We start from the raw sequence: 227702 nt of genomic DNA, 5'->3' as shown, positions 1-227702 counted from the left end.
TCGTCGGCAACGCGGTCAAATTCACTGCCAAAGGCACGATTGACATCACGGTGTCGCACCGCGTCCTGGCTGGTGACGACGTCGAGCTTCAAGTTGAAATCGCCGATACCGGAACCGGCATTGCGCCCGAAATGATCGGGCGCCTCTTCAATCCGTTCACGCAGGCGGACACGTCGATTTCGCGCAAATACGGTGGCTCCGGACTTGGATTGGCGATTTGCAAACGGCTCTGCCAGACCATGGGTGGTGAAGTCTTTGTCGAAAGCCAGCTCGGCCAGGGCAGCAAATTCCGGTTCACGGCGCGCTGCAAGACGGCAACTACGCCAGTGGTGACCGCGCCGGCTTTGGCGCCGGATCGAGACGCACCCTCCGTAGAGCCGATCGCGATCTTGGTTGCCGAGGATAACGCGGTCTTGCGAAGCCTGATCTCGAAGCTGTTGGCGAGGCGCGGCTACGAGGCGGACGTCGTCTGCGATGGCAGAGAAGCAGTCGCCGCTGTTCAGGCCAAGCACTACGACGTCGTGCTCATGGACATGCAGATGCCGCAGATGGATGGCATTTCCGCAGCCGCGGCGATCCGCGCCCTGAGCGGTTCGGAACGGACCGTTCCGATTATCGCGCTGACAGCCAACGCTTTGGTGGGCCAGCGGGAAATTTGCCTTGCCGCGGGCATGAACAGCTTCTTGACCAAGCCGATTCAGCCGGAGGCGCTTTATGACGAGCTTGCGCGCTACTCTCCGAGAGGGTCAGTCAGCCAAGCGCGCTTCATGCCCGAGCAGTCTGGCTGATCGCGCGATCAAGAGGGAGCCGAGCCTTCTCGACCGTCCAGGACCTCTCGTATGGTCGCGAGGAGCTCGTTGGGTCGGAACGGCTTCATGATGGCGCGGTGGTGCGCGATGCGGTGATCACCGCTCTCCGTGATGACGGGGTAATCCGAGTAGCCGGTCATGAAGATCAACGGCAGGCCGGGGCAGCTGTTTCTTACAAACTCCGCGAGCTCCGGTCCGCTGAGCTGCGGCATGACGACATCGCTCAAGACGAGATCGATACCACCACTTTGCTGTAGCAGAAGGCGCCGGGCCTCGTCTCCGTTTGCAGCGGTCAAGATGCCGTAGCCACCGCGTTTCAACGCAGCCGTCGTCGCGCGCATGACGGCCTGATCGTCCTCGACGACGAGGATCGTTTCCTTTCCGCCGAATTGCTCGATATCCTTCGAGGCGGTCGCGGCCATCGAGGCCAGCCGTTCGGTTCGCGGCAGCAGAATGCAGAAGGTCGCACCCTTTCCAAGCTCGCTCTGCACGGTCAAACGCCCGCCCGCTTGCGCGATGATCCCATAGCACGTCGAGAGCCCGAGGCCCGTCCCCCTGCCGCGCTCCTTTGTCGTGAAGAAGGGGTCGAAGATCTTCTCGATCAATTCTGGAGCGATGCCTGTTCCGGAGTCGCTAACCCTCACTTCGACAAAATCGCCGGGCAAATTCTCGGAATCGGCGGTCGCATCCTGCTTGTTCGCAATCTCGATTGCGAAGCGGCCGCCGGCAGGCATCGCGTCTCGGGCATTGACGGCGAGGTTCATCAGCACTTGCTCCAGCTGCCCCTTGTCAACCAGCACCGGCCATAGATCGTCCGCCACGATGGTAACGATCTCGATGTCGGCCGGCAGCGTGCGCCTCAGCATGGAGTGGAAGCCCGACACGACCTCCCCGAGGTTCAGCACACTCGGTTCGCTCGGCTGCTTGCGACAAAACGCCAGCAACTGGCCTGTCAGCAATTGAGCGCGATCGATCGATTTGACGATCTCCATGATCTCGGGAAGCTTCGGATCGAGGGCGTCGCAATCGGCGCGCAACATTTCGGCGTAGACCAGCATGACCAGGAGGAGATTGTTGAAGTCATGGGCGACGCCGCCCGCCATCAATCCAACCGCCTCCATCTTCTGCGCGTGCTGCAACTGTTCCTTCTGCGTTTGGATGGCGCGCTCAGCCTGTCTTCGTGCCGAGATATCGACCACGCTGGCCAGGACGATCAACCCATCGCGGGACTGGATCGGGTTGAGGCCAATCTCTACCGGAAACTCCGTTCCGTCCTTGCGGCGGGCAAACAATTCGCGGCCCGCACCCATCGAACGAACCGCAGGCGCGTTCAGGAACGCTTCTCGGACCCTGGCATGGGCCATTCGTCCCGAGGCCGGCAACAAGGTTTCCACGGAGCGGCCGATGAGTTCGGCGCGTTCGTACCCGAACTGCCGCTCGAGTTCCTTGTTCATCAGAATGATGACCCCTGCGCCGTCGATCATGAGGACGCCGCCGGGAGATGCTTCGACGGCGAGCTCGAATTTCCGTTCGATGAATTTCCGTTCCGAAATGTCGCGCGCAATCTTCGCTGCCCCGATGACTTCTCCGTCGGCCGACTTGACCGGCGAAACGCTGAGCGAGACGTCGATGAGCCTGCCGTCCTTGGTTTTGCGGACGGTTTCATAGTGATCCACGGTCTCGTTCTGCGCGATCCGTCCCAGGATGTGCTGCACGTCACTCAGCCTGTCCGGAGGGACGATGATCTCGATCGGCTGTCCAACGGCTTCCTCGGCCGAGAAGCCGAACAATTTCTCGGACGCGTAATTCCAGCCCGTGATCTTTCCGTCGAGTGTCTTGGTCACGATGGCGTCGGTCGCAGACTGAACGACCGCGCTATAGAGACTATGCTTCTCGAGATATTGCCGCATCAGGAGTTCGGCGCGGCGCCGCCGGACCAGTTCGTCATGCAGTTCCTGAACCGGCTGCTTGATGCGCAGCAATCGATAAAGAGAGCTGCCGCCGCCCGGTAGAGGCGCTCCGATGTCCAGTTCCTCGCTGCTCAGGCCGTCAACGGACTCGACGACAAATCGGATTCGCCGCGACAGTGCGTGGGCGATCAACAAGGCCATGACGATCGAAGCCAGCGCGGCAACCGAACCAGCGACGATGGTTGCGTCTCTGAGAGGAGCAGGCGCGGCGGCAAGGGCTGCGTAGGGCGCGACCTCCACCACGCTGAACTCAAGGACGTCCGCGATGCGGCCGGTCGCGACGGCGACGCCGACCAGTTGGCCGTTGCGATCCCGCTGCAGCTTGGTCTCTGACGGCAGCAGGGTCACTTCCGGCAGGTCGTCCTCGGCGCGACTGCGTTCGCCATATTCGAATCGAAACGCCTTCGCATCGTCGGGGTGCAGCAGGTAGTCGCCGTTGGCATTGACGAGGCGAATATCCCCATACGCTGGGGCGCGGCTTTTCAAGCGTTCGAAGATCGGCCGAAGATCGAGATTGATGATAAATATTCCAAACCGTTGCCCGTCTGGAAGAAAGAGTGGCGTGGCGATGCGGACGACCGGAACGACGGGCGTCTCAACGCGGCCAAGTTCCTTGTTCAGCTCGATGGACGATACGTATATTTCGCCCGGCCCGAGCGACATCGTCTTTCTGAAGTATTCGGTCTCCCCCTTGCGCTGGAGGTCCTGCTGCGCCACCCGGCGCGGCGAGCCGTAGTCGCGGTCGACCCTGACGAGCTCGCGCCCACCGTCCGCAGCCGATATCACCCTTACCTGATAGTAGGCCGGCTTGGCTTCGATTTCGCGAAGTAGACGTTTGGTCAACCGGTCTTGCCACACTGCCGATGGCACGCGGTCGACGGGGTCCATGCCTCCCCCGGCAATCGCGCGCAATAACCCGTTGAGCGCGTCGCTTTCGGAAAGGACCTGAACATCGGCCCGGGCACTCCCGGCGTAGGCAACGACGTCCTCTACGCGCGCGCGGGCCTGCTGGGCCACCAACTGCATGCGGAACGGGACGAGGGCGGCATCGAGGTTATGAAGCGTCAGCAGCGCGACGCCAAGTGCGGTTGCAATGACCAGCCCGATCATCGACACGATCAAGAGCGTGGAAAGAGGTATCCGCTCGATGGCCGCTTTAAGAAATTGGGATCCTGGCGGGCGCGCCATATTGGAATCCAGCGCAACTCCCACGGCCGTGCTCCTACGACCCATGTCTGTTCCCCCGAAGAGCGGATCCAAACCAAAAGCCAGACTCGTCGGCGTCCGTAGCGTCGCAATGCCGATATAGCACGCTGCGGTGCGTTAGCACTGACGGTTGGGCTAACTTTAGAGGCAGGCTTGGGGTGGTCCAGCTCGCTGCGGCAATATCCAATCAAAAAACGGGTGTCTGTACCGTGTTACTACCGATTGCATGAATATCAAATGTCTCGCATCCTACAAAGAAATTGACGCAAGGACGTAGGGGGTAGAGGTGTTTGCTTAGGACGGGCGTCGGAAGCTTTGGAATTGCACCAAGCGACGGATTTCGACGAGGTTCCGATGTTTACGATTCTTCTGGTCGACGATGACCAGTCAATACGCATTGCCTTTGCCGCGCAAGCAGAACATCCAGGTCTTTCTGGCTGCCGATGGGCTGGCGGGGCTGCGGTTGATAGAATTCACGTCCTTCGATGCGGCGATCATCGACATGCTCATCCCTGGGATGGACGGGATCGCCACCGTTCGAAAACTCATCAAGCTCGATCCGATGCTGCCTTTCATCGCCATGTCAGGCAAATGCTTCACGGATTGCAAGCTCGCCGCTCCAGATTTTATCGGCATGGCTGTTCGTCTCGGCGCAACGCCGCCCTTCAGAAGCCGTTCGGAGCAGTCTGGCAGCTGTCCGCTTTGGACGCATGCTTCGCCAAGCGGCGTCCTTACATCGTCACGAAAACGGATGCGTTGGGCATCGATGGAAACTGCATGAAATGAACCTCCTTGTGGTCGACGATGAGCCGGCCGTTTGCACGGTTCTCAAACTGTTGCTGATGAAAGAGGGGCATGTGGTCACCGTTTGCGACACAGGTGCGGCGGCACTGGCGATATTGGCAGCCAGTCGCGTCGACCTGGCTTTGATCGATCTGAGCCTGCCCCAGGTCGACGGCGTATCGGTCATCGCCGCCGTCAGGAGCCTTCGTCCTCACATTCCCATTATCGTCATTACGGGGTTGCTGAGCAAATCCAGCCCGAATCTAGCGGATCATCCAGAAATAGGTCCGCTCGACCACGCATACTGCCTTGCCAAGCCCTTCAGGCCGCGTGATCTGAGCCAGCTTGTCGCGACGGCCCTGCTAGGCGGAGCACAGTCTGTGGCTGCTGGCGGCGTCCTCGGGATGTGACCTGCAGGATCGGCGACCCGCGGGGGCAGGAGGTGATGGAGCGAAATGTTCTGTGGGGGCGTATCGGTTACGTCACGCAATCCGTGATGCCGGCTGCCGTGTCCGCATCGCGATCGTAAGTCGTGGTGTTTGCCGTGAGCGCGATGATGGGCATGCTCGCGATCGGGGTGAGTAAAGCCCGGAATGTCCGTGCAGCCGAAACTCCGTCGAGCGCGCACTTGAAGCGGGGCGCCGGTGGAGTGCCGTGTGCTGCTGCGCGATCTCCAACACGAGACACGGCGCACTCCTGCCGGGTTCACGTCGAAGCGCGAAGAACTACGGGCGATCTTTCGGAAATCGATAGGAATGTGTCCGTAAGACTACGGGAGATTGATTTCGCGCAATCTGACGCGACGTCGCGTGCGACAATCACGCCGACTTGAGGTGACGTCCTTCTTTCATTTAGCAGAAAAATCATGATGACTTCGAACGAGATTTTTATTCTCGAAGACGACCCGGAGGTTCGCCGGGCTTTGGAAGCGATGCTTGCCAAGAGGGCTTACCAAGCCCTCTTTTTCGCCGACGGTGACTCGCTTCTTGCCGCTGCTAAACAGAAATCTCCGGCTTGCATCATTCTCGATCTTCAACTGCCGGGCAAATCCGGTCTCGAGGTCCTCGCTGAATTGCATGAAGCCGGGTATCCCACTCCAGTTTTCATGATGTCGGGTCACGGTAGCATCGAGACGGCCGTGAAAGCAGCCAAGCTGGGTGTGGTTCAGTTCTTTGAAAAACCGTTCAAGCCGAACGATTTGATTGACAGCATCGAAAAGGCCTTGGCGGTCGAAGCCGACCGTCGCCCGGGGCGCGGCAAGTCGGGAGACGTGACGACGTGCGATCCGCCCGTGTTGGAATCGTTCACGCCGCGTGAGCGCCAGATCTGGGAGCGGATCACGAAGGGCTATTCCAGCAAGGACATTGCGCGAGCTCTGGGGCTCAGCCCGAGGACGGTCGAGGATCACCGGTCGAATCTTCTTCGAAAGGCAAACGTCAGGACCACGGCAGAACTGCTGCGTGCCGCGCTGGCCGGCTTTCGTCGTCCAAAAGTTTAGACGACGCCCGCGCCCGGGGCGACCCTCCTACCAGTTTCGCAATCAGAACGAAGTTCGACGACCGTCGACGGGCGAGCGGCAGAACCATTGCGCTGCGTCGGCCGCAGTCGCGCTGTGCGTAAGCCCGGCGCGATTTGATTTTCCCAACGCGCTTAATCGCCGGTGCGTCGATCTCGACGAGTGTTTCCGTGATGTTACGGACGGAACGGGACGAGGATACCACCATTCGTATTTTTCGGTTTAACGCGTCAGCGCGAAGGGGGCGAACCCCGTGGTGCACCGGATCGAACATTTAAGAATCTGGTCAGCGACGTGGTGAGAAAAAATATCAGCCTATGCGCGCATGTCACCGCGAGCGATGTTTGGCGATGGTCCATCGATCATAGCCTAGGCAGGAAGAATGATGAGAGACCCATCAGGCACGAATCGGCCGCTCGTTGTGCGTCGCGGTAAAGGCCCGGGATATCCCGTGGTCGTACGGGCGTCAGTTTTTACCGAAGAGCTACGCATGAATTGGATCATGAGACGGATAAGCAGAGCCATGCATCTCGCATAAGAGCCGGCGCCGGTCGTTTTCACACGTCAATCGTTTAACGCATAGCTTGAAGGATGGTCATCGTGGATACCGGTGCCTGGTCAGTGTCGGATAACGAAAACGCCGTCGTAACGGGAGAACTGGTGGCTGGCGGGTATCGTCTGCCGAGCCAGCTCGACCTGACTTCGGCCCGCAAGCTTAAGGACGACATCGGGTCCCGATTGGCGGCGGGCGCCGTCGTCGTTGATGCGGGAGCCGTCGACCGCCTCTCGACCCCCTGCGTTCAGGTTCTTGTCGCGGCAGCACTGGCAGCTGCATCCGCAAACGTTCCGTTCCGTATCGCCAACGCATCGGAGGTGTTCAGGGCCGCTGTCGTCGAGCTCGGGTTGGAGACGCAATTCAGAAACTGGATGGTTTGAAATGGCTAAGCGAATACTGGCAGTGGACGACTCGAAGACCATGCGCGACATGGTCTCGTTCACCTTGAAGAAGGCGGGCTTCGAAGTCGCGGAAGCGGAGGACGGCAAGGCCGCGCTGAACGTGCTCGGCGGCGGAAAGTTCGACCTCATCATCACAGATTTGAACATGCCGAACATGGACGGCATCTCCCTGATCAAGAATGTCCGTTCGGGATCCTCGCACCGGGCCGTGCCCATCCTGATCCTGACGACCGAAAGCGACGGGACGAAGAAGGCCGACGGGAAGGCCGCGGGGGCGACCGGGTGGCTCGTGAAGCCTTTCAGCCCCGATAAGCTGATCGAGCTGATTCAGCGTGTGTGTCCATGATGTCCGAAGGCGAAGCTTACCCCCTCGAACAGTTCCGCAAGACCTACTTCGAGGAATGCGCCGAACTGCTCGACGTTCTCCAGGCCAACCTCGAATTGCTCGCGGCGGGTGCCGGCAGCGAAGAGACGCTGCATGCGATCTTTCGTGCGGTTCACTCCATCAAGGGTGGTGCCGGCGCGTTCGGATTTTCATCCCTTGTCGCGTTCTCGCACGTGTTCGAGAGTCTGCTCGACGCACTGCGTGAACAGAAGGTCGATGCGACGCCGGACGTGACGCAATTGCTGCTCCGCGCCAGCGACGCACTCGCGGACATCGTGAACGCCGCCAGGTCCGAGCGGGCGCTGCCGATCGACTTCGCTTCCGACATCCTGACCGGCATGGAGGAAGCGCTGGCGGGAGCGTCTGGGGCCACCGCCGCAGCGTCCGCCACGAGCGGCATCGAGCCCGTTGCCGCGCACGCCGCCGTCAAGGGCGAGCGCTCCTACCGTGTCGTCTTCACGCCACACACCGAAATGCTGCAGAAGGCCAATGAGCCGCTGCTCCTGGTAAGGCAGCTGCGGAAGCTCGGAGGACTCACCGTCGATGTGGACATGTCGCGTCTGCCGGCGTTCGAAGTCCTCGAGCCGGAAGCGGCTTATCTGAGCTGGACTTTCGTGCTGGAGACCGGAGCACCCCAGAGCGCGATCCACGAGGTCTTCGAATTCGTGGAAGACGATTGCGATCTGTTGATCGAGCCGCTGCAGCAGGCCGCCGAAGCCGTTTCCGCCGCTCCGACCGCAAATGCCACTGAGGCAGCGCCGGCTGTCGCTGCGGCGGCGGAGCCCTCCGCGACTGTCGCGCCGACGCCATCTCAATCGATCCGGGTTGATGTCGACAAGGTAGATCGGTTGGTAAACCTCGTCGGCGAACTGGTCATTACCCAGGCGATGCTGACCGAACAAGGCTCGCTGCTGCCGGTCGACCAGTACCCTGCCATGATCCAGGGGATCGAGGCGCTCGCGCAAAGCGCTCGGGAGTTGCAGGAGAGCGTCATGGCCATCCGCGCCCAGCCGGTCAAGTCGGTGTTCGCGCGGATGCCGCGCGTCGTGCGCGATCTGGCCGCGACCCTCGGCAAGGAGGTCAAGATCGTCACCTCGGGAGAAATGACCGAGATCGACAAGACGGTCATCGAGCAGCTGAATGATCCTCTGACCCACATGATCCGCAACGCCCTCGATCATGGAATCGAGAGCCCGGACGACCGCGTCGCGGCCGGCAAGCCGCGTCAAGGCACGATACATCTGTCTGCAGCACAGCGCAGCGGGCGGATCGTGATCGAGGTCTCGGATGACGGCAGGGGCCTCAACCGCGAGAAAGTCCTGGCGAAAGCGCGGGACCGCGGCCTGGTCGCTCCCGGCGTCAACCCAAGCGAGGAGGAGATCGACAATCTGATTTTCCTGCCGGCGTTCTCCACCGCAGACGTGGTCTCCAACATCTCCGGGCGCGGCGTCGGCATGGACGTCGTGAAGCGAAACGTCCAGGCTCTTGGCGGGCGCATCAGCGTGCAATCCCGCTTCGGCGCCGGATCACGCTTCACGATGTCGCTGCCGCTGACCCTGGCGGTCGTCGACGGCATGGTCGTCTCCGTCGGCAAGGAGACCTTCATCGTTCCGCTCACCGCGATCATCGAGAGTTTGCGGCCGCAACCGGCCGACATCAATCCGGTGGTTGGACGCGGCGATGTGCTCGCACTCCGCGGAGAATATCTGCCGCTGACCTATCTCCATAGCAGTTTTGCAATCGAGTCCGCCGTCACCGACCCGTGCCAGGGCATCGTGATCATCGTTCAGACCGAGGGCGCGGGTCGCATTGGCGTAGTGGTGGACGAACTCCTCGGCCAGCAACAAGTCGTCGTGAAGAGCCTCGAGGCAAACTACGACGCGGTCGACGGTATCAGCGGTGCGACAATTCTCGGCAACGGGCGGGTCGCGCTGATTCTCGACGTGGCCCGTCTGCGCGAGATCGGCGACAAGCCCGGCATGCGTATGACCAAGCCGGCGCGGGAAACAACATCAGAGGTTCGAGAGGATATGAACCATGCAGCCTGAAAATCAGTCGGTCGGCACTCTTGGTCAAGGCAACCTCGACGGGGTCTCCGTCGGGGAGCACACCCAGCAATTCATCACGTTCACGCTGGGCAATGAAGAATACGGCATAGACATCATGGTCGTCCGCGAGATCAAGGGCTGGACCGACACGACCATGATTCCGAACGCCCCAGCCCATGTGCGCGGCGTCATCAACCTGCGCGGCGTCATCGTTCCGATCTTCGATCTCCGTGCCCGGTTCGGCGTCGGGTTGACGGTTCCGACCAGCATGCACGTGGTGATCATCGTTGCTGCGGGATCGCGAACGGTCGGCCTTCTGGTCGACACTGTCTCCGACATCATCTCGGTCGATCCGAAAGCCATCCGTCCGGTTCCGGAAATGGGACTGCCGACCGAAGATCAGTACCTGGAAGGCCTCGTGGCCATCGAGGAGCGGATGGTGACCCTGGTATCGCTGGCCGGACTGTTCGGCATGGCGACCGCGAAGAGAAGCTTTGCGCCGGACATGGCGACGACGAAAGCCGCGTGAGCCGCAACCGGCCCTTCATTCTAAACTTTTAGCTCAATTCGAGGACAACGACGATGATGCATGAATTTGACGAGCAGGCGATCCAGGACAGCGATGCAGCGAAGCCGAAAGCTCCGCGAGCTAAAGCCAAGCGGCAAGAGAAGCCTCAAGGGGCGGGTAACCGCGCTTCCGAGCTGTCCTCAATGCTGGCCGCGATCGACCGTTCTCAGGCGCGGATCGAGTTCTCGCTTGATGGACGCGTCCTCGACGCAAACGAGAACTTTCTCAACACGCTGGGCTACTCGTTGAATGAGATCAAGGGTCAGCATCACTCGATGTTCGTTGACCCGGCTTTTCGCCAGAGCAACGATTATCGGATGTTCTGGGACAAGCTCGGCCGCGGCGAATTCGACGCCGGTCAATACAAGCGCATTGGCAAGGGCGGCAAGGAGGTCTGGATTCAGGCCAGCTACAACCCGATCTTCGATCCCAACGGCAAGCCGTTCAAGGTTGTGAAATACGCCACCGACATCACCGAGCAGACGCTCAAGAACGCCGACCTCGGTGGTCAGATCGACGCCATCAACAAGGCCCAGGCGGTGATCGAGTTCACGCTCGATGGCAAAATTCTCAACGCCAACGAGAACTTCCTGAATACGCTGGGTTATTCGCTGAGCGAGATCAAGGGTCAGCACCATTCGATGTTCGTCGATCCGGGCTATCGTCAGAGCCCCGACTACCGGCTGTTCTGGGACAAGCTCGGCCGCGGCGAGTTCGACGCCGGACAGTACAAGCGGATCGGCAAGGGCGGCAAGGAGGTCTGGATTCAAGCCAGCTATAATCCGATCTTCGACCCGAACGGCAAGCCGTTCAAGGTGGTGAAGTACGCCTCTGACATCACTGAGCAGACGCTCAAGAACGCCGACCTCGGCGGCCAGATCGACGCCATCAACAAGGCGCAAGCCGTCATCGAGTTCTCGCTCGACGGCAAGATCATCCATGCCAACGAGAACTTCTTGAGCACGCTGGGCTACTCGCTCAACGAGATCAAGGGCCAGCACCACTCCATGTTCGTCGACCCGGCCGATCGCCAGACCACCGAGTACCGGTTGTTCTGGGAAAAGCTCGGGCGCGGCGAGTATGACGCTTCGCAGTATAAGCGGATCGGCAAGGGTGGCCGGGAAATCTGGATCCAGGCCAGCTACAACCCCATTCTCGATCCGAACGGCAAGCCGTTCAAGGTTGTCAAATATGCGACCGACGTGACGGTCCAGGTCCGGGCGGCGCAGGCGCTGCAGGCGGCGGTGGCCGAGACTCAGAGCGTGGTGACCGCGGCCAAGGAAAACGATCTGCGGCACCGGATTCCGCTCGAGGGCAAGACCGGCGACATTGCTCAGCTCTGTGAAGGCGTCAACGGCCTCATTGATACCATGTCCTCGATGATCTCGGAGATCTCCGAGACCTCGCAGACGCTGAGCACCGCGGCGCGCGAGATCGCGACCGGCAACACCGACCTGTCCCAAAGAACCGAGGAGCAGGCCGCCAGTCTCGAAGAGACCGCTGCCAGCATGGAAGAGCTCACCGCAACCGTGCGGCAGAACGCGGAGAATGCCCAGCAAGCCAACAAGCTGGCGTCCTCGGCGTCCGATGTCGCGGTCAAGGGCGGCACGGTTGTTGCGGACGTGGTGCAGACCATGGACGGCATCAGCCAGGCCAGCCGCAAGATCGCCGACATCATCGGCGTCATCGACGAGATCGCTTTCCAGACCAACATTCTCGCGCTGAACGCCGCAGTCGAGGCTGCGCGCGCCGGCGATCAGGGACGCGGTTTCGCGGTCGTGGCGGCCGAGGTGCGCAATCTCGCCCAGCGCAGTGCCAACGCGGCCAAGGAGATCAAGGGGCTGATCTCGGACTCGGTCTCCAAGGTCGAATCCGGTTCGCGTCTGGTCGATACGGCCGGCAAGACCATGGAAGAGATCGTGCAGTCGGTGAAGCGTGTGACCGACATCATGGCCGAAATCTCTGCGGCGTCGCAGGAACAGCGCGGCGGCATCGAGCAGGTGAACAACGCCGTCACCCAGATGGACAAGGTCACCCAGCAGAACGCCGCATTGGTCGAGGAAGCCGCCGCCGCCGCCAAGTCGATGGAGGACCAGACGGGCGCCATGGCGGAGATGGTGGGGCAGTTCATGCTGTCAGCCGAGTTCGAGCGCGGCCAAGCCGCCCCGGAACGTGGCGGGAGGCTGACCGGCAATCCGGTCGTCGATCGCTCGCTGCGATCGGCAAAGGAGCCGGTGACGAATGTCAGATCGCGACCCACTGCGGACGCTCCGAGGAGGAAGGCCGAGGCTGAGCCCGCACCGCGACGCAAGGCGGTCGGCGCCGAAGACATGGACTGGAAAGAATTCTGACGCCTGACACACGCTGGCTCATCGAACGATGAGCCAGCGTTCGAACGGCGACTGGGGTAGGGATCGTGCAGCAGGAATACGCAATCGACGACGGCGATTTTCGCAAGATCGTGCAGCTGGTGATGAACACGGCCGGCATCGTTCTCAGCGACAGAAAGCGTCCTTTCGTCCAGAGCCGGCTTGGCCGCAGGCTGCGGGCGCTCGGCATGACCGACTTCCGCCAGTACTGCCGTCTCCTCGAGGCTCCGGCCGGAGAGGAGGAGCGATCGAACCTGATCAACGCCATCACCACCAATCACACCAGCTTCTTCCGGGAGCCCCATCACTTTACCTATCTCGCCAATACCATCCTTCCGAAGCTTGCGGACGGCGAGGCAGGCCAGAGCCGGCGCCTGAGGATCTGGTCGGCCGGATGTTCCACCGGGGAGGAGCCCTATACGATCGCCATGACGTTGCGCGAACATCAGGCGTTGCTGAAGGACTGGGACGTCAAGATCCTTGCCACCGACCTCGACACCAACGTGGTGGCGCACGCCGCCGAGGGAATCTACGACACCGACCGGCTGGAATCGGTTCCGCCGCATCATCGCAAGCGGTTCGTCACCGAACTCGATGGCGATCGCTCGCGCATGAACGACGAAATCCGCTCGCTCATCTCGTTCGCGCCTCTCAATCTGCTGCAGAAATGGCCGATGCAGGGGCCTTTCGACGTCATTTTCTGCCGCAACGTGGTCATCTATTTCGACAAGCCGACGCAGCGCAAATTGTTCGATCGTTACGCCGAAATCCTCAGGCCGACCGGATCCTTGTTCATCGGTCACTCCGAGAGCCTGCTCAACGTCACGGATCGCTTCGACCTGGTCGGTCGAACGATCTATCGCAGGGTCAAATGACGATGAAATCCGCATCGGCGAAGCGACAGGCCACGAACGAGGCGTCGGGCGCGTCAGGCGCACGACGTTACCGGGATCCGCGGTTTGACGCCGTCGCCGTCAAGGTCTTTCCCGGTGATCACTATGTCACGTCGTCGGCAGACGAGATGCTCGTGACCATCCTCGGTTCCTGCGTCACCGCCTGTATCCGCGATCCGCTCGCCGGCGTCGGCGGCATGAACCACTTCATGTTGCCCGAAGCGGCCGGGGCGGGCTGGGATACGGCATCGGCGAGCATGCGCTACGGCAACGTCGCCATGGAACGACTGGTCAACGATATCCTCAATCGCGGCGGGGCGCGCCATCGGCTGGAGGTCAAGGTCTTCGGCGGCGGCAACGTCATGAACGGCACGGCCAATATCGGCCACCGCAACGCGGAGTTCGTCGAACAGTATCTCGCTGCAGAAAATCTTCCGATCGCCGCCCATCACCTGCGCGGAAGCCTGCCACGGCGGGTTCACTACTTCCCTGCGACCGGCAAGGTCATGCTGCTGGAGTTGCAGCGCACCGAACAAGAGGAAGTGGTGCGGAGCGAGGTCTCTTACAAGTCCAAGATCCAGATCGAGCCCGTCGCGGGCTCGGCCGAACTGTTCTGAGGTCGCGCCATGGATCCGGTCAAGGTTCTCATCGTCGACGACTCCTCCTTCGTCCGGCAGGTCCTCACCGAGATGCTCTCGCGCGACCCCTCGATCATCGTCGTGGGCGCGGCGCCAAATCCGCTTGTCGCGAGGGAGATGATCAAGGCGTTGAATCCCGACGTGCTGACGTTGGACATTGAGATGCCGCGCATGGACGGCCTGCAGTTCCTGGACAAGATCATGTCGCTCCGACCGATGCCGGTGGTGATGATCTCGTCGCTGACCCAGAAGGGTGCCGACACCGCGCTTCGCGCGCTGGAAATGGGAGCGGTGGACTACGTGGCCAAGCCGACCATCGGGCTTGCCGATGGCCTTGCCGCGCTGGCCGAGGAGATCATCGGCAAGATCAAGATCGCCGCGTCGGCGCGTGTCAGACCTCTGCAAGGCGCCAAGCCGGCCGTCCCTCGGATATCGTCCGGTCCGTCGTTCAATTCGTCGGAGAAGATCATTGCAGTCGGGGCTTCGACCGGAGGCGTTGAAGCGTTGCAGCAGTTCCTGACGGCGTTTCCAGCCGACGCACCCGCCATTCTCGTGACGCAGCACATGCCCGCGGCATTCACCGAATCCTTCGCCAAACGGCTCGACAAATGCTGCCTCATCGGTGTCTGCCAGGCCGAGGACGGCGAGCGCGTGCTGCCCGGCCACGCCTACATCGCGCCCGGCGGCTATCACCTCGAATTGGCCCGGAACGGCGCCAACTACACGTGTCGTCTGAATGACCAGGCCCTGGTCTCCGGCCATCGGCCTTCGGTTGATGTTCTGTTTCGATCGGTGGCCAGGGCGGCGGGCGCCAACGCGGTGGGCATCATCCTGACCGGCATGGGAAAAGATGGCGCTGCGGGCCTGCTGGAAATGCGTCGCGCTGGAGCTTCGACGATCGGTCAGGACGAGGCATCCTGCGTCGTTTACGGCATGCCCAAGGCCGCGGCCGATTGTGGCGCCGTCCAGACCGAGCTTCCTCTGGCGAGAATACCCGGCCACGCACTGGATTTGTGCCAATCCATGAGCGCCCGCGGCGTGAGAGTGTGAAAATGTTTGGAATGCGACAGCGCAAGATCGCGGACCTGCCGGTCGAAGAGCCGGCGGTCGCGATGCCGACGCCCGCAAGCGACGGGTCCGCGCAACAGACGGCGCTGCTGCAGCGCTGGATGGCACTCGCGAACATGCAGCAGCGCGTGATCGAGACGCTGATGTCTGAGATCTCCCAGACGTCGGCTTTCGTCGAGACCGAGGCGGACGCGCTCAGCGGGCGGTTTCAGCGCCTGGCGTTGAGCGCCGAGCAGCAGACCGCACGTGTCGAGAGCCTGACGCATCTGGCCGTTGGCATCGAAGTGGAAGGCGAGACCGTTCCGATCGACCGGATCGCCAGCCTGCTGGAGGGCACGCTCGGCGACGTCGTCGAGAAGATCCTGATGCTGTCCAAGGATTCAATGTCGATGGTGTACGCTCTGAATGAGCTCAACACCAACGTGGTACGCGTGGACAGCTGCATGAAGCAGCTTAGCGGAATCAACAAGACGACCAACATGCTCGCGCTCAACGCGCGGATCGAGGCTGAGCGCGCCGGCGTCGCAGGAGCCGCCTTTCGGGTCGTCGCTCAGGAGGTTCGCGAGCTCTCGAAGGCGACCTCCGAACTCTCCGTCTCCATGCAGAACGAGCTGAACGCGGTGACGAATGGCATCGCCAGCGGCCGCGATACGCTGCAGCGCGTCGCCACCATCGACATGTCCCAGAACATCCTTGCAAAGGACCGGCTCGAGGTTCTGTTGGCGGCACTGATGCGACGAAGCGAAAATCTGAACGGTATCGTCGCCGACGCGGTGCGCGAGGCCGGCGTGATATCGGCCGACGTCGAAAGCATGGTGACCGGAATTCAGTTCCAGGACCGGACCAAGCAGCGGCTCGAGCACGTCGTCGATACGCTCGACGTGATCAATCAGGCAACCAACGAGCTGAAGACGTCCACAGCCGGGCAAGTGCCCGAACTCGCCGGCGAGATCGCGCCGGACGTCGAATGGGTCAAGGCACTGCTCGATCGGTTCAAGCTCAGCGACATGCGGGCCCGCTTTGTGGCGCAACTGCTCGATGGTCAGTCGCCGGACATGTCCCCGGATCTGCAGCCCGAGCAACTCGCACCGTCTTCAAGTGGATCAGTGGAACTATTCTAGGAGGAAGGCATGGAGTTCAGGTTCGGAAACGACGGCGTCCAGATCTCGGGAGAATTCACGTTCACCGATCACGCCTCGTTCAAGTCGATGATCGACCGCTTGCTTCTCGATGGCTCATCGTCGGTCACGATGGATCTCGGCCAGTTGCAGTTCATCGATTCCGCAGGCCTTGGCATGTTGCTGCTGGCAAGGGATGCCTTTGGAAAGGCTGACCGGAAGCTGGTTCTTCGGGCGCCGAGCGGTCAGGTGAAGCGGATGTTCGGCCTCACCAAGTTCGACACGCTCTTCAGCGTGGAAGACTGAGGCGATGAACGCGGAAGCCGCAGGGTCGAAGGCTCGCTCCTTTGGGAGCGGACACCTGGCCTATTGGGACGGATGTTCGCAGATGTCGTTGTCCCAGGCGCTGTCGCCCCCGGTCATTCAATGCGTCGAACTGGGCCTCGAGGGGCGCCTGAAGGCCGGACGCGAACGCGTCGTCGGGCAGCTGAGCCTGCTGGTCTCGACGAGATCGGCATACCGACATCCCGTCGGCCGACGATTCCTCGAGGCGATCGAAAAGCGAACGAAGATCGCCGGCGACCTGCATGATCGGATCGGCACGGCCGTGCAGGAGGCGGTGATGAACAGTCTGCTGCACGGCAACCTTCACATCGATACGCAGGCGCGGGAAAGTCTGGAGGGCCTGAACGAGCTCCACGAATCCATCGCTCACGAACTGGAGCGCCCGGACGTCGCTCATTGCATGATCCAGCTCGACGCCTTGTGGAGCACGAAGATGCTCTATGTGATCGTTCGCGATAGCGGCGTCGGCTATCCGCGGGATCGATTGCCGAGGCGCGGCGAGCCCGACGCCTGTGCCGCGCGCAGCAGTGGCCGTGGCCTGTCGATCCTTACAGCAGTTTGCGACAGGGTCGCCGTGATCGAAGGCGGCAGGGCCATCAGGTTGGGATTTCGCCTGTGAACAGAACCCCGCCTGCGAATTTGTACCTGGGAGCGGAGGGGCTGACCTCGGGCCAAGCCGTTCGCAATGCAAGAATCCTCATTGCGGACGACGAGCCGCTGACGAGGAAGTTGCTTGCGGGCATCCTGCAGGCCCAGCATTTCACCAACCTGCGGTTTGCCGAGAATGGGCAGGATACACTCGATCTGATGCACTCGTTCCAGCCCGATCTTCTGCTGCTCGACATGCAGATGCCCGATATGGGCGGGCTGGAGGTATGTAAGGCCGTCCGGCTCCGGGACGAATTCGTCGACGTTCCGATCCTCGTCCAGACCGCGACGGTCAATCGCAGGGAGATGGGAGCGCTGTTCCGCGCCGGCGTGTCGGATTATCTCTCCAAGCCGATCAATCCGGCCGAACTCGTTGCCCGCGTCGTCGTCCATCTCGAACGGAGAAACCTGCTGCGCGAGTTGCGCGAGTATCGTGAACGCATTTCGCTCGAGCTCGATGCGGCGCGAAAGATGCAGGCCGAATTGCTCCCGTCACATGCGACTCAGCATGCCGCGGCTGAAGCCGCCGGATTGCGGATCGGATCCTACAGCCGGTCGTCGTCGGAGATCGGCGGCGATCTCTGGGGATTGCTGCCGATCGACGGTGGCCGTTTCGGCGTGTTCCTGGCCGATTTCACCGGGCATGGGGTGACGGCCGCGCTCAACACGTTCCGCCTCCATGCTCTGGTGCACGAGTACAAGTCCCTGCACGGCGATCCGGCGGCGTTGCTGTCGATGCTCAACGAGCGGCTGGTGCGACTGCTGCCGCCAGGGCAATTCGCCACGTTCCTGTATGTCATCGTCGACCACGGTGCCGGCGAAGTGCGTTTCGCCACGGCAGGCGCACCGCCGCCGATCATGACTTCGGAAAGCAGGGGCGCTGTGCGCCCGTTCGAAGCGTCCGGCGTGCCATTGGGAATCGCGCGCGGCGTGACGTACGACGAGCACGTCCATCACTTCGCGGAAGACGCCAGACTGCTGCTGTTCAGCGACGGTCTGTCCGAATTCACCGATGGGACGATCGAGCGGATAGGAGAGGCGGGCCTTGTCACGGAGATGAAGGTCAGCCCGCGGGCCCTGGCGCCGCATGAGCTGATCAATGCGATCTGCCGTGCCGCCGGCATCGAGCAAGGCGTCGCGATGCCGGACGACACCACGATCATATGCATCGATAGGCGGGCGGCCTGCAACGACACATGCATCATCAAGGCCGGGGTTGCTTCGGATTGCTCGGTTGCCTCCCTCGTTCCCGCTCAGGAGGAGGTGCAATGTCAGCGCAGCTAGCCGATGTTCCGTTGTTCGACGATCTGCAGATCGCGTTGCTTCGCGAGGCGCTCGACGAAGACGATCTCGCTGCGCTGCTGGCGGAGCTGCCGCAGGCCACCGGCGCCGCTATCGAGGCGATCAAGGCCGCAGCCAGCTCAGCCGATCTCGCCGAGGTCCAGCGCGCGGCTCACGTTCTCAAGGGAAGCGCGGGTAGCTTCGGAGCGGCGAGGCTTGCCAGTCTTGCCCGGGAGATCGAGCTGGAGCTGCGGGGGATGGACGAGGTCACTGAAAGTCTGGCGCGTCTTGCCGCGGTCGCGGAGCAGACCTGGGCCCATCTGCCCGTCATCGTGGGACGCCCCCTCAAATGACGGAGCCACGGGCGTCACTCATCGAGGCAGCGAGCCGAATGTTTCGGAGGCAGAAGCGGGCCATCCTCGCTTATCTGCCTATGGTGGCGTCCGGCCTTCTCATGCTGCTTGCGATCGTGGCAGCTGAGACGACGATATGGCATCTTCACGGCCGTGCGGATCGGGAGACGCAGGCCGGCCTCAACCGGATCGCGCTGATCCTGGCCGACCAGACCTCGCGCTCATTTCAAGCCGCGGATCTGGTGCTGAAGGACGCTTCCGACCGGATTGACGCCCTTGCCGCGGCGGACGCAACGGCGCAACCGCACCTTGGCGACAAGGGGCTGCACGATTACCTCGTCGACAAAGTCAAAGGCCTTCCTCAAGTCGCGAACCTCATCCTGATCGGTGCCGATGGCATCTATGCCAACAGTGGACGGGAGTGGCCGGTGCCGCCGACCTCGTTTACGCATCGCGAACAGTTCCGATACCATCGGGATAATCTGAATGGCGGTTTGTTCGTAAGCGAGCCGGTCAGGAACACCTATGACGGAGCGTGGACGATTTACCTCGCTCGTCGCTTGACCGGCTCCGACGGTCGCTTCGCCGGCGTGGTTCAGGCTGCCGTGCGGTTGAACTATTTCGAGAAGTTCTACGCTTCGGTTGCGTTGGGCGAGGGCGGATCGATCGCGTTGCAGCGAAATGACGGGATCGTGTTGGCCCATCATCCCTGGGTCGAGGGCCTCGTTGGCACCAGACCGGAACGAGGCTCTGAGCTCACAGACCTACCGGTCAATGATCCCGCGCGCTACGTCGCGATCCGGCGGGTTCCGGACTTTCCGTTGGTGATTTCGACCGCTCTGACCAAGGAGGCGGTTCTCGGATCCTGGCGCCGCGATGCCACCACTCTCATCGTCGGAACTCTGGGCGCGGCGATTGCAGTTATCCTGCTGCTGTGCGTCCTGTATCGTAAGATGCGTAACCTGAGGCGCTCGGAGGTCCTGCTCGCGGGTCAAAATCTCAAGCTCGAAAACAACGAGCGGCTTCTGCTCGACGCCCAGCGGATCGGAAAGCTGGGACATTGGTTCGCCGACGCCGCAGGTCGCAATGCGATCTGGTCGCCGCAGATGTTCGAGATTGCCGGCATCGCAGCTCTTGATTGTGTGCCGTTAGAACGGTTCATCTCGCTCCTGCATCCCGACGACGTCGGCGAATTTCTCGTTGCGCGCCGGCATGCGCGCGCGAACACAGAGCCATTTACCCACGTTCATCGTTGGGTCCGGCCCGATGGGAGTATTCGTTGGGTACGGCTCGACAGCGATCCCCAATTCGGTCCCGATGGAAGCGTCACGGGCACGTTTGGAACGGCACAGGATATCACGGACCGCAAGGAGGCGGAGCGGGTCGCGGAGGAGTCGAGGAGCCGGCTGTTCGACGCGATCGAGTCGGTATCGCAAGGCTTCATCCTGTACGACAGCGAAGATCGCTTCGTTCTCGCAAACGGCCGGTATCGCGAAATGTTTCCGGAATTGACGGCGCTGCTTGTCCCGGGGATGCGCTACGAGGAGATCTTGCGGGTCGGCTGGCAGTTTGACCTGTTCGAAGAGCCAGATGCCGATTTCGATGAGTGGCGGGCGCGTATGCTGGCCTGGCATGGCACGGGCGAGCCCGTCGAAAGCCGTTATCCCGACGGCCGTTGGATCCAGTTCGTCGATCACCGGACTTCCGACGGGGGCATCGCCGGCATTCGTACCGATATCACCGAGTTCAAGCAGGTCCAGGCGACCCTGGAGCAGAAGCTGAAGGATCTTGAGAAGAGCCGTGCGGAGCTTGAGGCCCAGACGCGTGAACTGGTGGCGACGTCGCAGGATCTGGTGAAGGCCAGGGACGCGGCGGAACAGCTAAGCAGAACGAAGTCGGAATTTCTCGCAATCATGAGTCATGAAATCAGGAGCCCCCTCAGCGGCATGGTGGGAATGATAGAGCTGCTTCGAGACACACAGCTGAATGAGGAGCAGAAGCGGTACGCCGAGCTGGCCAGGGAATCCTCAAATAGCCTGCTGGACGTCATCAACGACATTCTCGATTTTTCCAAACTCGAGGCGGGCCACACGTCCACCGAGCGGGTCGATTTCGACGTTATCGACCTCGTCAACGGCGTCGTCAGGCTCGTCAGGCCAAAGGCGCAGGATAAGGGTCTGGACGTCGAGGTGATCGTGGCAACTCAACTGCCCAGGTGGTTGTCCGGCGATCCCACCCGGTTGCGCCAGGTGCTTCTGAACCTCGTCAACAACGCCATCAAATTCACTCCGAGTGGCCGCATCGTCGTGACCGTAAGCCATCGCGAGCTCCCGGCCGGCGCATTGGAGCTGCGTTTCGAAGTGGTCGATACCGGCATCGGCATCGACCCGCAGCAGCAATCACAGCTCTTCAATCCGTTCGTTCAGGCTGACACCTCGATCTCGCGCAAATATGGCGGCAGCGGACTCGGTCTCGCGATCTGCAAAAAGCTGTGCGTGATGATGCGCGGTAGCATTGGCGTACAGAGTGCGCTTGGACAGGGCAGTACATTCTGGTTCACCATCACCTGCGGTATTGGAAATCCGCACGTCACGGACGCACCTCCCCTCGTGCCGCAGATCGGAGGTTCACTGGACATCCTTGTGGCGGAAGACAGCCCAATCATCGCGACGTTGATTTCGACGCTGCTCAGGAAGCGCGGCTTCGTTCCCAAAATGGTCGAAAACGGTGTTCAAGCCGTGGACGCTCTGGCCGAGAGGCACTACGACATCATTCTGATGGACGTGAACATGCCGGAGATGGACGGGATGTCGGCAGCGCGCGTCATCCGGCGCCTGCCTGGTCCTGAGAGCAATATACCGATCATTGCACTGACGGCGAGCGTTCTAGCTGAACAGCGGGAAAGCTATCTGGCTGCGGGCATGAACGACTACGTAGCCAAGCCAATTCAACCGTCTGCGCTCTTTGCGGCCATTGAGAGATGCGCGAGACGACAAGAGCATAGTGGCACGCAGCACAGCCCGGCTGCGTCAACCGACCTGGAACGTCCGCAGCGGTGATCCGGATCGACCAACGGGCCCACTTCAGCTTGGCGTCATTCGCCTGCCGTATTGGCCCCCAAGCCGGGGCGGTGTTCGAGATTGAACCCTGCAAGGGTCTCCAAGCCGGCGCATTGATCCGCGCTCCGCGTCCGCGGGGCGCGCCAGGTGTGCTTCTCGGTGCCGCGCTGGCGCTTTGAACCGACTACGTGATGGTGCTCAGATAGAGGCTCGGGTCGAAGTATTTGCTCGCCGGCGTGAAGTCCTTGACGCCTGCATTGGCCATGAAGAAGTCTGTCGATTGTTGCAGCCAGTTGGTGACGGTGCCGTCCGAGTACATCCGCTTCCAGTCCTTGGACGTGAACATCTTCTGGGCCTTGAACGACTCGTTGATGTCTGCAAGGGGCGTCTGGCTGTAATGACCCTTCTGCAGCTTTTCCATGGCCTCAGCGCTGTTCGCGACGATATAGTCGTTGGCGTCGGCCCAGCCTCGGATCAGCTTGGCCAGCGTCTCCTTGTTAGGCTCGTAATAGTCGTTAGCCGCCGCCCAACCGCCGATGATTGCGGCTTTGGGATAGAATGCAGAAGCATCTGCGAGCTTGACGGCGCCCGGCACCTTGTCGCGAACCGTGACGTTGAAGGGCACCCAGAGTGCGACGGCAGGCACCGCGCCGGAAATGAAGGCGGTGACGGCGGCCGGCATGGTTTGGTTGACGAGCTCGACCTCCTTGGGATCGACCTTGTTGGCACGGAGCGCCGTATCGAGGAATACGTGCGCCGTCGTGCCGGTGGCCGTCGCGATACGCTTGCCCTTGAGGTCCGCGAATGACTTGATGCCCTGATCGCCGCGCACCCAGAGCTGAGCGGTCGCAACCTCGATGTCGTTGATGAGGAAGACCTTGCCCTGGCCGCGGGCCGGGAAGTTCGAGAGGACCGCGCCGGTTGCCAGCACGTCAAGGCTTCCGCCGATCAGCGCTTGAAAGATTTCGAGGCCGGTGTTGAACTGCCGGAGCTCGAGATCGAGGCCCTGCTTTTCGAAGGAGCCGCGATCCATACCGGTCCAGATCTGGCCGTCGACGGCGACGGTGTGAAGATAGCCGACGCGAACCTTTGTCTTGGCCTGGGCGATCGCGGGTGCGGAGGCCGTGAAAGTGCCGAGTGCCAGGCCTGCCGTCGTGGTCAGAAATTGCCGCCGATCCATGGTGTGTCCTCCGTTACTTGTTATTCCGAGAATGAGACCGGACGCATCTGCGCCTGCTGGGCGCGATATTCGTCCATGACCAGCTGCCTGATATGACTGCGTAGCTCAGCGAATTCCGGACGTTCCTGGATCGATTCATCGCGCGGGTAAGCGAAGGGAACGTCGATGATCTGCTTGATCCGCGCTGGCCGCGCGGTCACCACCACGATGCGGGAGGCGAGGTAAATCGCCTCCTCGACGGAATGGGTAATCAGCATGACGGTCTTGCCTTCGGCCTCCAGCACCTTGAGAAGGAGGTTCTGCATGTTGGAGCGGGTCTGGGCGTCCAGCGCCCCGAACGGCTCGTCCATCAGCAGGAATTTCGGCTTCACGGCATAGGCCCGCGCGATCGCGAGTCGTTGCCGCATGCCGCCGGACAGATGCTTCGGATAGGAATTGGCGAAGTCGGACAGCCCCATCAGGCCGAGATAGTGATCGCAGATCGCCTCACGCTCGGCAGTCGGGACATGATTGGCGTTGAGCGTCAGGCCGAAGGCGATGTTCTGTTTCACCGTCAGCCAGGGGAATACGCCATACTCCTGGAAGATGACGCCGCGTTCGGGTCCGGGGCCGGCGACGGGGCGCCCATCGAACAGGACCTTGCCTGTCGTCGGCTTCTGAAAGCCGGCGAGCATGCTCATCATCGTGGTCTTGCCGCAGCCGGACGGGCCGATCACGGCAATGAAGTCGCCGTCGTTGATGTCGTAGCTGACGTCCTCGACGACCTTGAGGCGGCCCTTCGGCGTTTCAAAGGACAGGGAAACCTTGTCGAATTGTGCGCGCTTGGTCATGCGATGGCCCGATCTTGCCAGACCAGCAGCCGGGCCGTGATCTTGCGCAGGATCAAATCCATGATCAGTGCGATCAGGCCGATGCAGATGATGCCGACATAGATGACGTCGAGCAGGAAGTAGGTCGAGGCATTCTGGATCATGGCGCCGAGCCCGCGCTGCGCCGCGATCAGCTCCGATGCGACCAGTGTCGCCCAAGCCACGCCCAACGCCACGCGCAGCGCCGTGAGAATGTGCGGGACGGTGAGGGGAATGATGACCTTGCGAAAGATCTCGGCTTGGTTGGCTCCGAGCGTTTGCGCCACGCGGATGTAGAGCGGCGTGATCTGCGACACGCCCTCATACATCACGATCACGCCGGAGAAGAAGGAGGCGTAAAACAAAATGACGAGCTTGGCGAGCTCGTCGACGCCGAAATAGACGATCACCAGCGGAATCAATGCGATCGGCGGTAGCGCGCGAAAGAAGTTGATCATGGGGTCGGCGAAGGTGCGGGCGGGGCGATACCACCCCAGCAGAAATCCGACCGGTACTGCCACGAGGATGCCGAGCGCGACGCCGAGAAAGACGCGCCGGGTCGAGGCGAAGATGTCGATCAGCAAGCCTTCTGTGGTGAGAAGCTCGAAGAACTTTGCGGCGACCTGGTGCGGCGCCGGGATCAGCGAGACGTTGACGAAGCCGCTCCAGCGTACGGCGTACCAGAGCAGGATCGCGCCGAACCACGGCAGCAATCCGAGACCGAAGCGTCTCACGCCAGCTCCGTTCATTCGACGCGTCCACCCACATTGCGGTTGATGTTTTGAAAGGTCATATTATAAATAGGATGACCATACAAGTGCCGCCTTTGGTCGTAGGCGTCGCAGGCTTTCCCGCATGACACCATCGCCTTTCACCATCCGAAGCGTCCAGGCCTTTGGCTATCGCTATCCGCTGACGACGCCAGTCATCACGTCATTCGGGCGGATGAAGGACCGGCCGGCCGTCTTCGTCCGCGTCGAGGACACTGACGGAAATATCGGCTGGGGCGAAGTGTGGTGCAATTTTCCAGCACCAGGCGCCGAACATCGTGTTCGGCTCGTTAACGAGGTGCTTGCGCCGGCTCTGGTCGGATCCACCGTGCCGAAGCCATTTGCGGCGTTCGAGCATCTGACTCAGGGAACCTCGGTGCTCGCGCTGCAATCGGGAGAAGCCGGCCCGTTTGCCCAGTCGATCGCCGGCATTGATCTCGCGGTCTGGGATCTCCACGCCCGCCGGCAGAACCTCGCGCTGTGGCGGCTGCTCGGTGGCGCCAGCCAGAAGATCAAGGTCTATGCCAGCGGCATCAATCCGGTCGGTTCCGAGCGGACGGCCGAAGCGGCGCTGGGCCGCGGCTATCGCGCATTGAAGCTGAAGATCGGCTTCGATCCGGCAGGTGACCGCGCCAATCTCGCCGCGCTGCGCCGGCTAGTCGGCGAAGGCCTGCTTGCTGCAGACGTCAACCAGGGCTGGACCATTGCGCAGGCGCTGGAACTTGCACCGCAACTCGAGCACTTCGATCTCGCTTGGCTGGAGGAGCCGATCCGTGCGGATCGCCCTCGCCAGGAATGGATGCAATTGCACGAGAGAGTCCCCTTTCCGCTGGCAGCCGGTGAGAACATCGCGAGCCACGCCGGGTTTGCCGAGGTGCTGCGCGAGCCGGTTCTCGGTGTCGTCCAGCCCGACATTGCCAAATGGGGCGGGCTGTCGGCGTGCGTGGGCATTGCCCGCGACATCCTGACGTCGGGGAAGATGTTCTGCCCGCATTATCTCGGGGCCGGTATCGGGCTTCTGGCATCCGCGCATCTTCTTGCCGGCGTCGGCGGCGACGGACTGCTCGAAGTCGACTGCAACGAGAACCCGTTGCGCGACCGGTTCTGCGGTCCCGTGCGCGATGTCCGCGACGGCATGATCGAGCTCGGCGACGAACCGGGTCTCGGCATCACGCCCGATCTTGCCTCCATCGAACAATACCGGACGGTCTGATGCCAGCACGCGGCTACGACTACATCATCGTCGGCGCGGGCTCGGCCGGATGTGTCGTTGCGAACCGATTGTCGGCCGATCCGTCCTGCCGCGTACTGCTGCTGGAGGCCGGCGGATCGGATCGTAATTTCTGGCTGAAACTTCCGGTCGGCTACTATCGCACCATCTACAACGAGCGATATTCACGCCTGTTCAGGACCGAGCCTTCGGAAGGGAGTGGCGGTCGTCCCATCGTCTGGCCGCGCGGCCGCGTGCTCGGTGGCTCCTCGTCGATCAACGGTCTGATCTTCATCCGCGGCCAGCACGAGGATTTTGACGATTGGGAACGCCTCGGCGCCGATGGCTGGGGCTATCGCGAGCTGCTGCCTTACTTCCGGCGCTACGAGCGTTACCGCGGTGGGGAGAGCCAGTTTCACGGTGGACTCGGGGAGTTCGAGGTCTCCGACCTTCGCAATGACAATCCGGCATCGAAGGCCTGGGTTGAGGCGGGTGTGCAGTTCGGCCTGCCGCGCAATCCCGACTTCAACGGCGCCACCACGATGGGCGTCGGCAGCTACCAGCTCGGCATCGGGCGGCATTGGCGGACCAGTTCGGCCTCGGCGTTTCTGCGTCCCGTCGCCGGTCGTCCGAACCTCACCATCATTACCCACGCGCAGGTCAGCAGGGTCGTTTTCAATGGTCGTGTCGCGACCGGTGTGGAGTGGATCAGCAAGGGACAGGTCCACAGTGCGACGGCTGATCGTGAGATCATCCTGTCCGGCGGCGCGCTGCAGTCCCCGCAGATCCTTCAGCTTTCCGGTGTCGGTCCGGCCGACCTGCTGCGCAAGCTCGGCATTCCCGTCGTCGCCGATTCTCCTGATGTCGGTGGCAATCTTCAGGATCATTATCAGGCCCGGCTGATCGTTCGGCTCAGGGAGCGGATTTCGCTCAACGATCAGGTCCGCAATCCCGTTGCGCTCGCAAAGATGGGGCTGCAGTGGATGCTGGCAGGTAGCGGTCCATTGACGGTCGGGGCGGGGCAGGTCGGCGGCGCAGCCTGCACGGAATACGCCGTCGGCGGACGGCCGGACGTGCAGTTCAACGTGATGCCGCTTTCGGTCGACAAGCCTGGCGAACCCTTGCACAGCTATTCCGGTTTCACCGCTTCGGTCTGGCAGTGCCACGGACAGTCGCGCGGACACCTCGCGATCAGCTCGACCGATCCGTTCGAGCAGCCGCGTATCGTGCCGAACTATTTTGCCGAGGAGATCGACCGCAAGACCATTGTTGCGGGTCTGAAGATCCTGCGCGAGATCTATCGGCAGAAGGCGTTTCGTCCGCTTTGGGATGTCGAGATGGTGCCGGGCGAGGCAGCCAGGGATGATGCCGGGCTCTGGGACTTTGCGCGCAACACGGGAGGCACGGTATTTCACTGTGTCGGGACCTGCCGCATGGGCAGCGACGCGCAGGCCGTCCTCGATCCGCAGCTGCGTGTGCGCGGCGTCGAGCGCCTGCGCGTGATCGATGCCTCGGTGATGCCGCAGATCACCTCGGCCAACACGAATGCGACCAGCCTGATGATCGGCGAACGCGGTGCAGCGCTGGTCATGGCCTGATCGCGCCACCTGGATTCCGGAGGACGAGATGGAATTGAGTTCCGACAGTCACGTCCCCAAATACGCGCAGATCGCCGACATCTTCCGGCAGCGCATCGCGCGCGGCGTCTGGACCCAGGGATTTCGCCTGCCGGCCAACGAGGAGCTGGCGGCCGAGTTCGGCGTGTCGCGCGTTACGATCCGGCAGGCGGTGGAACTGCTCGCCCGCGACGGCGTGATCGAGGCGCAGCAGGGCCGCGGCACCTTCGTCACGGGGACCGTGCGGCAGGATCGCTGGCTCAAGGTCGAGACGACGCTGTCCGATCTCGCCGACATGTATCGCGACACCTCGCCCGAGATCATCAACATCTCGGAAAGCCGCAGCAACGCGCCGCTGCTTCCCGGAGACGGCAAGCCGGCCGAGAAATACGTCTTCATGCGTCGGCTGCATTCGCGGCAGAAGCAGCCTTACTGCGTCATCTCCATCTATCTGGACGAGAAGATCTTCCGCAGGTCGCCGAAGCGCTTCCGCAACGAGACCGTGATCCCGATCCTGAACGATCTCAGAGATCCCGCCATCACCAGCGCGCGCCAGACCCTGACGATCGGCACCGCGGACATCGAGGCGGCGCGGCTGCTGCGCGTGCCCCTGAACTCGCCCGTGGCCGAAGTCCGCCGCATCTTTACGACGCAGGACCGCACCGTGATCTATCTCGGCGAGGTCACCTATCGTGGCGATTTCGTGCGGATCGACATGGATCTGCGGCCCTGAGCGCCCTCAGCGCGAGAACAATTCCTGGTTCCGGCGTTCGAGTTCTTCCCCGTAAGTGCGCAGAACGTGCGCTTCGCTCAGTGTGCCGATCGTGGCGCGATGGTCGGGACGGTCGACGACCGCGAGCACGTCGGCTTCGCTGCGTTCGAAGGCCTTCAGGATCTCGCGAACCGGCGTGGTCGGGAGCAGGTACTCCTCCTGTTGCTGCGCCAGCGACCCGAGCAGCTCCTCGTCCCGGTTGGCCACGGAATGCAGCGTGGCGGCGGGCACGATGCCGGCATAGACGCCATTGGGATCGCGCAACACGATTTGGCGGACCAGTGCCGGCGAGAACTGCCTCTGCGCCTCGCCGATCGGCATCGTCGTCAGCGCATTCTCGAAGTCGGCGCGCATCAGGGATGCCGCGCTCATCTGCCGGACCCAGCCGATGTCCTGCGGGCCGCGGATCGCCTCGCCGCGCAGATGGAAGCGCCACGTCGCGAAGCTGTAGCCGAACAGCTCGCGGACGATCAGCGCGCAGACTGACGAGGCGACCACGGCGCCGACGGTGACGGAGAAATCGCCGGTGATCTCGAGCGCGAGACAGACCATGCTGAAGGGCGCTCCGAGCACGCCGGTTCCGAGCGCGGCGAGCGCTGCAATCGCGGCGGTGCCGGGCTGAAGCGCGATCGTGGGCAGAGGGCCGGTCAGCACGACGCTGTAGAGCTGTCCGATCAGCGCGCCGAGCAGCAGCGAGGCGAAGAACAGGCCGCCGCGAAAGCCCGAGCCGAGCGAGATGGCGGAGGCCAGGATCTTGAACAGGATGGTTGTCGTGAGCAGGAGCCAGGTCGGATTGCTGACCAGCAGGATCTGCATCGCGCCGTGGCCGGCGCCGAGCACAGTCGGCGTCAGCAGGGCGAGGCCGCCGAGCAGCAGGCCGCCGAGCATCGGCCGCAGCAGGCCCTTGAGCACCGTGATGCGCTGGAAGCAGCGCTCGGAGAATGCGACGGCGAGCATGACGAGGATGCTGGCGAAGGCGCAAATGATGCCGATCAGCATCGTCTGCCCGATCATTTCGACGGACACCGGAGAGGGGAATCCAGGCACCATCAGGAAGGACTGGTGCGTCAATTGCCGCGCGACGAGCCACGCGGTGACGGCGCTGGCGATGACCGGCACGAGACCGGCAGCGGTGTAGGCGCCGAGCACGACCTCGAAGGCGTAGAAGGCGCCGGCCAGCGGCGCGGAGAACGCGGCGCTGATGGCTCCCGCGGCGCCGCAGGCCACGAGCAGCCGCATGTCATTGCGCCGGGCGGCCAGGCGCTGACCGACATGGGAGCCGAACATCGAGCAGATCTGGGTGTAGCCGGCTTCCAGTCCGACCGATCCGCCGAACCCGTTGGACAGCAGCGTCTGGATCGAGATCAGCAGGCTGCCGCGAAACGACACCCGGCCGCCATAGAGCGCGTTGGCCTCGATGGCGTCGGCGAGCTGCTGTCCCTTGACCCGCCGGGCGAAGTACAGCCCGATCAGCGCAAGCACGAGGCCGCCGAGCACGGGGATCAGTAGCGTGCGCTGCCACGAGATCACGCCGGTGGCACTGAGGTGAGCGTCGATAGGAATGTCGAACAGCAGGGCGTGAAAGAGCTGGCTGAGGCTCGAGATCGCAGCCACGAGAACGCCGCTGAGCAGCCCGACGACGATGCCGACCAGCACGAGGCCGGTCTCGCGGTTGCGCACGAAATTGCGCAGGAATAGCGGCAGCAGCCGGATGCCGGGAGCGGCAGCCGGTTTCGCTGGATGGGGTGCCGGCTCCATCCTATGCAGGATCCCGCAGCGGCTCGGTGCGCACGACGCGGAAGCCGATATTGCTCGACGCGGAGTCGGGCGTATTGGAGCTTCGCGCCGCGACCCGGTAGCGATTGCAATAGGATTCGTGGCAGAGGAAAGATCCGCCACGCATCGACCGGTTGGGAGCTGGCTCGCGGTTCAAGGGGTCTCGCGATGGCGTGAGGCGGTGATAGCTCGGCGAAAAATAGTCCTGGCACCATTCCCAGACATTTCCGGCGACATTGTGCAGGCCATATCCGTTGGGCACGAAAGCGTGAACGGGCGCCGTGCCGAAATAGCCATCATCGACCGTGTTGCGGTCGGGAAAGTTGCCCTGCCAGATGTTGCAGCGATGCTGGCCGTCGGGCTGCAGCGCGTTGCCCCAGGGATAGATGGCCTGGTCCAACCCGCCGCGCGCGGCCATCTCCCATTCCGCCTCGGTCGGCAGGCGCGTGCCGGACCATTGGCAGTAAGCCTGTGCGTCGTTCCAGGAGACGTGGACGACAGGATGATCGAGCCGGTCGAGGATGCTGCTGGTCGGTCCTTCCGGCTGCGCCCAATAGGCGCGCGTCACCGGGATCCACCATGGCGTTTCCTGAACGCGCATCGCGTGCGCGGTGCGCGTCGCTTCGGGCACGAGCCCCTCGAAGACAAAGCTCCAGCCATAGCGTTCGGCATCCGTCGTGTAGCCCGTGGCCCGGACGAAGTCGCCGAATTGCAGATTGCTCACGGTGTGGCAGGCAATGGCAAACGGCGACAGCGTGACGAGCCGCACCGGGCCTTCGCCATCCTCGACAAAGCCCCCGTCCGCGGATCCCATGTGGAACGTTCCCCCGATCAGAGAGCTCCAGCGGCGCGGGATCGGGGTTGGATTGGGAAGGACCGCTGCTTGCGTGTCGATGCCTGCCGCCGGTTCATTGCCGGCGGCGCGCAGGGTGCAACAATGTGAGCGATCCCCGGTCATGCCCTATTTCTGCTTCTCTTCCTCCCAGAAGGCGGTGCCGCCTTCCGCCTCCATCAGCTCGAGAATCTTCCCGCGCGGGATGACGCCGCAACGGTTCGCCCATTGCTGATACTGAGCCGTCATCTCGCGGACGCGATCCGGATGTTGCGCGGCCAGATCGTTCATCTCGGTGCGATCCATCTCCATATCGTAGAGTTCCCAGGGGCCGGGATATTTTCGGACCAGCTTCCACTTGCCGACGCGCACGGCCGCGTTGCCCTCGTGCTCCCAGAACAGCGGGCCACGATTGCCATAGGCTGAGGCGAATGACGGAACCAGGCTCTCGCCTTCGCAGGGCAGGATGGCGTTGCCGTTGTATTCTTTGGGATAGGTGGCGCCGGTGACGTCGAGGATAGTCGCCATCACGTCGGTGAGCTGGCTAGGATTGTGGCGTAGGCCGCCCTTTTCGGAGATGCCGCGCGGCCAGTGCACGATGAACGGCGTCGCGATGCCGCCCTCGTGGATCCAGTGCTTGTAGAGCCGGAACGGCGTGTTGGAGAGATTGGCCCAGGCCGTACCGTAGCTCTGATAGGTATCTTCGGCGCCGGGCATCAGCGTCGGATCGTTGCCGAAGCGCACCGGCCTGCCGTCGCGCGTCATGGCCTTGGCGATCATGAGCTGGTCCACCAGCTCCTTCGCGGTGACGCCCTCCGGAATGTCCTCTGCGCAGGCGCCGTTGTCGGACAGGAAGATGATCAGCGTGTTGTCCATCTGCCCGGTCTCTTCCAGCGCCTTCAGGATCCGGCCGATGCCCTGGTCCATGCGATCGATCTGGGCTGCGTAGACTTCCATGCAGCGCAGCGTCCACTCGCGTTGCTCCGCGTCGCTCCACGGCGGCTGGGTCGGATCGCGATCGGTGAGGCGCCAGTTCGGGTGGATGATGCCGTCGTCGACGAGCCGCTTGAGGCGCTCTTCGCGCAGCCTGTCCCAGCCGGCATCGAAGCGGCCCTTGTATTTGGCGATATCCTCGTCATGGGCATGGAGCGGCCAGTGCGGCGCCGTGTAGGCGACGTACTGGAAGAACGGGGCATTGGGCTTCTCAACCTTGTGCTGGCGGATGAAGGCCGCCGCCTGGTCGCTGATCGCGTCGGTGTAGAAGAACGACGGATCTTTCTCGGCCTCGTGCTCGATGTTGTCGTTGCCGCGCGTCAGCGTGTTCGGATGATAGAAGCTGCCGGCGCCGATGATGGTGCCGTAGAAATGGTCGAAGCCGCGCTGCATCGGCCACGCGTCGGTCGGCTCCGTCAGGCTGCTGGCGATGTGCCACTTGCCGCTGAGATAGCTTGTGTAGTTCTTGCTCTTCAGGGCCTCGGCGATCGTCACGCAGCTCTTGTTCAGATTGCCGGCATAGCCCTCGGGGCCGTTGCTGTAGGTCAGAATGCCGATGCCGGTCTGGTGCGGATGCAGGCCGGTGAGCAGCGAGGCGCGCGAGGGGCTGCAGCGGGCGGTGTTGTAGAACTGCGAATAGCGCAAGCCATTGGCCGCAAGCCGATCGAGGTTCGGCGTCTGGATCTCGCCGCCGTAACAGCCGATGTCCGAAAAGCCCATGTCGTCGTTGAGGATGAGCAGGATGTTGGGGCTGTCCGGGGTCTTTGCGCCATTCGGCATGTTCGTGTCCTCGTTATTGGCGTGTGGCGTTGTCAGTGGCGGCGCGTCAGGCTGATGCTGAGGCGGAAATATTTCGGCAGGTAGACGGCACGCAGCAGCTCGAGCGCCCGTCCGTCCTTGCCGAAGGTGACGCGTTCGATGGCGAGCAGCGGCGACCCGACCTTCACGCCCAGCAGCTTGGCGCTGCTGGCGTCAGCGAGATCGGCGCTGATGGTCTGCTGCGCGTCCTTGATGGTGAGACCAAGTTCATCCTCGAAGACGCGATACATCAGGATCGAGACCAGATCGCGCTTCTCGAGCTCGAGACCGATGTCCGGCGGATAGAAGGCGTGCTCGATCGCGATCGGCGTGTCGTCCGCGAAGCGCAGGCGTCGAAGCTGCCAGACGGCCCGCTCCCGAAGCTGCTCGCGAACGGCGGGATCGTGGCGATTTGTCATGCCCTGCTGCAGGATCTTCGCGCCAGCCTGGTAGCCGGCGTCGCGGATGGTTTCCGAGAAGCCCATGAGATGGCCGACCCAGTTCTCGGGCTGGTTCGAGCGCAGGAAGGTGCCGCGGCCGCGCGAGCGGTCGAACATCCCTTCGTTCACGAGCGGCGCGATGGCGTTGCGGATGGTGATCCGGCTGACGCCGAAATGACGGCCGAGCTCGGCTTCGGTCATGAGACGGCCGGTCTCGTCGATCAGCTTGCCGTCACGCACCTGGTTGCGGATGGATTCCCGGATCTGGATGTGCAGGGGCGTCGAACTTTCCCCGGTCACATCACTGCCCAGCGGTGAGAGCTTCTTCTTGCGCGTTTGAACAGCCATGGTGTCAGAGCCGCATGCGTGTCGCTGGGTCGAACAGGTGAATATCCTGCGGGCGTGCGGAGATCGAGATCGTGTCGCCTTCGCCGGGAATGTTGCCATCGGAAACGCGCATGCGGATCATGGTGCCGGCGCAGTCGAGGTCGAACACGGCGGTATCGCCGAGGTCCTCGATCAGGTCGACGCGCGCGCCGAGGCCGCCTTCCGTCATGCGCAGGGCGCCGGGACGAAGTCCGACCACAACATCGCGCTCGCCCGCGGCCGTGCTCGTCGTCTTGAGACGATGGCCCGCGACAATGACGTCGCCGTCCACGTAGCGGGCTGGGATGAGGTTCATCGGGGGATTGCCGATGAAACCGGCAATGTCGATCGAGTTCGGGCGCGCGAACACCTCGGCGGGCGTGCCGACCTGCTGGATCTCGCCTGACATGAACACCGCCATGCGATCCGCGAGCGTCATCGCCTCTTCCTGGTCGTGCGTGACGTAGACGGCGGTGACACCGAGCGAACGCTGCAGCTTCTTCAACTCGGCGCGGGTTTCCAGCCGCAGCTTGGCGTCGAGGTTGGACAGGGGCTCGTCGAGCAGGAACAGGCGGGCCTTGCGCACGATGGCACGGGCCAGCGCGCAGCGCTGCTGCTGGCCGCCCGAGAGCTGGCCGGGCTTGCGGTCGAGCAAATGGTCGATCTTCACCTTGCGCGCGGCGTCCCTGACCGCGGGCGCGATCTCGGCCTTCGGCAGCTTCGCCATTTCAAGGGGGAAGGCGATGTTCTCGGCCACCGTCATGTGCGGATAGAGCGCGTAGCTCTGGAACACCATGGCGATGTCGCGGTCGCGTGCGTCGGTCGAGGTAACATCCTTGTCGTCGATCAGCACGCGGCCGGCGGTCGGCGCATCCAAGCCGGCGAGAATGCGCAGCGTCGTGCTCTTGCCCGAGCCCGAGGGCCCGAGCAGGGCGAAGAACTCGCCCGGCTTGATGTCGAAATTCACGCCCTTGAGCGCGGCGAACTCCCCGTGCATCTTGACGATGTTGCGAAAACTGACCTGACCCTGGCCGCTCATCGGCGCCCTCCGCCTTTGACTGCACCGACCGTCAGGCCCTTCACGATATGCTTCTGCGCGACCACGCCGAGAACGACGACAGGGAGCATGGCGAGAACCGAGACCGCGGCGAGCTTGGCCCACAGCGTCTGTTCGACGGAGACGAAATTGAACATGGCGACCGTGACCGGACGTACCGTGTTGCCGCTGAGCACGACCGCGAACAGGAATTCGTTCCACGCATTGAGGAACACGAACACCACGGTGACGGCAATGCCGCCGCGGACCTGCGGAATGATGATGCGCCACAGCGTCTTCAGTCGGCTGGCGCCGTCGAGATAGGCCGCCTCCTCCATCTCGAAGGGAATGTCCTCGAAATAGGAAACCAGCAGCCAGATCGCGAAGGGCAGGGAGAACGACAGATAGATCAGGATGATGCCCTGGTAGGTGTCGATCCAGCCGATGTTCCGCAGCACCAGGAAGTAGGGGATGATGATGCCGACCGGCGGCAGCATCTGCGTTGCGAGCACGTAGAAGCCCGCGAACTTCTTGCCGCGAAAGCGCAGGCGCGCCAGCGCGTAGGCCGCGGGCACCGCCATCAGCATCGTGACGATGGTGGTGCCGACGGAAATGATGGCGCTGGAAAGAAGGTTCGGCAGGATCGATCCCGAGCCGAACAGCACGTCGCGATAGGCGTCCAAGGTCGGTGCGAACACCAGCTTGGGCGGATAGGCCAGCACGTCGGAATCGGTCTTGAGCGAGTTCAGCACGCTCCAGATGATCGGGAACGCCCAGGCCAGCAGGAACACCATGGAGATCGCCAGCAGGGCGAAGACGCGAAGGCGCTTTGCGGTCATTTCGCCCTCCGCATCGCGAACAGAATTCCGGAAATGACGATGGTCACGATCAGCAGGGCGACCGCGAGCGCCGAGCCGTAGCCGATCGAGAGTTCAGTGAAGGATTTCCGGTAGGCATAGAGATTGAGGATCTCGGTCGCGGTGCCGGGCCCGCCGGCGGTGACGGTGAAGATCGCCGCGAACGCGGTCAGTGCCACCATGGTCCTCATGATGATGACCATCACGATTGCGGGGCGCAGCAGGGGCAGGGTGATGCGGCGAAAGCGTTGCCAGGCGGAGGCGCGGTCGAGCCGCGCTGCCTCGTAGATATCCTCGGGCAGCGAGGCGAGCGATGCCAGCAGCACCATGAACGCGAACGGCGTCCACTGCCAGGTATGGATCGCGATCACCGAGACCATCGCGAGCGTGGGATCGCCGAGCCAGTTCTTGCTGCCGAGCCCCGCATTAATCGCGAGGAAGTCCACGATGCCGAATTCCGGCGCCAGCATGAAGGTGCGCCAGATCATGCCGACCACGGCCGGCGACAGCACCACCGGCAGGATCGCGATGACGCGGAACCAGCCCTGGCCGCGCTTCATATCCATGACCAGCAAGGCAAGCGCGAGGCCAATGACGACCTGAAGCGCAACGGTCGAGCCGGTATAGACGAGGCTCACCAGCAGCGAGGTCCAGAACCGCTCGTCGGAGAGCAGCACCTGGTAATTCTCGAATCCGACGAAGCCGTTGGTGAACGGCATCGCCAGATCCATCCGGAACGTGCTGGTATAGACCAGGAAAAGCAGCGGAAACGTCGTCGTGGCCATCAGGGCGAGAAACGCCGGTGCAAGCAGGGCCGCCGCAAACCGGCGCTCGCGCTGTGCCAGGACGCGGCCGAAATCGCTGCGAGGCGCCTCGCTCGCGATCCCGGCCGATGTCACCGCTGTCGTCGCCATGGCTCAGCCGCGCATCATCGGTTCGATGCGGCGCTGCGCATCGTCCAATGCAGCCTTGATCGTGGCCTGGCCGGAGAGCGCGGACTGGATCGCGGTCGCCATGGTGTCGCCGATCGCCGGCCATTGCGGCACGCGCGGACGCCAGTCGACGTCAGTGTCCTCCTGGAGTGCGCCCATCGTGGCCTCGACGAAGTTCTCGCCGAAGCCGTTCATCAGCTTGATGTAGTCGGGATCCTTCCACACCGAGGTGCGGTTGACGCCCGAGCGCTTGGTGGGTCCCGCGAACTTGTGCGCGGTGCGCGCCTGGGTCTCGGCGCTCGCGGCCCACTGGATGAACAGCCAGGTCGCCTTGCGCTTCTTCTCCGGCAGCGCGGAATTGATCGGGAAGCCCCAGTTCCAGATCGAGGTGGTGCGCTTGCCTGAGGGACCCTTCGGCCAGCGTGCATAGGCAACCTTGCCGATCACCTTGGACTTGTCGGGATTGTTGATGACGGAGGCCGAGGAATGCGCGTCAATGTAGCTCGCGACCGTGCCTTGAGAGAAAGCGTCGGCGATATCCGGCCAGTTCCAGTTCGCAGCCGCCGTCGGCGCGTACTTCTTCATGATGTCGACGTACCAGGCGAGCGCCGCTTCGGCCTCGGGGCCGTTGACGGTGAGCTTGCCGCCCTTCATCCAGTCGCCGCCGAACTCACGGAAAATCGACGGATAGATGTACATGTTCTGGCCGGCGCCGGCGACACCGCGCAGCGCTGCGCCCCAGACGCGGTCGTTCGGCGTATTCAAGGCCGCGGCGTTCGACATGTAGGCTTCGAGCGTATCGGCCGGCTTCAGGCCCTTCGCGTCATAGAGGTCCTTGCGATAGACCTGAATGGTGACCTCGCCGTCATAGGGCATGCCATAGAGCTTGCCGTCGATGCCGTTGGCGCTGCGCCAGGCCGGAATGATGTCGTCGAGCTGGAACCAGGCCTGATCGGTCAGCGACTTGTCGTTCAGATAGGTGTCGAGCGGCTCGACCCATTTGTTCGCAGCGTAGAGCGCGTAATACATGGGGTCGGCGGCGTGGGTCGCGTAGGTGCCGGTCTTCGAGGTCAGGTCGATGACGCTCTTCTGCCGGATCTGCGCCGGCGGAATCTTTTCGAAACGGACGTCGATGCCGGTGAGCGCCTTGAACTGCGGCGCCAGCGTGATGAGGTTTTCGAAATAGCTCGCCGGGATCACCGCGACGGTGATCGTCTCGCCCGAGACCTGCTGCCAGTCGATCTGAGCGGATTTGTACGGCGCGAGGTCGGACTCCTGCGCGGATGCTTGCCGCAGGATGCCAGGACCAAACGTCGCCAGAGCCGCGGCCGCGGTTCCGGTTTTGAGTAGCGTTCGTCGCGTCGGCTTGAATGACGTCATGCTGTCCTCCCGAAAATCCGGATTTTGGGCTCCGGTTAGTTAGGACATTTGCCCAAATGTTATAACAAGTCAATCGCGGCAAAATGGCCATCGGCCGTGGTTCGTCCACCAAACCGCGAAGGCTAGGGCCGTCACGACATTCCTATGTCCTGGAACTGGCGGTCTGCCCCTTCCTCGGCAGCGCCAATCAAATCGCAGGTGATGTGGAGTTGTCCGGCAGCCGGACTTCGTGCGGCCAACAGCCTGCCGGCCCGCGACGGCAGCGCCGACGCAAGGCGACGCAGAAAGGGTTCGATGCGCTCGGCGATATCTTCCTTGAGTGCAGCATTGACTGGGTGCCGCTGTTCGACGGTGCCGCCTCGGAGGAGGATGGCCTCAACGTGCTCTGGGAACGTTTCTTAGGGCGGCGTAGGCGACCGTGGGGGCTCGAGTTATGTAGTGGCCCCCGGAGCTCGTACGGATTCTTTTGGCGGGTTCTCGATTACGGCGTTGCGGCGGCCCAGGGCCGCCGCAGTCGCATCGGGACGCCGCCGCCGGGCGGCGGGTCGTCGTCGTCATCGAGCTTGCGCAGCGCGGTGAGGATGTCTGCTAGCCGGATCGGATGATCCATGCCGGGAATCTCGCGCAGCGCAGGGTGGGAGTCGACAGCGTACATGTCCGAGGCCCACGACGACAAGATGATTCGCTTTTCCGCTGTCGAAAGCTTGCCGTCGTCGAGGACGGCGGTGGGCGATGCATAATGCGCAGCGGGATGGAACAGCGGGCCGAGACCGCCGGTGGTCGCGTTGGCATTGGTCATCTCTGTCTCCCTTTACGCTCCTTCCGAAGGGATATTCGACCGGCGGATGGCGATCCGGTCGCCATCCGCCATGGTAGTTGATGTCGAGTGGCTTCGGTCGGCCTAGGCGGCCTTCTTCTGCTCGATCTGCGGTGACGCAGCGCCCGCGATCTGGATCCGACGCGGCTTCATGGCTTCCGGAATCTCGCGCAGGAGATCGATGACCAGGAGACCGTCCTGGAAGGACGCGTGCTTGACCTGGACGTAGTCGGCGAGATTGAACACGCGGCGGAACGGACGCGCGGCGATACCCTGATAGAGATATTCGCGCGTGGCGCTGTCGGGCTTGCGGCCCTCGATGGTGAGCGCGTTCTGCTCGGCGGTCACGCTGATGTCGTTGACGCCAAAGCCCGCCACGGCCAGCGTGATTCGGTATTGGTCTTCGCCGGAGCGTTCGATGTTGTAGGGCGGATAATTGTCCTCGCCAGCCTGGCGCAGCGTGCTGTCGACGAGGTCGGCCAGATGGTCGAAGCCGATGGTGGAGCGCCACAGCGGCGCGAAGTCAAAAGTGGTCCTCATACCAAGTCCTCCAAAGAGCAAGATGGATACGAAGGAGCGCCGTTTGGGACTCGGAGACGGATCCGAACACCCCGGCCCGGCGCCCGCGCCGGACCCGATCGGGCGTCCGGCACACCGCTTGCGCGGCGAAAAACGACTTAGAGCGCCGCAGTGACCTTGCAAGAGGGGCGCGCAAGAATTTTTTTGGGGGCCCCGGCATCGTTAAGGGGGCGGCAAGAGAGGATCTTGACAGGAAATCGAGCCTGAATATTTTTTGCTCCGGAAGAGGCATCTTCCGCCACCGTAAATTCGAAAAGGATAGCGAAAGACCGTCAGGAGTGACGACGATGCTCGATCAGGATTTCGCCCGCATCCGCGCGCACCGCAACAACCTCTCTCGTTATCGACGCCTGCTGAAGACTGAGCTGTCGGACATCGAGCGCCAGTTTATCGAACGTCGCCTTGCCGAGGAGCAGACCGCGCTCGAGACTCTCACTGCCGATGTCTTCCCGGTCGCATTCACCGTTCCGAACATGCCATCGGCCATTGCCACGAGCGGAGTGGACCGATGAGTGACGTTCGCAGCCTCCTCATCAGCAGCAGCGAGAAAGTGATCGGGCGCTATCGCTTGTTGCTGGCCGGTGCCAGAAGCGAGACCGAACGCGCGCTCTATCGCGCGCGGATCGAGCGCGAGCAGCGCCTGCTTGAGGATCTCCGGGCCGGGCTACCGGAGCGCTCGGCGGCCTGAGGGGAGAGCCTACGCCAGCGCCGCCGACAATTTGCCCATCACCCGGTCGAGCGCCGCCACCTCGTCGGCGGTCAGCGCTTCAAGCAGCTTCGACTCCCGCGCCAGCGCGAGAGGTACGATCTTGCGATAAAGCGCGCGACCGGCCGGGGTCAGCGAGACGATCAACTCGCGCCGGTCGTCGGGATGGTGCTTGCGACCGACGATACCGCGCGACTCCAGGCCCTGCACGGCGCGGCTGACCTGCATCTTGTCGAGCGTCGTCAGCGGTCCGATCTCTTTCGTCGCAATCTCCGGGCGCATGCCGAGAATGGCGAGCACGCGCCATTCCTGCCGCGTCAGCGCGAAGCGCTCGGAATAGACCTCGGCCACCGCCAGCGACACCTGCTCGGCGAGGCGCGCCAGCTGGTACGGAAAATATCGCTGCAGGTCGAGCTCGACGCCACCCTGCGCTATCGCGGCTTCGGCCGCGTTCCCGCGTGCCACGCCTGAACGTCCCATCGCGCCATTCCCGTCCGCCGATCCGCCGGATAATTTCTTCGAAGCCGGTTGATCGAGATCAAATCCAGATAATAGTAACATCTGATACGAATTTCGCAACCGCAGGTCTAGGGAGCGAAACGCCATGAAAATCGAGAAGATCCATCACGTCGCCTATCGCTGCGTCGACGCCAAGGCGACCGTCGAGTTTTACAAGACCGTCATGAACATGGATCTTCTCGGCGCCATTGCCGAGGATCGGGTGCCGTCGACCAAGGCGCCCGATCCCTACATGCACATTTTCCTCGATGCCGGGAACGGCAACATCCTCGCCTTCTTCGAACTGCCGAACTCGCCGCCGATGGGCCGCGATCCCAACACGCCGGAATGGACTCAGCACATTGCCTTCCAGGTCAAGGACCTCACCGAGCTCGAAGGGGCCAAGTCGCGCGCGGAGGCAGCCGGCCTCGACGTCGTCGGCGTCACCGATCACACTATCTTCAAGTCGATCTATTTCCACGACCCCAGCGGTCATCGCCTGGAGATCGCGGCCTGGACCGCGACGCCCGAGCAGATCGACCGCATGAAATCGGTTGCGCACGCGATGGTCGAGGAATGGTCACGCACCAAGCGTCCGCCGCGTCACACCGCCTGGATGCACGAGAAGGAATTCGCGGACGCGCATTGATCCCCCGGCACGCTGACCAGGAAGCGAACATGACGAGCTACATCTATCCGAAGTTCGGCTATCGGCGTTCCCAAGAGCAGGCCGAGGGGATCGTGAAGCGACATCCGATCGTGGTGATCGGCGCAGGTCCCATCGGCCTGACCGCCGCGCTCGACTGCGCGGCGCGCGGCCAGCCGGTGGTGCTGCTCGACGACAACGACACCGTCTCGATCGGCTCGCGCGCGGTCTGCTACGCCAAGCGTCCGCTCGAGATCTGGGACCGCCTCGGTTGCGCGGCGGCCATGGTCGAGCGCGGCGTCAGCTGGAACGTCGGCAAGGTCTTCTTCCAGGACCAGATGTCCTACCAGTTCGATCTGTTGCCCGAGACCGGCCACCAATGGCCGGCCATGATCAATCTGCAGCAATATCATCTGGAAGAATTGCTGGTTGCCAAGTGCCGGGCCAACCCGCTGATCGAGCTGCGCTGGAAGCATCGCCTGATCAGCCTCAAGCAGGCGGCCGACCATGCGACGCTGGCGGTGGAGACGCCCGACGGCATCTTCACCATGGAGGCGCAATGGGTGATCGCCTGCGACGGAGCCAATTCCGACGTGCGCAAGATGGTCGGCGCCGAATTCACGGGACAGTTCTTCCAGGATCGCTTCCTGATCGCCGACGTCACCATGAAGGCGGATTTCCCGACCGAGCGCTGGTTCTGGTTCGATCCGCCGTTCCACCGCGGCCAGTCCGTGCTGCTGCACCGGCAGGCCGACAATGTGTGGCGCATCGACTTCCAGCTCGGCTGGGACGCCGACCCCGATGAGGAAAAAAGGCCGGAGCGGGTGATCCCGCGCATTCGTGCCATGCTCGGCGAGGACAGCGAATTCGTGCTCGAATGGGTCTCGATCTATCAGTTCGCCTGCCGGCGCATCGACAATTTCCGTCAGGGACGGGTGCTGTTCGCCGGCGATTTCGCGCACCAAGTGTCGCCGTTCGGCGCGCGCGGTGCCAATACCGGCGTCCAGGACATCGACAACCTCGCCTGGAAGCTTGCGATGGTGTTGCGCGGCGAAGCGTCGGAAGCGTTGCTCGACAGCTATCACGAGGAGCGCGCTTTTGCCGCCGACGACAACATCCTGAACTCTACGCGCGCCACCGACTTCATCACGCCGAAGACGAAAGTGAGCCGCTATTTCCGTGACGCCGCGCTGGAGCTTGCCCGGCATCATGGCTTTGCGCGGCCGCTGGTCAACAGCGGCCGTCTCTCGACGCCGACGCCCTATGTGACGTCGGCGCTCAATACCCCCGACGATGAGGCGATGACGGGCGGCGTGCGGCCCGGCACCAATGCTCCCGATGCGCCGATCACGTTGGATGGCAAGCCCGCCTGGTTCCTGCCTTATCTCGGCGACGCGTTCACGGTCGTGGCCTTCGGCATAGACACCGACAGGACCGAAATCGCGGTGGGTCCCCTCAAGGCGAAGCTCATTGTCGTCGGCCGCGACATCCAAGATTCCTCCGGCCTGCTTGCCGAGCGCTACGGCGCTTCGCGCGGGACCACCTATTTGTTCCGGCCCGATCAATATGTTGCCGCACGCTGGACCGGATTCGACGAGGCGGGGATCGCAGATGCGATGCTGCGGGCCGCCGGGCACGACATCGCCGGACGGAAGGAACTGGCAGCATGATGCTTAATTTGTCACCCAACATCAGCGACCCCGACGATTTCTATGCCGAGCTGATCAACAGCCAGCGTGACCTCGATGAGGACCAGGCGCTGCGGATGAACGCCCGGCTGATCCTGCTGCTCGCCAATCACATCGGCGACCGCGGGGTGCTCACGGAGGCGATCGACTGCGCCCGCACTGCCGGCGGCTAGGTCGCGGGCGAGCGGGCTGGAAGTTTGGTCCGGGCCGGCGTGTCGTGCGCCGGCTACGTTGATTCATCTCAAGTGGCGAAGCGGGTTTCGGCGCAGGATCATCGGTATCCAGCGGTAGAAACCAAGCCATGTTTGCAAACCATGTCGTTTGATCGAATCCTGCGATGGGCTCTGGTCGCGATTGCCATCGCGGGATTGACTGCAGGGGGGCTCGCGCGGGCCGCCGGCCGGCCCGATGTAGCCGACGTCGCGTGGGCGCTCGGCACGGCGCCGGTGATCGCGGGGTTGGCGGTCTCGATCGTCAGGGACCTCATGAGCGGCCGCGTCGGAGTGGACGCGATCGCGCTGCTGTCGATGAGTGCGGCCCTGGCGCTCGGACAGCCGCTGGCAGGCGCCGTGGTCGCGCTGATGTATTCCGGTGGCAACGTTCTGGAGGAGATCGCAGTCGCCCGGGCGGAGCACGATCTGCGATCGCTGGTCGATCGGGCACCGCGGCAGGTCCATCGCAAATCCGGCGAGCGGATCGAGGATGCTCCGGTCGAGGACGTCGCGGTCGGCGAAGAGCTTCTGGTGAAGGCCGGCGAGATCGTGCCGGTCGATGGTGTCGTCGCGTCGGCCTCTGCCACCATCGACGAATCCGCGGTGACTGGCGAGCCGATCCCTGTGCAGAAGACACGCGGAACCGCCGTTCTCTCCGGTTCTCTGAATGCGGGTGAGACCTTCCGAATGACCGTGACGGCGGTGGCCAGCAAGAGTACGTATGCGGGCATCGTGCGCATGGTGACTGCGGCGCAGACGGCGAAAGCTCCCTTCGTGCGGCTGGCCGACCGTTATGCGCTGATCTTTCTGCCGCTGACACTCGTCATCGCCTTCGTGGCATGGCGCATCTCCGGCGACTTGACCCGCAGCCTTGCCGTGCTGGTGGCGGCGACACCTTGCCCCCTGATTCTGGCTGCACCCGTCGCCTTCATCGCCGGGGTGGCGCAGGCGGCCCGCCGCGGCATCCTGGCCAAGGGCGGGAGGGCGCTGGAAGCGCTGGCCCGGGCGCACACCGTGCTATTCGACAAGACCGGCACCCTGACGGTGGGCGGAGCGAGGTTGCTGTCCGTCGAGGTTGCGCCGGGCGAGGATCCGGACGAGGTCCTGAGGCTCGGAGCATCGCTCGAGCAAGCCTCGCATCACGTGCTTGCGAAGGCCGTCGTCGCTGCGGCTCTCGCCCGCGGGCTCGCGTTGAAGCCGCCGGAGCACGTCAAGGAGATCATGGGGTCCGGCCTCGGCGGGCAGATCGACGGACGCCACGTCGTGGCGGGCTCGCGTGACATGCTGCTCTCGCGCGCCGAGCTGTCGCCATGGGAGCTGCGAGCGATCAGGCGTGCTTCGTGGCGCTCGGCGTTGGTCGTCTTTGTCGCGGTGGACGGCCGCCTGATCGGCGCGCTGCTGCTGGCCGACGAACTGCGGGCCGACACGCCACGCGCGATCCGGCTGCTGCGGGACGCCGGCATCAAGCGGATGGTGATGGTCACGGGTGATCGTGCTGCGGCGGCACAGGCCATCGGTGCGGCGCTCGATCTCGATGCCGTGCTGGCCGACCGCGTCCCAGCGGACAAGGTCGAGGCGGTGCGGAGCGAGCAGCGGCTGCACCCGACCATCATGGTCGGCGACGGCATCAATGACGCCCCGGCGCTGGCCGTGGCCGATACCGGGATCGCGCTCGGCGCGCGTGGCGCAAGCGCGTCCTCCGAGGCTGCGGATGTGGTGATCCTCACGGACCGGCTGGATCGAGTCGGCGAGGCGATCATCATCGCGCAGCGGGCGCGGCGCATTGCCCTGCAGAGCATCTTCGTCGGGATGGGATTGTCGTTGGTCGCCATGGTCGCGGCCACTGTCGGCTGGCTCGATCCCGTGCCCGCCGCGATCGTCCAGGAGGTGATCGATGTTGCCGTCATTCTGAACGCGCTGCGGGCGCTCAATCCGCCGCTCGTCAGGAGTGGCCCGCACCTCACCGCAGAGCAGGGGCTGACCTTGCATCACGATCATCAGGCCCTGCTCAGGGATCTCGACCGCTTGCGCCAGATCGTCGATGCGCTCGACGACGCGGCGCCCGAATCCGTTGCGGCCTTGATTGGCGAGGCCCACCGACTGGTCCAGAGCAGCGTCGTGACGCACGAACGCGAGGATGAAGACAGCGTCTATCCCAAGCTCACGGAAGTGCTGCGCGACCGCCACGGGCTTTCCGCCATGAGCCGTGCGCATCGCGAGATTCTGCATCTGGCGCGGCTGCTCGCCCGGATCGCGGAGGACCTGCCGTCGGAGAAGATCGACCGCTACCTGATTCGCGACGCTCAGCGCGTGATCGAGGCGATCGAAACGCTGGTGCGCATGCACACGGCCCAGGAGGAGGATATCTACGAGGCCGTGGCAGCCTAGGTGCTGATCAAAGTGCGGTTTCATCAGAATTGTTCGCAATGCGTTGATGAAGGTCGCATGTGCGTTCCACTTCCCAACTTGCCCCGGCGGCCAGTCCCTGTAATCTGCAGCAAACAATAGGGAAGGGTGCGATGGGAGGAGTTTTGGAGGGCGTGCGGGTGCTCGATTTCGGGCGCTATATCGCAGGGCCTTATTGCGCGACCCTGCTGGCCGAGTTCGGCGCCGAGGTCATTCGCGTCGAGAAGCGCGAGGGTAGCGAGGATCGCTTCGTCGCGCCGGTCGGCGAAGGCGGCGAGGGCGCGCTGTTCCTCCAGGTCAACCGCAACAAGAAGTGCATCACGCTCGATCCGATGAAGCCGGAAGGGCAGGAGGTGATGCGCCGCCTGGTTGCGACGGCGGATGTCGTCGTCGCCAACCTGCCGCCGCAGACCTTGCGCGCGATGAAACTCGACTACGAGTCCCTGAAGGCGATCAAGCCCGACATCATCCTGACGACGGCAACCGCGTTCGGCGGGCCGGGGCCGTGGTCCGACCGGGTCGGCTTCGACGGCGTCGGGCAGGTCATGTCGGGATCGGTCTACATGACTGGCGCCGGCGATCCGCCGTACCGGGCCGCGGTGAACTGGGTCGATTTCGGCACCGCGCTGCATTGCGCGTTCGGCACTCTCGCAGCTCTCATCGAGCGCGGCAAATCCGGGCGCGGGCAGATCGTCGAGGGCGCGCTGCTCGCAACCGCGCTGTCCTTCACCAACGCGACGCTGATCGAGCAGGCGGTGATCAACGTCAACCGCGTGCCCACAGGCAATCTCGGCCAGACCGCGGCGCCCGCAGACATCTACCGCACGCGGGACGGCTGGGTGCTGTGCCAGGTCACGGGACATCCCCTGTTCAAGCGCTGGGCGAGGTTGATGGGCGAGGAGGAATTGTGGCTGAACGATCCGCGCTTCGCCGACGACATCAGCCGCGGCAACAACGGCCCCGTCATCAGCGAGCGGATGGCGCGCTGGTGCGCCGGGCGCACCACGCAGGAAGCCGTCGATGCGCTAGGCCAGGCGATGATCCCGACCGGGCCCGTTCTCTCGCCGCAACAGGCGCTGGATCATCCGCATATCCGCGCCGCCGGCTTCATGCAGGACGTCGACTATCCCGGCCTGCCGAAGCCCGCCCCGGTGACGCGTGCTGCGGTCCGGCTGTCGGAAACGCCGGGCGAAATAGCGAGCCGGCCGCCGACGCTCGGGGAACATACCGATCTGGTCCTCGCCGAACTCGGCTATGATGCGGCCGGGATCGCGGCGCTTCGGCAAGGCGGTGCGATCTAGAGCAATTGCTGCAACGCCTTGGCGTCCGCGGGCGCTGCGCTCTTCTGGTCGTTGTCGAAATAGACATAGACGTCGCAGCCCTGCCGCTTCCAGGACTTGATGCGCTTTGCCCATTGCGCCAGCGCGGCCTTGGTATAGTGCCCGCGATAGCGCCCGCCCGGCCCGTGGCCGCGCACATAGACGAAATCCGCCGTGCGCTTCCATGGCGCCGGCGCGTCGTGATGGTCGGACAGGCACAGCGAGATGTTCTCATCCGCCAGCATGCGCAGGATGCGCGGCTGGTACCAGCTCGGATGACGGAATTCGAAGCTGTAACGCCGATTACGCGACAGCAGCTTGAAGAAGGATGCGAGACGATCGGCGTCGGCCTGGAATTGCGGCGGCAGCTGGAACAGGATCGGGCCCGCCTTGCCGCCGAGCCGTGAGATGCGGTCTTCCATCAGCTCGAGGCTGTTGACCGAGCGGTCCGACAGCCGCTTCCAGTGCGTGATGAATTTCGACGCCTTCCAGGCGAAGACGAAATCGCGGCCGGTCTGCTCGCGCCAGCCTTTCACCGCGTCGGGCGTCGGCGTGCGGTAGAACACGCCGTTCAGCTCCGTGGTGTCGAATTGCCCGGCGTAATAGCTGAGCTGCTGCTTCAGCGTCACGCCTTCAGGAAAGAACGGGCCGCGCCAGGAATCGTAATGCCAGCCGGAAGTTCCAATCAGAACGCGCGCCATTGTCCACGTGCCATCCGTTGGGCGCGGCCGGAACTGCCGCGCTTTGCGGGAGGAAACGTCGATGCGGACAATATGTTGCTGCCGGCGTGTGGTCGCTAGTTCGACGCCAGCGCCGTCTTGGCCACCTCCGCCATCCAGCCGGAGGCGACCGGCAGGATCGCGTCGTTGAAATCGTAGCGCGGGCCGTGCAGCTCGGCGCCGTCGCGCAATTCGCCATTGCCGATCCAGACGAAGGCCCCCGGCCGTTGCTGGAGATAATGGGCGAAGTCCTCGCCGGCCATGCTGGGCGCGAGGTCGCGCCGCAGCTCGGCCTGCACCTTCTCGGCGGCGATCCGTGCCAGGCCCGCTTCATCGGGCGTGTTGACCACGACGCCGACGCCCCAGACGATCTCGGGTGCCACCTTGACGCCGAAGCTGGTCGCAATCCCGGCGCAGGTCCGTTCGATGCCGCCGAGGATGACGTCCTTGACCGCCTCGCGATGGTACCGCAGCGTGCCGCGAATGGTGACGCGTCCGGCGATCTGGTTCGGCGCGGTGCCGCCTTCGATGGTGCAGAGCGAGAGCACGGCGGTGTCGAGCGGATCGACGCTGCGCGCGGTGATCGATTGCAGCGCCACGATCAGATGGCCGGCGGCCACCACCGGGTCGCGGGTCAGATGCGGCATGCCGGCGTGGCCGGCATGGCCGTCGATGGTGATGGTGATGCGGCCGCCGGAGGCCATGACGACGCCGTCGTGCACGGCGATGGTGCCGGCGGCAAGGCCCGGCCAATTGTGGAAGCCGAACACGCGTTCCATCGGAAATCGGTCGAACAGCCCGGCCGCGACCATCGCGCGCGAGCCGCCAAAGCCTTCCTCCGCCGGCTGGAAGATGAAATCGACCGTGCCGCTCCAGCTGCTGTCAGCGGCGAGCAGCGCGGCGGCACCGAGCAGCGAAGCGGTATGTCCGTCATGGCCGCAGGCGTGCATCACGCCCGCTGTCCTGGACGCGTAGGGAAGCCCGGTGTCCTCGGTGATCGGCAGCGCATCCATGTCGGCACGCAGGCCGACGCGACTGCGCGCGTGTCCGCGCGTCAGGGTCGCGACGATGCCGTGGCCGCCGATGCCAGCCTCGAAGGGAATACCGAGCTCGGAGAGCTTGTCCTGGACGAAGGCAGCGGTCTCCTTCTCCTGGAGCGACAGCTCCGGGTGCGCATGAAGGTGCCGGCGCCACGCGGTCAGTTTCTGGTGCAACTCGGGTGTCAAGATGGGTGTCTTTCGCAAAGTGTCGGCTTGCGGCCACCATAGCGGATTATTCGTGCCCCGCATCAGGCGCCATCGAATACCTCGCGTGCAGCCACATCGTCATGGCCGGGCTTGACCCGGCCATCCACGTCTTGCTTCGCAGCACGAAGAACGTGGATGCCCGGGACAAGCTCGGGCATGACGGACGTCGTTACAGTCTTACGCCGCCAGCTTCGCCAGGCCCGTCCAGTCGAAGGTGATGCCGTGCCCGGGCCTATCAGGCGCCAGCGCCTTGCCGTCCTCGAGCACCAGCGGATGCTCGATGTAATTGTCGAGGCCAAAGCCGTGCGCCTCCAGGTAGGAGCGGTTCGGGCAGGCCGCGAGCAGGTGTACGGTGATGTCGTGCGCGCCGTGGCTGGTGACGGGCAGGTTGAACGCTTCCGCCAGCCGCGCGATCTTCATGAAGGCGCCGACACCGCCGCAATTGGTGACGTCGGGCTCGGGATAGGACACCGCGCCACCGGCGATGTAGTTCTTGAACTCCCACAGCGAGCGCAGATTTTCGCCAGCCGCGATCGGAACGCCACCCTCTCGCATGATGCGGACATGGCCCGCGACGTCGTCGGGGATGATCGGCTCCTCGAGCCAGGTGAGGTCGTAGGGAACGAAGGCGCGCGCGGCGCGGATGGCTTCCTCGACGGTCCACTTCATGTTGGCGTCCACCATCAGCGGAAAGCCGTCGCCGAGATGCCGTCGCATCGCGGAGACCTTGGCGACGTCGGATTTCAGGTCGGGCCGGCCGACCTTCATCTTGATGGCGCGAAAGCCCTTGGCGAGATTGCCGTCGGTCTGCGCGAGCAGTTCATCGACGGACAGGTCGAGGTCGATGCCGCCGGCATAGCACGGCACGCGCGCATCGAAGCCGCCGAGCAATTGGTACAGCGGCAGCTTGGCCCGCCGCGCCTTCAGGTCCCACAGCGCGATGTCGAGCGCGGAGAGCGCCAGCACCACCGGCCCGCCGCGCCCGCCATAATGCAGCGCCCACCAGACGTGATGCCAGATCGCTTCGGTATCGTCGGCCTCGCGACCCTCAATCAGCGGAGGGATCTCCCGCTTGAGGATGTCCGCGACCGCGCCGCCATTGCGGCCCACGGTGTAGGTGTAGCCCACGCCCTCGGCTCCGTCGGCATCGCGGATGCGGCAGGTGATCAGCTCGAATGCCGCGATCTCGCCGTGCGTGGAGTCTGAGAGCGTCACCGGGAGAGGGATCCGGTAGAGTCCGGTCTCGATATGAGCGATGCGTGGCATGTGGCCTCCCTTTTTGTTTTTGTTGGTCATTTCGTAGGGTGGGTTACGTCGTCGACTGCGCTTCGCGCAGCCGCCAGCTAACCCACCCTACGACTTATCTCACCGCATCGTTGCAATCTGGACGGCGAGCGCACAGGCGCGGTCGTACTCGTCCAGATTGATCCACTCGTCGATCGTGTGCGCCTCGTTCTGGCCGGCGCCGAAGGTCACGGTCGGAATGCCGTGACGGACCATCCAGTTGGCATCGAGGCCGCCATTGGCGGTGCGGACGTTCGGCGTGCCGCCGACCGCCGACACGGCTTCGACCGCGCGCTTGATCACAGGCTGGCTGTCCTTCATGCGGAATGGATAATAGTCGGTCTCGGCCTTGAACTTGACCTTGCCGGATTTGCCCTGCGCGTTGGTCACTTTCTTGGCCGCCTTCTCGAATGCAGCCTTGTAGGCCTTGGTGATCTCCTTGAAGAACTTTCCGTCATGGCTGCGGCTCTCGCCGCGCACATGCACGTAATCGGTGACGACGTTGGTGGCATCGCCCGCCGGGCGCCCTTCGCCGCCGGTGACGGGGCCGACATTGCTGGTGCCCATCCGTGCGCTCGCGCCCTTGCCCTTCACCACCTTGCCGAACCAGCCGCCGGCCTGCACGTCGGCGAGCGCCAGCGCCATGATCATGGTCGAGGAGATGCCGCGCTCGGGTGCGACGCCGGCATGCGAGGCCCGGCCGAAAATTTCGACGCTCCAGCGGTCGGCGCCGACCGCGCCGATCACGACGTTGGAGGCCGAGCCGCCGTCATAGTTGAAGGCCATCACCGGCGAGCCAAGCTCGTCGAGCTTGACGTGGCGCGCGCCATAGAGCCCGCTCTCCTCGCGCACGCAGAACAACAGGGTGATCGGCGGATGGTCGAGCTGCTGCGTTTCGAGTTCGGCCGCCAGCGTCACCAGCACGCCGCAACCGCAGCGGTTGTCGCCGCCGAGCGCGGTCTTGGCCTCGTTGACGATCTTGCGGCCAGATTTCTTCGGCTTGGCGCCGGCGCAGAGCGGCACGGTGTCCATGTGGGTCATGAACATGATGCGCGGCTGGTTGTGCAGTGCGCCGCGGCCGGGCAGGTCGACGATGAGATTGCCGGTCTCGGTCGGAACGGGAATCCGCGTGTTGGCATCGTCGAGCCGGATCGCCTTGGCCGGCACGCCGCTCTCCTTCAGCGCGGCGCTGAGTTCCCGCCCGATCGCCGCCTCCTGTCCGGTCACGCCCTCCACGGCGAGAAAGCGCATGAGGCGGTCGGTAGCGGCTTTGTGGTCGACAGACATGTCAGGTCCCTTGTGATGCTGGTGCGTGGCAGCATCCTTCGCAGGACAGCATTGTGCAAGCCTTCCGAGCCGACGCGCATGGCTCCCATTTCATCGGGCAGGGCGGCTCAACCGCCGCGACTACCAGACGCCAACGGCTTGCAGGAGCTGGGCCTGGCTGAAGGGCTTGGGCATAAAGCGGGCCTGCGGCGGAAGTTCTGCTTCGGTTGGGCGCCGCTTTCCCGACATGATGACGATCTTCACCGGTGGCCAGCCGTCGCGCACCGCGGATGCCAGCTCAAGTCCGTCCATGGTTCCGGGCATGTCGATGTCGGTCAGGACGAGGTCCACGGATTGCACCCTCAGGATGCCGATCGCCCGGTCCGCCGTGCAGACCGAGATTACGGTATGATTGGCCTGCTGCAAGCCCATCTCGGCGTCCAGAAGGATCAGCGGTTCGTCCTCGACAAGTAGTATTTTCAAGCTGGCACTCCCTCTACTCCGGACCCAAGCGGTGAAAGCCGGGGTGGTTCCTTTACCGTGGGCCGGGACCGTGGTTGACTAAGAATAATCTGCGCGAATAAGTCATGATCGCGCCCGCGTATGTTTGTTGGAGCTTCATGGACCACGACTTCAAAGCCGATATCGATGCCATCGAAGCCATCGCGGCGGTGCCGACAATTCTTGCGGTCGTATCCCAGGTCACGGGGCTGGGATTCTCGGCCGTGGCTCGCGTTACCGACGATCGCTGGGTCTGTCTCGCGGCCAACGACCAGGTCGGTCTCGGCCTCGGCGCAGGCGGCGAGCTCAAGATCGAAACGACGATCTGTCATGAGGTGCATCAGGCGCGTGAGGCCGTCGTGATCGATCACGTCGCCCAGGATGCCTCTTACGCGGATCATCATACGCCGGCGATGTACGGCTTTCAGTCCTACATCTCGATGCCGATCTTCCTTGCCGACGGAAGCTTCTTCGGAACGCTCTGCGCCCTCGACCCGAAGCCGGCGAAGCTGAAGGATCCTGGCACCATCGGTATGTTTCGGCTGTTCGCGGACCTGATCGGCATTCATCTGGATGCGGCAAGGCGTGTCGCGACGGCCGAGGCAAGTCTGCTTGACGCCCGGGCTGCCGCCGAATTGCAGGAGCAATTCATGGCGGTGCTCGGTCATGATTTGCGCAACCCGCTGGCCGCGATCGCGGCCGGCACGCGTCTATTGACCAAGACTCCGCTCGACGAGAAGGCGAAGTCCTTGGTCGCTATGATGGAAACGAGCACCATCCGCATGGCGGCGCTGATCGAGGATGTCATCGATCTCGCGCGCAGCCGCCTCGGGGGTGGGATGACGCTCGCGCCGTCGATGGAGCCGCTCGAGCCGTTGCTCAGACAGGTCGTCGACGAGATGCGCGCCACGCATCCCCAGCGTCGGATCGAAGCCGAGTTCGCCATCACCAGGCCGGTCTTCGCCGACCGCCAGCGCATTGCCCGCCTGCTGTCAAACCTGCTCGGCAATGCGCTCAGCTACAGCGCAGCCGAGACCGCAGTTTTCGTGCGCGCGCAAACCTATGGAAGTTTTTCGCTTTCGGTCACTAACCGGGGCCCGGCCATTCCACCGGCCACGCTCGGGAAGCTGTTCGTTCCCTTCGTGCGCGGGCAGGATACCGGGAACCAGCAAGGCCTGGGTCTGGGCCTTTTCATCGTTTCGCAGATTGCCTCGGCCCACGGCGGCACGATCGATGTGACTTCGACGGACGATGAAACCCGCTTCACGTTTCAAATGCCGCTCGTCCTCGACGAGAGATCCCGGATCGCGACCGGGCCGGCGATTCCCTGAACCGCTGACCTCGGGAATCCTCCCGCACGCCATCAGTCTTTGGCGTCGGGCGAGGACTTCCCAGGCTGCGTGCTGCTGGGCGGATCGGATGCCGGAAAGCTGTCATTCAGGCCCTTATCGAGCTCTTCGTCGGCCTTGTCGACCCGGCGATCTTTGCGGACTGGTTCGGCATGCTTGTCGGCGGGCGCCGGATCGAACTTTTCGGTCATCTCGCGGTCCTCGGTTGCACGCCAACCCATGGTTTACGGATGCGTTCCAGCGCCGGGAGACGATTGCGCGAGCAGTGCTCAATCGCGCCGATCGCGCTTCAGATGATCCAGTTCGTTTCTCACCGTGTCATAGCACTCGCAGGCTATGGCCTTCAGGCTCGTCGCATCGGTTATCGAGATCTGACCTCGGTTGAAGCGTATCACCCCCATGCTCTGAAGCCCCGCGGCCACGGACGAAACGGCATTTCGCCTGACACCCAGCATTTGTCCCAGGAACTCCTGCGTAAAGTCCAACTCGTCGCTTCCGCCGGCATCTCTTGCGCGCAGCAGCCATCGCGCGAGCCGGGCCATCGCGGCATGCGAGGCCATGCACCCGGCCGACTGCTGCGCCTGCACGAAGATCGCTTGCTCGTGTCTGATGAGCATCGTGCGCAAGGTCGGGCTTTGGTCCGCCGCCTCCTTGAGCCGTTTCACTGGCACTACGGAACAGCCGCCGGACGACTGTATGACGGCTGTGGTCAGGGCGGTCGGGCCGACCAGCGCCGCTGACGCTCCGAACACGCTATCCCTGCCGACCATCGCGACCTCGGTGGCCTCGCCACTGGTCAGCCGGACAATCAGGGAAATGATCCCGCTATGAGGAAAGTAGGCATCGACCATGACCTCGCCGGCAGCAACAAGCTCTGCTGCGTGGACAAGCTCGGTGGTCCGGAGGTGGGCGCCAAACAGATCAAAATCGCCAGGACTCAAGTTCGCCAGCAATCGATTGGGTGAGCGCTGCTGCGAGTCCATTGCGACCTCCGGCCGTTCAGGCGGGAGCGCAACTGGTCTCTCTGTCGCCGACGCCTGATATTCGCAGTCGGCGATCTACAAGATATGGTGATGCGGTGTCCGGCATCAAGCCATTGGCTCGCAGGTCCCGTCGCCGATAGCGCCGCGTATACACTCTTCCGTGCAGACGTGACGACCAGTGCCGGATGCTGAAAGCTTTCTTGATGAGCTCGATAGCTGCGAGTTCAGGCCGCACGCGTGTAAGCCAGAAAGACGAGCACGCCAGCCGCCAGCGCCGCCGCCATGAACAGCAGCACTGCCGGCAGCCCCGCGAACGCGGCCACCGCGCCCGTCACCGACTGCATCAGCGCCGCACCGAGGAAGAAAGCGAGGTTGACCGCGGCGAGCGCCTTGCCCGCCACTTGCGCGTCGACCAGCTGGCGCGACATGCCGAACAACAGCGGCTGGGCGGAGGTCGCAAGGCCGATCAGCACGAACAGGACGAGGTCGTATTGCGGCGGCATCACGGGTACGCCTGATAGCACGGACACCGCGTAATGCGGCGCCCCGAGCGCCATCAGCGCCAGCAGCAGCGCCCCGACCATATGCGTGCCGGCCACCAGATCGCGGCGGCGGCCGAGCCTGCGGTCGATCATGCCGATGCACAGGGGCCCGGCGATCATCGCCAGCGTGAAGGCGCCGAGCTGATTGCCGGCCTCGACCCGCGACAGGCCCTTCACGTCCATCAGCCAGGGTCCGCCCCACAGGCCGCGCAGCACCAAGGATGTCGCCAGCGACACCAGCGCGAGCGCGATCAACCCGCGCAGGGGGCGCGAGAGGCCGAGCCTGAGCACCTCGATCATCTGCGACAAAGGCGAGGACTCGTCCTTGTGTTCAGCCTGCTGGTGAGGAACCAGGACGAATACTGCAAGCGCGACCGCGAGCCCGCCGAGCGCAGACATCCAGAACCCGGCACGCCAGCCGTAAGTGTCGACCACGAAGGCAAGCGGGCTCGACGACAGCAACATGCCGACATTGCCGATCGAGAGGATCGCGCCCGACCACAGTCCGAACCGCGCCGCCGATAATTGCTTGGCCGCCAGCGTCATCGGGCACATCAACATGCCCGAAGTCGCGACCCCCAGCATGAACTGCCCGACCGCAAAGCTCGCAGCCCCCGTGGCAAATCCCGACGCCACCGCGCCGAGCACGGTTCCCGCGAGCAGGCTCAGCGACACCGGCCGCACGCCGAACCGATCCATCGCCGCGCCGACCGGGATCTGCGCGGCGGCGAACGCGAAAGGATAGATCGACGTGAGGCTCGCCAGCGCCTGTGGCTCGATATGGAAATCGGCGGCCATCAGGTCGAGACTGACCGCCGGAATGGTGCGCAGCAGGGTGGAGAGCATGTGACCGCAGGCGAGCGCGAGCAGCGCGAAGATCAGCGCGCGGGCGGCGGCGCCCGCGTCATTGGCAGCAGTCTCCATGAGAATTCCATCCCGGCTGGGTTTTGGGTGGCATTACAGGATTGGGGCCGAGGTGCCAACCTCAAGAGCTCTTGTCGAAATGCAGGGCGGCTTTGATGCCTCAGTCCCGCAGGATGGGACTGCCGCAACGCGTTCGGTCGCCTTGTCGGGCCCGAGCAGGTATAGCGGCGAGCCAAAGCCGCACCGCGACAGCTCACATATGATGATCCGTAGACAGATCATGTGGGCACATGTTGCTCGCCTGTAGCTCACCGGCGGCAGGGTTTTGGACGAGCCGCTCTCTGGCTCTCTGATGCCATCTCCCGCAGCAGCTTGTCTGCGTCATCGAGCAACTCCCGGATCGCTCGTCGCTCCGCGATCCGCTCCCGCGTGAAGGCGCCATGCCTCTTCGCATTGCCGTTTCCCCGCGGCGCGCCCGATGCGGGCGCGCCGCCGTGCATGCGGCAGCGGAGCTTGCCGCGCATCGCGGGCGCGCGGCAGGCGTGGCCTTCGCGCGTCCCGGCGCCGCAGCGCGGGCTTGAAGACATCGCGCCCGTGTTGCGGGTGTGACCGGCACTCATGCGGCGCCGCCAACAAAAGCCTTGGCGCGGTCGTGTTCGTGCTGGCCCTCATGGATCGGCATTTCGGTGTCGGCGACGGCGAGATGCGCCTGTTGCGTGACGTTCCCCACGATCGCGCTGCCGCCGTCCTGCACCGAGAGGTTCTGCACCGTGATCGGACGCTCGCCGTTGCCGCGATGGCGGTTGAGGGCCTCCATCTGGGCCGCGAAGGTGCGGGCCAGCCGGGTCAACGTGCGCGAAATGCCTTCCTGTTGCGGAGTGCCTTCGGCGAAGGCGAGACGGCAGGCAAAGCGCATGGTCGCGACGTGGACGGACACCATCTGCGCCGTCAGCATGGTCTCGAGGGAATCCCGCGGCGCGATGCCCTTCATCATCGAGACCATGAAGGCGAGATTCTCCTCATCGGGCTTCTGCAGGATCACGCTGGCTTTCATCAATTGCTTGAGGATGCCATGCAGGGCGTCCTGGTCGACGGCACCGAGCGCCTCGCCCACCATGTGCTCGCCGATCTCTAAATCCGGATGCTGAATTGAGATCCGTTGTCCAGTGAGCTTGACCCGCGGGGTGGTCCTGCTGCCGTACTTGGCGATTGGCGTCGTGCTGTTGCGTGTCATGGCCTTTGTCATGTCGATGTCTCCTTCGAGCCCACGGCACGCGCGGGCCGGCCCTTCTGGCGAAGCCGACCCTCTCGGTTGCCGCGCGGCGATTGCGTTTTGAAATGTCGATGCTGGGCTTGTGCGCGATCGAGCGAGGCCCACATGACTGTGGAGGCCGGGTTGCTGACGTGGATCGCGACGGTGGCATTATGCCCCTGTTTTGCCCGACGAGTCAAAATTGAATTCGTAACATCCGAAGCTCGTGGCCTGGCGTAAGTCATTGTTTCGACAGGGGCCGTCTACTGTGCATGGGGTTGTTTTCGCATTTTTTGGCTGGAGGCGGCGCGCACCTGCCGTGCGGCGGAATGCCGGCGACCAAACGCGATTGCGAAATCCGGCGTGACCGCTATTCATGATCATCGAATGCGTCGCGCCAACATGCCTGCAGTAGCGGCGCTGCTGAAGTCTGGGGAGAAGAACCAATGCAACGAACCGCCCGCCTGCTGGCCGTCATCGCTGGATTGTGCGCCGCTGCGCTGGCGACGGAGGCATCGGCGCAGAAATATCCGGTGCGGCCAGTCAAGGTCATGGTCGGCTTCAGCGCCGGCGGGCCGGTCGATGTCGTCGCGCGCATCATCGGCGATCGCCTCGGCAACAAGCTCGGGCAGCCCTTCGTGGTCGAGAACCGCGCCGGCGCCAACGGCATGATCGCCGCCGAAGGCGTCGCACGTGCGGACGGCGACGGATACACCATGCTCGCCTGCAACTCGTCCACCATCACGCTCAACAAGACGCTGTTCAAGGATATCCGCTACGACCCTGAAAGGGACTTCGCGCCGCTCACCACCGTCGTGTCGGCGCCGCTCGTGCTCGTGGTCAATCCCGAGAATCCCAAGACGGCTGACATCAAGACCGTGGCCGATCTCGTCGCTGCGGCGAAGGCCGCACCCGGCGCGCTGGCTTACGGCTCCGGCGGCAACGGCAACCTTGCCCATCTCGCCATGGAGTTGCTCAGCCAGAAGGCCGGCATCAAGCTGATCCACGTGCCCTATCGCGGCGGCGCGGCTTCCGAGGTCGGCATCCTCGCCCAGGAGGTCCTGGCCGTGTTCGATCCGCTCTCCGCGGTCCCGCTGGTCAAGGCCGGCAAGCTGCGCGCGCTCGCGGTGTCGTCGGCCGAGCGGCTGCCGGCGCTGCCTGATGTGCCCACGGTTGCGGAAGCAGGCTATCCCGGTTTCGACATCTCGTTCTGGGTTGGCTTCTTCATGCCGAAGTCGACGCCGGCGCCGATCCTGGAGACGCTGCACCGGGAGATCGTGGCGGCGGCCAAGGATCCGGCGGTTGCGGAGAAGCTCGGCTCGCAGGGGGTGGTGAGCGTGCTGACGCCGGCGGAGTACACCGCGAAGATCGCCAAGGAGACGAAAGATCTCGCCGAGGTCGTCGCTGCCGCGGACATCAAGGCGGAGTAGGGGCGCGGTCGCTAGTCACCGCCGGCGAGTTCCGCCAGCCGATCGAGCAGCGGGCGTTGTCCAGCGTTGATCTTTTCCCGCGCCGCTTCGAGCGTGAACCATTCGGCGCGGTCGACCTCCGGAAAGACCTGGCGCTTGCCGCTGCGCGGCGGCCATTCCATCTCGAACGTGTTGCTGCGGATGCCGCTGACGTCGATATCGAGCTGGGCGGCGAACGCGGTGACCATCTTGCCGCCGCGCTGCTTGACCTCGCCGAGCGCGATCAGCGGCACGGAGGGCTCGATTCCCAGCTCTTCGGCAAATTCCCGTCGCGCGGCGGTCTCCGCATCTTCGTCGTCCGCATACTCGCCCTTGGGGATCGACCACGCGCCGAGATCCTTGTTGCGCCAGAACGGCCCTCCGGGATGCACGAGGAGGATCTCGAGCTGCCGGCGCTTGCGATAGGCGATGATCCCGGCGCTCTTCGATGGCATCGCAGGTTCCGTACGCGGTGTGGCCCTCTATAACTGATAGCACGGCCGACCTGGAGCAGACTGCTCCATCAATTGGCGTCCGGTCGACGACTCAGATCGCCGAGCGCTCGCGCGCTGCGATGCGGATGGCGCGAGCCTTGGTGCCCTTCGCCGCACGGACCGCAATCATGCTCCCCGCCTTGCCACGGGCCGGGGCGTTCTTGTGGAGCAGGGATGCCAAACGCTTGCGCGCACGGTTCGTCGTCAGGCGTGCGGCGAGCTGTTCGGCCTTGCGGATGAAGGCAGTGGCGGACGGCGTCAAGTTGACCGGAACCCAGGCAATGTCCTTGGCCTTGGAGAGGCTGCCGATGCCTTCGCACGGCGCCTCGCGCGGCAGGTCGATCCTGATTGCGAGCGCCTCCGACCGCTCGGTCCAGTCCTCGGCCTTGGTGCCGGTGATGATGCGGACGTAGTCGCGGGTCTCGCGCGGCAGCTCGCTTTCCTTGGCGAGCCACTTCTGAACCCGGCCGGGACCGGCGTTATAGGCTGCCGCCGCGAGGCCAAGATTACCGAAATCGTCGCGCAGCTTGCGCAGGAACTTTGCCGATGCAGGCAGCGCCTTGATGGGATCGAAGGGATCGTCGAGCCCGACCTCGGCGGCCGTCTCCGGCATGAATTGAGCGACGCCTTGTGCGCCGGCCTGGCTGACTTCGTCGGACTTGAAGCGGCTCTCCTGCCAGAGCAGGCGGGCGAAGAACGGCACGGGAATGCCGCTGGTCTCGGCAGCCTGTCGAAGCGCATGGCAGAATTGTTCGGTCGATGAAACCGGGGACTGTGCGGCCGCTTCGACGACGGGTGGCGGCGCGATCTCTTGCTCAAAGGCAGCGCGCGCGTTGGCGAGATCGATCGCCTGCACGCTCGCGAGGAACAGCTCGACGACCGGAGTGAGCGGGGATGCCTGATTGTGTCGAAGACCTGCGCTGTCGAAAGTTGATGCTTGCCGCGACGCCGCTAGATCGAAGTCGCACATCAGGATGAAAAGCCCGGCACAAGCCGCGATGACAAATCGCATCTCTGTAGAAGTCCTCGATCCGTGGGGAGCGACCGGCGACGCGCCGGTGACAAGGACTTCTTAACCGTAATTGCGGCGAAGCTGCGATTCCGCAAAACGACCGGTGTTAGTACGGTGTTCCCGCTGGAACTGGGGAACCGCGAAGGGTAACGAATGCCGTCGTCTTACCGCGTGTCTATTCCTTCGGAAAATCCTTGCGCATCGCGATCTCGGCAGCATCGCCGGGCGACAGCACAGTCTGATCAAAGGCCGCTTGAGGCGTCGTCATGATGTCGTAGAGCGAGATGCCCTTGATCGGCTTCCCCATGAGCTCGCGGACGCAGTCGGCGAGCGTGCCGTTGTAGACGAGATAGGGCGGACCTCGGTCCTTCAGCCGTTCGCCCTTCAGCGACGGCCACTTCTTCAGTTCGGCCGGCGCCTCATAGGCGATCGGCGATCCCTCTTTGAACATGCGTTTGGCCCCGGTGGCTTGGATCGCAGGGAATCCTAGATCCGCCGGGTAAACACGCGTTGAAGAATTGGTTGAAATCAGCCCGCAACGAAGGCGAGCAGGGTGCCGTTGGCCTTGGCCGGCGGCACGCAGATCGCGGTCCCGCTGCGTATCGCGGCCGAACCCAGCGCCTTCTCGGTCGCCGCCGGATCGCCGCTGACGAGCACCAGCGCTGCGCCGCCGCGCTCGGCAAGGCCGGCCAGCGGCACGCCGGGATAGCGCTTTCCGAGCTGCTCCAGCGTGAGATAGACGAAATCGGCACGATCGCCGCCGGAGCGCACCGTGACCGCGCCATCGGCCTCGGCGATCGGCTCGCGGTCGATCAGCCGGCCGAGATGCGCAGCCTCGCTCGCGGGCTCGGGCGTTGCGATCAGCGTCTGCCTGATCCGCTGTGCCGCATTGGCGTGTTTCATCAGTTCGGGAATCCAGACGGTCTCGCGCGTCTTGTGCTGGCACGCGAAGATGCGCACGCCGCCGGGGGCTTCCGCGGTCGGCCACATGAAGGTACGGAATTTTGCTGCCGAGACCGTTCCGTCCGGCAGCGTGACCGGCCGTTCGAAATCGGTCGGGCCGATCGGCGTCAAGCCTCGTGCGCGGATCTCTTCGGCACCGGCAGCGGAATCGACGGCCGTGAAGGCGATGCGCTCGATGCCTTCACCGCGCTTGTCGAGGAAGGCGCGCGCGGGCGCGTTGTGCTCGGTCGCGGCGAGCACGCCGAGCAGCTCCATGTAATCGGGGTCGAACATGATGGTGTAGTTGCCGGTGCCCATATGCGCGCTGTGGGTGCCGCGCGGCGAGACGGTGAAGCCGAGGCGCCGATAATTCTCGGCGGCCTTGTCGAGGTCCTTCACCATGACCACGGCGTGATCGATACCGATGATGTTCTTGAGGGCCACTGTTCTCATCCCCGAATGCAAACTGAATTGAGGCCGCGGGCGGCGGCCGGTCCTGTCTACGCCGGATAGGCGGCCAAGTCATTTTCAATTCGATGCGAGATACGGAATTTCATTCCGCGAACGATCCGCCGACGCGCGGCAGCATCAGCGGGCTTGCTCGAGATAGGCAGCAAGGATCGCGCGCTCCTCGCTGGTCATCTCGGTGATGTTGCCCGGGGGCATCGCATTGGACCAGGCCGCGACACGTCCGATCAGGCGCATGTTGCGATGGATGTGCTCGGGTGCATCGAGCAGGATGCCTTTCGGCGCGGCCACGATGCCGGCCCAGACCGGCTCGGCCGCGTGACACATGCTGCAACGGGACGTCACGATCTCCTCGACAGCGGCAAGGGTCGGCTGCGCCGATAACCCGCCCGTCTTCACCTCGCGCGGGCCGGCCGCCGACAGGAAGAGGATCGCAATCACGCCGATTGCCGCCACGCCCCATACCCACCAAGGCGATTTGCGCCCCGCGTGGCGCTCGTTGAAGAAGTGGCGGATCACGGGTCCGAGCGCCAGGATGATGGCGACGATGATCCAGTTGAAACGCGTGGCGTAGAGCAGGGGATAGTGGTTGCTGATCATCAGGACGACCACGGGAAGCGTCAGATAGTTGTTGTGAACCGAGCGCTCCTTGCTGGCCTTGCCGAGCTTCGGATCCGGCGCCTGTCCCGCGATCAGGCTGGCCACGATCTTCCTCTGGTTCGGGATGATCAGCGCAAAGACATTGGCCACCATGATGGTGCCGATGATCGCGCCGATCTGGTTGAAGGCGCCACGGCCGCTCAGCACATGGGTGAAGGCATAGGTCAGCGCGACCAGGAACAGATAGCCGCCGATGGCAAAAGGCAATTCGCGCTGTGCGAGACCGGAACGGCAGGCGGCCTCATAGAGCAGCCACGCCAGCGCGAGGCTGCAAAAGCTGAACAACCCGGCCTGGAATGACGTGAGGTCGACGATCGATTTGTCGACCAGGAACAAATCGGCCTCGAGATAATAGACCACCACCATCAGCGCGAAGCCGGACAGCCAGGTGGTGTAGGCTTCCCATTTGAACCAGGTGAGTTCGTCCGGCATTTGCGAAGGTGCCACCAGATATTTCATGATCCGGTAGAAGCCGCCGCCATGGACCTGCCAGGCCTCGCCTTGCACGCCGTCGGGCAGGCCACTCCTGGATTTGAGGCTGAGGTCGAGGGCGATGAAATAGAAGGAACTGCCGATCCAGGCGATCGCCGCCACCACGTGGAGCCAGCGCAGCAGCAGGCTCGCCCATTCCGATATGATGGATCCCCACATGATCGTCCCGTCAAATGCGACAGCAATGCCAGCAGCTTTGATGACCGCAGCCTTCGCCCTTACAATGTGTCGCACCTATCCGCGGTGTTTTCCAGTACGATGGGTTGCAGCCGATGCACATCGTGCGGGCATCGGTTGACGTGGGATGCGGCAGCGCTTCAACTGCCGCGATGATGTCGATAATCGAGATTGCAGACCGGGAGGACAGTTTGAAGAGCGGGATTTTGTCTGTCGCGATATCGGCGGCGCTCCTGGTTGCGGCCGGTGCGCAGGCCGAACCGGTTTTGCAGGGCAAGGACGCTTATGGCGATTGGCAGGCCGACAAGCCGGGTACGATCAGGCTGATCCGACCACAGGATCTGGTCAGGCCCGGTGCGACGCGGTCGGTTGCAAGCTCGTCACGCGTGGTGCCGCGTCCCCCGGAGGCTGCGCCCCAGGTGCCGGCGGGATTCAAGGTCGAGCTGTTTGCCGAAGGTCTGCGCGCGCCGCGCATCATCAGGGTGGCGCCGAACGGCGATGTCTTCGTTGCGGAGACGCGGGCCGGCACCATCCGTGTGTTGCGTGCCGGCGAAGGCGGCAAGGCGGCGACAAATGAGGTGTTCGCCAGCGGGCTGAAGCAGCCTTTCGGCATCGCGTTCTTCCCGAACGGCGACAATCCGCAATGGGTCTACGTCGCCAACACCGACAGCGTCGTTCGCTTTCCCTATCAGAGCGGCGATCTGAAGGCGCGCAACAAGGCCGAGACGATCGTGTTGAGCCTGCCGCATGACGGCGGCCATTCCACCCGCGACATCGTCTTCACGCCCGACAACAAGCGCATGCTCGTCTCCGTCGGCTCGCTCAGCAACGTCGCGGAAGGTTTGGGCACGCCGCCGGGCGGGATGGAGGCGTGGTCGAAATCGCAGCCGCTCGGTGCGGCCTGGGCCAGCGAGACCGAGCGCGCGGCCGTGCTGGCGTTCAACCCGGACGGCAAGGAGCGGAAGATCTACGCCACCGGCATCCGCAACTGCGTCGGCCTTGCGATTCAGCCGCAGACGGGGCTGCCCTGGTGCTCGACCAACGAGCGCGACGGCCTCGGCGACGACCTCGTCCCCGATTACGTGACCAGCGTGAAGGAAGGCGCGTTCTACGGCTGGCCCTGGTTCTATATCGGCGCCAACGAAGATCCGCGCCACGCCGGCGCGCGGCCTGATATCAAGGACAAGGTGACGGTGCCCGATGTGCTGGTGCAGCCGCACTCGGCCTCGCTCGGCATGGCCTTCTACCAGGGCACGCAGTTTCCGTCCGAGTACCAAGGCGATGCCTTCGCCGCCGAGCACGGCTCGTGGAATCGCTCGAAGCGCACCGGCTACAAGGTGATCCGCATCCGCATGAAGGACGGCAAGCCGACGGGCGAGTACGAGGATTTCGTCACGGGCTTCGTCGTCAGCGACACGGAGGTGTGGGGCAGGCCGGTTGGCGTTGCCGTCGCAAAGGATGGATCGCTGCTGATCTCGGAAGATGGCAACGGCACGATCTGGCGGGTGACAAGCGTGGCGCGGTGACAGTCATGCTTCGCCTATCCCGCTTGCGGGGCGAGGGAGACGAACACTTTACCCCCGTCTCACGCTGGCCCCACCATCCACCGGCAGCGTCACGCCTGTAATGAAGTTCGCCTCGTCCGAGGCCAGAAACAGCGCGGCGTTGGCGACGTCCCAGCCGGTGCCCATCTTCTTGCGCAGCGGCACCTTGCTGTCGCGCTCGGCCTCGACCTCGGCGCGGGTCTTGTGCCATTCGCGGGCGCGGGTGTCGACGGCCATCGGCGTGTTCATCAGGCCTGGCAGGATGACGTTGGCGCGGATGCCGTATTCGGCATTCTGGTAGGCGAGCTGTTCGGTGAAGGCGATCATCGCCGACTTCGTCGCCTTGTAGGCGACGTACGGATAATTCGTGATCGCCGCCATCGAGGAGATGTTGATGATGGCGCCGCTGCCTTGCGCGCGCATGATCGGGATCACTTCTTTCGCCGCGAGAATGCAGCTCTTCAGGTTGATGGCGACGACGCGGTCGAAGGCTTCCTCGGTGATTTGGAGCAGCTCGGCATCGCCGCCGGACAGGCTGACGCCGACATTGTTGTGCAGCACGTCGATCCGGCCCCAGCGCGACTGCGCGTCCTTGACCATCGCTTTGATGTCGGCCGACTTCGTGACGTCGGCCTTGAAGGCTGACGCGGTGCCCTGCTTGGCGGTGATCATCGCCACCGTCTCCTGCGCCGATTCCAGATGATGGTCGACGCACAGGACCTTGGCGCCCTCGCGCGCGAAGGTCAGCGCGGTGGCGCGGCCGTTGCCCATGCCTTCGCCGGGGCTTTGCCCGGCTCCGACGACGATGGCGACCTTGTCCTTCAAGCGCATCTTTGTTCACTCCCTATTCCGGTAGCTCTCGTTATTTTCGTGCAGATTAGCAACCGTCCCGACCGGAGAGAAGGGCGTCGCTTCCTGCGTTCATCTCATTGACATCGCACGGAATTGCATGTTGCGGCTGGCCATGCGCGCATAGCTGCCCTGGCGGCTCAGGAACCGTTCCGAGGTGGCAGCGTTTGTTGCGGAGCCTTACCCGCGCTACGCTCTTCCCGGGGCTTTCCGAACCGCCAGTGGCTTGCCGATGAATCTGCTCGACCCACAAGGGCCCGTGGCTGCGGCCAACAGCACCATTCTGGTCGATTCCGTCTTCATCATGCTCGTGATCGTGGTGCCGACCATTTTCGCGATTCTCGGCTTTGCGTTCTGGTTTCGGGCCTCGAATCCCAGAGCGCGCTACCAGCCTGATTTCGTCTATTCCGGTCGCGTCGAGATGGTGGTGTGGGCAATCCCCGCGCTCACCGTCATCTTGCTCGGCGGCGTCGCCTGGATCGGCTCGCATCGGCTCGATCCCGCAGCACCAGTGCCGGGGACCGGAAGCCCGGTGCGAATCCAGGCGGTCTCGCTCGACTGGAAATGGCTGTTCATCTATCCCGACCAGCGCATCGCTACCATCAACACGCTGACCGTGCCGGCCGGGGCCGAACTGAATTTTCAGCTGACGTCGTCGAGCGTGATGAATACGTTCTTCATTCCGCAGCTCGGCAGCATGATCTACACCATGAACGGCATGGTGACGAAGCTGAACCTGCGCGCCGACAATGAAGGCCAGCTCAAGGGATTGTCGGCTCATTTCTCCGGGGACGGCTTTCCCGACATGATGTTCGACGTAAACGTCGTCTCGCCGCTCGCCTTTCCGGATTGGGTGGCGGCGACTGCGAAGTCCGACACCGTGCTGAACGAGGACAGCTACAGGAGGCTGATGCAGCAGGGCATCGAGAAGGGCAAGCCGACCTACCGTCTCGAAGACCCCAGGCTGTTCGACTTGATCGCGAACCAGCACATTCCGCCGGGGCCGGGGCCGGGGCCGGAGCTGATCTCTGATGCCGGACGTCCGCACAGGGGAGGGCACGATGCTCGGTAAGCTCGATTGGTCGGCCATTCCGTTCGATCAGCCTATACCGCTCATCGCGGGCGCGATCGTGCTGGTCGCGATCCTGGGCGTGCTGAGCTGGGTCGTGGTGAAGGGGCATCTGCCCTATCTCTGGCGCGAATGGATCACCAGCGTCGATCACAAGCGGATCGGCGTCATGTATATCCTGCTGGCTTCGGTGATGCTGCTGCGCGGCGGCAGCGACGCCATCATGATGCGGATCCAGCAGGCGGTTGCCTACCAGTCGCAGGGCTATCTGCCGCCCGAGCATTACAACCAGATCTTCTCGGCGCACGGCACCATCATGATCTTCTTCGTGGCGATGCCGTTCGTAATCGGTTTGATGAACCTGATCGTGCCGCTGCAGCTGGGTGTGCGCGATGTCGCGTTCCCGACGCTCAATTCGGTGGGGTTCTGGCTGACCGCGACCGGCGCGCTGCTGGTTAATCTCTCGCTCGTGGTCGGCGAGTTCGCCCGCACCGGCTGGCTTGCCTTTCCACCGCTGTCGGAGCTGTCCTATTCACCGGGCGTCGGCGTCGATTACTATGCCTGGTCGCTGCAGATCTCCGGCGTCGGCACGCTGGTGGCCGGCATCAATCTCGTCACCACGGTCCTCAAGCTGCGCACCAAGGGCATGAACTATCTGCGCATGCCGATGTTCTGCTGGACCACGCTGGCGTCCAACCTGCTCATCGTCGCGGCCTTCCCGATCCTCACCGCCACGCTCGCGATGCTGCTGCTCGATCGTTACCTCGGGTTCCATTTCTTCACCAACGAGGCCGGCGGCAACGTCATGATGTTCATGAACTTGATCTGGGCCTGGGGGCATCCCGAGGTTTACATCCTGGTGCTGCCGGCCTTCGGCATTTTCTCCGAGGTGGTGTCGACCTTTTCCGGCAAGGCGCTGTTCGGCTACCGCTCCATGGTGCTCGCGACCATGGCGATCTGCGTCATCTCCTTCATGGTTTGGCTGCATCATTTCTTCACGATGGGGGCGGGGCCCGACGTCAACGCCATCTTCGGCATCGCCAGCATGATCATCGCGGTGCCGACGGGCGTGAAGATCTACAACTGGCTGTTCACGATGTATGGCGGCCGCATCCGCTTCGCGACGCCGATGCTGTGGTCGGTCGGCTTCATGATCACCTTCATCGTTGGTGGATTGACCGGGGTCCTGCTCGCGGTGCCGCCGGCCGACTTCATGCTCCACAACAGCATGTTCCTTGTGGCGCATTTCCACAACGTCATCATCGGCGGCGTGCTGTTCGGCGCCTTCGCCGGCTTCGAATACTGGTTTCCCAAGGCGTTCGGATTCCGCCTCGACGAGCGCTGGGGCAAGCTGGCGTTCTGGTTCACCTTCCTCGGCTTCTTCATCACCTTCGTCCCGCTTTACATCGCCGGCATGCTCGGCATGACCCGGCGCATGCAGCATTATGACGTCGCGGCGTGGCGGCCATGGATGATCGTTGCAGCCATCGGCATGGCCGTGCTGACGATCGGGGTGATCTGCCAGATCGTCCAGATCGTGGTCAGCATCCGCAACCGCGAGGCGCTGCGCGACCGCACCGGCGATCCCTGGGACGGTCGCTCGCTGGAATGGGCAACCTCGTCGCCGCCGCCGGTGTTCAACTTTGCCTTCAATCCCGATGTGCGCGGCGAGGACGCGTATTGGGACATGAAGGCCCGCGCCCAGCAACAATCGCTCGAGCGCGACAGGCCGGAGTATCAGGACATCGAGATGCCCCGGAATTCCCCGACCGGATTCGTCTGCGCGTTCTTCGCCACCATCATGGGCTTTGCGTTGATCTGGCACATCTGGTGGATGGTGATCCTGGGTGGCCTCGGCGCGTGGGCGACCTTTGTCGTGTTCGCCTGGCGCGACCATGACGAATACGTCATTCCGGCGGAGGAGGTCGCGGCGATCGACCGTGTCAATCTCGAGGAGCGCGGCAACCTCGTCAGCATGGCGGGGACAGTCTGATGGCGATGACCGCGACCGCCGGCCACGCGCAGGCCGATCCTCATCACATCGGCGTCGTCACCGAGCATCCCGGACCCGCGCCGAAGCGGATCGTGACCGCCTACGGCTTCTGGATCTTCCTGCTCTCCGACATCGTGATGTTCTCCTGCTTCTTTGCGGCCTATGCGGTGCTGTCTGGCCAGACCGCCGACGGACCGAAGGGCTCGGAGATATTCGAGCAGCGGAATGTCGCGATCGAGACGGTCTGCCTGCTGTTGTCGAGCTTCACCTGCGGCATGGCCAGCATCGCGGCGGACGTCCGCAACCGGTTCTGGTTCTACCTTGGCATGACCGTGACATGCGTGCTCGGCCTGATCTTCCTCGTCATCGAGCTCCGCGAATTCGCCGACCTCGTGGCGCGGGGCTATGGTCCCTCGCGCAGCGCGTTCCTGACCGCGTTCTTCTCGCTGGTCGGCTGCCACGGCCTGCATGTTTCGGCCGGCGTGCTGTGGCTGCTCACCATGATGGCGCAGGTGTTCGCCAAGGGCTTTCGCGCCGACGTCCTGCGCCGGATGATGTGCTTCGCGCTGTTCTGGCACGCGCTCGACATCGTCTGGGTCGGGGTGTTCTCCGTCGTCTATTTGCTTGGGAGCGCCGCATGAGCGATCAGAGCCACGCGCGGACCGACCATGACCTCGCGCCGGGCGAGGAGGAGCAACACAGCGTCGGCACCCGGATTCTCGGCTACGTCGTCGGGCTTGCGCTGGCGCTGCTGCTGACGGCGACGTCGTTCTTCATCGCTGGCACAGATCTGGTCTGGCAGCCCTCGATTCCCGTCGCGCTGATCGTGCTGGCGATTGCGCAGATGGGCGTGCATCTGGTGTTCTTTCTGCACATCACGACCGGTCCCGACAACACCAACAACGTGCTGGCACTGGCCTTCGGACTGTTGGTGGTTTTCCTGGTGGTGGGTGGCACGGTCTGGATCATGGCGCATCTGAACGCGAACATGCCGCCGATGGACCACATCATACGGATGCAGTGACAGCACCCGTACAAAAAAGAAGAGCCGCTTGTGATGACAAGCGGCCCAAGTCTAGGGAGGAAACGCCCAAGCAAGGCAACCGGGCCGGAGCCGGATTGCTGCCAAGGAAACGCCCGCGCAAGCGCTTGCGTATGCATAGAAATGCAGCAGCTCTCGAACAAGTTCAATTCCGGATCAATACGGACCCGGACTACCACTCACGGCTGCGTGAAGGATTTGTTCACTTCGGCCGGCGGCAATTATATGCCTTGCGGAAGCCGGCAGCCTGGGCGTCGTCCTCCGAGCAGAACCAGCGGTCCGGCTTGGTGGTCGCCGGATAGCTCGGGCAGCCTCGCAGATGATAGATGCCGATATTGCCGGTGACGCGGGCGCGCACCGCGAGCTTGCCCTTGATGCTGCAGCTCGGCGGCATCGTCAGCTCCTCCGGGAACAGCACGGCGCGAATTTCCTTGTCGCGGTCCGCGCGGCAGGCGGCACCGAGCAGGGCGCCGTCCTTCTTGCCGGCGCGGAAGTCTTGCGGTGCAACAAAGCACCCCTTCCAGATTCCGGCCGAGGCCGTCTTGGCTTCGCTCGCCGCCGGCTTGACGTTCGCCTTGATCGGCTCGCGGGCAATGGCAAAGCCGAGCTTGACCAGTTGCTCGTTCAGGGTCGCCTTGTCGCCCTCGGCCGTGCAGATCGCCCGGTGCCGCTTGCCAAAACTCTTCTCCGGCCCGACATCGTCGCATCGCACGGAGCGCTTGTTGATCAGCTTCGCGAGCTGGTCGCGGGCCTCGATACCGCAGGTCCAGGGATCGGCGTTATCGTCGATGCAAACCTGGTCCAGCTCGGGCGCGTCGACGCCATCGAGCCGATAGGTGACGTCGCCGAGCTGGACGGAGTTGCCGTCCCGGACTGTCGCAGCGGCGGTCAGCGCGGACGCCGGCTCGGACGACGCCAGGAATCCGGACACGGCGAAAAACAAAATGAGCGCAAAAGCGCGGGCGGCGGCAAAGACATTTCGGAAGGGCATACGATCTCGCTATCGATTGCTCGTGCACCTCGTTCCTAGCATCCGGATGTGGCGATACCAATGGTCTGCACCCTGCGAAGTGCGACATTCCGGCCCCGCGGCTTTACTCCGCGCCCGCTCTGACCCTATCGTTCGCAGGCCTTGCCGACCGTGCAGGCCGAATCGCCCGGGAAGCGGCGAGGGCGGGAGGAAAAGATTGCGATGAAAGACCCCGTGGACGTCCTGATCATCGGCGCCGGCGCTTCGGGCGCGGCGGTGGCGTGGTCGCTGGCCGAGACCAAGATGCACATTCTCTGCCTGGAGCAGGGCGGCTGGATGAACCCGGCGGAATATCCCAGCGCGGGCCGCGACTGGGAGGCCAAGTTCTACGGCGAATGGTCGTCGAGCCCGAACGTGCGCGGCCGTCCCGAGGACTACCCGATCAACGACGACAATTCGCCGATCAAGGTCGTGAACTACAACGCGGTCGGCGGTTCGACGGTCATGTACACCGCGCACTGGCCGCGGCTGCATCCCTCGGATTTCAAAGTGAGGACACTCGACGGCATCGCCGACGACTGGCCGGTCGATTACGACGCGCTGAGCCCGTTCTTCGAAGAGAACGACAGGATCATGGGCACGTCCGGCCTGTCAGGCGATCCGCTCTCGCCGTTGACGCATCCGCCGATGCCGCAACAGCCGATGGGATTGTCCGGTGCCATCATCGGCAAGGCGATGAACAAGCTCGGCTGGCACTGGTGGCCGTCGGACACGACGGTCGCGACGATGGATTATGAGGGCCGCGCCCGCTGCATCAATCTCGGCCATTGCACGCCGGCCTGCGCGCAGGGCGCAAAGTCCTCCACCGACATTACCTATTGGCCGCAGGCGATCCGCGCCGGCGTCGAGCTGCGCACTCATTGCCGCGTGCGCGAGATCAGCACCGACGAGAACGGCATGGCCTCTGGCGTGGTCTATTACGACAAGGACGGGGTCGAGCAGTTTCAGCCCGCACACGTCGTCATCATCGCCTGCAATGGTGTCGGCACGCCAAGGCTGCTGCTGAACTCGGCGTCGTCGCGCTTTCCGAACGGGCTTGCCAATTCGTCCGGCCTCGTCGGCAAGAACCTGATGTTCCACCCCTATGCGCAGATCTACGGCTACGTGAAGGAGCCCACCGACTCCAATCGCGCGCCGCCGACCTGCCTGTGGAGCAAGCAGTGGTACGACACGGACCCGTCGCGCGGCTTCGTGCGCGGCTTCGGCGTGCAGTTCGTGCGCGGGGCAGGGCCGGTGTTCGAGGCCGTCGTCAGCGAGCAGAAGGGCATCCTGCCCTGGGGCGAAGATCATCACCGCGTCTTCCGCAAGCTGAACGGCCACCGGCTGGGTTTCTCCGCGATCTGCGAGGACCTGCCGGAGGAGCACAACCGGGTCACGCTCGACCCCGTGCTGAAGGACAGCCACGGCATACCCGCGCCAAAGATCAGCTACACGATCAGCGAGAATAGCCAGAAGATGATGGACTATGCGCTGGCGCGCGGCCGCGAAATTCTGGAGACGGCGGGCGCGACCGATATCTGCGTCAACTCGCCGATCCCGTGGGGTGGCTGGCACCTGCTCGGCACCGCGCGAATGGGCACCGACCCCGAACGCTCCGTGGTCAACGAATGGGGCCGCAGCCACGACGTGAAGAACCTCTTCATCGTCGATGGCAGCATCTTCGTCACCTCGGGCGGTGTGAACCCGACCTCCACCATCCAGGCCCTCGCGCTCTACATCGCCGACCAGATGAAGCAGCGCCTCGCCAATTTGTTCGATTGAGGCCGTCATGTCCGCAGACAATCTCACGCGCACCCAGCGCGATGACCTCCGCACCATCGCCGCGATGATCGTTCCCAGCAGCGACGCGTACAAGGTGCCCGGCGCCGACGATCCCGCGATCCAGGCCGACATGCTGGCAACGCTCGGGCGCGACACCAAATTGGTGGCGGCGGCGCTGGATCATCTGGCCCGGTTGGCAGGAGCGCCGCTCGCCGAGCTCGATGCCGCGAGACGCGAAGCGGTGGCGCAGGAGTTTCGCAAGAGCGGCGGTGCTGCTGCGGCCACGCTCGCCCGCGTCGTGCTGCAATGCTACTACCGCGACGACCGCGTGCTGCGCTCGCTGGGAATCGAGCCGCGCCCGCCGTTCCCCAAGGGGCATGTGCTGCCGGACGGCGACTGGTCGCTGCTCGATCCGGTCAAGGCGAGGGGCGGCGCGCTGAGGCGGGCGCCCTAGCCATCCGGGCAGTCCAGCCCCGCGTTCCGGGCAGGCATCTTGCGCGGCAGTAAGAAGGCCACCATCTGTGTGAGCCTTCAAGGACTCTTGCCATGCTGGATTTCACCTCAGATGTCGTCGATGACGCCTCGTCATCGCGAACGACAGCACCTGCGCCGGCCGACGACCGGGCATTGCTGGACGCCTATTCCAATGCCGTGATCGATGTGACCGACCGCGTCGGTCCCGCCGTCGTGCGGGTCGAGACCGGGCCGAAAGTGCCTGACAGACGCGAGCGCGGCGGGCTCGGCTCGGGTATCGTGATCTCGCCCGATGGCCTCGTCCTCACCAACAGCCACGTCGTCGGCGCCTCGAAGGAGATCCGGCTGCGCGACGTCGAAGGCCATGTCGGGGATGCGCAGGTGCTCGGCGTCGACCCTGATACGGATCTGGCGCTGCTGCGGGCCAACGGCGCGCGCCATTTGCCTTATGCCGCGCTCGGCAATTCCAAGACCTTGCGCCGCGGCCAGCTCGTGATCGCGATCGGCAATCCGCTCGGCTTCGAATCCACGGTGACCGCCGGCGTGGTTTCGGCACTTGGCCGCTCGATCCGATCGGTCAGCGGACGCACCATCGAGGATGTGATCCAGACCGATGCCGCGCTCAACCCCGGCAATTCCGGCGGTCCGCTGCTGTCGTCGAATGCCGAGGTGATCGGCATCAACACCGCCATCATCAACGGCGCGCAGGGCATCTGCTTTGCGGTCGCCAGCAACACCGCGCAATTCGTGCTGTCGGAGATCATCCGTCACGGCTATGTCCGCCGCGCCTATATCGGCGTCGCAGGGCAGACCGCGCCGGTCCCACGGCGGCACGCGGTGCTGGCTGGTATTGAAAACAAGATGGGCGCGCTGCTCGCGCAGATCGAGCCGGATGGTCCGGCGGCGAAGGCGGGCCTGTTGCCCGGCGACGTCGTGATCAAGCTCGACGGAGTCGACATCAACGGTGTCGACGATCTGATCCGCGTGCTCGATCGTGATCGCATCGGCCGGCGGCTCGCCATGGATGTGCTGCGGCTCGGCCGCCTGCGGGCGATCGACATCGATCCAATCGAGCGGAGGCCTGCCCGCTAGCGCCGAGGGTGCGAGGCGCGGTATGACGGTGTCATGCCTTGCCTTCGGAAGCCCGCCGGATGATGCCGGCAGACGAGACCTACGACGTCATTGTCATCGGCGCCGGTGCCGGCGGCATGACGGCGGCGGCCGTGGCCGCTGCGCAGGGCCTTCGCGTGCTGGTGATCGAGAAGACCGCGTTCGTCGGCGGCACCACTGCCTGGTCCGGCGGGAAGGTCTGGATTCCCGCCAACGCGAGGGTGAAGGAGGCGGGGCTCTCCGACACCGTCGCGGACGCCGTCCGATATCTGTCGGGCACGGTGCCCGAGCCCGGCAATGCCGGCCTGCGCGCCGCCTTCCTGGCGCGCGGGCCCGAGGCGATCGCCTGGCTTGAAGCCAATACGGAAGTTCGCTTCCAGCCGGTGAAGGCTTGTCCGGATTGCTATCCGGAGCGGCTGGGCGCAACGGCGGGCGGCCGTGTGCTGGAGGTCCTCGGTTTCGATGGCAGGCGCCTGGGCAAGGCGTTTGCGCGAGTGCGACCCCCGCTGCCGGAGTTCACGCTGTTCGACGGGATGATGGTCGATCCTCCCGACGTTGCGCATCTGCGCAGCGTTGGAAAATCGCTGCGTTCGACCTTGCGCGCGGCACGGCTCGTCTCTCGATATGCGCTGCAGCGGCTGCGCAGCGCGCGGGGAACGTCGCTGTATCTCGGCAACGCACTTGCCGCGCGGCTTTATGCGTCGCTGCTGGCGCGGCAGGTCGAAGTTCTCTTCGACGCCGACGTCGAAGACCTCTCGATGCAAGGCGATCGCGTCGGCGGCGTGGTCATCCGCCATGGCTCGCGTGACCGGCCGATCGCAGCGCGCCGCGGCGTGGTGTTGGCGACCGGCGGCTTCTCGCACGACAATGTGTTGCGCAAGCGCCTCTTCCCGGCGGCGGCTGGATTTGTCTCGGCCGCCAACCCATCCAGCACAGGCGACGGCCTTCGACTGGCAGCGACGGCAGGTGCCGCGCTCGACACGGACGCGATTAGCCCGGCCTATTGGACGCCGGCTTCGCTGTTCCGCCGCGCCGACGGAAGCCGCGGCGTGTTCCCGCACATCGCCGATTGCGCCAAGCCCGGCGTGATCGCGATCAACACAGCAGGCCGGCGTTTCGTCAACGAGGCAGCGTCCCACCACGAAGTCGTGCTGGCGATGCTGCGCGAGAGCCATGGCAAGCCGGACCGGCCGTTCTATTTGCTGTGCGACAGTCGGTTCCTGTGGGCGTACGGCCTCGGCCGCATCAAGCCGTTCACGCGACATTATAGGCGCTATGTCGCGAGCGGCGAGTTGATCGAGGCGCTCGCTATCGCGCAGTTGGCGACGAAGATCCGCGCCGAGCCCTCGGTGCTGACGGCTACCCTTGCGCGCTACAACGAAGGCGCGAAGGAGGGCCGCGAGGGTGAATTCGGCCGCGGTAGCACGATCTATCAGCGGCACCTCGGCGATATCGGGCACAAGCCCAACCCTTGCGTTGCGCCGATCCTCTGCGCGCCGTTCTTCGCCATGCGCATCTACCCGGCCGATCTCGGCACGGCGATCGGCGTGAAAGTGGACGCGCAGGCTCGCGTGCTGCGCGAAGACGGCGCGCCGATGCCGGTCTCTACGCCTGCGGCAACGATATGGGCTCGATCATGAACGGCCATTATCCGGCGCCGGGCATCGCACTCGGGCCCGCGCTGACGTTTGGGTATATCGCGGGGCGGCATCTGGCGGAGGGCGGGGTGGTCGCGCCGGCTGCCGGCGTGTTGGCCACGGTGTAGCCATCTTCTCCGCCGTCATCCCCCGCGAAGGCGCGGCATCCGGTACGCGGCGGCCTATCGATCCAAACACAATCCTCTCGGCGTACCGGATCGCCCGCCTTCGCGGGCGATGACCCTGAGAACGTGACGACGGCTTAATCGCTACTCCGCCGCTGCGGCAAAGCGGCTGTTCTCCAACTCCGCTTCCAGCCGCGCCGTTTCGGCCGCCGCGAGCCTGATGTTGGCTTCCTTGACATGCCCGAAGCCTCGGATGGTCTCTGGCACCCTTGCGAGCCTTGCCAGCAGCGGGATCTGCTCTGCCTTCAGCCCGGCCATCCGCTGGTCGATCATCGCCAGGTAATCCGCCACCAGCTTGCGCTCGGTCCGGCGCTCATCGGTGCGGCCGAACGGATCGAAGGCGCCGCCGCGAAGGAACTTGAGCTTGGCGAGAATACGGAAGGCGTGGAGCATCCAGCCACCGAACTCCTGCTTCTGGAGATGTCCGGTGGTCTTGTCGCGTTTCGCGAAGATCGGCGGCGCGAGGTGGTATTTCAGCGTGAAGTCGCCGTCGAATTTCTCCGACACCTTCTTGGCGAAATTGCCATCGGTATAGAGGCGGGCGACCTCGTACTCGTCCTTGTAGGACATCAGCTTGAACAGATTTTTCGCGACCGCTTCGGTCAGTTCGGTAGAGGCCGGTGAGACCGCGCTCTCCGCCTTCCGCACCTTGGCAACGGCCGCGAGATAGCGGTCGGCATAGGCCTTGTCCTGATAGCCCGTCAAAAACTCGGCGCGGGTCGCGACAATGTCGTCGAGGGACTTGGTCGGTGCGGACGCACGGCTCTTGAACTGGAGCACGCTGCGCACCCGCGACATGTCGTGGGCCGCCAGGCGGCCCCAGCTGAAGGCAAGCTTGTTCATCTCGATCGCGGCACCGTTGATCTCGATAGCCCGCAGCAGAGCCTCCAGCGACAGCGGGATCGCACCCTTCTGGAATGCGAAGCCGAGCATGAAGGGATTCGTCGCGATGCTGTCGCCCATCAGTGCGGAGGCAATACCTGTCGCGTCGATGATGTCGAGGTTGTTGTCGCCGATGGCATCGCGCAGCACGGTCTGCATCGTGCCCATCTCGAAATCGAGATCGGGGTTCTGCACGAAGCTCGCGGTCGGCTGCAAATCGGCGTTGATGTAGGCCCTGGTCACGCCGCGCTCGGCGCGGCTGAGCGCGGAGGGACCTGCCGAGACGATCATGTCGCAGCCGAGGATGACGTCGGCGCCGCCGGTGGTGATGCGGACCGCCGAGATGTCCTCCGGCTTCGGGGCGATGCGCACATGGCTCATCACCGCGCCGTTCTTCTGCGACAGGCCGGTGAAGTCCAGCGCCGAGCAGCCGCGGCCGTCGACATGCGCGGCCATGCCGAGCAGGGCGCCGATGGTGATGACGCCGGTGCCGCCGATGCCGGTGACGAGGATGTTGTAGGGCGCGTCAAGCTCGCGTGCGGGCGGCAGAGGCAAATCGGCGAACAGCTGGCCGGAATCGACTGCCGAGGTCTTCATCCGCTTGAGCTTGCCGCCATGCACGGTGACGAAACTCGGGCAGAAGCCCTCGACGCAGGAAAAGTCCTTGTTGCAGTTCGACTGGTCGATCTGGCGCTTGCGGCCGAACTCGGTCTCCAGCGGCTGCACCGAGACGCAGTTGGAGGCCTGCGAGCAGTCGCCGCAGCCTTCACAGACCAGCTCGTTGATGAAAGCGCGCTTCGCGGGATCGGGATAGAGCCCGCGCTTGCGGCGGCGGCGCTTTTCCGCGGCGCATGTCTGGTCGTAGAGGATGACCGAGAGGCCCTTGACGTCGCGCAGCTCGCGCTGCACCGCATCGAGCTCGCGACGGTGATGGATGGTCGCGCCTTGCGGGAAGTAGTTTCCTTGCGGGTACTTGCTCGGATCGTCCGAGACGATCGCAAGACGCTTGACGCCCTCGGCCCAGACCTGATGCGCGATCTGCGCGACGTTGAAGGCGCCTTCGGCCGGCTGGCCGCCGGTCATCGCGACGGCATCATTGTAGAGGATCTTGTAGGTGATGTTGATGCCGGCCGCCGAGGCAGCGCGAAGGGCGAGAAGCCCGGAATGGGTGTAGGTGCCGTCGCCGAGGTTCTGGAAGATGTGCTTCTCGGTGGTGAAGGGTGACTGGCCGATCCAGTTCACGCCTTCCGCGCCCATATGCGAGATCAGATCGGTGCGGCGGGTTGGCATGCTCAGCGCCATGCCGTGGCAGCCGATGCCGGCCATGGCGCGGCTGCCCTCGGGGACGCGCGTCGAGGTGTTGTGCGGACAGCCCGAGCAGAAGAACGGCGTGCGCGCGAGCTTGATCTGGGTGCCGGTGCTGACCGGATTGTCGAAGGCCTCCAGCCGCGCGAGGCGCTGCTCCAGCACGGGGCTGTGATGGCCGAGCTTGCGCAGGCGCGCCACCAGTGCGCCGGCGACGATGGTCGGCGTCAGCTCGCCCTCGCTCGGCAGCAGCGGCGCGCCGCGCTCGTCGCGCTTGCCGGTGACGGTCGGGCGCCTCGATGCATCGATGTTGTAGAGGATGCGCATCAGCTGGTCTTCGATGAAGCCGCGCTTCTCCTCGACCACGAGCACGTCCTGCAGACCTTCTGCGAAGCGCTTGGCGCCGCTTTCCTCCAGCGGCCAGGCCAGCGCGACCTTGTAGATGCGCAGGCCCAGATCCTGCGCGTCCTTGTCTGTCATGCCGAGATCGGCGAGCGCCTGGCGGAGGTCGAGATAGGCCTTGCCGGTCGCGACGATGCCGAGCCGCGCCGGCTTTGAATCGAGCACGATGCGGTCGAGCTGGTTGGCGCGGGCAAAGGCCTGCACGGCGGCCATCTTCGGCCCGAACAGGCGCCTCTCCGCGTCCAGCGGAGGATCGGGCCAGCGGATGTTGAGGCCGCCGGGCGGCATCTCGAAATCGTCGGGCAGTTTGATCTGGATACGTTCGGGATCGCTGTATATCGAGGCGGAGCTCTCGACCGTCTCGCTGATCGCCTTGAAGCCGACCCAGCAGCCCGAGAAGCGCGACAGCGCAAAGCCATAAAGGCCGAGATCGAGATAGTCCTGCAGCGTGGCGGGATTGATCACGGGGATCAGCGCCGCCGCGAACACCTGCTCGCTCTGATGTGCCAGCGTCGAGGACTGACAGCCGTGGTCGTCACCGGCGAGCGCAAGCACGCCGCCGTTGAGTGAGGTGCCGGCCGCGTTGGCATGCTTGAGCGCATCGACCGAGCGGTCGACGCCCGGGCCCTTGCCATACCAGATGCCGAACACGCCATCGACCTTGGCACCGGGAAACAGGCCGACTTGCTGGCTGCCCCAAACCGCGGTCGCCGCCAGATCCTCGTTCAAGCCGGGGACGAACGCGATATCGTGCTGCTGAAGATGCGACTTCGCACGCCACAACGCGTGGTCGTACATGCCGAGCGGGGAACCGCGATAGCCCGAGATGAAGCCGCCGGTGTTGAGCCCCTTGAGCCGGTCGCGTTCGCGCTGCAACATCGGCAAGCGGACGAGGGCCTGCGTGCCCGACAGGAAGATCCGCTTCGATTCGAGCCGGTATTTGTCGTCCAGCTCGACCTGCATCAGCGTCATGTCGGGAGTCCTCGTCTCTTGTTCGGCAGGAGTTTGCGCTGCGGGAGGGAGTGCGGCTGCGCGGCGCGAATTGTGACAGTCAAAAGCATGGGCCAGCGAAGTCAATACGGCTAGCCGCATCTGTGGCGCTCCTGCTAGTCATGGCTGCCTGTGGAGGACACCATGGCTGCAAATGCATTCGACACCGAGATCACCGAGACACCGGAGGCCCTGGTCGGGCCGTGGCGGCAGCCGCGCCAGATGCTGAATGCCCAAACTTACGATGCGCACGCCTCGATCCATGACGACGCTACCGCGCAGAAGCTTGGCTTCAAGGGCGGCACCATCGAGGGCCCGACGCACTTCAGCCAATTTGCCCCGCTCGGCGAGCGCTTGTGGGGACGCGCCTGGTTCGAGACCGGCTGTCTGTCCGCGCATTACCGCAGCGTTTGCTACGAGGGCGAAGAGGTCCAAGCGATCCTGTCGAAGCCCTTGCCCGGCACCAGCCAATGCCAGATCCAGATGGTGAAGCGCGACGGCACGGAAGTGCTGCGCGGGTCGGCCTCCGTCGGGGACGCGCCGGTAGCCACCGCGCTCGAGGTGCGTCTCGGCGAGCTCAAGCCGCTCACCGATCCCGTCATCTTGCGGGACGTAAAGGTGGCCCAGACCGGCAAGCGGCAAACGGTGCGTATGGCGCTCGACCAGAACATGGGGGACCTCTATCCATTCTCGCTGCGGCAGAAGCTCGCCGTCATCACCGAGAACTCACCCTACTATTCCGGCGCCGACAATCCGTGGGGCAGGGCCATCATCCCGATGGAGATGCTGAGCGTGCTGTTCCAGTACCGCTCGAAGGATGATCCGCTGCCGTCCAGGGGCCCGGCCGTCGGCCTGTTCGCCGATCAGGAGATCCGCCTGATAAGGGGCCCGCTCTTCGTCGATGAGGACTACGAGGTCGAGCGCGAGGTCGTCGCGCTCTCCGGCAGCCGCCGCACCGAGAGCGCCTGGGTGAAAACGCGCGTGTTCGACAAGGCGGGCGCAGTGGTCGCGACCATGCTGCTGAACATGGCGACGCTGAAGGACTCCTACGCTCCGTACGAAGAAGAGCATCGACGGCTGTATGGGGCGGGGCGTTAGGCAAAACGTCGCCGCACACTGTCCTCATCATTCCGGGGCGCGCGTTGCGCGAGCCCGGAATCCAAATTGCCATTTGCGCTGTGGCCCGATGGATTCCGTGCTCGACACTTCGCGTCGCCCCGGACTGGCGACGAAGAGAGCGTCTGCAGTCGCTCATCCTTTGAGCAAATGCACGTCGCAAAGCCGTCGCACAGGGAATAAGCAGCGATCGGTTGCGGATGTAAGTTTCTGAGTACACAACGAAATTCTCCACGGCGCACGCTCAGTTGCAATTGTACACAATGGCACGGCGCTTGCAGAACTCCGGCAAGGAGAGTTCTCGCGAGGGGCTAGCGTCATGCTGAACTCGAGCAAGCCGACACTGGGCGTCATCAGCGCCGAGCCCGAGCCGATCAAGCTCGACTGGCCGAGCACCGCGCTTCTCATCATCGACATGCAGCGCGACTTCATGGAGCCCGGCGGCTTCGGCGAAACGCTCGGCAACGACGTCAGCCAGCTTGCGCGCGCGGTGAAGCCGATCAGCGCGGTGCTGACGGCGGCGCGCGACTCCGGCATGCTGGTGATCCATACGCGCGAGGGCCATCTGCCCGATCTCTCCGACGCGCCGCCGGCCAAAGTCGAGCGCGGCGCGCCGAGCCTTCGCATCGGCGATCCCGGCCCGATGGGCCGCATCCTCATCCGCGGCGAGGCCGGCCATGACATCATCCCCGAGCTCTATCCGCTCGACAGCGAGATCGTGATCGACAAGCCCGGCAAGGGGGCGTTCTACGCCACCGACCTTGCGGACGTGCTGGAGAAATACGGCATCGAGAACCTGCTGGTATGCGGCGTCACGACCGAGGTGTGCGTCAACACCACGGTGCGCGAGGCCAATGACCGCGGCTACCGCTGCGTCGTCATGTCGGACGGCTGCGCGTCCTACTTCCCCGAGTTTCATGAGATGGGCCTGAAGATGATCAAGGCCCAGGGCGGCATCTTCGGCTGGGTCGCGAGCTCAGCTGCGGTCCTGGAGGCAATGAAGATTTCGACCATATAGGGGTATTGTCATGAGCACATTGACGGGGACAGCCGGCAAGTCTGAACTGAACAAATCTGAAGTGAACAAGTCCGACTTCAAGCCGGTACTATGGACATCAGGGGACTGGAACGCGTTCTTCGGCTTCGGCACCAACATCCTCGTCAACATGCTGGTGCTCACGGGCCTGTTGCGCTTCGTCCTGAAGATGCCTGACAGTCTGGTATTCGGCCGCATCCTGCCCGCGCTCGGGCTGATGATGTGCCTCTCGACCTTCTACTATGCCTACCTCGCCTATCGACTCGCGCAGAGAACCGGCCGGACTGATGTCTGCGCGCTGCCCTCGGGCGTCAGCGTGCCGCACATGTTCATCGTCACCTTCGTGATCATGCTGCCGATCACGATCAAGACCGGTGACCCGCTCAAGGGCTGGTCGGCCGGCCTCGTCTGGGTCTTCTTCCAGAGCTTCATTCTCATGATCGGCGGTTTCATTGCGCCGTTCATCCGCAAGATCACGCCGCGCGCGGCGCTGCTCGGCACGCTTGCCGGCGTCTCCGTCACCTTCATCTCGATGCGGCCGGCGCTGGAGATGTACATGACGCCGCAGATCGGTCTGGTTTGCTTCGCCATCATCCTGGTGAGCTGGTTCGGCGGCGTGAAATACTGGCGCGGCATTCCCGCAGGCCTTGTCGCGATCGCGGCCGGCATGATCATCGCCTGGGGCTCGAACCTGTTCGGGCTTGGTCTCGGCGGCCTGAGCGTGAAAGGCGTCGGCGATGCCTTCGCCAATTTCGGCTTCTCGGTGCCGATTCCTGCCGTGGGCTACGTCTTCTCGGGCTTCGAATTCCTCGGCATCATCCTCGTCACCGCCATTCCGTTTGGCATCTACGACCTCGTCGAAGCCATGGACAATGTCGAGAGCGCTGAAGCGGCCGGCGACGAATATCCGACCACGCGCGTGCTCACGGCCGACGGCGTCGTCAGCCTGATCGGCTGCCTGATGGGCAATCCCTTCATCAACGCAGTCTATATCGGCCATCCCGGCTGGAAGGCGATGGGCGGCCGCATCGGTTACTCCGCCGCAACCGGCCTCATGGTGATCGTACTGTCCTGGTTCGGCATCATCTCGGTGCTGCTGGCACTCGTGCCCGTGGTCGCAATCTCGCCGATCCTGCTCTATATCGGCATGCTGATCGGCGCCCAGGCGTTCCAGACCACGCCGGTGAAGCACGCGCCTGCGATCGTGCTGGCGCTGACGCCGCATCTGGCCGCCTGGGCCAAGTTGCAGATCGACACCATGCTCGGCTCGACCATGAATGCGGCGGCCACCGTCGGCGGTATGGCCGCCGACAAGGCCGACGCCGTGAAGGCTGCCGCGATCGCCGCGCTGCCGCAGCAGGGCGTGTTCTACCACGGCCTCGAAGTGATGGGCGGCGGCTCCATCCTTGGCGGCCTCATCCTGGGTGCGATCGGCGTCTTCATCATCGAGCGCGATTTCGAAAAGGCCTCGGCCTTTGCTCTGGTCGGTGCCGTGCTCACTTATTTCGGCTTCATGCACGGCGAGGCCGTCGGCATCGGCGGCGGATTTGGCGTCACGCCCGCCGTCGCGCTGGCCTATGCCGTGATGGCCGCCGGCCTGTTCGCGGCCAGCAAGCTTGGCGCCGGCGAACACTATGCCGCGCATCCTGAGATGTCGGCCGCGCCGGCGGAGTAGGGGACGGCGCGGACGTCTGAAAGCGGTCGGCAATCGCCGGCCGCTTTCGTCTCAGGGCCGCACCGCGGGCGTCTCCATCGGCAGGCCACGCGCCCGCGACATCAGATAGAGCTCGAGCGCGACCAACTCGGGCGAGCCATACTCATAGGCTTGGGCGCGCACGCCGCTCATGCAGCTGCGCAACCGCCGCTCCAGCGATCCCAGCGTCTGCCATTCCAGGCGATAGAGCGGATAGCCGGTCGGCTGTCCCTGCGTGATCGGCGCGCCCGCGAGGCGCTTGTCGAAATTGTCATCGTGGCAATTGGTGCAGGCGAGGTTGAGCTGGCCCTCGCGCTGCATGAAGAGCTCGCGGCCCTGGTCCACGAAGGGTTTTGCCTGCGGATCGTCGCCGGCGGTGATCGCGGCGCCGCGCGACTGATGGGCGACGTACGCGGAGAGCGCCAGCAGGTCGCGGCTCTCGTAGGGCAGGGGCGCCGCCTGCTGATGATTGGCGCGGCAAAGATTGATGCGCTGGTCGAGCGTGACAGGGCGGTCAAGCGTCTTGTCGAAGGCGGGATGGCGTGCCGCGACGCCCTTCATGCTGCTGCGCGCATCACCATGGCAATTCGCGCAGGCCTTGTCCGCGCTGCCGGTCTTCTTGCCCCATAGCTGTTCGCCGTCGAGCACGAACAGCATGCCGGGATTGGAGGTGTCATCGTCCTGCATGGCGCGCGTGTCGGGACCCATGAAGGAATAGCCGGATCGGCGCGCATCGGGCGGGATTTCGCCGGCGAGCAGGGCAGGGGCCGCGGAAACCAAGGCCGCCGCTGCTATCGCGCGCCAAACGCTCATTCGACAGTGATCGATGCCGAGCCGGTCGACGAATAACCGTTGTCGCCGATCCACTCGAACTCGAACGTGCCGCTGTCCTTCGCGACCGTGAAGAACGACAGATACGGATTTGCCGCGATCGCCGGAAACAGATCGGCGCGGAAGATCTCGGTGCCGTTGTAGCGGCAGGTGAAGCTCGTGATGATGTCGCGTGGCACCAGCTTGCCGTCCGCAGTGTGGCGGAAGCCAGTCTCCATGATGTGCGAGGTCAGCGTGCGGATCTCGATGACGTCGCCGCGCCTGGCCTTGGCCGGAACGTTGATGAGCGCGGCCATCAGTTCATCTCCTCGGTGCAGGCGGCCAGCGTCACGACGACATCGACGGCGACCTGCCAGAACGTGTCGTCGGAGAGGCGGGCGATCGCCACCACCTTCTGGGTATCGGCGAGCCGGATTCGTGTTGCGACCTGGGCGCGGCCTGAGGCGGAGTTGAGATGGAAATTGGCGATGTTGGGCTGCGGGTTCTTCTCGTTGAAGACGTGGATGCTCTTGACGTGGTCGTCAGCCGTCATCGGGCTTGCGACGGTTACCGTCAGCGGCACGGTATTGCCATTCTCGACCAGTGGCGGAATGTCGAGCTTCACCTTGCCGGTGCGAATCGGTGCTTCGCCGACGACATTGCGGATCGCGGTGGTGAGCATCGCTGGCGTTGCCTGAAGCGGACGCAGGGTGACGATCGGGATCGTCCCGGCGGCAGTCACGCCTCCGGCGAGGCTCAAAAATTGTCGTCGCGTGGTTGGCATGAACAGTCCTAGTCGCGAAGTGTTGCAAGAAAAGCCACGATGTCCTCGATCTCCGCGGCCGACAAGATCGGCTTGCCGGCAAAATTGCGCCCCACCCGCACGAGGCCGTCGGCGCGATAATAGGACGGCATGATGGTCTCCGCGTTGAAGCGCGAGGCATCGACCAGTCGAAGCCGCAACTGGCTCGCCGTCCATCGGTTCCCGGCGCCGGTGAGGTCGGGTGCAAGATCGCCCTGAAATCGCGTTTCCGGGAAGGGGCCGGAATGGCAGAGGATGCAAGTCGTGCTGCGCGCCAGCACCAGCGCGCGGCCGCGCGCGGCATCGCCGGGCGAGCCGGTGAGGGAGGCTGGAATGCCGTCGCCGACGTTCTTGTAGGGGGTGAGTTCGTCCGCCTTCGTGGGCAACGCGAAGGCGAGGCTCGCGACAAGGAATGCTGCAATCGCAGATGTCGAATGGGTTGCGCGGCGGCGCCGCGAACTCCTCTTACCTCTCCCGCTTGCGGGGGAGGTCGAGCCGAAGGCGAGGGTGAGGGCTTTTTCCTCTTGGGGATTCTCGCGAGTGGAGACACCCTCTCCCCAGCCCTCCCACGCAGGCGGGGGAGGGAGCGCACCTTGTTCGTGGCCATAGGCTCGTCCCAACATCGTCCTAGCCAAAAGTGTCCGTCGTGATGGTTTGAAACCAATGTTCGGCCTCCGCCGCCTCGCGGGCCCGCAGCTCGCGCGGAGCATCGACCGGGCTCGTCGCGCCGCCCTCGACCTCGGCGAAGATATCGCCCCTCGGCTGGTAATTTCCCGCGAGTGAGAAGCCGTAGCCGGGGGCGACGGTGTTGTAGCAGACGCCGGTCAGCCGCGGCGGCTCCGGCGTGCGGCCGGCGAGCAAAGCCTCGATCGCGGCAGCGCAGGCCTTGCCTTGCGTGCTTGCGGCTGATGCCGATTTGGGGATGCCGCCGCCAAGGCAGGCGTCGCCGATGACATGGACGTTCCTGGCGAGCTTCGATTCGAACGTAACAGGATCGATCGGACACCAGCCGGTCGCATCCGCCGCGCCCGCCAATTCGGCAACGTGGCCCGCGCGCTGCGGCGGGATGACGTTTGCGACATCGGGTGTGTAGTTGCCGAATTCGGTGACGATGGTTTTGGTCGAAGGATCGACCGAGGTGACGCGGCCCCCTTGCGACAAGCCGATCCGCTCGATCATGTCGCCGTAGAGCTCCTTCCACGCCTTCTCGAACAGCCGCTGCTGGGAAAAGCTGTCCTTGGCGTCGAGCACCAGGACCTTTGACCGAGGCTTGTTCGCCTTCAGATAATGCGCGATCAGGCTGGCGCGCTCGTATGGCGCCGGCGGGCAGCGCGAGGGATTGGCCGGAATGGCGATCGCGACCGTGCCGCCATCAGCCATTGCCTCCAACTGCCTGCGCAGCAACAGCGTTTGCGCACCGGCTTTCCAGGCGTGCGGCATTTTCTCCGATGCGGCCTCGTCATAGCCTGGCAGGGCTTCGAAATGGAAATCGATGCCGGGCGAAAGCACGAGGCGGTCATAGGGCAGCGCGACGCCATCCTTCGTCACGACGCTGCGCCGTTCCGGGTCGATCGTGGTCACGGCCTGACCGATCACCGTGACGCCATCGGCTGCAATCTTGTCGTAGCCGAACTGCTGCGCCTCGATGTCGCGAAGGCCCGCAATCACCGCGTTGCTGAAGGGGCATGACGTGTAGACCGCGTTGGGCTCGATCAAGATTACTTGCGTATTTTTCTGCGCGCCCTTCAGCGCGCGGGCGCAAGCCGCGCCGCCGAATCCGCCGCCGACCACGACGATGCGTCCTGCGGACTGCGCCCGCAGGATCGACGGTCTCGCCAGCGTTGCGGCTGCCGCTGTGATGCCGAGCACGGCGTTTCGCCGTGTCATCGGGCGCCTCGTCATCGGGATCATTCCAGGCAAAGATGCCGCGGCGGCCTGTCGTGGCCGCCGCGGCGTCTGTCAGGCGAAGGTGATATTCTGGTCCTTCAGCGGCACCGAGCGGATGCGCTTGCCGGTCGCGGCGAAGTAGGCGTTGAGCACCGCCGGCGCTGCGACGCCGATGGTCGGCTCGCCGACGCCGCCCCAGAACCCGCCGCTCGGCACCATCACCGATTCCACCTTCGGCATCTCGTTGATGCGCATCGAATTGTAGGTGTCGAAGTTGGTTTGCTCGATCTTGCCGCCCTTGACGGTGCAGCCGCCGTAGAACAGCGCCGAAAGGCCGTAAACGAAGGAACCCGCGATCTGCCGCTCCACCTGGGCCGGATTGACAACGTAGCCGGGATCGGTGGAGGCGACGATGCGATGCACCTTGATCTTGTTGCCGTCGGTCACCGAGATTTCGGCGGCGCCGGCGACATAGCTGCCATAGCCCATCACCTGGGCAATGCCGCGATAGACGCCCTTGGGTGCCGGCGTGGTCCAACCGATCTTCTCGGCGACCGCATTGAGCACCGCGAGGTGCTTGGGGTGATTGCCCATCAGCTTGCGGCGGAATTCGAGCGGGTCCTGGCCTGCGGCCTGGGCCAGCTCGTCCATGAAGCACTCCATGTAGATCGCGTTGTGATTGACGTTGACGCCGCGCCAGAAGCCGGGCGGGACGTGCGGGTTGCGCATCGCGTGCTCGACCAGCAGGTTCGGCACCGAATAGCCGAACGCAGCTTCGCCGGATTGGGCGACGCCCTGGAAGGCGGCCGGATCCATGCCGTTCTGGAGCGCTTCGGGGCGCAGCGAGAACAGGATCGACTGCCCGGACAGGCGGTAGTGCAGCGCGACGAGATTGTTGTCGGCATCGAACGCGCCGGTCATCTTGCACTGGGTGATCGGGTGATATCGGCCGTGCGCCATGTCCTCTTCGCGCGACCAGATCAGCTTGACCGGCGTGCCGGGCATTTCTTTGGCGATGATCACGGCCTGGCGGACATAGTCGGTCTGGCCGCGACGGCCGAAGCCGCCGCCGGGCATGACCTTGTGCACATCGCATTTGTCCGCCGGCAGGCCGGAGGCTTCCAGCACCGCTGCGAACGCGGCCTCGCCATTCTGCGTGCCGCACCAGACCTCGCATTTGTCCGCGGTGTAGAGCGCGGTGGCGTTCATCGGCTCCATCGTGGCATGGTTCTGGTAGGGATAGGAGTAGACGGCCTCGACCCTCTTGGCCGCACTCGCGATCGCCGCCTTGGCGTCGCCGTTCTTGTTGCCGACATAGGCCGGCTGTTCGTTGTTGAGGCCTTCGGCCAACCACTTCGCAATCGACTCGCTGGAGACCTTTGCGTTGTCGCCCTCGTCCCAGACGATCGGCAGCGCATCCAGCGCGGTCTTGGCGTGCCACCATGTGTCCGCAACGACCGCGACTGCGGTATCGCCGACCTTGACGACCTTCTTGACGCCTTTCATGCCGGCGATCTTGGTGTCGTCAAAGCTCTTCAGCTTGCCGCCGAAGACCGGGCAGTCCTTGATCGCAGCGTTCAGCATGCCCGGCAGCTTGACGTCGACGCCGTAGATCATGGCGCCGTTGGTCTTGTCGACGGTGTCGAGCCGCTTCACGCCCTTGCCGATCAGTTTCCAGTCCTTTGGATCCTTCAGCTTGACTTCGGCGGGCGGTGTCAGCTTCGCGGCGGCCTCGGCGACCTTGCCGTAGGTTGTGGTCCGGCCCGACGGCGTATGGGTGATCACGCTGTTCGCGGCCGTGCATTCGGAAACCGGTACCTTCCAAGCGTCGGCCGCGGCCTGGATCAGCATCACGCGGGCGGTGGCGCCGCCCTTTCGGACATAGTCCTGCGAGGAGCGGATGCCGCGGCTGCCGCCGGTCGAGAAATCGCCCCAGACGCGCTTGCGGGCGACGCTCTGGCCCGGTGTCGGATATTCGGTCGTGACCTTGGTCCAGTCGCATTCGAGTTCCTCGGCGACGAGCTGGGCGAGGCCCGTCAGCGAGCCCTGACCCATCTCGGAGCGGGCGATGCGAATCACGACGGTGTCGTCGGGCCTGACCACGACCCAGGCTCCGATCTCGGGCGAGCCGTCGGCGGCGCGGACCACGGCCGGTCCGCCGAAGGGGATATCGAGGCCAATCGCGAGGCCCGCGCCGAGCGTGGCGCTGCCGATGACGAAGGCACGGCGGTTCATCTTGGGAGAAACATGCTTGTTCATGGGGCGGCTCCTTACGCGCTAGCGATCGTGTGGATCGCTTCGCGCACCTGCTGGAAGGTGCCGCAGCGGCAGATATTGGTGATGGCCTCGTCGATATCGGCGTCGGTCGGCTTCGGCTTCTCGCTCAGCAGCGCCGCCACGGCCATGATCATGCCACTCTGGCAATAGCCGCATTGCGGCACATCCTGGGCGATCCAGGCCTCCTGCACCTTGTGCAAGGCATCGCGCGAGCCGAGTCCCTCGATGGTTGTGATCTTCTTGCCCTCGGCTTCGCTGACCGAGACGCCGCAGGAGCGGCTAGCGATGCCGTCGATGTGCACGGTACAGGCGCCGCATTGTGCAATGCCGCAGCCATATTTGGTGCCGGTCAGGCCGGCATTCTCGCGGATCGCCCAGAGCAGCGGCGTATCCGGCTCGACGTCGAGTGTGAAGGTTTTTCCGTTGATTGTTAGGTTTGCCATCGCAGTCCCCTGATTGGCCCAATCCACCGATTGAACGCAGAGGCGCAATGTGTCCGGCAAATTGGAACTGTTCAAATCAATACTGCGAGGGATGGTACGCGAAGAATTGCGCCGCCGGGGGAAGATTGTGGGGAGGCCGGTGTTTGCCTCACCCCCGTCATGGGCGATCCGATCGGCTTTCCGCGGGCGCCAACCCACTGGTCTGGGGCGACACGCAGCTGTGGACCAGGGTTCCAGCCCGGTTAGGCCACGGCGACAGTTTGTCCCTTTTGCCGGGATGCAAGACGCTCGCGGTTTGCTACACTGCGCCGACGCCAGAAGGAGTTCCATGAATTGCCAAGTCCTAACGTTTTGATGCTGTACCCGCTGTTCTCGGCGGAATCCTTCTGGACCTTTGGCGAATCCTGCAAGGTGCTGGGCGTAAAGCGCCCGGCCGCTCCCTTGGGCCTGATCACCGTTGCGGCGATGCTGCCCGAAAGCTGGACGGTCCGGCTGATCGATTGCAACACGGCGCCGTTCAGCGACGAGGATCTGGCCTGGGCCGACGTCGTCTTCACCGGCGGAATGATGCCGCAGCAGGCCGACACGCTGCGCCTCATCGAGATCTGCCGTGCCGCAGGCAAGCCGGTGGTCGTGGGTGGACCGGATCCGACCTCGAGCCCGCACATCTATGAACGGGCCGACTTCAGGGTGCTCGGCGAGGCCGAGAGCGTCATCGACGATTTCATCGCGGCCTGGGAAGGCGGCGCGCGGTCCGGGACCTTCACCGCACCGAAATTCCAGGCGGACGTGACCAAGACGCCGGTGCCGCGTTTCGACCTGCTCAAGTTCGAGGACTATCTCTATCTCGGTGTGCAATATTCGCGCGGCTGTCCGTTCACCTGCGAGTTCTGCGACATCATCGAGCTCTATGGCCGCGTGCCGCGGACCAAGACGATCGAGCAGATGTTCGTCGAGCTCGAGAGGCTCTATCAGATGGGCTATCGCGGCCACCTCGACTTCGTCGACGACAATTTCATCGGCAACAAGAAGTCGCTGCGGCAATTCCTGCCGCAGCTTGCCGAATGGCAGCGCGCGCACGGCTATCCTTTCGAATTGTCAACCGAGGCCTCGGTCAATCTCGCCGACGACCCTGAATTGCTCGAGCTGATGGGAGCCGCAAACTTCTTCGCCATCTTCGTCGGCATCGAAAGTCCGGATCCGGCGACGCTGGTCGCGATGCGGAAGAAGCAGAACACGCGGCGCAACATCGCCGAGAGCATCCACAAGATCTACGCCGCCGGCATGCTCGTCACCGCGGGTTTCATCGTCGGCTTCGACAACGAGAAGGTCTCCATGGCGGACGCCATGATCGACTTCATCGAGGAGGCGGCTATTCCCGTCAGCATGGTCGGACTGCTCTATGCCTTGCCGAACACGCAGCTGACGCGTCGCCTGGAGCGCGAGGGCCGGCTCCACACCGGCCACGATGTGGCGCCGACCATCGGCGCCGATCAGTGCACGGCCGGGATCAATTTCGATCCGGTGCGCCCGCTGCGCGACATCCTGACGGACTACAAGCGCGTGCTGGAGCACGTCTACAGCCCTGCCGCCTATGCAGGACGCGTCGACCGCTTGATGACGCTGCTCGACCGTTCGCGGCAGCGCCACGAACTTGCGGAAGGGGATATCCGCGCCAAGCTCGGTGCGATGGAGACCGTGCATCGTGTGGTCTCCGCGCTTCCCGAGGCGCGCGGGCCGCTGTGGCAGACGTTCATGAACTGCGCCAAGCGCGACACGTCATCGGCACGCATTGCGGTCCAGATGATCGCCGCCTATGCCCATCTCGGACCGTTCTCCCGCAAGGTCATCGCCGCCATAGACGAGCGGCTGGCGGCGCTGGACGACCAAATCCCGAGTCCGGCCGTGGCTGTGGCCGCAACCGAGGCTCGCCATCTGGCCTGATATCCGCAGCGCGATGGAACCGCCCACGACGCTTTGATGCGTTGTGCGGCGGTCCGCCAGATATCAAAACTGGCTGTCATGTGTGAGATCCCGGCTTGACAGCAAGACAACCTCAAGCTGATCGTCATCAGGACGACACCGCTGCGATTTTCAGCGTCTGGACGTTCCACGCGAGCCTTTGAATTGGCCCGCGAGGCCCAGTGCTCGTCTGCCATTGCGACCGACGTCATTGCCGGAAAAGCTTTAGCGGGGGTAAGCCATGTTCAGGAAATTGATCCGCTGCTCGGTTGCGCTGATCGTTCTCGCGGTGCTGGTCTTTGCTTATCTGCCTTCCTTCATCGCCGATTCCATCTACAAGAACGTCGACGACATCACCGACGGGGAGATGCCCGCCACCGTCACGACCTTTCAATCGGGGCCGGACGTCGTCAGCACCATCGGTGGCAGCGGCGAGGGGTTGAACTGCAGCCTGCCGCGCTGGGCCAACGTATTCTTCGACGGCGGCAGGGATTCCAACCAAAAGCGCCATCTCGTCCTGCAACGCTTCAGGCAGGCCTGCGTCTTTCATGATCTGTGCTATCGCCATGGCCTTGCGACCTATGGCTATAACCAGAACGACTGCGATCGCATTCTCCAGAACGCGGCATTTCGACTCTGCCTCTACATCCGGAATGGAAATCACGAGAGCAGCGCGGCGCGCTGCCAGACCGACTCCAAGATGGTTCTGGCAGGCGTGAGTCTCGGAGGATACGGCGCCTTTCGCGGCTGGGACCGATCGACCTATTTCGAATTCGACTCCGACCCGTCGCGGTCAAATGGATTTCTGGTCAGCCGCGTGGTCGATCATCCGTTCAAGGCGATCGCGCCGGCCAAATACGGCAGCGACCCAGATCAGGTCATTCTCATGTTCGAGAACCTGCGCTCCAATCTCGCGGTGACCTGCATCACATGCGCGGATGTTCCCGTTCTCGACTGGACCACCGATCCCAATGCCGTCAGCGCGGAATTGCGCTCGGTCGGCGTGACGCGGTTGCCGGAAGTGCTGCTCAAGCGCGTGCCCATGCTGTCCGAGACCATGCCGGTCTGGTTGCCGCCGCGCCGCCGGCACGCGGCGCCGCATCTCCTGGTCGATGGCGCGGGCAAGGACCATCTGGTCTGGATGAGCCGTAATAATCCGCAGGACAGCATGTCCTGCATCGTCGGCGCCGATGCGGCGCACCTCCTCACCAACACGCTGCCCGCCCGGGATCTCTGCTCGGTCGACGCAGGTCCTTCGCTCAGCAGGGTGGAGGTCGACATGTTCGCGACCTCTCCGCTTCCGATGGAAGTGCCCGGAAGTCCGGATCCGATCTACGCGACGTCGATCAGCGCGCAGAAGACAAGGGAACAGCATCTGAGCTTCTGCTCCCGCTCTGCCTCCAGGAAGGTCGAGGAGTCCGACGACGACGATCAGTCCAAATGCGTCACCTTCCCCGAACCGGAGGTTCGCAAGGGTGCGGCGCTCGGTGCATTTCAGAACTTTCCGCTGGTTCGCGCCGGACAGCAGATCTACTTCGCGCGGGACCTCGATCAGCGGACGGACTCGCCGCTGACAGAGGTTTGGCAGCGCGCCTTCGGCAACAGCTTTTCGCCCGACGGTGCCTTGCTTGTGATCGACGTTGCGCCGCCGCTCGCCGCCAAAGGACCTCTTTCGGCCAAGCTGAAGAAGATCGTCCGGTTCAACATCGACGATCGCTTCGATCCGATGATGCCGGTCACGCGCAAGGTGGACGATCTGCGATTCCTGAGCCTCGAGGCGTCGAAGTCGAGCGTGCACCTTCGCGCGATCGATTTTGCCAGGGACAATCCATCGGTTGGCAACGTGCGGCTGACGATGGGGAGCGGTGACGTGGACCTGGACCGCTCGTGGGCGGAGAGGCCCGTGCTGGTGCTGGAGACCAGGGAGGCGCGACCGAGGACCAAGCTGGTGTTTTCGCGTGGGGAAATAGCGAACGAAACGGGCAAGCCGGATGTGTCCAGCGCGACGACCGAAGTGTTGACGCTGCAGGCCTTGGTTTTCGAACGCGACGCCGCCGCGCCGTCGGATGCGCCGTTCGTGAAATCGGCCGGCACAGCCTGCCGGATCGCCTATGAGTTCGAGGCGAACCACACCGACTGGCCGTGCTATCGCGCCTTCGACCCCGACCGCACGATGCGGGCCTCGCCGGCGACTCGGATGCAGGCCTCCCAGACGCTGGTTGGGCGGTTTGGCCAAGGCGGCGGCCATGGTCTCGCATTTCCAGATCTCTGCCTGAAGTCGGAGCCGATCATCCTGACGCCGCAAGGAGGCACGTTTGCGCCCCTGAGCGAGACTGCTGGCTGGAAAGGCCCGCCAAGGCTGACGCGGACGATCAAATGCGAGCCACTCGATGCCGCAGCGATCGTGAGCCGTCCGATCGCGCAGAAGGTCCCATGAAGGGCAGGGCGCCGATTGAGAGCGCGAGCCTGTTCGGTCTACTTCACCGCCAGCCTTAAGAAGCTCATCACGCTGCCGAGCGCGGCAAAGCCGGCACCAAGCGCCAGCGCGACGGTCGCGCCGTCGTGGCCGGCGAGCGAAAAGCAGAGCGCCGCGAGGGCCGCCCCCGTGGTCTGTCCGGTCAGGCGCGCCGTCGCGACGATACCCGAGGCGCTGCCGCTCCTGTGCGGCGGCGCGCTTGACATCACCGCCTTCATGTTCGGCGCCTGGAAGAAGCCGAAGCCCATGCCGCAGATCACCATCCGCCAGATGATGTCGGCAATGGCGGGGTTGGCCGGAAGCGTCGCGAGCAGCGCCATGCCGATGCCGAGCAGCACCAGGCCGATGCCGCCGAGCACACCGACCGCGTACCGGTCGGACAGGCGTCCCGCGATCGGCGCCATGATGCCGACCACCAGCGGCCACGGCGTCATGAAGAAGCCGGTCTCGACCTGCGAACGGCCGAGCACATCTTCGAAATAGAACGGCAGCGAGACGAAGGCGAGGCCCTGCACGGCGAAGGAGCACACCGCGGTCGCGGCCGACAACGCGAACATCGGCCGGCTGAACAGGTCGATCGGCAGCATCGGCGCCGGGTGATCGGCGTGCCGGCGCATCAGGACGAAGCCGAGCACGAGCGCCATGAGCAACTCGACGCCCACGACCACCGGCGACAGATTATGCGCGGCGCTGCCGATGCCGGTGATGAACAGGCCGAGACAGGCCGACGCCAGGAGCGCGCCGAGAAAGTCGAACCCGTGTTCCGCCCGCGGCGTCTTCGGCAACATCGCAAAGCCGATGCCGATCGCGACGAGGCCAAAGGGAATGTTGACCGCGAACAGCCACGGCCACGGGCCGACCGCCAGGATGGCGGAGGCGACCGACGGTCCGACCGTGAAGGCGGTCGCGACCACCAGCGCGTTGTGGCCGAAGCCGCGGCCGAGCATCCGTCCAGGATAGACGAAGCGCACCAGCGCCGTGTTGACGCTCATGATGCCGCTGGCCCCCAGCCCCTGCAGCGTGCGCGCGACCAGCAGGCTGTCCAGCGACCACGCCACCGCGCAGAGCAGCGAGGCGATGGTGAACAGGATCAGGCCGCCGAGATAGATGCGCTGGTGCCCGATGATCTCGCCGAGCGCGCCAAGCGGCAGCAGCGTCGCCACCAGCGCGATCTGGTAGACGTTGACGACCCAGACTGACTGCTCCGGCGAGACGTGAAGATCGGCGGCAATGGCGGGCAGGGCGATGTTGGCGATCGCGGTGTCGAGCGAGGCCATCGCCAGCGCGGTGAAGATCGCGGCAATTGCCCAGCGCCGCTGCGCGGGCGGAAGGCCATCAGACGTGGTGTGGTCGGGCTCGCGCGCGGCGGCAGGTAACGTGATTGTCATTGCCTTGGTGTCACTGCGTTCGCGCGTTGCCCGGGCGGCGTGGCGATAGCGCAATTCGGCATGTACTACGGCTGGCTCCGCTTCCACAGGCATATGCCTGCATGCGGTGTATGCGCGAAGCTGAGGCGATGCCGGCTCACGCCGGCGTATGATCGCGTCGCTGCTGCAAATGTCAGGAAATCGCCATGCAAATCGTCGTTCTGCCCGGTGACGGCATCGGGCCCGAGATCACGACCGCGACATCGGGTGTGCTGCGCGCGGCGTCCGAGCGCTTCCAGCTCGATCGCAAAGGCCTATCCGGGCCTCGGCGTCGACGAGATCCTGGTCGATGCCATGATGGCGCATGTGGTCCGCAACCCCGGTCGTTTCGACGTGATCGTCTCCACCAACATGTTCGGCGACATCCTGTCCGATCTCACGGCGGAGCTCTCCGGCAGCCTCGGCCTCGGCGGCTCCCTCAATGTCGGTGACCGCTACGCCATGGCACAGGCCGCGCACGGCTCGGCGCCCGACATCGCCGGTCAGGACGTCGCCAATCCGGTTTCGCTGATTCTGTCGACAGCCTTGCTGCTCGCCTGGCACGGCGAGAGAAGCGGCGCTGTCCGCTACGAGGAGGCCGCGCGCGCGATCGAGGCGGCGGTGGCGAAGGCGCTTGGCGAGGGCAGGGCGACGCGCGATGTCGGAGGCAAGCTAGGCACCATCGCTACGGGCGCGGCGATTGCGGAGATCCTGCAGGCGGGGTGAGCGGCGCCCGCACAATTTTGTCTCGAAGCCCAATGCAAAATTTCGAAAAACAACCCCATGCACAGTAGAAGGCCATTGATTGATAAGGCAATTTCGGGCCGATTCACGACCGCATTTGCCGCTCGGTCGATTTGACTCGTTGGGCAAAACACCGAGAGCGATTGTGCCGGTAAGCTCCATCAAGGCTGAAGGGCCACAATCTGATACAACACCACGGCGGCGCCGAGACAGCGCCGCCAGGGGTTCACGCCACGAAGGATCTCGTCGAAGCCCCAGATGACCAGGCCGCCCCTCATGACGATTTTCACTGCGGTGTTGGTTTGACCTGCGGCTGGCCATAACCAGAGCAGAGCCGCAGCAACGATCACGATCCAAAGGATCAGATTCGGCCACTGTGCGATGGTGATGGCACCTGATTCACGATTCCGGAAGAACCACCGAAAAAATCGCCGCACAATCGACCGTGCCGATCAGAGCGTAACTTCGCCCTCTTCACGGCCTTTCCAGTAAGTGATGCGGTTGGCCTTCACCTTGATCAGGACCATGCCCGGCGTGTCGATGCCCTTGTCGAACCACTTGTCGAGGTCGTTGGTCCAATGCTGTTGATGAACAGCCTTGTCGCGGATCAGCTCGGCCGTTCCTTCCACGGCGACGTAAATCCCTTGCGAGAAGAGACCTGCTTCTGACGAAAATCCGAGCGCAACTTTCGGATTTCGCTGGATATCCGACACGGTACGGGCCTGTTCATAGGTGAAGTAATACGAGGTGCCATCGTAGGCGACGTCGCCGTTGTTGCTCATCGGACGATTGGCGATTTCGCCATTGTCGGTGTGGGTCGAAAGAATGGCGATGTCGATACCGGCCATGTCCTTTGCGATCTCGGCCAGCGGTTTCTTTGACATGAACTTTCCTCGGTCAGGTTTGAGCAGCGGCGGCTTCGGGGCAACGCGCCCCACGCGCTCTTTGCTTCCAAAAATGAAACCGCCCCCGGACACAGCCGGAGGCGGTATGAAATCAGATCGGATTAGTGGCCGGTGCCCGGCTTCGTGGTCTTCGGGGGCTTGCCGTCTTCCATGCGGCCCTCGTTGCGAAGATCGCGTCCCTCTTGCGCCTTGCGCTGGCTCTCGGGATCCTTGCCGTGCTCGTTCATCTCTTCCTTGACGTAGCCGGCGCCTTCCTTGATCTTGCCTTCAACGCTCATGATGTTCTCCTTACCATATAGGAGACAACGCGCTGGCCGGTTGACCGTTCCGGAAGTAGGGACCGACGCCGATTGCGCGGAACCTCCCGGTTCGCGAATGCGGATGATCGGGGTCGGACGTCGCTTGATCGAGCACTTGAATTTCCCGCGGCGCCTGGACTGGGCTCCGGGCGACCGTGACGTTGACCCGTCGGGCAAAACACTGGCAAAACACGATCGTGGCGGAGATCGCGGCGTGAATGCATCGGCGGTGACCGCCGGCACTTCCAGTGGATTGACCTATGACATCTGAGAGCGACGGCATCAACCTCGCAGCCAAGCCGAGCGGAACGGGTTGCGCGGACTGTTCAGCGGCAGGCGGGTGGTGGTTTCATCTCCGCAGATGTACCGAATGCGGCCACATCGGCTGCTGCGATGCGTCACCCAACCAGCACGCGTCGAAGCATAACGCGGCGACAGGTCACCCGATCATCACGAGCTTCGAGCCGGGCGAGCGATGGTTTTACGACTATCGGACGGGAGAGGCTTTCGTCGGCCCGAAGCTTCAGGACCCTCAATCCCATCCGTCGGATCAGCCGGTGCCGGGGCCGGCTGGGGCCGTGCCTTCAGACTGGCAAACACGGCTCCACGACTAGGCAGCAGCTCGAGCCACTGGCTGAGCATCGACGACCTGCCGACCGACAGCATGGCCCCGCCACGCCGGTGATCTGGCGTGCAGTATTGTTTCCAGGGGGAAGCAAGCATCCTACGGGGGCGGTGATCAACGACGAAGTCAGAGTGCAAAATAGACCGTCATCGCCGTCACGATCAGGCCCAGCACCACGGCGAGTACCAGTTCGGCCTTGATGCCGGCGGCGGAATGGGGTTGTGCGTCGTCGATCATTCGGCCGATCCTGATGAAGCGAATGAGCGAAATCACGATGATGGCGATCCCGATCAGGATCAGCGCCAAGCCGTCATAGTGACTGAACGCGCCCGTGAAGCGATCGAATTGCAGTCGAGACCCGATGTCCGTCCTGCTGGCTTCGGCGATGGTTCGGACGAAGAGGTTGAATTTCTCGACGACAAAGCCAAACGCGATGATCGCGATGCCCGTCCTGACCCAGGCGAGAAAAGTCCGCTCGTTTGCTGCGTGGTCGGAGTATCTCTCGATCATCGAACCTCTCGGGATGTTGTCGACGGGTTCCGCTGCGCTCTGCTCACTCCTACGGCTGCCCCCTAAAACTGATACCGCCGCAAGCCGCCATCCACCGGGATCACCGTCCCCGTGATGTAGCGCGCCACCGGTGAGGCCAGGAACACCGCGAGTGCCGCCAGATCTTCCGGCTCGCCCCAATAGCCCACGGGGATTTCCTCTTCCGCAAAGCGCTCGCGATAATCGGGCGCGTAGTTGCGGCGGATCTGCTCGCTCATGATGCGGCCGGGCGGGATGCAGTTGATGGTGATGCCGTGCTCGCCGATCTCGCGCGACAGGCCCTTGGCCCAGGCGTGGACCGCTGCCTTGGCGGCGAAGGCGGCGTTGAGGCCTTCGGGTTCGGACTTGCCGGTGATGTTGACGATGCGGCCCCATTTGCGCTCGATCATCTGCGGCAGAACCGCATGCGCGATGCGGCGATAGCTGGTGAAGTTCAGCGCGATCGCCTCGTCCCATTTGCTGTCGGGCGCATCGACCGGCAGCGGGCGGCTGCCGCCGGCATTGTTGACGAGGATGTCGACATGGCCGAGCTCCTTCGATGCAAAGGCTGCGATCCTCTCCGCCGCGTCCTTGGCCATCACGTCCTGCTCGAACGGCGTGATCAGCCCGGAGCCTTCCTCCCTCACCAGCTCGGCGAGAAGATCGGTGCGCCGCGCGACGCCGACGACGCGCACGCCCTCGGCGGCGAGACCCTTGGCGATGGCGCGGCCGATGCCGATGCTCGCGCCGGTGACGACAGCGGTTTTCGATTTGAGCCCGAGGTCCATGGTCGCACGCTCTTTTGTCCGGTTCTTGCTTGTTGCTGTTCGTTTCCTGCCCGTCCCGCGAGCCTTGCGAATTGCCTGAGCGGGACGAGCAGTGGTAACCAAGAGCGCCGTTGAAGGAAACTGAAAAAGAAAAAGGCGTTGAACGATGGTCTGGGATCCGCAGCAATATCTGAAATTCTCAGGCCACCGGCTGCGGCCCGCCGTGGACCTCCTGATGCGGATTCCGGATTTTGGTCCGCGCGAGATCGCCGACCTCGGCGCCGGTGCCGGCAACGTGACGAAACTGATCAAGGGGCGTTGGCCGGAGGCGAACGTGACCGGCGTCGAGGGCTCGGCCGAAATGGTTGCCGCCGGCCGCAAGGCTGCGCCCGATGTGGTATGGTCGCACGAGGATCTCGGCGATTGGCGTCCCGCCAGTCAGTACGACTTGATCTATTCCAATGCCGCACTGCACTGGTTGCCCAATCATGCGGCATTGTTTCCGTCGGTCATGGAGCAAGTGAAGCCCGGCGGCATGCTCGCGGTGCAGATGCCGCGCAACTTTCTGGCGCCCTCCCATGTGCTGATCGGCGAGACCGCGCTCGATGGTCCGTGGCGGTCCAAGGTCGAGCATCTCGTCACGCCGCCGCCGGTCGAGGCGCCCGCCTTCTATCACGATCTGCTTGCGCCGATGTCTGACGACATCGACATCTGGGAGACCGAATATCTGCAGGTGCTCGAAGGCGAGAACCCCGTCAAGGAATGGACCAAGGGGACCTGGCTGACGCGCTACCTCGACGTGCTCGCAGGCGAGGAGAAGATCGCATTCGAAGCCGCCTATGGCGCGCGGGTTGCGAAGGCCTATCCGAAGAATGCGGCGGGGCAGACCCTGTTTCCGTTCCGTCGCCTGTTCATGGTCGCCCGGCGCAAGAGCTGATGCCTTGCCGCGATGCGACATAACGCTCTTTCGGTCGTAGGGTGCGGATCGCGGGTTGCCTAGACCGCTTCCGTCAAGATAGCTTGGCTGCGGCAAATTGGGCTTAGGTCTAGTTGTTCGGCATATGGATTGCTGCCACTACTGACCTGCAAAACAAAAAGAACCCGATTTCGAGGTTGTTGGGGAGGTCTTCATGCGCAAACTGCTTCTCGCGGTCGCGGCCGCCGCGCTGGTTCTGGCCCCTGCCGTCGGGCAGGCGCAAACTCCGATCATCATCAAATTCAGCCACGTCGTCGCCAACGACACCCCGAAAGGGAAGGGTGCGTTGAAGTTCAAGGAACTCGCCGAGAAATACACCGACGGCAAGGTCAAGGTCGAGATCTACCCGAACTCCACGCTCTACAAGGACAAGGAGGAGATCGAGGCGCTGCAGCTCGGCTCCGTGCAGATGCTTGCGCCCTCGACCGCCAAATTCGCGCCGCTCGGCATCAAGGAGTTCGAGGCGCTCGACCTGCCCTGGCTTTTCAAGGACGACCAGACCTATTCCAACGCGATGAAGGGCACGGTCGGCAAGTGGCTGTTCCAGAAGCTCGAGTCCAAGGGGATCACGGGGCTCGCCTATTGGGACAATGGCTTCCATATGCTCTCCGCCAACCGTCCTCTGGTCAAGCCGACCGATTTCCAGGGCCTGAAGGTCCGCATCTCCGGATCGAAGGTCGCGGACCAGTATTTCCGCCTGCTCGGGACGATCCCGCAAATCATGGCTTTCTCTGAAGTCTACCAGGCGCTACAGACCGGCGTGGTGGACGGCTGCGAGAACACCGCATCCAACTATCTGACGCAGAAATTCTACGAGGTGCAGAAGGACATCACCGTGTCCTATCACGCGCATCTGCAATATGCCGTCATCGTCAATTCGAAATTCTGGTCGGGGCTGCCGCCCGATATCCGCACCCAGCTCGATAAGGCGATGGCGGATGCGACGGACTACACCAACTCGATTGCGCGCCAGGAGAACGAGGACGCGCTGGCCGAGATCAAGAAGACCGGCAAGACGACTCTGCATTACCTCACCGACGCCGATCGCAAGGCCTGGCAGGAGGCGATGCAACCGACTTATAAATGGGCAAAGGGCCGAGTCGGGCAGGAGGTGCTCGATCTCGTCGCCAAGGAACTCGACGTCAAGATGAACTGACGGCCGCGCTCTACGAGAACAATAGCAACGGTCGGGGGTGATCGCACTCCCGGCCGTTTCGCTCTTGAATGGACGAGCCAATGCTGGGGGGACGAAGTTGCTGCGTGTGCTGAATCGTGTGCTCAATCATCTCGAGGAATGGCTGATCGCGACGATGATCGCGGCTGCGACGTCGCTCATCTTCGTCGCCGTGCTGCACCGCTACGGCGCCGGGCTGTCGATCGACATCGCCAAATGGGCGGAAGCCCGCAACCTGACCTTCCTCGCAGTTCCCATGCGAGCCGCGTTCGTCTGGCTCGCGGCGCTCGACCTGTCCTGGGCGCAGGAACTCTGCATCTACATGTTCATCTGGATGGCGAAGTTCGGCGCCGCCTATGGCGTGCGGACCGGCATCCATGTCGGCGTCGACGTGCTGGTCAATATCCTGCCCGGCGGATCGCGCCGGCGCGTCATCACCTTCGGCTTGCTGTGCGGCGCGCTTTTCACCGCCATCGTCGCTTATTTCGGTGCCGCTTTCGTCGGCCAGATGTGGCAGGCCGGCCAGCAGTCGAACGATCTCGAGGCGCCGATGTGGATGGTGTACCTCACCATTCCGATTGGCTCCGGCTTGATGTGCTTCCGCTTCCTGCAGGTCGCCTGGTCGTTCTACCGGACCGGCGAGCTGCCGCATCACGACATGGCCGGCGTCGAAGGCGTCGAGGTGGATCCGGTGCATCCTGCCCCGGTCACGCCCACCCAGGTCGTCCGGGACGAGCGCAGCCCGCTCGGCTGGATCCTGATGCTGCTGCCGGTGCTGATCGTCGCCTTGTGCTTCGCTCATGCGGCTCACGTCATCACGCTGCCGCAGGGCCTGCGTGTCGTCATCGTGTTCGCGTTGCTGCTGTCGTTGATGCTGACGGGCATGCCGATTTCGATCGCGCTGGGCCTCACCGTGCTCAGCTTCATGTTCACGCTGACCGACGTGCGGACGGAATCGGTGGCGCTGAAGCTGTTCACCGGCATCGAGAATTTCGAGATCATGGCGATCCCGTTCTTCATCCTCGCCGGCAACTTCCTGACCCATGGCGGCGTGGCGCGGCGGATGATCGATTTCGCTACCTCGCTGGTCGGCCATTGGTACGGCGGTCTGGCGCTGTCGGGCGTGGTCGCCTGCGCGCTGTTCGCCGCGATCTCCGGCTCCTCGCCGGCGACCGTGGTGGCGATCGGTTCGGTGATCCTGCCCGCCATGGTCGCGCAAGGCTTCCCGAAGCGGTTCGGCGCCGGCGTGATCACGACGTCGGGCTCGCTCGGCATCCTCATCCCGCCGTCGATCCCGATGGTTCTCTACGCCGTCTCCACCAACAGCTCGGTCGGCAAGCTGTTCATCGCCGGCATCATACCGGGACTCGTGCTCGCGTTCCTGCTCGGAGCCACGACGTTCTATCGCGCCTGGCGCAACGACTATCCGCGGATGCCGAAGGCGACGTTCATGCAGCGCTTCGATGCGTTCCGCAAGTCGATCTGGGGCATCCTGCTGATCGTGATCGTGATCGGCGGCATCTACAGCGGGCTGTTCACGCCGACCGAGGCTGCCGCCGTCAGCGCGGTCTATGCCTTCATCGTCGCGGTGTTCATCTACAAGGATCTCAAGCTGCGGGACGTGCCGCGGGTGCTGCTGTCGTCGGCGAACCTTTCGGCGATGCTGCTCTACATCATCACCAACGCCGTGCTGTTCTCGTTCCTGATGACCTACGAGAACGTTCCGCAAGCGCTCGCGCAATGGATGATCGACCAGGGCTTGGGATGGATCGGCTTCCTGCTGCTCGTCAATCTCCTGCTGCTGGTGGCGGGCAACGTGATGGAGCCGTCCTCGATCATCCTGATCATGGCCCCGATCCTGTTTCCGGTCGCGGTCAAGCTCGGCATCGACCCCATTCATTTCGGCATCCTGATGACGGTCAACATGGAGGTCGGCCTCTGCCATCCGCCTGTCGGCCTCAATCTCTACGTCGCCTCGGGCATCGCCAAGATGGGCATCACCGAGCTCACGGTCGCGGTGTGGCCATGGTTGCTGACGATGCTGGGATTCCTGGTGGTGGTGACCTACTGGCCGGGCCTGTCGTTGTGGCTGCCGAGGCTGCTCGGGATGTGATGCGGGCCAGCGATCACGCATGGCTAACGCGCGGTTAACCCGCGCGCTACAATGCCAGCGTGGTGCGATGCACCCATTTTTACGGATATGAGATACGACCATGCCAGTGGATGGGAGCTGGCATGTTCTTCGACAGAATGGAATCCGGACGGGCGTCGATTTCCGACGCCGTCTATCTGGAAGTCATCGGGGGCCTGCACGGCACCACGATGCCGAACATTCTCGCGGCCGCCTGCCTCGCAATGGTCGGCGCGATCACGACCTACGAGACCGGAGACATGGCGACGGCGATCCTGACGGTCGCCGGTGTCGTGGTGGCGATCGTCCGTCTGTTCGAAATTCTTGCTTTCCGTCGTCGTCTCGCGCGTTCACCGCAACTCGATCGGGCCGAGGCCACGGCCTGGGAGCGGCGTTATATTGCCGGCACCGTCGCGACGGCCTTGGTGCTTGGCGTGTTCGCCGCGCGCAGCATCATGCTCGGTGACGCGCTCTGCTCCGTGATGGCGATCGGGATCGGTTTCGGCTTCGGTGCCGGCGTGGTGGCGCGGCTGGCGCTGCGCCCCGTCGCGGCGCTGCTCGATCTGGTCGCGATCGCCGGGCCGACCGCGATCGTCACCTTCATGCAGCCGGATCTTCGCCACGTCGGCCTCGGGCTGCTCATTCTGATGTACGTGGTCGCGAGTTTCGAGATGGTGCGATTGAGCTTCAACGCCTCGATCAGCCAGATCACGCTGAAGCGGAAATTCGAGCAACTCGCGCGCTCGGATTCGATGACGGGCGTATCCAACCGCTCGGTGCTGGCTGCGGACCTGCCCCGGATGTTGTCAGCCGGGATGGTCGCGGTCCATACGCTCGATCTCGACCGCTTCAAGGAGGCCAATGACCGGTTCGGCCATCCCGCCGGTGACGCGTTGCTGAAGCAGGTCGCCGGGCGGCTCAAGGCGCTTGTCACGCAGGACGATTTGTTGATCCGCATGGGCGGCGACGAATTCGTCCTGGTGCAGGGCGCGGCAACTGATGCGGAGGCGATGGCGCAACACATCGTGCAGTCGATCAGCGCACCCTACGACGTCGACGGACAGGTGATCGAGCTCGGCGTCAGCGTCGGTGTCGCCGTCGCGCCGGACGACGGACGCACCGCGGAAGCGCTGCTGTCGCGCTCCGACAAGGCGCTGTACCGGGCCAAGCAAAATCGCGGCGGCTATGTGCTGGCGCGGGAATTGCGGGCGGCGGAAGCGGCTGTTGCAACGGCGGTCGCGGAAGGACTGGCCGCGCACGCGGCATAGACGGTGCCACCTTCTCCCACGAGGGGAAGGGGACGAGCAGACATCCACCGTCCTCTCGCCGCCTCCGGTGATGGCATTCGACCGCGAGATGCGGTTAGATGCCGCTCAACGGGCCGGGAGGAAAACATGACCGACAGCAGCAATGAGCCGAAGGACGCGAGCGCGTCCGTCATCGCGCAGCAGGCGGCGATGCTGAGCGCGCTGCCGTTTTCCGACACGCGGGATTTCGACGACGCCGCGCGCGGCTTCCTCGGCACGATCGACAATGCGGCGGTCACGACCCCGCAGGGGCGGACGGTCTGGAGCCTCGAGCCTTACGGCTTCCTGTCAACTGAAGAGGCCCCGCCGACGGTCAATCCGAGCCTGTGGCGGCAGTCGCGGCTCAACATGCAGCACGGCCTGTTCGAGGTCGTGCCTGGTGTCTACCAGGTGCGCGGGCTCGACATCGCCAACATGACGCTGATCGAGGGGGATAGCGGCGTCATCGTCGTCGACACCCTGACCTCGATCGAGGGCGCGCGGGCCGCGCTCGATCTCTATTTCAAGCATCGCGGCCCGAAGCCGGTCGCGGCCGTCATCTTCACGCACACCCACACCGACCATTGGGGCGGGGCGCGCGGCGTGCTGGAGGAGGATGCGCTGGCCACTGCCCGCGTGCCGATCATCGCGCCGAACCTGTTCATGGAGCATGCGATCTCCGAGAACATCATCGCAGGTTCCGCGATGCTGCGCCGTGCCCAGTACCAGTTCGGGCCGCTGCTCGCCAAGGGCGCGCGGGGGCAGGTCGATTGCGGGCTCGGCAAGTCGATGGCGGCAGGATCGGTTGCACTGCTGCGCCCGACCGATTTGATCATGGCGACCGGCGACAGGCGCGTCATCGACGGCGTCGAGTTCGAATTCCAGATGGCGCCGAACAGCGAAGCGCCCGCGGAGATGCACTTCTTCATCCCGCGCTACAAGGTGCTGAACCTCGCCGAGAACTGCACGCACAATTTCCACAATCTGTTGCCGTTTTCGTGCGGATTTCGACAAGGGTGAGTTCCGCTTCGTCGCCCAAGCGCTTGGCCATCTCGTCTTCGCCGAACCTGATCACGCGGCGGCGCGTGCTCTGCTGGCCGACACGCTGGAGCAGCTCGGCTACGCCGCCGAAAGCGCGACCTGGCGCAACGCCTATCTGTTCGGCGCGCAGGAATTGCGCCAGGGCATGCCGAAAGTGCCGGCACGCCCGCCTATGCCGCGGGAAACGCTGGCTGCGCTACGCACCGGGCAGCTCTGGGACGTGCTCGGCATCCGCCTCAACGGTCCGAAGGCGGACGGAAAGCGCATCGTGCTGAACTGGAAGTTCTCGGACACCGGCGAGACCTTCGTGCTCAATCTGGAGAACTGTGCGCTCACCTATACCGAGGGTGTGCAGGCGGAGGTCGCCGATGCCAGCTTCACGCTGGCGCGCTCCACGCTCGACGAGGTGATCGCCAAGCTGACTAGCTTTCCGGAGGCGGTCGCGGCCGGCAAGGTCAAGCTCGCGGGCAATCCGATGAAGCTCGCCGAGCTGATGGGCCTGATGGACGAGTTTCCACGGATGTTCGAGATCGTGGAGCCGAAGCGGGCGATGGTGAGGTAGACACGTCTCTGCGCTGCAACGCCAAGGACGTTGCAGCGCATCGGGACACTAAAGTCGCGGAGACGACTTACTCTGCGCTGCTCACCAGCTTGATCCGCGGCGCCTTCTCCTCGGCGAGGCGGCGGTAGGCCGCGAGATAGTCCAGCGCCATGCGCCGCGCGGTGAAGCGCGTCTCGAACTGCTTGCGGATGGCGGCACGGTCGAGTTGCGCGAGGCGGCCGACGACACCGGCCGCGCTGAGCACGTCCTCGACGATGAAGCCGGTCAGCCCGTCGTCGATGATCTCGGGCACCGAGCCTCGGTTGAAGGCAACGACCGGCGTGCCGCAGGCCATGGCTTCGATCATCACGAGGCCGAACGGCTCCGGCCAGTCGATCGGCAGCAGAAGGCCAAGCGCACCGCTGAGGAATTCCGACTTCTCGTGGTCACCGATCTCCCCGATGAAATCCACCAGCGGATTGTTCTCGATCATCGGCCAGATCAGCTCGTCGTAGTAATCCTGATCGGCACGATCGACCTTGGCCGCGATTTTCAGCGGAATGCCGCAATGGGTCGCGATCTTGATGGCGCGGTCGACACCCTTCTCAGGCGCGATGCGGCCAAGCACGGCGAGGTATTCCTGCTTCGCCGGCTTCGGCGTCAGCAAATTCTCCGGCAGGCCGTGATGGATCGTCTGCACCCAGTTCGCCTGCGGCACCGGCCGCCGCTGCGCGTTGGATATCGAGATGACGGGCATCTTGGAGAAGGTGTTGAAGACCGGCTGATGCTCCGGGAGGTCGAGCCGGCCATGCAGCGTGGTCAGGAAGGGCGTCGGCTGCCGGTGAAATAACGACCAGGGATAATAGTCGAGATGGAAGTGGAGGAAGTCGAACTCCTCGTCGTCACATTTCTGCCGCACGCGCTCGAGCAACACCATGTGGAGCGCGTTGGGATCACGCACGGAACCGTCGAGCCGAAGCGCTCTCGGCCACAGCGCATCCAGCTTGGCCGATGTCTGCGAGTCGCCACTGGCGAACAGCGTTACATCGTGCCCGAGCTCCACCAACTCTTCCGTCAACCAATGCACCACCCGCTCGGTGCCGCCATATAGCTTGGGTGGAACAGCCTCCGTCAACGGAGCTACCTGCGCAATGCGCATCTCACCATCTCCTCTGTGCGATCATGATCGTAGAAGCCCCGCCCATGTTTCGGCACCGGCATGCCAAGTTGGGAACGTTCTCGCATTTGCGAAGTTCCTTTCCCCGAACGTTACTTCTTCGACACACTGCAGCGTGGTCGCGATGATGCCATCACCTCTTCTCACATCGTCCTCATCCGCGTGTCGTGATCGCGCTGCCCGGGAACCGCGGCGAAGCGGTCGATGTTCAGTCGGCTAATACAAAAAACTCAAATCAGCAGAACGGGGCGATAGCCTATGGATCATCTTTCTGGATACGCGCGCAGGCCATTTGCCTTTGTCTTGCGCTATCTTCGGATGCGAATGGCATCGCACCTGGTGATCCTGACCGCGGTCGTTGCAGCGGTTGCCTGCTCCGTAGGCACACAGTACGGGGTCAAATCCCTCGTCGACGCCCTGTCCGCGGGACCCTCGCAAGGCGGCGGCGTATGGCTGGCATTCATTCTGCTCATGTCGCTGATCGCTGCCGACAATTTCCTGTGGCGCATCGCGAGCTGGACGGCAAGCTTCACCTTCGTTCGTGTCACGGGTGATTTACGGCGTGACATATTTCGTCATCTGACCGGGCACGCGCCGAGCTATTTCTCGGACCGGATGCCGGGCATGCTGACGAGCCGCATCACGGCGACGTCGAACGCAGTGTTCACGGTCGAGAACATGTTCGTCTGGAATGTGTTGCCGCCCTGCATCGCCACAATTGCGGCAATCGCCTTGATTGGAACCGTCAGTCCTTACATGGCGCTCGGCCTGGTCGTGATCGCCGGTGGCATGGTACTCGCGATGTTCCATCTTGCCGCCGCTGGCAAGCCGCTGCATGACGACTTCGCCGACAAGGCCGCCGTGGTCGACGGTGAGATGATCGACGTCATCAGCAACATGCCTTTGGTGCGGGCCTTCTGCGGCATCGGCCACGAGCACGAACGGTTCGATGCGACGGTGAACCGGGAGTTGACCGCGCGGAGTCGCAGTCTGCGTTATCTCGAGAAGTTGCGGTTGCTGCATGCCGCTGTGACCGTGGTTTTGACGGTCGCGTTGATGGCCTGGGCCGTCACGCTCTGGCAGAGGGGCGAGGCGACGACCGGCGATGTCGTGCTGGTCTGCACACTCGGCATCTCCATTCTCAGCGCCACCCGCGACCTCGCGGTGGCTCTGGTGGACGTCACCCAGCACGTCGCGCGTCTGACGGAGGCGATTGCCACGTTGCTGGTGCCGCACGAGCTGCGCGATCATCCGGACGCCGAGCCGCTGGTGAAGAGCGGCGCGGCGATCGCGTTCAACAACGTCAGCTTCGGCTATCCCGGCGGCGACAAGATCTTCGAGCGCTTCAGCCTGCGGCTGCAGCCCGGCCAACGCGTCGGCCTTGTCGGGCAATCAGGCGGCGGCAAGTCCACGCTGTTCACGCTGCTGCAGCGCTTCTACGATACGGACGAAGGCAACATCACCATCGACGGCCAGGACATTTCGAAGGTCACGCAACTCAGCCTGCGCGAGGCGATCTCCGTCGTGCCGCAGGACATTTCCCTGTTTCACCGCTCCATTCGCGAGAACATCCGCTATGGGCGGCCGAACGCGACCGACGACGAGGTGCTGCGGGCCGCCATCGCGGCGCGCTGCGATTTCATCGATGGCCTGCCCGGAGGTCTGGACACCATGGTCGGCGATCGTGGGGTCAAGATGTCCGGCGGCCAGCGCCAGCGCATCGCGATCGCGCGCGCCTTCCTGAAGGATGCGCCGATCCTGCTGCTGGACGAGGCGACGGCGGCGCTCGACAGCGAATCCGAGGAGGCCATCCGCGAGGCGCTGTCGCGCCTGATGCGCGGCCGCACCGTGATCGCGATCGCCCACCGGCTGGCGACGCTGCGCAATTTCGACCGCGTGGTGGTGCTGAGAAATGGCAAGATCATCGAAGACGGCTCGCCCGAGCGTCTGATGCAAGGCCATGGGCCCTATCGTGAACTGGTCACGCAGGAAATGAGCCGGCTCGCGCAGGCCGCAGCGTAAACCTACAGTCGCGTTGTCGAGTCAGTTGCGTCTTGAACCAAGCGCAGGGGATCAGCTCATGTCGGCCGAAGCCGTAACTCACCTCGTCTCCGTCACGCGAACCTCGGAGCAGGTCGCGGAGCAGCCTTTCTATATCCCGATGACCGGGCCGTCGGCCCGGCCGCGGCGCTCCCTCAAGCACGACGACATGTTCATCGTGCTCGACAGCCATGGCGACATCGGTGCCTCGGCCGGAGGGCCGGACGGCCTGTTTCACTACGATACCCGCTATCTGGCGCGGCTGGAGCTGGTGCTCGACGATCTCCAGCCGCTGCTGCTGGGCTCCAACCTGCGCGACGACAACTCGGCGTTGACGGTCGACCTCACCAATCCCGACATCTACCGCCAGGACCGCCTCGTCCTTCAGAAGGACTTGCTGCACATCGTGCGCACGATCTTCCTGTGGCGCGGCACGGCCTATCAGCGCATCGGGGTCCAGAACCATGGCGATGCGCTGGCCAGTTTCGAGTTGACGCTGAAGTTCGACAACGACTTTGCCGATCTGTTCGAGGTCCGCGGCGAACGCCGCCCGCGCCGCGGCACCGGCACGGGCAAATTGCTCGGTCCGACCGACGTGCTGTTCGAATATCGCGGCCTCGACGACACCGAGCGCACCACGGGTCTGCATTTCGATCCCCGCCCGACGCGGCTGTCGGTCAATGCCGCAACCTGGCAACTCGAGCTGGGCCCGCATGAATCCAAGTCGCTGTTCGTGGCCGTGTCCTGCAACCGTCCGATCTCCGAAAAGCCCGCACGGTTCTTCCGCGGCCTGCTCGCTCACCGCCGCGAGATGCGGCAGTCGACGATGGGGGCGGCGAGCGTCGAGACCTCGAATAACATCTTCAACGAGGTGCTGTGCCAGGCCATGGCCGACCTCAACATGCTGATGACGGAGACGCCGCAGGGGCGATATCCGTACGCCGGCATCCCCTGGTATTCGACGACGTTCGGCCGCGACGGCCTGATCACCGCGCTGCAGATGCTGTGGGTCGATCCGCGCGTCGCCAAGGGCGTCTTGCGCCGGCTTGCGTATTTCCAGGCCAAGGCGGTGGATCCGCTCGCGGATGCCGCGCCCGGCAAGATCCTGCATGAGATGCGCGGCGGCGAGATGGCGGCGCTGCGCGAGGTACCGTTCGCGCAATATTACGGCAGCGTCGATTCGACCGCGCTGTTCGTGCTGCTCGCCGGAAGCTATTTCGAACGGACCGGCGACGAGAAGACCCTGACCGAGCTGTGGCCAGCAATCGAGGCGGCGCTGGCCTGGATCGACGGCCCGGGCGATCCAGACCAGGACGGCTTCGTCGAATACCAGCGCGCGACCGAGAAGGGGCTTGCAAACCAGGGATGGAAGGATTCCTACGATGCGATCTTCCATGCCGACGGCCAGCTTGCCGAAGGATATATCGCGCTCGCGGAAGTCCAGGGTTACGTCTATGCCGCGAAGCTGCTCGCCGCGCGTTGCGCGCTGCGGCTCGGCAAGCCGGAGCTTGCACGCAAGCTGGAGGCCGAAGCCAGGGCACTGGCCGAACGGTTCGAGAAAGCGTTCTGGTGCGAGGAGCTCGGCACCTACGCGCTCGCCCTCGACGGCAAGAAACGGCCTTGCAAGGTGCGGACCTCGAACGCCGGCCAGCTGCTGTTCAGCGGCATGATCCGCGAGGACCGTGCCCGCCTCGTCGCCGCGGATCTGATGGGGCCGCATTTTTTCTCTGGTTGGGGCATCCGGACCGTCGCGCGAGGCGAAGTGCGGTACAACCCGATGTCCTATCATGACGGGTCGATCTGGCCGCACGACAATGCGCTGATCGCGCTCGGGCTCGCGCGCTACGGTCTCAAGCATTCCGTCGCGCATGTCTTCAAGGGGCTATTCGAGGCCGCCACCTACATGGACCTGCGCCGGTTGCCCGAATTGTTCTGCGGCTTCCGGCGGGAGAAGCGCCGCGGCCCGACGCTCTATCCGGTGGCCTGCGCGCCGCAGGCCTGGGCCAGTGCGACGCCGTTCACGCTGCTGGAGGCGGCGCTCGGCATCGAATTCGACGTGGCGCGCAGCGAGATCCGTCTGCGCAATCCGCATCTGCCGGCGTTCCTCAACGAGGTGATCCTGCGCGACCTGCGCCTCGGCGAATCCAGCGTCGATCTTCGTGTCAGCCGCCACGGCGACGACGTCGCGCTGGAAGTCTTGCGTACGCGCGGCCGGATCCAGGTCTCGATCGTGCTGGCGCGCTAGCCGCGCGCAGGGAGAGTGTCATGCGTGCGATCGGAGCGTTGATCCTTGGCGTAGCCATCGTCACGGGCCTGGCGGTGGCGACGTCGCGCGCCGCGGATGAACCGCCTGCAGGGCAGAGCGAGGCGAAAGCGCCGGCGGCGCCGTCGCCGAGCTCCGCCGTCCCGGTCACGCCGAAGGATGCTGCGCCGCCGCCGTCGGTGACCATCATCGGGGCCAGCGAGGCCCACGGGGTGCTCGGCCGCGACGTGCGCAGCGCGGCCGGCGAGGACATGGGCAGGATCGTCGATGTCGTCGTGGACCGGAGCGGCCACGTCCGCGCCGCGGCGATCGATTTCGGCGGGTTTCTTGGCGTCGGCAGCCGCAAGATCGTGGTGGATTGGAACGCATTGCGCTTCGGCAAGATTGCCAACAAGAAGGACAGCATCACGCTGGAATTGACCAAGGCGCAGGTCGCAGCCGCGCCGGAATACAAGGAAGACGCGCCGATCGTCGTGCTCGGCGCGTCCGGCAGCCTTCAACCGCTGCAAGCGATCCAGTGAGGTGCGGGGAGGGCTGACCGCCTGTGCTGTTGTCGAGGAAGCCGACCCATGCCGATCGCGACGGCCGTTCCGAGCAGGTGAGCATCGCCGCGCCGTCGGCCGCGCGCATTCCTGCGCCGTCGCGCCAGAGCCTGCGCGGCCTCGACTGGTTCATCTTCTTTCTCGCCGACGTCCAGACCGGATTCGGTCCCTTCATTGCGGTCTATCTGACGACCCAGAAATGGACCCAGGTCGAGATCGGGCTGGTCCTGTCGATCGGCGGCATCGTCGCGTTGATCGGGCAGATGCCGGGTGGAGCGATCATCGACGCCGCGAAATCGGAGCGGCTCGTCGCGGGCCTCGCCATTGCAGCCATTGGCTGCTGTGCACTCGCTTATGCCGCGATGCCGATCTTCCCGGTCGTGGTGGCCGCGGCCGCCTTGCATGCGGCGGCGAGCTGCGTACTGGGGCCGGCGATTGCGGCGATCAGCCTTGGCCTGGTCGGGCCGTTCGCGATCGGCGAGCGGCTCGGACGCAACGCGCGTTTTGCCTCACTCGGGAGCGGCGTGGCCGCGGCGGTGATGGGCACCGTCGGCTATCTGCTGTCGAGCCGCGCCGTGTTCCTGGTCACCTTCCTGCTCGCGATTCCGACCCTGATCGCTCTCTCCCGCATCCGCGAGCAGGAGGTCGACATTGCCCGCTGTCATGGTGAGATGCCGCGCGAAGCGGCCGACCGTGGTGACACCAATATCTGGCACCTGATCCGGCAACGGCCTCTCATCGTGTTCGCCCTGAGCGTGCTGCTGCTGCAGCTCGCCAATGCCGCGATGATGCCGCTGATCGCGAGCGCGGTGACGGCGCGGTCCGCCCAATGGGCGACAGTGCTCGTCGCCTTTTGCATCGTCGTTCCGCAAGCGATCGTGGCGCTGCTGTCGCCGACAGTCGGGCGCAAGGCGCAGGCGTGGGGTCGGCGGCCGTTGCTTCTGGTCGGCTTCGGTGCGCTGATGATTCGGGGCCTGCTGTTTGCGACCGTGCGCGATCCCTATCTGTTGGTCGCGGTGCAGGTGTTCGACGGCATTACCGCGGCAGTGTTCGCAGTGATGATTCCCTTGATCGTGGCCGACGTCGCCTTCGGCAGCGGGCACTTCAACCTTGCGCAGGGCATCGTCGGCACCGCAACCGGCATCGGTGCATCGCTGAGCACCGCTCTTGGCGGCTATGTCAGCGACAAGTTCGGCAATGCCACAGCGTTCATCGGGCTTTCCGGTGTCGCCGCGACCGGACTCCTGCTGATTCTTTTCGTGATGCCGGAGACGCGACGCAAGGCATGATTCGCCAGTCAAAGAAAATGGCCGGCCGAAACGCGTTCGGCCGGCCAAGTGGTTAGGGAGGAGAGAGACTAGCGAAGATCAGGCGTCGAGATGCTGCAGGCGCTGGCGGTTGCGCAGCACGATCTGGCGGGCGCCGGAGAAACCGAGAATGCCCTGGGCGTGAAGCTGCGACAGCGCGCGCGACACGGTTTCAAGGGTGAGGCCGAGATAGTCGCCGATGTCGCGGCGGCACATCGGCAGCGCCATCATGCCGGCAACAGCGAGGCGGCGGTCCATTTCGAGCAGGAAGGTCGCGACCCGTTCCATTGCAGTCTTGCGGCCCAGCAGCAGCATGTGGTCTTCGGCATGGCGGAGCTCGGAGGCGGTCATCGCCCAGAGCTTCCGGGCGACCTGGACGTCGGTGCCTGCGGCCTTCTCGAGGCTGGCGCGCTTCACGAGGCGCACCGTTGTGTCGATGATGGCTTCGGCGGCAAGGCGGTGAGCGGGACCGGATTCGAGGCCGAACACGTCACCGGGAAGATGGAAGGCGCCGATCTGGCGGCGGCCGTCGGAGAGGAGTTTGTAGCTGCTCACGGCACCTGAAACGACCTGGTAGACATATTCGGCCGGCTCGTCCTCGCCATAGATTTCCTCGTCCTTGCGGTAGGAGAACTCGGTGGCGACGAGGCCGACATGGCCGGTGATGGCGCCGAACTGGTCGCTGACAGGATGGGCGGGGGCGATTTTGCCAACGATCTGGGTGTTGATCGCCTGGGTGTTGAGGGTCTGGGTGAGCATCTGCGCCATCTCCGTTGTGATGGCGCTTTGGTACGCGGTATCGGGGGCTTCGAAAATTTCGAGCGATATCTTAAGGGGGTCTACCTACGTAGAATCCCGTAGGTCACGCGCGGAGGCGGTCCTGCCGGTCCTGGACGGCGTGGCGGATGCACTTGACCAGGTTTTCCTCAAGAAGCGGCTTCAGAATCACGTGTTTAATGCCCGCCGTCGCAGCCCGGGTCGAGATGTTTTCGTCGGGGTAGCCGGTGATAAGGATCACAGGCGCGTCGCGGTCGGCTTGGCGCAATTGGCCGGCCAGCTCGATGCCATTGATGTCGGGCATCTTATAGTCGATCACGTAGCAGTCCGCGCCGGGCGTACCGCTCGCGTTGAGCAGCGCGGTGCCGCTCCTGAAGGCCCGCACGGCAAAGCCATCGGCCTCCAGCAGGAATCGCAGCGATCCCAGGACGGCAGCATCATCGTCGACCACAAACACGGTGAGTTGTGGGAGGGGCGACGCCTGGGCGCTATGTGAGCTGACCTCGATCATATTGTCTGGCTAGCACGGCGCCGAAAAGGGGCCTTGACCTACCTCAATCGTTGAGCATTCCCGCGCGCATTGCCAGCCGGACCAGCTCCGAAAGGCTGCCCGCCTGCATCTTGGTCATGACGTTGGCCCGGTAGACCTCGATGGTGCGCGGGCTGATGTCGTACTCGCGGGCGATCAGCTTGTTGGACAGGCCCGCGATCAGACCCTCCATCACCTGGCGTTCACGCGGGCTCAAGGAGGCGACGCGCGCAGCGATGTCCTGAGCGACGGCTTCGTTCTTGGCGGCCGGCTCGGCCTGCCGGATCGCGGCTTCGATCATGGCGACCAGGCGGTCGTCCTCGAACGGTTTTTCCAGGAAATCGACGGCCCCGAGCTTCATCGCCTCGACCGCGAGCGGCACGTCGCCGTGGCCGGTCATGATCAGGATCGGGAACGGGCTTTGCTGCGCCTTCATCCGTTTCAGCAGCTCGATTCCATCCATGCCGGGCATGCGCACGTCAGAGACGACGCAGCCGAAGCCGAGGCCGGGCAGGGCATCGAGAAAGGCAAGCGCGTCGTCGAACAGCGTGACCCCGAAACCGGCGGAATCCAGCAGGAAGTTCAGCGAATCGCGCATCGCCGCGTCGTCGTCGATGACGTAGACATGTCCCTTGGTCGTCATGAATCAGCTCTCGTCGGTTGCCGGCAAGGTGAAGCGAAATGTCGCTCCGCCCGCTGCGTTGCTTTCGGCCCACATGCGCCCGCCGTGAGCCTCGATAATCGAGCGGCTAATGGAGAGTCCGACGCCCATGCCGGTGTCTTTGGTGGTGAAGAACGTCTGGAACAGGTTTGGAATGACATCGTCCCGGAAGCCGGCGCCGGTGTCGGAGACCTCCACCTCGATCATGTCGTCGGCGACACGGCTGTTGGCGACGACGAGCTCGCGGCGCGGCGATTTGGCCATCGCCTCCAGCGCGTTGCGGAACAGATTGACCAGCACCTGCTGGATCTGCACGCGATCGGCAAGCACGAGATCGGCGTCGGGATCGAGGCTGAAGCGGAGCTGCACGTTTTGCTCGCGGGCGCCGGCGAGCCCGAGCGCGCCGGCCTCTTCGATCAGCTTGGACAGGCTCTCGACCCGCTTCTCCGACTCGCCGCGGGAAACGAAGTCGCGCAGGCGCCGAATGATCTGGCCGGCGCGCAAGGCCTGCTCCGCCGCACGATCCAGTGCGCTTTCGATCTTCGGGGTGTTGGGGTCGCTGCTGCCGGCAAGGAGGCGCCGCGATCCCTTCATGTAATTGCTGATCGCCGCCAGCGGCTGGTTGAGCTCATGGGCGAGCGCGGAGGCCATTTCGCCCATCGCGGTCAATCGCGAGACGTGGACGAGCTCGGATTGCAATTCCTGGAGCCGGGCCTGGGTCTGCTGGTGTTCGGTAAGGTCGCGGACGAAGCCGGTGAAATAGGGCTCGCCGCCGGATTCCATCTCGCCGATCGACAGATGCATGGGAAAAGTCGTGCCGTCGCGGCGCTTGCCCGTCACGATCCGGCCAATGCCGATGATGTGCGGATCGTTCGTGGTGCGGTAACGGGCGAGGTAGCTGTCGTGGCGGGTGCGATCGGGCTCCGGCATGAGGATGCTGACGTTCTGGCCGATCGCCTCGTGCTCCAACCAGCCGAACAGGCGCTCCGCGGCCGTGCTGAAGAGTTGCATGATGCCGTGACCGTCGATGACGATCATGGCGTCAGGAATGGTCTGGAGGATGGAGCGGAGGTGGGTCTCGCGCGTGCGCAGCGCCTCTTCGACCTGCTTTTCTGCGTCGATGTCGAGGAAGATGCCGCTGAGATGACGAGCGACGCCGGATTCGTCCCGAATGAGTCCGGCCCGGGCTCGGATCCACTGCCCGCTGCCGGAGGCATTCGCAACCTTGAATGATACGTCGAAGCTGCCGCCACTCTCGGACACGCGCTTGATTGCACCCTCGACCCGCTCTCTGTCCGCGGGTTGAAGGCGCGACAGGAACAGATCGTAGCTCGCCGGCTGATCCCGCTCGATGCCGAGCAGCACCCTGGCGGTATCGGACCAATCCAATTCCCTTGTCGCGAGGTCGAGATCCCAGGTGCCGACGCCAAACCCTTCGATCCGAACGCGAAAACGCTCACCCCGACCGTCGTCCTGCAAATGCGTTACGCGGCTCGGCGACAAATGATGCTCCAATCCTGATGGGGCGGCTCCCGGACGCGGTTACCGCTCGCCCAATGTTGCCCAAGGCCGGGCCGGAGGCAAGTTCCGTCGCCCGCCGGTTGACGCCAAGTCGGGTGCCTGCGGCCGCCTTGATCTATCTCATCCCCATGTTCGGGAGCCGGCGTAAATTCTACCAAAGTCTTTGCACTGGAGAATTTCGATGACATACGCGACGGTGATGGTCAGCCTGGCGCTCGACCAGTCCAACGAAGCGCGTCTTCAGGTGGCCGGCGAGCTCGCCGAACGATTCGAGGCTGCTATCGTCGGGGTCGCGGCGGCCCAATTTGCGCCGCCGCTCTATTTCACCGACGGCGTCGAGGCGCAAGCACTGATCGACGAGGGCGAAGCTTCGGTCAGACGGCGGCTGGCCGGCCTCGAAGCGCAATTCCGCGCCGCCACCAAGAACCGCGGCGGACATGCGGAGTGGCGCAGCGCCATGGACTTTCCGGCGCGATTCGCCCTGGCGCAGGCGCGTTGCGCCGACATCGTCGTGAGCGGCGGACAGAGCCCGGCTTTCTCCGACGCGTTCGCGCTTGCCAGCCCCAAGGATCTGGTGATGCAGGCCGGCCGCCCCCTTCTCGTCGTGCCCGACCGGGTCAACTGGCTCGACCTGCGCAGCGTGCTGGTGGCGTGGAAGGACACGCCGGAGGCGCGGCGCGCGGTGGCCGATGCGCTGCCGATGTTGCGTAAGGCGAGGGACGTCACCATCGCCACAATTCCGGAGCGCGACGACGACCGTTCGGTCGTGATGGCCGGCGTCACCGACGTTGTCGCCTGGCTCGCCCGCCATGGCGTCCCCGCGACCGCCCGCATTTGCGAGAGCGCCCGGAACGAAGCCGCCGCCGTGCAATTGGAGAAGGTCGCCGGCGATGTCGATGCCGGCCTGATCGTAGCGGGCGCCTATGGTCATTCGAGGTTTCGTGAACTGATCCTGGGAGGCGTCACTCAGTATCTGGTCACGCAGACCGCCCGCAGCGTGCTGCTGTCGCACTGAAGGCCGGAAGCGAATCGAGGAGGACGCCGTGTACAGATTTCTTGAGCAGACCGTCGACGGCTATATGACGCGCAACGTCAAGGTGGTGCAACGCGACCGTGACTTGCTCGAGCTGAGCGAGATGTTCGAGACCGACGATTTCAACTCCTATCCGGTCGAGGACGACGGGCAGGTGGTCGGTATCGTCACTAAATTCGACATCCTGAAGTGCTTCGCCTTCTCGCCTACTCAGATGCTGCCCCGCTATCACGACCTGATGAGTCGCAAGGTCGGCGACGTGATGACGCCCGAGTTCATCTATGTCAGCCCCGACACGCGGCTGACGCGCGTCCTCCAGATCATGGTTGAGCACCGCATCAGGAGCATCATCGTGCTCGACGGCGCGCAGAAGCTGGTCGGAATCATCGCCCGCGAGGATGTCATCGCGGCGCTCAAGGCGACGGCGCTCGACTGACGCACCGCTCGAGTTCTTGCTTTTCCGCCTCCGTGGTTTCCCGGAGGCGAAGCCTTGCCGCACGCGATGCGTGGCGCAAGGGATTGACATCGCGGCCTGATTTGAACCGCCAACATTAACAGAAATCCACCTGTCTTGATTTCAATCAATTCCCCGCGAGGGTGAATGTGGTTTCTGGCCCCGTGTTCTTTCAGAGAGAATCCGCATGAGCCAGCCCTCCATCTCCAAATCCATGACCATCGGTGAAAGCGGCTTGGCTGTCGTGTTCGCAGTCACCGCCTTCCTCTGCGTGATCGCCTCGGCCAAGGCGCTCGATGCGCCGTTCGCCTTCCACGCCGCGCTCAGCGCGGCGGCGAGCCTGGCCGCGGTGTTCGTCATCATCAACCGCTACCTCGACCGCCCGGCCGCGCTGCCGCCGCAGGAGATCAACGGCCGCCCGAACTACAACATGGGCCCGATCAAGTTCTCCTCCTTCATGGCGATGTTCTGGGGCATTGCCGGCTTCCTCGTCGGCCTCATCATCGCTTCGCAGCTGGCCTGGCCGGCGCTGAACTTCGATCTGCCCTGGACGAGCTTCGGCCGTCTGAGGCCGCTGCACACCTCCGCGGTGATCTTCGCCTTCGGCGGCAACGTGCTGCTCGCGACCTCCTTCTACGTGGTGCAGAAGTCCTGCCGCGCACGCCTCGCCGGCGATCTCGCGCCGTGGTTCGTCGTGGTCGGCTACAATTTCTTCATTCTGGTCGCCGGCACCGGCTATCTGCTCGGCGTTACCCAGTCGAAGGAATATGCCGAGCCGGAATGGTACGCCGATTTGTGGCTGACCATCGTCTGGGTCACCTATCTGCTGGTCTTCCTTGTCACCATCATCAAGCGCAAGGAGCCGCATATCTTCGTCGCGAACTGGTTTTATCTCGCCTTCATCGTGACGATCGCGGTTCTGCATCTCGGCAACAACCCGGCACTTCCCGTCTCGGTGTTCGGCTCGAAGTCCTACGTCGCCTGGGGCGGCATCCAGGACGCCATGTTCCAGTGGTGGTACGGCCACAACGCAGTCGGATTCTTCCTGACCGCCGGCTTCCTCGCCATCATGTACTACTTCATCCCGAAGCGCGCCGAGCGGCCGATCTATTCCTACCGGCTGTCGATCATCCACTTCTGGGCGCTGATCTTCCTCTACATCTGGGCTGGTCCGCACCATCTGCACTACACGGCGCTGCCGGACTGGACGCAGACGCTGGGCATGACCTTCTCGATCATGCTGTGGATGCCTTCCTGGGGCGGCATGATCAACGGCCTGATGACGCTGTCGGGTGCCTGGGACAAGCTGCGTACCGATCCCGTGCTGCGCATGCTCGTGGTCTCCGTCGCCTTCTACGGCATGTCGACCTTCGAAGGCCCGATGATGTCGATCAAGGTGGTCAACTCGCTCAGCCACTACACCGACTGGACCATCGGCCACGTGCATTCCGGCGCGCTCGGCTGGGTCGGCTTCGTCTCCTTCGGCGCGCTGTACTGCCTGGTGCCGTGGGCCTGGAATCGCAAAGGGCTCTACAGCCTGAAGCTCGTCAACTGGCACTTCTGGGTCGCGACCCTCGGCATCGTCCTCTACATCTCGGCGATGTGGGTGTCCGGCATCCTGCAGGGCCTGATGTGGCGCGCCTACACCTCGCTCGGCTTCCTCGAATATTCCTTCATCGAAACCGTCGAGGCGATGCATCCCTTCTACATCATCCGCGCAGCCGGCGGCGGCCTGTTCCTGATCGGCGCGCTGATCATGGCCTATAATCTCTGGATGACGGTTCGCGTCGGCGAGGCGGAAGTCCAGATGCCCGTCGCTCTTCAGCCGGCGGAATGAGGAGCAAACAATGTCATTCTGGACACGTCATCAAGTCTTCGAAAAGAACTCGATCATCCTGGTCGTCGGCATCCTGCTGGTGATCGCGATCGGCGGTCTCGTCGAGATCACCCCGTTGTTCTACCTCAAGAGCACGATCGAGAAGGTCGACGGGGTCAGGCCCTACACGCCGCTGGAGCTCGCCGGGCGCAACGTCTACGTCCGCGAGGGCTGCTATCTCTGCCATTCGCAGATGGTCCGGCCGCTGCGTGACGAGGTCGAGCGCTACGGCCACTTCTCGCTCGCCGCCGAGAGCATGTTCGACCACCCGTTCCAGTGGGGTTCCAAGCGCACCGGTCCCGACCTCGCCCGCGTCGGCGCCAAATATTCCGACGACTGGCACGTGACCCATCTGACCAATCCGCGCGCGATCGTGCCGCAGTCGGTGATGCCGGGCTATCCGTTCCTCAGCCGCAACGAGGTCGATCCGGACACCATCGCCGACCACATGCGCACGCTGAGGACGGTCGGTGTGCCCTACACGGACGACCAGATCGCCAGCGCCGGCGCCGACATGAGGGCCCAGGCCGATCCGGAGAATGCCGGCACCGACGCCTTCAACAAGCGCTATGCCAAGGCCGTCGTGCGCAATTTCGACGGCAAGGTCGGTACGCCGACCGAGATGGACGCGCTGATCGCGTACCTGCAGATGCTCGGCACGCTGGTCGACTTCAAGATCTACAACGAGAAAGCCAATCTTCGCTGAGAAGGCATGAACGATGAAAGCCATCCTGACAGTCCACAATCTAGCGTCCGAGCTCGTGACGACGATCTGGACCCCGGTGTTCGTCGCGATCTTTCTCGCGATCGTCGCCTACGCTTTTTGGCCCCGTAACAAGGCTGCCTTCGACGAAGCAGCGCACCTGCCGTTGCGGGAGGAGTGAGAGACATGACCGACCATCACAGCGACATCGATTCCGTTTCCGGCAAGTCCACGACCGGGCACGAGTGGGACGGAATCAAGGAGCTCAATACACCGCTGCCACGCTGGTGGGTGATCACCTTCTACCTCACCATCGTCTGGGCGATCGCCTACTGGGTCGTCTATCCGGCCTGGCCGCTGATCTCCAGCAACACCACCGGCATGTTCGGCTACTCCTCGCGTGCCGACGTTGCGGTCGAGCTCGCAAATCTCGAGAAGATCCGCGGCGACAAGATGGCGGCGCTGGGCACCGCCTCGCTCGCCGACATCGAGAAGGACCCGGCCTTGCTGGCGCTCGCCCGCGCCAAGGGCAAGACCGTGTTCGGCGACAATTGCGCGCCGTGCCACGGCTCCGGCGGTGCCGGCGCCAAGGGCTATCCGAACCTGAACGACGACGACTGGCTGTGGGGCGGCACGCTCGACCAGATCATGCAGACCATCCAATTTGGCGCGCGCTCCGGTCATGCCAAGACGCATGAGGGCCAGATGCTCGCCTTCGGCAAGGACGGCGTGCTGAAGCCGGACGAGATCGTCACGGTCGCCAATTACGTGCGGTCGCTGTCGGGCCTGTCGACCCGCACCGGCTTCGATGCCGCCAAGGGCGAGAAGATCTTCGCGGAAAATTGCGTCGCCTGCCACGGCGACGGCGGCAAGGGCAACCAGGACATGGGCGCCCCGAACCTGACCGACAAGATCTGGCTCTACGGCTCCGACGAGGCGGCCCTGATCGAGACCATCAGCCAGGGCCGCGCCGGCGTGATGCCGGCCTGGGAAGGGCGGCTCGATCCCGCCACCATCAAGGCGATGGCCGTCTACGTCCACTCACTGGGCGGCGGAAAATAGTCGAAGACGTGCCGATCGGCGGCGAAACGGGGGCGAACAAATTCGCCCCCGTTTGCGCTGGATCAACTAGCCCGGCGGCATCGGGTCTAGGTTTAATCGCACCTTCGAAGGCGATTGAAGCGATGAACAAGACCGTGAACCCCAAAGACCTCACGTCGGATGGCGATGGGCCGCTCTACGCAGCCCGCAAGAAGGTCTATCCGCAGAGCGTCTCCGGCACGTTCCGGCGGATCAAATGGGGCCTGATGGCGGTCTGCCTCGGGGTTTATTACTTCCTCCCCTTCGTGCGCTGGAACCGCGGCCTCGGCGCTCCCAGCCAGGCGGTGCTGATCGATCTACCCAACAGCCGCTTCTATTTCTTCTTCATCGAGTTGTGGCCACAGGAGGTCTATTACTTTACCGGCCTGTTGATCGTGGCGGCCGTGGCGCTGTTTCTGATGAACTCGGTCGGCGGCCGCATCTGGTGTGGTTATCTCTGTCCGCAGACGGTGTGGACCGACCTGTTCTACGCCGTCGAGCGTCTGATCGAGGGTGACCGGCGCGAGCGGATGAAGAAGGACAAATCGTCCGACCCGCTGAAGCTCGAGCGAATCTCCGAGATCGTGCTCAAGCATTCGATCTGGCTCATGATCGCCTGGTGGACCGGCGGCGCCTGGGTGCTCTACTTCAACGACGCGCCGACCCTTGTGAAGGAGCTCGTCACCTTTCAGGCGCCGATGATCGCCTATATCTGGATCGGCATCCTCACCGCGACGACCTATCTGCTCGCCGGCTACATGCGCGAGCAGGTCTGCACCTATATGTGCCCATGGCCGCGGATCCAGGCCGCGCTGACCGACGAGTGGGCGCTCAACGTCACCTACCGTTACGACCGCGGCGAGAAGCGCACCTCGGTCAAGAAGGCCGCCGAGCTGCGCGCGTTGGGCGAGCAGGTCGGCGATTGCGTCGATTGCTATCAATGCGTCGCGGTCTGCCCGACCGGCATCGACATCCGCAACGGACCGCAGATGGAATGCATCCAGTGCGGGCTCTGCATCGATGCCTGCGACAACGTGATGACAAAGATCGGCCGGCCGAAGCGGCTGATCGGCTACGACAACGACATCAACATCCACCGCCGCCAGGAAGGCAAGGCGCCCATCTACCGCATCGTCCGGGCCCGCACCGTGGTCTACAGCGCGATCATCGCGGCGATCGGCGGCTTCATGGTCTACACGCTGGCAACGCGCAGCCTGCTCGACGTCAACGTGCTGCACGACCGCAATCCGGTCGCGGTCAAGCTCAGCGACGGTTCGATCCGCAACGCCTATACGGTGCGGCTGCTGAACAAGAGCGGCTACGACCGCGTCATCGCCATCGATGCGGAGGGGCCGGTCAATCTCGCGATGCACGTCGTCGGCGCCGATTCGGTGACCCCCGACCGGCCGATGATCGTGATTCCGCGCGACACCACCAGCGAACTCCGCCTGCTCGTCACCGCGCCGGCCGAGAACAATCCGGAGAAATCAATTCCGGTCCGCTTCCATGTGATGGACATCGGGCTCGGCGTCGCCGCCAGCGCCACCGACAATTTCGTTGCGCCGTAAATCCAGGAGACCATCATGTCATCCAAGCCGCTGACCGGAACCAAGGTCTTCCTGATGCTGGTCGCATTTTTCGGAATCGTGATCGGCGTCAACGTCACCATGATGAAGCTCGCGATCGCGACGCTGCCGGGCACCGAGGTCGACAGCCCCTATGCCGCGGGCCTGACCTATGACCGCGAGATATCGGCAGCGCAGGACCAGGCCGCGCGCAAATGGAAGGTCAACGCCCATGTCGAGCGCCGTGCCGACGGCGGTGCCGTGCTTCAGGTCGAGGCACGCGATGCCGGCGGTCAGCCGATCGCCGGACTGAAATTCGGCGGCCGGCTGGAACGGCCGACCGACAAGCGCGCCGATCTCGCCATCGAGCTCACCGAAGCCGGCATCGGCCTCTATCGCGGCAATGCCGCCGTCGCGCCTGGGCAGTGGGATCTGGTGATCGAGGGCGAATCGCGCGGCACGCGCGTGTTCCTGTCGCGCAATCGCGTGATCCTGAACTGAAGGGCTTCGACATGCACGTCACGCGGGATTTCTCGCACTACGTCCGGACCGCGGGCGAGGGCGTCCAGCACATCGATCTCGCAGTCGAAGGCGTTCATTGCGCCGGCTGCATGGCCAAGATCGAGCGTGGCCTGTCCGCCATCCCCGACGTCACGCTGGCGCGTGTCAACCTCACCGACCGCCGGGTCGCGCTGGAATGGAAGGCCGGTACGCTCGATCCCGGCCGATTCATCGACCGCCTCGAAGAGCTCGGCTACAAGGCCTATCCGTTCGAGACCGAGAGCGCGGAAGTGGCGGAAGTCGCCGAATCGCGCTTCCTGCTGCGCTGCCTCGGTGTCGCCGCGTTCGCGACCATGAACGTGATGATGCTGTCGATCCCAGTGTGGTCGGGCAATGTCTCGGACATGCTGCCGGAGCAGCGCGACTTCTTTCACTGGCTGTCGGCGTTGATCGCGTTGCCGGCGGCAGCCTATGCCGGTCAGCCGTTCTTCCGCTCGGCCTGGCGCGCGCTGTCGGCAAAGACGACGAACATGGACGTTCCGATCTCGATCGGCGTGATCCTGGCGCTCGGCATGTCCGTGGTCGAAACGATTCACCACGCCGAGCACGCCTATTTCGACGCGGCGATCATGCTGCTGACCTTCCTGCTGGTCGGCCGCTTCCTCGACCAGAACATGCGACGGCGGACCCGGGCGGTTGCCGGCAATCTCGCGGCGCTGAAAGCGGAGACGGCGGCGAAGTTCGTCGGGCCCGACGAAATCTCGCAGGTGCCGGTGGCCGCGATCCATCCCGGCGACATCGTGCTGCTGCGGCCCGGCGAGCGCTGCGCGGTCGACGGCACGGTGATCGAGGGCCGTTCCGAGATCGACCAGAGCCTGATCACGGGCGAGACGCTCTATGTCACGGCCGAGCAGGGCACGCCGGTCTATGCGGGCTCGATGAACATCTCGGGCACGCTGCGGGTGCGGGTCTCGGCCGCGTCCGAGGCGACGCTGCTCGCCGAGATCACGCGGCTGCTCGACAACGCGCTCGCCGCGCGCTCGCGCTACATGCGCCTCGCCGACCGCGCCTCGCGGCTGTATGCGCCGGTGGTGCATGCGACCGCGTTCATTACCATCCTCGGCTGGGTGGTCGCAGGCGCGTCCTGGCATGATGCGATCGTGACCGGCGTCGCCGTGCTGATCATCACCTGCCCCTGCGCGCTGGGCCTTGCCATTCCCACCGTGCAGACCATCGCCTCCGGCGCGATGTTCAAGTCCGGCGTGTTGCTGAATTCCGGCGACGCGATCGAGCGCCTGGCCGAGGCCGACCATGTCATCTTCGACAAGACCGGCACGCTGACGCTGCCCGATCTCGAAGTGATGAATGCCGCCGACATTCCCGCCGATATCTTCGACCTTGCCGGCCGTCTCGCGCTGTCGAGCCATCATCCGGTCGCGGCCGCCGTCGCGCAGGCAGCCGGCGCCAGATCGCCGATCGTCGGCGCGGTCGAAGAGCCAGGGCAGGGCGTCCGTGCGACCGTGGACGGCGTCGAGCTTCGTCTTGGCCGCCCCTCCTTCTGCGGCGCCGAGGCGCTGGTCGAAGGCGTCATGGTCGACCCCGAAGCCTCCATCGTTGCTTTCAGCAAGGGCACCGAGAAGTTCGTCCTCTCGGTCCGCCAGGGTCTGCGTCCGGACGCCCAAGCGGTGATCGCGGCGCTGAAGGCGCGCAAGATCGGCATCGAGATTCTCTCCGGCGATCGCGAGCCGGCCGTGAAGGCGGCCGCCCACGCGCTTGGAGTCCCCGAATGGCGCGCCGGCGTCACGCCCGCCGACAAGATCGCACGGATCGAGGAGTTGAAGCAGCGCGGCGCCAAGGTGCTGATGGTCGGCGACGGCATGAACGACGCGCCGTCGCTCGCGGCAGCCCATGTCTCGATGTCGCCGATCTCGGCCGCGCATCTGAGCCAGGCCACGGCCGACCTCGTCTTCCTCGGCCGGCCGCTGGCTCCGGTGGTCGCCGCCATCGACGCCTCGCGCAAGGCGCTGCATCTGATGCGGCAGAACCTCTGGCTTGCAATCGGCTATAATGTGCTGGCGGTGCCGGTTGCGATCAGCGGCATCGTGACGCCCCTGATCGCGGCCGCGGCCATGAGCGGATCCTCGATCCTGGTCATGCTGAATTCGCTGCGGGCGCGCAGCAAGTCGCGGGAGATCGCGTGATGGAGATCCTGGTCATTTTGGTCCCGTTGGCGCTGATGCTCGGAGGCGCCGGTCTCGTCGCTTTTCTCTGGTCGCTCAGGAGCGGCCAGTACGACGATCTCGATGGTGCCGCCTGGCGCGCGATCGCCGACGACGAGCCGCCGCAGGAGGCGCCGGTCAAGCGCTAGCGCCTCAGGGCGAAGGTGAGCACGGCTGCGGCCGCAAGGGCCACGCCCACGCCGAACACGCACGCCGGCCATCCGAAAGCGTCGAACAGGCGCCCTAGCACAGCCGTGCCGACCAGCCCTCCGCAGAAATAGCAGGCCAGATAGGTGCCGCTCGCGATGCCGCGGTTGTCGGCAGCCGCCTGTCCGACGAAGCCTGTCGCGGCCGCCTGCGCGAAGAATGTGCCGATGCCGACGAGAACCATGCCGGCGAGGACTTCGCTCAGATGCGGCATCAGCATCAAGGGCAAGCCAAGCCCAGCAATCGCAAGCGCGCCCCAAATCGTCGGACGCGTTCCAAGCCGCGATGCCACCCGGCCGGCCAGAAGCGTCGTGACCACCGACGGCAAAAAGACGAAATAGACGAGGCCGACATCCATCATGCCGAGCGACAACGGCGGCTGGACCAGAACGAAATTGACGAAGGTGAAGGTGCCGATGAAGGCGAACAGGATGCAGAAGCCGATGCCGAAGGCGGCACGCAGCCGCGGCTCGCGCCAATGCGCGATCGCGGCGGAAAGCGGCGAAGCGGCCGGGACCATCGCGTGCATCGGCTGCACGCGTCGGATCGTGAAATGGACCAGCACCGCGCCGGTCAGATTGAGTGCCGCGAACAGATAGAAATTCCAGGCGAGGCCGAGTCCGTCAGACACGGCAGCGGAGATCAGCCGTCCCACGAGGTTGCTCGCGACATTGCCGGTGATGTAGGCGGCAAAGGCGCCGCCTGCATCCAGGGTGCTGCATTGCTCGCCGAGATAAGCGAGGGTGAGCGCGAAGGCGGACGCCATGCACAGGCCCTGCGCGACCCGCAATGCCGTGAAGACGGTGAGATTTGGCGCCGAGGCAAGCAGGCTGGTCGGAATCGCCAGCAGCGCCAGGCTGAGCAGAATGCCGCTCCGCCGGTTGATGTGCGGGCTGAAAAAGCCGACGACGAGGCTGGCTGTGGCCATCCCGAAGGTGCTGGCGTTGACGGCAAAACCCATCGCGGCAGGCGTGACGCCGTAGTGCCGCGTCAGCGCGGGCAGGATCGCCTGTGTTGCGAAAAGATCAACGACTGTCAGGAATGCGGTGAGCCCGATCACGAGCGAGCGCAGCGCCAGGCCCGGCGAGTGCGTCCCAATCGTCGTCGCGGGCCCTGTTGTCGGCGCGGAAAGATCGGTCATGCGATGATTGTCCTGTGGGGATGTGGCGCCCGGCATGGGGTATCCGGACGCCACATCCGGCAGCGAGTGCGCCGGGGCGAGGCGCGCCCGTTACATGTGATGGTCGTTGGGATCCCTGCGGACGTCGCCGACATAGAGAACGACGGTGTCCTTGCCGAGGTTCTTCCACCAATGCGCGGTGCCGTGGACCTCGGGCCGGATGTCGCCCGCCTTGTGCACGATCGGATCGACGCAGTTGGAGGCGTATTCGACGATCTCGCCCTGCTGCACGAAAATGAGAGCGGGGCGATCGTCGTGGCTGTGCCAGGGCACGATACCGCCGGGCTCGATGGTCAGCTTGCGGAAGCGCAGCTCGCGCCCCTCGATATGTGCGGGCTGCTTGCCGAGGTCGATTGCCCCGAGCGTGACGTCGGTAACGCCGACGGGCTTGTAATCGACCATCGGCTGCGCGTTTGGCTTGATCTTGCCGGCCGGGCATTCGCCGGCAGCGACCGGCTGTGCTGAGAGCGTGAGCGCACCGGCGAGGGCAAGGCCCGGCCAGATCAGACGCGACAAGGCGTGGCTCCTGGACATGGGGAAGTCTCCTGTGTTGGCCGCAACCCCGTTGGTCGCCGGCGATGACGGCAACTTCATCGAGATCGCGGCCATGCTGAAATGCCGGCTTGCTCTCGATGCGATAGCGCGGCGCTATGTCAATGCGTGGCGGCTATCGATCCGATTGGGCAATTGCATTTCCGCTTTCGCGGCATTCGGCGTCCGATTGCGGGGCGCCCGATTGGCGGGCGTTTGCGTCAATCAGGAGGAGCCCTCATGTCGAAATTATCCAAGACCCTGATCGCCACCGCCGCGTTTGCGGTCATCGCCACATCAGCCTTCTCGGAGGCCGCCTGGGACTTCAAGGCCGGCATGGCCTATGTCTATGGCGGCCCCGGCAAGATGTCCGCGATGGCCATGGCCCCTGCCGAGAAGAACCACGAGGTCATGATGAAGAACGCCAAGAAGGTGCCCGACAACACCGTCTTCTTTATGGACAACGGATCGCTGTACTACACCCCGGGACGGCTCGATCCGACCGGCAATTTCTACGTGAACTGAACCGGTCCGGCATCGCGGCCGCCCCCTTGCGGGCGGCCGAACCCGGAAACTAGTATTGGCCTCGAGAATGCCGGAGCGGAAGATGACGTCACTCTCGCCAGCCGACGCCGAGCGGCTCCGATCTGCGTTCCAGCGCTGCCGCGACATGGACGGTACGCTGAACGAACAGCTCCGCGCCTATGCCGACGCCAGCCGCGAGGTCTTCCCGGACTATGGCGAGGCCGTCGATCGCCTGGTTGAACGATTGGGCGGGAACGGCGGTGGCGAGTCCGCGCCGCGCCCGGGCGATGCGATGCCGCCCTTCGTGCTGCCCGACGAAAGCGGACGTCTCCTCACGCTGACGGCGCTGCTCGAAAACGGCCCGATCGCGGTGATGTTCTTCCGGGGCCATTGGTGCCCGTATTGCCGGCTCAATGTCCGCGCCGTGGTCCAGGCGCTGGACCGGATCGAGACAATGGGCGCGCGGATCGTCGCGATCATGCCCGAGACCCAGGAATATACACGGCAGTTCAAGGCCGAGTCCGGTGCGCCATTTCCGATCCTGACGGATCTCGACAATGGCTATGCGCTGTCGCTCAATCTCGCGATCTGGCTTGGCGCGGAAATTCAGGGCCTGTTGTCGCACCAAGACATGGCGAAATACCACGGCAATGACGGCTGGATGCTGCCGATCCCAGCGGTGTTCGTGGTCGGCCGCAATGGCATCGTGACAGCCCGTTTCGTCGATCCCGACTTCCGTAAGCGCATGGAGGTCGACGACCTGCTTGTCGCGTTGGAAAGTGCGGGCAGGGCGAACTAGCCGCGAGCTGGCGCCGGATCACCCCGCGATCGCTCGCCAGTCCGTACCGCGCAGCATCCGCATCACTGCGTTGGCAACCGCAGTGCGTTGTCGGCCGGCGACTCCGTACAGGCTGACCGTGCGGCGGGCGTCGAGCCCGGCGACCGCGGCGCGCGTCAGGCGTTCCGGCACCGGCGAGGTGTGCGGCACCATGGCGACGCCGATGTCAGCCTCGACCAGCTCGATCAGATCGTGCTCGCTGGAAACTTCATGGCCATGTTCGACGTCGATACCGTGCTCGCGCAGGCTCGCCGTGATCCGGCCGGCGTGCTCGCAGAAGGTCCGGCCCAGCAGTTGCTCGGTGCGCAGATCGTCCAGCTCGATCGAGCCGCGGCCGGCTAGCCGGTGTCCGTTGCTGACGACGAGCTCGAAACCCTCTGTGAAGAGTGGCCAGACGTCGAGCCGGTCCCAGCCCTCGTCGATCTCCGCGGCGATGCCAAGCTCGGCTTCGCCCTTCTTCAGGATTTCCGCGACCTCGCGGCTGGAGCCGCGCAGGAAGCGGAGCTCGAGCCGGTTGAACTGCCGCCTGATCTCGTTGAGATGCGGAATCAGTAGAGCAAGGTCGATCGAATGCGTCAGCGCGATGCGCAGCGCGCCGATCTCTCCGCTCTTGAACGAGGATGCGAGCGAGCGCGCGCCGGCGGCGGCATCGAAGCACTGCTTCAGCAGCGGATGCATACGCTGGCCGAGTTCGGTCAGCTGCGCCGCCGGCCGTTCGCGGCGGAACAGATCGCCGCCGAGTTCGGCTTCGAGCTGCTTGATCGCGCGCGTCAGCGAGGGCTGCGTCACGTTGCACTCTTCGGCCGCGCGCGTGAAGTTCAACAGCTGCGCGACCGCGAGGAAATAGCGGACCTGATGCATTTCCATGGATCGGCTCCCGGCAGGAACGGGCGGAAATCTAACCGATCGGGGCAGGGAATGATATCCTGGGCGCGATAGCGCCCGCGTATGGTTTTGGAAGCCAGCCGGCATTTCCAAAAGGCCCGGCAATCGCCGAGAACGGCAAGATGAAACAATGGCCGTACACCTGACGAATGATAAACCACAGGCTCGACAGGAGCGACACATGAACGGCATGCAGCACAACGGGCAACGAAAGGACACGGACCTGCCGGGGCAGGTCGTCCTCGTGCTTCAGGGCGGCGGCGCGCTCGGCTCGTACCAGGCCGGCGTCTACCAGGCGCTGCACGAGGCCGGCATCGAGCCGGACTGGATCATCGGCACCTCGATCGGCGCGATCAACGCGAGCCTCATTGCGGGCAACGCGCCGGAGAACCGCCTCGCGCGCTTGAGAGAGTTCTGGAAGCGGATGGAGCAGAAGCCGGTCTGGGACTGGCGCGCCACGTTTCCCGGCTTCAACGAGAAGCTTGCCTATTGGTCGGCCGTGACCCACGGCATTCCTGGTTTCTTCCGCCCCAATCCGCTGGCCCATGCCGGGGATTCCTACCCGCTGGGCGCCGATCTTGCCGGCTATTATTCGACCGCGCCGATCGAGAAGACGCTGAGCGAGCTGGTCGATTTCGACCTGGCCAATCGCTGCGCGCCGCGCCTGACGGTCGGTGCGGCTCATGTCGGCACCAGCCAAATGCGCTATTTCGACAGCCGTGACGGCGTGCTGACGGTGAAACATGTCATGGCCTCCGGTGCATTACCGCCGGCTTTTCCGGCCGTGCGTATTGACGGCGAGCTCTATTGGGACGGCGGCATCCTCTCGAACACGCCGACGGAAGCGGTGTTCGACGACAATCCGCGCAGGGATTCGCTGATCTTCTCCGTACACCTGTGGAATCCCGTCGGCGCCGAGCCGACCACGATGGCGGAGGTGCTCAACAGGCACAAGGACGTGATGTATTCCAGCCGGATCGCGAGCCAGATCGCGCGCCAGCAGCAGACCCATCGGTTGCGCCATGTCATCAACCAGCTCGCGGCACGATTGCCCGAGAGCGAGCGCCGCGATGCCGCGGTGAGGGAGCTGACCAGCTACGGCTGTCCGACTCGCATGCATGTGGTGCGGCTGCTGGCGCCGCAGCTCGATCGCGAGACTCATACCAAGGATATCGACTTCAGCCCGTCAGGCATCACGCGGCGCTGGCACGCCGGTTATGCTCACACCAAGTCGGTGCTCGCGCGTAAGCCGTGGATCGGTGAGTTCGATCCGCTATCGGGGGTCGTGCTGCACGAGCACATGGACGAGATGCCGGAGGCTGCGGAATGAAATTGCCCAGCCGTCGCGGCTCACACCGCTGCAAGCTTCCGGTACAGCGCGTTGTAGCTGCCCGCTGAGATGTTCCAGGAAAACGAACGTCCCATGGCGCTGCGGCGCATGGTGTCGAGCTGGTCCTGAGCCATGAAGGCGGAGAAGGCACGGCGGACACCGCCGAGGAACGATTCGCGCGAGGGCTGCTGGAACAGGAAGCCGGTCTCGCCGTCGGTGATGGTCTCGGCAAGGCCGCCGGTCTGGTGCCCGATCGGTAGCGAGCCGAAGCGCTGCGCATACATCTGGCTGAGGCCGCACGGCTCGAAGCGCGAGGGCATCAAGGTAAAGTCGCTCCCGGCGAAGATGCGGCGCGCCTGGGCGTCGTTGAAGCCGATCACCACGCCGATGGCGTCGGGGCGGCGGCGATGCGCGTCGATCAAGGCCTGCTCGAGCGCCGGCTCGCCGGAGCCGGTGACCACGATCTGCCCGCCGGCATCGACGATCTCATCGGCCGCCGACAGCACGAGGTCGATGCCTTTCTGGTGCACGAGGCGCGCGACGATACCGAACATCGGGCCACGCGACACCGCCAAGCCGAACTGCTTGCGGACATAGTCCGCATTGGCCCTCTTGCCGACCCAGTCGCCGGCGCCGAACTGCTGGGCAAGCTGCGCGCAGGAGCGCGGGTCCCAGCTCTCGTCGATGCCGTTGAGGATGCCGGTGAGCTCGGAGGCGTCCGAACGCAGGCGGAGCAGGCCCTCCAGGCCGCAGCCGAATTCGGCCGTCGTGATTTCGCGGGCATAGGTGCCGCTGACAGTGGTGAGGTGCGAGGCGTAAACCAGGCCGGCCTTGAGGAAAGAGAGCTTGTCGTAGAACTCGACGCCGTCGATGTGGAAGGAGCTCTCTGGTATGCCAATTCGCCGCAGCGAGTCCCTCGGGAAGAGGCCCTGATAGGCGAGGTTATGGATAGTCAGGATCGACGGGACTTTGGCGCCGCGCCAGGCGAGGTAGGCCGGCACAAGCGAAGCCTGCCAGTCGTTCGCATGGACCAGGTCCGCTGCCCAATTCTTGTCCAGCTTGCCCATGGCGAGCTCAGCAGCTGCCGAGGCAAAGCGCGCGAAGCGGATGTCGTTGTCCGGCCAGTCGCGCCCGGACTCATCGCCATAGGGATTGCCGGGCCGGTCGTAGAGTTGCGAGCACAACAGTACATAGACCGGCAGGCCGTCCTTGGTCGCGGCCCGTCCGAGCGAGCAGGCCGGCATTTCCGCGAACGCCGGGCAGCGGCCGACAATCTGAATATGCGTGAGTTGCTCGATGATGTCGCGATAGCCCGGCAGCATGATCCGGATATCGGCAAAGGGGCGAAGGGCTCGGGGCAGGGCCGCGGATACCGCGCCGAGGCCGCCGACGCGGACGAAGTCGTCCATCTCAGTGGTAACGAACAAGACCCGCAAGAACAGCTGCCCTCTGTCGATCCCGTTTATGGATATGCAAGAACGGGTCCAGTTGTCCTGGAATTTCTTAAAGCTCACCCACGCGCGTCGGTTCGGTAAACACTTTCCTACTCGGCCGCCGCCCTCTAGGGTCGCCGCGTCAACGACAGAGAACTTCGAGAGTTCCTGAGAGCCCCAAGGACGTGAGCAGGCATGCAGCTAACAGATAAGCATGAGGGGACGACGACAAAAGCCTTCGCGGGGCTACGGGTCCTGGATTTTTCGACGACCATCGCTGGTCCTCACTGCGCGCGGATGCTTGCCGACATGGGCGCCGAGGTCATCAAGATCGAGAGCGACGGCGGCGAGACGATGCGGACCCGGCCCCCGTTGCGCAAGGGATGCAGCACCGCGTTTGGGCAGCTCAATGTCGGCAAGAAGAGCGTGGTGCTCGACCTCAAGTCCGACAACGGCAAGGAGGCGGTGCGGCGGCTGGCCGCGACCGCCGACATCCTGGTGGAGAATTTCCGCCCCGGCGTGATGCGCCGGTTGCGCCTCGACTACGACAGCCTGCGCCAGGTCAACCCGAGACTGATCTATTGCTCGATCTCGGGCTACGGCCAGACCGGCCCCTCGGCCGAGTTGCCGGCCTACGCCCCCGTGATCCATGCCGCCTCCGGCTACGACATGGCGCATCTGGCGTACCAGCCCGGCCGTAGCCGCCCCGATTATTGCGGCATCTATCACGCCGACGTCGTCACCGGCACCTATGGCTTCGGCGCGATCGCGTCCGCGCTCTATCAGCGCAGCGTGACCGGCCTTGGCCAGCACATCGACGTTTCCATGCTGGAATCGATGCTGTCGCTGACGCTGACCGAATTGCAGGGCGCGCAATTCGCCGTGAAGCCCCCGCCGCGCCCGATGTTTGGTCCGACCGAGACGGCAAGCGGCTACGTCATGATCACGGTCGCCAGCGAGAAGACGTTTCAGGCCCTGATGCAGGTGATCGGCCGCCCCGAATGGATCTCCGATCCGCGCTTTGCCGCCTACGCCGCGCGCCGCGACAATTGGGCGGAGGTGATGGACGGCGTCGAAACCTGGTCCCGGCAGTTCACGACCGATGCCTGTCTTGTCGCGCTCAGCGCGGCCGGCGTGCCTGCCTCAGCCTATCGCACGGTGTCCGAGGCGCTGGCCGATCCGCAGCTCGCGCACCGGCAGGCACTCTCATCCGTGCAGGACGAGGGCGGCTCCTTCCAGGTGCTCAACCTGCCGTTCCGAATGTCGGGTGCCGATATCAAGCCGGCCAAGACGATGGCCGTGCTCGGCGAACATACGGACGCGCTGCGCGACGAGATCGGCCTCGCCGAGGATGGGTCAATTCCGACAGGCAAAACCATCGCGACAGGCTGAGCACATTGCGCCGCACCTGTGGCGTGTGATCTGTCGCGCGTTCCTCTTGCCGTGGCGCGCTTTTGTCGCCAATCTCGCTCCCAGTCATTCAGCGATCCGAAACATCGGACGAGGGATCCCGGGAGGAACCATGACGAACACTGCTGCCGCGGCGCGGAAGCACGCGCCGATTTTCCTTGTTGCGGCATTTGCCCTTCTTCCGCTGGCCGGGGCCGCACAGGCGCAGAAGTCCGGCGGCAGCATCACCGTCGGTCAAGAGCTGGATATTCCCGGCTTCGATCCGCTCAAGGTCGGGGTCTACGACACGTCGACCTTCACCGCGGCCGCCGCCATCTTCGACACGCTGACCACGCTCGACGACAAGGGCGAAGCCGCGCCCAAGCTGGCGGTGTCCTGGTCACACTCCGACGACTACATGACCTGGACCTTCAAGCTGCGCGAAGGCGTGAAATTCCACGACGGCACGCCGTTCAATGCGCAGGCCTTCAAGGAGAATTTCGACCGCCAGAAGGATCCGGCCAACAAATGTCGCTGCGCCTTCTACATCAGCAACGTCAAGGAAGTGCTGGCGCCGGACGACACCACGATCGTGTACAAGCTCACCGATCCCTCGGTGAACCTGCCGGGTACGATTACCATCCAGAGCCAGAACAACGTCATTCATTCGCCGACGGCCTGGAAGTCCAAGGGCGACGACTACAACCGCAATCCCGTCGGCACCGGGCCCTACATCCTGAAATCCTGGACCGCCGGCGACCGCATGGTGCTGGAGAAGAATCCGAACTACTGGGACAAGGGCAAGCCTTATCTCGACCGCATCATCCTGAAGCCGCTGCCCGACGCCCAGTCGCGCTTTGCTTCGCTGCAATCGGGCGAGGCCGACATCATCTGGGACGACGAGGCCGACGCCGACAACATCCTGAAGGCGCAGAAGGACCCCAAGCTCACCGTTCACACCTATAAGGGGTCGGGCGCTGCGGTCTACGCCTTCAACACCAAGGTCGCGCCGTTCGACGACGTCCGCGTACGACAGGCGCTGGTGATGGCGATCGATCGTCCGAAAATGTCGCAGGCGATCAGCAACGGCCTGAGCCGGCCCGCCAGCAATCCCTATGGCGACGGCTCCTGGGTCAAATGCAAGGACGACGGCGCGCTGCCGTTCGACGTCGAGAAGGCGAAGGCGCAGATCAAGGACTACGGCAAGCCGGTCGAGTTCAAGATGCTGGTGACCGCGACGCCGCGCGGCCGCGTGGTCGGCCAGGTGCTGCAGCAATTCTGGAAGCGTGTCGGGGCCAACATGGAGATCGAGCAGGTCGACCAGGCCACCATTCCGTCGCGCGCCTTCACCCGCCAGTTCCAGATGACGCCGTGGCGCATCGTCGATCTCGCCGATCCCGATCCGCAGATGTACGCGAATTTCCGTACCGGCAGTCCGCTCGCGCTCGCCGGCTTCTCGAATCCCGAGCTCGACAAGCTGCTGGACCACGCGCGCGTCACGGCCGATCCCGCCCAGCGCATCGAGGATTACTGCGCCATAAGCCGCCTGATCAACAAGGAAGCCATCTGGTTCTGGACTTTTCAGAACACCTATTATGCGCTGTCGAGCGCCAGGCTGAAGGGCTTTCCGAAGATCTACAACGGCGTGATCGACGTCTCGAGGACCTGGCTGGAATGACGCCGCGATGCTGAACTTCGTCGTTCGGCGGCTGCTTGCGATCCTTCCGGTTCTGCTTGCCGTCTCGCTGCTGACATTCCTGATCGCCTCGCTGCTGCCGGGCGATCTCGCTCTCGTCATCCTCGGCGACCAGGCGACGCCCGAGAATGTCGCGGCGCTCCGCCGCGACATGGGGCTCGATCAGCCGCTGTGGTGGCGTTATCTGAGCTGGCTCGGCCACGTCCTGCAGGGCGATCTCGGCCGCTCGTTTCGCACCGGGCAGACGGTGTTGCAGGCGGTCGCCGAGCGCATTCCAGTCTCGCTGCAGTTGATGCTGATGGCCGAGTTCATCGGTCTCCTGATCGGCGTTCCCGTCGCGATCGTCTGCGCGGCGCGCGCCGGCGGCGCGTTCGACCGGTTCATGACCGGCAGTGCGTTCGCGATGCTGTCGATGCCGTCCTTCCTGGTGGCGATCCTCTTGATCTACCTGTTTGCGGTCGAGCTGCACTGGCTGCCGGCGACCGGCTATGTGCCGTTCACCGAGGAGCCGCTCAACAATCTGCGCTTCTTCGTGCTGCCGGCCCTGACGCTGGCGCTCGCCGAATGGCCCGGAATCATGCGGGTGCTGCGCTCCGACATGATCGCGACCTTGCAGGAGGACTATATCGCGCTCGCCAAGGCCAAGGGTCTCAAGCCTTCACGCATCCTTTTCGTGCATGCGCTCAAGCCCTCGTCGCTGACGCTGGTGACGGTCACGGGCATCAATATCGGCCGTCTGCTCGGCGGCACGCTGATCGTGGAGTCGATCTTCGCGCTGCCCGGCATCGGCCGGCTCCTGGTCGGGGCGATCTACACCCGCGACCTCGTCATCCTCCAGGGCGTTGTGCTGCTGGTCGCCTGCGGTTTCGTCATCGTGAATTTCATCGTCGACATGCTGTACGCCGTGCTCGACCCCAGGATCCGCCATGGCCACGCTTGAGCTCTCGATGCAGGACGAGGCGGCGCCCGTGCGCGCCGGCCGCAAGCGCAGGCTCGGCCTGCTGTTCTGGCTCGCCAGCGCCTGGGTCGCGATCATCCTTGTGCTCGCGATTTTCGCGCCGGTGCTGCCGCTGCAGAACCCGGTGGACATGGACATGCTGGAGCGCCGCGCGGCGTTCTCCACCGAGCATTGGCTCGGCACCGACGGGCTCGGCCGCGACGAGCTCGCCCGGCTGATCTTCGGCGCGCGGGTGTCGCTGACGGTCGGACTGATCGCGCCGATGATCGGCCTTGCGCTCGGCGGCGCGCTCGGCCTGCTCGCCGGCTATTTCCGCGGGCGGTTCGAGACGCTGGTGGTCGGAAGCATGGACGTGCTGCTCGCCTTTCCCCCGCTGATCTTCGCGCTCGCCGTCGTTGCCTATCTCGGCCAGTCCATTGCCAACCTCACCGTGATCCTCGGCGTGCTCGGCATTCCCGCCTTCATGCGGGTGGCGCGGGCGGCGACGCTGACGCTGGCGCGGCGGGAATTCGTCATCGCAGCCGAGGCGCTCGGGGCCAGCCATGCGCGCATCCTGTTGCGCGAGCTGTTGCCGAACGTGATCCTGCCATTGCTGGCTTTCTTCCTGCTCGGCGTTGCCGTCACCATCGTGGTCGAGGGTGCGCTGTCCTTCCTCGGGCTCGGCGTGCCGCCGCCGATGGCGAGCTGGGGCAGCATGATCGGGGAGGGGCGCGAGAGCCTCGACGTCGCGCCGCGGCTGGCCTTCCTGCCTGCGGCGGCGCTTTTCCTGACCGTGCTGGCCTTCAATCTGGTTGGCGATACGCTACGGGCGCTGACAGATCCGCGTCAGGGGGCGCTGTGAGCACTCCGCTGCTGGTCATCGAAGACGTCGCAGTCGATCTGCCGACGCCGCGCGGCAATTTGCGCGCCGTTGATCATGTTGACTTGTCCTTGGAGGGTGGCCGTACGCTTGGCATTGTCGGCGAGTCCGGCTGCGGCAAGACCATGCTGTCGCGTGCGGTGCTTCAGCTCTTGCCGATGAAGGCGAAGCTCACAGGACGCGTGATGTTCGAGGGACAGGACCTGGTGCGGCTTCCCTCGGAAAGCCTGCGTCGCTTGCGCGGGCGCGACCTTGCCGTCGTATTCCAGGACCCCATGACCTCGCTCAACCCGGTGCTGACCATCGGCACGCAGCTGATCGAGACGATCCAGGAGCATCTCGAGCTCGATGCTCCGGAGGCACGGAAGCGCAGCATCGAGCTGCTGGCGGCGGTCGGAATTCCGGCGCCGGAGCAGCGGCTCGCGCAATATCCGCATCAGTGCTCCGGCGGCATGCGCCAGCGTATTGCGATCGCGATTGCGCTGTCCTGCGAGCCGAAGCTCCTGATCGCGGACGAGCCGACCACCGCGCTCGACGTGACCATCCAGGCGCAGATCCTCGATCTGCTCGCGCGCGAGCAGCGCCGTCGCCACATGGCCATGATCATCATCACCCACGATCTCGGCGTTGTCGCCGGCCGCGCCGACGAGGTCGCGGTGATGTATGCGGGCAGGGTGGTGGAGCGCGCGCCGACGCGGGGGTTGTTCAAGCGGATGCACATGCCCTACACCGAGGCGCTGCTGGCGGCGATCCCGAAGCTGGAGACCGCGCCGCATACGCCGCTGCCTGCGATCTCCGGCCGCCCGCCCGATCCGACGCGGCCGCTGCGTGGCTGCGCCTTCGCGCCGCGCTGCCGCTATGCCACCAGCCGTTGTCATGAGGCCAAGCCCGGGCTGACCAGCGCCGAGATGCCGGATCATCTCTATGCCTGCTTTCACCCGATTCGGATGTCGGAAGGGATCGGCGCATGATGCAGCTTGCCGTGCGTGCCGAGCCGCTCCTGAGCGTCGATAATCTCGTCGTCGAATATGGTCTCGGCAACAAGACGGTGCACGCGGTTTCCGGTGTCAGTCTTGCGGTCGCGCGCGGGGAGACGCTGGGGCTCGTCGGCGAATCCGGCTGCGGCAAGTCGACGCTGGGGCGCGCGGTGCTGCAACTGCGCCGCGCCAAGTCCGGCCGCGTGCTGTTCGACGGCGAGGACCTCACCGCGATGGAGGGTGAGGCGCTGCGCAAGATGCGCCGACGCGTGCAGCTGATTTTCCAGGATCCGATTGCTTCGCTCAATCCGCGCCGTCGCATCGGCGACATCGTGGCCGAGCCGCTGATCATTGCCGGCGTCAAGGATGCCGCCGAGCGCAGGCGCAGGGTTCACGAGGTGCTCTCTGCGGTCGGGCTCGATCCCGATCTCGTGGCGGGCCGCCTGCCGCACGAATTTTCGGGCGGGCAGTGCCAGCGCATCTGCATCGCGCGGTCGCTGGTGCTCAACCCCGAGTTTATCATCTGCGACGAGCCGGTCTCGGCGCTGGACGTCTCGATCCGCGCGCAGATCCTCAATCTGCTGGAGGAGATGAAGGCGCGCTTCGGCCTGACGCTGCTGTTCATCGCGCATGATCTCGCGGTGGTGAAAGCGGTCAGCGACCGCGTCGCGGTGATGTATCTCGGCCGGCTCTGCGAGGTCGGCCCTTCGGAGCAATTGTTCGCAAGTCCGGCGCATCCCTATACGGACCTGCTGTTGCAGGCGATCCCGGTGCCCGATCCGGATGTCCGTCCCGTCGAGGGTGTGGCAATCGGCGAGCCGCCATCGCCGATTGCGCCGCCGTCCGGCTGCCGCTTCCGCACCCGCTGCCCGCGCGCCGACCAGCGATGCAGCGCGGAGATACCGGAGTTGCGCGAGGTCACGCCCGGTCAGTTCGCGGCTTGCCATCACCCGCTGGCCTGACCTAAACCGGTTTGTCTCGCCTTGCCGGCCATGGCATGGTGGCGCGGCGACAAGAAGCATGCCGGGAGAACGCCGATGAAGAGTTTCAAGGTTGCCGATTTCAAGGCGCCGCTGCAAGAGTTCGACGAAGCCACGCCGCAGCCGTCGGGCACGCAGGTGCTGATCAAGGTGAAGGCGGCCGGCGTTTGCCACAGCGACCTCCACATCTGGGAAGGCGGCTACGATCTCGGCCATGGCCGCAAGCCGTTGTCGCTGAAGGATCGCGGCATCAATCTGCCGCTGACCATGGGGCACGAGACGGTCGGCGAAGTCCTGGCCTTCGGTCCCGACGTGAAATCGGCCGACCAGGGTGATCTCAAGCTCGGCGATGTCGGCCTCGTCTATCCCTGGATCGGTTGCGGCAAGTGTGCGACGTGCCTGGCCGGCGACGAGAACATGTGCCTGACGCCGCGCTCGCTCGGCGTTTATTGTGACGGCGGCTATTCCGACCACATGCTGGTGCCGCATCCGCGCTACCTGCTCAACCTGAAGGGACTCGATCCCGCGACGACCGCGCCTTATGCCTGCTCGGGTGTTACCACCTACAGCGCGCTGAAGAAGGTCGAGCAGCATTTCGACACCCCGATCGTGATGTTCGGCGCCGGCGGTCTCGGCCTGATGGCGCTGACGCTGCTCAAGGCGATGGGCGGCAAGGGCGCGGTCATGGTCGATATCGATGCCAGGAAGCGCGAGGCGGCGGAAAAGGCCGGCGCACTCGCCACCGTCGATCCCAAGGCGCCGGATGCGCTGGAGCAGTTGGCAAAGAAGGTGGGCGGGCCGATCCGCGCCGTGATCGACCTCGTCGGCAATGCCGCGACGACGCAGCTTGGATTCGACTGCCTGACCAAGGGCGGCAAGCTCGTCATCGTCGGCCTGTTCGGCGGCGGCGCGACCTGGGCGCTGCCACTGATTCCGATCAAGGCGATCACGATCCAGGGCAGCTATGTCGGCAACCTGCGCGAGACGCAGGAACTGCTCGATCTCGTCCGCACCAAGAAGGTGCCGCCGATCCCGGTGACGACGGCTCCGCTCGCCAAGGCCAACGAGGCGCTGGTGCAATTGCAGCAGGGCGCGGTGGTCGGGCGCACGGTGCTGACGCCGTAATCGATCGCTCTCTCCGCCGTCATTGCGAGCGTAGCGAAGCAATCCAGAATCCCTTCATGGCGACAGTCTGGATTGCTTCGTCGCTTCGCTCCTCGCAATGACGAGGCAACACCTTCCTCGAGGCCTCCCATGTCCGCAAACAACGCCTTCCACATTGCCGTGCTCGCCGGTGACGGCATCGGTCCCGAAGTCATGGCGCCGGCCGTCGAGGTGCTGCGCAAGATCGAACAGAAATCGGATCTGCGCTTCCGCTTCACCGAGGCGCCCGCCGGCGCCAATAATTATCTCGCCACCGGCAAGTCGATGCCAGACTCGACCATCAAGCTGTGCGAGGAGGCCGATGCGATCCTGCTCGGGGCCTGCGGCCTGCCGTCGGTGCGCTACCCCGACAATACCGAGATCGCACCGCAAATCGAACTGCGCTTCATCTTCGATCTCTATGCCGGCGTGCGTCCGGCTCGGCTCATTCCGGGCGTGCCGAGCCCTATCGTCGGCGCCGACCAGCGCGGCATCGATCTCGTCGTGATCAGGGAATCGACCGAAGGACTGTTCGCCTCGATGGGCAAGGGCGTCGTCACCCATGAGGACGCGCGCGAGACCTTGGTAATCACGCGCAGGACCTCCGAGCGCCTGTTCGAATTATCGTTTCGCCTCGCCGAGCGGCGCAAGGCGCGCGGCAAGCCCGGCGCGCTCACCTGCGTCGACAAGGCGAACGTGTTCAAGGCGTTTGCGTTCTTTCGCGGCATCTTCGACGAGATCGAGAAGAAGCATCCCGCCGTGAAGACCGACCGGCTCTACGTCGATGCCTGCTCCGCCATGCTGGTCAAGCGTCCCTGGGATTTCGACGTGATGGTGATGGAGAACATGTTCGGCGACATCGTCTCCGACATCACCGCGAGCCTGATCGGCGGCCTCGGCATGGCGCCGTCGGCCGACATCGGCGACAAATACGCCGTGTTCCAGCCCTGCCACGGCACCGCGCCCGACATCATGGGGCAGGGCAAGGCCAATCCGACCGGCATGATCCTGTCGGCGGCGATGATGCTCGACTGGCTCGCCGACAAACACGGCGTCGAGAGCGCGGCGGAAGCCGGCGAGGCGATCGAGCGTGCGGTGGACCAGGTCTATGCCGGCGGCATCAAGCCGATGGAGTTCGGTGGCAGCAACGGCACGGCGGATATTACCAAGGCGGTGCTTGCGGCGCTGTAGCCTAAGAAAAAGGGGCCCGCAGGCCCCTTGTTTTTACCAGCGGCGCCAGTGGTGATGGCGGTGACCCCAGCCCCACGGACGCGGGCCGTAGAAGCGTCGTGGGCCGCCATAATAGCCGTAGGCGCCATAATAGTTCGGGCGCCAGAAGCAGCGGCCCCAGGGGTTGCAGACCCAGCGCACCTGATCGACGTCAGCAGCCGGGCCCTTTGCAATCTGATCCGCCTGCGGAATGCCGTTCGGCATCGCCGCGAACGCCGAGCCCGAAGCGAGTGCCGCACCGCCCAAGGCCGCCAGACCGAGAACAGCAAACTTAAGTTTCATCGCAATCTCCCTCGTTGGTTGCGAGAGAACCCGCGGAGGATCAACTGGTTGCCGACGGGGGGCGGCCGCATGCGGATTTAATCTTCCTGAACAGAGGTTCAGACTCAGCGTCCCTGGAAGCTGGGTCTTCGTTTCTCCATGAAGGCTTGCCGACCTTCGCGGAAATCGGCGCTGTCCATGCAGGCATGGCCAATCGCCCTGATCGCCTCCATGTCGCGCCGACTCTCGTCCTTCAGCACCTGCGCAATGGTGATCTTTGCGGCCTTGATTGCGAGCGGGGCGTTCTGCGAGATCGTCTCGGCAATCGTCATGGTCTCGCCCCAGAGCTCGTCGACCGGGAACAGGCGCTCGACGAGGCCGATGCGCAGCGCTTCAGCGGAGTCGATGCGCATGCCCGTGTACATCAGCAGCCGCGCCCAGGACGGGCCGACCAGCGACACCAGATGCTTCAAGCCGTCATAGCCATAGGCGATTCCGAGCTTTGCAGCGGGAATGCCGAACTGGCTGCCATGCGAGGCGAGGCGGATGTCGGTAAGCATCGCGACCTGCATGCCGCCGCCGAGGCAATAGCCGTCGATGCAGGCGATGGTCGGTTTGGGATAGTCGGCGAGCAGCGCGCGCTGGGCGGCGCTGCGCTTGGCATATTCCTCGGACGCCGCCGCGTTATGGCGCGTCTTCTCGAACTGGCTGATGTCGGCCCCGGAGACGAACGCCTTGCCGCCGGCGCCGCGCAGGATCACGACGCGCACCGTCTCGTCATCGCGCAAGGCCGTCAGCGCCTCGCCAAATCCCTCCCACATCTCCAGCGACATCGCGTTTCGCTTGTCGGGATTGTTGAAGGTGATCACGCCGACGCCATCGGCTGAGTACTTGATGATCTTGCCGTCGGCGTAAGGTGTTTCGATCGTGCTGGAAATCTCGGGCATTGCGCGCTCGCTTGTTGGCAAGGTGCAATGTGCGGCGGCGGCGTCACCGCGGTCAACGGCGGCAGGCGAGGAGGCTTGCATCCGCCTGTGCCGGTATTGCATGGCGGCCGTGCCGGGACGTTCGGAAGACGGGAACCGATGGCAACGAAAAGGGGCGGTCAGACCGCCCCTACAAGCAAAGGCCGCACGCGGAAGGTCCGCGCCCCAGGACGGATGCAAGAACATGCAATCCGGGTCTCGTTCAATCCGGCCGCGCCCCCGTGGCGCGGCGGATTGAAGATCGGCCGTAAAAACAGACCGTCGATCGACGTCAGGCTTCGTTGGCCGCGATCGATTCCATCAGCGAGACGAGCTGACGCTGCACCGTCTGGTCCTTGATCTTGCTGTAGGCACGCAGCAGGCGGAGGCTGAACGCGCTGTCAAGGAACAGCAGGCTCTCGACTTCGCGGGCCTTGTTGTCGCCGTCGTAGAAGAAGGTCACGGGCACATCGAGGGCGGTTGCGATCTGCTGAAGCCGAGCCGCGCCGACGCGATTGACGCCCTTCTCGTATTTCTGGACCTGCTGGAAGCTGACGCCGAGCTTCTCGCCAAGTTCGGCCTGCGAGATCTTCATCTCGACACGCCGCAGACGGATCCGCTTGCCAAGCTCAATGTCCGGCTTGCCGGCACTGCGCTGCTTCATTCTTTTCGCCGCTGCTTTCATCTTCGTTTTCACCTTTGTTCTTCGGTTGAAAATCCCCCGAAGAGCTGGGTCAGGGGTTCGCCCATGTACGAGTCCTTGAATTCATGCGGGTGCACGAACTCTTCCTTAAACCACGGGAAGCGAGCCGGACTGAAAGCTTCGATCAGCCAATCAATCATGTGCCGCACGCGCGGAATACGGCCGCTACCGGGATGGTAGGACAGCCAGATATCCAGCGGTCGGTTCAACTCGACTTCCAGTGGAATCAACTTCCCGCCAAGCGCAATCGCGTAGCTCGGGAAGACGCCGATGCCGGCGCCATTCGCGACCGCCCAGTAGTTGGCGCTTGAGACGTTGGTCTTCATGACCAGAAGGTCACGTTCCGATACGCCGGGAAAGAAGCTCTCGAAGGATTCCTTGGCGGCGAGCTGGTCGGCGAATTGCAGCACCAGGCGATGCTTGATCAATTCCGCTGCCGAGCGGGGCGCGCCATGCTTCTCGATGTATTTCTCCGAGGCCCAGAACATCAGATGCATGCGGCCGAGCCGCACCAGCTTGATGTCGAGCGCCGAGGGACGCGCCAGATGGATGGCGACATCGGCCTCGTGGCGCGAGACGTCGGCCGAGCGCATCGCGCAATGCAGGTCGACCAGGATCTTCGGATAGGCCTGCTGGAATTCAACCAGGCGCGGGGCGAGCCAGAACGTGCCGAGCCCCTCGGTGACGGCGACCCGCACCTCGCCGGACAGGGCGTTGGCCATCGAATCGCTGGCGCGCAGCACATCGAAGGTGGCGGCCTCCATGCGCTCGACGGCGGAGACCACCAGCGCGCCTTCATCGGTCAGATGGGTGCCGTGGACGTCGCGGGTGAACAGTGTGGTGCCGGTCTGGCGCTCGAAATCGTCGATTCGCCGGCGCACGGCGTTGATCGACAGCGACAAGCGCTCGGCCGCCGACCGGAAACTTCCGCATCGGACGACTTCGAGGAATATACGGGCCGCATCCCAATCCGAGAGGCCGCTGAGATTTGTCGTTGGGCGTTCCGCCAGAGGAACGCCCCTTTCCGCCAAGGAGTGCATACAAGTCCCTTCGGGTTGCTAAACTGGCAGAATCTGGCGCAAACCACAACCACTGCGGGTTGGGGGACGATGAGTTTTGAACCATCATCCTTACTACCTCGTGGGTGGTATTTAGATGCTGCTTGAGCTGGGAATCGGGTGGACTATTCGCCCGCAAGGGGGGTGTGGCGTGAGTTCCGTTGCGAGCCGCGAAATGGCTGCGGGATTATCGGCGCTGTCCGCAATGAATGAATTTGCGCGCGAGCCGGCATCGGGGCTCTCGATGGATCCGTCACATTGGTCCACGCGTTTGCTTGAAGACGGCTTGGAAGACAGCCGACAGCGTGGTGCAGCGATGTTGGCCGAAACCTCGGTTCCACAGCAGAAACACGCTGAAATCAGGTTCGAAGGCACAGTGGCCTCATGGTATCCTCGTAGCTCCATGGGGGCCGAAGAGATCGTCCCAATCTCGTCTCGCAGGCCGAATTAACGGAAAGAACGCCGGTGTCGCATTCAGACGAACAGTTGCAGTCGGTGCTGGAAACGCTCGAGGGGTGCCGCAGGGTTCTCAACGCGTGCGACAGCCGTGAGTCGGCCGAGCTGCTGTCAATCGTCATCCTCGACGTCAGGATGAAGCTCAAAGGAATTAACAGTGCCGATCTCAAGGCACTGTGCGACGAAATGCTGCGGAGCGCCGCGCGCGAGCCGCAGTCCCCCTTCAAGCAGACGCAGGACCAGCCCCGGCGTCCGCTGCTCCGCGTGGTGAAGTAGCCGCGCCGCCGAATCTCGCTTTTTGGCGAGGTTTGTGCGCGTCCCGATGCCGCATCTGTGATCGCAGGCGGCATCGGGAGGAGCCCTGGTTTCGTGCGCCTCTGTTGCGCATTCTCCGGCATCGGTTACACCAGAGCCGGTTCGGCTCCGGGCCGCGCCTATTCCCGGCGCGCCGCACCGGTGCCTGAGATGGCTCAGACGGCATCATGCAAAATGTTTCGATCCCGGCGGCGCTGATTGCCGGCCTCGTCAGCTTCCTCTCGCCGTGTGTCCTGCCCCTGGTCCCGCCCTACCTGATCTATCTGACGGGCGCCACGATCGAGCACGTCGAGAGCGACGAGCCGGCCTCGGCCTCCAAGCGCGCGATCATGATGTCGGCGCTGCTGTTCGTGCTTGGTTTCTCCACGGTGTTCGTCGCGCTCGGCGCCAGCGCCTCGTTGGTCGGCGGGCTGATTCGTGCCTGGTCGGCGGAGCTGTCGATCCTCGCCGGCATCGTCATCATCATCATGGGCCTGCACTTCCTGGGCCTGACGCGCATCGGCCTGTTGATGCGCGAGGGACGGCTGCCGATCCCGAAGCCGGTCGGTCTCTGGGGCGCCTATATCATGGGGCTCGCCTTCGCGTTCGGCTGGACACCCTGCATCGGCCCGATCCTCGCCGCGATCTTGTCGATCGCCGCTGCTGAGGCCACGGTGACGAAGGGAGCAGGTTTGCTTGCGGTCTATTCCGCCGGTCTCGGCATTCCCTTCCTGATCGCCGCTTTGATGATCAAGCAGTTCTCCGCGCTGTTCGCGCGCATGAAGGGCCATCTCGTCAATGTCGAGCGAGCCATGGGCGTGCTGATGGTGATCACCGGCATCGGCTTTCTCACCGGCGCTGTCTCGAACGTGAGCATCTGGCTGCTGGAGACGTTCCCGGCGCTGCAGACCATCGGATAGGGCGCAATCAATCCGGACATGCCGACGCGCTGCACGCGCCGGCATCCCCTGTGCGGTTGCTTAGGGCTTGAAAACGTAGCCCGGCGAAATCGCCGCCGTCTCCGGGATCGGCGGCAGATCGGCGAACAGTTCGGGACGGTCCTTCATGACTTTGAGGATGTGCTTCGGTTCGATATGCGCATTGACGTCGAAGGTCGATTTGAGGATGCCGAACCGGTACAGCCGGTCCTCGGCGCTCCACAGCGCACGGTAGTTGTTGGCCGACAGGCGGCGGTCCGCCTGCTGGATGTTGAACTGCATCGCAGTCTCGGCGACGTCCTGCTTGAGCCCCGGAATCCAGCGCGTGGCGACCTGGGCCGCCTGCTTCGGATTCTTGCGCATCCATTGGTCGGCCTCGGAAACGGCGGCGAGGAATTTCTCGATGGTCTCGCCGTTGGCCTGCACCCAGGGACGAAGCGCGACGTTGAAGCCGATATAGGAGATCACGTCGCCGCCCCGGATGATCTCGACCGCGCCGGGCACATCCTTGCCGGCAACGATCGGCCAGGGATCCCAGGCCGAGAACGCGTCGATACCCTTGGCGAGCAGGGCGACGGTCATATCCGGCGGCGGCGTGTTGACCAGCGTCACGTCATCCGGCTTCAGCCCCGCCTTCTCCAGCGTCGCCAGGATGTAGAGATGATTGATGGTGCCGAAGGAGGCTGCGATCTTCTTGCCCTTCAGCGTCGACAGGTCGCCCTTGACGATGCCCGAACCTTCGCGCGCGATGATCGCCATGGTGGCGTCTGAGCCGGCCTTGGTGGCGTTGCCGCTGAAATTACCGAGTGCGACAAGATCCATGCCGCGCAGCACGGCGCCGATCATGGGCACGCCGACCTGCACGATCTCGCTCTCGCCGGCCTGCAATGCGTTCAGGGCGTCGACGCCTGTCGCGTAGGGGCGTGCGATCGTGACATCGAGCCCGTACTTCTCGAAGAAGCCGCGCTCGAGTGCGATCGGCAGGCCGATCTGGTCGATGCCGGTGACCATGCCGGCCTTCAGTTTGGTCGGAGTCTGTGCGCTCACCGGCACCATGCCGGCCAAGAGCGCGATTCCAAGCAACAAGAGTCTTTTCATATCTCAGCCTCCCTCTTTTATCGGCCCCACGGCCGTCACCCAATAGGGGCGGGCGACGGCGTTGAGGTCCGTTCGTTTGACACCGCGTAGTTCGATCGAATGCTCGTCTGTTCCCGAGACGCGTCCAAATTGCTGAAATGCGAGCACGTGGAAGCGCTCCGGCGTGAACGGCAGTTCGATTTGCACGTTCACTTTTTCCGATGTGCCTTTCAGGTCGGGCGATATCTTTCCCGGCGCCGCCACCGTCAGCCAGAGTTGAAACAGCGCCCATGCGGCAATCGCGCCGAGCACGATGCGGCCCTTGGAGGAGCGCAGGACGTCGGAGGCGATGCTCATGCCGCGCGCACCATCTGGAGCACGCGCGCCGAGAGTTGCTTGAAGTCGTCGTCCTTGACCAGGTTGTCCCAGACGCGGGGACGCGGCAGGTCGACCGCGATCTCGTCCAGCACGCGTCCCTTGGACAGCACGACCACGCGGTTGGCGAGAAACACCGCTTCCGGCACGTCATGGGTGATGAAGATCACCGTCGGCTTGCGCTCCTGCCAGATCCGGGTCAGTTCCTCCTGGAGCGTCATGCGCGTCTGCGCGTCGACGCTGGCGAACGGCTCGTCCATCAGCAGTACGGAGGGATTGTTGGCGAGTGCGCGCACCACGCCGACACGCTGCTGCATGCCTCCGGAGAGCTCGTTGGGATAGCGGTGCGCCGCATGCGACAGACCTGCAAGCGCCAGATATTCACGCGCGATGCGGTCGCGCTCGGCCTTCGGCACGCCGCGCATCTTCGGACCGAAGCCGACATTGTCGAGCACGGTCTTCCAGGGAAACAGCGCGAACGATTGGAACACGACCCCACGCTCGGGGCCTGGCCCATGCACCGGCTTGCCGTCGAGCAGGATATCGCCCTTTGAATAAGGGATGAAGCCTGCGATCATGTTGAGGATGGTCGTCTTGCCGCAGCCGGACGGGCCAACCACCGAGATGAACTCGCCGGGCTCGACGTCCAGCGAGACGTCATGGACGGCGGTGACATGCGCGCCTGCGTAAGGGTCGAAATAGGTCTTGCCGAGATTGCGCAGTGAAAGCGTCTTCATGATGTCACCAATCCCCAGCGTTGGCCGGTCACGCGCTCGAGCGGCGCGAGAACCCAGGCGTCCACGATGTACCAGAGCAATCCGAGAATGATCATGCCGAGCAGGATCTCGACGGTGGAGCCGGCGCGTCGGGCATCGAACATCATGAAGCCGATCCCCGACGTGCCGACGATCATCTCGACTGCGATCAGCGCGCGCCAGCCATAGCCGAGGCCGTTGCGAAGCCCCGTGATGATGTTGGGCAGCGCGCCCGGCAGCGTGACCTCCCAGAGCACCCGCGCGCGCGAGGCGCCGAGGCTTAGCGCGGCGCGCGCAAGGTCGCGCGGCACCGATTCAACCCCGAGCACGGTGTTGAGCACGACCGGGAACAGCACGGTATAGACGATGACGAAGGTCATCGTCGTCAGTCCGAAGCCGAACCATATCAAGAGGATCGGCAGCCAGGCGATGTCGCCGATCGCCTGGAAGAACAGCAGCACCGGCCAGCAGATGCGGTGTGCCCAGCGGCTGGTGCCGATCAGAATCCCCAGGGGAATGCCAATCGCCATGCCGACTGCGGCCCCCGTCGCGAGCCGGATCAGGCTGTCCTGGAGATAGTCGGGCAGGATCCCCTTGTAGGTGAGCGTGAAGAACGCGCGCACCACGTCGGCGGGGCCCGGGAAGAACGCGCGTGGAAACACTCCGGCCTCGCTGACCGCGGTCCACAGTGCGAGCACCGGGATGAAGGGAATGATGGCGGCGAACCCCGGCCAGCGCCGGGTCAGGCGGGTGTAGCCGGCCCAGATTTGCAGCAGCAGATTCATGCGCGCCTCACCATGCCCCAGCGTTCGATGGTCGCCCGTTCCAGTGGCACCAGCATCAGACGGTCGATCAGCAGCCAAAGCACGCCGATCACGATCATGCCGAACACGATCACCTCGGTGCGGTAGAAATCGCGTGCGACGAACAGCATGTAGCCGAGCCCGACATTGGTCGCGATCATCTCGGCGGCGATCAGTCCGCGCCAGGCGAAGCCAAGGCCGGTGCGGATGCCGGTGACGATGTTCGGCAGCGCGCCCGGCAGCAGCACTTCGGTCAGCAGCGCCCAGCGTCCGGCGCCGAGCGATGCGGCAGCATTGCGCAGCGTGTGTGGAATGGTCCTGACGCCGAGCAGGGTGTTGTAGGCGACAACGAAGAACACGGCGTTGAAGATCACGAAGACGATCGCGCCGAAGCCATAGCCGAACCACAAGGTCGCGATCGGGATCCAGGCAATGCCGGCGAGCACCGAGAAGAAGCGGAACAGCGGCGTGAGAAAGGCCGCCACGGTCGGGCTCACGCCCATGGCGATACCGAGCGGCACGGCGGTGGCGATGCCGATCAACGTGCCGAGGCCGACGCGCAACAGGCTGGCACCGACATGGGCGATTAGCGTGCCGTCGCGGATCGACTCCATGGCAGCCCCGCCGACGGCGCCGACCGAGGGAAACACGCGCGGATTGACGTTGAACAGCGGGACGACGATCGCCCAGATCGCCACCAGCGCAAGCAGCGGCGCGACGAACATCGCGGCGCCCGCCAGCGAATTGACGCTGCGGATCCATCGCGACGATCGACCCTTCAGACTGCCCGTCACCTGCATTTTTCCTCCCTGGCGTTCAGCTATGCCTGTGCCGGCATTTCACGCTGATCATTCCTGACATCGTAACCCTGTCTCGCGCGATCGCAGCTGCCGGTCTGCTGCCACGACCGCGATCCCGGGCGGGGCGAGGATGTAGGGCGAGCCCTCAGCGTCACGGTCCACGACGTTTCCTCCTGCTCTTGGCGCTCGACGTCCTGGCCGCGCGCACGGCGGGCCCGTCCGTCTTGCGCGTGGCCGCGGCGATGACCGTCTTCCGGTTCGCGAGCTTCAATCGGGTGTAGCCGATCAATCGTTCCATCGCGGCGCGCGCCTTCTCCGGGTTGCCGCTCTCGATGGCCCGCGCCGCTGCTGCGTGGTTCGGCAGATTGTCCTTGAACCAACCACCCGGGCCACCGACCGCAACGGTGAAGACGGTGCTCAGGATGGTGTCGATCGCGCTGCGAAAGCCCTGCAGGACCGGGTTGTGGGTCGCATCCAGGATGGCAAGATGAAAGGCCTTGTCGGCGGCAAGCGCGCTGGCCTGGTCTTTCGCGGTCTGCATCGCGGCCAGGGCCGTGTCGATCCGCCAGCGGTCGTTCCTGGTCGCGCGTTCGGCGGCGAGCGCTGCGGCCGCAGGTTCGATGATCGAGCGCACTTCCTGGATTGCCAGCAAAAGGTCGCGATCCGGTTCGTCCTGGCCGACGAGCCAGCTCAGCACGTCGCGATCAAGCAGGCTCCATTCGTGGCGCGGCAGCACCTGCGTGCCGTGGCGCGGTCGCACGCTGACGAGGCCCTTCGCGGCAAGCGTCTTGATTGCCTCGCGCACCACGCCGCGGCCGACGCCGAAACGGGCTTCGAGCTCCGGCTCCGGTGGCAGGGTGGTGCCGACGGGAATGAGATCCTGCGCGATCTCGCGGCCGAGCGTCGTCAGCACGGCGCGGATGCGGCCGGGCTTGATCGGTTTGTCGGCTCGGCTCGGCCGGGCTCGTGCCACTGGATCGTTTCTCCCTGCCGGCCTGTCGCAGCCGGTTCGTTGTCTTGGCTGCCCGCCGGCAGCTTCACATTCATCCGATGTTTAACATCGGATGAATGCGGCGTGCGAGCGCAATTGTCGCAGGGTTGGCGTGTTGCGCTGCGATATTTCCCCGGGGTCCCGGAGTGGCTACTGCGTCTCGTCCAGCGTGCAGATTACGGTGCAGACCACGCCGCGCGGCAGGAAGTCGACGGTGGCCTCGCCGCCGAGCTGGTCGCGCGCGCTGCGCTCGATCAGGCGCGAGCCGAAGCCGCGCTGCACAGGTGCCGTGACCGGCGGTCCGCCGGTTTCGGTCCAGATCAGGCGCAGCCGCGGTTTAGGGGCATCGGCGATGATCTCCCAGTCCAACGTCACTCGCCCGGTCTCGTTGGACAGCGCGCCATATTTCGCTGCGTTGGTGGCGATCTCGTGCACGATCATCGACATCACGACGGCGAGCCGCGGCGAGAGCGGCACAGAGGGGCCGGCCATGCGGATGCGGTCGGGACCGTTCATCAGGAACGGCTGCAGCGCGCGGGCGATCACCTCCCGCAGCTTGGAGCCCGCCCATTTCTCCTGGCTGAGCAGATTATGCGCTTCGGCCAGCGCGCCGAGCCGCCCCTCGAACTTCATCCGCTCGTCCCGGCTCGCGCTGCGGAAGGTCTGCACAGCGATCGCCTGCATCAAGGCCAGCGTATTCTTGACCCGATGGTTGAGCTCGTCGATCAAGAGATTGTGCAGCATCTCACCGCGCGCGATCGTGGTCGCCATCCTGACCGCGAAGGTGAGCCCGGTCAGCAGCAGGATGCCGCCGATCAGGCTCGTGATCGCGATGTTGCGCCAGAGCGGCGCGATCAGCGAGTTCTCGGGGAGGCCGGCCACGACCGTCCAGCCCGTCAGGCTCGACCTGGTAAAGGCAGATGACAGCGCCACCCCGTCGAGCGAGACGCTCGAAAGGGCGGCTTCCGACGTGCGAGACATCGTATCCTTGAGGACGCCGGAGGCCCGCTTGCCGATCATCTCGCTCGGGTTGGGAACGCGCGCGAAGACGACGCTCTTGGTGTCGAGCAGGGATACGGTCCAGAGCTGGTCCGGGCGCTGCTTCTCGACAAGCCCCTGGAAGATGCTGATCGGCGGGCTGAAACTGAGGTCGTAGATCACTTCGCCGTCGCGAAATACCGGAACCTCGACGGTGAGCTCCTGCCGGCCGTTGATCGCCTCGCCGATGAACAGGTCGGAGTATTGCGGCGTTTTCCTCGCAAATACTCTTTCGATTGTCTCGAGATTGCCGCGTGGCGGCAGGCTTGCGGTGTCTTCCGTTGCGGAAGAGAACAACAGCCGACCCTCGCGATCGGAGATCAGCACCAGGCCGCCTTTGCCATATTGGTCGACGAAACCGAGCGCGATGCGGCGGAAGTTCTGGAAGTCGTCGTTGCGCAGCGCATTGGTCAGCGCGAGCACCTGCAGGCCGCCGGTCATCCGCTGTACCTCGGAGTCGAGGACGAGACGCATGCTGCGCACGTTCTCCAGGACCCGCCGGGTCGCGTCGCTCCGGTCCTGCTTGTAATTGTAGACGGCGATACCGACCGCAAAGACGATCAGCGGCAACATCGTTCCCGTGACCAGAAGAGCGAGCCGGACCGGCAGGGTGAGCTTTGACAAACGTGTAGTTCCCGGCGCCCCGGCGCGACGGCGCCGGACAAACGAAGCATAAAGCAGTGGCTCCGTTGTGCCACCGCATAATTGGTCGTGGATCGCGCCGGATCAGGCATTCCGGGGGGCGTGACGAAGTGAAGGTTGCGGTGCAGCAGATGGCGTAAGCGCGGGTCCTGCGTCGAACTGTATCAGAGGCCGGCTCATCATTGCCCGAGAGCGCATCCGAATCTGACTTCCGTCCCGCCGCGTATTTTCATACGCTTGCCTCTCGCAAGCCGCATAACGGCTGCGCTCACGGCCCGGCGACAGGGCCGGGGCATCAAAGGGAGGGGAGACGATGAAGCGAAGATCATTTCTCGCTGGTATCGGGGCGACCACTGCAGCGGCTGCGATCGGCATGCCGTCGATCCTCAGGGCACAGGCGCCGATCACGCTGAACGGAGCCGTGCAGTTCAACGACGACCACGCCTTCAATCGGGCACTGCTCCGGTTCGAGGAACTGGTGAAGAAGTATTACGGCAAGCCCGTGAACTTCACCTTGCACAGGAACTCATCGCTCGGCCTCGAGAAGCAGTATTTCGAATACATGTCGCAGGGCAAGGCAGTCGATTACGGCATCGTGTCGCCGGCTCATATGTCGACCTTCGCAAAGGCGGCCCCGTTCATCGACGCTCCCTTCGTCTTCAAGGGCATCGAGCACATGAACAAGGTCGTCGAGGCCAATATCCTGGCGCCGATCGCCGATGAAGTCGCGGCGAAAGCCGAGGTCGTCCTGATCGGCTATTCCGGTGGCGGCATCCGCAACATCTTTGCCAACAAGCCGCTCAAGAATCTCGCCGATCTCAAGGGTCTCAAGGTTCGGGTGCAGGGCGCGCCGATCTGGTCGAAGACTTTTGCGGCGGTCGGCATGAGTCCGACGGTGATCGCCTACAACGAAATCTACAACGCGATCCAGAACGGCGTGATTTCGGCCGGTGAAAACGAGGCGGCCGGCGTCGAAGCGATGAAGTTCTACGAAGTGGCCCCGCATCTCAACCTGACCCAGCACGCCGTATCGATCCGGCCGATCTGCTTCTCGGTGAAGACGCTGAAGACGCTGCCGAAGGAGCTGCAGGACGCGATCATGAAGGCCGGCAAGGAGGCTGGCGACTACGGCCGTCAGCTCGAGTCGAGCGAAGAGGTCGTCAAGCTCGACACGCTCGAAAAGGCCGGCAAGCTCAAGCGCGTCCCATTCGAGGAGCGCGACGCGATGAAAAAGCTCGCCGACCCCGTGATGGCCACCTACGCCAAGGAAATCGGCGCCGAGGGCATCTTCGAGAAGATCAACGTCGTCTGAGGCCTTTGCGTCCGCCGACAGCAACTCCGGGCAAGCCCCGCTTCTTGCCCGGATGTAGCGGATGTCATGCCGCACGGAGCTCCGATGTCTGAAATGCCCGTTTCGTCCGTGCCGTCGCTGTGGCGTCGCATGTCGGCCGCCTATGCCAAATTGCTGGAATTCCTGCTGGCCGCCTGCGTCGGCATTCTTGTCATTCCGGTCACGCTGCAAATCGTCTCCCGCTATACGCCGTTCATTCCGTCCTACATCTGGACGGAGGAGATGGCGCGGTTCCTTTTCGTCTGGACGATCATGATCGGCGCAATGGTCGGCGTGCGGGAGGCGCAGCATTTCGAGGTCGACGTGTGGCCCGACCTGTCGCGGCGGTCGGAGGCCGCGGTGCGGATTTTGGCGCGGCTTGGCGTGCTGGCGCTGGCCCTCGTGTTCGTGTGGGCCGGAATCGAATTCACACGCTTCGCCTGGAACAGGACGTCGGAACTGGCGGATCTGCCGCTCTGGCTGATTCACGTCGCCTGGCCTGTCGCCGGCGCGACATGGATCGTCTTCGCCGGCGAGCAGATCGTCGATGAAATGCGCATTGTGGCTGGGGCAGAGCGATGAGCGGCAACGTACTTTCTGCCGGACAGGCCGCCATGGTGCTGTTCGGGGTCTTCGTCGGCCTGCTGATCGTGCGCGTGCCGGTCGCCTTCGCGCTCGGTCTTGCCTGCGTGCCGATCCTGCTGATCGAGCCGCATTTGTCGATGATGATGCTCGCGCAGGAGACCTTCAATGCGTACAATTCGTTCATCCTGCTGGCGGTGCCGTTCTTCCTCTTGACGGCAAACCTGATGAGCATCGGCGGTATTACCGACCGTCTGGTGGCGCTGTCGCGCTCGATGGTCGGGCACTGGCCGGGCTCCCTGGCGCAGATCAACGTCGTGCTGTCGGTGTTCTTTGCCGGCATCTCCGGCTCCTCCACCGCCGATGCGGCGAGCCAGTCCAAGATCTTCATCGATGCGCAGACCAGGGAGGGCTACGATCTCTCGTTCTCCATCGCCATCACGGCGGTGTCGGCCGTTCTGGCGGTCATCATCCCGCCGTCGATCCTCATGATCGTGTGGGGCGGGCTGATCTCGACCTCGATTGCGGCGATGTATCTCGCCGGCATCGTGCCGGGCCTGCTGATCGCGGGCGCTCAGATGGCGACGGTGCACATCTATGCGGTGCGCCGCGGCTACCCCACCTATCCGAAGGCAAGCTGGGTCGAGATGCGGTGCGCCATCTGGCAGTCGATACCGGCCTTGATGACACCCTTCATCATCGTCGGCGGCATTCTGCTTGGGTGGTTCACCGCGACCGAATCCGCCTGCGTCGCGGTGCTTTATTCCGTAGTGCTCTCGGCGTTCTTCTATCGCGAGACGGGGATACGCGAACTGTACAAGGCGCTGCTTGATACCGGTCGTCTTGCCGGCGTCGCGCTGTTCTGCGTCGGCACCGCCAGTGCGTTCGGCTGGCTGCTCGCCTACTACAAAATTCCGCAGGAGCTGCTGGCCAACGTCTCGACATGGGGCATGGGCGCTGTTGCAGCCGGCTTTTTCATCGCCTTCTGCTTCCTGGTGGTGGGCTGCTTCCTCGATGCCATCCCGGCCATCATCATTGTCGGGACCGTGCTGGAGCCGCTGGCCAAGTCGGTCGATCTCCATCCGGTCCAGTTCGCGATCATTTCGATCGTGTCGCTGGCCTTTGGCCTGGTGACGCCGCCCTATGGCCTGTGCCTGATGATCGCCTGCTCGATCGCGGGCGTGAGGCTTCGCTATGCGCTGAAGGACACGGTCATCATGCTGATTCCGATGCTGCTCGTGCTGGCGGCGCTCATCGTCTGGCCCAGCGTATCGCTGTTCTTGCCGCGTTTGATCGTGCCCGAAATGCTCAAATGAGCAGCGGCGAGTGAACTTCGGGGAATGTGATCCCGCGGACGACCGCCGCGGGATCGAGGCGACCGCTACAAGTTGCTCTCGGTGATCGCGGCATAGAGCATGCTTCGGAGCTCGCGCCGGATCGGGTAGGCGCTCGAGGGTAGCACCTGCGTCATGAAGATCGCGATCAGCTCCTCGGCCGGATCGATCCAGAACGAGGTGGTGGCCGCGCCGCCCCAATTGTATTCGCCGGGGCTACCGGCGATCAGCGTTTCTGCCGGTCGCATGGTCACGGCGAAGCCGAGACCAAAACCGATGCCGTTATAGGCCGCTTCCGAGAACAGCGAGCGCGATACTTCCGGCAGCGAACGACCGCCGGGAATGTGGTTGCTCGTCATCAGCGCCAGCGTCTTCGGCCCGATCAGCCTGACGCCGCCGAGCTCGCCGCCGTTGAGCAGCGCGCGGCAGAAGGTGAGATAGTCGGCGACGGTGGAGCAGAGGCCGCCGCCCCCCGAAATGAACGAGGGCGGGGTGAGGAACGAGCTCGTCGCCGGATCGTCCTGGAGCGTCAAGCCTTCGCGGCGCTGTCCGGCATGGAAGGTCATGCCGCCGCCGGGATCGGCGGAATAGCAGGCCGCGAAGCGGTGCGCCTTGGAGGTCGGGACGTGGAAATCGGTGTCGGTCATGCCGAGCGGATCGAGGATGCGTGACTTGAGGAACTGCTCGAACGGCATGCCCGAGATTTTGCCGACGAGATAGCCGAGCACGTCGGTCGCGACCGAGTAGTTCCAGGCTTCGCCAGGGGAGAATTCGAGCGGAATCTTCGCCAGCGACTCGATCATCGTTTGAAGCGTGCCGGCCTTCTCGACCTCGCCGATCTTTTCTGCGCGGTAGGCGGCATCCACATTGGAGCGCTGCTGGAAACCGTAAGTGAGGCCGGCGGTGTGGCGCAGCAGGTCGACGATCAGCATTGGCCGGGATGGCGGCCGGGTCAGGAAAGCCGGATAAGTGCCGGCGACGAAGACGCCGAGATCCTTCCATTCCGGAATGTATTTGGCGACGGGCTCGTCGATCGCGACGAGGCCTTGTTCGACCAGCATCATGAAGGCCACGCTGGTGAGCGGCTTGGTCATGGAATAGATGCGGTAGATGGTGTCGTCCTTGACCGGCAGCTTGCGCTCGACGTCGGCAAAGCCCTGAACCGAGCTGTGAGCAACCTTGCCCCGGCGGTAGACCAGAAGATGCGTGCCCGGGAAGCGGCCGGCATCGATGTACCGGCTCTTCAGATGCGCATCGACACGGTCGAGCGCGGCCTTGGACATGCCGACGGATTCGGGCGAAGCGGGGGTGGGCGCGAGCATCAGTTCCTCCGGGCAGTTTTTGTCGGTCCGTTGATAGCCAAATGACGGCCCCATTCCAAGCCACTCGCGCTTAACGCGGGCAGGCCGGCTGGTGTAGGCTGCGCCCTGGAACGCCTCCAGGGAGCCCCAAGGGCCTCCAAGGCCAACGAGAAAACGCAGGGCAAATGCAACATGACCCAGTTCAACGAGACTGATCTCACTGAAGCCGTCGTCAAGAGCTTCGATAACACCCCTAATCCGCGCGCGAAATTCCTGCTGCAGGAGCTGGTGAAGTCGCTGCACGATTACGTGAGCAAGACGGGTCTGACCTTCGAGGAATGGGACTACGCCATCGATTTCCTGACCCGCACCGGGCAGAAGTGCACCGACACCCGTCAGGAGTTCATCCTGCTATCCGACGTGCTCGGCGTCTCGATGCTGGTCGACGCGGTCAACCATCGCGACCGCGAAGGCGCCACCCAGACCACGGTGCTCGGCCCGTTCTATGTCGGCGAGCACAAGGTGACCGCGCACGGCACCGACATCTCGCCGAACAACCAAACCGGCGAGCGGATGTTCGTGCAAAGTCGCGTCACCGACCTGAAGGGCAACCCGCTGGCCAATGTCCCCGTCGACGTCTGGCATGCCGACGACGACGGCTTCTACGACTCCCAGAAACCCAACTATGACGAGGTCGGCGCGTCGGCGCGCGCGCGCTTCATCACCGACAGCGACGGCCGTTTCTTCTTCCGGACCATATTGCCGTGCAGCTATCCGATCCCGACCGACGGCCCGGTCGGCGAGATGATCGTGCAGACCAAGCGTCATCCGATGCGCCCGGCGCATGTGCACTTCCTGGTCAACGCGAAGGGCTACGAGCCGCTGATCACGCACGTCTTCATGGACGGCGACAAATATCTGGATTCCGACGTGGTGTTCGGGGTCAAGGACGATCTCGTCGCCAAGGTCGAGCCGCGCACCGATCCTGCGATGCCCGACGGGACCAAGGCGAACGGTCCGTGGCATTTGATGACTTACGAATTCCACCTCAAGCCCGGCGGCGGCATGGCGCCGACGCCGCTGGGGACGAAGACGGCAGAGCCGGCGTGAGGGCTCGAGTTCATCCCCCGATATAGGCCGCCAATTCGTCGGGCGTTCCCTTTGGAAAGGCTTCCTTCAGATAATCGAGGAAGGCGGAGACGCGCGCACTGAGCAACCGCCGTGATGGATAGAGTGTCCACAGGGCGATGTCGGGTCCTTCGACATCGCCCCATCGCACCAGCGTGCCGGCGGCAAGATCGTGGCTGACGAGCGACAGCGGCAGCCGTGCTGCGCCGACGCCGGCTCGAACCGCGTCGCGGACCATCATCAGCGATGACAGGCGAAGCACCGCGTCGACGGCAACACGCGACGTGCCGGCCGGTCGCCTGATTTCCCACGCTGCGGTTTCGTCATTTCCGCGCACCACGGCCGGAACGGCCAGATCGCCCTTTGGTCGTTTCAGGGTGGGGCCGGCCACGACCACCAGTCTGTCGCGCAGGAAGATGCGGCCGACGAGGCTTTCATCCGGATCGGGATTGACCCGGATCACGAGATCAAGACCCTCCTCGATCATGTCGACCTGGCGATCATCCGTCGTTACCTCGAGCCGGACCTGAGGATGCCTCAGCGCAAAGCCGGCCGCGAGCCGGCCCATGGCACTTTGCGAAAAGAGCAGAGGAGTGTTGATCCGCAACTTGCCCTTTGGCTTGTCTCCGCCCGAGGCGATCGCTGCCGCCGTCTCGTCGAGCTCGGTGAGGAGTGCTCCGGTCCGCTCGTAAAGCGCTCGTCCTTCCTGGGTGAGTTTGAGCGTGCGCCCGCCGCGCTCGAACAGACGCAGATCGAGACTGCTCTCGAGCTCGGACACACGCCGGGACAAGGTCGCTTTCGGACGTCCCGCGGCGCGCGCGGCCTTTCCGAACCCCCCGTGGCGGGCAACAAGGTTGAAATCGGCCAGGGCAAGCAAATCCATCTGTTCCACCGGTGAGACGACCTGTCCAAATATAGCGCCTTTCGGACCGCATGTGGATCACTAATTTCCGGGATGTCTTCTGACCCGAACCGGAGTGATCCCATGACCATCCTCGTTACCGGCGCAACCGGCACCATCGGCCGCCAAGTCGTCGAACAACTCGTCAAGCGGGGCGCGGATGTGCGCGCGCTCGTCCGAAATCCCGAGAAGGCCAACTTCCCTTCAGGTGTCGCCGTCGCCCAAGGCGACTTGCTGGACGTCGATTCCTTGCGCGGTGCGTTGTCGGGCGTCTCGACCCTGTTCCTGCTCAATGCCGTGGTGCCGGATGAATTCACCCAGGCGCTGACTGCGCTCAACCTGGCAAGAGAGGCCGGCATCGAGCGGTTCGTCTATCTGTCGGTGATCCACAGCGACCGCTACGTCAACGTGCCGCACTTCGCCGGCAAGTTCGGCGTCGAGCGCATGATCGAGCAGATGGGGTTCAATGCCACTATCCTGCGCCCCGCATACTTCATGAACAACGAGCTCATGATCAAGGATGCGGTGACCGGGTACGGCGTCTATCCCATGCCGATCGGCAGCAAGGGACTGGCGATGATCGACGCGCGCGATATCGGCGAGATCGCGGCGATCGAATTGATCCGCCGCGAGACATCCGCCACGCCGCTTCCGCTCGATCGCATCAATCTCGTTGGTCCCGATACATTGACTGGCGCGAAAGCTGCGGCGATCTGGTCGGACGTGCTCGGGCGCACGATCGCCTATGGCGGTGACGACCCCGCCGGATTCGAAAAGAACCTCAGGCAGTTCATGCCCGGCTGGATGGCCTTCGACATGCGGGTGATGAGCGAGCGCTTCCTCTCGGAGGGAATGATCCCGGAGGCCGGCGACGTCGAGCGTCTGACGGATATTCTCGGCCGTCCCTTGCGTTCCTATCGCGACTTCGTCGCGGAGATCACGGCCTCTGCCTGAGGGCTTGCCGGCGCCTTCTGAATCGCTCGCCACTCCTCATGTGGCGAGCGGGCGGCCTTTGATCAGCGCGCGTGCAGCAGCGCCAGCAGCACGACGACCGCGCAGGCGAGCGCCGCTGTCGTCAGCTTCCAGAACATCAGCGGGCTGCGCTCCAGGAGCGGGGTGATCCGCGTGTCGAGATAGGCCGGATTGGGGTTTCGAAGTTCGAAGACGAACTCCGAAAGATCTTCGTGCCGCTTGGTGGGGTCGGGATGGAGCGCGCGGCGCAGCGCGCCGTCGATCCAGGCCGGCACGTTGCGGTCGCCGTCTGCGGCGCGATATTTGAGCCTCCGCACGTCCGCCTTGCGCCTGATCCTGGCAATCTGGGTCCCGTAGGGAAGTTGTCCCGTCAGCATCTGGTAGCAGATCACTGCCAGTGAAAACATGTCGGAGCGCGGCGAGCCGCCTTGCCCGAGAAAATACTCCGGCGCCGTATACTGAATCGTGCCGAGGATGTCGTCGGTCTCGTCCGGCGTCGCCGCTTCCGCGACACCGGCCACCCGGACCGATCCGAAGTCGATGATCTTGGCGGTCCCGGTCTTGTCGATCAGGATGTTGTCGGGCCGGAGGTCCTGATGCAGCATCTCCATGCGGTGGAAGGCGCGCAGGCCCGCGGCGATCTGCTCGATGAAGCCGCGGACGGTTTCGATATCGGGGCGCGGATTGTCGGTCATCCACTGCTTCAAGGTCTGGCCTTCGACGAACTCGGTCGCGACGTAGAGGTAGCTGCGTCGCCTGGACTGTGACAGCGGCTTCAGTACGTGCGGGCTGTCGATCCGGCGCGCGATCCACTCCTCCATCAGGAAACGCTTGAGATAGGCGGCATCGTCGCGCAAATCGACCGACGGCAGCTTGAGCGCGACCGGCTGCTCGGTCTCGACGTCGACGGCGAGATAAATGTGGCTGCGGCTGCTGCCGTGGATTTCCCTGATGATGCGGTAGCCGTCGAACAGCGCCCGCGGCTCCGGCAGCGGAGGCAGCGGCAATTGCGAGGTCTGATTGATGATGCCGGCCGGCTCGCGCTGCGGCACCGCGTCGATGCGCAGGATCTGGACCGTGATGTTGTCGTCGCTGCCGCGCCGGTAGGCTTCCTCGACGATTGCCTTCGCCGCTGCGTCGAGCTCACCGGCGTGCTCGTTCAGCGCGCCCGTGACGAAGCGCGCGTCGACGAATTCGTAGGCGCCGTCGGTCGCCAGCAGGAAGATGTCGCCGGCCTCGACCTCCAGCGCCTGGTAGTCGATCTCGAGCTGCGGATTGATGCCGAGCGCGCGGCCGAGATATGTCTGCTCCGACGACACGATGATGCGGTGATCGTCGGTCAGCTGCTCCAGCGCCTTGCCGGCGACGCGGTAGATGCGGCAGTCGCCGACATGGAAGATGTGCGCGGTGGTCGCCTTGATGACCATAGCGCTGAGGGTGCAGACATAGCCCTTGTCGCGGTCATAGGCATATTGGCTCTTGCGCGTCTGCGCATGCAGCCAGGAATTGGTGGCATCCAGCACGCGGCGGGCCGAGGTCTTCACCGTCCAGGATTCCGACGTGCAGTAATAGTCCATCAGGAAGCTCTTGACCGCTGATTCGCTGGCGATCTGGCTTACCGTGCTGCTGGAGATGCCGTCGGCGAGGACCGCTGCGATGCCTTTCAGGCCGAGCAGCGGCTCCTCTGGAATCAGGACGCCGTGAAAATCCTGATTGATGGCCTTGCGGCCCTTGTCGGAGTGCTGGCCGACCGAGATCAGGAGTCCGCGGGTCATCGTCATCACCGGAAAGGGGCGAAGCCTCACCCTGCTCGGGTGGGGCTTCCCTGTCGAGACGTATTCGATCAGGCCACGACGCGAGGCTTGGCCGCCTTGTCGAACTGGCGCTTCGGCTTGGTGAGGACATGCGTGGTGTAGAGGGTCATGCCGGTAAAGGCGAGGCCTCCCACGAGGTTGCCGAGCACGGTCGGAATCTCATTCCAGATCAGATAGTCCATGATCGAGAATTTCGCATGGAGCATCAGGCCCGACGGGAACAGGAACATGTTCACGACGGAATGTTCGAACACCATGTAGAAGAACACCAGGATCGGCATCCACATCGCGATGACCTTGCCGGGGACCGAGGTCGAGATCATGGCGCCGACGACGCCGGTCGAGACCATCCAGTTGCAGAGCATGCCGCGCATGAACAGGGTCGCCATGCCGGCTGCGCCGTGTGCGGCATAGCCGAGCGTCCGGCCTTCGCCGATGTTGCCGATCGCCGCGCCGACCTTGTCGGGCGCCTCGGTGAAGCCGAACGTCGTGACGAAGGCCATCATGAAGGCCACGGTGAAGGCGCCGGCGAAATTGCCGACGAACACCAGACCCCAATTGCGCAGAACGCCGCCGATCGTGACGCCCGGGCGCTTGTCGATCAGGGCGAGCGGCGAGAGCACGAACACGCCGGTGAGGAGATCGAAGCCCAGCAGATAGAGCATGACGAAGCCGACCGGAAACAGCAGCGCGCCGACCAGCGGCTGACCCGTGTTCACGTTGATCGTGACGGCGAACCAGGCCGCCAGCGCCAGGATGGCGCCGGCCATATAGGCGCGGATGATGGTATCCCGGGTGGACATGAAGATCTTGGACTCGCCCGCATCCACCATCTTGGTGACGAATTCCGAAGGCGCGAGATACGACATCAATGGTTCCTTTGCTTCATTGGCGAGATCGACGCACGCCTGACGGGAGCGCGCGCGAACGTCGTCGGCCGTGGGTCGGCCGCATGGGGTGATGGAAGGTGGAAGCCTGGCGATCGCGTCACGAGGACTGAGCCGAAGTTGGCCGCGGACCGGTCGAGCGTCCGAAAATGCAGCCGCCAGAGGCTGCAACAGTGCGGCGAACCGCAGGTCATCATTGACGCAATTTTACAAGCAAGCCGTGTGCCGTTCTGGAAACGCATAGAACTGCTATAATTTCAATGTGATATCGAAAGCGATCGCTGTTGCGGGCGCGGCGGGCGCTTGCTCTTTGAGCTGATGCACAGGATTTGTGCGGCGCACAGTGATTGAGCAAATCGCAAATTTCCCGTGCGGAAGACCGGCGGCGTCCTCAATGGCTGGTTTTATAAGCCTTTGAAGTTGCTTCAGTCTTCGAAGCTTCAGGCTTGGCACGAAGCTTGAATAGTTCCAATTCGACGCCATTGAAGCCGTCCCGCGAGACCTCTCATCCGATTTGCTGACGCACCCAGGCGGGGGTCTCCCCCGCCGTTGCGTTCGCATGCGCCAAACGGCGTCGTCGGGCGGACGGGCTGCTCGCGTGCATTGACGCCATCATCATCGCAAAGACGCAAAGGACGACACATGACCAAGCGCACGCGCCGGCCCTCGGACCATCGGCTCAGCCGCCGTCAATTGTTGAAGGCCGCGGGCTCGACAGCCGCGCTTCTCGCAGCCGCAAAGCTGAATTTCCCCGCCGGCGCGTTCGCGCAGGATGCAGGCCCCGAGGTCAAGGGCGCCAAGCTCGGCTTCATCGCGCTCTCCGATGCCGGCCCGCTCTTCGTCGCCAAGGACAAGGGGCTGTTCGCGAAATATGGCATGCCCGACACCGACGTGCAGAAGCAGGCCTCCTGGGGCACCACGCGCGATAACCTTGTGCTCGGCTCCGAAGGCAACGGCATCGACGGCGCACATATCCTGACCCCGATGCCGTATCTGATCTCGGCCGGCAAGGTGACGCAGAACAATCAGCCGACGCCGATGTACATCCTGGCGCGTCTCAATCTCGATGCGCAGTGCATCTCCGTCGCCAAGGAATATGCCGACCTCAAGGTCGGCGCCGATGCGTCGGTGCTGAAGGCCGCATTCGAGAAAAAGAAGGCAGATGGTAAATCGGTAAAGGTCGCGATGACCTTCCCCGGCGGCACGCACGATCTCTGGGTCCGCTACTGGCTTGCGGCCGGCGGCATTGATCCTGACAAGGATGTCGAGACCATCACCGTCCCGCCGCCGCAGATGGTAGCCAACATGAAGGTCGGCACCATGGACGCCTTCTGCGTCGGTGAGCCCTGGCCCGGGCAGCTGGTGCACCAGGGGATCGGCTACACGGCCGTCAACACCGGCGAGATCTGGAGCAAGCACCCCGAGAAGTCACTCGGCATGCGTGCAGCCTGGGTCGACAAGAACCCGAAGGCCGCGAAGGCAATCCTGATGGCGGTGATGGAGGCGCAGCAATGGGCCGACAAGATGGAGAACAAGGAAGAGCTCGCCACCATCATGGCAAAGCGGCAGTGGATCAACTGCCCCGTCGAGGACATCGCCGATCGCGCCAAAGGCAAGTTCGACTACGGCATTCCTGGCAAGGTGGTCGAGAACTCGCCGCACATTATGAAGTATTGGCGCGACCATGCCTCCTATCCGTTCCAGAGCCATGACCTCTGGTTCATGACGGAAGACATCCGCTGGGGCAAATACGATGCCGGCTTCGACAGCAAGGCGCTGATTGCCAAGGTCAACCGCGAAGATCTCTGGAAGGACGCAGCCAAGACGCTCGGCGTCGCGGCTGCCGACATTCCGGCCTCGACCTCGCGCGGCAAGGAGACCTTCTTCGACGGGAAGGTGTTCGATCCCGAAAATCCGGCGGCCTATCTGAAGTCGCTCGCGATCAAGCGCGTCGAAGTCTGATGGAGCCAGCGGCCGCCGCCAGGCGGCCGCATCGTCTTTTGGAGCCGGAGAGATATGGCCATGAACATGCCTGCCACAAAGTTGGATGTTGAGACCGCGAAGCCCGTCGGAGCGGCCGCGCCGGTCGTTGCGATGACGCCGAAGCGTCCGCCGCGCAGTGAGGCTTATGCGCGGATGGCACGGGAGACCGCCGTGCGCGTGATCCCGCCGCTGGTCGTGATCGCGCTGCTGACGCTGGTGTGGGAGCTGGTCTGCCGCCGCGCCGGCTCGGCGCTGCCGCCGCCGTCAAAGGTATTCAAGGACACAAAGGAGCTGATCTTCGATCCGTTCTTCGACCATGGCGGCATCGACAAGGGTCTGTTCTGGCATCTTTCCGCCAGTCTCCAGCGCGTCGCGCTCGGCTATTCGATCTCAGCCATCGCCGGCATCGCGCTCGGTGTGCTGGTCGGGCAATCGGTCTGGGCGATGCGCGGGCTCGATCCGCTGTTCCAGGTCCTGCGCACCATTCCGCCGCTGGCCTGGCTGCCGCTGTCGCTCGCGGCGTTCCGCGACGGCCAGCCTTCGGCGATCTTCGTCATCTTCATCACCTCGATCTGGCCGATCATCATCAACACCGCGGTCGGCATCCGCAACATCCCGCAGGATTACCGCAACGTCGCCGCGGTGGTGCAGCTCAACCCGCTCGAGTTCTTCGCCAAGATCATGATCCCGGCGGCGGCGCCCTACATCTTCACGGGCCTGCGCATCGGCATCGGCCTGTCATGGCTCGCCATCATCGCAGCGGAAATGCTGATCGGCGGTGTCGGCATCGGCTTCTTCATCTGGGACGCGTGGAACTCCTCGCATATCAGCGAGATCATCCTTGCGCTGTTCTATGTCGGCATCGTCGGCTTCGTGCTCGATCGAGTGATCGCGGGCCTCGGCAAAATCGTCACCCGCGGCACCGCGCAGAACTGAGGGGAGCGGCACATGACCGCCTATCTGAAGCTCGACCATATCGACAAGATCTTCACCCGCGGCGCCGCCACCACGGAGGTGCTGAAAGACATCAACCTGACGATCGAGAAGGGCGAATACGTCTCGATCATCGGCCATTCCGGTTGCGGCAAGTCGACCCTGCTCAACATCATCGCAGGATTGACCAACGCCTCGACCGGCGGCGTGCTGCTGGAGGAGCGCGAAGTGAACTCGCCAGGGCCCGATCGCGCCGTGGTGTTCCAGAACCACAGCCTGCTGCCGTGGCTCACGGTCTACGAGAACGTCAGGCTCGGCGTCGACAAGGTGTTCGCGAGGACCAAGACCCGCGCCGAACGCGATGCCTGGGTGATGCACAATCTCAATCTGGTGCAGATGGCCCATGCCAGGGACAAGCGTCCTTCCGAAATCTCCGGCGGCATGAAGCAGCGCGTCGGCATCGCGCGGGCGCTGGCGATGGAGCCGAAGGTGCTGCTGCTGGACGAGCCGTTCGGCGCGCTCGACGCGCTGACCCGCGCACATCTCCAGGACTCCGTGATGGCGCTGCACCAGAAGCTCGGCAACACCATCTTGATGATCACTCACGACGTCGACGAGGCCGTGCTGCTGTCCGACCGCATCGTGATGATGACGAATGGGCCGAGCGCGCGCATCGGCGAGGTGCTGGAGGTACCGCTGGCGCGCCCGCGCAAGCGGCTCGAGCTCGCAACCAACGCGACTTACCTGAAGTGCCGGCAGCGCGTGCTTGAATTCCTCTACGAACGTCACCGTTTCGTCGAGGCGGCGTGAGCAGGCCCGAATGTCGCTTCTCCCCGTACGCGGGGGGAAGTCTCTCTGATGACGTTTGACCCATGAACCTTGTTCGCAATGGCGCGCACCAAGGCAAACCGAAACAGACAGGAGGCCATCATGACGCCCGAACAGATCACCCTCATCCAGCAGAGCTTTTCCAAGGTCGCACCGATCTCGGAAACGGCCGCGGTGCTGTTCTACGATCGCCTGTTCGAGGTGGCGCCATCCGTGCGCGCGATGTTTCCGCAAGACATGACCGAGCAGCGGAAGAAACTGATGGGCATGCTCGCTACCGTCGTCGGCGGCCTGTCGAACCTCGAAACGATTCTTCCCGCGGCCTCTGCGCTTGCCAAGCGTCATGTCGCCTACGGCGCCAAGGCCGAGCACTATCCCGTGGTCGGCGCGACTTTGCTGTGGACTCTGGAGAAGGGGCTTGGCGAAGCCTGGACGCCTGAACTCGCCGCCGCCTGGACGGAGGCTTACGGTGTTCTGTCCGGCTACATGATGTCCGAGGCCTATGGCGCGCAAGCGCAGGCCGCCGAATAGGAGATGCCTTGTGAGCGAACCGCTGGTCATCGTCGGTAACGGCATGGCGGCTGCGCGTCTGGTCGACGAGCTCGCCAAGAGCTCGCTCGGCCGCTACGCTGTCGCGGTGATCGGCGAAGAGCCGCGGCTCGCTTACAACCGCGTGCTGCTTTCTTCCGTGTTGGCCGGCGAGACCGGCTCGCACGAGATCGAGCTCCGGCCGGCCGATTGGTGGCGCCATCGCGGCGTCACGGTTCGCTACGGCTATCGCGTCACCGAGATCGACACCGGCCGCCGCGAGCTCAAGATCGCGGGCGAAGAGAGCATGCAATACTCCAAGCTTGTGCTCGCCACCGGATCGACGCCGCTGCGGCTCAATTTGCCGGGTGCCGATCTTGCCGGTGTGCACACCTTTCGCGATACGCGCGACGTCGATCTTCTGCTGACGCTGGCGGCTGCGAAGAAGCGCGTCGTCGTGGTTGGCGGCGGCCTGCTCGGACTCGAGGCAGCCTACGGCCTCGCCAAGGCCGGCGCGCCGGTCACTCTGCTGCATCTGATGGATCGGCTGATGGAGCGCCAGCTCGATGGGCCGGCCGCCGGCCTGCTCAAGACGCTGGTCGAGCACAAGGGCATCCGCATCCTGCTCAACGCCACGACCGCCCGCATCCATGGCGATGGCCGCGTCGAAGCCGTCGAGCTTGCGGATGGCAGCCGTATCGAGGCCGACGCCGTCATCTTCGCGGCCGGCATCAAGCCGAACGTGGCGCTCGCCAAGGATGCCGGCATCGCGGTCAACCGCGGTGTCGTCGTCAACGATTTGATGCAGACGTCCTCGCCCGACATCTTCGCGCTCGGCGAATGCGCCGAGCATCGCGGCACCTGCTACGGGCTGGTCGAGCCTGCCTATGAGCAGGCGCGAGTGCTCGCGCGGCATCTGGCCGGCAAGCCCGCCGCCTATCAGGGGAGCGTGGTCTCGACCAATCTCAAGGTCTCCGGCGTCAGCGTGTTCTCCGCCGGCGACTTCATGGGCGGCGAGGGCAGCGAGAGCCTTGTGCTGACTGACCGCAGGCGCGGCACCTACAAGAAGCTCGTGGTCGCCGATGGCCGGCTCACCGGCGTGGTGCTGATCGGCGATACCGTCGATGCGCTCTGGTATCTCGAACTGATCCGCAATCGCGACAAGGTGGCGGCGATCCGCACCGACATGATGTTCGGTCGCGCGCTCGCGCTGCCTTCGAAGGCAGCTTGATATGACGGCGATCGATCCCGCGCTCCGTGCCACCAGGACGACCTGCCCCTATTGCGGCGTCGGTTGCGGCGTGCTGGCCACCCCGGACGGGAAGGGCGGTGCCGCGATTGCTGGTGATCCCGATCATCCCGCCAATTTCGGCCGGCTGTGCTCGAAAGGCTCTGCGCTCGGGGAGACCGTCGGGCTCGAAAGCCGTCTGCTCTATCCGATGATCCGCTGCAAGGGCGTGCTCGAACGCGTCGCCTGGAGCGACGCGCTAGATCATGTCGCCCATCGCATGCAGCACATCGTGGCCCGCGACGGCGCCGACGCGGTCGCGTTCTATCTCTCCGGCCAGCTCCTGACCGAGGACTATTACGTCGCCAACAAGCTGATGAAGGGCTTCGTCGGCACGGCGAACGTCGACACGAATTCGCGGCTCTGCATGTCGTCCTCGGTCGCCGGCCATCGCCGGGCCTTCGGCTCCGACACCGTCCCAGGCTGCTACGAGGATCTCGACCAAGCCGATCTGCTCGTTTTCGTCGGCTCGAACGCGGCCTGGTGCCATCCCGTGCTGTTCCAGCGCATGCTGAAGAACCGTGGGGAGCGCGGCGCGCGCATGATCGTGATCGACCCGCGCCGTACCGACACCGCGGGCGATGTCGACCTGTTCCTTGGCCTCAAGCCCGGCACCGACACTGCGCTGTTCTCCGGCCTGTTCGTCCATCTCGCCGACAGCAGTGCGCTGGACCAGGCCTACATCGCAAGCAACACGTCCGGCTTCGACGAAGCGCTGGCCCGCGCGCGCAACATCGCCGGCAGCGTCAGCGCGACCGCGCTGGCCACGGGCCTCTCCGAGCAGGACGTTGCGACTTTCTTCAAGATGTTCCGCACCACCGAAAAGGTTGTCACGCTGTATTCCCAAGGCGTCAACCAGTCCGCGCAGGGCACCGACAAGGTCAACGCGATCCTGAACTGCCATCTTGCCACCGGGCGCATCGGCAAGCCTGGTGCCTCGCCGTTCTCGCTCACCGGCCAGCCGAATGCGATGGGCGGCCGTGAAGTCGGCGGTCTCGCCAACCAGCTCGCCGCGCACATGAACTTCACGCCGCCCGACATCGATCGTGTCAGGCGGTTCTGGAAGGCGCCGCGTATCGCCACCCATGAAGGGTTGAAGGCGGTGCAGCTGTTCGAAGCCATCCATCGCGGCGAGGTCAAGGCGCTGTGGGTGATGGGAACCAACCCCGCTGTGTCGCTGCCCGAAGCGGACTTCGTGCGCGAGGCATTGAAGAAGCTCGAGCTGTTCGTGGTGTCCGAGAACGTGCTCTCCAACGATACGGTCGAGGCAGGTCCGCATGTGCTGCTTCCGGCGCTCGCCTGGGGCGAGAAGTCGGGCACCGTGACCAACTCCGAGCGCCGCATCTCGCGCCAGCGCTCGTTCCTGCCGGCGCCGGGCGAGGCGCGGCCGGATTGGTGGATCCTCAGCGAAACCGCAAAGCGCCTCGGCTTCGGCGACAGCTTCAACTACAAATCGGCAGCCGAGATTTTCCGTGAGCATGCCGCGCTCTCGGCGTTCGAGAACGACGGCAGCCGCGATTTCGACATCGGTGCGCTGACCTCGCTGTCGGACGAGGCCTTCGACGCCTTGAAGCCGGTGCAATGGCCGGTGCGTGAAGGCGGGTCGCCCGGCGAGCGCTTCTTTGCGAGCGGCGGCTTCTTCACCAACGACGGCAAGGGCCGCTTCATTGCGCCGGAGGTGCCCGCGCTGCGCGGCGAGACCAGGCCATCACGTCCGCTGCGGCTCAACACCGGGCGCATCCGCGACCAGTGGCACACCATGACGCGCACGGGCCTCAGCCAGCGGCTGGGCGCGCATCTGCCGGAGCCGTTCGTCGAGATCCATCCCGACGACGCCGGCAAATACGGCATCGTTCACGACGGCTATGCCCGCGTCACCACCGATTACGGCCAGTGCATCCTGAAGGTCGTCGTCAGTGACGGCACTCAGCGTGGCACGCTGTTCGCGCCGATCCACTGGAGCGCGATGAATGCTTCGCACGGCCGCGTCGGCGCGCTGGTGCAGTCCTTCACCGATCCGTTCTCGGGGCAGCCGGAATCCAAGGCGACGCCGGCCGCGATCACTCCTTACGAATTCGTCTTTCGCGGCTTTGCACTGTCGCGGAGACAGCTCGATCTGCCGCCGAACCTGTTGTCGACCCGCGTTACGGTCAGCGGCGGTTTCGGTTATCTCTTTGCCGACAACGCGGACCTGTCGCGCTGGCCGGCCTGGCTCGAGAGCGTCGCCGGCGAGGACGTCGCCGACTATCGCGACATCGGCGGTGGTGTCTATCGTGCGGCGTCATTCGCAGGCGACCGCATCGAGACCTGCCTGTTCGTCGGTCCCGCGCATGATGCCGGCGACTGGGAGGTGGTGAAGGGCCTGTTCGTCGCCGATCACGTCACCGATGACCAACGCCGCATGCTGCTGTCGGGCAAGTCCTGCGAAGGGGCGGCCTCGACTGGCCCGGTCATCTGCGCCTGCTTCGGTGTGGGCCGCGGCACCGTCTGCGAGACCATCGCGGCCGGTGCCCGTACGGCTGCCGAAATCGGGGCCAAGCTCAAGGCCGGCACCAATTGCGGCTCCTGCATCCCGGAGCTGAATCGCCTCATTGCGACGACCGAGGTGGCGCCTGCGAAGCAGGTCAAGCTCGCGGGCGCGGTAGGGTAGGGCAGGTTCCTTCCATCGTCATCGCGGGCGCAGCGGAGCATTCCGGACTGTTTCCGCAGAGGCATTCCGGGTTGCGTCGCTACGCTCGCAATCACGGCGTGGATGCAGCTGTATGCCAAGAACTCCGCTCTTGTGCCCCGGACGCTTGCGCAGCACCGAGTGATGCGCTGCAGAGCCGGGGCCCATCCAGCTAACAGTGTATGGCCTTCTGGGTCTGCGTAGCAGCGTTTCACGCTGCAGCGCGTTCGCGATACGAAACCGCCGGGGGCGCCGCCATGCCCTCCGCCCCAATCGACGCGACGTCGATTGTGACCTATGATGCCGCGGCTCCCCCTCAGCACGCACAACAACAATGATGTACCTGGAAACGCCGCCGCGCCTGATCGAGACGAGCATCTTCTTCGCCATGCCCGAAAGATTTTGCCGCAAGAGGGTAGGGACGGCATGGTCCAAAGGGATCAGCATGGTGCAAGGCGGGATCGTTTCTACATCACGGAGTCGTCGACCGGCAGCGTGCTGGTCGCTGATATCGGCGGATTGAACTCCTGAGCTTTGTGGCGGTTGCCTGAGCGGACCAGCGATAGCGGAGACGAACATGAACACAAAACTCTTCGGCAAGACCAACGCCAACGTCTCCGTCATCGGGCAGGGCACCTGGTATCTCGACCAGGGCGATCGCAAGCGCGCGATTGCCGCGCTTCAACGCGGGCTCGATCTCGGCATGACCCATATCGACACCGCCGAGATGTATGGCGACGCAGAGCTCGTCATTGCGGACGCGATTGCAGGGCGGCGCGACGAGGTGTTCCTGGTCTCCAAGGTGCTGCCGAGCAACGCCTCGCGCCGCGGAACCATCACCGCCTGCGAGCGGTCGCTCAAGCGGCTGAAGACGGATCATCTCGATTGCTATCTGCTGCATTGGCGCGGCTCCTATCCGCTGGAAGACACCGTCGCCGCGTTCGAGGATCTGGTGAAATCAGGCAAGATCAAATCCTGGGGCGTCTCCAATTTCGATGCCGATGATCTCGACGAAATTCTCGAGGTCTCCGGCGAAGGCCGCATCGCTTGCAATCAGGTGCTCTATCATCTGAGGGAACGTGCGATCGAGCATGCAGTGATCCCCTGGTGTGAACGGCATGGTGTCGCTGTCGTGGCATATTCACCGTTCGGCCATGATGATTTTCCCGCGAGCAGCAGCAAGGACGGCGCCGTACTGGCGCGCATTGCCGAGACGCGGCGCGCGACACCGCGTCAGGTCGCGCTGAGCTTCCTCACTCGTGCGGCTACGGTGTTCGCGATTCCAAAGGCCTCGTCCGCCGAACATGCCGGCGAGAATGCGGCGGCCGGTGATCTCGTGCTGACGAAAGACGAGATTTCGGCGCTCGATGCGGCGTTTCCGCGCGGTCCGAAGCCGCGCAGCCTGCCCATGCTGTAGTGCACAAACGCCGATTGTTAACGGAGCATTGAGGCGCGCGGACGTCAGTGCATATCGGCATCCTGTTTTCGGAAGTTGTGAACGCGGCGCATTTGTCGTTTTTTACAACCGTTATCGATTCGCATTTCCCCCGGGTTCCAGCCGTGACACCGCCGCCCGCCGCAGCCGCTAGGCTCGACCGTATTCCCATGCCCGTGCCGGAGAAGAAGCAGAAGGCTCGCCGTGCGCCTGCGCGCGTCGATCATCCTTTCAAGGGCATTGCGCTGGTGCTGCTGTCGACGATCTTCCTCGGCTGCTCCGACACCACCGCGAAATATCTCTCGACCAGCCTGCCGTCGATCGAGATCACCTGGATCCGCTTCGTCACCTTCGCGCTGATGTTCACGCCGGTGATGCTGCCGGGCTCGCCGCTCCATGCGATGCGCACCGAGCGGCTCGGCCTGCAGCTGATGCGTGGCGCTGCGCTGCTCGGCTCCTCGCTGTTCTTCATCACCGGCCTGAGTTTCCTGCCGATTGCGGAAGCATCCGCCACCGGCTTCGTGTCGCCGCTGTTCGTCACGGCGCTGTCGATCGTCTTCCTCAGCGAGAAGGTCGGCCTGCGGCGCTGGATCGCGACCGGGATCGGGCTGACCGGCGTGCTGATCATCCTGCGGCCGGGCACCAGCGCGTTCCACGCCGCCGCGTTCTTCCCGATCATCTCGGCGTTCTGCTGGGCCGCCGCGCTGATCCTGACACGCATGATGAGCGGTCGCGAGGCCGTGCTCACCACCATGGCGTATTCCGCGCTGACGGGCGTTGCGATCCTGTCCGTGATGGTGCCGTTCGTCTGGGTCACGCCGACCTGGACTGCGATCGGTCTCGGCATCGTCATCGGCGTGGCCTCGACCGTCGGGCAGTGGATCATCGTGCTGGCCTATCGCTATGGCGATGCCTCGGTGCTGGCACCGTTCTCCTACACGCAGCTGCTCTGGGTCAGCATTTTGGGTTACTTCATCTTCGGTGAGGTCCCCGACGTCTGGACGGTCGTCGGCGCGGCCTTCATCGTCGCCAGCGGTCTCTACATCGCCCATCGCGAGCGCATCCGCCGCGCCCAGTTGCTGGTGCTGGAAGAGCGTTCCCCGAACCCCTGACGCAAGTTCGCGCGTCCTGTGACGTGCTATCAACGGCTTCAAGACTACGGGAGGAGCCGGATGCGCGCTGCGATTTTCAGGAACGGTGAGATTGTCGTCGACCGGATGGCCGAGCCGAAGCCGGGTCCGGGCCAGGTTTTGGTCAAGACGCTCGCTTGTGGCATCTGCGGCTCCGACCTGCATGCGCGCCAGCATGCGCCGCGGATGGTGGAGATGGCCAGGAAGACCGGCCGCACGCCGATGGACCTGTCGCGCGACGTCGTGTTCGGCCACGAATTCTGCTGCGAGATCGTCGACTACGGTCCGGGCACCGATCGCAGGCTCAAGCCTGGGACGCATGTCTGCTCGCTGCCGGCTTTGCTGACGCCGGAGGGTGTCAAGGGGATCGGCTATTCCAACGATTTCGTCGGCGGCTATGCGGAGCAGATGATCTTGAGCGAGCCGCTGCTGCTCGAAGTGCCCAACGGACTTGCGCCGGAACATGCCGCATTGACCGAGCCGCTCGCGGTCGGCGTTCACGCCGTGGCAAAGGCCAACATCCGGGGCGGCGAGGTGCCGCTCGTGATCGGCTGCGGGCCGGTCGGACTCGCAGTGATCGCCGCGCTTCGGATCAAGGGTCTCCATCCGATCGTTGCCGCCGACTATTCGCCGGCGCGGCGCGCGCTTGCCGCAAAGCTCGGCGCCGATATCGTCGTCGATCCCAGGGAGTCGCAGCCCTATGCGACCTGGGCCGAGCACGCACAGATGTCGGATGCGGAGAAGGCTGCGCGGCCGCCGTTCCAGGCCATGCTGCCGGCGCTGAAGCCCGCGATCATCTTTGAATGCGTCGGCGTGCCCGGCCTGCTGCAGCAGGTGTTCGAGGGCGCGCCGCGCGATGCCAAAATCGTGGTGGTCGGCGTCTGCATGGAGAGCGACAAGAGCGAACCCATGCTCGGCATCATGAAGGAGCTCAACGTCCAATACGTGCTCGGCTATACGCCGGACGAATTCGCAGGCTCGCTGCGCCTGATCGCGGAAGGGCAGGTGGATGCGGCGGCGATGGTCACGGCCGAAGTCGGCATCGACGGCGTCGCAAAGGCCTTCGCCGATCTCGCCAATCCCGAGGACCATACAAAGATCATCGTGCAGCCGTGGCGGTGACCTCCTACACCGGCAGCGCGATCGAGTACTTCACCTGGCTCAGCGCGAAGCTCGACTCAATCGAGGCGATGCCGTCGAGCCGGGTCAGCTTGGTCTTGAGGAACGTCTCGTAGGAGGCGAGGTCGGCCGCGACGACGCGGAGCAGGTAATCGCGGTTGCCGGTCATCAGATAGCATTCCAGCACCTCGTCCCATTTCGAGATCGCGCGTGCGAAGCGGTTGAGATCCTCCTCCTTCTGCCGTGCCAGCTTGATCGAGATGAACACGCTGACATGCAGGCCCAGCGCCTTCTGGTCCACGGTCGCGATGTAGCGCGAGATCACGCCGCGCTCCTCCAGCAGCTTGACCCGGCGGTGGCAGGGCGAGACGGACAGACCGACCTTCTCGGCGAGTTCCTGCATGGTCATGCGGCTGTCGGTCTGGAGGTAGCCGAGAATCTTGCGGTCGATGGCATCGAGCTCTGGCATTGGGATGAAACCTGTCATTGAAGCAATCCGTTGGTAAAATATCCCAATATTGTCAGGTATGGCGCAAAAAATTGAGAAGTTTGGCGCTTCCCTCAGGCGTATCATCGTCCCACCTGATTTCCGGGAGCATTGCCATGCCCGTCGATACCGCCCGCCTCGACACATTGACCGCCCTCAGCCGCAAGGCGCTGTGGCTGTCGTCCTGGACCATCCACCACGCCAACCACATTCGCCCTAATGCCGACGGCCTCAAGGTCGGCGGCCACCAGGCCTCTTCCGCCTCGCTCGCGACCATCATGTCGGCGCTTTACTTCCATGTGCTGCGCCCGGAGGATCGCGTCGCGGTGAAGCCGCATGCGAGCCCGGTGTTCCACGCCATCCAGTATCTGTTCGGCCGGCAGAGCCGCGAGAAGCTGGAGAACTTCCGCAACTTCAAGGGCGCGCAGTCCTATCCCTCGCGCACCAAGGACGTCGACGACGTCGATTTCTCCACCGGCTCGGTCGGCCTCGGCGTCGCGCAGACGCTGTTCGCCTCGCTGGTGCAGGACTACGTCAAGGCGCATGGCTGGGCGAAGGATCGCCGCGAAGGGCGGATGATCGCACTCGTCGGCGACGCCGAGATGGACGAGGGCAACATCTGGGAGGCGCTCGCCGAGGGCTGGAAGCATGGCCTGAGGAACACCTGGTGGGTGGTCGACTACAACCGCCAGTCGCTCGACGCCGTCGTGCGCGAAGGGCTCTGGGAAAAATTCGAGACCATGTTCCGCAATTTCGGCTGGGACGTGGTGATCGTGAAATACGGCCGCCTGATGCGCGAAGCGTTCGCGGAGCCCGGCGGCGAGGCGCTGAAGCGCTGGATCGACAATTGTCCGAACGCGCTCTACGCCGCGCTGTGCTTCCAGGGCGGTGCCGCCTTCCGCAAATACCTGCATGACGAGATCGGCGATCAGGGCCCGATCACCAAGCTGATCGACAAGCGCAGCGACGAGGAATTGCTGGCGCTGATGTCGAATCTCGGCGGCCACGACATGGCAAGCATGCTGGAGGCGTTCGAATCCATCGATCACGATCGCCCGGTTTGCTTCATCGCCTACACCATCAAGGGTGTCGGCCTGCCGTTTCAGGGCCACAAGGACAATCATGCCGGCCTGATGACGGTCGCGCAGATGGAGAAATACAGCGAGAGCCAGAACATCCGGCCCGGCCACGAATGGGACAAGTACGAGGGGCTTGCGCAATCGGCCGCCGAGCTCGATGCGTTTCTCGCGCGCGTGCCGTTCAACCGGGACGGCCGCCGCCTGACCGCGCCCGTCGTCGAGGTGCCCCAGCAGCTCGCGTTCAAGCCATCACCGCAGATGTCGACCCAGCAGGGCTTCGGCCTCGTGCTGAACGAGATCGCGCGCGGCGACAGCGAACTTGCCAGCCGCATCGTCACGACGTCGCCCGACGTCACCGTCTCGACCAATCTCGGTCCGTGGGTGAACCGGCGCGGCCTGTTCGCGCGCGCCGAGAAAGCGGACTTATTCCGTAGCGAGAAAATTCCGTCCACATTCAACTGGGATTTCTCGCCCAAGGGCCAGCATCTCGAGCTCGGCATCGCCGAGATGAACCTGTTCATCATGCTGTCGGCGCTCGGCCTGTCGCACCAGATCAACGGCGAGCGGCTGCTGCCGGTCGGCACGCTCTACGATCCCTTCATCGAGCGCGGCCTCGATGCGCTGAACTACGCCTGCTACCAGGATGCGCGCTTCATGGTGGCGGCAACGCCGTCGGGCATCACGCTGGCGCCCGAGGGCGGCGCGCACCAGTCGATTGCGACGCCGCTGATCGGCATGGCGCAGGACGGGCTCGCCTCGTTCGAGCCGGCCTTCGTCGACGAACTCGCCGTGATCATGGGCTGGGGCTTCAATCACATGCAGCGCGATCCGGGCGAGGGCGGTTCGGTCTATTTGCGGCTCTCGACGCGCAGCATCGATCAGGCCCAGCGGATCATGACCCCGGAGCTTGCGCAGGGCATCACCGACGGCGCCTACTGGCTGCGCAAGCCGGGCCCGAATGCCGAACTCGTGATAGCCTATACCGGCGCCGTCGCACCGGAAGCGATCGAGGCGACCGGCTTCATTGGCGAGAGCCGACGCGACATCGGCCTGCTCGCGATCACCTCGGCCGACCGGCTCCACGCGGGCTGGACCGCCGCACGGAAATTGCGACGCGACCGCCGCGGCGTGCAGCACCTCAGCCACATCGAGAAACTGCTGGCGCCCCTGCCGCGCGACTGCGGCATCGTGACCGTGATCGACGGCCATCCGGCGGCGCTCGGCTGGCTCGGCAGCGTCCGCGGCCATCGCGTCGAAGCGCTCGGCGTCGAGCAATTCGGCCAGACCGGCAGCATCGCCGACCTTTATCGGCACTACGGCATCGATGCCAATGCGATCATCGATGCGGCCGAAAGCCTCACCACCGGCGCCCCGGTGCTGCATCGGAAGATGGCGGTGTAGTCGAGGCAACCGGTCGGTCATTCCGGGGCCGCGCGTAGTGTCGAGCCCGGAATCCATACCGCCGATCGTGGTTATGGATTCCGCGCCCGCGCCAAGAGGGCGCGTTCCGGTATCACGACCGAGGGAGCCTTGCCACCTTTCCGCCATCGGCTCATATAGCCTCCGTCCGCCGCAACGCTGGCCCCGCATATGGCGGGTTCAATTGCCGGCGCTTTCGTGCAAGGATGCCTGCCGAAACGCCCCCCCCATGCCCCCAAGAAGAGGTTAACGATGGTCAATCGCATGCAATTCTACATCGACGGCGCCTGGGTCGATCCCGCCGTCAAGAAGTCAACTCCGGTCGTCAATCCCGCGACGGAAGAGGCGATGTACGAGGTTGCGCTGGGCTCCAAGGCCGACGTCGACAAGGCGGTTGCCGCCGCCAAGCGCGCTTTCGCAACCTTCTCCCAGACCAGCCGCGACGAGCGCGTCGCGCTGCTCACCAAGGTCATCGAAGTCTACAAGGGCCGCCTCAAGGAGATCGGCGCCGCCGTCTCCGACGAGATGGGCGCGCCATTGCCGATGGCCGAGAAGCTGCAGGCCGGCGCCGGCCTCGGCCATCTCATGACCACGCTCGACGTTCTCAAGAACTACCATTTCGAGGAGCCGGTCGGCACCGCCATGGTGCTGCGCGAGCCGATCGGCGTGGTCGGTATGATCACGCCCTGGAACTGGCCGCTCAACCAGATTGCCTGCAAGGTCGCGCCCGCGCTTGCCGCTGGTTGCACCATGATCCTGAAGCCCAGTGAATTCACGCCGACATCAGCGCTGATCTTCGCGGAAATCCTCCATGAAGCCGGCGTGCCGAAGGGCGTGTTCAACCTCGTCAACGGCCTCGGCCCCGAGGTCGGCGCCGCCATGAGCGAGCACCCCGACATCGACATGATCTCCTTCACCGGCTCGACCCGCGCCGGCATCGATGTGGCCAAGCGCGCAGCTCCCACCGTGAAGCGCGTCAGCCAGGAGCTGGGTGGCAAGTCGCCGAACGTCATCCTCGAAGGCGCCGACCTGCAGAAGGCGGTGACCGGCGGCGTGATGCACATGTTCAACAACTCCGGCCAGTCCTGCAATGCGCCCTCGCGCATGATCGTGCCGCTGTCCAAGATGAAGGACGTCGCCGCGATCGCGAAGGCGGTCGCCGACAAGACCAAGGCGGGCGATCCGCGCGCCGAAGGCACCACCATCGGCCCCGTCGTCAACCGTGGCCAGTGGGACAAGATCCAGGGCCTGATCAAGAAGGGCATCGACGAAGGCGCAACGCTGGTTGCGGGCGGCCCGGGCTTGCCCGAAGGCGTCAACAAGGGCTTCTATGTCCGTCCGACGATCTTCGCCGACGTCACCCCCGACATGACGATCGCTCGCGAGGAGATCTTCGGACCGGTGCTGACCATCATCGGCGCCAAGGACGAGGCGGAAGCCGTACAGATCGCCAACGACACGCCGTATGGCCTCGCCGGCTACGTCACCGGCGCGACCGTGGAGGACGCCAAGCGCGTCGGCCGCCAGATCCGCGCCGGCAACGTCAACCTCCAGGGCGTGCCCAACGACCGCACCGCGCCGTTCGGCGGCTACAAGCAGTCCGGCAATGGTCGCGAGTGGGGCAAGTACGGCCTCGAGGACTTCCTCGAAGTGAAGGCCGTCGCGGGCTTCAACGCGGCGTAAGTTTTAGCGATTGAACGAACGAAGCGCCGGAGCGGGCAACCGCTCCGGCGCTTTTTGTTTTGCTCCGCCGTCATTGCGAGCGAAGCGAAGCAACCCAGAATCTTTCCGCGGGTGCAGTCTGAATTGCTTCGTCGCAAGAACTCCTCGCAATGACGAGGAGAGAGCGGTGCGAAACTCTATCCTCCCACCGCGCCCTGCGTGTTCACATACAGCGCGTAGATCGACTGGCTCGCTGCCATGAACAGGCGGTTGCGCTTGACGCCGCCGAAGCAGAGATTGGCGCAGCGCTCTGGCAGCGCGATGCGGCCGATCATGACGCCGTCGGGTGCAAACACAACGACGCCGTCGAGCTCGGGATCGCCCATGCCCCAGCCGCACCAGAGATTGCCATCGATGTCGCAGCGCATGCCGTCGGGCGTGCCGGGACCGGCATCGACATGAACGCGCTTGTTGGAAATCGTGGTGCCATCCACTGATACGTCATAGGCGAGGATCTTGCGGTTCGGCACGCCGCGTGATTCCACGACATAGAGGATCTTCTCGTCCGGCGAGAAGCACAGCCCGTTCGGCCCGAGCACACCCTCGGCGACGATGGTCGCCTTGCCGGTCGCGGGATCGAGGCGATAGACATTCGGCTCGATCTCGGGCTCGGCCGTGTAGCCCTCGTAATTGCCGAGCAGGCCGAAGGTTGGGTCGGTGAACCAGATCGAGCCGTCCGATTTGACGACGGCATCGTTCGGCGAGTTCAACCGCTTGCCGTTGAATTGATCCATCAGCACGGTGATACTGCCGTCATATTCGGTGCGGGTCACGCGCCGCCCGCCATGCTCGCAGGTGACGAGCCGGCCCTGGCGGTCGCGTGTGTTGCCGTTGGCGAAATTGGAGGGCTTGCGGAACACGCTCACCGCGCCGGTCTCCTCCTCCCATCTGACGATGCGCTGATTTGGGATGTCGCTGCAGAGCAGATAGCGTCCGTCGCCGAACCACACCGGACCCTCGGCCCAGCGCAGGCCGGTCGCGAGACGTTCCACCGCCGACAGTTTCAGCCAGTATTTTTCGAAGCGGGGATCGAGCGCCTTGATCGCGGGGTCGGGGTAATAAGTCGCCGGCTGCCAGCCTTGGCGGAGATGCCCGGTGTGGGACGATGCCTCATTCATGTCGGTTCTCTCGTTTCGTTCCCTCTGGACAAACCAGCTATCATTAGAGACACGTGACCGCAAATCGGTCACCAATGGCGAGGGAAGACATGCCGCGTATTCTGATGACGGGAGCTTCGGGCGGAATCGGCACGCGCCTGCGAAAGCTGCTGCCGCCGATCTATCCGGATCTCCTGCTCTCCGACATCAAGCCGCCGGCCGATCTCGGCGCGAGCGAGAAATTCAAGGCGGCGGACCTCGCTGATCTCGCGCAATGCGAGGCAATCTGCGAGGGCGTCGACGGCATCATCCATTTCGGCGGCTATTCGGTTGAGGGCACCTGGGACCAAATCCTGCAGGCCAACATCATCGGCGGCTACAATCTGTTCGAGGCCGCCTATCGCAAGGGCGTCAAGCGCGTGGTTTTCGCCTCGTCGAACCACGCCGTCGGCTTCTATCCACGCCACCACAGGATCGGCACCGACGTCACGCCGCGCCCCGATGGGCGTTATGGCGTCAGCAAGGTGTTCGGCGAGGCCGTCGGCGCGCTGTACGCCGACAAGCACGGGCTGAAGGTGACGTGCCTGCGCATCGGCAATTTCGGCGACATGCCGCTCGACCAGCGCCGGCTCTCGATCTGGCTCAAGCCTGATGACCTGGTGCAGCTCTGTCGCATCGGGCTCGAGCATCCCGATATCCATTTCGAAGTCTTCTACGGCGCCTCTCTCAACGAACGCGCCTGGTGGGACAACCACCGGGCCTACGAACTCGGCTATCGCCCCACGGGTCGCGCCGAAGATTTCCGCGAGCACGCCACGGCGGAGCAGGCCAAGCTGAAGCCGGATCCGGTCGGGGACTATTTCCAGGGCGGTGCGTTCTGCAGCATGGAGTACGATGCTGATCCGGGCCGGGTCATCGACTGGAACAAGCGGTAAAGGCGCCGCTCGACACAGCAGGAGCGGCCAAGGCTTCGCCTGGCCGCTCTTGTTCTTGCGCCGGTCAGAACAGGCCCGGGATCAACATCGCGACCTTCTCCCTGTAGTGTCGGTACTGATCTCCGAACAGCGTGATCAGGTCGCGCTCCTCCAGCCAGATGCCGACGAAGATATAGGCCGTCGTCACCGTTGCGAACAGCATGTGCCCCAACGTCATGGTGGGCGTGGACCAGAATGCGATGATGAAGCCGAGATAGATGGGGTGCCGGATCAGACGGTAGAGGCCCGGCGTCCTGAACTTCATCGGCTCAGTGAGCCGGCCCGCAAAGTGGCCGACGACTTGGGTCAGTCCGAACAACTCGAAATGGCTGATCAGGAACGTGCTGTAGAGCACGATGAGCCAGCCGGCGAAGCTGCCCGCGACCGCGGTGTAAGTTGCCATCGGCGTCTCGATCTCCCAGACGATCGACGTGATCGGCCGCCACTGCCAGAACAGCAGGATCAGGCTCAGGCTTGCCAGCAGCACATACGTGCTTCGCTCGAGCGCGGGCGAGGCGAAGGCGGCGAACAGCTTCTTGAACCCCTGGCGCGCCATGCCGCTGTGCTGCATGGCAAAGAGTGACATCAGCGCGAGGTCGATCAAGAGCGCTTGTCCGGTCGAGCCTGTCGCGCCGCTGTTGATGGTCTTGGGCACGACGAGCTGCGCAATGAAGCCGACAGCGTACAGAAAAGTCCCGAAGAAGATGAGATAAGCGAGCACGCCGTAGCCGAGCACGAAGCTTCGTGCCGCCAGCGAGCTTGCGGTCTGAGCAGGTCCGTTATGCAGGGTGATGGACATGATAGAGTTTCCAGGTTGTGGTTGGGATTGAATGGCTGAGTCAGTGGCGTGCCACTGTTGCCTTCGTCACATTGCGAGGGCAGTCGGGGCTTTGCATCTGCCGGTGCTCTTTTGAACGGTTGCACCGCTCGCCGGTTCGCGCCGATGGTCGTCGGACGTCGTTGCGGCCGAAGCCAGAGCCAGCGACAGGGTGACGGCGGCAATTGTCCCGAGCGCCAGTGCTGCGGTTTTGGACTTAAAATTTCCGAGCTCGGAGATCTTGGGCTCGGAGGTTCCGGCTTCGGACGAGTCGGATCGGATGAAAAAATTCATGACTATTTCCTCGAATTGAAATCGTTGCGGGGAATGCAAATCTTCTGCAGCGTGTCTCGAACCGTGCTGTCGCTGCCGGCCGTGGTGCCGCTGCAACCCTTCGCGAACTGCATTGCGGCTTTCTCGCGGTTCGCCAGCATGCTTGCGACAGACTGATTGATGAGCCGACGAAGCCGCAGCAGGACGGCGGCGAGATATCGCTGCGAGGGGCTCAGTGCGAGCGGCGCCTGAGACTGAATGGACATCTCCTGATCCTTTCTCGGAGGTTGGTGTCGAGGCCGCCGCGCGCACTGATCTGCTATTCGGCCGCGGCCGTCTGTGGGGTAGGATCGCTGCGAACGACCACCGTGGTCGCGACCTTGTAGAATTCCTCACCCGGCATGCCGACGCGCCGTGCATGCTCGCGGATCGAGTCTCCGTCGCGCGCTTCATAGACGCAGAAGGTGCCGATGCGGCCGTCCGCCTCATGGACCACATAGCTGCGGATCCAGCGAACGCGGTCGGACATCTGCTCGTTGCCGATCTGCGCTGACCTTGCGCCGGCGGCTTCCAGTTCGCTCAGGTTTGCCCAGGCGCTTGGGCGGCGAATGACATAGAGTTCCATAAGGCGTCTCCTCCGGGTTGATGCTGCGGCGCGTCGGTCGGTCGTGACCGAAGGCCGTGAGGAGCTATAGGCGCCGCCGGCGCTGATCGTCCTGACCGGCGCCTGATCATTGGCTGATCCTTGCCTGAACCTTTTCCGTTTCTCGTGGACATAACGACATGACCCTCAGGTTTGGACCCTTCGAGCTCGACGAAGCGGGCCGCGCGCTTCTGCACGCGCAGCGGGAAGTCCCGTTGCAGCCGCGTGTCTTCGATCTGTTGGTCTATCTGACGCGCAACCGGGACCGGGTCGTAACCAAGGAAGAACTGCTCGATACCCTCTGGCCTGATGTGACCGTCACCGATAATTCCCTGCAGCGGGCCGTGAGCATGCTGCGCGGAGTGCTGCGCAAGGGCGGCCTGGATGGCGCCATCCGGAACATGCCGGGCAGGGGGTATCGCTTCTGTCTCGACGGCGTATCAGAGCTGAAGGTTGCCGCTCTCGATACGACTGACGCGCAAGCCGCGGACGTGCGGGCGCAAGCGCAACGCGCCGTTGCCGCGCAAGCCTGGGGCGAAGCTGCGGTGCTGTTCGAGGCGGCCGATAGCGCCGGGCCGCTCGACGGCGCCGACCTGCACCATTGGGCGCTGGCTTTACAATGCACGGGCAAGGCCGATGCAGCCCTTCCGCTTCTGGCTCGCGCAGTTGCCGTCCATACCAGGACCGGCAATGTGCCGGCGGCCGTCGTCGACGCCGTCACGCTTTCCGGCTTGCACTTCGAGCGGGGCCAGGCGGCGATCGCCAAGGGCTGGCTGGCGCGGGCGGAGGATTGGGCCTCCGAGATCGAGGATCCCGCCACCACGGCGCTCACTCTGTGGATGAAGTCGAAGGTCGCAGCGTTCGACGGCGAGCCTGAACAGGCGCTTTCGCTTGCCGATATCGCCTATGGGATGGTCCGGCACAAGGATGCTGTTGGCATCGAAGCACTGAGCCTTGCTTATCGCGGATTCTACCGCCTGTGTCTGGGTGATACGCGAGCGGGACAGGCGGATCAGGACCTGGCCGCTGCGATGGCGCTCTCCGCCGGCGATATCGATCCGATCATCGGAGGCATTCTCTACTGCAACATCCTGTGGGCGGCGCGGATGTTTGGGGATTGGGCGAGGGCCGATCAGTGGACGCTGGGCTACCAGAAATATTGCACTGAGAGCGGCATGGAATTGACCGGTTCGTGCCAGCTCCATCGGTCCGAAGTGCTCGGCGTCAGGGGCTCGCTCGGTGAAGCCTTGTCGCGCATTCAGGATTCTCTGGCACGCCTGACAGGCGACGCACCATGGGCGATCGGCGATGCCAATCGCGTGCTGGCCGACATCCATGCTGCCATCGGCAATGACGACGCCGCGCTCGAAGCCTATGACAAGGCCTACGCCTTCGGCTGGTGCCCGGAGCCCGGCCGCGCCATGCTTTTGCTGGAACGGGGTGAGGCCGAAGCGGCGTACGCCAGTCTCGAACGTAGCTTGATCGGCAAGACCTGGTGGACCCTCCAGCGGCGGGGCATATTGTTCGCGCATCTCGCGCTCGCCGCCGCGCATACGGGTCGCCATGAGCAGGCCCTGGAACTGATCGAAGAGCTTTCCGGCAGTCCCGACCGATGGCCGATGCCCTCGATCCGGGCGTTGACGAACGAAGCGCAATCGGTTCTCGCCGGTGCGCGCGACGATTACGAGTCGACACTGCGGCATCTGCACCTGGCCAGACAGTTGTGGTCGAGCATCGACGGGCGGGTCCAGGCCGTCAGGCTGAGGCTGCGTATCGCGAAGCTGCAACTGACGCATGATGACGTTCGAGGCGCATCAGCGGAGATACATGCAGCCCAGCTCGTAGCTGACGAGCTAGGCTCGCGGAAATTCCAGGCTGAGTGTTCGGCTCTGCGACGCGAGGTCGACACGCGCGCGACGGGGCGTGCTGCCTAGCGGCCGTCCGGGATGGGTGTCACGAGGTCGATGGCGACGGCAGCGCTCAGATCGGCGCCCGGCTGCTCGGCAGCCCGGATGTGGCGATGCGTCGATCGGGAACGGCTAAACGCACTGAACGATCTTTAGCGCCGCTGGCTGCCTCGCGTGAGTCCACACGTGGGACCCGCATCAAAAATGCAAATTGAGCCGCAACAAAGCCTGGTGGCGTTCGAATTGATCGAGGTTGAGGCTGCGGTGGTCGCCGATCGCGTGGCCTGCCACCTGCATCTGCCAGGTGCCGGAGATGCCGATCTCCTTTGAGATGGCGTAGGAGAAGGTGGGGCCTGCGAACACCGCATCGCCGACAAAGCGGTCGAGGCCCGCGCCGTCATAGGCCCGCGCGTAGCGAAGGCCGAGGCCAAGCACGAGTTCGGGACGGACTGCGTAAGAGAGGGCCGTCTGGAGCTGCATCTCGGAATCATGGCGCCACAGATTGGTTGCGGCTTCGCGTGTCACCCCGGTCGCGTACCAAACGTTGAACGCGGCAAACAGCCTGTCCTTGACCAGTTCGCGATCGAACAGTGCGGCAAACTCTCCGCCATATTGCTCGATGTGCAGGCCGCTGCCGTCGTCGATGCGGCCCCAGCCCGGTTGCGCGTGGAGCGTCAGTCCAAAGGGCGCAAAGGCGCGATCGACCAGCTTGTAGCGCAATTCGAGCGCTGCGCCGCTGAAGGCCACGTCGCGATGATCGGAGAGGCCGGCGACGCCATTGATGCGATGGCCGTTCAGCGCAAATCCAGGTGCGATCCGGAAATTATCCGACAGCGTGAACTTGGCCTGATTGAGTCCGGCCCAGGCCGCGTATGAGCCCGAGCGTTTGCCGAACGCGCCGACGTTCTCGAACTCCACCTCGATTTCGCCCGGCTTGCCGATATCGGAGCCCATGCTGAAGCCGAAGATATGCTCGGTGTCGATTTCCGTGTGAGCTGACGGTAGCGCTGGCGCCGGCTTGGAGACACCTTCGTTCCTCAGAGCGAGGGGCGCCCGCCTCGGCCTGTCCTCGGCGAAGGCCGAGCCGCAGTTCGCCATCAGACCGGCCAGGACCGCGGTCACCGCTACGGCGCGTGGATAGCTGGATTTCCCGATCACGGACGATACATCCCCGACCCGAGGTCCTGTGCGGGGAATAGCTCTCCCCCGCGTCTGTATGCAAATGCCAATCATTCGCAAGACTATCCCGCGCGTCGAGAGCAGGGTCAATTGTTGCAAGTCATTCTTAGTTGCGTTCAAATGTCGCGGCTGATCGGGTCCACTTCAAGTCGACCGGGGACGCTCGATTTGGGCATCCAGGCCAACGGCGGCGCGATCCGCTCCATCACCGCATCTGTGCCATATCCGAGCGATCAGGCTCGTGCAGCGCCCAGCTCACCCGCAGTCCGAAGCCTGGATCATGCGCTCATGCTGGCGCCGCGATTGCACGAGACCTTGGCGATCTGTACCACGATGGCAACCGATGGAGTGGCATGATGACGAGTGGGTTGCGCAAGGGTCTGACCAGCTACGGCGATGCCGGCTTCTCGTTGTTCCTGCGCAAGGCGTTCATCAAGGCCATGGGCTACTCCGACGACGCGCTCGAGCGCCCGATCGTCGGCATCACCAACACCTATAGCGATTATAATCCCTGCCACGGCAACGTCCCGCAGATCATCGAGGCCGCCAAGCGCGGCGTGATGCTCTCCGGCGCGATGCCGTTCGTGTTTCCGACCATCTCGATCGCCGAGAGCTTTGCGCATCCGACCTCGATGTATCTGCGCAATTTGATGGCGATGGACACCGAGGAGATGATCCGGGCCCAGCCGATGGATTCAGTGATCGTGATCGGCGGCTGCGACAAGACCTTGCCGGCGCAGGTGATGGCCGCGATCAGCGCCGATTTGCCGACCGTCGTTATTCCCGTCGGCCCCATGGTGGTCGGCCATCACAAGGGCGAAGTGCTGGGCGCCTGCACCGATTGCCGCCGTCTCTGGGGCAAGTATCGCGCCGGAGAAATCGATGATGTCGAGATCGAAGCGGTGAACGGCCGCCTCGCGCCATCGGTCGGCACCTGCATGGTGATGGGCACGGCCTCCACCATGGCGTGCATGATCGAAGCCATGGGGCTATCACTGCCGATGAGTGCAACGATCCCGGCGCCGCATGCCGAACGTTTCCGTCTGGCAGAGGCGAGCGGCAGGGTCGCCGCTGACATGGCAAAGGCCAAGGGACCGAAGCCGAGCGAGATTCTGACGCCTGCGTCCTTCAAGAACGCTCAGGTCGTGCTTCAGGCGATCGGTGGCTCCACCAACGGCCTGATCCACCTGACCGCGATGGCGCATCGCTCGCCGCATCGGCTCGATCTCGAAGTGTTCGACCAGATCGGCCGCGAGGTGCCGGTGCTGGTGGATCTCAAGCCGTCCGGCGAGCACTACATGGAGCACTTCCATCACGCCGGCGGCGTGCCGAAACTGCTGGCGCAGCTCGGCGATCTCGTCGATCTCGATGCGAAAACCATTTCGGGCCAGACGCTGCGGGATGTCGTCGCCAATGCGGAAGACGTGCCCGGCCAGGATGCGATCCGGTCGCGCGACAATCCGATCAAGACGGAAGGCGGGCTTGCCGTCCTGCACGGCAATCTCGCGCCGCGCGGCGCGGTCATCAAGCAATCGGCCGCAAGCCCCAAATTGCTGAAGCATACCGGGCGGGCCGTCGTGTTCGAATCCGTCGAGGACATGACCTTGCGCGTCGACGATCCCGAGCTCGACGTGAACTCCGACGACGTGCTGGTGCTGCGCAACGCCGGCCCCAAGGGCGCGCCGGGCATGCCGGAGGCCGGCTACCTGCCGATCCCGAAGAAGCTGGCGCGCGGCGGCACCAAGGACATGGTGCGCATTTCCGATGCACGCATGAGCGGCACCGCGTTCGGCACCATCGTGCTGCATATCACGCCGGAATCCGCCGTGGGCGGCCCGCTGGCGCTGGTGCAGAACGGCGACATGATCAGCCTGGATGTGGCCAGGCGCAGCATCGAGCTCTTGGTCGATGCGGCCGAGCTGGAGCGCCGGCGTGCCGCCTTGAAGCCGGCCGCAGCACCCGAGGAAGCACGGCGCGGCTATGCCTGGCTGTTCAACGAGACCATCATGCAGGCCGACGAGGGCTGCGATTTCGACTTCATGCAGAGAACCGGGAAGACCGAGACGAGCTGACCGAACCACGAGCCCCCCAGACCGCACAAGCGGCGGGCGATTAAACAGGGGGAGGCGGTGATTGCACGATCCATGCGGAGGTTGGCGGCCGTGGCTGCGGCGGCGCATTATCGCTTCGCAGGCCGGCGTGCTGTCGCTGCCTATCCTAGGTAAAGACTTGCTCGACGCGCCATTGCGCGCCGTCGCGCGCGTAGCGAAATGGCGTGCCGTGGCTATTCCTGAAGTAGCTGCCGGACAGCGCGTTGGCCATCCCCTGCATCACCGCGTCATGGCAGACGAACAGGAGATCGTCGCCGGGATGACGGTCGAGCCAGGTGGAGACGCAAGCCAGCGACCGTTCCGTCATGGCGTCCCAGCTCTCGCCGTCGGCCGGCAGAATCGAGACGAGGCCCGTCGCCGAATTGACGCCGTGCCTGATCATGAGGTCCCGAACGGGCAGGCCCTCGAAGCTCCCGAAATCGAACTCGATGATGCCGTCGTCGATCGCCAGCGGCACCGAGATCGCGGCCGCGATGATCTCGGCCGTTCGCGCCGCGCGGGCCAGGGGGCTTGCGACGATGCGGCTGATGCCGGCGCCGCGCAGCATGTCCACGGCCTCGTGTGCCTGCCGGAGGCCGTCCTCGTTCAGGGGATTGTCGGTCCGCCCCTGGAAACGGCCTTCGCGATTCCAGTCGGTCGCTCCGTGACGAAGGCCGTAGAACGTCCGCGTGGGCGTCACTTCGACTTGCTCGTGAATTTCTTCACGGCGGCACGGAATTCGTCCGTGTTCATCGCCATGACGATCTTGTGCTCCTCGGCGTCGAGCTGCTGCTTCACCGGCGTGGTGGCGGCCTGGTAGACCAGCGATTTGGTGCCGGCGATTGCGGCCGGCGGGTTCTGCGCCAGCCGCTCGGCGAGTTGTCGGGTCGCCGCCTTCAGTTCAGCGGCCGGGACGGTCTTGGCGACGAGGCCCCATTCATAGGCCTGCTGTGCGGTAAAATTGTCCTCGGACAGGAAGATCTGCAGCGCGCGGCGGGAGCCCACCGTGCCGACGATGCCGACCGTCGAGCCGCCATCCGGCGACACCCCGATCTTGGCATAAGCGGGTGTGAACCTGGCGTCGTCGGCGGCGATGCAGAGATCGGTGACGAAGGCGAGGCCCATGCCGGCGCCGGCGGCCGAGCCGTGCACGCTGGAGAGCGAGATCTTCGGCATGCGCCGGATGATCTCGATGAAGGCGTGGTAGTGCTTCAGGAGCTCGCCGACCACGGGAGTCACCGTGCCCGCTTCGGCGGCCGCCCCGATCGTCTGCAGATCGCCGCCGGCCGAGAACGCACGGCCTTCGCCCTCGATCACCAGGACCTTGATGTCGTCCGCACCTTCGAGATAGGCCGCGAGCTGCTCGAGCTTCTGCGCGATGGCGAGATTGATGGAATTGTAGGCTGTGGGACGGTTCAGCGTGATGGTCGCGATCGGGCCGTCGATCCGCAGCAGGGCGGGATCATCGGGCTGGGAGATGGGAGCGGTCATTTGGAAATCCCCGGCAGGAGGTCATTGCTGCAACTAAATCGCAGAAGGGCAGGAGTGACAATCCCCGACCGCCGCTCTTGCGCGGGGCGAAACGATAGGGTCAAATGAACGGGCCTTTTCCAAGGGACGGACACGAGCGCCGGCTCCTCGTAAGGTCAGCAATCAAAATCAGCGAGAGGGGAGACGACATGGGTTACGCTCGTGTCTTCCGGAAATGGGCTGTTCGATGAGCAATGGTCCGGTGATCATCGTCGGTGCCGGCCATGGCGGCTATCAGGTCGCGGCATCGCTGCGCCAGGCGGGCTTTGCCGAGCGCATCTGCCTGATCAACGACGAGGCGCATCTGCCCTATCAGCGGCCGCCTTTGTCCAAGGCCTATATCAAGGGCTCGGCCGGCCCTGAGAGCCTGATGTTCCGGCCCGAGAAATTCTACCAGGACCAGAAGATCGAGCTGATCGCGGGGCGCGCCGTGTCGATCGACCGTGCCGGCCACAAGGTGCTGCTCGCCTCGGGCGAGACGCTGGCCTACGGCCATCTCGTGCTGGCCACCGGCGCGCGCAACCGGCTGCTCGATCTGCCCAACGCCAATCTGCCCGACGTGAAATATCTGCGCATCCTCGACGAGAGCGAGGCGTTGCGCGCGATCATGCCGTCGAAGACACGGGTCGTCGTGATTGGCGCCGGCTTCATCGGGCTGGAATTCGCGGCGACCGCCCGGATCAAGGGCCTCGAGGTCGACGTGCTCGAGCTGGCCCCGCGCGTGATGGCGCGCGCGGTGACGGCGGAGGTCTCGGAATATTTTCAAGAACGCCACCGCGAGGCCGGCATCCGCATTCACCTCGGGGTGCAGGCGACTTCAATCGAGGCGGAGGGCGACAAGGTCACCGGCGTGTCCTTGAGCGACGGCCGGCATCTGCCCGCCGACCTCGTCGTCGTCGGCGTCGGCGTACTGCCGAACATCGAGCTCGCGGCGGAAGCCGGGCTGCCGGTCGCCGCCGGCATCGTCGTCGACGAATATCTTGCGACGGCCGATCCCGACATCTCCGCGATCGGCGACTGCGCGCTGTTCGCCAGCCCGCGCTTCGGCGGATCGCTGCGGCTGGAATCGGTGCAGAACGCCACCGACCACGCCCGCTGCCTCGCAGGCCGCCTGACCGGCGACAGCAAGCCCTATGACAGCCATCCCTGGTTCTGGAGCGACCAGGGCGACGACAAGCTCCAGATCTCGGGCCTCACCACCGGCTACGACCGCGTCGTGCTGCGCGGCAGCGCCGCGAGCAAGGCGTTTTCCGCGTTCTGCTACAAGGGCGACAAGCTGCTCGGCATCGAATCCATCAACCGCGCCGGTGATCACATGTTCGGCCGCCGCCTGCAGGGCATGAACCGCTCGATCACGCCGGCGCAGGCCGCGGATGAAAGCTTCGATCTGAAGAGCGCGCTGGCTTAGGCCGCTGACAACACTGCCGCCACCTCCGCGGCCGTCGGCATCGACGGCCCCGCGCCCATGCGCTGCACGCTGATCGAGGCGGCGGCGTTGGCAAAGGCGAGGGCGGCACGCACGGGCGCACCGTCGGCGAGTCGCGCCGCGAGCGCGCCGACAAAACAATCGCCGGCGCCGGTGGTGTCGATCACCTTCACCGCGCGGGCGGGCACCGCAATTTCCTCGCGTCCAGCCAGTACCAGCACGCCGCGCTTGCCGAGGGTGACGCAGATGGTCTGGTCGGCGCGCGCCTGTAGCTGTCGCGCGACATCGACGATCCTTGCGGCCTCGTCGCCGTCGGAGAGCTCGCTGCCTGCGAGAAAGCCCAATTCGGTCTCGTTTACCACCAGGATGTCGACCAGCGCGAGCAGCTCGCGCGGCATCATCTGCGCCGGCGCCGGGTTGAGCACGGTGACGACGCCGGTCTCGCGCGCGCGACGGAAGAATGCAGTGATCGTCGGCAGCGGGATTTCGAACTGGCTGACCGCGACATCGCCTTTGGCCAGCGGCACGTCCGCGACGTCATCCGCACCGACCAGCGCATTGCTGCCGGGGATGACAACGATGGTGTTGTCGGCCTTGGCGACGGTGATGATCGCCGTGCCGGTATGCGTGTCGGTGTCGCGCACCGAGCCGAGGTCGATGCCTTGCGCGGAAAGGAACGTCCTCAGCTCGGCGCCAAAGGAATCCTTGCCGAGCCGGCCGATCAGCGTGGTCTTCGCGCCGAGCCGCGACGCCGCCACCGCCTGGTTCGCGCCCTTGCCGCCCGGAAAATACAGCACCTCGCGGCCGGCGACGGTCTCGCCGACGCGCGGGTGGCGATCGGCGGTCGCCACCACATCCATGTTGATGCTGCCGGCGACGAAGACGCGCCCCATGACAAACCCCAGTGAACGCTAAACCCTGACCTCGAACTCGTGCCGGACCTTGGCGATGTCGACAAGCGTCGGCAGGCCCGCCTCGTTGCCGAGGCGCTGGATCTTGAAGGTCGAGGCGGCCCGGGCAAAATCGAAATGTTCGCGCCAGCTTTTGCCGGGATGGGCCAGATAGGAATAGACATAGGCGCCATGGAAGACGTCGCCGGCTCCGTTGGTGTCGATCACGCGCTCGCGCGGGATCGGCATCGCCGGCATCACCTGCACCGTGCCGGTCTCGTCATACCAAAGCAGGCCCTTCTCGCCCATGGTGATGCCGCCGATCTTGCAGCCGCGGCTCTTGAGGTAGTCGAGCATCTTCTCCGGCGTCAGGTCCATCTGCTCGCACAGGCGCTCGGCAACGATGGCGACGTCGATATATTCCAGCAGCTCGTGCGTGTTGGTGCGCAGGCCGCCGCCGTCGAGCGAGGTCAAGATGCCGGCCTCGCGGCAGACCTTGGCATAGTGGAGCGCGGCGTCCGGCTGGTGGCCGTCCACATGCAGCGCGCGGCAGCCGCCGAGATTGAGCATCGGAAAGGGATGGATGTGCTCGTCGTCGCGGCAGCGGACGATGGCGCGCTTGCCGTCCTTGGGCATGATGAAGGAGAGCGAGGACTGGTTGACCTTCCGCCCATGCAGCGAGATCGCGTATTTCGCGCACATGTCCTGGAACATGCGCCCCAGCCAGTCATTGGCCGCGGTGGCAATCAGATCCGGCACGATGCCGAGCTTGGCGCAGCAGAACGCCGCAGTCACCGCGTTGCCGCCGAATGAGACGGCGTAGTCCGAGGCCACGTGCTTCTCGTCCCCGGTCGGCATGTGGTCGGTGATGAAGACGACGTCGATATAGGTCTGTCCGATGAAGAGAGCCTGCATTGCTTGTCCGTCATGCGCTTTGTGGTCCAGGCCGGCGCGCGTACTGTAGCACCGGTTCCGCTCGGGGATCGCTGAAATTATTCGCAAATCTGCCGCCCCAAGCGCTTGAGGTCAGCATGGGGCCGGAATACGACCATCACCGGGCAATGCCAAGCCCGGACAAACGCCGTGTTGCGGCGCATTGGTTCCGGGTCACCACAAGTGTCGATCAAAGGGGGAGATATGATCACCGGCCTCGATCACGTCGTCGCTCTGGTCCGGGATATCGGTGCGGCCAAGGCGGCCTACCAGACGCTGCTCGCCCGCGCCCCGGCCTGGCAGAACTCGGGCGAGGGTGCCGACCGGGTGCTGTTCACCCTCGAGAACATGACGATCGAGTTGATGGCGCCGAGCGGTTTCAGCGTGACCGCCGATCGCATGCGCGCGCTGCTGGGCGACCAGGAGGGCTTGCTCGCCAGTTTGTGCTTTCGTGTTGCGGACATGAGCAAAATGCACCGGCGTCTGGGCCGGGTGGCGTTGAGCCCGGACCCGGTCGCCGAGGTCGAGAGCAGCGATTCGGAAACAGGCAATGTCCTGCACTGGAAGCGCACGCGCGCCGCCACGGAACTCACGCGCGGCGTGCGCATGTTCTTCCTCGAGCTGGCCGACGAGCGTCCGCTTTCGTCAGCGACCGACGTCGCGCCGATCGACGCGCTCGATCACGTCGTGATCACCACCGAGAATTCCGAAAGCGCCGCCGCGCTCTACGGCGCACGGCTCGGCCTCGATCTGGCGCTCGACCGCTCGCACCAGGATTGGGGCCAGCTGATGTTCTTCCGCTGCGGCGACCTCATCGTCGAGGTGGTGCGCCGGCCGGTCGCCGGGGGTGACCTCGCGCATGACCGTCTATGGGGCCTGAGCTGGCGGGTTGCCGACATCGACGCCACCCGCGCCCGACTGATCGCCGCCGGCCTCGACGTCACCGAGGTCCGCAATGGCCGCAAGCCGGGCACGCGGATCGTGACGGTGCGGAATGGGACCTGCGGGATTCAGACGGTACTGCTGGAGCGCTCGCCGAAGCCGGTGGATTGATCACCGTCATTCCGAGGCGTCGCGAAGCGACGAGCCCGGAATCCATTCCTCCACTTGCCCTGTCGCGCGATGGATTCCGGGCTCGCGCCCAAGAGGCGCGCCCCTGAATGACGACGTTTCTCAAATGCGCGCTCCCGTGTTACACGCGTCTTGTAAACACCCCAGCGAGTACCCGGTTTGGCAAAGGCGAAACAAGCCCAGAAATGGCAGCGCGATCCCGAGGGGATGCGGCTGCGCATTCTCGAAGCCGCCAAGCAGGAGTTTTCCGCCCATGGCCTCGCCGGCGCGCGCGTCGACCGCATCGCGGCCAAGGCCGGCGCCAATAAGCGCATGCTCTACTACCACGTCGGCAACAAGGACGAGCTTTACCTTGCGGTGCTCGAAGGCGCCTATGACAAGATCCGCAGCGAGGAGCGGGGGCTCGATCTCGAGCATCTCGATCCCCCCGAGGCGATCAGGCGCCTGATCGAGTTCACCTGGAATTACTTCCTGCGCAATCCCGAATTCCTGTCGCTGCTGCAGACCGAAAACCTCGCGCGCGCCAAGCACCTTAAGAAATCGACCAAGGTCAAGTCGATGCACTCGCCCTTCGTCGAGATGATCCGCACCGTGGTGCGCCGCGGCGTCGACAGCGGCGATTTCCAGGTCGCGGTCGATCCTGTGCAGCTCTACATTTCAATCGCGGGGCTGTGCTTCTTCTATCTCTCGAACTCGGCGACCCTCAGCGTGATCTTCGGCCGCGATCTCCTGGACAAGAAGGCCAAGGACGAGCGGCTGGCGCATATGGTCGGCCTCGTGCTCGCTGCGCTGACGGGACAATCCGTGGCGCTGATCGAGATCGCGAAGGCACCGAAGTCGCGCGCCGCGGTGGCGCAGACGGTGTAGCCAAACTCTCCGCCCTCATCGCGAGGGGGCGTCCATTATTCCAGGGGCGGCTGTGGTTGGGCCGCGAAGCCGCAGCGTGCTGGATTCCCCTCGTCCGCGGGGATGACACTGAGTTTATCGGCACTCCGGGGTCCACGTCGCCGCAATCTATCGTGCCGCTTTTTCTGGATCCCGGCTCTGCGCAGCAACGCTTCGCGCTGCAGCGCGTCCGGGACACAGAAGCTACCTCCATCTCCATTCATCCACCGGAACCGCCGCAAAACGTCACACGGAAAGCTCTGGACAGTATTTATCCAACGGGTTAATTTCTCCCGAGAACGAAGAAGAATGCCGGGAGTGAGACGTGGCTGAACTGAAGCCGCAAGGTGCGGTGTCCAAGATGCTGAACGCGGCCTGGGTGCGGCCTTTTCTGTTCCTCGTCTTCATCGTCGTCGCCTGGGATCTTGCGATCCGCGTATTCAAGATCCCCGCCTACCAGATCCCGTCGCCTCTCGACGTCGTCGCCGTGCTGCGCACCGACTGGCCGGAATTGCTGCGCCAGTCCTGGCCGACCACCTATGCGACCGTCTGTGGTTTTGCGCTGTCCGCGCTGTTCGGCATTCCCGTCGCGATGCTGATCGCAGGCTCGAAGACGGTGGAGAGCTACGTCTATCCACTGCTGGTGTTCTCGCAATCCGTCCCCAAGATCGCGATCGCGCCGCTGTTCGTGGTCTGGTTCGGCTTCGGCATCATTCCGAAAGTGATCTCGGCGTTCCTGCTCGGCTTCTTTCCCGTGGTGGTCTCGGCCGTGCAGGGATTCAAATCGGTCGATCCCGATATGGTCGATCTCGCCCGCGCCATGCAGGGCAACCGATTCCAGGTGTTCTGCGCGGTGAATCTGCCGCATGCGTTGCCCGCGATCTTCTCGGGTCTCAAGGTGTCAGTGACGCTTGCGGTGGTCGGCGCCGTCGTCGGCGAGTTCGTCGGGTCCAATTCCGGCATCGGTTACGTGATGCAGCGCTCGATCGGTACCTTCGACCTGCCGACGATGTTTGCAGCCCTGGTGATCCTCGCGCTGCTCGGCGTGATCCTGTTCTGGATCGTCGACCGGATCGAGAAGCTGGTTATTCCCTGGCATGTCAGCCAGCGCGAGGACGTGATTTTCGCATCCTGACTGAAGCAAAGAACGGCCACGAACGGCCGACGCAACAAACGACAAGGGAGAGTGATGATGAAGCGGTTGATCGGGGCTGTCTCGGCGGTGCTGATGGCGTTTGCAGTTTCGCCCGCACAGGCGGCCGACAAGGTCGTGCTGATGCTCAACTGGTACGTCTACGGCGAGCACGCGCCGTTCTATTACGGCAAGACCAAGGGCATCTACGCGGCCGAGGGCATCGACCTCGAGATCCAGGAAGGCCGCGGCTCGGCTGCGACCACGCAGGCCGTTGCCGCCAAGACCGCCGATTTCGGCTATGTCGACGTCCCCACCATGATGCGCGCCGCGATCAAGGGCGCGCCTGTGGTTGCGACCGGCGTGCTGCTGCAGACCAGTCCGATGTCCGCCATGGGCTTCGTCGACAAGAACATCAAGAAGCCCGAGGACATCAAGGGCAAGACGGTGGCGATCACGCCGGCAGACTCCATGACCCAGATCTGGCCGCTGTTCCTGAAGAAGACCGGCCTGAAGGAGAGCGACTTCAAAACCGTTGCCGGCGATGGCCAGACCAAGCTCAACGCCGTCATCAACGGCCAGGCGGATCTCCTGCTCGGCTATGTCATGGACCAGTCGATGAAGATCAAGGACGCCACCGGCAAGGACGTCTACCCGATCAAGTTCGCCGACTACGGCATCAACATGGTTTCGTCCGGCATCATCGCCAATACCGACTATGTGAAGGCCAATGCAGACCTCGTCCGCCGCTTCATGTCGGCGACGACCAAGGCTGTCGAAGCCGCCGAGAAGGAGCCGAAGGCTTCGGCGCAGTCGATCCTCGATGCCAACCCCAAGGGCGGCAAGATCGACACGCTGACGCAGGGCTTCGAGCTGACGATTCCGCTCTACCGGACCGCTGAAACCAAAGGCAAGCGCCCGTTCCAGGTCACCGACCAGAACATGACCGACAGCGTCAACCTGATGGTCGAATATGGCGGGCTTGACGCCAAGGCCAAGGAGAACCCGAAGGCCTTCTATACCAACGATTATCTTCCGAAGAGTGGCTCGTGAAACCTGCGACGATCATGAGCGAAACCGCGCAGCCGGCCGCACATCTGAGACTGGTGAGCGACCGGGCCGCCGGCGATTCGTCGGGCATCAAGCTGTCCGGCGTGTCGAAGACCTACCGGACCCGCGACGGCGACGTGCCGTCGCTGCGGCCGCTCGACTTCCACATTAATGACGGCGAGTTCTTTGTCGTGGTTGGCCCGAGCGGCTGCGGCAAGTCCACACTGCTGAAGCTGATCTCCGGTCTGCTGCCGCCGACGTCAGGCGAAATCCTGGTCGACGGCGAGAAGGTGACGAAGCCGCACGGCAATGTCGGCATCGTCTTCCAGAACGCACTGCTCTTGCCTTGGCGCAACATCCTCAAAAACGTGATGCTGCCGATCGACATGAAGCGGCTGCCGCGGGACGAATATCTTGCACGCGCCAGGGCGCTGTTGAAGATGGTCGGGCTCGAAGGCTTCGAGAAGAAGCTGCCCTGGCAGCTCTCGGGCGGCATGCAGCAGCGCGCCTCGATCTGCCGCGCCCTGGTGCACGATCCCAGGATCATGCTGATGGACGAGCCGTTCGGCGCGCTGGACGCGCTGACGCGCGAGCGGATGAATGTCGAGCTGATGCGGATTCAGCGCGAGACCAGGAAGACTGTGCTCCTGATCACGCACTCGATTCCGGAAGCCGTGTTCCTCGCCGACCGTGTGCTCGTGATGACCGAACGTCCCGGCGCGATCGCTGCGATCTACGACGTGCCGCTGCCGCGCCCGCGCTCGCTGGATGTGATGGCCGACCCGGTGTTTACCGAACTCGTGCAGCGCATCCGCAAGCATTTCTTTTCACAAGGGGCATTGGACTAGGACGATGGACAGGTTCCAATCTCTCGGTCGTCATGGCCGGGCTTGTCCCGGCCATCCACGCCTTGCCACGCGCGACAAAGAACGTGGATGCCCGGGACAGGCCCGGGCATGACGCTCGTCTTGGGACCACGTCCGTGCGCCTGAAGCTGCGAGACATCGCCTTCTTCGAGCGTCCCGTGCAGTTTGCGCGGCCGTTCCGCTTCGGTGCCATCACGATCAACGCGACGCCTCAGCTGTTCGTGCGGGCCGAGATCGAGGTGGAGGGCAGGGGCGTTGCGGTCGGCGCCAGCGCCGAGTTGTTGGTGCCGAAATGGTTCGACAAGCGGCCGGAGCTGTCGCCGGCGGAGACGGTCGACGGGCTGCGTCGGTCGCTCGAGATCGCGAGCGGACTGTATCTGTCGCAGACCGGATTCCAGACCGCGTTCGATCTTCATGCTTCGTGCGTCGGCGCCCAGGTCGCGACCTGCGCGAAAAGCAACATTCCGCCGCTTGCAGCGGCTTATGGCCCGGCGGAGATCGACAAGGCGATCCTCGACGCGCTGCTTCGTGCCGCCGAGACCAGCTTCTTCGACGGAATGGTCGGTAACATCGCCGGCATCGATACGCGGTTGTCGCCCGATCTGAAGGAATTGGATCTCGCGTCGTTCCTCGCCCACCGAAAGCCGCTGCCACGCGTTGCCGTCAGGCATACGGTCGGCCTCGATGATCCCATCGAAGGCAACGGCGGGGTCGCCGACCCGCGCGAGAACGCCGGTGCACGTTACTTCAAGCTCAAGCTGTCGGGCGATCCCACAGCCGACGCGGCGCGCCTTGCCCGTATCGGCGAGGAGCTCGCTACGACGGGACACGACTACAAGGTGACGCTCGATGCCAACGAGCAGTACGCCGATCTCGCCGCGTTGCAGGCGCTGATGAACCGGCTCGATCATGACGCCGCGCTGCGCCCGATCGCCACCCGCCTGCTCTATGTCGAGCAGCCGATGCCGCGCGACATCATGCGGCAATCGCCGCTTGGCGCGTTGGCCGCGCACGGCTTCATCATCGACGAGGCCGACGATTCCTACGATGCATTCCCGGCGGCGCGGGCGCTCGGCTATCGCGGCATATCCTCAAAATCCTGCAAGGGTCTCTACAAGTCCATCATCAACGCGACCCGGGCTGCGAAGTGGAGCGCGGGCGGCGAGCGGTTCTTCGTCACCGGCGAGGACCTCACCTGCCAGGCGGGCCTCGCCGTGCAGCAGGATCTCGCGCTCGGCGCTCTCATCGGCGTCACCCATGCCGAGCGCAACGGCCATCACTACGTCGACGGCTTCGGCGACGCGCCGGCCACGGAGGCTGCGGCCTTCGCCGCCGCGCATCCCGATCTCTACGCCGATGCCGGGCAGGGCATCCGCCTCTCGATTCACGACGGCGATCTCCTGACGGGGTCGCTCAACACAACGGGCTTTGCGACGTCGGTCCATCCGGACTGGTCGGCGCTTCGTCCGCTCGAACAGCCGAAATCACTTCAGGAGTATCCGGCATGACCACCCAACGCCTCGGTCTCATCATGAACGGCGTCACCGGCCGCATGGGGCTCAACCAGCATTTGATCCGCTCGATCGTCGCGATCCGCGACCAGGGTGGTGTCCGCCTCAAGAATGGCGACCGCATCATGCCCGATCCGATCCTGGTCGGCCGCAGCGCGGAGAAAATCGAGGCGCTCGCCAAGCGCTTCAACATCACGCGCTGGACCACCGACCTCGATGCCGCGCTGGCCGACAAGAACGACACCATGTTCTTCGACGCCGCGACCACGCAGGCACGCCCCGGTCTGCTGACCCAGGCCATCAATGCCGGCAAGCACGTCTATTGCGAGAAGCCGATCGCGACCAATTTCGAGGAGGCGCTCGAAGTCGTCAAACTTGCCAACTCGAAGGGTGTCAAGCACGGCACGGTGCAGGACAAGCTGTTTCTGCCGGGCCTCAAGAAGATCGCCTTCCTGCGCGATTCCGGCTTCTTCGGCCGTATCCTCTCGGTGCGCGGCGAGTTCGGCTATTGGGTGTTCGAAGGCGGCTGGCAGGAGGCGCAGCGGCCGTCCTGGAACTATCGCGACGAGGACGGCGGCGGCATCATCCTCGACATGGTCTGCCACTGGCGCTACGTGCTCGACAACCTCTTCGGCAACGTCCAGAGCGTGGTCTGTATCGGCAACACCGACATCCCCGAGCGCTTTGACGAGCAGGGCAAGAAGTACAAGGCGACGGCAGACGATTCCGCCTATGCCACCTTCCAGCTCGAGGGCGGCGTCATCGCCCACATCAACATGTCCTGGGTCACCCGCGTCTATCGCGACGACCTCGTCACCTTCCAGGTCGACGGCACCCACGGCTCGGCGGTCGCGGGCCTCACCGACTGCATGATCCAGGCGCGGCAGGCGACCCCGAGGCCGGTCTGGAATCCCGACGAGAAGCGCCTGCACGATTTCTACGGCGACTGGCAGAAGCTGCCCGACAACGTCGCTTACGACAACGGCTTCAAGGAGCAGTGGGAGATGTTCATCCGCCACGTTTACGAGGATGCACCCTACAAGTTCACGCTGCTCGAAGGCGTCAAGGGCGTACAGCTCGCCGAATGCGCGCTGAAGAGCTGGAAGGAGCGGCGCTGGATCGACGTCGCCCCGATCAAGGTCTGAAGTCAATTGGATAAGTCGCGATGTTTGCCAAGTCGTCATTGCGAGCGAAGCGAATCAATCCAGCGTCCCTCGGCGGCGACGGTTCTGGATTGCTTCGTCGCTTCGCTCCTCGCAGTGCCGGGGAGAGGTCAGAACCATGAATAAGCCCGTCCAACCCATGTCCTCCTTGTCGCTCAAGCTGCCGAAGGCCGATCGATCCATCGAGACCTACCGGCTCGCGGCGTCGCGCACGTTCCCCGCCAAGCTTGAAGGCACGCTGAATCGTATTGCCTTCTCGGCCGTTCACACGGTCGTCGATCCCTTCGCCGACAACGATCCCTGGCTGTCGGCTGCCGTCGACTGGGACAAGACCATCGCCTTCCGTGAGCACGTCTGGGACCTTGGCCTCGGCGTTGCAGAAGCCATGGACACCGCGCAACGCGGAATGGGGCTGGACTGGCCGACCTCGCTGGAGCTGATCACGCGCTCGGTCGGCGCGGCCAGGCGCCGCAACGCGCTGGTGTTCTCCGGCGCGGGCACCGATCATCTCGCGGTCGAGGATGCCAGGAGCCTCGACGACGTGATCCGCGCTTATGAAGAGCAGATATCGGCGGTGGAGAAGGTTGGTGGCCGCATCATCCTGATGGCCTCGCGCGCGCTGGCCAAGCTCGGCCGCAACGCCGACGACTATGCCAAGGTCTACGATCGCGTGCTATCGCAGGTCCGCGAGCCCGTGATCATCCACTGGCTCGGCGACATGTTCGATCCGGCGCTGACGGGCTATTGGGGCACGGGTGATCTCGACCGGGCGATGGATACGGCCGTCGCCATCATCAACGGCAACGCCGCCAAGGTCGACGGCGTCAAGGTTTCGCTGCTCGACAAGCAGCGCGAGATCGACATGCGCCGCCGCCTCGACAAGCGCATCAAGATGTACACCGGCGACGATTTCAATTACGCGGAACTGATCGCCGGGGACGAGCAGGGCTTTTCCCACGCACTGCTCGGCATTTTCGACGCAATCGCGCCGGCAGCATCCTACGCGCTGTCGCGGCTGGCGGCCGGCGACGAAGCCGGTTTTCACGACGTGCTGGGGCCGACCGTGCCGCTGTCGCGCCATATCTTCAAGGCGCCGACGCGGTTCTACAAGACCGGCGTGGTGTTCATGGCGTATCTCAACGGCCACCAGGACCATTTCACCATGGTCGGCGGGCAGGAGAGTACGCGCTCCACGCTGCATCTGGCCGAGCTGTTCCGTCTGGCCGACAAGGCGGGCCTGCTCGCCAACCCTGAACTCGCGACGCAGCGGATGAAGACCGTGCTCGCCATCCACGGTATCGAATCCTGATGCGCGATTTCTCGTCCGACCACCGCTGGCTGTCGCTCAACACGGCGACCGTCCGCAAGCAGGGTGACCTCGTCGCGATCATCGATGCCTGCGCAAAGCACGGTATTCGCGCCATCGATCCCTGGCGCGACCAGGTCGCGACCGTCGGTCTCGACCGTGCCGCGCGCGCGGTGCGTGATGCCGGTCTCGAATTGTCGGGCTATTGCCGCGGCGGCATGTTCACCTCGGACGCATCGCGCCGAAGTGAAGTGCGCGACGACAACAAGCGCTGCGTCGACGAAGCCAAGGCGTTGGGCGCGCCCTGCATCGTCCTCGTCGTCGGCGGCTTGCCGCAATATTCGCGGCCCGGCAGCGAGGCGTCGAAGGACATCGCGGCAGCGCGCGGACAGGTCGAAGAGGCGCTGGCCGAGATGCTCGACTATGCGCGACAGGCAAAGCTGCCGCTGGCCATCGAGCCGCTACATCCAGCCTATGCGGCCGATCGCGCCTGCGTGAACACGACGAAGCAGGCGCTCGATATCTGCGATCGGCTCGATCCTGCCCGCAGCGGCATGCTCGGCGTCGCGCTCGATGTCTATCACATCTGGTGGGACCCGGAGCTGATGGGGCAGATCGCGCGGGCCGGCAAGGATCGCCTGCTGGCCTTTCACGTCTGCGATTGGCTGGTGCCGACCAGGGACATCCTCAACGACCGCGGCATGATTGGCGACGGCGTCATCGACATCAGATCGGTGCGTCAAGCGGTCGAAGCGCAGGGCTTTGGCGGCTATTCCGAGATCGAGATATTCTCCAACGATTGGTGGGGCAAGCCGATGGACGATGTGCTGCGCACCTGCATAGCGAGGCACAAGACGGTGGTTTAGGTATTATGGTATTGTCCCTAGCCCAGCTAAATTGCTGTGATAAATCAACCCCTTGGCTACTGTGCATGGGGTTGTTTTCGCAAATTTTGGTGAGCGGCTCTCATCCGATCGTGCAGGGCACGCTCAAAAAGCCGCGAAACCGCACCCGTCCACCGCGCGTCGGCTGGCCGCTCACCGCGTAGTTCGGGAAACGCGCCAGGAAGCGCGAGATCGCGATCGCGCCTTCCAGCCTTGCCAGCGCCATGCCGGCGCATTGATGCGCACCGGTGGCGAAGGCGAGATGCCGGTTCGGCGCGCGTGCGATGTCGAAGCGTTCAGGGTCGGCAAACTGCGCGGGATCGCGGTTGGCCGCGCCAATGCACAGCGTCACCGACGTGCCGGCCTCAAGCCTGACGCCGCCCAGCTCGACGGGTTCGGTGGTCATGCGATTGCCGAGCTGGTTCGAGCTCTCGTAGCGCAGCACCTCCTCGACGGCGGTCTTGATCAGCTCGGGGTTGTCGATCAGCCGCTGCTTCTGGTCGGGATGACGATCCAGCGCCACGAGGCCGTTGCCGATCAGGTTGGTGGTGGTCTCGTGGCCGGCATTGAGCAGGAAGATGCAATTGTGCAGCAGCTCCCTCTCGGTCAGCCGCTCGCCGTTCTCCTCTCCCTGGATCAAACGCGTCAACACATCGCGCTCGGGATTGCCCGGCTTGGCGCGCCGGCGCGCGACCAGCGTATCGAGATAAGCAAGGAAGTCTTTTACAGCGTTGTTACCGCGCGTGGCGGCCTCAGGCGACACCACGGGTTCGAGCGCGCCGAGGATCGCCAGTGACCAGTCGCGCAGCGGCCCGCGTTCCTCATGGGGCACGTCGAGCAGATTGCCGATCACCTCGATCGGAATGGACGCCGCGAAATCTTCGATCAGCTCACAATGGCCCTGGGCGGCGATGCCATCAAGCAGCCCGTCGACGAGCTTGACGAGATCGCCCTCCATGCCGGCAATCGCCCGCGGCGACAGCGCGCCCATGATCAGGCGGCGGACACGGGTGTGCGACGGCGGATCGTTGAAGACCAGGCTGGTGGTGTGATGTTCGTAGAGCGGGGTGTCGCCGTATTTCGGCGCGAACTCGCGCTTCTTGTCCGAGCTGAACGATCTGGTGTTCTTGTAGGTGGTGACGAGATCGTCGTAGCGGGTCAGGAACACGGTGCCGCTGCGCAAGCGCTTGACCGGCTCGTTCTCCCGCAGTGCACGATAGGTCGGATAGGGGTCGTCATAAAACTGTGGCGTCAGCTTCTCGAGGTCGAAGCCGGCCGCCAATTCCTTCGCATCTGCGTTCATCCCGCTATTCCCACCGGTTAAAGCCGATATGCCGTTATTGTTGTTTCGACCAAGGCGTACGTCCGTCTACAGTCGCATATCTCTGCTAGCCGAACGGACAGGAAAATGCACGCCCGCGCTGACGCAGCCGACACGACGGCGCCGAATTGGCCCAACGATATCTTCGCGACGCTCCAACGCTTCGACGTCAGGCAGGTGCCGTACGTGCCGGACGCCGGCCATTCGAAGCTGATCCAGCGCGTGCTGAGCTCCTCCACGATGCGCGGCATTCCGCTCACCACGGAGGAGGAGGGCGTGGCGCTTCTTGCCGGCGCCTGGGCCGGCGGCCAACGCGGCGTCCTGCTGATGCAATCGAGCGGCGTCGGTAATTGCATCAACATGCTCTCGCTGATCCCGATCCTGCGCTTCCCCTTCCTGACGCTGGTGACCATGCGCGGCGAGTGGGGCGAGTTCAATCCGTGGCAGGTGCCGATGGGCTCGACCACGCAGGGCGTGTTCGAACTCTCGGGTGTCCAGGTGTTGCGTGCCTCGAACGCAGCCGAGGTACCCGCGGTGCTCGAAGCCGCTGCGTCGCAAGCCTACCATGCGCTCACGCCCACCGCCGTCCTCCTGTCGCAGCGCCTGATCGGCGCCAAGGTTTTCACCAAATGAGCAAGGCCAATCTCCTCGACCGCCGGCAGGTGGTGTCCGCGCTGCTGGCGAACCGCAAGGACGTCGTCGCGATCGGCGGCCTCGGTGCCTCGACCAACGACATGTGCGCAGCCGGCGACCACGCCCGCAATTTCTATCTCTGGGGCGGCATGGGCGGCGCCGCGATGATTGGGCTCGGTCTCGCTCTGGCGCAGCCGAAGCTGCCGGTGCTGGTCATCACCGGCGACGGCGAAATGCTGATGGGCTTGGGCAGCCTTGCCACCATCGGGCTGCAGAGGCCGTCGAACCTGTCGATCGCGGTGCTCGACAACGAGGCCTATGGCGAGACCGGCGGCCAGACCAGCCACACCTCGGCCGCCGCCGACCTCGTCGGAATCGCCAAGGCCTGCGGCATCAAGGACAGCCAGTCGATCTCGACCATGGCTGAGGTCGAGGCATTCGCCAAAGCCGTCCACGACGTCTCGGCCGGGCCGCGCTTTGGCAATCTGAAGATCGACAGCGCCAGCCTGGAGCGGATCCTGCCGACCCGGGACGGGACCTACATCCTCAACCGGATCCGTGGCGACCTCGGCTTCCAGCCGATCTAGCGCACGCCCCGTCCATCCCCACCCGCGCTCAGGTCATGCACGGAAGCCGTGCAGGCCGGGCCAATATCCGCTGGACTCGACAACGCACTCAGGTTGCGATGCAACATAGTGCTTGACTTTGACGTGGGTGAGTGCTTACTCACCAACCATGAGCTCATTGCGTATGACGAGCGACCTGAGGCGTCAATTGATCCTCGGAGCCGCGAAGCGCTGCTTTTCCCGACACGGCTATACCGGCACCACGACCAAGAGCGTGGCGGCCGCCGCTGCCATTTCCGAAGCCCTGCTGTTCAAGCATTTTCCGTCCAAGGCGGCGCTCTACGCCGAGATCCTGAGCGAGGAATGCGAGGCGGACCCGGCGCTGATGGAACTGCTCGAACGGGACCCTTCGACCGCCACGCTGGTCGAAGTGATCCGCGGCATGGTGCAGCATTTCCTGCACATTGCCGATGGTCCCGATCAGGAAGAGGCCCAGCGCCTGCGGTTGATGGCCACCAGCCATCTGGATGATGGCGAGTTCGCCCGCTTGCTCTATGCCAAGATCCAGACGCTGATCGGGGCGGTCTTCGTTGCCTCGCTTGAACGTGCCGTTGCCGCCGGCGCCGCGCGGCCATTCAGCGGCGACCCGCTCAACCTGTTCTGGTTTGCGCATCACACGGTGATGACTGCAGCGCTGACCAGGTTGCCGGCCGCGCCTTGCCTCGCTTACGGCAAGGCTGAAGACCTCGAGCGACAGCTGTGTGAGTTTCTCCTGAGGGGTATTGGACTTAACGACGCCGCAATTGCTTCGCATCTGGGCCACAATCAGGCTGCCGCGGATGCCGGCAAGACGGCGATTGCAGAGAGTGCATGACATGAACATCGTAACCGAACACAAGATTTCGGGCGAACCGATCGACAGCAAGGCTCCCAAGCGTCCGGTCCGGCCGGTGCTCTGGTTCATCATCGTCGGCACGCTCCTGGCGGCGCTCGTCGGTGGCCTCGTCTGGTTCAATTATTTCCGCGGCCAGATGATCAAGCAGTTCTTCGCCAACAACAAGCCGCCGCCGACCGCGGTCAGCGCGGCAGAGGCGAAGTCCGAGGTGGTGCCGAACCTGCTCACCGCGGTCGGCGGCCTCGTCGCCGTGCATCAGGTCGACGTCAGCGCCGACGTCAACGGCCGCGTCACCGCGATCAAGTTCGAGCCCGGCACGCGTGTCGAGGCCGGCACGCCGCTGGTTCAGCTGTTCGACGCACCGGAGCAGGGCGACCTTGCCAATTACAAGGCTCAGGCGACCGTCGCGCAGCTGTCGCTCGATCGCGCCAAGCAGCTGGCGTCGCGCCAGTTCGGTCCGCAGGCGACCGTCGATACCGCGCAGGCCGCCTATGACCAGGCGCAGGCCGGCATCGCCAAGACCGAAGCCCTGATCTCGCAGAAGCTGGTGCGCGCACCGTTCTCCGGCGATCTCGGCGTCCGCAAGGTCGAGGTCGGCCAATATCTGACGGCAGGCACGGCGATCGTGTCATTGACCGACCTGTCGGAGCTGTGGGCCAACTTCACCGTGACGGAAAAGGATTCCGGCAACCTCAAGGTCGGCCAGACGGTCCGGCTCAAGGTCGATGCCTATCCGGGCCGCGTCTTCGAAGGCAAGATCACGACGATTGAACCGCAAATCGCGACCGATACCCGCAACATCCGCGTGCAGGCGACGATCGCCAATCCGGAGAAGATCCTGAAGCCGGGTATGTTCGTGACCACCACGGTGGTGCTGCCGGACAAGCCGGCCGTGATCACCGTTCCGGAGACCGCGGTCGACTACACGCTGTACGGCGATTCGGTGTTCGTGATCACCGAGAAGAAGGAAGACGACGGCAAGACCAGCCTCTCCGCGGTGCGCACCTTCGTGCAGACCGGCAACCGGGTCGATGGTCGCGTCGAAATCGTCAAGGGCCTGAAGGCGGGCGACAAGGTCGTCGCCGTCGGCCAGCTCAAGTTGCAATCGGGTGCGGCTGTGTCGATTTCGACCGACCCGGCTCCGCAGATCCCGGCGCAGCCGCCGCGCTACTGATCCATGACACTCAAGTGATCCGGCTTGGCCGGATCACTTTTCTTGAGACAGACAAATCGAGATCGCCGCGATGCGCTTCACCGACATTTTCATCAAACGCCCGGTTCTGTCGGTCGTCGTCAGCCTGTTGATCCTGCTGATCGGCCTGCGCGCGGCGATGGTGCTGCCGATCCGGCAATATCCCAAGCTGTCGAACACGGTCATCAACATCACGACCGTCTATCCCGGCGCGTCCGCAGACCTGATCCAGGGCTTCATCACGACGCCGATCGAGCAGGCGGTGGCGTCTGCCGAAGGCGTCGACTACATCACCTCATCCTCGGTGCTCGGCACCTCGACGATCCAGGTCTACATCAAGCTGAACTTCGATCCCAACCAGGCGCTCACCGAGGTGCTGGCGAAGACGAACTCGGTGAAATATCTGATCCCGAAGGAATCCAACGACCCGATCGTTACCAAGACCACGGGCCAGACCACGGCCGTGATGTATCTCGGCTTCTCGTCCGAGGAGCTCTCGGGCTCGGCGATCTCGGATTACCTGACGCGCGTTGTGCAGCCGGTGCTCTCGACCGTCGACGGCGTGGCCTCTGCCGACATCCTCGGCGGGCAGACCTTCGCGATGCGGTTGTGGCTCGATCCCCAGAAAATGGCCGGCCGCAACGTGTCGCCCGCGGACGTTGCTGCGGCGATTCAGGCCAACAACTTCCAGTCCGCGGCGGGCCAGACCAAGGGCTATCTGATCGTTTCGAACGTCTCGACGAACACGGGCCTGACCGACGTCAACCAGTTCAAGAAGATGATCGTCAAGGCCAAGGACGGCGGCTTCGTGCGGATGGAGGACATCGCCACCGTCGAGCTTGCCGCCCAAAGCACGGATGCGAGCGTCGCGTTCAACGGCGAGCACGCGATTTTCATTGGTGTGCAGGCCACGCCGCAAGGCAACCCGCTCACGCTGGTCAAGGGCGTGCGCGCGCTGTTCCCCGAACTCGAGCGCAACCTGCCGCCGTCGATGAAGATGAAGGTCGCCTACGATTCGACCAAGTTCATCCAGTCCTCGATCGACGAGGTGGAGAAGACGCTGGGCGAAGCCGTGATCATCGTGATCGTGGTCATCTTCCTGTTCCTGGCCTCGCTGCGGTCGGTCATCATCCCGGTCGTCACGATTCCCTTGTCGATGATCGGCGTCTGCACCCTGATGCTGGCGCTGGGCTTCAGCTTCAATCTTCTGACGCTGCTCGCGATGGTGCTGGCGATCGGACTCGTGGTCGACGACGCCATCGTCGTGGTGGAGAACATCCACCGCCATCTGGAGGAGGGCAAGACGCCGGTCCAGGCGTCGCTGGAGGGCGCACGCGAAATCGTCGGCCCGGTCATCTCGATGACCATCACGCTCGCCGCGGTGTACGCGCCGATCGGTTTCCTCGGTGGTCTCACCGGGTCGCTGTTCCGCGAATTCGCCTTCACGCTGGCGGGTTCGGTGATCGTGTCGGGCGTGATCGCGCTGACCTTGTCGCCGATGATGTGCTCGGTGCTGCTGAAGAACACCGAAGAGGGCCGCTTCGCCAAGGGCGTCAACAGGGTGTTCGGCGCGCTGACGCGCTGGTATGGCCGCAGGCTCGATCGTTCGCTCGACTACAAGGCCATCACGGGCTTGTTCGCGATCACTATCCTCGGCCTCGTCGGCTTCCTCTACATGCACACGTCGAAGGAACTGGCGCCAGAGGAGGACCAGGGCATCGTGTTCGCGGTGACCAAGGCGCCGAAATACGCCAACATCGACTACGTCGATTTCTACGGTGAAAAGCTCGACAAGGAATTCGAGAAGTTCCCCGAGACCGACCTGCGCTTCGTGCTGAACGGCATCAACGGCCCGCAGGGCGGCATCGCCGGCATGCTGCTCAAGCCCTGGGACGAGCGCAAGCGCTCGTCGATCCAGCTCAAGCCTCTGGTGCAGGCCGAGCTCTCCAAGATCGAGGGCGTGCAGGCGTTCGCATTCAACCTGCCGCCGCTTCCGGGCGGGCCGGGCGGCCTGCCGGTGCAGATGGTGATCAATTCCACCGCGAGCTTCCAGACGGTCTTTGAGCAGATGGAGAAGCTGAAGGACTCCGCGCGCAAGAGCGGCATGTTCATCGTCTCCGACAGCGATCTCGCCTACAACCAGCCGAACGTGAAGGTGACGATCGACCGCAACAAGGCGCAGGACCTCGGCGTCAACATGCAGAACCTCGGCAGCACGCTCGCGGTGCTGCTCGGCGGCAACTACATCAATCGCTTCAACTTGGAGGGGCGTTCCTATCAGGTCATTCCGCAGGTGCCGCGCGCCAAGAGATTGTCGCCGGAATCGCTCGGCGGCTATTACGTGACGACCAATACCGGCCAGCAGCTTCCGCTGTCGACCGTGGTTTCGATCGAAACCAAGACCGACCCGAATTCGCTGACGCACTACAATCAGCTCAATTCGGCGACGTTCTCGGCCGTGCCGATGCCCGGCGTCACCGTGGGCGCGGCGGTCGACTTCCTCGAAGGCGAGGCCAAGAAGCTGCCGCAGGGCTTCAGCCACGACTACCTCGCGGACTCCAGGCAGTACGTGCAGGAAGGCAATCAGCTCGCGATCACCTTCGGCTTCGCGCTGATCATCATCTTCCTGGTTCTGGCTGCGCAGTTCGAGAGCTTGCGCGACCCATTGGTGATCATGATCTCGGTGCCGATGGCGATCGTCGGTGCGCTGATCCCGTTGTTCTTCGGCGCGGCGACCATGAACATCTACACCCAGGTTGGTCTGCTCACCCTGGTCGGCCTGATCACCAAGCACGGCATCCTGATGGTGGAGTTCGCCAACGAACTCCAGGTCAACGAGCGGCTTGACCGTCGCTCGGCCATCGAAATGTCGGCCCGCATCCGCCTCCGGCCGATCCTGATGACGACGGCTGCGATGGTGACCGGCCTGATCCCGCTCCTGACCGCGACCGGCGCGGGCGCGGCCAGCCGCTTCTCGATAGGTCTCGTCGTCGTCGCCGGCATGTCGATCGGCACGCTGTTCACGCTGTTCGTGCTGCCCGCGGTCTACGTGGTGTTGGCGACCGACCACCGCGCGGCCGCCGATTCCGAGCGGAACAAGCAGGTCAACGAACTCGACCTTGGCTCTAAGGCCTTGCGGACGACCTGAAGCCGCTCGCTTGCAAGCGAACCAGCGGGCGGCAGCGGCGGGTCCGCTGCCGCCCTTTCTCGTTGTGCCCGGCCGCACCCGGCCGGTCTTATCCCGCGCTTGCGAAAGACAAGGCCGCATCTTCTTGCTAGGTTTTGGGTGATGAGCCTTTCCTTCCATCCCGACACCCCGCAAGCCAGGACGCTACCGAGCCCGGCCTCTGATGGCGTCGCTGCCAGCGCGGGTACGGGGCGGGGACTCAGGAGCCGGCTGTCACCACAGGTGTCGCGCTGTTCGTGGCCGTCGTCGCCATCGCGCCGCCGGCAAACGCGCTGTTCGAGAGTTTCTTCTATGATCGCGACCACAAGGCCTCTCTGATCCGGGTCCTGCATGAGCAGGCCGAGGCGGCCGCGGCCAAGATCGGCCAGTTCGTTGGTACGCGCGACAATTCCCTCGCCGGCTTTCACCTGAAGCGCCTGCTCAACGGCGCCAAGGGCATTCGCATGCAACTGGAATAGGAGTTCGTCATGGTTCGCGAGTTTTCTGCAGGCAATTACCGCTTCATTCCGTCCGTGTTTCAATATTCGGCTGGCGCCGTCGCGGATGACGGTTACGAGATCGAGCGCGTCCGCTTCGACCGTCTGGTGCCGCTTGCGGAGGGGTTCGCGCTGGCCGCAAAGTTCATCCAGGACGCGGGGCGGCCGCTGACGGCGTTTTGCGCTTGCGAACTGCGTTCGCCGGCGGCCTTCAGCGAAGAGGGCTTTCGCGCGTTCAACCTGCATTACGTGAAGACGCTGTCGGAATGGGGCATCTTCGACGGCACCACCAACCCGGTGGCGCGCAGCAATGTCTGTCCGGAGATCGATCCGCCCGCCGAGCCATCGTTCTATGCGTTCTCGTTCACGCGGCCGACCCGCTCGAAAGCGCCGTCCTTCGTGATATCAGGCGGTGCCGAGGCGCGCGAGGGCAGCGGCACCTATGTCGAGCGTACAGTGCGCTATCGCGACCTCAGCCCGGAGGGGCTGCGGGAGAAGGTGCGCTTCACCACGACGTCGCAGATGGAAGCCCGTATGGCGGCCTTCGGCTTCGGCTGGAGCGACACGACCGCGGTGCAGGCCTATTCCGTGCATGATTTCCACCACGCGCTCGTCGACGAACTGGTCCGCCGCGGCGCGTTGCGTTCGGGTCTGACCTGGCATTTTGCCCGGCCGCCGGTGGTCGATCTCGAATACGAGATGGATTGCCGCCGGGTGTTGCGCGAGGTGGTGATTTAACGCTGCCTCGGATCGAGCGCGTCGCGCAGGCCGTCGCCGAGCAGGTTGAGCGACAGCACCACGAGGAAGATCGCCAGGCCCGGCCAGATCGCCATCCAGGGCGCCTGGGTCAGGAAGCGCTGCGCCGCATTGAGCATGCTGCCCCATGACGGCGCCGGCGGCTGCTGGCCGAGGCCGAGGAACGACAACGCCGCTTCGGCGATGATGGCTGCGGCGATCGAGAGCGTCGCCTGCACCAGAAGCGTGGGCAGGACGTTCGGCAGGATATGTGAGAACGCAATGCGCCAGGGCGGATTGCCGAGCGCGCGCGCGGCTTCGACATAATCCTCGGCCTTGACGACGAGCACCTGGCCTCGGGTCAGGCGGATGAAGATCGGCGTCGCGGAGATGCCGATCGCAATCATGGCATTGCCGAGGCTCGGGCCGAGGAATGCCGCCAGCGCGATCGCCAGGATCAGGAACGGGCAGGCCAGCATCGCGTCCGTGATCCGGCTGATCAGCGCGTCGACGAAGCCGCCGCGATAGCCGGCGAGAAGGCCGAGCGGCACGCCGATGCCGAGCGCGATCGCGACCGAGATCAGGCCTGCAAGCAGCGATGCCCGGGCGCCGTAGACGACGCGGCTGAGGATGTCGCGGCCGAGCTCGTCGGTCCCGAACCAGTGCGCAGCGGTGGGCGGTTTGCGCACCAGGCTCCAGCTCGTCGCGATGGGATCATAGGGCACGACGAGCGGTGCGAAGACCGCAAGCACGATGAACGCCGTGATCACGACGAGCCCGAACACGGCGGCCTTGCGCTTGAACAGCCGCCGCCGGGCACGGCGTGCCGGGCTGTCCAGCTCGTAGGCCTGGATGGCGGCGCCGGATGGCAGTGCAGCGTCGGTCATCGTCTAGCCCCTTAGCCTGGGATTGACGAGGATATAGGCGATATCGGCGACGAGGTTCAACGTGATGTAGACCGTGGCCGTGACCAGCACGACGCCCTGCACCACCGCGTAGTCGCGGTTGAAGACGGCGTCGACGATCAGCTTGCCGAAACCGGGAATGGAGAAGATCTGCTCGGTCAGGACGGCGCCGGACAGCAGCGTGCCGAGCTCCAGCGCGCCGAGCGTGATGATGGGCGTCAGAGCATTGCGCATGGCATGCTTGAGGATCACGGAGCGCTCGGAGAGGCCCTTCGCGCGCGCGGTGCGGACATAGTCGCTTTCCAGCACCTGAAGCATGGCGCTGCGGGTATGCCGCATCAGGACTGCGGAGATTGCATTGCCGAGCACGAAGGCCGGCATGATGGTGGCGGCAAGGCTGGCGCGCCAGTTCTCGGTGAGCGGCACGTAGCCCGATGCCGGCAGCCAGCCAAGCTTGATCGAGAACAGGAAAATCAGCAGGATCCCGAGCCAGAAATTCGGCGTCGAGATACCCCACAGCGCAAACAGGTTCGCGCCATAGTCCCAGGCCGTGCCCTTCTTCACGGCGGAGACGATGCCGGCGGGAATGCCGATGCAGAACGCGATCAGGATCGCCATCGAACCGAGCTGCAGCGTCACCGGCAATTTTTGCGCGATCAGCTCGCGCACCGGCATCTTGTTGCGCAAGGACTCGCCGAAATTGCCGGTGAGGACTCCCTTGAGCCAGTAGACATATTGCACGGGGATCGGCTGATCGAGCTTGTACTGCTGCCGGATCTGCTCGATCACGGCGGGATCACGCTCTTCGCCCGCCATCACCAGTGCCGGATCGCCGGGCAGCAATTGCTGCAACGAGAAGATCAGCACCGACACGAAGAACAGTGTCGGCACGATCTGCGCGATCCGGCGGGCGAGGAAGTTCAGCATGGCCAGGCCCGTGACCCGGGCGCGGCGCAACATGCAATGCTGCGCTGCTGAACCGGGATCCATCGATCACGATGGGCCGTCGCTACGGGTCCCGGCTCTGCGGTGCAGCGCTTTGGCGCTGCGCCGCGTCGGGGACACGCACCTATCGTCAGAACAATCACTTGAACTTCAACCCGACCACGCGCACCAGCCCGTCGGGCATCTGCTTGTAGCCCTGCAGCTTGGTCGTATGCGCGATCAGGAGCGTACGGTGGTAGATGTAGATGATCGGCAGATCGTCGAGCAGGATTTTTGTCAGCTTGGCGTAGATCGCCTTGCGCTCCTCGACATTGGACGTCGCTCGGCCGTCTTCCATCAGCTTGTCGGCATCAGGATTGGCGTACCCGCCGTCGTTCTGCGGCGCCTTGCTGCGCATGAAGATGTAGGAATTGCCGTCCGGGTCGATGCGGCCGCTCCAATTGATCTGGAAGATCTGGAACTCGCCCGCCTGCGCCTGCTTGAAGGTGGTGGCGAATTCGACCGCGCGGATCTTGATGTCGAAACCCGCTTCCGCGGCCATCGACTGGATCACCTGGGCCACGGCCTCGTTCTCCGCGCCCTTGGGGATCATGTAGTCGACGGTTACCGGCGTGGTGACGCCGGCTTCCTTCAACAGCGCCTTCGCCTTGGCGATGTCGCGGCCGTGAACCGGGAAGGCCTTCTGATAATAGGGATGTGTCGGGCTGACCCATTGATTGCCAGGGGTGAACTCGCCGTTGAACACGACCTGGTTGAGGGCTTCGCGATCGATCGAGAGGTCGAGCGCCTGGCGGACTTTCGCCGACTGGCTCAACGGGCCCTTGCTCTTGTCGTTGCCGATATTGACGGTCAGGCCGAGATAGCCGAGCTCCGGCGCGGTCGAGAGCACGAGGCGGGAATCGGCGCGGACATCCTTGATGTCGGTGGCGAGTACGCGCTCGATCAGATCGAGCCCGCCGGACTTCAGGTTGGCGAGCCGCACCGTGGCGTCGACGATCGGCAGGAACACCACGCGATCGATGTGGATGTTGTCCTTGTTCCAGTAGTCGGCGAACTTCTCGAACACCATGCGATCCTGCTGCACGCGCTCGACGAACTTGTAGGGACCTGCGCAGACCGGATGCAGGCCGAACTTGTCGCCGGCCTCCTTCGCGGCCTTCGGGGAGACCATCATGCCGGAGCGGTCTGTGAGCTGGGCGATCAGCGGCGAGTAGGGGGTTTTGAGCACCAGCTTGATGGTGAGGGGATCGACCACCTCGACATGATCGACGCTGGCAAGCTCCGACTTGCGGAACGAGGTCGGCAGCGTCATGTGACGCTCGATAGAGAATTTTGCGGCTTCCGCGTCCAGCGGCTCGCCATCGTGGAATTTGACGCCCGGCCGGAGCTTGATCGTCATTTCCTTGCCGTCGGCGGAAGTCTCGTGGGACAGCGCGAGCTGCGGCACGATGTTGAGCTTCTCGTCGATGTCGAACAGCTTGTCGCAGAAGGCGGAGAACACGATGCGGCCGACATAGGTTCGGCCGATGCTGGGATCGAGGATATCGGGGTCCTCGGCGATGCCGATGCGAAGCGTGGTCTGGGCTTGAAGCTGGTCTTGGGCCGCGCCCGCGAGCGACGTCAGCACCGCCGACGCCAGGATTGTCAAACGCATGAAATTCATCGCTTTCAACCTCGGTTTTGCGACTATGCCGGGTGCGTTCCCAACGAACTAACCCCGCTGCCGCGGACTGCTTCCGGGCCGCCGCTGAAGGCGGCGACCAATTTTTCGAGAACCGGCGAAAAGCCGCCGTCGGACGGGACGATCGCCGCTGAGGACGGCAGTTCCGACGTTCGGTGACAGGCCGTTGCATGTCCGATGCCATCCGGCACCAACTGCGGCATCTCAGTACGGCAGCGCTCGATCACGTAGGGGCACCGGGTGTGGAAGCGGCATCCCGGCGGCGGATTGAGCGCGCTGGGGATCTCTCCCTGCAGCACAATCCGGCTGCGCTTTGCCTGTGGTTTAGGCACGGGGATCGCCGACAAAAGCGCTCGGCTATAGGGATGGCTTGGTGCTGAGAACAGCGCATCGGCCTCTGCTGTCTCGACGATCTGGCCGAGATTCATCACCGCGACGTGGTCGGCGATGTGCTTGACCACGGCGAGGTCATGCGAGACGAAAATGTAGGCGAGGCCCAGCCGGTCCTGCAGCTCGCGCAGCAAATTGAGGATCTGCGAGCGGATCGAGACGTCGAGCGCCGAGACCGGCTCGTCGCAGATGATCAGCTTCGGCTCGACCGCAAGTGCCCGGGCGATGGCGATGCGCTGGCGCTGGCCGCCGGAGAATTCGTGAGGATAGCGGCGTTCGAGCCGGGGCTCGAGTCCGACCAGCCGCAGGAGCTCGGCGACGCGCTCGTGCCGCTGCGCCGACGGCACGAGGCCGTGCAATGCGAGCGGCTCGGTCAGGATCTGACCGACCGTCATGCGCGGATTGAGCGAGGCGTAAGGGTCCTGAAAGATGATCTGGGCTTTGCGGCGGAAGGCGCGCAGCGCGCTCGCGTCGAGCGCGAGCAGGTCGCGGCCTTCGAAACGGATTGAGCCTGCATCCGGCTCGATCAGCCGCAGCACCAACCGGCTGACGGTGGATTTGCCGCATCCGGATTCGCCGACGAGGGCAAGCGTCTTGCCGGCTTCCAGCGAGAACGAAACGCCATCGACCGCTTTGACATGCGCCAGCGCCCGGCCGAACAGCGAACGCTCGGCGACGAAATGCTTGACCAGGCCTTCGACCTCGAGAAGCGCAGTCATCGTGTCTGCTCCTCGCGAACACCGCTCTCGCGTCCCGGGCGCGGCGCAGCACGAAGTATTGCGACCCCCGGTTCAGCAGCGCACCACTGCGCTCTGCTTGTGCTGCGCTGCGCCCGGGGCACGAGAAGGGAAAGCCGCGCCATCAGGACACTAGACGTTCGAGTGGCGCGCGGATGCAGCGCGAGAGGTGGCTCGGGCTGACTTCGATCAATGGCGGGGGCGCCTTGGTGCAGGCGTCCAGCACGAACGGGCAGCGTGCGGCGAAGCGGCAGCCGGCGGGCGGCTGCGCCATGTTCGGCACCATGCCCTCGATCGTTGCGAGCTGCTCAGTGCGATGGTCGAGCCGCGGGATCGAGCCGAGCAGGCCGACCGTGTAGGGATGTTGCGGCGCGGAGAACAATTCGTCCACCGGCGCGCGCTCGACGATCTCGCCGGCATACATCACCGCGACCTCGTCGCAGACCTCAGCAACGACGCCGAGATCGTGGGTGATCAGGATGATGGCGGCGCCGCTTGCCGCCTTCAGCTCCCGCATCAGCTCCAGGATCTGGGCCTGCAGGGTGACGTCGAGCGCGGTGGTCGGCTCATCCGCGATCAGCAGGCGTGGATCGCAGGCCAGCGCCATCGCGATCATCACGCGCTGGCGCATGCCGCCGGAGAGCTTGTGCGGATATTCGTCGATGCGCCGCTCGGGCGAGGGGATGTGCACTCGCCGCAACAGGTCGATGGCGCGCTCGCGAGCGCTTTTCCGCGAGCCGCCGCGGTGGCGCAAGATCGTCTCGATGATCTGGTCACCAATGGTGAAGCTCGGGTTGAGCGAGGTCATCGGCTCCTGGAAGATCATCGCAAGCCGGTTGCCGCGGAGGTCGCGCAGCATCTGGTCCGGTGTCTTCAGCAGATCGAAACCGTCGAAGTGGATCGCGCCCGAAATCTCCGCGCTCTGCTTCGGCAGCAGGCCCATGATGGCCAGCGAGGTCACGCTCTTGCCGCAGCCGGATTCGCCGACGAGGCCGAGCGTCGCGCCGTTGGCGACACTGAGATCGACGCCGTCGACGGCATGGGTGATCCGGCCGTCGTCGCCGTGAAAGCGGATACGCAGATCCGTGATCTCGATGAGAGGGCTTCCGCTCATGCCTGCCTTGCCCGTGCCGCGGCGATGGTCGCGTCGATGACGCTGCGATCCGTATTGCCGGATGGATTTTGCCGCGTCGGCATGGAGGGGCGGAAGTGCACCCAGAGCTCCTGGCTGACTTGCTCGAGCCGTTCGAGTTCGCCGAGCGGATCGGGATGGTCGTCGGCGCGGATATCCAGTGCCGGCCATTCCTCCTCGCCGTGGATCAAAAGCGCTGCAGACTGCTTGCCGCGTTTGTCGCCGCCGGCGGCTTCGCCCGCGCGCATCGCCGCGAGCAGGCGGCGCGGGAAGGGCAGGCTGTCATTGGCGATATAGGTCTTCGCGGTCTCGTCGAGGACGTCGCCGCCGGCCAGCATGTTGCCTGCAATCGAAAAACCGCTGCCTGCGATGTGCCCGCACCAGTCGACGCAGTCGCGCCCCGTGTGTGCGGCGATTTCGCCGCTCGCATCCATGATGTGAAGCTGCCGGCTTTCGCGGCCTTCATCGGTGGCGAGCAGCGCGGCGAGAACGTCATGCACATTCAGGCCTTCCCGCAGCAGCTTGAGGCCGTCGATGCCGTAGTAGGGATTGACGAAGGCCTGGGTCGCAATGGCGCCAACGCCGGTCGCGATATACGGCACGCGCGCGCCGACGGCGAAGAAACGGGTCGCGACCGCGATGCCGAACTGGCCGGTGGCAGGGTCTCGCGCGATGATCGACCAGGTCATGTTCTACCCATCAGCGTCCGGCGGCGTAGCCCTGCATACCGCGCGGATTGGCGGCGGCGCGCCGCCGCACGCCGATGCGCGAGGCGGCGGTGAGGCGTCCTTCCGACCAGTCCGGTCCGACCTCGACGATATGTCCGCGCTCGCGAAGATTATTGATGGTCGCCTTTGGCACGCGGTTCTCGACCACGAGCACGCCGGGGCGCGCGGTACGCGGCCAGAACGAGATCGGGAAATGCTCGGAGTGCCAGGCCGGCGCGTCGATCGATTCCTGGAGATTGAGATTGCAATGGACATGGCGCAGGAAGAACTGCGTGATCCACTGGTCCTGCTGGTCGCCGCCGGGCGAACCCCAGGCCAGATACGGCTCGCCGTCGCGCAGCGCCATGGTCGGCGACAGCGTGGTGCGTGGCCGCTTGCCCGGAGCGAGCGAACCGGGTTGGTTCTCCTCCAAGTCGAACATTTGGGCGCGGCTGCCCAGGCAGAAACCCAGTTCGGGAATGACAGGCGAGGATTGCAGCCAGCCCCCTGAAGGCGTCGAGGATACCATGTTGCCGGCTTTGTCGATGATGTCGAAGTGCACGGTGTCGCCGCGCACTTCGCCGAAACGGCCCACGGTCGGTTCACCTGCGCCGAGCGCGCCAACGGCCTCGCGCTGGCCTTCAGCGCGGCGCAGCTTGACGACGCCGCCGAAGCCCTCGATCGCGCCGGGCCGAAGATCAAGCGAAGCCTTTTCGGTAACCAGCTTGCGGCGCTCGTCGTTATAGGCGTCCGATAGCAACGTTGCGATCGGGATCTCGCTGAATTTGGGGTCGCCGTAAAACTTCTCGCGATCGCCAAAGGCGAGCTTGGCGCATTCGATCTGCAGGTGGATGAACTCGGGCCCGGTCGGGTCGAGCCCGTCGAGCGCAAAACCCTTCAGCAGCGCGAGCTGTTGCAATGTCACGGGGCCCTGGCTCCAGACCCCGGTCTTGCAGACGGTATAACGGCCGTAATCGTAGGTGAGCGGCGCCTCGACCGTCGGCTGCCAGCGTGCCATGTCGTCGGCGGAAAGCACGCCGCGATGTGGCGAACCGCTGACGTCCATGACCTCCTGGGTACGGCAGAATTTGTCGATGGCTTCCGCGACGAAGCCTTGCGACCAGGCTTTGCGCGCGCGCTCGATCTCGGCGTCGCGGCCACCGCCGCCGCTCTCGGCCTCGCTGAGAATGCGGGCGTAGGTCGCAGCCAGTGTCTTGTTGGTGAAGAGCGTGCCGGGCTTCGGCACTTCGCCGTTCGGCAGGTAGACGGCGGCCGAGGTCGGCCAATGCTTGCGGAACAGCTGTTCGACGGTCTGGATCGTGGCGCAGGCGCGCTCGACCAGCGGATAGCCGTCGCGCGCATAGGAGATCGCGGGTTCCAGCACGTCGCGCACGCGCATCGTGCCGTAATCGCGCAGCAGCATCATCCAGGATTCAAACGTGCCGGGGACGCAGGCCGCGAGCAGGCCCGTGCCCGGCACCATGTCGAGGCCTTCGCTCCTGTAATGCGCGATGGTGGCGCGCGCCGGTGCCGGGCCCTGACCGCAGATCACTTCGGTGCGGCCGCGCTTGACGTCGTGGACGATGATCGGCACGTCGCCACCGGGACCGTTCAGATGCGGCTCGACCACCTGGAGCGTGAAGGCGGTGGCAACGCCGGCGTCGAAGGCGTTGCCGCCCTTTTCGAGGATGGCCATGCCGACGGCGGTCGCGATCCAGTGCGTGGTGGCGACGACCCCGAACGTGCCCTCGATCTCTGGGCGCGTCGTAAAGGGATCTGGATTGACGTTGCTGGCCATGGCTTACCTCATTTGCGGCGCGCGAAATTGATCACAGCCCGTGCTGGGATGCCAAATGCACAGGCCGCATGGCACGCGTGCGTCACGCCGGGACCGGCGCGGTGTTCACCGCGTGACAGGCGACGCCGTCGATCAGTTCCGGCGTCTCCTTGCGGCAGAGATCGAACGCCAGCGGACAGCGCGGATTGAAGGCGCAGCCGGGCGGCGGATTGATCGGGTTCGGGATTTCGCCCTTCACCGGAATGCGCTGGCGGCCGCTCATGGCGAGATCGGGCACGGCGCCGAGCAGCATCTTGGTGTAAGGCATCCGCGGATTGGCGAACAGCTCGCGTCCCTCCGCGATCTCGACGATGCGGCCGAGATACATCACGCCGACGCGGCTCGCCATGTGGCGGACCACGGCAAGGTTGTGGCTGATGAACATGTAAGTCAGGCCGAATTTGTCCTGGAGGTCGCGCATCAGGTTCAGGATTTGCGCCTGCACGGAGACGTCGAGCGCCGAGGTCGGCTCGTCGCAAACGATGAACTCGGCATCCGATGCGAGCGCCCTGGCGATTGCAATGCGTTGGCGCTGGCCGCCGGAGAATTCGTGCGGAAACTTGAGCCGGTCGTCGGGATGCAGCCCGACCAAGCTGAGCAACTCGCCGACGCGGGCCTGGATGTCGCGCTCGCCCTGGATCAGGTCGAAGGCGCGGATCGGCTCGGAGATTATGGCATCGACCCGGAAGCGCGGGTTCAGGCTCGCATAGGGATCCTGGAAGATCATCTGGATGCGTCTGCGCAGCTTTCGGCGCGCCTGCGCCTGCCGCGGATCTGTCATCGAGACGCCGTCGATCAGCACGTTGCCGGAGCTGGGCGGCAGCAGGCCGACGACCATCCGCGCCACGGTGGTCTTGCCCGAACCGGATTCGCCGACCAGCGCAAACGTCTCGCCCTTCCTGATGTCGAAGGTGACGTGATCGACCGCCTTGAGATACTCGAGATGCCCGCCTTCGAGCATGCGGTTGAGCCAGGGTTTTGAAACGTCGAACACCCGGCGCAGATTTGTGGCCTGGACGAAGGGAGCGCTCATGCCGCGCTCTCCGCCGGCAGGTCGTCATACAGGTGACAGGCGACCGATTGCGCGCCGCGCGGCAGCGGCTCGGGCCGATCGACCCGGCAGCGGTCGAAGGCACGTTCGCAGCGCGGATTGAACGAGCAGCCGCGCGGGATCGCCGACAAGCGCGGCATCGAGCCGGGAATCTGCACCAGCCGCTTGTCCTCGCCGGCCAAGGTCGGGATCGCGCCCATCAGGCCCCTGGCGTAGGGATGCAGCGGGTTCCTCACCACGTCCTGCACGGGGCCGATCTCGGCGACCCGGCCCGCATACATCACGGCGACCCGGTCCGAGGTTTCGGCGATCACGCCCATGTCGTGGGTGACCAGCATCACGGCGGTGCCGTGGTCCCGGCCGAGACGTTTGATCAACGAGATGATCTGCGCCTGCACGGAGACGTCGAGCGCGGTGGTCGGCTCGTCCGCGATGATCAGCTCCGGCTCGGCGCAGATGGCGAGCGCGATCACCACGCGCTGGCGCATGCCGCCCGAGAATTCGTGCGGATAGCCGTCGATGCGCTTGTCCGGTGCGGGAATGCCGACCTCTGCCAACAGTTCAATGGCCCGTCGCCGGGCGGCCTGTTCCGAAAGGTTGAGATGGGTTCTGATCGTTTCGACGATCTGGTCGCCGACCTTGTACAGCGGATTGAGCGAGGTCAGGGGATCCTGAAAGATCATGCCGATGCGCTTGCCGCGGACGCGGCGCAGCTCCTCGGGCGGCAGATTGTCGATGCGCAGGCCGGCGAGACGGATCTCGCCGCCCGAGATGCGACCGGGCGGATCGATCAGGCCGATCACCGACAGGCCCGTGACCGACTTGCCGGCGCCGGATTCGCCGACGACGCCCAGCACCTCGCCCTTGGCGATGTCGAAGGAGACGCCGTCAATGGCGCGCAGCGTGCCGCGGCGGGAGGCGAACTCCACCTGAAGGTTGCGGACGGATAGGATGGGCTCGGTCATGGACGCTGCACGCTCATCGGAGTTTGGGGTTCAGCGCGTCGCGCAGCCAATCGCCGAGCAGGTTGATCGACAGGATCAGGGCTGCCAGCGCGATTCCTGGAAATGCGACGATCCACCACTCGCCCGCGAACAGATAGCCGTTGCCGATACGGATCAGCGTGCCGAGCGAGGGCATGGTCTCGGGCATGCCCGAACCGAGGAAGGATAGCGTCGCCTCGGTGATGATGGCGAGCGCGAGATTGATGGTGGCGATCACCAGGATCGGTCCCGTCGTGTTCGGGAGCACGTGGCGCAGCATGATCACGGGGGCCGGCAGGCCGATCAATTGCGCGGCCGCCACGTAGTCCTTGTTCTTCTCGACCAGGACCGAGCCGCGGACCGTGCGTGCATACTGGACCCAGAAGCTCAGGCCGATCGCGAACACCAGGACCGCCAGCATGCTGGTTTCGTCCAGCTTGTTGCCGAAGACAGATTTGGCGACGCCGTTGATCAAGAGCGCGATCAGGATGGCCGGGAATGACAGCTGCACGTCGGCGATGCGCATGATCAGCCCGTCGATGGCTCCGCCGAAATAGCCGGCCGTCAGCCCGAGCAGGATGCCGAGCGCGCCGGAAAGGACGACGCCGAGCACGCCGACCAGCAGCGAGATGCGCAGGCCGTAGAGGATCGCAGACAGCACGTCGCGGCCCTGCTCGTCGGTGCCGAGCAGGAACGGGCTCTGGCCGTCAGCAGTCCAGAGCGGCGAGATGCGCGAATTCATCAGCTGTAGCTGCGCCGGATCGAATGGATTCTGCACCGACAACAGGGGGGCGAAGATCGCGACCAGGAAGAACAGCAGCGTCACGCCGGCGGCGATCATGGTGATCCTGGAGCGGCGGAACGAATAGAAAAGGTCGCCGTCAAGCGTGCGTCTAAACCAGCCCGGGGCGGCCGCATTGGGCTTTCCGGTCGTGTGCGGAACGACGGCTTCGCTCATCTCAATGCGCCCGGCTGACCGTCGAGCGCAGTCGCGGATCGACGATGGTGTAGAGGATATCAACCACGAGATTGATGGTGACGAAGATCAGGGACACCATCATCAGATAGGCCGCCATGATCGGGATGTCGACATTCTGAACGGCCTGCACGAACAGGAGCCCCATGCCCGGCCACTGGAAGACGGTCTCGGTGATGATGGCGAAGGCGATGACCGAGCCGAATTGCAGGCCGGCGACGGTGATGACCGGAACCATCGTGTTGCGAAGCGCATGGCCGAAATGGATGGCGCGTGTGGTCAACCCGCGCGCGCGGGCGAAGCGGATGTAGTCCGTCCGCATTACCTCCAGCATCTCCGCGCGCACCAGCCGCATGATCAGGGTCATTTGGAACAGGCCGAGCGTGATCGACGGCATGATCAATGCCTTCAGGCCCGACAGCGTCAGCAGCCCCGTCGTCCACCACCCAATATGCACGACGTCGCCGCGACCGAACGAGGGCAGCCAGCCGAGTGTCACCGAGAACAGATAGATCATCAGGATGCCGATCAGGAAGGTCGGCAACGAGATGCCGATCAGTGACACGGCCTGAAACAGGTGCGACAGCCAGCTGTCACGGCGCAGGGCGGAATAGACGCCCATCAGGATGCCGCTGACCATCGCGAAGATGGTGGCGCAGATCGCAAGCTCCAGCGTCGCCGGCATCCGCTCCATCAGCAGGTTGGCGACGGGCAGGCGGAACTGGTAGGATACGCCGAACTTGAACTGCGCGGCATTGCCGATGTAGCGGCCGAACTGCACGATCACGGGATCGTCGAGACCGAGGGATTTGCGGATCGCGGCACGTTCCGCGCCCGACGTGTCCATCCCGACCATCTGGTTCACGGGATCGCCGGCGAAGCGGAACATCGAGAAGGAGATGATCCCGACAGCAATCATGACGCCAATGGCCTGGATGGCCCGGCGCAGTGTGAAAGCGAGCATCTGTTCCTTTCACATCTCTTCAGTAGCACGCATCATCGCGTTAACCCGAAACAGCAAGTCCCGGAAGCCAGGATCCGTACGTGATGGCTTCCGGGACTTCACAACTTGTCGATACCTACTCGCCCTCCTTGGTCGCCCAATACAACATCACCATGTTGTCCGCGCGCTGGGTCAGCTTGACTTTCTTTGAGACACCCCAGGCGAGCGCCTGCTGGTGCAGCGGTACATAGGCCCAGTCCTTCATTGAGACTTCGAATGCCTGCTTGATCAACTCATTGCGCTTGGTCGCATCGGGTTCCACGAGAACCTTGTCGGCGAGCTCGTCGAACTGATTGTTGCAATAGCCTGCGAGATTGGCTTCGCCGCGGTTCGGATCCTTGGGATCGTCCCTGCAACCCATGATGTCGTGCAGCACATTCTGGGAGTCGAGCGTATCCGGGGTCCAGCCCAGCATGAACAGCGAGGTCTTGTAGCCGCCGGGCTTCAGCACCTTGGCGAAATACTGGGCCTTCGGCTGCGCCAGCAGGTCGACCTTGATGTTGATGCGGGCGAGCATGCCGACGATCGCCTGACAGATCGCTGCGTCATTGACATAGCGATCGTTCGGGCAGTCCATCGTCACCTCGAAGCCCTCGGCATAGCCGGCGTCGGCAAGGAGCTTCTTGGCGGCGTCAGGATCGAACTTCGGCCTGGTGAAATCCTTCGAGGCAAAGATCTCCGGTGCAACCATCAAGGCGGACGGAGTGGACAGTCCGCGCATGACGCGATTCTTGATCAGCTCGATATCGATGGCACGGTAGACGGCTTCGCGGACGCGAACGTCCTTGAACGGATTCTTACCCTTGACGTTGGAGTAGAGCAGCTCGTCACGCAGCTGATCCATACCGACGAAGATGGTGCGCAGTTCAGGTCCCGTCAGCACGGTGGCGTTCGGGCTCGCTTTGACGCGCTCGATGTCCTGCACGGGAACCGGCTCGATCACGTCGACTTCGCCGGACAACAGGGCCGCAACACGCGTGGCCGGGTTGGCAATCGGCGTGAAGACGATCTCCTTCAGATTATGTTCCGGCTTGCGCCACCAATTCGGGTTTGGCTTGAAGACGGTCTTCACGCCCGGTTGATGGCTCTCGATCATGAAGGCGCCGGTGCCGTTTTCATGAAGCGAGGCGTAGCTCGGGGTTGTGGCGGCTGCAGGGGTCGGTGCCACTGCATCGTTCGCCTCTGCCCATTTCTTGTCCATGATGTACCAGGTCGCCCACAGTGCCGTCAGGATCGGATTGGGCGAGCTCAGGACGAAATCGACGGTGTAATCGTCGACCTTGATGACCTTGGCGTCGGCCGGAACCCGGCTCTGGAAATTCGAGCCTTTGGCCCGCACACGTTCGGCCGAGAACACCACGTCATCGGCAGTGAAGGGGTCTCCGTTGTGGAATTTCACGCCCTTCCTCAGATGAAAGCGCCAGCGCGTCGGCTCCGGCGTCTCCCAGCTTTCCGCGAGCGCCGGGATGATCTTCAGGTCCTTGCCGCGGGCAACCAGGCCCTCATAGACATGGCCGAGATGCGCACTGGTGGTCGACTCGTTCAGCGTGTAGGGATCGAGCGATTTAAGCTCACCCTGGTTGGCATAGCGCAGCGTCTGGCTCGACGCCGGCGAGACCGTCAACGCAAGCGCACCGGCGAGCGTCGCCGCAAACAGACTTCGTCCGACTGACATTCTTGACCCTCTCCACTCGCCCGCACCGTCATTCTTGATTGTTCGGCGGGGTTTATCGATCCATGTTGCCCAGAGTTCTCGACCCGTGCAAGCGCCATTCCAGCAAGGAACGCGCCAAGTTGCACCGCTGTGCAGCAATGCTGACCGACAAATTAGGGGTGAGAGGCATAAGGGCGAAATTCGACTTTCGGCCTGTGAAGTCTCCGGGAATAAACGCGGAAACAACCCCGCAGGCCGCCTGGCGGAGTGCTGATGCGGCGGGACGAGTTGATTGACCATATCCGCCGATAGCGGAAGCCGGCGTCCGGCCCTGGTCTCAGGTCGCTTGCGTCGCACGCCATGTCGCGGTGATACTGTGTGACGCCGTTCGAATCTCTTCCGGAGGGGACATGAAAGTTAATATTGAGATCGACTGCACCCCCCTCGAGGCTCGCCAGTTCTTCGGACTGCCCGACGTGATGCCGATGCAGACCGCGGTGATGGACAAGCTGCAGCAGCAGATGATGTCCAATATCGACAAGGTCTCTCCGGAATCGCTGATCCAGAGCTGGTTCACCTTCGATCCCAAGATCGCCGAGCGGTTTCAGGACATGTTCGTGACGATGGCGGGCCTTGGCGGCACGCGCAACAGCGACAAGAAGAAATAATGCCGTCCGGGCCGAAGGGGCCGCAGGCGTCGGGCGGGCTTCGTCCGCCGGGCCTTGCCCTGTTGCTCGCTGAAGCGCGCGGCCTGTTCGAATTCAATGCGAGCCTGCTGCTTTCGCCGGTCCTGATGCGCGCGCCCAGGGGCGACGGTCATGCGGTGCTGGCGCTACCGGGCTTTCTCGCCAGTGACCTCTCGATGGCGCCGATGCGGCGCTATCTCGGCGCGCTCGGCTATCAGGCACATGCCTGGCGGATGGGCCGCAATCTCGGCGGTCTCGGCCGGATGCGGGAGTCGCTGCGCGCGCGTCTGGCCGAAATCCATGCTGCGAGCGGACGCAAGGTCAGTCTGGTGGGATGGAGCCTCGGTGGCGTCTATGCCCG

Annotated in this window: 208 protein-coding genes and 4 pseudogenes (2 of these 212 running past the window's edge); 118 read left to right on the top strand and 94 right to left on the bottom strand. The window is 64.2% G+C overall.

The features are described 5' to 3' along the window. Window positions 1–788, top strand: partial view of a hybrid sensor histidine kinase/response regulator gene (locus tag JQ580_RS20505; RefSeq protein ID WP_212282026.1) — the 3' end only. 1405 nt of this gene lie to the left of the window's left edge; only the last 788 of its 2193 coding nucleotides appear in the window; the start codon falls outside the window, past its left edge; its stop codon occupies window positions 786–788. A gap of 8 nt (window positions 789–796) precedes the next feature. Here JQ580_RS20505 and JQ580_RS34245 read toward each other — a convergent pair whose 3' ends face one another. Then, window positions 797–3991, bottom strand: a complete 3195-nt coding sequence (locus tag JQ580_RS34245) for a PAS domain S-box protein (protein ID WP_212282025.1) — start codon at window positions 3989–3991, stop codon at window positions 797–799. 373 nt (window positions 3992–4364) lie between these two features. Here JQ580_RS34245 and JQ580_RS20495 point away from each other — a divergent pair, with 373 nt between their 5' ends. The 17 genes from JQ580_RS20495 to JQ580_RS20415 all read left to right on the top strand — a co-directional run bounded on the left by JQ580_RS20495 (window position 4365) and on the right by JQ580_RS20415 (window position 22014). After that, window positions 4365–4766 (top strand): response regulator, encoded by a 402-nt coding sequence (locus JQ580_RS20495; RefSeq protein WP_212282024.1) that lies wholly within the window; start codon window positions 4365–4367, stop codon window positions 4764–4766. Between the two features lies 1 nt (window position 4767). Continuing rightward, window positions 4768–5178, top strand: a complete 411-nt coding sequence (locus JQ580_RS20490) for a response regulator (protein ID WP_212282023.1) — start codon at window positions 4768–4770, stop codon at window positions 5176–5178. Window positions 5179–5633: 455 nt separating this feature from the next. Then, window positions 5634–6266 carry a response regulator transcription factor gene (locus JQ580_RS34115; protein ID WP_283813967.1) on the top strand — a complete coding sequence of 211 codons (633 nt, stop codon included), beginning with the start codon at window positions 5634–5636 and terminating at the stop codon, window positions 6264–6266. A gap of 618 nt (window positions 6267–6884) precedes the next feature. Next, window positions 6885–7220: an STAS domain-containing protein gene (locus tag JQ580_RS20480; protein WP_311982466.1), complete on the top strand. Its 336-nt coding sequence runs from the start codon at window positions 6885–6887 to the stop codon at window positions 7218–7220. Between the two features lies 1 nt (window position 7221). Further along, window positions 7222–7587, top strand: a complete 366-nt coding sequence (locus JQ580_RS20475) for a response regulator (protein WP_212282021.1) — start codon at window positions 7222–7224, stop codon at window positions 7585–7587. Continuing rightward, window positions 7584–9674, top strand: coding sequence for a chemotaxis protein CheA (locus tag JQ580_RS20470; RefSeq protein ID WP_249134293.1), 2091 nt, complete (start codon window positions 7584–7586; stop codon window positions 9672–9674). The genes JQ580_RS20475 and JQ580_RS20470 overlap by 4 nt, the downstream gene beginning before the upstream one ends. Continuing rightward, a complete protein-coding gene (locus tag JQ580_RS20465; RefSeq protein WP_212282019.1) occupies window positions 9664–10203 on the top strand; it encodes a chemotaxis protein CheW in 540 nt (179 codons plus the stop codon). The genes JQ580_RS20470 and JQ580_RS20465 overlap by 11 nt, the downstream gene beginning before the upstream one ends. A 182-nt stretch (window positions 10204–10385) precedes the next feature. Next, window positions 10386–12593 carry a methyl-accepting chemotaxis protein gene (locus JQ580_RS20460; RefSeq protein WP_409363219.1) on the top strand — a complete coding sequence of 736 codons (2208 nt, stop codon included), beginning with the start codon at window positions 10386–10388 and terminating at the stop codon, window positions 12591–12593. 65 nt (window positions 12594–12658) lie between these two features. Next, window positions 12659–13486: a CheR family methyltransferase gene (locus tag JQ580_RS20455; RefSeq protein ID WP_212282017.1), complete on the top strand. Its 828-nt coding sequence runs from the start codon at window positions 12659–12661 to the stop codon at window positions 13484–13486. Further along, the gene (gene cheD, locus JQ580_RS20450; protein WP_409363217.1) at window positions 13483–14121 is read left to right on the top strand and encodes a chemoreceptor glutamine deamidase CheD; all 639 of its coding nucleotides are present in this window, start codon (window positions 13483–13485) and stop codon (window positions 14119–14121) included. The genes JQ580_RS20455 and cheD overlap by 4 nt, the downstream gene beginning before the upstream one ends. Before the next feature lie 9 nt (window positions 14122–14130). Next, entirely contained in the window at window positions 14131–15192 is a 1062-nt protein-coding gene (locus JQ580_RS20445; RefSeq protein WP_212282016.1) for a protein-glutamate methylesterase/protein-glutamine glutaminase, read from the top strand. A 2-nt stretch (window positions 15193–15194) separates the two neighbouring features. After that, complete coding sequence (locus JQ580_RS20440; protein ID WP_249134292.1) at window positions 15195–16331, top strand: methyl-accepting chemotaxis protein; 1137 nt, start codon at window positions 15195–15197, stop codon at window positions 16329–16331. 9 nt (window positions 16332–16340) lie between these two features. Next, window positions 16341–16634, top strand: coding sequence for an STAS domain-containing protein (locus JQ580_RS20435; RefSeq protein WP_212282015.1), 294 nt, complete (start codon window positions 16341–16343; stop codon window positions 16632–16634). Between the two features lie 4 nt (window positions 16635–16638). Continuing rightward, complete coding sequence (locus JQ580_RS20430; protein ID WP_212282014.1) at window positions 16639–17292, top strand: ATP-binding protein; 654 nt, start codon at window positions 16639–16641, stop codon at window positions 17290–17292. Continuing rightward, a complete protein-coding gene (locus tag JQ580_RS20425; RefSeq protein ID WP_311982465.1) occupies window positions 17289–18605 on the top strand; it encodes a PP2C family protein-serine/threonine phosphatase in 1317 nt (438 codons plus the stop codon). Before JQ580_RS20430 ends, JQ580_RS20425 begins: the two co-directional genes overlap by 4 nt. Beyond that, window positions 18590–18955 (top strand): Hpt domain-containing protein, encoded by a 366-nt coding sequence (locus JQ580_RS20420; protein ID WP_212282013.1) that lies wholly within the window; start codon window positions 18590–18592, stop codon window positions 18953–18955. The genes JQ580_RS20425 and JQ580_RS20420 overlap by 16 nt, the downstream gene beginning before the upstream one ends. Before the next feature lie 101 nt (window positions 18956–19056). Further along, window positions 19057–22014, top strand: coding sequence for an ATP-binding protein (locus JQ580_RS20415; RefSeq protein WP_212282012.1), 2958 nt, complete (start codon window positions 19057–19059; stop codon window positions 22012–22014). A gap of 184 nt (window positions 22015–22198) precedes the next feature. Here the strand turns inward: JQ580_RS20415 and JQ580_RS20410 are convergent, their stop codons facing one another. The 3 genes from JQ580_RS20410 to JQ580_RS20400 are packed head-to-tail and all read right to left on the bottom strand — an operon-like array spanning window position 22199 to window position 24776. Continuing rightward, on the bottom strand, window positions 22199–23194 hold the full coding sequence (locus JQ580_RS20410; protein ID WP_212282011.1) for an ABC transporter substrate-binding protein: 996 nt from the start codon (window positions 23192–23194) through the stop codon (window positions 22199–22201). 20 nt (window positions 23195–23214) lie between these two features. Then, window positions 23215–24024 carry an ABC transporter ATP-binding protein gene (locus tag JQ580_RS20405; protein ID WP_212282010.1) on the bottom strand — a complete coding sequence of 270 codons (810 nt, stop codon included), beginning with the start codon at window positions 24022–24024 and terminating at the stop codon, window positions 23215–23217. Then, window positions 24021–24776: an ABC transporter permease gene (locus JQ580_RS20400; RefSeq protein WP_409363216.1), complete on the bottom strand. Its 756-nt coding sequence runs from the start codon at window positions 24774–24776 to the stop codon at window positions 24021–24023. Before JQ580_RS20400 ends, JQ580_RS20405 begins: the two co-directional genes overlap by 4 nt. A gap of 121 nt (window positions 24777–24897) precedes the next feature. Here JQ580_RS20400 and JQ580_RS20395 point away from each other — a divergent pair, with 121 nt between their 5' ends. The 3 genes from JQ580_RS20395 to JQ580_RS20385 are packed head-to-tail and all read left to right on the top strand — an operon-like array spanning window position 24898 to window position 28371. Next, window positions 24898–26025: a mandelate racemase/muconate lactonizing enzyme family protein gene (locus tag JQ580_RS20395; RefSeq protein ID WP_212282008.1), complete on the top strand. Its 1128-nt coding sequence runs from the start codon at window positions 24898–24900 to the stop codon at window positions 26023–26025. Then, the gene (locus tag JQ580_RS20390) at window positions 26025–27620 is read left to right on the top strand and encodes a GMC family oxidoreductase (RefSeq protein ID WP_212282007.1); all 1596 of its coding nucleotides are present in this window, start codon (window positions 26025–26027) and stop codon (window positions 27618–27620) included. The genes JQ580_RS20395 and JQ580_RS20390 overlap by 1 nt, the downstream gene beginning before the upstream one ends. Before the next feature lie 28 nt (window positions 27621–27648). Next, window positions 27649–28371, top strand: a complete 723-nt coding sequence (locus tag JQ580_RS20385; protein WP_212282006.1) for a GntR family transcriptional regulator — start codon at window positions 27649–27651, stop codon at window positions 28369–28371. A 6-nt stretch (window positions 28372–28377) separates the two neighbouring features. Here JQ580_RS20385 and JQ580_RS20380 read toward each other — a convergent pair whose 3' ends face one another. From JQ580_RS20380 to JQ580_RS20335, 10 genes are all read right to left on the bottom strand, one after another. Further along, the gene (locus tag JQ580_RS20380; protein WP_212282005.1) at window positions 28378–30168 is read right to left on the bottom strand and encodes a chloride channel protein; all 1791 of its coding nucleotides are present in this window, start codon (window positions 30166–30168) and stop codon (window positions 28378–28380) included. 1 nt (window position 30169) lies between these two features. Then, a complete protein-coding gene (locus JQ580_RS20375) occupies window positions 30170–31000 on the bottom strand; it encodes a formylglycine-generating enzyme family protein (protein ID WP_249134291.1) in 831 nt (276 codons plus the stop codon). A 147-nt stretch (window positions 31001–31147) separates the two neighbouring features. Then, window positions 31148–32791 carry an arylsulfatase gene (locus JQ580_RS20370; RefSeq protein ID WP_212282003.1) on the bottom strand — a complete coding sequence of 548 codons (1644 nt, stop codon included), beginning with the start codon at window positions 32789–32791 and terminating at the stop codon, window positions 31148–31150. Between the two features lie 32 nt (window positions 32792–32823). Continuing rightward, a complete protein-coding gene (locus JQ580_RS20365; RefSeq protein WP_212282002.1) occupies window positions 32824–33597 on the bottom strand; it encodes a GntR family transcriptional regulator in 774 nt (257 codons plus the stop codon). Between the two features lie 4 nt (window positions 33598–33601). Beyond that, window positions 33602–34654: an ABC transporter ATP-binding protein gene (locus tag JQ580_RS20360; protein ID WP_212282001.1), complete on the bottom strand. Its 1053-nt coding sequence runs from the start codon at window positions 34652–34654 to the stop codon at window positions 33602–33604. Continuing rightward, the gene (locus JQ580_RS20355; protein ID WP_106952350.1) at window positions 34651–35490 is read right to left on the bottom strand and encodes a carbohydrate ABC transporter permease; all 840 of its coding nucleotides are present in this window, start codon (window positions 35488–35490) and stop codon (window positions 34651–34653) included. Before JQ580_RS20355 ends, JQ580_RS20360 begins: the two co-directional genes overlap by 4 nt. Next, entirely contained in the window at window positions 35487–36422 is a 936-nt protein-coding gene (locus JQ580_RS20350) for a carbohydrate ABC transporter permease (RefSeq protein WP_212282000.1), read from the bottom strand. Before JQ580_RS20350 ends, JQ580_RS20355 begins: the two co-directional genes overlap by 4 nt. Before the next feature lie 3 nt (window positions 36423–36425). After that, window positions 36426–37820, bottom strand: coding sequence for an ABC transporter substrate-binding protein (locus JQ580_RS20345; RefSeq protein WP_212281999.1), 1395 nt, complete (start codon window positions 37818–37820; stop codon window positions 36426–36428). A 481-nt stretch (window positions 37821–38301) separates the two neighbouring features. Next, a complete protein-coding gene (locus tag JQ580_RS20340; RefSeq protein WP_212281998.1) occupies window positions 38302–38619 on the bottom strand; it encodes a hypothetical protein in 318 nt (105 codons plus the stop codon). A gap of 102 nt (window positions 38620–38721) precedes the next feature. Continuing rightward, the gene (locus tag JQ580_RS20335) at window positions 38722–39177 is read right to left on the bottom strand and encodes an Hsp20 family protein (protein ID WP_212281997.1); all 456 of its coding nucleotides are present in this window, start codon (window positions 39175–39177) and stop codon (window positions 38722–38724) included. A 326-nt stretch (window positions 39178–39503) separates the two neighbouring features. On the opposite strand from JQ580_RS20335, the gene JQ580_RS20330 reads away from it, so the two are divergent. Both JQ580_RS20330 and JQ580_RS20325 read left to right on the top strand, forming a co-directional pair. Then, a complete protein-coding gene (locus JQ580_RS20330; protein WP_212281996.1) occupies window positions 39504–39728 on the top strand; it encodes a hypothetical protein in 225 nt (74 codons plus the stop codon). Continuing rightward, window positions 39725–39904, top strand: a complete 180-nt coding sequence (locus tag JQ580_RS20325) for a hypothetical protein (protein WP_212281995.1) — start codon at window positions 39725–39727, stop codon at window positions 39902–39904. Before JQ580_RS20330 ends, JQ580_RS20325 begins: the two co-directional genes overlap by 4 nt. A 9-nt stretch (window positions 39905–39913) precedes the next feature. On the opposite strand, the gene JQ580_RS20320 is transcribed toward JQ580_RS20325, so the two are convergent. After that, complete coding sequence (locus JQ580_RS20320; protein WP_249134290.1) at window positions 39914–40402, bottom strand: MarR family winged helix-turn-helix transcriptional regulator; 489 nt, start codon at window positions 40400–40402, stop codon at window positions 39914–39916. 124 nt (window positions 40403–40526) lie between these two features. On the opposite strand from JQ580_RS20320, the gene JQ580_RS20315 reads away from it, so the two are divergent. The 5 genes from JQ580_RS20315 to JQ580_RS20295 all read left to right on the top strand — a co-directional run bounded on the left by JQ580_RS20315 (window position 40527) and on the right by JQ580_RS20295 (window position 46673). Next, window positions 40527–41069 carry a VOC family protein gene (locus JQ580_RS20315; protein WP_212281994.1) on the top strand — a complete coding sequence of 181 codons (543 nt, stop codon included), beginning with the start codon at window positions 40527–40529 and terminating at the stop codon, window positions 41067–41069. Between the two features lie 29 nt (window positions 41070–41098). Then, window positions 41099–42736 (top strand): FAD-dependent oxidoreductase, encoded by a 1638-nt coding sequence (locus JQ580_RS20310; RefSeq protein ID WP_212281993.1) that lies wholly within the window; start codon window positions 41099–41101, stop codon window positions 42734–42736. Continuing rightward, entirely contained in the window at window positions 42733–42927 is a 195-nt protein-coding gene (locus tag JQ580_RS20305; RefSeq protein WP_212281992.1) for a DUF2783 domain-containing protein, read from the top strand. Before JQ580_RS20310 ends, JQ580_RS20305 begins: the two co-directional genes overlap by 4 nt. Window positions 42928–43068: 141 nt before the next feature. Further along, the gene (locus JQ580_RS20300) at window positions 43069–45354 is read left to right on the top strand and encodes a heavy metal translocating P-type ATPase (protein WP_212281991.1); all 2286 of its coding nucleotides are present in this window, start codon (window positions 43069–43071) and stop codon (window positions 45352–45354) included. Between the two features lie 131 nt (window positions 45355–45485). Continuing rightward, the gene (locus tag JQ580_RS20295; protein ID WP_212281990.1) at window positions 45486–46673 is read left to right on the top strand and encodes a CaiB/BaiF CoA transferase family protein; all 1188 of its coding nucleotides are present in this window, start codon (window positions 45486–45488) and stop codon (window positions 46671–46673) included. Here JQ580_RS20295 and JQ580_RS20290 read toward each other — a convergent pair. From JQ580_RS20290 to JQ580_RS20270, 5 genes are all read right to left on the bottom strand, one after another. Then, window positions 46670–47392, bottom strand: a complete 723-nt coding sequence (locus JQ580_RS20290; protein ID WP_212281989.1) for a DUF72 domain-containing protein — start codon at window positions 47390–47392, stop codon at window positions 46670–46672. The genes JQ580_RS20295 and JQ580_RS20290 overlap by 4 nt on opposite strands. A gap of 95 nt (window positions 47393–47487) precedes the next feature. Then, the gene (locus JQ580_RS20285; RefSeq protein ID WP_212281988.1) at window positions 47488–48636 is read right to left on the bottom strand and encodes an amidohydrolase; all 1149 of its coding nucleotides are present in this window, start codon (window positions 48634–48636) and stop codon (window positions 47488–47490) included. A 198-nt stretch (window positions 48637–48834) separates the two neighbouring features. Beyond that, window positions 48835–49923, bottom strand: a complete 1089-nt coding sequence (locus JQ580_RS20280) for a mandelate racemase/muconate lactonizing enzyme family protein (RefSeq protein ID WP_212281987.1) — start codon at window positions 49921–49923, stop codon at window positions 48835–48837. A 99-nt stretch (window positions 49924–50022) separates the two neighbouring features. Then, a complete protein-coding gene (locus JQ580_RS20275) occupies window positions 50023–51228 on the bottom strand; it encodes a M20/M25/M40 family metallo-hydrolase (protein ID WP_212281986.1) in 1206 nt (401 codons plus the stop codon). A 120-nt stretch (window positions 51229–51348) separates the two neighbouring features. Next, a complete protein-coding gene (locus JQ580_RS20270; protein ID WP_249134289.1) occupies window positions 51349–51690 on the bottom strand; it encodes a response regulator in 342 nt (113 codons plus the stop codon). 137 nt (window positions 51691–51827) lie between these two features. Here JQ580_RS20270 and JQ580_RS20265 point away from each other — a divergent pair, with 137 nt between their 5' ends. Next, window positions 51828–53039, top strand: coding sequence for a GAF domain-containing sensor histidine kinase (locus JQ580_RS20265; protein ID WP_212281985.1), 1212 nt, complete (start codon window positions 51828–51830; stop codon window positions 53037–53039). Between the two features lie 32 nt (window positions 53040–53071). On the opposite strand, the gene JQ580_RS20260 is transcribed toward JQ580_RS20265, so the two are convergent. The 5 genes from JQ580_RS20260 to JQ580_RS20245 all read right to left on the bottom strand — a co-directional run bounded on the left by JQ580_RS20260 (window position 53072) and on the right by JQ580_RS20245 (window position 56692). After that, on the bottom strand, window positions 53072–53248 hold the full coding sequence (locus JQ580_RS20260; protein WP_212281984.1) for a hypothetical protein: 177 nt from the start codon (window positions 53246–53248) through the stop codon (window positions 53072–53074). A gap of 78 nt (window positions 53249–53326) precedes the next feature. Further along, on the bottom strand, window positions 53327–54040 hold the full coding sequence (locus JQ580_RS20255) for a Crp/Fnr family transcriptional regulator (protein ID WP_212281983.1): 714 nt from the start codon (window positions 54038–54040) through the stop codon (window positions 53327–53329). Window positions 54041–54264: 224 nt separating this feature from the next. After that, window positions 54265–55506, bottom strand: coding sequence for an MFS transporter (locus JQ580_RS20250; protein ID WP_212281982.1), 1242 nt, complete (start codon window positions 55504–55506; stop codon window positions 54265–54267). A gap of 248 nt (window positions 55507–55754) precedes the next feature. Continuing rightward, window positions 55755–56033, bottom strand: coding sequence for an HGGxSTG domain-containing protein (locus JQ580_RS34110; protein WP_283813968.1), 279 nt, complete (start codon window positions 56031–56033; stop codon window positions 55755–55757). 29 nt (window positions 56034–56062) lie between these two features. Next, on the bottom strand, window positions 56063–56692 hold the full coding sequence (locus tag JQ580_RS20245; protein WP_212281981.1) for a hypothetical protein: 630 nt from the start codon (window positions 56690–56692) through the stop codon (window positions 56063–56065). 452 nt (window positions 56693–57144) lie between these two features. On the opposite strand from JQ580_RS20245, the gene JQ580_RS20240 reads away from it, so the two are divergent. Continuing rightward, on the top strand, window positions 57145–58128 hold the full coding sequence (locus JQ580_RS20240; protein ID WP_212281980.1) for a Bug family tripartite tricarboxylate transporter substrate binding protein: 984 nt from the start codon (window positions 57145–57147) through the stop codon (window positions 58126–58128). A gap of 11 nt (window positions 58129–58139) precedes the next feature. Here the strand turns inward: JQ580_RS20240 and JQ580_RS20235 are convergent, their stop codons facing one another. The 5 genes from JQ580_RS20235 to JQ580_RS20215 form a co-directional block, all read right to left on the bottom strand. Then, window positions 58140–58601: an NUDIX hydrolase gene (locus JQ580_RS20235; protein WP_212281979.1), complete on the bottom strand. Its 462-nt coding sequence runs from the start codon at window positions 58599–58601 to the stop codon at window positions 58140–58142. A gap of 91 nt (window positions 58602–58692) precedes the next feature. After that, window positions 58693–59652 (bottom strand): lytic transglycosylase domain-containing protein, encoded by a 960-nt coding sequence (locus tag JQ580_RS20230; RefSeq protein WP_212281978.1) that lies wholly within the window; start codon window positions 59650–59652, stop codon window positions 58693–58695. Window positions 59653–59827: 175 nt separating this feature from the next. Then, the gene (locus JQ580_RS20225; protein WP_212281977.1) at window positions 59828–60103 is read right to left on the bottom strand and encodes a hypothetical protein; all 276 of its coding nucleotides are present in this window, start codon (window positions 60101–60103) and stop codon (window positions 59828–59830) included. 77 nt (window positions 60104–60180) lie between these two features. Next, on the bottom strand, window positions 60181–61038 hold the full coding sequence (locus JQ580_RS20220) for a VOC family protein (RefSeq protein WP_212281976.1): 858 nt from the start codon (window positions 61036–61038) through the stop codon (window positions 60181–60183). 144 nt (window positions 61039–61182) lie between these two features. Then, the gene (locus JQ580_RS20215) at window positions 61183–62373 is read right to left on the bottom strand and encodes a urate hydroxylase PuuD (protein ID WP_212281975.1); all 1191 of its coding nucleotides are present in this window, start codon (window positions 62371–62373) and stop codon (window positions 61183–61185) included. A gap of 209 nt (window positions 62374–62582) precedes the next feature. On the opposite strand from JQ580_RS20215, the gene JQ580_RS20210 reads away from it, so the two are divergent. Further along, the gene (locus tag JQ580_RS20210) at window positions 62583–63917 is read left to right on the top strand and encodes a PQQ-dependent sugar dehydrogenase (protein ID WP_212281974.1); all 1335 of its coding nucleotides are present in this window, start codon (window positions 62583–62585) and stop codon (window positions 63915–63917) included. Between the two features lie 48 nt (window positions 63918–63965). Here the strand turns inward: JQ580_RS20210 and JQ580_RS20205 are convergent, their stop codons facing one another. Then, on the bottom strand, window positions 63966–64766 hold the full coding sequence (locus JQ580_RS20205; RefSeq protein WP_212281973.1) for an SDR family NAD(P)-dependent oxidoreductase: 801 nt from the start codon (window positions 64764–64766) through the stop codon (window positions 63966–63968). 250 nt (window positions 64767–65016) lie between these two features. On the opposite strand from JQ580_RS20205, the gene JQ580_RS20200 reads away from it, so the two are divergent. Genes JQ580_RS20200 through cyoD form a run of 4 tightly spaced genes read left to right on the top strand, consistent with a single transcriptional unit; the run spans window position 65017 to window position 68870 of the window. Beyond that, window positions 65017–65856, top strand: coding sequence for a cytochrome ubiquinol oxidase subunit II family protein (locus JQ580_RS20200; protein WP_212281972.1), 840 nt, complete (start codon window positions 65017–65019; stop codon window positions 65854–65856). After that, window positions 65846–67846: a cytochrome o ubiquinol oxidase subunit I gene (gene cyoB, locus JQ580_RS20195; RefSeq protein ID WP_212281971.1), complete on the top strand. Its 2001-nt coding sequence runs from the start codon at window positions 65846–65848 to the stop codon at window positions 67844–67846. The genes JQ580_RS20200 and cyoB overlap by 11 nt, the downstream gene beginning before the upstream one ends. Continuing rightward, window positions 67846–68487, top strand: coding sequence for a cytochrome (ubi)quinol oxidase subunit III (locus tag JQ580_RS20190; protein WP_212281970.1), 642 nt, complete (start codon window positions 67846–67848; stop codon window positions 68485–68487). The genes cyoB and JQ580_RS20190 overlap by 1 nt, the downstream gene beginning before the upstream one ends. Then, complete coding sequence (gene cyoD / locus JQ580_RS20185; protein WP_212281969.1) at window positions 68484–68870, top strand: cytochrome o ubiquinol oxidase subunit IV; 387 nt, start codon at window positions 68484–68486, stop codon at window positions 68868–68870. The genes JQ580_RS20190 and cyoD overlap by 4 nt, the downstream gene beginning before the upstream one ends. Window positions 68871–69090: 220 nt before the next feature. Here cyoD and JQ580_RS20180 read toward each other — a convergent pair whose 3' ends face one another. Next, window positions 69091–69879: a thermonuclease family protein gene (locus JQ580_RS20180; RefSeq protein ID WP_212281968.1), complete on the bottom strand. Its 789-nt coding sequence runs from the start codon at window positions 69877–69879 to the stop codon at window positions 69091–69093. Between the two features lie 201 nt (window positions 69880–70080). Between JQ580_RS20180 and JQ580_RS20175 the strand changes: the two genes are divergently transcribed. From JQ580_RS20175 to JQ580_RS20160, 4 genes and pseudogenes are all read left to right on the top strand, one after another. Beyond that, on the top strand, window positions 70081–71679 hold the full coding sequence (locus JQ580_RS20175) for a GMC family oxidoreductase (protein ID WP_212281967.1): 1599 nt from the start codon (window positions 70081–70083) through the stop codon (window positions 71677–71679). A gap of 7 nt (window positions 71680–71686) precedes the next feature. Next, entirely contained in the window at window positions 71687–72133 is a 447-nt protein-coding gene (locus tag JQ580_RS20170; RefSeq protein WP_212281966.1) for a hypothetical protein, read from the top strand. 92 nt (window positions 72134–72225) lie between these two features. Then, the gene (locus JQ580_RS20165) at window positions 72226–73245 is read left to right on the top strand and encodes a S1C family serine protease (RefSeq protein WP_212281965.1); all 1020 of its coding nucleotides are present in this window, start codon (window positions 72226–72228) and stop codon (window positions 73243–73245) included. Between the two features lie 59 nt (window positions 73246–73304). After that, a pseudogene (locus JQ580_RS20160) lies at window positions 73305–75028 on the top strand (FAD-dependent oxidoreductase). 141 nt (window positions 75029–75169) lie between these two features. Here the strand turns inward: JQ580_RS20160 and JQ580_RS20155 are convergent. Beyond that, a complete protein-coding gene (locus JQ580_RS20155) occupies window positions 75170–78646 on the bottom strand; it encodes an indolepyruvate ferredoxin oxidoreductase family protein (protein WP_212281964.1) in 3477 nt (1158 codons plus the stop codon). 162 nt (window positions 78647–78808) lie between these two features. On the opposite strand from JQ580_RS20155, the gene JQ580_RS20150 reads away from it, so the two are divergent. The 3 genes from JQ580_RS20150 (at window position 78809) to JQ580_RS20140 (ending at window position 82491) form a co-directional block, all read left to right on the top strand. Continuing rightward, window positions 78809–79762, top strand: coding sequence for a hypothetical protein (locus tag JQ580_RS20150; RefSeq protein ID WP_212281963.1), 954 nt, complete (start codon window positions 78809–78811; stop codon window positions 79760–79762). Window positions 79763–80099: 337 nt separating this feature from the next. Continuing rightward, window positions 80100–80798 carry a cysteine hydrolase family protein gene (locus JQ580_RS20145; protein ID WP_212281962.1) on the top strand — a complete coding sequence of 233 codons (699 nt, stop codon included), beginning with the start codon at window positions 80100–80102 and terminating at the stop codon, window positions 80796–80798. Window positions 80799–80808: 10 nt separating this feature from the next. Beyond that, a complete protein-coding gene (locus tag JQ580_RS20140; protein ID WP_212281961.1) occupies window positions 80809–82491 on the top strand; it encodes a regulator in 1683 nt (560 codons plus the stop codon). A gap of 51 nt (window positions 82492–82542) precedes the next feature. On the opposite strand, the gene soxA is transcribed toward JQ580_RS20140, so the two are convergent. From soxA to JQ580_RS20105, 7 genes are all read right to left on the bottom strand, one after another. Next, window positions 82543–83322: a sulfur oxidation c-type cytochrome SoxA gene (gene soxA, locus JQ580_RS20135; protein WP_212281960.1), complete on the bottom strand. Its 780-nt coding sequence runs from the start codon at window positions 83320–83322 to the stop codon at window positions 82543–82545. Further along, window positions 83319–83636 carry a thiosulfate oxidation carrier complex protein SoxZ gene (gene soxZ / locus JQ580_RS20130; RefSeq protein ID WP_212281959.1) on the bottom strand — a complete coding sequence of 106 codons (318 nt, stop codon included), beginning with the start codon at window positions 83634–83636 and terminating at the stop codon, window positions 83319–83321. Before soxZ ends, soxA begins: the two co-directional genes overlap by 4 nt. Beyond that, entirely contained in the window at window positions 83636–84103 is a 468-nt protein-coding gene (locus tag JQ580_RS20125) for a SoxY-related AACIE arm protein (RefSeq protein ID WP_212281958.1), read from the bottom strand. The genes soxZ and JQ580_RS20125 overlap by 1 nt, the downstream gene beginning before the upstream one ends. Before the next feature lie 8 nt (window positions 84104–84111). Next, complete coding sequence (soxX, locus tag JQ580_RS20120) at window positions 84112–84507, bottom strand: sulfur oxidation c-type cytochrome SoxX (protein ID WP_249134287.1); 396 nt, start codon at window positions 84505–84507, stop codon at window positions 84112–84114. A gap of 241 nt (window positions 84508–84748) precedes the next feature. Beyond that, complete coding sequence (locus JQ580_RS20115; RefSeq protein WP_212281957.1) at window positions 84749–86032, bottom strand: NAD(P)/FAD-dependent oxidoreductase; 1284 nt, start codon at window positions 86030–86032, stop codon at window positions 84749–84751. A 48-nt stretch (window positions 86033–86080) separates the two neighbouring features. Then, window positions 86081–88267, bottom strand: coding sequence for a xanthine dehydrogenase family protein molybdopterin-binding subunit (locus tag JQ580_RS20110; protein ID WP_212281956.1), 2187 nt, complete (start codon window positions 88265–88267; stop codon window positions 86081–86083). An 11-nt stretch (window positions 88268–88278) separates the two neighbouring features. Next, on the bottom strand, window positions 88279–88728 hold the full coding sequence (locus JQ580_RS20105) for a (2Fe-2S)-binding protein (RefSeq protein ID WP_212281955.1): 450 nt from the start codon (window positions 88726–88728) through the stop codon (window positions 88279–88281). Window positions 88729–89082: 354 nt separating this feature from the next. Between JQ580_RS20105 and JQ580_RS20100 the strand changes: the two genes are divergently transcribed. Next, window positions 89083–90672, top strand: coding sequence for a B12-binding domain-containing radical SAM protein (locus tag JQ580_RS20100; protein WP_212282116.1), 1590 nt, complete (start codon window positions 89083–89085; stop codon window positions 90670–90672). A gap of 259 nt (window positions 90673–90931) precedes the next feature. Next, on the top strand, window positions 90932–93127 hold the full coding sequence (locus JQ580_RS20095; protein WP_212281954.1) for a hypothetical protein: 2196 nt from the start codon (window positions 90932–90934) through the stop codon (window positions 93125–93127). A 38-nt stretch (window positions 93128–93165) separates the two neighbouring features. Here JQ580_RS20095 and JQ580_RS20090 read toward each other — a convergent pair whose 3' ends face one another. Beyond that, entirely contained in the window at window positions 93166–94554 is a 1389-nt protein-coding gene (locus JQ580_RS20090) for an MFS transporter (protein WP_212281953.1), read from the bottom strand. Between the two features lie 285 nt (window positions 94555–94839). Here JQ580_RS20090 and JQ580_RS20085 point away from each other — a divergent pair. Next, window positions 94840–95298, top strand: a pseudogene (locus tag JQ580_RS20085) (isocitrate/isopropylmalate family dehydrogenase); the annotation flags it as partial. Between the two features lie 179 nt (window positions 95299–95477). On the opposite strand, the gene JQ580_RS20080 reads toward JQ580_RS20085, so the two are convergent. From JQ580_RS20080 to JQ580_RS20070, 3 genes are all read right to left on the bottom strand, one after another. Then, window positions 95478–95753, bottom strand: coding sequence for a hypothetical protein (locus JQ580_RS20080; protein ID WP_212281952.1), 276 nt, complete (start codon window positions 95751–95753; stop codon window positions 95478–95480). A 15-nt stretch (window positions 95754–95768) separates the two neighbouring features. Beyond that, complete coding sequence (locus JQ580_RS20075) at window positions 95769–96254, bottom strand: pyridoxamine 5'-phosphate oxidase family protein (protein ID WP_311982464.1); 486 nt, start codon at window positions 96252–96254, stop codon at window positions 95769–95771. Between the two features lie 68 nt (window positions 96255–96322). Then, window positions 96323–96499, bottom strand: a complete 177-nt coding sequence (locus JQ580_RS20070) for a hypothetical protein (RefSeq protein ID WP_199580927.1) — start codon at window positions 96497–96499, stop codon at window positions 96323–96325. A 124-nt stretch (window positions 96500–96623) separates the two neighbouring features. Here JQ580_RS20070 and JQ580_RS20065 point away from each other — a divergent pair, with 124 nt between their 5' ends. Together JQ580_RS20065 and JQ580_RS20060 are read left to right on the top strand one after the other, a co-directional pair. Continuing rightward, a complete protein-coding gene (locus JQ580_RS20065) occupies window positions 96624–96791 on the top strand; it encodes a hypothetical protein (RefSeq protein ID WP_212281951.1) in 168 nt (55 codons plus the stop codon). Beyond that, on the top strand, window positions 96781–97134 hold the full coding sequence (locus tag JQ580_RS20060; protein WP_212281950.1) for a UBP-type zinc finger domain-containing protein: 354 nt from the start codon (window positions 96781–96783) through the stop codon (window positions 97132–97134). The genes JQ580_RS20065 and JQ580_RS20060 overlap by 11 nt, the downstream gene beginning before the upstream one ends. Before the next feature lie 137 nt (window positions 97135–97271). Here the strand turns inward: JQ580_RS20060 and JQ580_RS20055 are convergent, their stop codons facing one another. Together JQ580_RS20055 and JQ580_RS20050 are read right to left on the bottom strand one after the other, a co-directional pair. After that, entirely contained in the window at window positions 97272–97655 is a 384-nt protein-coding gene (locus JQ580_RS20055) for a YidH family protein (protein WP_212281949.1), read from the bottom strand. A gap of 62 nt (window positions 97656–97717) precedes the next feature. Then, window positions 97718–98461 carry an SDR family NAD(P)-dependent oxidoreductase gene (locus JQ580_RS20050; RefSeq protein WP_212281948.1) on the bottom strand — a complete coding sequence of 248 codons (744 nt, stop codon included), beginning with the start codon at window positions 98459–98461 and terminating at the stop codon, window positions 97718–97720. A gap of 145 nt (window positions 98462–98606) precedes the next feature. Between JQ580_RS20050 and JQ580_RS20045 the strand changes: the two genes are divergently transcribed. The 6 genes and pseudogenes from JQ580_RS20045 (at window position 98607) to JQ580_RS20025 (ending at window position 105610) form a co-directional block, all read left to right on the top strand. Beyond that, complete coding sequence (locus JQ580_RS20045; RefSeq protein WP_212281947.1) at window positions 98607–99377, top strand: methyltransferase domain-containing protein; 771 nt, start codon at window positions 98607–98609, stop codon at window positions 99375–99377. Window positions 99378–99570: 193 nt separating this feature from the next. Beyond that, a complete protein-coding gene (locus JQ580_RS20040) occupies window positions 99571–100572 on the top strand; it encodes a DctP family TRAP transporter solute-binding subunit (RefSeq protein WP_212281946.1) in 1002 nt (333 codons plus the stop codon). A 154-nt stretch (window positions 100573–100726) separates the two neighbouring features. Then, window positions 100727–101206 (top strand): annotated as a pseudogene (locus JQ580_RS34240) (TRAP transporter small permease); the annotation flags it as partial. Between the two features lie 216 nt (window positions 101207–101422). Further along, window positions 101423–102703: a TRAP transporter large permease gene (locus tag JQ580_RS34235; RefSeq protein ID WP_249134313.1), complete on the top strand. Its 1281-nt coding sequence runs from the start codon at window positions 101423–101425 to the stop codon at window positions 102701–102703. Between the two features lie 122 nt (window positions 102704–102825). Then, entirely contained in the window at window positions 102826–103989 is a 1164-nt protein-coding gene (locus JQ580_RS20030; protein ID WP_212281944.1) for a GGDEF domain-containing protein, read from the top strand. Window positions 103990–104115: 126 nt separating this feature from the next. Further along, window positions 104116–105610, top strand: a pseudogene (locus tag JQ580_RS20025) (alkyl/aryl-sulfatase). Window positions 105611–105677: 67 nt separating this feature from the next. Here JQ580_RS20025 and JQ580_RS20020 read toward each other — a convergent pair. Beyond that, complete coding sequence (locus JQ580_RS20020) at window positions 105678–106748, bottom strand: glycosyltransferase family 4 protein (RefSeq protein ID WP_212281943.1); 1071 nt, start codon at window positions 106746–106748, stop codon at window positions 105678–105680. A 276-nt stretch (window positions 106749–107024) separates the two neighbouring features. Between JQ580_RS20020 and JQ580_RS20015 the strand changes: the two genes are divergently transcribed. From JQ580_RS20015 to JQ580_RS20000, 4 genes are read left to right on the top strand one after another with little or no spacing between them, the layout of a single operon-like run. After that, window positions 107025–108788, top strand: a complete 1764-nt coding sequence (locus tag JQ580_RS20015) for an ABC transporter ATP-binding protein (RefSeq protein WP_212281942.1) — start codon at window positions 107025–107027, stop codon at window positions 108786–108788. 58 nt (window positions 108789–108846) lie between these two features. After that, window positions 108847–111051: an amylo-alpha-1,6-glucosidase gene (locus tag JQ580_RS20010; RefSeq protein ID WP_212281941.1), complete on the top strand. Its 2205-nt coding sequence runs from the start codon at window positions 108847–108849 to the stop codon at window positions 111049–111051. Window positions 111052–111071: 20 nt separating this feature from the next. Further along, window positions 111072–111590 (top strand): PRC-barrel domain-containing protein, encoded by a 519-nt coding sequence (locus JQ580_RS20005; protein ID WP_212281940.1) that lies wholly within the window; start codon window positions 111072–111074, stop codon window positions 111588–111590. A gap of 23 nt (window positions 111591–111613) precedes the next feature. After that, window positions 111614–112900, top strand: a complete 1287-nt coding sequence (locus JQ580_RS20000) for an MFS transporter (protein WP_212281939.1) — start codon at window positions 111614–111616, stop codon at window positions 112898–112900. 78 nt (window positions 112901–112978) lie between these two features. Here JQ580_RS20000 and JQ580_RS19995 read toward each other — a convergent pair whose 3' ends face one another. From JQ580_RS19995 to fixL, 4 genes are all read right to left on the bottom strand, one after another. Beyond that, the gene (locus tag JQ580_RS19995) at window positions 112979–113677 is read right to left on the bottom strand and encodes a helix-turn-helix domain-containing protein (protein WP_212281938.1); all 699 of its coding nucleotides are present in this window, start codon (window positions 113675–113677) and stop codon (window positions 112979–112981) included. Between the two features lie 103 nt (window positions 113678–113780). Then, window positions 113781–114206 carry a response regulator transcription factor gene (locus JQ580_RS19990; RefSeq protein WP_212281937.1) on the bottom strand — a complete coding sequence of 142 codons (426 nt, stop codon included), beginning with the start codon at window positions 114204–114206 and terminating at the stop codon, window positions 113781–113783. Between the two features lie 43 nt (window positions 114207–114249). After that, window positions 114250–114867, bottom strand: a complete 618-nt coding sequence (gene fixJ / locus JQ580_RS19985) for a response regulator FixJ (RefSeq protein ID WP_212281936.1) — start codon at window positions 114865–114867, stop codon at window positions 114250–114252. Between the two features lie 3 nt (window positions 114868–114870). Beyond that, window positions 114871–116388 carry a sensor protein FixL gene (gene fixL, locus JQ580_RS19980; protein ID WP_212281935.1) on the bottom strand — a complete coding sequence of 506 codons (1518 nt, stop codon included), beginning with the start codon at window positions 116386–116388 and terminating at the stop codon, window positions 114871–114873. Window positions 116389–116587: 199 nt separating this feature from the next. Between fixL and JQ580_RS19975 the strand changes: the two genes are divergently transcribed. The 10 genes from JQ580_RS19975 to ccoS all read left to right on the top strand — a co-directional run bounded on the left by JQ580_RS19975 (window position 116588) and on the right by ccoS (window position 125986). Beyond that, window positions 116588–117421 (top strand): universal stress protein, encoded by an 834-nt coding sequence (locus JQ580_RS19975; RefSeq protein ID WP_212281934.1) that lies wholly within the window; start codon window positions 116588–116590, stop codon window positions 117419–117421. Window positions 117422–117449: 28 nt separating this feature from the next. Next, the gene (locus JQ580_RS19970; RefSeq protein WP_212281933.1) at window positions 117450–117875 is read left to right on the top strand and encodes a CBS domain-containing protein; all 426 of its coding nucleotides are present in this window, start codon (window positions 117450–117452) and stop codon (window positions 117873–117875) included. Between the two features lie 205 nt (window positions 117876–118080). Next, the gene (gene ccoN, locus JQ580_RS19965; protein WP_212281932.1) at window positions 118081–119730 is read left to right on the top strand and encodes a cytochrome-c oxidase, cbb3-type subunit I; all 1650 of its coding nucleotides are present in this window, start codon (window positions 118081–118083) and stop codon (window positions 119728–119730) included. A 10-nt stretch (window positions 119731–119740) separates the two neighbouring features. Next, a complete protein-coding gene (gene ccoO / locus JQ580_RS19960; protein ID WP_212281931.1) occupies window positions 119741–120475 on the top strand; it encodes a cytochrome-c oxidase, cbb3-type subunit II in 735 nt (244 codons plus the stop codon). A gap of 13 nt (window positions 120476–120488) precedes the next feature. Beyond that, window positions 120489–120653 carry a cbb3-type cytochrome oxidase subunit 3 gene (locus tag JQ580_RS19955; RefSeq protein WP_100175844.1) on the top strand — a complete coding sequence of 55 codons (165 nt, stop codon included), beginning with the start codon at window positions 120489–120491 and terminating at the stop codon, window positions 120651–120653. 5 nt (window positions 120654–120658) lie between these two features. Then, window positions 120659–121534: a cytochrome-c oxidase, cbb3-type subunit III gene (ccoP, locus tag JQ580_RS19950; protein WP_212281930.1), complete on the top strand. Its 876-nt coding sequence runs from the start codon at window positions 120659–120661 to the stop codon at window positions 121532–121534. Window positions 121535–121656: 122 nt separating this feature from the next. Further along, the gene (gene ccoG / locus JQ580_RS19945; RefSeq protein ID WP_212281929.1) at window positions 121657–123120 is read left to right on the top strand and encodes a cytochrome c oxidase accessory protein CcoG; all 1464 of its coding nucleotides are present in this window, start codon (window positions 121657–121659) and stop codon (window positions 123118–123120) included. Window positions 123121–123135: 15 nt separating this feature from the next. Then, on the top strand, window positions 123136–123618 hold the full coding sequence (locus JQ580_RS19940) for a FixH family protein (protein WP_212281928.1): 483 nt from the start codon (window positions 123136–123138) through the stop codon (window positions 123616–123618). An 11-nt stretch (window positions 123619–123629) separates the two neighbouring features. After that, on the top strand, window positions 123630–125819 hold the full coding sequence (locus JQ580_RS19935) for a cation-translocating P-type ATPase (RefSeq protein ID WP_212281927.1): 2190 nt from the start codon (window positions 123630–123632) through the stop codon (window positions 125817–125819). Continuing rightward, a complete protein-coding gene (gene ccoS, locus JQ580_RS19930) occupies window positions 125819–125986 on the top strand; it encodes a cbb3-type cytochrome oxidase assembly protein CcoS (protein WP_008138466.1) in 168 nt (55 codons plus the stop codon). Before JQ580_RS19935 ends, ccoS begins: the two co-directional genes overlap by 1 nt. Here the strand turns inward: ccoS and JQ580_RS19925 are convergent. Both JQ580_RS19925 and JQ580_RS19920 read right to left on the bottom strand, forming a co-directional pair. Then, on the bottom strand, window positions 125983–127185 hold the full coding sequence (locus tag JQ580_RS19925; RefSeq protein ID WP_212281926.1) for an MFS transporter: 1203 nt from the start codon (window positions 127183–127185) through the stop codon (window positions 125983–125985). The two genes, ccoS and JQ580_RS19925, sit on opposite strands and share 4 nt — an antisense overlap. A 90-nt stretch (window positions 127186–127275) precedes the next feature. After that, the gene (locus tag JQ580_RS19920) at window positions 127276–127758 is read right to left on the bottom strand and encodes a cupin domain-containing protein (protein WP_212281925.1); all 483 of its coding nucleotides are present in this window, start codon (window positions 127756–127758) and stop codon (window positions 127276–127278) included. A 237-nt stretch (window positions 127759–127995) separates the two neighbouring features. Here JQ580_RS19920 and JQ580_RS19915 point away from each other — a divergent pair, with 237 nt between their 5' ends. Then, window positions 127996–128280, top strand: coding sequence for a hypothetical protein (locus JQ580_RS19915; protein WP_212281924.1), 285 nt, complete (start codon window positions 127996–127998; stop codon window positions 128278–128280). 82 nt (window positions 128281–128362) lie between these two features. Further along, entirely contained in the window at window positions 128363–129079 is a 717-nt protein-coding gene (locus JQ580_RS19910; RefSeq protein ID WP_212281923.1) for a peroxiredoxin-like family protein, read from the top strand. Window positions 129080–129097: 18 nt separating this feature from the next. On the opposite strand, the gene JQ580_RS19905 is transcribed toward JQ580_RS19910, so the two are convergent. Further along, window positions 129098–129985, bottom strand: coding sequence for a LysR family transcriptional regulator (locus tag JQ580_RS19905; protein ID WP_212281922.1), 888 nt, complete (start codon window positions 129983–129985; stop codon window positions 129098–129100). A gap of 199 nt (window positions 129986–130184) precedes the next feature. On the opposite strand from JQ580_RS19905, the gene JQ580_RS19900 reads away from it, so the two are divergent. Further along, complete coding sequence (locus tag JQ580_RS19900) at window positions 130185–131333, top strand: patatin-like phospholipase family protein (protein ID WP_212281921.1); 1149 nt, start codon at window positions 130185–130187, stop codon at window positions 131331–131333. 20 nt (window positions 131334–131353) lie between these two features. Here JQ580_RS19900 and glgA read toward each other — a convergent pair whose 3' ends face one another. Further along, on the bottom strand, window positions 131354–132769 hold the full coding sequence (gene glgA / locus JQ580_RS19895) for a glycogen synthase GlgA (RefSeq protein WP_212281920.1): 1416 nt from the start codon (window positions 132767–132769) through the stop codon (window positions 131354–131356). Window positions 132770–132961: 192 nt separating this feature from the next. Between glgA and JQ580_RS19890 the strand changes: the two genes are divergently transcribed. The 8 genes from JQ580_RS19890 (at window position 132962) to JQ580_RS19855 (ending at window position 141959) form a co-directional block, all read left to right on the top strand. Next, the gene (locus tag JQ580_RS19890) at window positions 132962–134158 is read left to right on the top strand and encodes a CaiB/BaiF CoA transferase family protein (RefSeq protein WP_212281919.1); all 1197 of its coding nucleotides are present in this window, start codon (window positions 132962–132964) and stop codon (window positions 134156–134158) included. A gap of 130 nt (window positions 134159–134288) precedes the next feature. Next, window positions 134289–135833, top strand: coding sequence for an ABC transporter substrate-binding protein (locus JQ580_RS19885; RefSeq protein WP_212281918.1), 1545 nt, complete (start codon window positions 134289–134291; stop codon window positions 135831–135833). A gap of 7 nt (window positions 135834–135840) precedes the next feature. After that, window positions 135841–136791, top strand: a complete 951-nt coding sequence (locus JQ580_RS19880) for an ABC transporter permease (protein ID WP_212281917.1) — start codon at window positions 135841–135843, stop codon at window positions 136789–136791. Further along, a complete protein-coding gene (locus JQ580_RS19875) occupies window positions 136778–137650 on the top strand; it encodes an ABC transporter permease (RefSeq protein WP_212281916.1) in 873 nt (290 codons plus the stop codon). The genes JQ580_RS19880 and JQ580_RS19875 overlap by 14 nt, the downstream gene beginning before the upstream one ends. Next, window positions 137647–138639 carry an ABC transporter ATP-binding protein gene (locus JQ580_RS19870; protein ID WP_212281915.1) on the top strand — a complete coding sequence of 331 codons (993 nt, stop codon included), beginning with the start codon at window positions 137647–137649 and terminating at the stop codon, window positions 138637–138639. The genes JQ580_RS19875 and JQ580_RS19870 overlap by 4 nt, the downstream gene beginning before the upstream one ends. Continuing rightward, on the top strand, window positions 138636–139607 hold the full coding sequence (locus JQ580_RS19865; protein WP_212281914.1) for an ABC transporter ATP-binding protein: 972 nt from the start codon (window positions 138636–138638) through the stop codon (window positions 139605–139607). The genes JQ580_RS19870 and JQ580_RS19865 overlap by 4 nt, the downstream gene beginning before the upstream one ends. 75 nt (window positions 139608–139682) lie before the next feature. Continuing rightward, window positions 139683–140750 (top strand): alcohol dehydrogenase, encoded by a 1068-nt coding sequence (locus tag JQ580_RS19860; RefSeq protein ID WP_212281913.1) that lies wholly within the window; start codon window positions 139683–139685, stop codon window positions 140748–140750. 129 nt (window positions 140751–140879) lie between these two features. After that, a complete protein-coding gene (locus JQ580_RS19855) occupies window positions 140880–141959 on the top strand; it encodes an isocitrate/isopropylmalate dehydrogenase family protein (protein WP_212281912.1) in 1080 nt (359 codons plus the stop codon). Between the two features lie 33 nt (window positions 141960–141992). On the opposite strand, the gene JQ580_RS19850 is transcribed toward JQ580_RS19855, so the two are convergent. The 4 genes from JQ580_RS19850 to JQ580_RS19835 all read right to left on the bottom strand — a co-directional run bounded on the left by JQ580_RS19850 (window position 141993) and on the right by JQ580_RS19835 (window position 144967). Further along, entirely contained in the window at window positions 141993–142280 is a 288-nt protein-coding gene (locus JQ580_RS19850) for a hypothetical protein (RefSeq protein WP_212281911.1), read from the bottom strand. 104 nt (window positions 142281–142384) lie between these two features. Beyond that, complete coding sequence (locus JQ580_RS19845; RefSeq protein ID WP_212281910.1) at window positions 142385–143206, bottom strand: enoyl-CoA hydratase; 822 nt, start codon at window positions 143204–143206, stop codon at window positions 142385–142387. 310 nt (window positions 143207–143516) lie between these two features. Next, a complete protein-coding gene (locus JQ580_RS19840; RefSeq protein WP_014497036.1) occupies window positions 143517–143888 on the bottom strand; it encodes a helix-turn-helix domain-containing protein in 372 nt (123 codons plus the stop codon). A 29-nt stretch (window positions 143889–143917) separates the two neighbouring features. Further along, window positions 143918–144967: a LysR family transcriptional regulator gene (locus tag JQ580_RS19835; protein ID WP_212281909.1), complete on the bottom strand. Its 1050-nt coding sequence runs from the start codon at window positions 144965–144967 to the stop codon at window positions 143918–143920. Between the two features lie 483 nt (window positions 144968–145450). Between JQ580_RS19835 and JQ580_RS19830 the strand changes: the two genes are divergently transcribed. Beyond that, window positions 145451–145717, top strand: coding sequence for a hypothetical protein (locus JQ580_RS19830; protein ID WP_212281908.1), 267 nt, complete (start codon window positions 145451–145453; stop codon window positions 145715–145717). Window positions 145718–145923: 206 nt separating this feature from the next. Further along, the gene (locus JQ580_RS19825; protein ID WP_212281907.1) at window positions 145924–146655 is read left to right on the top strand and encodes a cytochrome c biogenesis CcdA family protein; all 732 of its coding nucleotides are present in this window, start codon (window positions 145924–145926) and stop codon (window positions 146653–146655) included. 60 nt (window positions 146656–146715) lie between these two features. Here the strand turns inward: JQ580_RS19825 and JQ580_RS19820 are convergent, their stop codons facing one another. From JQ580_RS19820 to JQ580_RS19790, 7 genes are all read right to left on the bottom strand, one after another. Next, on the bottom strand, window positions 146716–147771 hold the full coding sequence (locus JQ580_RS19820) for an ABC transporter substrate-binding protein (RefSeq protein WP_212281906.1): 1056 nt from the start codon (window positions 147769–147771) through the stop codon (window positions 146716–146718). Window positions 147772–147774: 3 nt separating this feature from the next. Further along, window positions 147775–148107, bottom strand: coding sequence for a hypothetical protein (locus tag JQ580_RS19815; RefSeq protein WP_212281905.1), 333 nt, complete (start codon window positions 148105–148107; stop codon window positions 147775–147777). Beyond that, the gene (locus JQ580_RS19810; RefSeq protein WP_212281904.1) at window positions 148104–148862 is read right to left on the bottom strand and encodes an ABC transporter ATP-binding protein; all 759 of its coding nucleotides are present in this window, start codon (window positions 148860–148862) and stop codon (window positions 148104–148106) included. The genes JQ580_RS19815 and JQ580_RS19810 overlap by 4 nt, the downstream gene beginning before the upstream one ends. Further along, window positions 148859–149665: an ABC transporter permease gene (locus JQ580_RS19805; protein WP_212281903.1), complete on the bottom strand. Its 807-nt coding sequence runs from the start codon at window positions 149663–149665 to the stop codon at window positions 148859–148861. The genes JQ580_RS19810 and JQ580_RS19805 overlap by 4 nt, the downstream gene beginning before the upstream one ends. Next, on the bottom strand, window positions 149662–150477 hold the full coding sequence (locus tag JQ580_RS19800; protein ID WP_311982463.1) for an ABC transporter permease: 816 nt from the start codon (window positions 150475–150477) through the stop codon (window positions 149662–149664). The genes JQ580_RS19805 and JQ580_RS19800 overlap by 4 nt, the downstream gene beginning before the upstream one ends. Before the next feature lie 157 nt (window positions 150478–150634). Beyond that, on the bottom strand, window positions 150635–151456 hold the full coding sequence (locus JQ580_RS19795; protein ID WP_212281901.1) for a FadR/GntR family transcriptional regulator: 822 nt from the start codon (window positions 151454–151456) through the stop codon (window positions 150635–150637). 168 nt (window positions 151457–151624) lie between these two features. Continuing rightward, entirely contained in the window at window positions 151625–153085 is a 1461-nt protein-coding gene (locus tag JQ580_RS19790) for a sensor histidine kinase (protein ID WP_212282114.1), read from the bottom strand. Between the two features lie 382 nt (window positions 153086–153467). Here JQ580_RS19790 and JQ580_RS19785 point away from each other — a divergent pair, with 382 nt between their 5' ends. The 3 genes from JQ580_RS19785 to JQ580_RS19775 all read left to right on the top strand — a co-directional run bounded on the left by JQ580_RS19785 (window position 153468) and on the right by JQ580_RS19775 (window position 156382). Next, window positions 153468–154466: a TRAP transporter substrate-binding protein gene (locus JQ580_RS19785; protein ID WP_212281900.1), complete on the top strand. Its 999-nt coding sequence runs from the start codon at window positions 153468–153470 to the stop codon at window positions 154464–154466. A gap of 84 nt (window positions 154467–154550) precedes the next feature. After that, on the top strand, window positions 154551–155066 hold the full coding sequence (locus JQ580_RS19780) for a TRAP transporter small permease (RefSeq protein WP_212281899.1): 516 nt from the start codon (window positions 154551–154553) through the stop codon (window positions 155064–155066). Next, entirely contained in the window at window positions 155063–156382 is a 1320-nt protein-coding gene (locus JQ580_RS19775) for a TRAP transporter large permease (protein WP_212281898.1), read from the top strand. The genes JQ580_RS19780 and JQ580_RS19775 overlap by 4 nt, the downstream gene beginning before the upstream one ends. A gap of 65 nt (window positions 156383–156447) precedes the next feature. Here the strand turns inward: JQ580_RS19775 and JQ580_RS19770 are convergent, their stop codons facing one another. Next, window positions 156448–157722, bottom strand: a complete 1275-nt coding sequence (locus tag JQ580_RS19770) for a serine hydrolase domain-containing protein (protein WP_212281897.1) — start codon at window positions 157720–157722, stop codon at window positions 156448–156450. A gap of 171 nt (window positions 157723–157893) precedes the next feature. Between JQ580_RS19770 and JQ580_RS19765 the strand changes: the two genes are divergently transcribed. Further along, window positions 157894–158811 (top strand): intradiol ring-cleavage dioxygenase, encoded by a 918-nt coding sequence (locus tag JQ580_RS19765; protein ID WP_212281896.1) that lies wholly within the window; start codon window positions 157894–157896, stop codon window positions 158809–158811. Window positions 158812–158821: 10 nt separating this feature from the next. Here JQ580_RS19765 and JQ580_RS19760 read toward each other — a convergent pair whose 3' ends face one another. Next, window positions 158822–159712 carry a LysR family transcriptional regulator gene (locus JQ580_RS19760; RefSeq protein ID WP_212281895.1) on the bottom strand — a complete coding sequence of 297 codons (891 nt, stop codon included), beginning with the start codon at window positions 159710–159712 and terminating at the stop codon, window positions 158822–158824. 102 nt (window positions 159713–159814) lie between these two features. Here JQ580_RS19760 and JQ580_RS19755 point away from each other — a divergent pair, with 102 nt between their 5' ends. Next, on the top strand, window positions 159815–160684 hold the full coding sequence (locus tag JQ580_RS19755; protein WP_212281894.1) for an SDR family oxidoreductase: 870 nt from the start codon (window positions 159815–159817) through the stop codon (window positions 160682–160684). A 62-nt stretch (window positions 160685–160746) separates the two neighbouring features. Here the strand turns inward: JQ580_RS19755 and JQ580_RS19750 are convergent, their stop codons facing one another. Next, on the bottom strand, window positions 160747–162483 hold the full coding sequence (locus JQ580_RS19750) for a bifunctional protein-serine/threonine kinase/phosphatase (protein ID WP_212282113.1): 1737 nt from the start codon (window positions 162481–162483) through the stop codon (window positions 160747–160749). A 62-nt stretch (window positions 162484–162545) separates the two neighbouring features. After that, the gene (locus JQ580_RS19745) at window positions 162546–163385 is read right to left on the bottom strand and encodes a formate/nitrite transporter family protein (RefSeq protein WP_212281893.1); all 840 of its coding nucleotides are present in this window, start codon (window positions 163383–163385) and stop codon (window positions 162546–162548) included. Between the two features lie 660 nt (window positions 163386–164045). On the opposite strand from JQ580_RS19745, the gene JQ580_RS19740 reads away from it, so the two are divergent. The 9 genes from JQ580_RS19740 to JQ580_RS19700 all read left to right on the top strand — a co-directional run bounded on the left by JQ580_RS19740 (window position 164046) and on the right by JQ580_RS19700 (window position 175318). Continuing rightward, window positions 164046–165365, top strand: coding sequence for a CmpA/NrtA family ABC transporter substrate-binding protein (locus JQ580_RS19740; protein WP_212281892.1), 1320 nt, complete (start codon window positions 164046–164048; stop codon window positions 165363–165365). Between the two features lie 60 nt (window positions 165366–165425). Further along, complete coding sequence (ntrB, locus tag JQ580_RS19735) at window positions 165426–166322, top strand: nitrate ABC transporter permease (protein ID WP_212281891.1); 897 nt, start codon at window positions 165426–165428, stop codon at window positions 166320–166322. A gap of 12 nt (window positions 166323–166334) precedes the next feature. Further along, window positions 166335–167129 (top strand): ABC transporter ATP-binding protein, encoded by a 795-nt coding sequence (locus JQ580_RS19730; protein WP_212281890.1) that lies wholly within the window; start codon window positions 166335–166337, stop codon window positions 167127–167129. Window positions 167130–167249: 120 nt separating this feature from the next. After that, window positions 167250–167678, top strand: coding sequence for a globin family protein (locus tag JQ580_RS19725; protein WP_212281889.1), 429 nt, complete (start codon window positions 167250–167252; stop codon window positions 167676–167678). Between the two features lie 10 nt (window positions 167679–167688). Next, window positions 167689–168906 (top strand): NAD(P)/FAD-dependent oxidoreductase, encoded by a 1218-nt coding sequence (locus JQ580_RS19720; protein WP_212281888.1) that lies wholly within the window; start codon window positions 167689–167691, stop codon window positions 168904–168906. A 1-nt stretch (window position 168907) separates the two neighbouring features. Beyond that, window positions 168908–171613, top strand: coding sequence for a nitrate reductase (locus JQ580_RS19715; RefSeq protein WP_212281887.1), 2706 nt, complete (start codon window positions 168908–168910; stop codon window positions 171611–171613). Window positions 171614–172208: 595 nt separating this feature from the next. Then, complete coding sequence (locus JQ580_RS19710) at window positions 172209–173048, top strand: aldo/keto reductase (RefSeq protein WP_212281886.1); 840 nt, start codon at window positions 172209–172211, stop codon at window positions 173046–173048. Window positions 173049–173236: 188 nt separating this feature from the next. Then, complete coding sequence (locus tag JQ580_RS19705) at window positions 173237–174178, top strand: DMT family transporter (protein WP_199580986.1); 942 nt, start codon at window positions 173237–173239, stop codon at window positions 174176–174178. Between the two features lie 60 nt (window positions 174179–174238). Further along, window positions 174239–175318 carry a zinc-binding dehydrogenase gene (locus tag JQ580_RS19700; protein ID WP_212281885.1) on the top strand — a complete coding sequence of 360 codons (1080 nt, stop codon included), beginning with the start codon at window positions 174239–174241 and terminating at the stop codon, window positions 175316–175318. 4 nt (window positions 175319–175322) lie between these two features. Here JQ580_RS19700 and JQ580_RS19695 read toward each other — a convergent pair whose 3' ends face one another. Then, a complete protein-coding gene (locus tag JQ580_RS19695; protein WP_212282112.1) occupies window positions 175323–175784 on the bottom strand; it encodes an Lrp/AsnC family transcriptional regulator in 462 nt (153 codons plus the stop codon). Between the two features lie 134 nt (window positions 175785–175918). Between JQ580_RS19695 and JQ580_RS19690 the strand changes: the two genes are divergently transcribed. Beyond that, the gene (locus JQ580_RS19690; protein WP_212281884.1) at window positions 175919–178282 is read left to right on the top strand and encodes a transketolase; all 2364 of its coding nucleotides are present in this window, start codon (window positions 175919–175921) and stop codon (window positions 178280–178282) included. 270 nt (window positions 178283–178552) lie between these two features. Beyond that, entirely contained in the window at window positions 178553–179983 is a 1431-nt protein-coding gene (locus tag JQ580_RS19685) for an aldehyde dehydrogenase family protein (protein ID WP_212281883.1), read from the top strand. A gap of 176 nt (window positions 179984–180159) precedes the next feature. On the opposite strand, the gene JQ580_RS19680 is transcribed toward JQ580_RS19685, so the two are convergent. Beyond that, complete coding sequence (locus tag JQ580_RS19680) at window positions 180160–181140, bottom strand: SMP-30/gluconolactonase/LRE family protein (RefSeq protein WP_212281882.1); 981 nt, start codon at window positions 181138–181140, stop codon at window positions 180160–180162. An 89-nt stretch (window positions 181141–181229) separates the two neighbouring features. On the opposite strand from JQ580_RS19680, the gene JQ580_RS19675 reads away from it, so the two are divergent. Then, window positions 181230–182054, top strand: a complete 825-nt coding sequence (locus JQ580_RS19675; RefSeq protein ID WP_212281881.1) for an NAD-dependent epimerase/dehydratase family protein — start codon at window positions 181230–181232, stop codon at window positions 182052–182054. Between the two features lie 64 nt (window positions 182055–182118). On the opposite strand, the gene mddA is transcribed toward JQ580_RS19675, so the two are convergent. From mddA to JQ580_RS19655, 4 genes are all read right to left on the bottom strand, one after another. Further along, entirely contained in the window at window positions 182119–182892 is a 774-nt protein-coding gene (mddA, locus tag JQ580_RS19670) for a methanethiol S-methyltransferase (protein ID WP_212281880.1), read from the bottom strand. Window positions 182893–182958: 66 nt separating this feature from the next. Then, window positions 182959–183204, bottom strand: a complete 246-nt coding sequence (locus tag JQ580_RS19665) for a hypothetical protein (RefSeq protein WP_212281879.1) — start codon at window positions 183202–183204, stop codon at window positions 182959–182961. 2 nt (window positions 183205–183206) lie between these two features. Then, the gene (locus JQ580_RS19660) at window positions 183207–183449 is read right to left on the bottom strand and encodes a hypothetical protein (protein WP_212281878.1); all 243 of its coding nucleotides are present in this window, start codon (window positions 183447–183449) and stop codon (window positions 183207–183209) included. 53 nt (window positions 183450–183502) lie between these two features. Next, entirely contained in the window at window positions 183503–183808 is a 306-nt protein-coding gene (locus JQ580_RS19655) for a nickel-binding protein (protein WP_212281877.1), read from the bottom strand. 158 nt (window positions 183809–183966) lie between these two features. On the opposite strand from JQ580_RS19655, the gene JQ580_RS19650 reads away from it, so the two are divergent. Further along, window positions 183967–185760 carry a winged helix-turn-helix domain-containing protein gene (locus tag JQ580_RS19650; RefSeq protein ID WP_212281876.1) on the top strand — a complete coding sequence of 598 codons (1794 nt, stop codon included), beginning with the start codon at window positions 183967–183969 and terminating at the stop codon, window positions 185758–185760. Window positions 185761–185931: 171 nt separating this feature from the next. Here JQ580_RS19650 and JQ580_RS19645 read toward each other — a convergent pair whose 3' ends face one another. Continuing rightward, window positions 185932–186891 carry a hypothetical protein gene (locus tag JQ580_RS19645; protein ID WP_212281875.1) on the bottom strand — a complete coding sequence of 320 codons (960 nt, stop codon included), beginning with the start codon at window positions 186889–186891 and terminating at the stop codon, window positions 185932–185934. A gap of 377 nt (window positions 186892–187268) precedes the next feature. Here JQ580_RS19645 and JQ580_RS19640 point away from each other — a divergent pair, with 377 nt between their 5' ends. Further along, window positions 187269–188984, top strand: a complete 1716-nt coding sequence (locus JQ580_RS19640) for an IlvD/Edd family dehydratase (protein ID WP_212282111.1) — start codon at window positions 187269–187271, stop codon at window positions 188982–188984. A gap of 145 nt (window positions 188985–189129) precedes the next feature. Here the strand turns inward: JQ580_RS19640 and JQ580_RS19635 are convergent, their stop codons facing one another. Next, entirely contained in the window at window positions 189130–189702 is a 573-nt protein-coding gene (locus JQ580_RS19635) for a histidine phosphatase family protein (protein ID WP_212281874.1), read from the bottom strand. Next, entirely contained in the window at window positions 189699–190493 is a 795-nt protein-coding gene (locus tag JQ580_RS19630; protein WP_212281873.1) for an enoyl-CoA hydratase/isomerase family protein, read from the bottom strand. Before JQ580_RS19630 ends, JQ580_RS19635 begins: the two co-directional genes overlap by 4 nt. A 226-nt stretch (window positions 190494–190719) precedes the next feature. Here JQ580_RS19630 and JQ580_RS19625 point away from each other — a divergent pair, with 226 nt between their 5' ends. Next, window positions 190720–191940: an NAD(P)/FAD-dependent oxidoreductase gene (locus JQ580_RS19625; protein WP_212281872.1), complete on the top strand. Its 1221-nt coding sequence runs from the start codon at window positions 190720–190722 to the stop codon at window positions 191938–191940. On the opposite strand, the gene rbsK is transcribed toward JQ580_RS19625, so the two are convergent. Next, on the bottom strand, window positions 191937–192851 hold the full coding sequence (gene rbsK, locus JQ580_RS19620) for a ribokinase (protein ID WP_212281871.1): 915 nt from the start codon (window positions 192849–192851) through the stop codon (window positions 191937–191939). The two genes, JQ580_RS19625 and rbsK, sit on opposite strands and share 4 nt — an antisense overlap. 18 nt (window positions 192852–192869) lie before the next feature. After that, window positions 192870–193763: a sugar kinase gene (locus JQ580_RS19615; protein ID WP_212281870.1), complete on the bottom strand. Its 894-nt coding sequence runs from the start codon at window positions 193761–193763 to the stop codon at window positions 192870–192872. 222 nt (window positions 193764–193985) lie between these two features. On the opposite strand from JQ580_RS19615, the gene JQ580_RS19610 reads away from it, so the two are divergent. The 9 genes from JQ580_RS19610 to JQ580_RS19570 all read left to right on the top strand — a co-directional run bounded on the left by JQ580_RS19610 (window position 193986) and on the right by JQ580_RS19570 (window position 203631). After that, complete coding sequence (locus JQ580_RS19610) at window positions 193986–194834, top strand: VOC family protein (RefSeq protein WP_212281869.1); 849 nt, start codon at window positions 193986–193988, stop codon at window positions 194832–194834. Between the two features lie 177 nt (window positions 194835–195011). Further along, complete coding sequence (locus tag JQ580_RS19605) at window positions 195012–195719, top strand: TetR/AcrR family transcriptional regulator (protein ID WP_212281868.1); 708 nt, start codon at window positions 195012–195014, stop codon at window positions 195717–195719. 343 nt (window positions 195720–196062) lie between these two features. After that, window positions 196063–196872 carry an ABC transporter permease gene (locus JQ580_RS19600; protein WP_212281867.1) on the top strand — a complete coding sequence of 270 codons (810 nt, stop codon included), beginning with the start codon at window positions 196063–196065 and terminating at the stop codon, window positions 196870–196872. Window positions 196873–196929: 57 nt separating this feature from the next. Further along, window positions 196930–197922, top strand: a complete 993-nt coding sequence (locus tag JQ580_RS19595) for an ABC transporter substrate-binding protein (protein ID WP_212282110.1) — start codon at window positions 196930–196932, stop codon at window positions 197920–197922. 14 nt (window positions 197923–197936) lie between these two features. Then, window positions 197937–198767, top strand: a complete 831-nt coding sequence (locus tag JQ580_RS19590; RefSeq protein ID WP_212282109.1) for an ABC transporter ATP-binding protein — start codon at window positions 197937–197939, stop codon at window positions 198765–198767. A 32-nt stretch (window positions 198768–198799) separates the two neighbouring features. Next, window positions 198800–200293 carry an enolase-like domain-containing protein gene (locus JQ580_RS19585; protein WP_249134285.1) on the top strand — a complete coding sequence of 498 codons (1494 nt, stop codon included), beginning with the start codon at window positions 198800–198802 and terminating at the stop codon, window positions 200291–200293. Continuing rightward, window positions 200290–201441, top strand: a complete 1152-nt coding sequence (locus JQ580_RS19580; RefSeq protein WP_212281865.1) for a Gfo/Idh/MocA family protein — start codon at window positions 200290–200292, stop codon at window positions 201439–201441. Before JQ580_RS19585 ends, JQ580_RS19580 begins: the two co-directional genes overlap by 4 nt. Before the next feature lie 136 nt (window positions 201442–201577). Further along, complete coding sequence (locus tag JQ580_RS19575) at window positions 201578–202768, top strand: dihydrodipicolinate synthase family protein (RefSeq protein WP_212281864.1); 1191 nt, start codon at window positions 201578–201580, stop codon at window positions 202766–202768. Further along, complete coding sequence (locus tag JQ580_RS19570; protein WP_212281863.1) at window positions 202768–203631, top strand: sugar phosphate isomerase/epimerase family protein; 864 nt, start codon at window positions 202768–202770, stop codon at window positions 203629–203631. The genes JQ580_RS19575 and JQ580_RS19570 overlap by 1 nt, the downstream gene beginning before the upstream one ends. Window positions 203632–203731: 100 nt before the next feature. Here the strand turns inward: JQ580_RS19570 and JQ580_RS19565 are convergent, their stop codons facing one another. After that, entirely contained in the window at window positions 203732–204952 is a 1221-nt protein-coding gene (locus tag JQ580_RS19565) for a cytochrome P450 (RefSeq protein ID WP_212281862.1), read from the bottom strand. Between the two features lie 105 nt (window positions 204953–205057). Between JQ580_RS19565 and JQ580_RS19560 the strand changes: the two genes are divergently transcribed. The 7 genes from JQ580_RS19560 to cnbZ all read left to right on the top strand — a co-directional run bounded on the left by JQ580_RS19560 (window position 205058) and on the right by cnbZ (window position 212657). Then, window positions 205058–205603, top strand: a complete 546-nt coding sequence (locus tag JQ580_RS19560; protein WP_212281861.1) for a phosphonopyruvate decarboxylase — start codon at window positions 205058–205060, stop codon at window positions 205601–205603. Further along, window positions 205600–206190 carry a thiamine pyrophosphate-dependent enzyme gene (locus JQ580_RS19555; RefSeq protein ID WP_212281860.1) on the top strand — a complete coding sequence of 197 codons (591 nt, stop codon included), beginning with the start codon at window positions 205600–205602 and terminating at the stop codon, window positions 206188–206190. Before JQ580_RS19560 ends, JQ580_RS19555 begins: the two co-directional genes overlap by 4 nt. Before the next feature lie 148 nt (window positions 206191–206338). Beyond that, window positions 206339–207043 carry a TetR/AcrR family transcriptional regulator gene (locus tag JQ580_RS19550; protein WP_212281859.1) on the top strand — a complete coding sequence of 235 codons (705 nt, stop codon included), beginning with the start codon at window positions 206339–206341 and terminating at the stop codon, window positions 207041–207043. Window position 207044: 1 nt separating this feature from the next. Continuing rightward, on the top strand, window positions 207045–208238 hold the full coding sequence (locus JQ580_RS19545) for an efflux RND transporter periplasmic adaptor subunit (RefSeq protein WP_212281858.1): 1194 nt from the start codon (window positions 207045–207047) through the stop codon (window positions 208236–208238). Window positions 208239–208308: 70 nt separating this feature from the next. Further along, window positions 208309–211404, top strand: a complete 3096-nt coding sequence (locus JQ580_RS19540) for a MexW/MexI family multidrug efflux RND transporter permease subunit (RefSeq protein WP_212281857.1) — start codon at window positions 208309–208311, stop codon at window positions 211402–211404. Between the two features lie 275 nt (window positions 211405–211679). Then, window positions 211680–211901, top strand: a complete 222-nt coding sequence (locus tag JQ580_RS33875) for a hypothetical protein (protein ID WP_249134284.1) — start codon at window positions 211680–211682, stop codon at window positions 211899–211901. Between the two features lie 9 nt (window positions 211902–211910). Then, window positions 211911–212657, top strand: coding sequence for a 2-amino-5-chloromuconate deaminase CnbZ (gene cnbZ / locus JQ580_RS19530; protein WP_212281856.1), 747 nt, complete (start codon window positions 211911–211913; stop codon window positions 212655–212657). Here cnbZ and JQ580_RS19525 read toward each other — a convergent pair. The 12 genes from JQ580_RS19525 to JQ580_RS19470 form a co-directional block, all read right to left on the bottom strand. Beyond that, window positions 212654–213541: an ABC transporter permease gene (locus JQ580_RS19525; RefSeq protein WP_212281855.1), complete on the bottom strand. Its 888-nt coding sequence runs from the start codon at window positions 213539–213541 to the stop codon at window positions 212654–212656. The genes cnbZ and JQ580_RS19525 overlap by 4 nt on opposite strands. A gap of 3 nt (window positions 213542–213544) precedes the next feature. Continuing rightward, window positions 213545–214486 carry an ABC transporter permease gene (locus JQ580_RS19520; RefSeq protein WP_212282108.1) on the bottom strand — a complete coding sequence of 314 codons (942 nt, stop codon included), beginning with the start codon at window positions 214484–214486 and terminating at the stop codon, window positions 213545–213547. Window positions 214487–214643: 157 nt separating this feature from the next. Further along, on the bottom strand, window positions 214644–216167 hold the full coding sequence (locus JQ580_RS19515) for an ABC transporter substrate-binding protein (RefSeq protein ID WP_212281854.1): 1524 nt from the start codon (window positions 216165–216167) through the stop codon (window positions 214644–214646). A gap of 23 nt (window positions 216168–216190) precedes the next feature. After that, complete coding sequence (locus JQ580_RS19510) at window positions 216191–217294, bottom strand: ABC transporter ATP-binding protein (RefSeq protein WP_212281853.1); 1104 nt, start codon at window positions 217292–217294, stop codon at window positions 216191–216193. Window positions 217295–217436: 142 nt separating this feature from the next. Beyond that, a complete protein-coding gene (locus JQ580_RS19505) occupies window positions 217437–218426 on the bottom strand; it encodes an ABC transporter ATP-binding protein (protein WP_212281852.1) in 990 nt (329 codons plus the stop codon). Beyond that, the gene (locus JQ580_RS19500) at window positions 218423–219133 is read right to left on the bottom strand and encodes a DUF1028 domain-containing protein (protein ID WP_212281851.1); all 711 of its coding nucleotides are present in this window, start codon (window positions 219131–219133) and stop codon (window positions 218423–218425) included. Before JQ580_RS19500 ends, JQ580_RS19505 begins: the two co-directional genes overlap by 4 nt. Window positions 219134–219143: 10 nt before the next feature. Next, window positions 219144–220949 (bottom strand): gamma-glutamyltransferase family protein, encoded by a 1806-nt coding sequence (locus JQ580_RS19495; RefSeq protein ID WP_212281850.1) that lies wholly within the window; start codon window positions 220947–220949, stop codon window positions 219144–219146. Window positions 220950–221031: 82 nt separating this feature from the next. Further along, window positions 221032–222021, bottom strand: a complete 990-nt coding sequence (locus tag JQ580_RS19490; protein WP_212281849.1) for an ABC transporter ATP-binding protein — start codon at window positions 222019–222021, stop codon at window positions 221032–221034. Further along, complete coding sequence (locus JQ580_RS19485) at window positions 222018–223004, bottom strand: ABC transporter ATP-binding protein (protein WP_212281848.1); 987 nt, start codon at window positions 223002–223004, stop codon at window positions 222018–222020. The genes JQ580_RS19490 and JQ580_RS19485 overlap by 4 nt, the downstream gene beginning before the upstream one ends. A gap of 13 nt (window positions 223005–223017) precedes the next feature. Then, window positions 223018–223980, bottom strand: a complete 963-nt coding sequence (locus JQ580_RS19480) for an ABC transporter permease (protein ID WP_212281847.1) — start codon at window positions 223978–223980, stop codon at window positions 223018–223020. 1 nt (window position 223981) lies between these two features. Continuing rightward, the gene (locus tag JQ580_RS19475; RefSeq protein ID WP_212281846.1) at window positions 223982–224962 is read right to left on the bottom strand and encodes an ABC transporter permease; all 981 of its coding nucleotides are present in this window, start codon (window positions 224960–224962) and stop codon (window positions 223982–223984) included. Window positions 224963–225077: 115 nt separating this feature from the next. Continuing rightward, entirely contained in the window at window positions 225078–226676 is a 1599-nt protein-coding gene (locus tag JQ580_RS19470; RefSeq protein ID WP_212281845.1) for an ABC transporter substrate-binding protein, read from the bottom strand. A 389-nt stretch (window positions 226677–227065) separates the two neighbouring features. Here JQ580_RS19470 and JQ580_RS19465 point away from each other — a divergent pair, with 389 nt between their 5' ends. Next, on the top strand, window positions 227066–227323 hold the full coding sequence (locus JQ580_RS19465; protein ID WP_212281844.1) for a DUF6489 family protein: 258 nt from the start codon (window positions 227066–227068) through the stop codon (window positions 227321–227323). Beyond that, on the top strand, window positions 227323–227702 hold the start of the coding sequence (locus tag JQ580_RS19460) for an esterase/lipase family protein (RefSeq protein ID WP_212281843.1). The gene runs 421 nt beyond the window's last position; only the first 380 of its 801 coding nucleotides appear in the window; the start codon lies at window positions 227323–227325; the stop codon falls past the right edge of the window. Before JQ580_RS19465 ends, JQ580_RS19460 begins: the two co-directional genes overlap by 1 nt.

This window comes from Bradyrhizobium sp. SZCCT0148 (assembly GCF_018129985.1).
In the GTDB taxonomy this organism is placed as follows: domain Bacteria; phylum Pseudomonadota; class Alphaproteobacteria; order Rhizobiales; family Xanthobacteraceae; genus Bradyrhizobium; species Bradyrhizobium japonicum_H.
This window is presented reverse-complemented; position numbering and strand designations above follow the sequence as displayed.

Excerpts from the sequence above, each read along its gene's own strand:
- JQ580_RS20495 (WP_212282024.1), top strand. The coding sequence starts at position 4,365 with ATGACCAGTCAATACGCATTGCCTTTGCCGCGCAAGCAGAACATCCAG.
- JQ580_RS20490 (WP_212282023.1), top strand. The coding sequence starts at position 4,768 with ATGAACCTCCTTGTGGTCGACGATGAGCCGGCCGTTTGCACGGTTCTC.
- JQ580_RS34115 (WP_283813967.1), top strand. The coding sequence starts at position 5,634 with ATGATGACTTCGAACGAGATTTTTATTCTCGAAGACGACCCGGAGGTT.
- JQ580_RS20475 (WP_212282021.1), top strand. The coding sequence starts at position 7,222 with ATGGCTAAGCGAATACTGGCAGTGGACGACTCGAAGACCATGCGCGAC.
- JQ580_RS20470 (WP_249134293.1), top strand. The coding sequence starts at position 7,584 with ATGATGTCCGAAGGCGAAGCTTACCCCCTCGAACAGTTCCGCAAGACC.
- JQ580_RS20465 (WP_212282019.1), top strand. The coding sequence starts at position 9,664 with ATGCAGCCTGAAAATCAGTCGGTCGGCACTCTTGGTCAAGGCAACCTC.
- JQ580_RS20460 (WP_409363219.1), top strand. The coding sequence starts at position 10,386 with ATGCTGGCCGCGATCGACCGTTCTCAGGCGCGGATCGAGTTCTCGCTT.
- cheD (WP_409363217.1), top strand. The coding sequence starts at position 13,483 with ATGACGATGAAATCCGCATCGGCGAAGCGACAGGCCACGAACGAGGCG.
- JQ580_RS20445 (WP_212282016.1), top strand. The coding sequence starts at position 14,131 with ATGGATCCGGTCAAGGTTCTCATCGTCGACGACTCCTCCTTCGTCCGG.
- JQ580_RS20440 (WP_249134292.1), top strand. The coding sequence starts at position 15,195 with ATGTTTGGAATGCGACAGCGCAAGATCGCGGACCTGCCGGTCGAAGAG.
- JQ580_RS20435 (WP_212282015.1), top strand. The coding sequence starts at position 16,341 with ATGGAGTTCAGGTTCGGAAACGACGGCGTCCAGATCTCGGGAGAATTC.
- JQ580_RS20430 (WP_212282014.1), top strand. The coding sequence starts at position 16,639 with ATGAACGCGGAAGCCGCAGGGTCGAAGGCTCGCTCCTTTGGGAGCGGA.
- JQ580_RS20420 (WP_212282013.1), top strand. The coding sequence starts at position 18,590 with ATGTCAGCGCAGCTAGCCGATGTTCCGTTGTTCGACGATCTGCAGATC.
- JQ580_RS20415 (WP_212282012.1), top strand. The coding sequence starts at position 19,057 with ATGCTGCTTGCGATCGTGGCAGCTGAGACGACGATATGGCATCTTCAC.
- JQ580_RS20410 (WP_212282011.1), bottom strand. The coding sequence starts at position 23,194 with ATGGATCGGCGGCAATTTCTGACCACGACGGCAGGCCTGGCACTCGGC.
- JQ580_RS20405 (WP_212282010.1), bottom strand. The coding sequence starts at position 24,024 with ATGACCAAGCGCGCACAATTCGACAAGGTTTCCCTGTCCTTTGAAACG.
- JQ580_RS20395 (WP_212282008.1), top strand. The coding sequence starts at position 24,898 with ATGACACCATCGCCTTTCACCATCCGAAGCGTCCAGGCCTTTGGCTAT.
- JQ580_RS20390 (WP_212282007.1), top strand. The coding sequence starts at position 26,025 with ATGCCAGCACGCGGCTACGACTACATCATCGTCGGCGCGGGCTCGGCC.
- JQ580_RS20385 (WP_212282006.1), top strand. The coding sequence starts at position 27,649 with ATGGAATTGAGTTCCGACAGTCACGTCCCCAAATACGCGCAGATCGCC.
- JQ580_RS20380 (WP_212282005.1), bottom strand. The coding sequence starts at position 30,168 with ATGGAGCCGGCACCCCATCCAGCGAAACCGGCTGCCGCTCCCGGCATC.
- JQ580_RS20375 (WP_249134291.1), bottom strand. The coding sequence starts at position 31,000 with ATGGGATCCGCGGACGGGGGCTTTGTCGAGGATGGCGAAGGCCCGGTG.
- JQ580_RS20370 (WP_212282003.1), bottom strand. The coding sequence starts at position 32,791 with ATGCCGAATGGCGCAAAGACCCCGGACAGCCCCAACATCCTGCTCATC.
- JQ580_RS20365 (WP_212282002.1), bottom strand. The coding sequence starts at position 33,597 with ATGGCTGTTCAAACGCGCAAGAAGAAGCTCTCACCGCTGGGCAGTGAT.
- JQ580_RS20360 (WP_212282001.1), bottom strand. The coding sequence starts at position 34,654 with ATGAGCGGCCAGGGTCAGGTCAGTTTTCGCAACATCGTCAAGATGCAC.
- JQ580_RS20355 (WP_106952350.1), bottom strand. The coding sequence starts at position 35,490 with ATGACCGCAAAGCGCCTTCGCGTCTTCGCCCTGCTGGCGATCTCCATG.
- JQ580_RS20350 (WP_212282000.1), bottom strand. The coding sequence starts at position 36,422 with ATGGCGACGACAGCGGTGACATCGGCCGGGATCGCGAGCGAGGCGCCT.
- JQ580_RS20345 (WP_212281999.1), bottom strand. The coding sequence starts at position 37,820 with ATGACGTCATTCAAGCCGACGCGACGAACGCTACTCAAAACCGGAACC.
- JQ580_RS20340 (WP_212281998.1), bottom strand. The coding sequence starts at position 38,619 with ATGACCAATGCCAACGCGACCACCGGCGGTCTCGGCCCGCTGTTCCAT.
- JQ580_RS20335 (WP_212281997.1), bottom strand. The coding sequence starts at position 39,177 with ATGAGGACCACTTTTGACTTCGCGCCGCTGTGGCGCTCCACCATCGGC.
- JQ580_RS20330 (WP_212281996.1), top strand. The coding sequence starts at position 39,504 with ATGCTCGATCAGGATTTCGCCCGCATCCGCGCGCACCGCAACAACCTC.
- JQ580_RS20325 (WP_212281995.1), top strand. The coding sequence starts at position 39,725 with ATGAGTGACGTTCGCAGCCTCCTCATCAGCAGCAGCGAGAAAGTGATC.
- JQ580_RS20320 (WP_249134290.1), bottom strand. The coding sequence starts at position 40,402 with ATGGGACGTTCAGGCGTGGCACGCGGGAACGCGGCCGAAGCCGCGATA.
- JQ580_RS20315 (WP_212281994.1), top strand. The coding sequence starts at position 40,527 with ATGAAAATCGAGAAGATCCATCACGTCGCCTATCGCTGCGTCGACGCC.
- JQ580_RS20310 (WP_212281993.1), top strand. The coding sequence starts at position 41,099 with ATGACGAGCTACATCTATCCGAAGTTCGGCTATCGGCGTTCCCAAGAG.
- JQ580_RS20305 (WP_212281992.1), top strand. The coding sequence starts at position 42,733 with ATGATGCTTAATTTGTCACCCAACATCAGCGACCCCGACGATTTCTAT.
- JQ580_RS20300 (WP_212281991.1), top strand. The coding sequence starts at position 43,069 with ATGTCGTTTGATCGAATCCTGCGATGGGCTCTGGTCGCGATTGCCATC.
- JQ580_RS20295 (WP_212281990.1), top strand. The coding sequence starts at position 45,486 with ATGGGAGGAGTTTTGGAGGGCGTGCGGGTGCTCGATTTCGGGCGCTAT.
- JQ580_RS20290 (WP_212281989.1), bottom strand. The coding sequence starts at position 47,392 with ATGGCGCGCGTTCTGATTGGAACTTCCGGCTGGCATTACGATTCCTGG.
- JQ580_RS20280 (WP_212281987.1), bottom strand. The coding sequence starts at position 49,923 with ATGCCACGCATCGCTCATATCGAGACCGGACTCTACCGGATCCCTCTC.
- JQ580_RS20275 (WP_212281986.1), bottom strand. The coding sequence starts at position 51,228 with ATGTCTGTCGACCACAAAGCCGCTACCGACCGCCTCATGCGCTTTCTC.
- JQ580_RS20265 (WP_212281985.1), top strand. The coding sequence starts at position 51,828 with ATGGACCACGACTTCAAAGCCGATATCGATGCCATCGAAGCCATCGCG.
- JQ580_RS20260 (WP_212281984.1), bottom strand. The coding sequence starts at position 53,248 with ATGACCGAAAAGTTCGATCCGGCGCCCGCCGACAAGCATGCCGAACCA.
- JQ580_RS20255 (WP_212281983.1), bottom strand. The coding sequence starts at position 54,040 with ATGGACTCGCAGCAGCGCTCACCCAATCGATTGCTGGCGAACTTGAGT.
- JQ580_RS20250 (WP_212281982.1), bottom strand. The coding sequence starts at position 55,506 with ATGGAGACTGCTGCCAATGACGCGGGCGCCGCCGCCCGCGCGCTGATC.
- JQ580_RS34110 (WP_283813968.1), bottom strand. The coding sequence starts at position 56,033 with ATGTCTTCAAGCCCGCGCTGCGGCGCCGGGACGCGCGAAGGCCACGCC.
- JQ580_RS20245 (WP_212281981.1), bottom strand. The coding sequence starts at position 56,692 with ATGACAAAGGCCATGACACGCAACAGCACGACGCCAATCGCCAAGTAC.
- JQ580_RS20240 (WP_212281980.1), top strand. The coding sequence starts at position 57,145 with ATGCAACGAACCGCCCGCCTGCTGGCCGTCATCGCTGGATTGTGCGCC.
- JQ580_RS20235 (WP_212281979.1), bottom strand. The coding sequence starts at position 58,601 with ATGCCATCGAAGAGCGCCGGGATCATCGCCTATCGCAAGCGCCGGCAG.
- JQ580_RS20230 (WP_212281978.1), bottom strand. The coding sequence starts at position 59,652 with ATGCGATTTGTCATCGCGGCTTGTGCCGGGCTTTTCATCCTGATGTGC.
- JQ580_RS20225 (WP_212281977.1), bottom strand. The coding sequence starts at position 60,103 with ATGTTCAAAGAGGGATCGCCGATCGCCTATGAGGCGCCGGCCGAACTG.
- JQ580_RS20215 (WP_212281975.1), bottom strand. The coding sequence starts at position 62,373 with ATGTGGGGATCCATCATATCGGAATGGGCGAGCCTGCTGCTGCGCTGG.
- JQ580_RS20205 (WP_212281973.1), bottom strand. The coding sequence starts at position 64,766 with ATGCGCTTGAAGGACAAGGTCGCCATCGTCGTCGGAGCCGGGCAAAGC.
- JQ580_RS20200 (WP_212281972.1), top strand. The coding sequence starts at position 65,017 with ATGAATCTGCTCGACCCACAAGGGCCCGTGGCTGCGGCCAACAGCACC.
- cyoB (WP_212281971.1), top strand. The coding sequence starts at position 65,846 with ATGCTCGGTAAGCTCGATTGGTCGGCCATTCCGTTCGATCAGCCTATA.
- JQ580_RS20190 (WP_212281970.1), top strand. The coding sequence starts at position 67,846 with ATGGCGATGACCGCGACCGCCGGCCACGCGCAGGCCGATCCTCATCAC.
- cyoD (WP_212281969.1), top strand. The coding sequence starts at position 68,484 with ATGAGCGATCAGAGCCACGCGCGGACCGACCATGACCTCGCGCCGGGC.
- JQ580_RS20180 (WP_212281968.1), bottom strand. The coding sequence starts at position 69,879 with ATGCCCTTCCGAAATGTCTTTGCCGCCGCCCGCGCTTTTGCGCTCATT.
- JQ580_RS20175 (WP_212281967.1), top strand. The coding sequence starts at position 70,081 with ATGAAAGACCCCGTGGACGTCCTGATCATCGGCGCCGGCGCTTCGGGC.
- JQ580_RS20170 (WP_212281966.1), top strand. The coding sequence starts at position 71,687 with ATGTCCGCAGACAATCTCACGCGCACCCAGCGCGATGACCTCCGCACC.
- JQ580_RS20165 (WP_212281965.1), top strand. The coding sequence starts at position 72,226 with ATGCTGGATTTCACCTCAGATGTCGTCGATGACGCCTCGTCATCGCGA.
- JQ580_RS20155 (WP_212281964.1), bottom strand. The coding sequence starts at position 78,646 with ATGACGCTGATGCAGGTCGAGCTGGACGACAAATACCGGCTCGAATCG.
- JQ580_RS20150 (WP_212281963.1), top strand. The coding sequence starts at position 78,809 with ATGGCTGCAAATGCATTCGACACCGAGATCACCGAGACACCGGAGGCC.
- JQ580_RS20145 (WP_212281962.1), top strand. The coding sequence starts at position 80,100 with ATGCTGAACTCGAGCAAGCCGACACTGGGCGTCATCAGCGCCGAGCCC.
- JQ580_RS20140 (WP_212281961.1), top strand. The coding sequence starts at position 80,809 with ATGAGCACATTGACGGGGACAGCCGGCAAGTCTGAACTGAACAAATCT.
- soxA (WP_212281960.1), bottom strand. The coding sequence starts at position 83,322 with ATGAGCGTTTGGCGCGCGATAGCAGCGGCGGCCTTGGTTTCCGCGGCC.
- soxZ (WP_212281959.1), bottom strand. The coding sequence starts at position 83,636 with ATGGCCGCGCTCATCAACGTTCCGGCCAAGGCCAGGCGCGGCGACGTC.
- JQ580_RS20125 (WP_212281958.1), bottom strand. The coding sequence starts at position 84,103 with ATGCCAACCACGCGACGACAATTTTTGAGCCTCGCCGGAGGCGTGACT.
- JQ580_RS20115 (WP_212281957.1), bottom strand. The coding sequence starts at position 86,032 with ATGATCCCGATGACGAGGCGCCCGATGACACGGCGAAACGCCGTGCTC.
- JQ580_RS20110 (WP_212281956.1), bottom strand. The coding sequence starts at position 88,267 with ATGAACAAGCATGTTTCTCCCAAGATGAACCGCCGTGCCTTCGTCATC.
- JQ580_RS20105 (WP_212281955.1), bottom strand. The coding sequence starts at position 88,728 with ATGGCAAACCTAACAATCAACGGAAAAACCTTCACACTCGACGTCGAG.
- JQ580_RS20100 (WP_212282116.1), top strand. The coding sequence starts at position 89,083 with ATGCTGTACCCGCTGTTCTCGGCGGAATCCTTCTGGACCTTTGGCGAA.
- JQ580_RS20095 (WP_212281954.1), top strand. The coding sequence starts at position 90,932 with ATGTTCAGGAAATTGATCCGCTGCTCGGTTGCGCTGATCGTTCTCGCG.
- JQ580_RS20090 (WP_212281953.1), bottom strand. The coding sequence starts at position 94,554 with ATGACAATCACGTTACCTGCCGCCGCGCGCGAGCCCGACCACACCACG.
- JQ580_RS20070 (WP_199580927.1), bottom strand. The coding sequence starts at position 96,499 with ATGAGCGTTGAAGGCAAGATCAAGGAAGGCGCCGGCTACGTCAAGGAA.
- JQ580_RS20060 (WP_212281950.1), top strand. The coding sequence starts at position 96,781 with ATGACATCTGAGAGCGACGGCATCAACCTCGCAGCCAAGCCGAGCGGA.
- JQ580_RS20055 (WP_212281949.1), bottom strand. The coding sequence starts at position 97,655 with ATGATCGAGAGATACTCCGACCACGCAGCAAACGAGCGGACTTTTCTC.
- JQ580_RS20050 (WP_212281948.1), bottom strand. The coding sequence starts at position 98,461 with ATGGACCTCGGGCTCAAATCGAAAACCGCTGTCGTCACCGGCGCGAGC.
- JQ580_RS20045 (WP_212281947.1), top strand. The coding sequence starts at position 98,607 with ATGGTCTGGGATCCGCAGCAATATCTGAAATTCTCAGGCCACCGGCTG.
- JQ580_RS20040 (WP_212281946.1), top strand. The coding sequence starts at position 99,571 with ATGCGCAAACTGCTTCTCGCGGTCGCGGCCGCCGCGCTGGTTCTGGCC.
- JQ580_RS20030 (WP_212281944.1), top strand. The coding sequence starts at position 102,826 with ATGTTCTTCGACAGAATGGAATCCGGACGGGCGTCGATTTCCGACGCC.
- JQ580_RS20020 (WP_212281943.1), bottom strand. The coding sequence starts at position 106,748 with ATGCGCATTGCGCAGGTAGCTCCGTTGACGGAGGCTGTTCCACCCAAG.
- JQ580_RS20015 (WP_212281942.1), top strand. The coding sequence starts at position 107,025 with ATGGATCATCTTTCTGGATACGCGCGCAGGCCATTTGCCTTTGTCTTG.
- JQ580_RS20010 (WP_212281941.1), top strand. The coding sequence starts at position 108,847 with ATGTCGGCCGAAGCCGTAACTCACCTCGTCTCCGTCACGCGAACCTCG.
- JQ580_RS20005 (WP_212281940.1), top strand. The coding sequence starts at position 111,072 with ATGCGTGCGATCGGAGCGTTGATCCTTGGCGTAGCCATCGTCACGGGC.
- JQ580_RS19995 (WP_212281938.1), bottom strand. The coding sequence starts at position 113,677 with ATGCTCACCCAGACCCTCAACACCCAGGCGATCAACACCCAGATCGTT.
- JQ580_RS19990 (WP_212281937.1), bottom strand. The coding sequence starts at position 114,206 with ATGATCGAGGTCAGCTCACATAGCGCCCAGGCGTCGCCCCTCCCACAA.
- fixJ (WP_212281936.1), bottom strand. The coding sequence starts at position 114,867 with ATGACGACCAAGGGACATGTCTACGTCATCGACGACGACGCGGCGATG.
- JQ580_RS19975 (WP_212281934.1), top strand. The coding sequence starts at position 116,588 with ATGACATACGCGACGGTGATGGTCAGCCTGGCGCTCGACCAGTCCAAC.
- ccoN (WP_212281932.1), top strand. The coding sequence starts at position 118,081 with ATGAGCCAGCCCTCCATCTCCAAATCCATGACCATCGGTGAAAGCGGC.
- ccoO (WP_212281931.1), top strand. The coding sequence starts at position 119,741 with ATGTCATTCTGGACACGTCATCAAGTCTTCGAAAAGAACTCGATCATC.
- JQ580_RS19955 (WP_100175844.1), top strand. The coding sequence starts at position 120,489 with ATGAAAGCCATCCTGACAGTCCACAATCTAGCGTCCGAGCTCGTGACG.
- ccoP (WP_212281930.1), top strand. The coding sequence starts at position 120,659 with ATGACCGACCATCACAGCGACATCGATTCCGTTTCCGGCAAGTCCACG.
- ccoG (WP_212281929.1), top strand. The coding sequence starts at position 121,657 with ATGAACAAGACCGTGAACCCCAAAGACCTCACGTCGGATGGCGATGGG.
- JQ580_RS19940 (WP_212281928.1), top strand. The coding sequence starts at position 123,136 with ATGTCATCCAAGCCGCTGACCGGAACCAAGGTCTTCCTGATGCTGGTC.
- JQ580_RS19935 (WP_212281927.1), top strand. The coding sequence starts at position 123,630 with ATGCACGTCACGCGGGATTTCTCGCACTACGTCCGGACCGCGGGCGAG.
- ccoS (WP_008138466.1), top strand. The coding sequence starts at position 125,819 with ATGGAGATCCTGGTCATTTTGGTCCCGTTGGCGCTGATGCTCGGAGGC.
- JQ580_RS19925 (WP_212281926.1), bottom strand. The coding sequence starts at position 127,185 with ATGACCGATCTTTCCGCGCCGACAACAGGGCCCGCGACGACGATTGGG.
- JQ580_RS19920 (WP_212281925.1), bottom strand. The coding sequence starts at position 127,758 with ATGTCCAGGAGCCACGCCTTGTCGCGTCTGATCTGGCCGGGCCTTGCC.
- JQ580_RS19915 (WP_212281924.1), top strand. The coding sequence starts at position 127,996 with ATGTCGAAATTATCCAAGACCCTGATCGCCACCGCCGCGTTTGCGGTC.
- JQ580_RS19910 (WP_212281923.1), top strand. The coding sequence starts at position 128,363 with ATGACGTCACTCTCGCCAGCCGACGCCGAGCGGCTCCGATCTGCGTTC.
- JQ580_RS19905 (WP_212281922.1), bottom strand. The coding sequence starts at position 129,985 with ATGGAAATGCATCAGGTCCGCTATTTCCTCGCGGTCGCGCAGCTGTTG.
- JQ580_RS19900 (WP_212281921.1), top strand. The coding sequence starts at position 130,185 with ATGAACGGCATGCAGCACAACGGGCAACGAAAGGACACGGACCTGCCG.
- JQ580_RS19890 (WP_212281919.1), top strand. The coding sequence starts at position 132,962 with ATGCAGCTAACAGATAAGCATGAGGGGACGACGACAAAAGCCTTCGCG.
- JQ580_RS19885 (WP_212281918.1), top strand. The coding sequence starts at position 134,289 with ATGACGAACACTGCTGCCGCGGCGCGGAAGCACGCGCCGATTTTCCTT.
- JQ580_RS19880 (WP_212281917.1), top strand. The coding sequence starts at position 135,841 with ATGCTGAACTTCGTCGTTCGGCGGCTGCTTGCGATCCTTCCGGTTCTG.
- JQ580_RS19875 (WP_212281916.1), top strand. The coding sequence starts at position 136,778 with ATGGCCACGCTTGAGCTCTCGATGCAGGACGAGGCGGCGCCCGTGCGC.
- JQ580_RS19865 (WP_212281914.1), top strand. The coding sequence starts at position 138,636 with ATGATGCAGCTTGCCGTGCGTGCCGAGCCGCTCCTGAGCGTCGATAAT.
- JQ580_RS19860 (WP_212281913.1), top strand. The coding sequence starts at position 139,683 with ATGAAGAGTTTCAAGGTTGCCGATTTCAAGGCGCCGCTGCAAGAGTTC.
- JQ580_RS19855 (WP_212281912.1), top strand. The coding sequence starts at position 140,880 with ATGTCCGCAAACAACGCCTTCCACATTGCCGTGCTCGCCGGTGACGGC.
- JQ580_RS19850 (WP_212281911.1), bottom strand. The coding sequence starts at position 142,280 with ATGAAACTTAAGTTTGCTGTTCTCGGTCTGGCGGCCTTGGGCGGTGCG.
- JQ580_RS19845 (WP_212281910.1), bottom strand. The coding sequence starts at position 143,206 with ATGCCCGAGATTTCCAGCACGATCGAAACACCTTACGCCGACGGCAAG.
- JQ580_RS19840 (WP_014497036.1), bottom strand. The coding sequence starts at position 143,888 with ATGAAGCAGCGCAGTGCCGGCAAGCCGGACATTGAGCTTGGCAAGCGG.
- JQ580_RS19835 (WP_212281909.1), bottom strand. The coding sequence starts at position 144,967 with ATGCACTCCTTGGCGGAAAGGGGCGTTCCTCTGGCGGAACGCCCAACG.
- JQ580_RS19825 (WP_212281907.1), top strand. The coding sequence starts at position 145,924 with ATGCAAAATGTTTCGATCCCGGCGGCGCTGATTGCCGGCCTCGTCAGC.
- JQ580_RS19820 (WP_212281906.1), bottom strand. The coding sequence starts at position 147,771 with ATGAAAAGACTCTTGTTGCTTGGAATCGCGCTCTTGGCCGGCATGGTG.
- JQ580_RS19815 (WP_212281905.1), bottom strand. The coding sequence starts at position 148,107 with ATGAGCATCGCCTCCGACGTCCTGCGCTCCTCCAAGGGCCGCATCGTG.
- JQ580_RS19810 (WP_212281904.1), bottom strand. The coding sequence starts at position 148,862 with ATGAAGACGCTTTCACTGCGCAATCTCGGCAAGACCTATTTCGACCCT.
- JQ580_RS19805 (WP_212281903.1), bottom strand. The coding sequence starts at position 149,665 with ATGAATCTGCTGCTGCAAATCTGGGCCGGCTACACCCGCCTGACCCGG.
- JQ580_RS19790 (WP_212282114.1), bottom strand. The coding sequence starts at position 153,085 with ATGTTGCCGCTGATCGTCTTTGCGGTCGGTATCGCCGTCTACAATTAC.
- JQ580_RS19785 (WP_212281900.1), top strand. The coding sequence starts at position 153,468 with ATGAAGCGAAGATCATTTCTCGCTGGTATCGGGGCGACCACTGCAGCG.
- JQ580_RS19780 (WP_212281899.1), top strand. The coding sequence starts at position 154,551 with ATGTCTGAAATGCCCGTTTCGTCCGTGCCGTCGCTGTGGCGTCGCATG.
- JQ580_RS19775 (WP_212281898.1), top strand. The coding sequence starts at position 155,063 with ATGAGCGGCAACGTACTTTCTGCCGGACAGGCCGCCATGGTGCTGTTC.
- JQ580_RS19770 (WP_212281897.1), bottom strand. The coding sequence starts at position 157,722 with ATGCTCGCGCCCACCCCCGCTTCGCCCGAATCCGTCGGCATGTCCAAG.
- JQ580_RS19765 (WP_212281896.1), top strand. The coding sequence starts at position 157,894 with ATGACCCAGTTCAACGAGACTGATCTCACTGAAGCCGTCGTCAAGAGC.
- JQ580_RS19760 (WP_212281895.1), bottom strand. The coding sequence starts at position 159,712 with ATGGATTTGCTTGCCCTGGCCGATTTCAACCTTGTTGCCCGCCACGGG.
- JQ580_RS19755 (WP_212281894.1), top strand. The coding sequence starts at position 159,815 with ATGACCATCCTCGTTACCGGCGCAACCGGCACCATCGGCCGCCAAGTC.
- JQ580_RS19750 (WP_212282113.1), bottom strand. The coding sequence starts at position 162,483 with ATGACGATGACCCGCGGACTCCTGATCTCGGTCGGCCAGCACTCCGAC.
- JQ580_RS19745 (WP_212281893.1), bottom strand. The coding sequence starts at position 163,385 with ATGTCGTATCTCGCGCCTTCGGAATTCGTCACCAAGATGGTGGATGCG.
- JQ580_RS19740 (WP_212281892.1), top strand. The coding sequence starts at position 164,046 with ATGACCAAGCGCACGCGCCGGCCCTCGGACCATCGGCTCAGCCGCCGT.
- ntrB (WP_212281891.1), top strand. The coding sequence starts at position 165,426 with ATGAACATGCCTGCCACAAAGTTGGATGTTGAGACCGCGAAGCCCGTC.
- JQ580_RS19730 (WP_212281890.1), top strand. The coding sequence starts at position 166,335 with ATGACCGCCTATCTGAAGCTCGACCATATCGACAAGATCTTCACCCGC.
- JQ580_RS19725 (WP_212281889.1), top strand. The coding sequence starts at position 167,250 with ATGACGCCCGAACAGATCACCCTCATCCAGCAGAGCTTTTCCAAGGTC.
- JQ580_RS19715 (WP_212281887.1), top strand. The coding sequence starts at position 168,908 with ATGACGGCGATCGATCCCGCGCTCCGTGCCACCAGGACGACCTGCCCC.
- JQ580_RS19710 (WP_212281886.1), top strand. The coding sequence starts at position 172,209 with ATGAACACAAAACTCTTCGGCAAGACCAACGCCAACGTCTCCGTCATC.
- JQ580_RS19705 (WP_199580986.1), top strand. The coding sequence starts at position 173,237 with ATGCCCGTGCCGGAGAAGAAGCAGAAGGCTCGCCGTGCGCCTGCGCGC.
- JQ580_RS19700 (WP_212281885.1), top strand. The coding sequence starts at position 174,239 with ATGCGCGCTGCGATTTTCAGGAACGGTGAGATTGTCGTCGACCGGATG.
- JQ580_RS19695 (WP_212282112.1), bottom strand. The coding sequence starts at position 175,784 with ATGCCAGAGCTCGATGCCATCGACCGCAAGATTCTCGGCTACCTCCAG.
- JQ580_RS19690 (WP_212281884.1), top strand. The coding sequence starts at position 175,919 with ATGCCCGTCGATACCGCCCGCCTCGACACATTGACCGCCCTCAGCCGC.
- JQ580_RS19685 (WP_212281883.1), top strand. The coding sequence starts at position 178,553 with ATGGTCAATCGCATGCAATTCTACATCGACGGCGCCTGGGTCGATCCC.
- JQ580_RS19680 (WP_212281882.1), bottom strand. The coding sequence starts at position 181,140 with ATGAATGAGGCATCGTCCCACACCGGGCATCTCCGCCAAGGCTGGCAG.
- JQ580_RS19675 (WP_212281881.1), top strand. The coding sequence starts at position 181,230 with ATGCCGCGTATTCTGATGACGGGAGCTTCGGGCGGAATCGGCACGCGC.
- mddA (WP_212281880.1), bottom strand. The coding sequence starts at position 182,892 with ATGTCCATCACCCTGCATAACGGACCTGCTCAGACCGCAAGCTCGCTG.
- JQ580_RS19665 (WP_212281879.1), bottom strand. The coding sequence starts at position 183,204 with ATGAATTTTTTCATCCGATCCGACTCGTCCGAAGCCGGAACCTCCGAG.
- JQ580_RS19660 (WP_212281878.1), bottom strand. The coding sequence starts at position 183,449 with ATGTCCATTCAGTCTCAGGCGCCGCTCGCACTGAGCCCCTCGCAGCGA.
- JQ580_RS19655 (WP_212281877.1), bottom strand. The coding sequence starts at position 183,808 with ATGGAACTCTATGTCATTCGCCGCCCAAGCGCCTGGGCAAACCTGAGC.
- JQ580_RS19650 (WP_212281876.1), top strand. The coding sequence starts at position 183,967 with ATGACCCTCAGGTTTGGACCCTTCGAGCTCGACGAAGCGGGCCGCGCG.
- JQ580_RS19640 (WP_212282111.1), top strand. The coding sequence starts at position 187,269 with ATGACGAGTGGGTTGCGCAAGGGTCTGACCAGCTACGGCGATGCCGGC.
- JQ580_RS19630 (WP_212281873.1), bottom strand. The coding sequence starts at position 190,493 with ATGACCGCTCCCATCTCCCAGCCCGATGATCCCGCCCTGCTGCGGATC.
- JQ580_RS19625 (WP_212281872.1), top strand. The coding sequence starts at position 190,720 with ATGAGCAATGGTCCGGTGATCATCGTCGGTGCCGGCCATGGCGGCTAT.
- rbsK (WP_212281871.1), bottom strand. The coding sequence starts at position 192,851 with ATGGGGCGCGTCTTCGTCGCCGGCAGCATCAACATGGATGTGGTGGCG.
- JQ580_RS19615 (WP_212281870.1), bottom strand. The coding sequence starts at position 193,763 with ATGCAGGCTCTCTTCATCGGACAGACCTATATCGACGTCGTCTTCATC.
- JQ580_RS19610 (WP_212281869.1), top strand. The coding sequence starts at position 193,986 with ATGATCACCGGCCTCGATCACGTCGTCGCTCTGGTCCGGGATATCGGT.
- JQ580_RS19595 (WP_212282110.1), top strand. The coding sequence starts at position 196,930 with ATGAAGCGGTTGATCGGGGCTGTCTCGGCGGTGCTGATGGCGTTTGCA.
- JQ580_RS19590 (WP_212282109.1), top strand. The coding sequence starts at position 197,937 with ATGAGCGAAACCGCGCAGCCGGCCGCACATCTGAGACTGGTGAGCGAC.
- JQ580_RS19585 (WP_249134285.1), top strand. The coding sequence starts at position 198,800 with ATGGCCGGGCTTGTCCCGGCCATCCACGCCTTGCCACGCGCGACAAAG.
- JQ580_RS19580 (WP_212281865.1), top strand. The coding sequence starts at position 200,290 with ATGACCACCCAACGCCTCGGTCTCATCATGAACGGCGTCACCGGCCGC.
- JQ580_RS19575 (WP_212281864.1), top strand. The coding sequence starts at position 201,578 with ATGAATAAGCCCGTCCAACCCATGTCCTCCTTGTCGCTCAAGCTGCCG.
- JQ580_RS19570 (WP_212281863.1), top strand. The coding sequence starts at position 202,768 with ATGCGCGATTTCTCGTCCGACCACCGCTGGCTGTCGCTCAACACGGCG.
- JQ580_RS19565 (WP_212281862.1), bottom strand. The coding sequence starts at position 204,952 with ATGAACGCAGATGCGAAGGAATTGGCGGCCGGCTTCGACCTCGAGAAG.
- JQ580_RS19560 (WP_212281861.1), top strand. The coding sequence starts at position 205,058 with ATGCACGCCCGCGCTGACGCAGCCGACACGACGGCGCCGAATTGGCCC.
- JQ580_RS19555 (WP_212281860.1), top strand. The coding sequence starts at position 205,600 with ATGAGCAAGGCCAATCTCCTCGACCGCCGGCAGGTGGTGTCCGCGCTG.
- JQ580_RS19550 (WP_212281859.1), top strand. The coding sequence starts at position 206,339 with ATGAGCTCATTGCGTATGACGAGCGACCTGAGGCGTCAATTGATCCTC.
- JQ580_RS19545 (WP_212281858.1), top strand. The coding sequence starts at position 207,045 with ATGAACATCGTAACCGAACACAAGATTTCGGGCGAACCGATCGACAGC.
- JQ580_RS19540 (WP_212281857.1), top strand. The coding sequence starts at position 208,309 with ATGCGCTTCACCGACATTTTCATCAAACGCCCGGTTCTGTCGGTCGTC.
- cnbZ (WP_212281856.1), top strand. The coding sequence starts at position 211,911 with ATGGTTCGCGAGTTTTCTGCAGGCAATTACCGCTTCATTCCGTCCGTG.
- JQ580_RS19525 (WP_212281855.1), bottom strand. The coding sequence starts at position 213,541 with ATGACCGACGCTGCACTGCCATCCGGCGCCGCCATCCAGGCCTACGAG.
- JQ580_RS19520 (WP_212282108.1), bottom strand. The coding sequence starts at position 214,486 with ATGCTGAACTTCCTCGCCCGCCGGATCGCGCAGATCGTGCCGACACTG.
- JQ580_RS19515 (WP_212281854.1), bottom strand. The coding sequence starts at position 216,167 with ATGAATTTCATGCGTTTGACAATCCTGGCGTCGGCGGTGCTGACGTCG.
- JQ580_RS19510 (WP_212281853.1), bottom strand. The coding sequence starts at position 217,294 with ATGACTGCGCTTCTCGAGGTCGAAGGCCTGGTCAAGCATTTCGTCGCC.
- JQ580_RS19505 (WP_212281852.1), bottom strand. The coding sequence starts at position 218,426 with ATGAGCGGAAGCCCTCTCATCGAGATCACGGATCTGCGTATCCGCTTT.
- JQ580_RS19500 (WP_212281851.1), bottom strand. The coding sequence starts at position 219,133 with ATGACCTGGTCGATCATCGCGCGAGACCCTGCCACCGGCCAGTTCGGC.
- JQ580_RS19495 (WP_212281850.1), bottom strand. The coding sequence starts at position 220,949 with ATGGCCAGCAACGTCAATCCAGATCCCTTTACGACGCGCCCAGAGATC.
- JQ580_RS19490 (WP_212281849.1), bottom strand. The coding sequence starts at position 222,021 with ATGAGCGCTCCCTTCGTCCAGGCCACAAATCTGCGCCGGGTGTTCGAC.
- JQ580_RS19485 (WP_212281848.1), bottom strand. The coding sequence starts at position 223,004 with ATGACCGAGCCCATCCTATCCGTCCGCAACCTTCAGGTGGAGTTCGCC.
- JQ580_RS19480 (WP_212281847.1), bottom strand. The coding sequence starts at position 223,980 with ATGAGCGAAGCCGTCGTTCCGCACACGACCGGAAAGCCCAATGCGGCC.
- JQ580_RS19475 (WP_212281846.1), bottom strand. The coding sequence starts at position 224,962 with ATGCTCGCTTTCACACTGCGCCGGGCCATCCAGGCCATTGGCGTCATG.
- JQ580_RS19470 (WP_212281845.1), bottom strand. The coding sequence starts at position 226,676 with ATGTCAGTCGGACGAAGTCTGTTTGCGGCGACGCTCGCCGGTGCGCTT.
- JQ580_RS19465 (WP_212281844.1), top strand. The coding sequence starts at position 227,066 with ATGAAAGTTAATATTGAGATCGACTGCACCCCCCTCGAGGCTCGCCAG.